Source organism: Micromonospora coxensis (assembly GCF_900090295.1).
GTDB classification, from domain to species: domain Bacteria; phylum Actinomycetota; class Actinomycetes; order Mycobacteriales; family Micromonosporaceae; genus Micromonospora; species Micromonospora coxensis.
In genome coordinates, this window is the sequence record NZ_LT607753.1 from 1,933,844 (window position 1) to 2,159,900 (window position 226,057).

216 protein-coding genes, 3 tRNA genes, 1 pseudogene and 2 riboswitches (1 of these 222 only partly in view) are annotated in these 226,057 nt (G+C 74.1%); of the genes and pseudogenes, 96 read left to right on the top strand and 124 right to left on the bottom strand.

All coding sequences use genetic code 11. The annotated features are described in order from the left end of the window. Positions 1-20 precede the first annotated feature (20 nt). A complete protein-coding gene (locus GA0070614_RS08510; RefSeq protein WP_088975440.1) occupies positions 21-596 on the bottom strand; it encodes a TetR/AcrR family transcriptional regulator in 576 nt (191 codons plus the stop codon). 75 nt (positions 597-671) lie between these two features. Between GA0070614_RS08510 and GA0070614_RS08515 the strand changes: the two genes are divergently transcribed. From GA0070614_RS08515 to GA0070614_RS08540, 6 genes are all read left to right on the top strand, one after another. Continuing rightward, entirely contained in the window at positions 672-1,241 is a 570-nt protein-coding gene (locus GA0070614_RS08515; protein ID WP_088975441.1) for a dihydrofolate reductase family protein, read from the top strand. Between the two features lie 48 nt (positions 1,242-1,289). After that, positions 1,290-2,225 (top strand): aminoglycoside phosphotransferase family protein, encoded by a 936-nt coding sequence (locus GA0070614_RS08520; protein WP_088975442.1) that lies wholly within the window; start codon positions 1,290-1,292, stop codon positions 2,223-2,225. A gap of 53 nt (positions 2,226-2,278) precedes the next feature. Continuing rightward, positions 2,279-2,488, top strand: coding sequence for a helix-hairpin-helix domain-containing protein (locus tag GA0070614_RS08525; protein WP_088975443.1), 210 nt, complete (start codon positions 2,279-2,281; stop codon positions 2,486-2,488). A gap of 242 nt (positions 2,489-2,730) precedes the next feature. After that, positions 2,731-3,480: a 3-oxoacyl-ACP reductase family protein gene (locus GA0070614_RS08530; protein ID WP_088975444.1), complete on the top strand. Its 750-nt coding sequence runs from the start codon at positions 2,731-2,733 to the stop codon at positions 3,478-3,480. Positions 3,481-3,569: 89 nt separating this feature from the next. Continuing rightward, entirely contained in the window at positions 3,570-4,073 is a 504-nt protein-coding gene (locus GA0070614_RS08535; RefSeq protein ID WP_088979322.1) for a SigE family RNA polymerase sigma factor, read from the top strand. Then, the gene (locus tag GA0070614_RS08540) at positions 4,070-5,422 is read left to right on the top strand and encodes a hypothetical protein (protein WP_088975445.1); all 1,353 of its coding nucleotides are present in this window, start codon (positions 4,070-4,072) and stop codon (positions 5,420-5,422) included. Before GA0070614_RS08535 ends, GA0070614_RS08540 begins: the two co-directional genes overlap by 4 nt. A gap of 20 nt (positions 5,423-5,442) precedes the next feature. Here GA0070614_RS08540 and GA0070614_RS08545 read toward each other — a convergent pair whose 3' ends face one another. Together GA0070614_RS08545 and GA0070614_RS08550 are read right to left on the bottom strand one after the other, a co-directional pair. Further along, positions 5,443-6,240 carry an alpha/beta fold hydrolase gene (locus tag GA0070614_RS08545; RefSeq protein ID WP_088975446.1) on the bottom strand — a complete coding sequence of 266 codons (798 nt, stop codon included), beginning with the start codon at positions 6,238-6,240 and terminating at the stop codon, positions 5,443-5,445. A gap of 121 nt (positions 6,241-6,361) precedes the next feature. Continuing rightward, positions 6,362-8,125: an RNA polymerase sigma factor gene (locus GA0070614_RS08550; RefSeq protein WP_172892396.1), complete on the bottom strand. Its 1,764-nt coding sequence runs from the start codon at positions 8,123-8,125 to the stop codon at positions 6,362-6,364. Between the two features lie 128 nt (positions 8,126-8,253). Between GA0070614_RS08550 and GA0070614_RS08555 the strand changes: the two genes are divergently transcribed. Next, complete coding sequence (locus tag GA0070614_RS08555; protein ID WP_157744964.1) at positions 8,254-9,126, top strand: hypothetical protein; 873 nt, start codon at positions 8,254-8,256, stop codon at positions 9,124-9,126. 151 nt (positions 9,127-9,277) lie between these two features. Here the strand turns inward: GA0070614_RS08555 and GA0070614_RS08560 are convergent, their stop codons facing one another. Next, complete coding sequence (locus GA0070614_RS08560; RefSeq protein WP_088975449.1) at positions 9,278-10,270, bottom strand: DUF2867 domain-containing protein; 993 nt, start codon at positions 10,268-10,270, stop codon at positions 9,278-9,280. Between the two features lie 50 nt (positions 10,271-10,320). On the opposite strand from GA0070614_RS08560, the gene GA0070614_RS08565 reads away from it, so the two are divergent. After that, positions 10,321-10,950, top strand: coding sequence for a TetR/AcrR family transcriptional regulator (locus tag GA0070614_RS08565; RefSeq protein WP_088975450.1), 630 nt, complete (start codon positions 10,321-10,323; stop codon positions 10,948-10,950). Between the two features lie 303 nt (positions 10,951-11,253). Here GA0070614_RS08565 and GA0070614_RS08570 read toward each other — a convergent pair whose 3' ends face one another. Beyond that, positions 11,254-11,649, bottom strand: a complete 396-nt coding sequence (locus GA0070614_RS08570; protein ID WP_088979323.1) for a winged helix-turn-helix transcriptional regulator — start codon at positions 11,647-11,649, stop codon at positions 11,254-11,256. 106 nt (positions 11,650-11,755) lie between these two features. Between GA0070614_RS08570 and GA0070614_RS08575 the strand changes: the two genes are divergently transcribed. Both GA0070614_RS08575 and GA0070614_RS08580 read left to right on the top strand, forming a co-directional pair. Further along, positions 11,756-12,658, top strand: coding sequence for an NADP-dependent oxidoreductase (locus GA0070614_RS08575; protein ID WP_088975451.1), 903 nt, complete (start codon positions 11,756-11,758; stop codon positions 12,656-12,658). A 53-nt stretch (positions 12,659-12,711) separates the two neighbouring features. Then, on the top strand, positions 12,712-13,179 hold the full coding sequence (locus GA0070614_RS08580) for an SAM-dependent methyltransferase (protein ID WP_088975452.1): 468 nt from the start codon (positions 12,712-12,714) through the stop codon (positions 13,177-13,179). 118 nt (positions 13,180-13,297) lie between these two features. On the opposite strand, the gene GA0070614_RS08585 is transcribed toward GA0070614_RS08580, so the two are convergent. The 7 genes from GA0070614_RS08585 to GA0070614_RS08615 all read right to left on the bottom strand — a co-directional run bounded on the left by GA0070614_RS08585 (position 13,298) and on the right by GA0070614_RS08615 (position 18,742). After that, a tRNA-Val gene (locus tag GA0070614_RS08585) sits at positions 13,298-13,369 on the bottom strand. 84 nt (positions 13,370-13,453) lie between these two features. Beyond that, entirely contained in the window at positions 13,454-13,921 is a 468-nt protein-coding gene (locus GA0070614_RS08590; protein WP_088975453.1) for a peroxiredoxin, read from the bottom strand. Positions 13,922-14,002: 81 nt separating this feature from the next. After that, on the bottom strand, positions 14,003-14,440 hold the full coding sequence (locus tag GA0070614_RS08595) for a DUF3052 domain-containing protein (RefSeq protein ID WP_088975454.1): 438 nt from the start codon (positions 14,438-14,440) through the stop codon (positions 14,003-14,005). Positions 14,441-14,551: 111 nt separating this feature from the next. Next, entirely contained in the window at positions 14,552-17,299 is a 2,748-nt protein-coding gene (locus GA0070614_RS08600; RefSeq protein ID WP_088975455.1) for a transketolase C-terminal domain-containing protein, read from the bottom strand. Positions 17,300-17,350: 51 nt separating this feature from the next. Then, positions 17,351-17,815: a MarR family winged helix-turn-helix transcriptional regulator gene (locus GA0070614_RS08605; RefSeq protein WP_088975456.1), complete on the bottom strand. Its 465-nt coding sequence runs from the start codon at positions 17,813-17,815 to the stop codon at positions 17,351-17,353. Between the two features lie 112 nt (positions 17,816-17,927). Further along, entirely contained in the window at positions 17,928-18,332 is a 405-nt protein-coding gene (locus GA0070614_RS08610; protein WP_172892397.1) for a secondary thiamine-phosphate synthase enzyme YjbQ, read from the bottom strand. Between the two features lie 23 nt (positions 18,333-18,355). Beyond that, positions 18,356-18,742: a hypothetical protein gene (locus GA0070614_RS08615; RefSeq protein WP_172892339.1), complete on the bottom strand. Its 387-nt coding sequence runs from the start codon at positions 18,740-18,742 to the stop codon at positions 18,356-18,358. A 183-nt stretch (positions 18,743-18,925) separates the two neighbouring features. Here GA0070614_RS08615 and aceE point away from each other — a divergent pair, with 183 nt between their 5' ends. The 3 genes from aceE to GA0070614_RS08630 all read left to right on the top strand — a co-directional run bounded on the left by aceE (position 18,926) and on the right by GA0070614_RS08630 (position 24,126). Further along, positions 18,926-21,664 carry a pyruvate dehydrogenase (acetyl-transferring), homodimeric type gene (gene aceE / locus GA0070614_RS08620; protein WP_088975459.1) on the top strand — a complete coding sequence of 913 codons (2,739 nt, stop codon included), beginning with the start codon at positions 18,926-18,928 and terminating at the stop codon, positions 21,662-21,664. Positions 21,665-21,925: 261 nt separating this feature from the next. Next, positions 21,926-23,215, top strand: a complete 1,290-nt coding sequence (locus GA0070614_RS08625; RefSeq protein WP_088975460.1) for a choice-of-anchor B family protein — start codon at positions 21,926-21,928, stop codon at positions 23,213-23,215. Further along, the gene (locus GA0070614_RS08630; RefSeq protein WP_088975461.1) at positions 23,212-24,126 is read left to right on the top strand and encodes a hypothetical protein; all 915 of its coding nucleotides are present in this window, start codon (positions 23,212-23,214) and stop codon (positions 24,124-24,126) included. Before GA0070614_RS08625 ends, GA0070614_RS08630 begins: the two co-directional genes overlap by 4 nt. 90 nt (positions 24,127-24,216) lie before the next feature. On the opposite strand, the gene GA0070614_RS08635 is transcribed toward GA0070614_RS08630, so the two are convergent. Beyond that, positions 24,217-24,663: an SRPBCC family protein gene (locus GA0070614_RS08635; RefSeq protein WP_046570642.1), complete on the bottom strand. Its 447-nt coding sequence runs from the start codon at positions 24,661-24,663 to the stop codon at positions 24,217-24,219. 185 nt (positions 24,664-24,848) lie between these two features. Between GA0070614_RS08635 and GA0070614_RS08640 the strand changes: the two genes are divergently transcribed. The 3 genes from GA0070614_RS08640 to gltX all read left to right on the top strand — a co-directional run bounded on the left by GA0070614_RS08640 (position 24,849) and on the right by gltX (position 29,037). Next, positions 24,849-26,174: a GH1 family beta-glucosidase gene (locus GA0070614_RS08640; protein ID WP_088975462.1), complete on the top strand. Its 1,326-nt coding sequence runs from the start codon at positions 24,849-24,851 to the stop codon at positions 26,172-26,174. Next, positions 26,171-27,448: an MFS transporter gene (locus tag GA0070614_RS08645; protein WP_088975463.1), complete on the top strand. Its 1,278-nt coding sequence runs from the start codon at positions 26,171-26,173 to the stop codon at positions 27,446-27,448. The genes GA0070614_RS08640 and GA0070614_RS08645 overlap by 4 nt, the downstream gene beginning before the upstream one ends. Before the next feature lie 191 nt (positions 27,449-27,639). Next, the gene (gene gltX / locus GA0070614_RS08650) at positions 27,640-29,037 is read left to right on the top strand and encodes a glutamate--tRNA ligase (protein ID WP_172892576.1); all 1,398 of its coding nucleotides are present in this window, start codon (positions 27,640-27,642) and stop codon (positions 29,035-29,037) included. A gap of 57 nt (positions 29,038-29,094) precedes the next feature. On the opposite strand, the gene GA0070614_RS08655 is transcribed toward gltX, so the two are convergent. After that, positions 29,095-29,700, bottom strand: coding sequence for a copper resistance CopC family protein (locus GA0070614_RS08655; protein ID WP_088975465.1), 606 nt, complete (start codon positions 29,698-29,700; stop codon positions 29,095-29,097). Positions 29,701-29,925: 225 nt separating this feature from the next. Here GA0070614_RS08655 and GA0070614_RS08660 point away from each other — a divergent pair, with 225 nt between their 5' ends. Then, entirely contained in the window at positions 29,926-30,594 is a 669-nt protein-coding gene (locus tag GA0070614_RS08660; RefSeq protein WP_088975466.1) for a hypothetical protein, read from the top strand. A 400-nt stretch (positions 30,595-30,994) separates the two neighbouring features. On the opposite strand, the gene GA0070614_RS08665 is transcribed toward GA0070614_RS08660, so the two are convergent. Beyond that, entirely contained in the window at positions 30,995-31,402 is a 408-nt protein-coding gene (locus GA0070614_RS08665; RefSeq protein WP_088975467.1) for a hypothetical protein, read from the bottom strand. A 102-nt stretch (positions 31,403-31,504) separates the two neighbouring features. Next, the gene (locus GA0070614_RS08670) at positions 31,505-32,044 is read right to left on the bottom strand and encodes a hypothetical protein (protein WP_088975468.1); all 540 of its coding nucleotides are present in this window, start codon (positions 32,042-32,044) and stop codon (positions 31,505-31,507) included. A gap of 194 nt (positions 32,045-32,238) precedes the next feature. Here GA0070614_RS08670 and GA0070614_RS08675 point away from each other — a divergent pair, with 194 nt between their 5' ends. From GA0070614_RS08675 to GA0070614_RS08710, 8 genes are all read left to right on the top strand, one after another. After that, on the top strand, positions 32,239-33,408 hold the full coding sequence (locus GA0070614_RS08675; protein WP_088975469.1) for a sensor histidine kinase: 1,170 nt from the start codon (positions 32,239-32,241) through the stop codon (positions 33,406-33,408). Beyond that, entirely contained in the window at positions 33,405-34,073 is a 669-nt protein-coding gene (locus GA0070614_RS08680; protein ID WP_088979324.1) for a response regulator, read from the top strand. The genes GA0070614_RS08675 and GA0070614_RS08680 overlap by 4 nt, the downstream gene beginning before the upstream one ends. Before the next feature lie 126 nt (positions 34,074-34,199). After that, entirely contained in the window at positions 34,200-35,516 is a 1,317-nt protein-coding gene (locus GA0070614_RS08685; protein ID WP_408630763.1) for a PucR family transcriptional regulator, read from the top strand. 87 nt (positions 35,517-35,603) lie between these two features. Next, positions 35,604-36,773, top strand: a complete 1,170-nt coding sequence (locus tag GA0070614_RS08690) for an acyltransferase domain-containing protein (protein WP_088975471.1) — start codon at positions 35,604-35,606, stop codon at positions 36,771-36,773. 67 nt (positions 36,774-36,840) lie between these two features. Next, entirely contained in the window at positions 36,841-37,797 is a 957-nt protein-coding gene (locus tag GA0070614_RS08695; protein WP_088975472.1) for a beta-ketoacyl-ACP synthase III, read from the top strand. A gap of 76 nt (positions 37,798-37,873) precedes the next feature. Then, entirely contained in the window at positions 37,874-38,113 is a 240-nt protein-coding gene (locus GA0070614_RS08700) for an acyl carrier protein (RefSeq protein ID WP_053653162.1), read from the top strand. 1 nt (position 38,114) lies between these two features. Next, the gene (gene fabF, locus GA0070614_RS08705; RefSeq protein WP_088975473.1) at positions 38,115-39,341 is read left to right on the top strand and encodes a beta-ketoacyl-ACP synthase II; all 1,227 of its coding nucleotides are present in this window, start codon (positions 38,115-38,117) and stop codon (positions 39,339-39,341) included. Between the two features lie 22 nt (positions 39,342-39,363). Beyond that, positions 39,364-40,785 carry an acyl-CoA carboxylase subunit beta gene (locus tag GA0070614_RS08710; RefSeq protein ID WP_088975474.1) on the top strand — a complete coding sequence of 474 codons (1,422 nt, stop codon included), beginning with the start codon at positions 39,364-39,366 and terminating at the stop codon, positions 40,783-40,785. Between the two features lie 54 nt (positions 40,786-40,839). Here the strand turns inward: GA0070614_RS08710 and GA0070614_RS08715 are convergent, their stop codons facing one another. Further along, entirely contained in the window at positions 40,840-41,061 is a 222-nt protein-coding gene (locus GA0070614_RS08715; protein WP_088975475.1) for a hypothetical protein, read from the bottom strand. A gap of 103 nt (positions 41,062-41,164) precedes the next feature. Between GA0070614_RS08715 and GA0070614_RS08720 the strand changes: the two genes are divergently transcribed. The 3 genes from GA0070614_RS08720 (at position 41,165) to GA0070614_RS08730 (ending at position 43,580) form a co-directional block, all read left to right on the top strand. After that, positions 41,165-42,085: a helix-turn-helix domain-containing protein gene (locus tag GA0070614_RS08720; protein ID WP_088975476.1), complete on the top strand. Its 921-nt coding sequence runs from the start codon at positions 41,165-41,167 to the stop codon at positions 42,083-42,085. 51 nt (positions 42,086-42,136) lie between these two features. Then, positions 42,137-42,769 (top strand): lipoprotein, encoded by a 633-nt coding sequence (locus tag GA0070614_RS30160; protein ID WP_157744965.1) that lies wholly within the window; start codon positions 42,137-42,139, stop codon positions 42,767-42,769. A 154-nt stretch (positions 42,770-42,923) separates the two neighbouring features. After that, the gene (locus GA0070614_RS08730) at positions 42,924-43,580 is read left to right on the top strand and encodes a lipoprotein (RefSeq protein WP_231933585.1); all 657 of its coding nucleotides are present in this window, start codon (positions 42,924-42,926) and stop codon (positions 43,578-43,580) included. 36 nt (positions 43,581-43,616) lie between these two features. Here the strand turns inward: GA0070614_RS08730 and GA0070614_RS08735 are convergent, their stop codons facing one another. Together GA0070614_RS08735 and GA0070614_RS08740 are read right to left on the bottom strand one after the other, a co-directional pair. Further along, positions 43,617-45,344 carry a glycoside hydrolase family 3 protein gene (locus GA0070614_RS08735; protein ID WP_088975478.1) on the bottom strand — a complete coding sequence of 576 codons (1,728 nt, stop codon included), beginning with the start codon at positions 45,342-45,344 and terminating at the stop codon, positions 43,617-43,619. 97 nt (positions 45,345-45,441) lie between these two features. Then, complete coding sequence (locus tag GA0070614_RS08740; RefSeq protein WP_088975479.1) at positions 45,442-45,933, bottom strand: DUF3145 domain-containing protein; 492 nt, start codon at positions 45,931-45,933, stop codon at positions 45,442-45,444. A 319-nt stretch (positions 45,934-46,252) separates the two neighbouring features. On the opposite strand from GA0070614_RS08740, the gene GA0070614_RS08745 reads away from it, so the two are divergent. After that, positions 46,253-46,582, top strand: a complete 330-nt coding sequence (locus GA0070614_RS08745) for a hypothetical protein (protein WP_088975480.1) — start codon at positions 46,253-46,255, stop codon at positions 46,580-46,582. 172 nt (positions 46,583-46,754) lie between these two features. Here GA0070614_RS08745 and GA0070614_RS08750 read toward each other — a convergent pair whose 3' ends face one another. After that, positions 46,755-47,369 carry a carbonic anhydrase gene (locus GA0070614_RS08750; RefSeq protein ID WP_088975481.1) on the bottom strand — a complete coding sequence of 205 codons (615 nt, stop codon included), beginning with the start codon at positions 47,367-47,369 and terminating at the stop codon, positions 46,755-46,757. A gap of 148 nt (positions 47,370-47,517) precedes the next feature. On the opposite strand from GA0070614_RS08750, the gene GA0070614_RS08755 reads away from it, so the two are divergent. The 4 genes from GA0070614_RS08755 to GA0070614_RS08770 all read left to right on the top strand — a co-directional run bounded on the left by GA0070614_RS08755 (position 47,518) and on the right by GA0070614_RS08770 (position 53,253). Beyond that, positions 47,518-48,456: an alpha/beta fold hydrolase gene (locus GA0070614_RS08755; protein ID WP_088975482.1), complete on the top strand. Its 939-nt coding sequence runs from the start codon at positions 47,518-47,520 to the stop codon at positions 48,454-48,456. 268 nt (positions 48,457-48,724) lie between these two features. Next, a complete protein-coding gene (locus GA0070614_RS08760; protein ID WP_088975483.1) occupies positions 48,725-50,839 on the top strand; it encodes a HelD family protein in 2,115 nt (704 codons plus the stop codon). A gap of 172 nt (positions 50,840-51,011) precedes the next feature. Then, complete coding sequence (locus tag GA0070614_RS08765) at positions 51,012-51,932, top strand: cation diffusion facilitator family transporter (RefSeq protein WP_231933586.1); 921 nt, start codon at positions 51,012-51,014, stop codon at positions 51,930-51,932. Between the two features lie 130 nt (positions 51,933-52,062). After that, positions 52,063-52,194: riboswitch (cyclic di-AMP (ydaO/yuaA leader) on the top strand. A 3-nt stretch (positions 52,195-52,197) separates the two neighbouring features. After that, positions 52,198-53,253 (top strand): coiled-coil domain-containing protein, encoded by a 1,056-nt coding sequence (locus tag GA0070614_RS08770; RefSeq protein ID WP_088975484.1) that lies wholly within the window; start codon positions 52,198-52,200, stop codon positions 53,251-53,253. 99 nt (positions 53,254-53,352) lie between these two features. Here the strand turns inward: GA0070614_RS08770 and GA0070614_RS08775 are convergent, their stop codons facing one another. After that, positions 53,353-53,823 (bottom strand): hypothetical protein, encoded by a 471-nt coding sequence (locus GA0070614_RS08775; protein WP_088975485.1) that lies wholly within the window; start codon positions 53,821-53,823, stop codon positions 53,353-53,355. Positions 53,824-53,975: 152 nt separating this feature from the next. Between GA0070614_RS08775 and GA0070614_RS08780 the strand changes: the two genes are divergently transcribed. Further along, positions 53,976-54,953: a PfkB family carbohydrate kinase gene (locus tag GA0070614_RS08780; RefSeq protein ID WP_172892398.1), complete on the top strand. Its 978-nt coding sequence runs from the start codon at positions 53,976-53,978 to the stop codon at positions 54,951-54,953. Next, positions 54,950-55,774: a 5'/3'-nucleotidase SurE gene (gene surE / locus GA0070614_RS08785; protein WP_088975487.1), complete on the top strand. Its 825-nt coding sequence runs from the start codon at positions 54,950-54,952 to the stop codon at positions 55,772-55,774. Before GA0070614_RS08780 ends, surE begins: the two co-directional genes overlap by 4 nt. A gap of 12 nt (positions 55,775-55,786) precedes the next feature. On the opposite strand, the gene GA0070614_RS08790 is transcribed toward surE, so the two are convergent. After that, entirely contained in the window at positions 55,787-56,149 is a 363-nt protein-coding gene (locus GA0070614_RS08790; RefSeq protein ID WP_088975488.1) for an STAS domain-containing protein, read from the bottom strand. Between the two features lie 399 nt (positions 56,150-56,548). On the opposite strand from GA0070614_RS08790, the gene GA0070614_RS30165 reads away from it, so the two are divergent. Both GA0070614_RS30165 and GA0070614_RS08795 read left to right on the top strand, forming a co-directional pair. Further along, positions 56,549-56,695, top strand: coding sequence for a hypothetical protein (locus tag GA0070614_RS30165; RefSeq protein ID WP_157744966.1), 147 nt, complete (start codon positions 56,549-56,551; stop codon positions 56,693-56,695). 142 nt (positions 56,696-56,837) lie between these two features. Further along, on the top strand, positions 56,838-57,239 hold the full coding sequence (locus GA0070614_RS08795; RefSeq protein WP_088975489.1) for a hypothetical protein: 402 nt from the start codon (positions 56,838-56,840) through the stop codon (positions 57,237-57,239). 144 nt (positions 57,240-57,383) lie between these two features. Here the strand turns inward: GA0070614_RS08795 and GA0070614_RS08800 are convergent, their stop codons facing one another. The 3 genes from GA0070614_RS08800 to GA0070614_RS08810 all read right to left on the bottom strand — a co-directional run bounded on the left by GA0070614_RS08800 (position 57,384) and on the right by GA0070614_RS08810 (position 63,969). Next, the gene (locus GA0070614_RS08800) at positions 57,384-59,213 is read right to left on the bottom strand and encodes a glycoside hydrolase family 15 protein (RefSeq protein ID WP_088975490.1); all 1,830 of its coding nucleotides are present in this window, start codon (positions 59,211-59,213) and stop codon (positions 57,384-57,386) included. Between the two features lie 130 nt (positions 59,214-59,343). Then, on the bottom strand, positions 59,344-62,049 hold the full coding sequence (locus GA0070614_RS08805; RefSeq protein ID WP_088975491.1) for a cellulose binding domain-containing protein: 2,706 nt from the start codon (positions 62,047-62,049) through the stop codon (positions 59,344-59,346). Positions 62,050-62,208: 159 nt separating this feature from the next. After that, entirely contained in the window at positions 62,209-63,969 is a 1,761-nt protein-coding gene (locus GA0070614_RS08810; protein ID WP_197701433.1) for a hypothetical protein, read from the bottom strand. A 180-nt stretch (positions 63,970-64,149) separates the two neighbouring features. On the opposite strand from GA0070614_RS08810, the gene GA0070614_RS08815 reads away from it, so the two are divergent. The 3 genes from GA0070614_RS08815 to GA0070614_RS08825 are packed head-to-tail and all read left to right on the top strand — an operon-like array spanning position 64,150 to position 65,931. Next, positions 64,150-64,830: a BON domain-containing protein gene (locus GA0070614_RS08815; protein WP_088975492.1), complete on the top strand. Its 681-nt coding sequence runs from the start codon at positions 64,150-64,152 to the stop codon at positions 64,828-64,830. Between the two features lie 55 nt (positions 64,831-64,885). After that, the gene (locus GA0070614_RS08820; protein WP_088975493.1) at positions 64,886-65,383 is read left to right on the top strand and encodes a redoxin domain-containing protein; all 498 of its coding nucleotides are present in this window, start codon (positions 64,886-64,888) and stop codon (positions 65,381-65,383) included. Beyond that, entirely contained in the window at positions 65,380-65,931 is a 552-nt protein-coding gene (locus tag GA0070614_RS08825) for a DsbA family protein (RefSeq protein WP_088975494.1), read from the top strand. Before GA0070614_RS08820 ends, GA0070614_RS08825 begins: the two co-directional genes overlap by 4 nt. A 117-nt stretch (positions 65,932-66,048) precedes the next feature. On the opposite strand, the pseudogene GA0070614_RS08830 reads toward GA0070614_RS08825, so the two are convergent. Further along, positions 66,049-68,806 (bottom strand): annotated as a pseudogene (locus GA0070614_RS08830) (LuxR C-terminal-related transcriptional regulator). Positions 68,807-68,931: 125 nt separating this feature from the next. Here GA0070614_RS08830 and GA0070614_RS08835 point away from each other — a divergent pair. The 5 genes from GA0070614_RS08835 to serS all read left to right on the top strand — a co-directional run bounded on the left by GA0070614_RS08835 (position 68,932) and on the right by serS (position 74,755). Next, positions 68,932-69,339 (top strand): SRPBCC family protein, encoded by a 408-nt coding sequence (locus GA0070614_RS08835; RefSeq protein ID WP_231933587.1) that lies wholly within the window; start codon positions 68,932-68,934, stop codon positions 69,337-69,339. Then, positions 69,336-70,511 (top strand): zinc-dependent alcohol dehydrogenase, encoded by a 1,176-nt coding sequence (locus GA0070614_RS08840; RefSeq protein WP_088975496.1) that lies wholly within the window; start codon positions 69,336-69,338, stop codon positions 70,509-70,511. The genes GA0070614_RS08835 and GA0070614_RS08840 overlap by 4 nt, the downstream gene beginning before the upstream one ends. Positions 70,512-70,540: 29 nt before the next feature. Beyond that, entirely contained in the window at positions 70,541-71,722 is a 1,182-nt protein-coding gene (locus GA0070614_RS08845; protein WP_088975497.1) for a saccharopine dehydrogenase family protein, read from the top strand. Positions 71,723-71,782: 60 nt separating this feature from the next. Beyond that, positions 71,783-72,868 carry a DNA polymerase III subunit beta family protein gene (locus tag GA0070614_RS08850; protein WP_088979327.1) on the top strand — a complete coding sequence of 362 codons (1,086 nt, stop codon included), beginning with the start codon at positions 71,783-71,785 and terminating at the stop codon, positions 72,866-72,868. Between the two features lie 600 nt (positions 72,869-73,468). Beyond that, positions 73,469-74,755, top strand: a complete 1,287-nt coding sequence (gene serS / locus GA0070614_RS08855) for a serine--tRNA ligase (protein WP_088975498.1) — start codon at positions 73,469-73,471, stop codon at positions 74,753-74,755. A gap of 108 nt (positions 74,756-74,863) precedes the next feature. Here serS and GA0070614_RS08860 read toward each other — a convergent pair whose 3' ends face one another. Genes GA0070614_RS08860 through GA0070614_RS08870 form a run of 3 tightly spaced genes read right to left on the bottom strand, consistent with a single transcriptional unit; the run spans position 74,864 to position 78,781 of the window. Continuing rightward, positions 74,864-75,484: a redoxin domain-containing protein gene (locus GA0070614_RS08860; protein ID WP_088975499.1), complete on the bottom strand. Its 621-nt coding sequence runs from the start codon at positions 75,482-75,484 to the stop codon at positions 74,864-74,866. Between the two features lie 22 nt (positions 75,485-75,506). After that, positions 75,507-76,976, bottom strand: a complete 1,470-nt coding sequence (locus GA0070614_RS08865) for an NADH-quinone oxidoreductase subunit NuoF family protein (protein ID WP_088975500.1) — start codon at positions 76,974-76,976, stop codon at positions 75,507-75,509. After that, on the bottom strand, positions 76,973-78,781 hold the full coding sequence (locus GA0070614_RS08870) for a ferric reductase-like transmembrane domain-containing protein (protein ID WP_231933588.1): 1,809 nt from the start codon (positions 78,779-78,781) through the stop codon (positions 76,973-76,975). The genes GA0070614_RS08865 and GA0070614_RS08870 overlap by 4 nt, the downstream gene beginning before the upstream one ends. Before the next feature lie 277 nt (positions 78,782-79,058). Between GA0070614_RS08870 and GA0070614_RS08875 the strand changes: the two genes are divergently transcribed. Further along, on the top strand, positions 79,059-80,507 hold the full coding sequence (locus GA0070614_RS08875) for an alpha-amylase (protein WP_088975501.1): 1,449 nt from the start codon (positions 79,059-79,061) through the stop codon (positions 80,505-80,507). 85 nt (positions 80,508-80,592) lie between these two features. Further along, a complete protein-coding gene (locus GA0070614_RS08880) occupies positions 80,593-81,519 on the top strand; it encodes a L,D-transpeptidase (protein ID WP_088975502.1) in 927 nt (308 codons plus the stop codon). A 70-nt stretch (positions 81,520-81,589) separates the two neighbouring features. On the opposite strand, the gene GA0070614_RS08885 is transcribed toward GA0070614_RS08880, so the two are convergent. Both GA0070614_RS08885 and GA0070614_RS08890 read right to left on the bottom strand, forming a co-directional pair. Continuing rightward, complete coding sequence (locus GA0070614_RS08885; RefSeq protein WP_088975503.1) at positions 81,590-82,729, bottom strand: DUF3103 family protein; 1,140 nt, start codon at positions 82,727-82,729, stop codon at positions 81,590-81,592. A gap of 97 nt (positions 82,730-82,826) precedes the next feature. Next, positions 82,827-84,947, bottom strand: a complete 2,121-nt coding sequence (locus GA0070614_RS08890; RefSeq protein WP_231933589.1) for a prolyl oligopeptidase family serine peptidase — start codon at positions 84,945-84,947, stop codon at positions 82,827-82,829. Between the two features lie 225 nt (positions 84,948-85,172). On the opposite strand from GA0070614_RS08890, the gene GA0070614_RS08895 reads away from it, so the two are divergent. Continuing rightward, positions 85,173-86,315: a site-2 protease family protein gene (locus tag GA0070614_RS08895; RefSeq protein ID WP_088975505.1), complete on the top strand. Its 1,143-nt coding sequence runs from the start codon at positions 85,173-85,175 to the stop codon at positions 86,313-86,315. 135 nt (positions 86,316-86,450) lie between these two features. Here GA0070614_RS08895 and GA0070614_RS08900 read toward each other — a convergent pair whose 3' ends face one another. Continuing rightward, a complete protein-coding gene (locus tag GA0070614_RS08900; RefSeq protein ID WP_088975506.1) occupies positions 86,451-87,032 on the bottom strand; it encodes a TetR/AcrR family transcriptional regulator in 582 nt (193 codons plus the stop codon). Positions 87,033-87,102: 70 nt separating this feature from the next. Here GA0070614_RS08900 and GA0070614_RS08905 point away from each other — a divergent pair, with 70 nt between their 5' ends. Together GA0070614_RS08905 and GA0070614_RS08910 are read left to right on the top strand one after the other, a co-directional pair. Continuing rightward, the gene (locus GA0070614_RS08905; protein WP_088975507.1) at positions 87,103-87,489 is read left to right on the top strand and encodes a nuclear transport factor 2 family protein; all 387 of its coding nucleotides are present in this window, start codon (positions 87,103-87,105) and stop codon (positions 87,487-87,489) included. Next, complete coding sequence (locus tag GA0070614_RS08910) at positions 87,486-87,965, top strand: anthrone oxygenase family protein (protein ID WP_088975508.1); 480 nt, start codon at positions 87,486-87,488, stop codon at positions 87,963-87,965. The genes GA0070614_RS08905 and GA0070614_RS08910 overlap by 4 nt, the downstream gene beginning before the upstream one ends. A 55-nt stretch (positions 87,966-88,020) precedes the next feature. On the opposite strand, the gene GA0070614_RS08915 is transcribed toward GA0070614_RS08910, so the two are convergent. From GA0070614_RS08915 to GA0070614_RS08925, 3 genes are all read right to left on the bottom strand, one after another. Beyond that, positions 88,021-88,887 carry an AraC family transcriptional regulator gene (locus GA0070614_RS08915; RefSeq protein ID WP_088975509.1) on the bottom strand — a complete coding sequence of 289 codons (867 nt, stop codon included), beginning with the start codon at positions 88,885-88,887 and terminating at the stop codon, positions 88,021-88,023. An 83-nt stretch (positions 88,888-88,970) separates the two neighbouring features. Beyond that, positions 88,971-90,221 (bottom strand): FAD-binding protein, encoded by a 1,251-nt coding sequence (locus GA0070614_RS08920; RefSeq protein ID WP_088975510.1) that lies wholly within the window; start codon positions 90,219-90,221, stop codon positions 88,971-88,973. 1 nt (position 90,222) lies between these two features. Then, positions 90,223-90,948, bottom strand: coding sequence for a hypothetical protein (locus tag GA0070614_RS08925; RefSeq protein WP_088975511.1), 726 nt, complete (start codon positions 90,946-90,948; stop codon positions 90,223-90,225). Between the two features lie 73 nt (positions 90,949-91,021). On the opposite strand from GA0070614_RS08925, the gene GA0070614_RS08930 reads away from it, so the two are divergent. Continuing rightward, entirely contained in the window at positions 91,022-91,417 is a 396-nt protein-coding gene (locus GA0070614_RS08930; RefSeq protein ID WP_088975512.1) for a hypothetical protein, read from the top strand. 15 nt (positions 91,418-91,432) lie between these two features. Here GA0070614_RS08930 and GA0070614_RS08935 read toward each other — a convergent pair whose 3' ends face one another. Beyond that, complete coding sequence (locus tag GA0070614_RS08935; protein ID WP_088975513.1) at positions 91,433-92,362, bottom strand: LLM class F420-dependent oxidoreductase; 930 nt, start codon at positions 92,360-92,362, stop codon at positions 91,433-91,435. Positions 92,363-92,607: 245 nt separating this feature from the next. Here GA0070614_RS08935 and GA0070614_RS08940 point away from each other — a divergent pair, with 245 nt between their 5' ends. After that, a complete protein-coding gene (locus GA0070614_RS08940; protein ID WP_088975514.1) occupies positions 92,608-94,815 on the top strand; it encodes a carbohydrate-binding module family 20 domain-containing protein in 2,208 nt (735 codons plus the stop codon). A gap of 73 nt (positions 94,816-94,888) precedes the next feature. After that, entirely contained in the window at positions 94,889-95,179 is a 291-nt protein-coding gene (locus GA0070614_RS08945) for an ArsR/SmtB family transcription factor (RefSeq protein WP_088975515.1), read from the top strand. 108 nt (positions 95,180-95,287) lie between these two features. Here GA0070614_RS08945 and GA0070614_RS08950 read toward each other — a convergent pair whose 3' ends face one another. The 7 genes from GA0070614_RS08950 to GA0070614_RS08980 form a co-directional block, all read right to left on the bottom strand. Continuing rightward, positions 95,288-96,325, bottom strand: coding sequence for a hypothetical protein (locus GA0070614_RS08950; protein WP_088975516.1), 1,038 nt, complete (start codon positions 96,323-96,325; stop codon positions 95,288-95,290). Then, positions 96,325-96,594, bottom strand: a complete 270-nt coding sequence (locus tag GA0070614_RS08955) for a hypothetical protein (protein ID WP_088975517.1) — start codon at positions 96,592-96,594, stop codon at positions 96,325-96,327. The genes GA0070614_RS08950 and GA0070614_RS08955 overlap by 1 nt, the downstream gene beginning before the upstream one ends. 421 nt (positions 96,595-97,015) lie before the next feature. Beyond that, complete coding sequence (locus GA0070614_RS08960) at positions 97,016-97,759, bottom strand: hypothetical protein (protein WP_088975518.1); 744 nt, start codon at positions 97,757-97,759, stop codon at positions 97,016-97,018. A gap of 90 nt (positions 97,760-97,849) precedes the next feature. Then, complete coding sequence (locus tag GA0070614_RS08965; RefSeq protein WP_088975519.1) at positions 97,850-98,245, bottom strand: hypothetical protein; 396 nt, start codon at positions 98,243-98,245, stop codon at positions 97,850-97,852. Between the two features lie 132 nt (positions 98,246-98,377). Further along, positions 98,378-98,974, bottom strand: coding sequence for a DUF305 domain-containing protein (locus tag GA0070614_RS08970; RefSeq protein WP_088975520.1), 597 nt, complete (start codon positions 98,972-98,974; stop codon positions 98,378-98,380). A gap of 76 nt (positions 98,975-99,050) precedes the next feature. Continuing rightward, on the bottom strand, positions 99,051-99,794 hold the full coding sequence (locus GA0070614_RS08975) for a lytic polysaccharide monooxygenase (protein WP_088975521.1): 744 nt from the start codon (positions 99,792-99,794) through the stop codon (positions 99,051-99,053). Positions 99,795-99,960: 166 nt separating this feature from the next. Next, on the bottom strand, positions 99,961-100,812 hold the full coding sequence (locus GA0070614_RS08980; RefSeq protein ID WP_157744967.1) for an esterase/lipase family protein: 852 nt from the start codon (positions 100,810-100,812) through the stop codon (positions 99,961-99,963). A gap of 214 nt (positions 100,813-101,026) precedes the next feature. Here GA0070614_RS08980 and GA0070614_RS08985 point away from each other — a divergent pair, with 214 nt between their 5' ends. From GA0070614_RS08985 to GA0070614_RS09000, 4 genes are all read left to right on the top strand, one after another. Then, positions 101,027-102,181, top strand: a complete 1,155-nt coding sequence (locus GA0070614_RS08985) for a hypothetical protein (RefSeq protein ID WP_157744968.1) — start codon at positions 101,027-101,029, stop codon at positions 102,179-102,181. 179 nt (positions 102,182-102,360) lie between these two features. Further along, the gene (locus GA0070614_RS08990) at positions 102,361-103,551 is read left to right on the top strand and encodes a COG1361 family protein (RefSeq protein WP_157744969.1); all 1,191 of its coding nucleotides are present in this window, start codon (positions 102,361-102,363) and stop codon (positions 103,549-103,551) included. 453 nt (positions 103,552-104,004) lie between these two features. Continuing rightward, positions 104,005-104,337, top strand: coding sequence for a PadR family transcriptional regulator (locus GA0070614_RS08995; protein WP_088975525.1), 333 nt, complete (start codon positions 104,005-104,007; stop codon positions 104,335-104,337). Next, positions 104,334-105,392 carry a hypothetical protein gene (locus GA0070614_RS09000; RefSeq protein ID WP_088975526.1) on the top strand — a complete coding sequence of 353 codons (1,059 nt, stop codon included), beginning with the start codon at positions 104,334-104,336 and terminating at the stop codon, positions 105,390-105,392. Before GA0070614_RS08995 ends, GA0070614_RS09000 begins: the two co-directional genes overlap by 4 nt. Positions 105,393-105,510: 118 nt before the next feature. Here GA0070614_RS09000 and GA0070614_RS09005 read toward each other — a convergent pair. The 4 genes from GA0070614_RS09005 to GA0070614_RS09020 form a co-directional block, all read right to left on the bottom strand. After that, positions 105,511-105,587 (bottom strand) — tRNA-Ile (locus tag GA0070614_RS09005). Between the two features lie 130 nt (positions 105,588-105,717). Continuing rightward, positions 105,718-106,959 carry an FAD-dependent oxidoreductase gene (locus tag GA0070614_RS09010; protein ID WP_088975527.1) on the bottom strand — a complete coding sequence of 414 codons (1,242 nt, stop codon included), beginning with the start codon at positions 106,957-106,959 and terminating at the stop codon, positions 105,718-105,720. Beyond that, positions 106,949-109,075, bottom strand: coding sequence for an MMPL family transporter (locus tag GA0070614_RS09015; protein WP_088975528.1), 2,127 nt, complete (start codon positions 109,073-109,075; stop codon positions 106,949-106,951). The genes GA0070614_RS09010 and GA0070614_RS09015 overlap by 11 nt, the downstream gene beginning before the upstream one ends. A 268-nt stretch (positions 109,076-109,343) precedes the next feature. Next, a tRNA-Asn gene (locus GA0070614_RS09020) sits at positions 109,344-109,416 on the bottom strand. Between the two features lie 309 nt (positions 109,417-109,725). Here GA0070614_RS09020 and GA0070614_RS09025 point away from each other — a divergent pair. Beyond that, the gene (locus GA0070614_RS09025) at positions 109,726-110,118 is read left to right on the top strand and encodes a hypothetical protein (RefSeq protein ID WP_088975529.1); all 393 of its coding nucleotides are present in this window, start codon (positions 109,726-109,728) and stop codon (positions 110,116-110,118) included. Positions 110,119-110,173: 55 nt separating this feature from the next. Here the strand turns inward: GA0070614_RS09025 and GA0070614_RS09030 are convergent, their stop codons facing one another. The 9 genes from GA0070614_RS09030 to GA0070614_RS09070 all read right to left on the bottom strand — a co-directional run bounded on the left by GA0070614_RS09030 (position 110,174) and on the right by GA0070614_RS09070 (position 118,547). After that, positions 110,174-111,001, bottom strand: coding sequence for an ABC transporter permease subunit (locus GA0070614_RS09030; RefSeq protein WP_088975530.1), 828 nt, complete (start codon positions 110,999-111,001; stop codon positions 110,174-110,176). Continuing rightward, positions 110,998-111,936 carry an ABC transporter ATP-binding protein gene (locus GA0070614_RS09035; protein WP_088975531.1) on the bottom strand — a complete coding sequence of 313 codons (939 nt, stop codon included), beginning with the start codon at positions 111,934-111,936 and terminating at the stop codon, positions 110,998-111,000. Before GA0070614_RS09035 ends, GA0070614_RS09030 begins: the two co-directional genes overlap by 4 nt. 112 nt (positions 111,937-112,048) lie before the next feature. Further along, positions 112,049-112,729, bottom strand: a complete 681-nt coding sequence (locus tag GA0070614_RS09040) for a response regulator (protein ID WP_088975532.1) — start codon at positions 112,727-112,729, stop codon at positions 112,049-112,051. Beyond that, complete coding sequence (locus GA0070614_RS09045) at positions 112,726-113,979, bottom strand: sensor histidine kinase (RefSeq protein WP_088975533.1); 1,254 nt, start codon at positions 113,977-113,979, stop codon at positions 112,726-112,728. The genes GA0070614_RS09040 and GA0070614_RS09045 overlap by 4 nt, the downstream gene beginning before the upstream one ends. Positions 113,980-114,148: 169 nt before the next feature. Next, a complete protein-coding gene (locus GA0070614_RS09050; RefSeq protein WP_088975534.1) occupies positions 114,149-115,243 on the bottom strand; it encodes a YihY/virulence factor BrkB family protein in 1,095 nt (364 codons plus the stop codon). Positions 115,244-115,308: 65 nt separating this feature from the next. Next, positions 115,309-116,118: an ABC transporter permease gene (locus GA0070614_RS09055; protein ID WP_088975535.1), complete on the bottom strand. Its 810-nt coding sequence runs from the start codon at positions 116,116-116,118 to the stop codon at positions 115,309-115,311. Positions 116,119-116,127: 9 nt separating this feature from the next. Beyond that, the gene (locus GA0070614_RS09060) at positions 116,128-116,913 is read right to left on the bottom strand and encodes an ABC transporter permease (RefSeq protein ID WP_231933590.1); all 786 of its coding nucleotides are present in this window, start codon (positions 116,911-116,913) and stop codon (positions 116,128-116,130) included. A gap of 103 nt (positions 116,914-117,016) precedes the next feature. After that, positions 117,017-117,559, bottom strand: a complete 543-nt coding sequence (locus tag GA0070614_RS09065; protein WP_157744970.1) for a hypothetical protein — start codon at positions 117,557-117,559, stop codon at positions 117,017-117,019. 55 nt (positions 117,560-117,614) lie between these two features. After that, on the bottom strand, positions 117,615-118,547 hold the full coding sequence (locus tag GA0070614_RS09070) for an ABC transporter ATP-binding protein (RefSeq protein WP_088975537.1): 933 nt from the start codon (positions 118,545-118,547) through the stop codon (positions 117,615-117,617). A gap of 453 nt (positions 118,548-119,000) precedes the next feature. On the opposite strand from GA0070614_RS09070, the gene GA0070614_RS09075 reads away from it, so the two are divergent. From GA0070614_RS09075 to GA0070614_RS09095, 5 genes are all read left to right on the top strand, one after another. Then, positions 119,001-121,115: a TRAP transporter permease gene (locus GA0070614_RS09075; RefSeq protein WP_231933672.1), complete on the top strand. Its 2,115-nt coding sequence runs from the start codon at positions 119,001-119,003 to the stop codon at positions 121,113-121,115. Then, positions 121,112-122,131, top strand: a complete 1,020-nt coding sequence (locus GA0070614_RS09080) for a TAXI family TRAP transporter solute-binding subunit (RefSeq protein ID WP_088975538.1) — start codon at positions 121,112-121,114, stop codon at positions 122,129-122,131. Before GA0070614_RS09075 ends, GA0070614_RS09080 begins: the two co-directional genes overlap by 4 nt. Before the next feature lie 65 nt (positions 122,132-122,196). Continuing rightward, a complete protein-coding gene (locus GA0070614_RS09085) occupies positions 122,197-124,629 on the top strand; it encodes a sensor histidine kinase (RefSeq protein WP_088975539.1) in 2,433 nt (810 codons plus the stop codon). Further along, positions 124,626-125,018, top strand: coding sequence for a roadblock/LC7 domain-containing protein (locus tag GA0070614_RS09090; protein WP_088975540.1), 393 nt, complete (start codon positions 124,626-124,628; stop codon positions 125,016-125,018). Before GA0070614_RS09085 ends, GA0070614_RS09090 begins: the two co-directional genes overlap by 4 nt. Beyond that, positions 125,015-125,980 (top strand): TAXI family TRAP transporter solute-binding subunit, encoded by a 966-nt coding sequence (locus tag GA0070614_RS09095; protein WP_088975541.1) that lies wholly within the window; start codon positions 125,015-125,017, stop codon positions 125,978-125,980. The genes GA0070614_RS09090 and GA0070614_RS09095 overlap by 4 nt, the downstream gene beginning before the upstream one ends. A gap of 47 nt (positions 125,981-126,027) precedes the next feature. Here the strand turns inward: GA0070614_RS09095 and GA0070614_RS09100 are convergent, their stop codons facing one another. The 6 genes from GA0070614_RS09100 to GA0070614_RS09125 all read right to left on the bottom strand — a co-directional run bounded on the left by GA0070614_RS09100 (position 126,028) and on the right by GA0070614_RS09125 (position 133,106). Continuing rightward, on the bottom strand, positions 126,028-126,561 hold the full coding sequence (locus GA0070614_RS09100; protein WP_088975542.1) for a hypothetical protein: 534 nt from the start codon (positions 126,559-126,561) through the stop codon (positions 126,028-126,030). Continuing rightward, the gene (dnaG, locus tag GA0070614_RS09105; protein WP_088975543.1) at positions 126,561-128,438 is read right to left on the bottom strand and encodes a DNA primase; all 1,878 of its coding nucleotides are present in this window, start codon (positions 128,436-128,438) and stop codon (positions 126,561-126,563) included. The genes GA0070614_RS09100 and dnaG overlap by 1 nt, the downstream gene beginning before the upstream one ends. 87 nt (positions 128,439-128,525) lie before the next feature. Further along, on the bottom strand, positions 128,526-130,169 hold the full coding sequence (locus GA0070614_RS09110; RefSeq protein WP_088975544.1) for a BCCT family transporter: 1,644 nt from the start codon (positions 130,167-130,169) through the stop codon (positions 128,526-128,528). A 274-nt stretch (positions 130,170-130,443) separates the two neighbouring features. Then, positions 130,444-131,274, bottom strand: a complete 831-nt coding sequence (locus tag GA0070614_RS09115; RefSeq protein WP_088975545.1) for a siderophore-interacting protein — start codon at positions 131,272-131,274, stop codon at positions 130,444-130,446. 166 nt (positions 131,275-131,440) lie between these two features. After that, positions 131,441-132,754, bottom strand: coding sequence for a deoxyguanosinetriphosphate triphosphohydrolase (locus tag GA0070614_RS09120; protein ID WP_088975546.1), 1,314 nt, complete (start codon positions 132,752-132,754; stop codon positions 131,441-131,443). 1 nt (position 132,755) lies between these two features. Then, positions 132,756-133,106, bottom strand: coding sequence for a VOC family protein (locus tag GA0070614_RS09125; RefSeq protein WP_088975547.1), 351 nt, complete (start codon positions 133,104-133,106; stop codon positions 132,756-132,758). A gap of 237 nt (positions 133,107-133,343) precedes the next feature. On the opposite strand from GA0070614_RS09125, the gene GA0070614_RS09130 reads away from it, so the two are divergent. Further along, the gene (locus tag GA0070614_RS09130; RefSeq protein WP_231933591.1) at positions 133,344-133,817 is read left to right on the top strand and encodes a roadblock/LC7 domain-containing protein; all 474 of its coding nucleotides are present in this window, start codon (positions 133,344-133,346) and stop codon (positions 133,815-133,817) included. A 102-nt stretch (positions 133,818-133,919) separates the two neighbouring features. On the opposite strand, the gene ppdK is transcribed toward GA0070614_RS09130, so the two are convergent. Continuing rightward, positions 133,920-136,628, bottom strand: a complete 2,709-nt coding sequence (ppdK, locus tag GA0070614_RS09135) for a pyruvate, phosphate dikinase (protein WP_088975549.1) — start codon at positions 136,626-136,628, stop codon at positions 133,920-133,922. Between the two features lie 311 nt (positions 136,629-136,939). Between ppdK and GA0070614_RS09140 the strand changes: the two genes are divergently transcribed. Continuing rightward, positions 136,940-138,766 (top strand): beta-N-acetylhexosaminidase, encoded by a 1,827-nt coding sequence (locus GA0070614_RS09140; protein WP_088975550.1) that lies wholly within the window; start codon positions 136,940-136,942, stop codon positions 138,764-138,766. A gap of 80 nt (positions 138,767-138,846) precedes the next feature. Here GA0070614_RS09140 and GA0070614_RS09145 read toward each other — a convergent pair whose 3' ends face one another. After that, a complete protein-coding gene (locus GA0070614_RS09145) occupies positions 138,847-139,653 on the bottom strand; it encodes a helix-turn-helix domain-containing protein (protein ID WP_088975551.1) in 807 nt (268 codons plus the stop codon). A 250-nt stretch (positions 139,654-139,903) separates the two neighbouring features. Between GA0070614_RS09145 and GA0070614_RS09150 the strand changes: the two genes are divergently transcribed. Both GA0070614_RS09150 and GA0070614_RS09155 read left to right on the top strand, forming a co-directional pair. Then, a complete protein-coding gene (locus tag GA0070614_RS09150; protein WP_088975552.1) occupies positions 139,904-140,275 on the top strand; it encodes a nuclear transport factor 2 family protein in 372 nt (123 codons plus the stop codon). A gap of 810 nt (positions 140,276-141,085) precedes the next feature. After that, a complete protein-coding gene (locus GA0070614_RS09155; RefSeq protein ID WP_088975092.1) occupies positions 141,086-141,736 on the top strand; it encodes a C39 family peptidase in 651 nt (216 codons plus the stop codon). A gap of 58 nt (positions 141,737-141,794) precedes the next feature. Here the strand turns inward: GA0070614_RS09155 and dusB are convergent, their stop codons facing one another. The 7 genes from dusB to GA0070614_RS09190 form a co-directional block, all read right to left on the bottom strand. Beyond that, on the bottom strand, positions 141,795-142,970 hold the full coding sequence (gene dusB, locus GA0070614_RS09160) for a tRNA dihydrouridine synthase DusB (protein ID WP_088975553.1): 1,176 nt from the start codon (positions 142,968-142,970) through the stop codon (positions 141,795-141,797). Between the two features lie 102 nt (positions 142,971-143,072). Continuing rightward, the gene (locus tag GA0070614_RS09165) at positions 143,073-143,864 is read right to left on the bottom strand and encodes a hypothetical protein (protein ID WP_157744971.1); all 792 of its coding nucleotides are present in this window, start codon (positions 143,862-143,864) and stop codon (positions 143,073-143,075) included. A 25-nt stretch (positions 143,865-143,889) separates the two neighbouring features. Continuing rightward, a complete protein-coding gene (locus tag GA0070614_RS30530; protein ID WP_088975555.1) occupies positions 143,890-144,747 on the bottom strand; it encodes a hypothetical protein in 858 nt (285 codons plus the stop codon). Positions 144,748-144,810: 63 nt separating this feature from the next. Next, the gene (locus GA0070614_RS09175; RefSeq protein WP_088975556.1) at positions 144,811-145,632 is read right to left on the bottom strand and encodes a hypothetical protein; all 822 of its coding nucleotides are present in this window, start codon (positions 145,630-145,632) and stop codon (positions 144,811-144,813) included. A gap of 132 nt (positions 145,633-145,764) precedes the next feature. Further along, positions 145,765-147,144, bottom strand: coding sequence for a glycine--tRNA ligase (locus GA0070614_RS09180; RefSeq protein ID WP_088975557.1), 1,380 nt, complete (start codon positions 147,142-147,144; stop codon positions 145,765-145,767). Between the two features lie 115 nt (positions 147,145-147,259). Further along, a complete protein-coding gene (locus GA0070614_RS09185; protein WP_088979331.1) occupies positions 147,260-147,733 on the bottom strand; it encodes an Rv0361 family membrane protein in 474 nt (157 codons plus the stop codon). Between the two features lie 155 nt (positions 147,734-147,888). Beyond that, a complete protein-coding gene (locus GA0070614_RS09190) occupies positions 147,889-148,230 on the bottom strand; it encodes an antibiotic biosynthesis monooxygenase family protein (RefSeq protein WP_088975558.1) in 342 nt (113 codons plus the stop codon). A 27-nt stretch (positions 148,231-148,257) separates the two neighbouring features. On the opposite strand from GA0070614_RS09190, the gene GA0070614_RS09195 reads away from it, so the two are divergent. The 8 genes from GA0070614_RS09195 (at position 148,258) to GA0070614_RS30535 (ending at position 152,797) form a co-directional block, all read left to right on the top strand. Then, on the top strand, positions 148,258-148,515 hold the full coding sequence (locus GA0070614_RS09195; RefSeq protein ID WP_088975559.1) for a DUF6703 family protein: 258 nt from the start codon (positions 148,258-148,260) through the stop codon (positions 148,513-148,515). Positions 148,516-148,569: 54 nt separating this feature from the next. Then, the gene (locus tag GA0070614_RS09200; RefSeq protein WP_088975560.1) at positions 148,570-149,538 is read left to right on the top strand and encodes a metal ABC transporter substrate-binding protein; all 969 of its coding nucleotides are present in this window, start codon (positions 148,570-148,572) and stop codon (positions 149,536-149,538) included. Beyond that, positions 149,535-150,296, top strand: a complete 762-nt coding sequence (locus GA0070614_RS09205) for a metal ABC transporter ATP-binding protein (RefSeq protein ID WP_088975561.1) — start codon at positions 149,535-149,537, stop codon at positions 150,294-150,296. Before GA0070614_RS09200 ends, GA0070614_RS09205 begins: the two co-directional genes overlap by 4 nt. Before the next feature lie 2 nt (positions 150,297-150,298). Further along, entirely contained in the window at positions 150,299-151,165 is an 867-nt protein-coding gene (locus GA0070614_RS09210; protein ID WP_088979332.1) for a metal ABC transporter permease, read from the top strand. A gap of 43 nt (positions 151,166-151,208) precedes the next feature. Beyond that, positions 151,209-151,508, top strand: coding sequence for an ArsR/SmtB family transcription factor (locus tag GA0070614_RS09215; RefSeq protein ID WP_088975562.1), 300 nt, complete (start codon positions 151,209-151,211; stop codon positions 151,506-151,508). A gap of 64 nt (positions 151,509-151,572) precedes the next feature. Continuing rightward, a complete protein-coding gene (locus tag GA0070614_RS09220) occupies positions 151,573-151,968 on the top strand; it encodes a Fur family transcriptional regulator (RefSeq protein ID WP_088975563.1) in 396 nt (131 codons plus the stop codon). 46 nt (positions 151,969-152,014) lie between these two features. Beyond that, complete coding sequence (locus GA0070614_RS09225; RefSeq protein ID WP_088979333.1) at positions 152,015-152,620, top strand: hypothetical protein; 606 nt, start codon at positions 152,015-152,017, stop codon at positions 152,618-152,620. 9 nt (positions 152,621-152,629) lie between these two features. Then, positions 152,630-152,797: a hypothetical protein gene (locus GA0070614_RS30535; RefSeq protein WP_172892399.1), complete on the top strand. Its 168-nt coding sequence runs from the start codon at positions 152,630-152,632 to the stop codon at positions 152,795-152,797. 156 nt (positions 152,798-152,953) lie between these two features. Here the strand turns inward: GA0070614_RS30535 and GA0070614_RS09230 are convergent, their stop codons facing one another. The 4 genes from GA0070614_RS09230 to GA0070614_RS09245 form a co-directional block, all read right to left on the bottom strand. Beyond that, the gene (locus tag GA0070614_RS09230; protein WP_088975564.1) at positions 152,954-154,924 is read right to left on the bottom strand and encodes an acyl-CoA dehydrogenase family protein; all 1,971 of its coding nucleotides are present in this window, start codon (positions 154,922-154,924) and stop codon (positions 152,954-152,956) included. 128 nt (positions 154,925-155,052) lie between these two features. Continuing rightward, positions 155,053-155,556 (bottom strand): DUF6328 family protein, encoded by a 504-nt coding sequence (locus GA0070614_RS09235; protein ID WP_088975565.1) that lies wholly within the window; start codon positions 155,554-155,556, stop codon positions 155,053-155,055. 288 nt (positions 155,557-155,844) lie between these two features. After that, positions 155,845-156,594: a sugar isomerase domain-containing protein gene (locus tag GA0070614_RS09240; RefSeq protein WP_088975566.1), complete on the bottom strand. Its 750-nt coding sequence runs from the start codon at positions 156,592-156,594 to the stop codon at positions 155,845-155,847. 142 nt (positions 156,595-156,736) lie between these two features. Next, complete coding sequence (locus GA0070614_RS09245; RefSeq protein ID WP_088975567.1) at positions 156,737-157,567, bottom strand: alpha/beta fold hydrolase; 831 nt, start codon at positions 157,565-157,567, stop codon at positions 156,737-156,739. Between the two features lie 111 nt (positions 157,568-157,678). Beyond that, positions 157,679-157,784: riboswitch (TPP riboswitch) on the top strand. 74 nt (positions 157,785-157,858) lie between these two features. Between GA0070614_RS09245 and GA0070614_RS09250 the strand changes: the two genes are divergently transcribed. The 3 genes from GA0070614_RS09250 to GA0070614_RS09260 all read left to right on the top strand — a co-directional run bounded on the left by GA0070614_RS09250 (position 157,859) and on the right by GA0070614_RS09260 (position 160,763). Then, positions 157,859-158,443, top strand: coding sequence for an ECF transporter S component (locus tag GA0070614_RS09250; protein WP_088975568.1), 585 nt, complete (start codon positions 157,859-157,861; stop codon positions 158,441-158,443). A 95-nt stretch (positions 158,444-158,538) separates the two neighbouring features. Continuing rightward, entirely contained in the window at positions 158,539-159,966 is a 1,428-nt protein-coding gene (locus GA0070614_RS09255) for an ABC transporter ATP-binding protein (protein WP_088975569.1), read from the top strand. Beyond that, entirely contained in the window at positions 159,963-160,763 is an 801-nt protein-coding gene (locus GA0070614_RS09260) for an energy-coupling factor transporter transmembrane component T family protein (protein ID WP_088975570.1), read from the top strand. The genes GA0070614_RS09255 and GA0070614_RS09260 overlap by 4 nt, the downstream gene beginning before the upstream one ends. 140 nt (positions 160,764-160,903) lie before the next feature. Here the strand turns inward: GA0070614_RS09260 and GA0070614_RS09265 are convergent, their stop codons facing one another. Next, positions 160,904-161,128: a hypothetical protein gene (locus GA0070614_RS09265; protein WP_088975571.1), complete on the bottom strand. Its 225-nt coding sequence runs from the start codon at positions 161,126-161,128 to the stop codon at positions 160,904-160,906. Positions 161,129-161,491: 363 nt separating this feature from the next. Between GA0070614_RS09265 and gndA the strand changes: the two genes are divergently transcribed. Further along, on the top strand, positions 161,492-162,934 hold the full coding sequence (gene gndA / locus GA0070614_RS09270; RefSeq protein WP_088975572.1) for an NADP-dependent phosphogluconate dehydrogenase: 1,443 nt from the start codon (positions 161,492-161,494) through the stop codon (positions 162,932-162,934). Between the two features lie 114 nt (positions 162,935-163,048). Here the strand turns inward: gndA and GA0070614_RS09275 are convergent, their stop codons facing one another. The 4 genes from GA0070614_RS09275 to recO form a co-directional block, all read right to left on the bottom strand. Beyond that, the gene (locus GA0070614_RS09275) at positions 163,049-163,279 is read right to left on the bottom strand and encodes a thioredoxin reductase (RefSeq protein ID WP_088979334.1); all 231 of its coding nucleotides are present in this window, start codon (positions 163,277-163,279) and stop codon (positions 163,049-163,051) included. A gap of 125 nt (positions 163,280-163,404) precedes the next feature. Beyond that, positions 163,405-163,590 (bottom strand): hypothetical protein, encoded by a 186-nt coding sequence (locus GA0070614_RS09280; protein WP_088975573.1) that lies wholly within the window; start codon positions 163,588-163,590, stop codon positions 163,405-163,407. 97 nt (positions 163,591-163,687) lie between these two features. Then, a complete protein-coding gene (locus GA0070614_RS09285; RefSeq protein WP_088975574.1) occupies positions 163,688-164,488 on the bottom strand; it encodes an isoprenyl transferase in 801 nt (266 codons plus the stop codon). Positions 164,489-164,496: 8 nt separating this feature from the next. Continuing rightward, on the bottom strand, positions 164,497-165,372 hold the full coding sequence (gene recO / locus GA0070614_RS09290; RefSeq protein ID WP_088975575.1) for a DNA repair protein RecO: 876 nt from the start codon (positions 165,370-165,372) through the stop codon (positions 164,497-164,499). A gap of 101 nt (positions 165,373-165,473) precedes the next feature. Here recO and GA0070614_RS09295 point away from each other — a divergent pair, with 101 nt between their 5' ends. Continuing rightward, positions 165,474-166,250: a DUF4097 family beta strand repeat-containing protein gene (locus tag GA0070614_RS09295; RefSeq protein ID WP_088975576.1), complete on the top strand. Its 777-nt coding sequence runs from the start codon at positions 165,474-165,476 to the stop codon at positions 166,248-166,250. Here GA0070614_RS09295 and GA0070614_RS09300 read toward each other — a convergent pair. From GA0070614_RS09300 to GA0070614_RS09340, 9 genes are all read right to left on the bottom strand, one after another. Then, entirely contained in the window at positions 166,237-167,502 is a 1,266-nt protein-coding gene (locus tag GA0070614_RS09300; protein WP_088975577.1) for an acyltransferase family protein, read from the bottom strand. The genes GA0070614_RS09295 and GA0070614_RS09300 overlap by 14 nt on opposite strands. 129 nt (positions 167,503-167,631) lie before the next feature. Then, positions 167,632-168,534 (bottom strand): NAD-dependent epimerase/dehydratase family protein, encoded by a 903-nt coding sequence (locus GA0070614_RS09305; RefSeq protein WP_088975578.1) that lies wholly within the window; start codon positions 168,532-168,534, stop codon positions 167,632-167,634. Further along, entirely contained in the window at positions 168,534-169,433 is a 900-nt protein-coding gene (gene era / locus GA0070614_RS09310) for a GTPase Era (RefSeq protein ID WP_088975579.1), read from the bottom strand. Before era ends, GA0070614_RS09305 begins: the two co-directional genes overlap by 1 nt. Beyond that, positions 169,430-169,816, bottom strand: coding sequence for a cytidine deaminase (locus GA0070614_RS09315; protein ID WP_088975580.1), 387 nt, complete (start codon positions 169,814-169,816; stop codon positions 169,430-169,432). The genes era and GA0070614_RS09315 overlap by 4 nt, the downstream gene beginning before the upstream one ends. Continuing rightward, positions 169,809-171,209 (bottom strand): hemolysin family protein, encoded by a 1,401-nt coding sequence (locus GA0070614_RS09320; protein WP_172892579.1) that lies wholly within the window; start codon positions 171,207-171,209, stop codon positions 169,809-169,811. Before GA0070614_RS09320 ends, GA0070614_RS09315 begins: the two co-directional genes overlap by 8 nt. Then, positions 171,185-171,658, bottom strand: a complete 474-nt coding sequence (ybeY, locus tag GA0070614_RS09325) for an rRNA maturation RNase YbeY (protein ID WP_088975582.1) — start codon at positions 171,656-171,658, stop codon at positions 171,185-171,187. Before ybeY ends, GA0070614_RS09320 begins: the two co-directional genes overlap by 25 nt. Before the next feature lie 16 nt (positions 171,659-171,674). After that, positions 171,675-172,733: a PhoH family protein gene (locus GA0070614_RS09330; RefSeq protein ID WP_088975583.1), complete on the bottom strand. Its 1,059-nt coding sequence runs from the start codon at positions 172,731-172,733 to the stop codon at positions 171,675-171,677. A gap of 161 nt (positions 172,734-172,894) precedes the next feature. Continuing rightward, positions 172,895-174,268 carry a serine hydrolase domain-containing protein gene (locus GA0070614_RS09335; RefSeq protein WP_088975584.1) on the bottom strand — a complete coding sequence of 458 codons (1,374 nt, stop codon included), beginning with the start codon at positions 174,266-174,268 and terminating at the stop codon, positions 172,895-172,897. Further along, positions 174,265-174,624, bottom strand: a complete 360-nt coding sequence (locus GA0070614_RS09340; protein ID WP_088975585.1) for a histidine triad nucleotide-binding protein — start codon at positions 174,622-174,624, stop codon at positions 174,265-174,267. Before GA0070614_RS09340 ends, GA0070614_RS09335 begins: the two co-directional genes overlap by 4 nt. A 47-nt stretch (positions 174,625-174,671) precedes the next feature. Here GA0070614_RS09340 and GA0070614_RS09345 point away from each other — a divergent pair, with 47 nt between their 5' ends. Further along, positions 174,672-175,433, top strand: coding sequence for an SDR family NAD(P)-dependent oxidoreductase (locus tag GA0070614_RS09345; protein ID WP_088975586.1), 762 nt, complete (start codon positions 174,672-174,674; stop codon positions 175,431-175,433). 5 nt (positions 175,434-175,438) lie between these two features. Here the strand turns inward: GA0070614_RS09345 and GA0070614_RS09350 are convergent, their stop codons facing one another. From GA0070614_RS09350 to hrcA, 3 genes are all read right to left on the bottom strand, one after another. After that, positions 175,439-176,173, bottom strand: a complete 735-nt coding sequence (locus tag GA0070614_RS09350) for a 16S rRNA (uracil(1498)-N(3))-methyltransferase (RefSeq protein WP_088975587.1) — start codon at positions 176,171-176,173, stop codon at positions 175,439-175,441. A 1-nt stretch (position 176,174) separates the two neighbouring features. Next, positions 176,175-177,317 carry a molecular chaperone DnaJ gene (gene dnaJ, locus GA0070614_RS09355; protein WP_172892581.1) on the bottom strand — a complete coding sequence of 381 codons (1,143 nt, stop codon included), beginning with the start codon at positions 177,315-177,317 and terminating at the stop codon, positions 176,175-176,177. Positions 177,318-177,394: 77 nt separating this feature from the next. Next, positions 177,395-178,417, bottom strand: a complete 1,023-nt coding sequence (hrcA, locus tag GA0070614_RS09360; protein ID WP_088975589.1) for a heat-inducible transcriptional repressor HrcA — start codon at positions 178,415-178,417, stop codon at positions 177,395-177,397. Positions 178,418-178,677: 260 nt separating this feature from the next. On the opposite strand from hrcA, the gene GA0070614_RS09365 reads away from it, so the two are divergent. Next, positions 178,678-179,301, top strand: a complete 624-nt coding sequence (locus GA0070614_RS09365) for a DUF4870 domain-containing protein (RefSeq protein WP_088975590.1) — start codon at positions 178,678-178,680, stop codon at positions 179,299-179,301. Positions 179,302-179,377: 76 nt separating this feature from the next. Here GA0070614_RS09365 and hemW read toward each other — a convergent pair whose 3' ends face one another. After that, entirely contained in the window at positions 179,378-180,601 is a 1,224-nt protein-coding gene (gene hemW, locus GA0070614_RS09370; RefSeq protein ID WP_172892582.1) for a radical SAM family heme chaperone HemW, read from the bottom strand. Between the two features lie 19 nt (positions 180,602-180,620). Between hemW and GA0070614_RS09375 the strand changes: the two genes are divergently transcribed. Beyond that, complete coding sequence (locus tag GA0070614_RS09375) at positions 180,621-181,403, top strand: enoyl-CoA hydratase-related protein (RefSeq protein ID WP_088979335.1); 783 nt, start codon at positions 180,621-180,623, stop codon at positions 181,401-181,403. Between the two features lie 94 nt (positions 181,404-181,497). Further along, positions 181,498-182,361, top strand: a complete 864-nt coding sequence (locus tag GA0070614_RS09380; protein WP_088975592.1) for a hypothetical protein — start codon at positions 181,498-181,500, stop codon at positions 182,359-182,361. On the opposite strand, the gene GA0070614_RS09385 is transcribed toward GA0070614_RS09380, so the two are convergent. The 8 genes from GA0070614_RS09385 to GA0070614_RS09425 all read right to left on the bottom strand — a co-directional run bounded on the left by GA0070614_RS09385 (position 182,362) and on the right by GA0070614_RS09425 (position 190,325). Then, on the bottom strand, positions 182,362-183,006 hold the full coding sequence (locus GA0070614_RS09385; RefSeq protein ID WP_088975593.1) for an MOSC domain-containing protein: 645 nt from the start codon (positions 183,004-183,006) through the stop codon (positions 182,362-182,364). It abuts the gene before it with no gap. 148 nt (positions 183,007-183,154) lie between these two features. Further along, on the bottom strand, positions 183,155-183,985 hold the full coding sequence (locus GA0070614_RS09390; protein WP_088975594.1) for a carbohydrate ABC transporter permease: 831 nt from the start codon (positions 183,983-183,985) through the stop codon (positions 183,155-183,157). Further along, positions 183,985-184,968 (bottom strand): carbohydrate ABC transporter permease, encoded by a 984-nt coding sequence (locus GA0070614_RS09395; RefSeq protein ID WP_088975595.1) that lies wholly within the window; start codon positions 184,966-184,968, stop codon positions 183,985-183,987. The genes GA0070614_RS09390 and GA0070614_RS09395 overlap by 1 nt, the downstream gene beginning before the upstream one ends. Then, positions 184,965-186,254: a sugar ABC transporter substrate-binding protein gene (locus GA0070614_RS09400; RefSeq protein WP_088975596.1), complete on the bottom strand. Its 1,290-nt coding sequence runs from the start codon at positions 186,252-186,254 to the stop codon at positions 184,965-184,967. The genes GA0070614_RS09395 and GA0070614_RS09400 overlap by 4 nt, the downstream gene beginning before the upstream one ends. A gap of 207 nt (positions 186,255-186,461) precedes the next feature. Beyond that, a complete protein-coding gene (locus GA0070614_RS09405; protein ID WP_088975597.1) occupies positions 186,462-186,749 on the bottom strand; it encodes a GlsB/YeaQ/YmgE family stress response membrane protein in 288 nt (95 codons plus the stop codon). A gap of 387 nt (positions 186,750-187,136) precedes the next feature. Beyond that, positions 187,137-187,424, bottom strand: coding sequence for a GlsB/YeaQ/YmgE family stress response membrane protein (locus GA0070614_RS09415; RefSeq protein WP_043966762.1), 288 nt, complete (start codon positions 187,422-187,424; stop codon positions 187,137-187,139). 316 nt (positions 187,425-187,740) lie between these two features. After that, complete coding sequence (gene lepA, locus GA0070614_RS09420) at positions 187,741-189,618, bottom strand: translation elongation factor 4 (protein WP_088975599.1); 1,878 nt, start codon at positions 189,616-189,618, stop codon at positions 187,741-187,743. 170 nt (positions 189,619-189,788) lie between these two features. Then, on the bottom strand, positions 189,789-190,325 hold the full coding sequence (locus GA0070614_RS09425) for a DUF4240 domain-containing protein (protein WP_088975600.1): 537 nt from the start codon (positions 190,323-190,325) through the stop codon (positions 189,789-189,791). Between the two features lie 184 nt (positions 190,326-190,509). Between GA0070614_RS09425 and GA0070614_RS09430 the strand changes: the two genes are divergently transcribed. Continuing rightward, positions 190,510-191,523 carry a phosphotransferase gene (locus GA0070614_RS09430; RefSeq protein ID WP_088975601.1) on the top strand — a complete coding sequence of 338 codons (1,014 nt, stop codon included), beginning with the start codon at positions 190,510-190,512 and terminating at the stop codon, positions 191,521-191,523. Positions 191,524-191,637: 114 nt separating this feature from the next. Then, the gene (rpsT, locus tag GA0070614_RS09435) at positions 191,638-191,904 is read left to right on the top strand and encodes a 30S ribosomal protein S20 (protein WP_088975602.1); all 267 of its coding nucleotides are present in this window, start codon (positions 191,638-191,640) and stop codon (positions 191,902-191,904) included. Between the two features lie 119 nt (positions 191,905-192,023). Here the strand turns inward: rpsT and GA0070614_RS09440 are convergent, their stop codons facing one another. Then, entirely contained in the window at positions 192,024-192,500 is a 477-nt protein-coding gene (locus GA0070614_RS09440; protein ID WP_231933592.1) for a hypothetical protein, read from the bottom strand. Further along, positions 192,497-193,477, bottom strand: a complete 981-nt coding sequence (gene holA / locus GA0070614_RS09445) for a DNA polymerase III subunit delta (protein ID WP_088975603.1) — start codon at positions 193,475-193,477, stop codon at positions 192,497-192,499. The genes GA0070614_RS09440 and holA overlap by 4 nt, the downstream gene beginning before the upstream one ends. Positions 193,478-193,697: 220 nt before the next feature. Here holA and GA0070614_RS30180 point away from each other — a divergent pair, with 220 nt between their 5' ends. Continuing rightward, positions 193,698-194,297 (top strand): NAD(P)H-dependent oxidoreductase, encoded by a 600-nt coding sequence (locus tag GA0070614_RS30180; RefSeq protein WP_157744974.1) that lies wholly within the window; start codon positions 193,698-193,700, stop codon positions 194,295-194,297. 197 nt (positions 194,298-194,494) lie between these two features. On the opposite strand, the gene GA0070614_RS09455 is transcribed toward GA0070614_RS30180, so the two are convergent. The 6 genes from GA0070614_RS09455 to nadD all read right to left on the bottom strand — a co-directional run bounded on the left by GA0070614_RS09455 (position 194,495) and on the right by nadD (position 201,099). Then, positions 194,495-196,879 (bottom strand): ComEC/Rec2 family competence protein, encoded by a 2,385-nt coding sequence (locus GA0070614_RS09455; protein WP_088975605.1) that lies wholly within the window; start codon positions 196,877-196,879, stop codon positions 194,495-194,497. Further along, a complete protein-coding gene (locus GA0070614_RS09460; protein ID WP_088979336.1) occupies positions 196,876-197,679 on the bottom strand; it encodes a helix-hairpin-helix domain-containing protein in 804 nt (267 codons plus the stop codon). Before GA0070614_RS09460 ends, GA0070614_RS09455 begins: the two co-directional genes overlap by 4 nt. A gap of 782 nt (positions 197,680-198,461) precedes the next feature. Continuing rightward, on the bottom strand, positions 198,462-199,319 hold the full coding sequence (locus GA0070614_RS09465) for a DegV family protein (protein WP_088979337.1): 858 nt from the start codon (positions 199,317-199,319) through the stop codon (positions 198,462-198,464). Positions 199,320-199,367: 48 nt separating this feature from the next. Further along, positions 199,368-199,997: a histidine phosphatase family protein gene (locus GA0070614_RS09470; protein WP_088975606.1), complete on the bottom strand. Its 630-nt coding sequence runs from the start codon at positions 199,995-199,997 to the stop codon at positions 199,368-199,370. Continuing rightward, positions 199,994-200,392: a ribosome silencing factor gene (gene rsfS / locus GA0070614_RS09475; RefSeq protein ID WP_088975607.1), complete on the bottom strand. Its 399-nt coding sequence runs from the start codon at positions 200,390-200,392 to the stop codon at positions 199,994-199,996. Before rsfS ends, GA0070614_RS09470 begins: the two co-directional genes overlap by 4 nt. A gap of 110 nt (positions 200,393-200,502) precedes the next feature. Next, the gene (gene nadD, locus GA0070614_RS09480; RefSeq protein ID WP_088979338.1) at positions 200,503-201,099 is read right to left on the bottom strand and encodes a nicotinate-nucleotide adenylyltransferase; all 597 of its coding nucleotides are present in this window, start codon (positions 201,097-201,099) and stop codon (positions 200,503-200,505) included. 163 nt (positions 201,100-201,262) lie between these two features. Here nadD and GA0070614_RS09485 point away from each other — a divergent pair, with 163 nt between their 5' ends. Continuing rightward, the gene (locus GA0070614_RS09485; protein WP_088975608.1) at positions 201,263-201,901 is read left to right on the top strand and encodes a PadR family transcriptional regulator; all 639 of its coding nucleotides are present in this window, start codon (positions 201,263-201,265) and stop codon (positions 201,899-201,901) included. A 157-nt stretch (positions 201,902-202,058) separates the two neighbouring features. Next, complete coding sequence (locus GA0070614_RS09490; protein ID WP_088975609.1) at positions 202,059-203,261, top strand: FAD-dependent monooxygenase; 1,203 nt, start codon at positions 202,059-202,061, stop codon at positions 203,259-203,261. Between the two features lie 70 nt (positions 203,262-203,331). Here the strand turns inward: GA0070614_RS09490 and pepN are convergent, their stop codons facing one another. Continuing rightward, positions 203,332-205,848, bottom strand: a complete 2,517-nt coding sequence (pepN, locus tag GA0070614_RS09495; RefSeq protein ID WP_088975610.1) for an aminopeptidase N — start codon at positions 205,846-205,848, stop codon at positions 203,332-203,334. 66 nt (positions 205,849-205,914) lie between these two features. On the opposite strand from pepN, the gene GA0070614_RS09500 reads away from it, so the two are divergent. After that, complete coding sequence (locus GA0070614_RS09500) at positions 205,915-206,133, top strand: DUF397 domain-containing protein (RefSeq protein WP_088975611.1); 219 nt, start codon at positions 205,915-205,917, stop codon at positions 206,131-206,133. A gap of 14 nt (positions 206,134-206,147) precedes the next feature. On the opposite strand, the gene GA0070614_RS09505 is transcribed toward GA0070614_RS09500, so the two are convergent. Further along, positions 206,148-206,555, bottom strand: coding sequence for a hypothetical protein (locus GA0070614_RS09505; RefSeq protein ID WP_088975612.1), 408 nt, complete (start codon positions 206,553-206,555; stop codon positions 206,148-206,150). A gap of 227 nt (positions 206,556-206,782) precedes the next feature. Here GA0070614_RS09505 and GA0070614_RS09510 point away from each other — a divergent pair, with 227 nt between their 5' ends. Beyond that, positions 206,783-208,030, top strand: coding sequence for a cytochrome P450 (locus tag GA0070614_RS09510; protein ID WP_088975613.1), 1,248 nt, complete (start codon positions 206,783-206,785; stop codon positions 208,028-208,030). 155 nt (positions 208,031-208,185) lie between these two features. Here the strand turns inward: GA0070614_RS09510 and GA0070614_RS09515 are convergent, their stop codons facing one another. Together GA0070614_RS09515 and GA0070614_RS09520 are read right to left on the bottom strand one after the other, a co-directional pair. Further along, positions 208,186-209,361 carry a zinc-dependent alcohol dehydrogenase gene (locus GA0070614_RS09515; RefSeq protein ID WP_088975614.1) on the bottom strand — a complete coding sequence of 392 codons (1,176 nt, stop codon included), beginning with the start codon at positions 209,359-209,361 and terminating at the stop codon, positions 208,186-208,188. Beyond that, a complete protein-coding gene (locus GA0070614_RS09520) occupies positions 209,358-209,999 on the bottom strand; it encodes an SRPBCC family protein (RefSeq protein ID WP_088975615.1) in 642 nt (213 codons plus the stop codon). The genes GA0070614_RS09515 and GA0070614_RS09520 overlap by 4 nt, the downstream gene beginning before the upstream one ends. Positions 210,000-210,136: 137 nt before the next feature. On the opposite strand from GA0070614_RS09520, the gene GA0070614_RS09525 reads away from it, so the two are divergent. Both GA0070614_RS09525 and GA0070614_RS09530 read left to right on the top strand, forming a co-directional pair. Further along, positions 210,137-210,877 (top strand): class I SAM-dependent DNA methyltransferase, encoded by a 741-nt coding sequence (locus GA0070614_RS09525; protein WP_231933594.1) that lies wholly within the window; start codon positions 210,137-210,139, stop codon positions 210,875-210,877. Next, positions 210,874-211,950 (top strand): glycosyltransferase, encoded by a 1,077-nt coding sequence (locus GA0070614_RS09530; RefSeq protein WP_088975616.1) that lies wholly within the window; start codon positions 210,874-210,876, stop codon positions 211,948-211,950. The genes GA0070614_RS09525 and GA0070614_RS09530 overlap by 4 nt, the downstream gene beginning before the upstream one ends. Positions 211,951-212,150: 200 nt before the next feature. Here GA0070614_RS09530 and GA0070614_RS09535 read toward each other — a convergent pair whose 3' ends face one another. The 3 genes from GA0070614_RS09535 to GA0070614_RS09545 are packed head-to-tail and all read right to left on the bottom strand — an operon-like array spanning position 212,151 to position 214,070. Further along, positions 212,151-212,801, bottom strand: a complete 651-nt coding sequence (locus GA0070614_RS09535; RefSeq protein WP_088975617.1) for a DUF3618 domain-containing protein — start codon at positions 212,799-212,801, stop codon at positions 212,151-212,153. Then, positions 212,798-213,259 (bottom strand): phage holin family protein, encoded by a 462-nt coding sequence (locus GA0070614_RS09540; RefSeq protein ID WP_088975618.1) that lies wholly within the window; start codon positions 213,257-213,259, stop codon positions 212,798-212,800. Before GA0070614_RS09540 ends, GA0070614_RS09535 begins: the two co-directional genes overlap by 4 nt. A gap of 31 nt (positions 213,260-213,290) precedes the next feature. After that, a complete protein-coding gene (locus GA0070614_RS09545) occupies positions 213,291-214,070 on the bottom strand; it encodes a hypothetical protein (protein ID WP_088975619.1) in 780 nt (259 codons plus the stop codon). A gap of 200 nt (positions 214,071-214,270) precedes the next feature. Between GA0070614_RS09545 and GA0070614_RS09550 the strand changes: the two genes are divergently transcribed. After that, complete coding sequence (locus GA0070614_RS09550; RefSeq protein WP_088975620.1) at positions 214,271-214,753, top strand: DUF4383 domain-containing protein; 483 nt, start codon at positions 214,271-214,273, stop codon at positions 214,751-214,753. A gap of 195 nt (positions 214,754-214,948) precedes the next feature. Further along, entirely contained in the window at positions 214,949-215,608 is a 660-nt protein-coding gene (locus GA0070614_RS09555; protein ID WP_088975621.1) for a DUF6766 family protein, read from the top strand. Between the two features lie 9 nt (positions 215,609-215,617). Here the strand turns inward: GA0070614_RS09555 and GA0070614_RS09560 are convergent, their stop codons facing one another. The 8 genes from GA0070614_RS09560 to GA0070614_RS09595 form a co-directional block, all read right to left on the bottom strand. Then, positions 215,618-216,067, bottom strand: a complete 450-nt coding sequence (locus GA0070614_RS09560; protein ID WP_088975622.1) for a GNAT family N-acetyltransferase — start codon at positions 216,065-216,067, stop codon at positions 215,618-215,620. 70 nt (positions 216,068-216,137) lie between these two features. Continuing rightward, the gene (obgE, locus tag GA0070614_RS09565) at positions 216,138-217,607 is read right to left on the bottom strand and encodes a GTPase ObgE (protein WP_088975623.1); all 1,470 of its coding nucleotides are present in this window, start codon (positions 217,605-217,607) and stop codon (positions 216,138-216,140) included. Between the two features lie 90 nt (positions 217,608-217,697). Further along, positions 217,698-217,952: a 50S ribosomal protein L27 gene (gene rpmA, locus GA0070614_RS09570; RefSeq protein ID WP_088975624.1), complete on the bottom strand. Its 255-nt coding sequence runs from the start codon at positions 217,950-217,952 to the stop codon at positions 217,698-217,700. 11 nt (positions 217,953-217,963) lie between these two features. Then, complete coding sequence (gene rplU, locus GA0070614_RS09575) at positions 217,964-218,278, bottom strand: 50S ribosomal protein L21 (protein ID WP_088975625.1); 315 nt, start codon at positions 218,276-218,278, stop codon at positions 217,964-217,966. A gap of 189 nt (positions 218,279-218,467) precedes the next feature. Beyond that, the gene (locus tag GA0070614_RS09580) at positions 218,468-218,959 is read right to left on the bottom strand and encodes a hypothetical protein (protein WP_088975626.1); all 492 of its coding nucleotides are present in this window, start codon (positions 218,957-218,959) and stop codon (positions 218,468-218,470) included. Between the two features lie 126 nt (positions 218,960-219,085). After that, a complete protein-coding gene (locus GA0070614_RS09585; RefSeq protein ID WP_088975627.1) occupies positions 219,086-222,166 on the bottom strand; it encodes an Rne/Rng family ribonuclease in 3,081 nt (1,026 codons plus the stop codon). Positions 222,167-222,298: 132 nt separating this feature from the next. Next, positions 222,299-223,018 carry a TIGR03936 family radical SAM-associated protein gene (locus GA0070614_RS09590; RefSeq protein WP_088975628.1) on the bottom strand — a complete coding sequence of 240 codons (720 nt, stop codon included), beginning with the start codon at positions 223,016-223,018 and terminating at the stop codon, positions 222,299-222,301. 194 nt (positions 223,019-223,212) lie between these two features. Further along, positions 223,213-225,198 carry a TIGR03960 family B12-binding radical SAM protein gene (locus GA0070614_RS09595; protein WP_088979340.1) on the bottom strand — a complete coding sequence of 662 codons (1,986 nt, stop codon included), beginning with the start codon at positions 225,196-225,198 and terminating at the stop codon, positions 223,213-223,215. Positions 225,199-225,360: 162 nt separating this feature from the next. On the opposite strand from GA0070614_RS09595, the gene GA0070614_RS31085 reads away from it, so the two are divergent. After that, positions 225,361-226,057 carry the 5' portion of a hypothetical protein gene (locus tag GA0070614_RS31085; RefSeq protein WP_088975629.1) on the top strand. Its footprint extends 1,127 nt past the window's final position, so the window shows 697 of its 1,824 coding nt (coding positions 1-697); the start codon lies at positions 225,361-225,363; the stop codon falls past the right edge of the window.

The window sequence follows — 226,057 nt, forward strand, 5'->3', positions numbered from 1 at the left end:
GCTGCGCGCCGGGCCATGCCTCAGCGGGCTGGGGCGAGCAGCCGGGACACCAGGGCCGACACCACCTCGTCCGGGTCGAATCCGGCGTCGATGGAGGTGCCGAGCAGGTCGAGCAGGAGCCCGTCCACCGCGTAGCGCAGCAGGGCCACCTCGAAGGCCCCGCCGGGCAGCCCGGCCGCGACGTGGAAGGCGACGTCGTCGCGGTACCCGCGGCGCAGCGTCTCCCCGAGGACGCGGGCCAGCCCGGGGCGGCGGACGGCCTCCAGCCGCAGCTCGATCAGCGCGCGGGTCAGCTCGGGCTGGGCGGTGGTCCGCTCGACGATGTAGCGCACGTAGTCGGTGACCAGTTCCAGGGAGGGCTCGCGGGCTGCCAGTTCGGCGAGCCGGTGCTCGTCCGGGGCGAACCGTTCCATGATCCGCTCGCCGAGCGCGCCGAGCAGCGCGTCCCGGGAGCGGAAGTAGTTCGACGCGGTGCCGACCGGCACGCCGGCCTCGGCGTCGACGGCGCGGTGGGTCAGGCCCCGCGCCCCGGTCGCCGCCAGCACCCGCAACCCCGCGTCGGCCAACGCCGCCCGCCGCTCCACGTTCCTCGCCACGACATCACCCTAGCGCAACCACGACAGATGTTGTAGTTTATCGACCACGACAGCAGTAGTGATTGAGGAGTTCGGTTGCGCAAGCTCGTGTACTACATCGCCAGCACCCTCGACGGCTTCATCGCCGCCCCCGACGGGTCGTACGACGACCTCCCGCTCCACGACGACGTCCGGGACCACCTGGTGGCGCACTGGCCCCAGACGTTCCCCACCTTCCTGCACGAGCACTTCGGCATCGACCGGCCCCAGGGCCGCTTCGACGCCGTGGTGATGGGTCGGCACACCTACGACCCGGCGCTGAAGGTCGGCGTCACCAGCCCGTACGCCCACCTGGAGCAGTACGTCTTCTCCCGCTCCCTGGCCCCGGCCGACCACCCGGACGTGGAGATCGTGGCCGGCGACCCGGTCGCGTTCGTGCAGGAGCTGAAGCGGCAGCCCGGCGGGGACATCTGGCTCTGCGGCGGCGGCCGGCTCGCCGGGCAACTGCTCGGCGAGGTGGACGAACTGGTGGTCAAGCTCCACCCGGTCCTGCTCGGCAGCGGCATCCCGATCGTCGACCGGGAGTTCGACCCGCGCCGGTTCCGCCTGGTGGAGACCCGCCCCTTCGACAGCGGGCTGGTCGTCCTGCGCTACCTCGCCAGGTGAGCCGGTTATCCGGTTGTCGGGCACCGGCGGGTCCACCACGGTGGACGGATGGGTGAGCCGACGAAGAGCCGGATCGGCTGGCGGGACCTGCCCGCCCACGTCCGGTCCGCCGTGCAGGAGATCCTCGGCGACCGGGTGGTCGACGCCGTCTCCCAGCCCGGCGGGTACTCCCCCGGCACCGCCGACCGGGTCCGCACCGCGCGGGGCGGGCGGGCGTTCGTCAAGGCGGTCTGTCCGACGTTGAACGCGCACAGCGTCACGCTGCACCGTGCCGAGGCGGCCGTCGCGGCCCGGCTGCCCGGGTCGGCCCCGACACCCCGGCTGCTGGGCCGCCACGACGACGGCGAGTGGGTGGCGCTGGTCTTCACCGACGTGGACGGGCGCCACCCGCGGACCCCGTGGCGGGACGACGAACTGGCCGTGGTGCTCCGGACGGTGCAGGAGCTGGCGGTCGCCCTCACCCCCAACCCGGTCCCGCACGTCCCGCCCGCCGCCGAGCGGCTGGCGACGGACTTCACCGGGTGGCACCGGATCGCCGCCGACCCACCCGCCGACCTCGACCCGTGGGCCCGGGCCCACCTGCCCGAGCTGTGCGCCGCCGCCGAACGGGGCCTGGCCGCACTCGACGGTGACACCCTCTGCCACGTCGACCTGCGGGCCGACAACCTGCTGCTCGACGCCGCCGGCACGGTCACCGTGGTCGACTGGCCGCACGCCTGCCGGGGCCCGGCCTGGCTCGACACCGCCCTGCTGCTGGTCAACGTCCTGCTGTACGGCGGGCACGACGTCGAGGCGCTGCTGCGCCGGCTGCCGCTCACCGCCGCCGTCGACCCCGACGCCCTGACCGGGGTCCACGCCGGGCTGGCCGGGTTCTTCCTCGACGGCGCCCGGCGACCGCCGCCGCCCGGCATTTCGACCGTCCGGGCGTTCCAGCGGGCCCAGGGCGACGCGCTGCTGCCCTGGGTACGCCGCCGGCTGCGCTGAACCGGGGCGCTCCTGTGGCAGGCTGGGACCGTCCACACCCCGAGGAGCCACAGGTGACCGCGACGGACATCCCACCGACGGTCGGCGCGCCGGCCACCCGCGCGTTGACCGCCGCCGGCTGGACCCGGCTCGACCAGCTCACCGGCGTCACCGAGCGGGAGCTGCGCGCCCTGCACGGCGTCGGACCGAAGGCGATCGGCGTGCTGCGGGAGGCGCTGCGGCAGCGCGGCCTGCGCCTCGCCGGGGAGGACGGCACCGCCTGACGGTCGCCCCGACCTGGACGTCGACCTGGCCGGCGTGGTCGCGCACCTCGCCGGCCGGGTCGCCGCTCCCGCCGGCGTCGCCCCGGCCCGGCCGGCGGGGTCGCCGATTCACGTCGGCCGGAGTCCGGCCCGCGCCGACCCGGGCGCAGGTTCGACCGGGGCGCACAGGGGCCCGGCGCATCTCGAACGAGGCGTCCGATGACCGCCAGCACCGCCGGCCGTCACCGACAAGGCTCGTTGCCATGACGACGACGACACTTCTCGACGGCAAGGTGGCTCTGGTGACCGGCGGCAGCCGGGGCATCGGGGCGGCGACCGCGCTGCGGCTGGCCGCCGACGGCGCCGACGTGGCCGTGACCTGGCAGCAGGACGCCGAACAGGCGGCGACGGTGGTGAAGCGGATCGAGGCGACCGGCCGCCGGGCGCTCGCCCTGCGGGCCGACAACGCCGACCCGACCGCCCTGCGGGAGGCGGTCGACCGGACGGCCGGCGAGCTGGGCCGGCTCGACATCCTGGTGAACAACGCGGCGGTGTTCCTGGTCGGCGCGGTCGACGAGTTCGACGCCGCCGACCTGGACCGCACCATCGCGGTCAACGTCCGGGCGCCCTTCGTCGCCGCGCAGGCCGCCACCCGGCACCTGGGCGCCGGCGGCCGGATCATCTCGATCGGCAGCAACGTCGCCGAGCGGACGGTCTTCCCCGGGCTGGCCGCGTACGCGATGAGCAAGAGCGCGCTGGTCGGCATGACCAAGGGGCTCGCCCGGGACCTCGGGCCGCGCGGCGTCACGGTCAACCTGGTCGTACCCGGGCCGACCGACACGGACGCCAACCCGGCCGACGGCCCGAACGCCGGGACGATCCGCGGCTTCACCGCCCTCGGCCGGTACGCCTCCCCGGACGAGGTGGCCGCCACGGTCGCCCATCTCGCCGGCCCCGACGCCGGGTACGTCACCGGCGCGACGATCACCGTCGACGGTGGCTTCACCGTCTGACCCGCCGGGCGGGTGCGGAGGGACGTCTTCCGCACCCGCCCCAACCATCCACGCCCGGACCCGCGTTTGATGACGGTGAGGGGGTGGAGATGATCGAGTCGTTCCACGAGTTCGTGGTGCAGCGGTCCGCCGCCCTGTCCCGTACCGCGTACCTGCTGACCGGGGACCACCAGCACGCCGAGGACCTGCTCCAGAGCGCGCTGGCCCGCAGCTACCGGCACTGGCGGCGGATCCGCGACGGCGATCCCGAGGCGTACGTGCGGCGGGTCATGTACCACCAGCAGGTCTCCTGGTGGCGGCGACGCCGGGTCACCGAACGGCTGGAGGCGGAACCGACCGAGCGCGCCCGGACCGACCACAGCGACGGCACCGCCCTGCGGCTGAGCGTGGCCGCCGCGCTGCGCCGGCTCACCCCGCGCCAGCGGGCCGTGGTGGTGCTGCGCTACTACGAGGACCTGACCGAGGCGCAGGTCGCCGAGGTGCTGGGCTGCTCGGTGGGCACGGTGAAACGGCACGGCCACGACGCCGTCGTCCGGCTGCGCGAGATCGCCCCGGACCTGGTCGAGGCCGTCCCGGAGAGGAGCGCCCGATGAGCGTACGACTGCGCGAGGCCCTGCACCGGGCGGCGGCGGACGTGCCGGCGTACCCGGTGCACGAACGGGCCCTGGCCACGGCCCGGCGGACCCGGCGGCGGGCCGCCCTGGCCGGGGTGGCGGCGGTGGTCGCGGTGCTGGCGCTCGGCCTGTCGGTGCCGGCCGCCGGGCCGGCCCGGCTCGACCCGGCGGCCGGGGCGGAGGTGGCGCTGCCGGACCGGGTCGGCCTGCCGGTGCTCGGGTCGCTGCACGCCACCGACCGGCCCCGGCTCGGCCCGGCCGCCGTCATCTTCAGCGGCCAGGCACCCCGGCTGCACGGCTGGTGGGACGACATGCGCGTCGGTGTGGTCGCCGCGGGATCGGACAGGTATCGCGTGCTGACCACCGGCACCGAGGCACCCGTCGGCGAGCAGGCCGTGCTCTCCCCCGACGGCCGGCGCATCGCCCACCCCGGAGGCAGCTCCGACGAGCCCGGCGTCGACGTGGTCGACCTCGTCGACGGCCGGACCCGTTTCCTGCCCACCCGGGTGGACCGCAGCGTGCTCACCGAACCGGTGGGTTGGTCCGTCGACGGGACCCGCCTCGTGCTCCGGGACACCGTGCCGGTGGCCGCCGACGGCGCCACCTACCGCTCCGTGCTGAGCATCGTTCCCGTCGACGGAAGCCGGTGGACCCACCTGGCCGACGGCGCACAGGAGGCACAGTTCGGCCGAACCGTCGCCTTCACCCGGGACCGGGTCGCCTACCAGTTCGGCCGGACCGTCGCAGTCGCCGGACTCGACGGCCGGCGACTCTCCTCATTCCCGCTGCCCGCCGACACCTGGCTGGCCGGCAAGGGCGCATGGACGCCTGAAGGTTCCCTCACCGTCGTCACCCGGGCCGAGGGCACCGACCGGTGGAGCTTGCGCCGAGTCGATCCCGGGACCGGACGCGACCTCGGCCCCACTCCACTGCCTGCGGTGGACGGGGTGACCACGATCAGGTTGCTCGGCTGGGCGGCGGACGGGTCCGCCTGGGTGGTCGCGTACCGGCCGGAGCCCGCTGCGCCGGCCCGTTTCGACCAGCCGTTGGAGCTGGACCAGCGGACCGCGTACGGGCACGTCCGCAGCGTGCGGGTGCTGGCGCTGACCCCCGGGGCCGCCGTGCCGACCACCCTGCTCACCGCCCCCGACCAGGTACTGGCGCTCGACGTCGCCGACCACGTGGTGCGCGCCGGCCGGGTGCGCGCCGCCGACCCGCCGTCCGGGGTTGGCGGCCGGTTCTGGTGGTGGACCGGACTGGCCTCGGCGGTCGCGCTCGGCCTGCTCGGGCTCCGGTGGGCGCGGCGACGCCGGAGGCCCTCGGCCTGACTGCCGGAGTCGGGGGGCGGTCACTGCGGGGCGCGGACCTGGTGGGTGAGGAAGGGCAGGACGGCGGCGGGCAGGGCCGGTGAGGCGACGACGTCGTAGTGGGTCAGGCCGGGCAGCACGGCCAGCCGGGAGGCGGGCCGGTCGGTGCCGTCCCAGCCGGCGTCCCGGTGCCCGCCACCGAGCAGGCCGAAGAAGTACGCCATGTGGGTCACCGGGATCGAGTCGGCGTCGGCGTAGACCAGCAGGGTGGGAGTGGTGAGCGCGGCCACCTCGGCCGACCAGTCGTACTCGCGGCGCAGCAGCTCACCGGTACGGGCCCACAGCCGTGGCCAGTCCTCGGGGCGGGGCGCGATCCGGGCGTACAGCTCGTGCGGGGGTGTGCCGCGCATCTGCTCGCCGACCCGCTCGTCCTGGGCGGCCATCGCGGCCAGCACCTGCGGGTACCAGCCCTGCCGGCGGCAGGGCGTGGAGACCAGCACCAGCCGGCGCACCAGCCCGGGATGCTGGATCGCGGTACGCAGCGCGACCCCGCCGCCGAGGGAGTAGCCGAGCACGTCGGCCTCGGGCAGGTCGAGGTGGCGCAGCAGCGCGGCGACGTCGTCGGCCATCGACTCGTACCGCAGTGGACGGTCGACGTCGGCGGTGCGGCCGTGCCCCTGCAGGTCGACGGCGATCACCCGCCGCCGGGTGGCGAGGGCGGGCAGGACGGGGGCGAACATCTCCACCGCGCCGTACCCGCCGTGCAGCAGCACCAGCGGGTGGCCGGCGCCGTGCACCTCGTACCAGAGGCGCAGGCCGTTCACGTCCGCGTAGCCCACCCGCCGCCTCCCGTCGTCCCCCGTCAGGTGATTCTGGTACGCCTCGCCGGCCCCGCACCGGTGACGCGCGCGGGTTCCACCGCCGGGCGACGCGGGACCGGCCGAAACGGGCCGTCGGCGGCTATCCCGGCCGGACGCAGGGGTCGGTGACGGTGTAGGTGGGGCTCTGCGCGGTGCGACCGTCGGTGGCGGTCGCCCGTACCGACCAGGTCAGCGTCGACGCGCTCAGCGACCCGATGGTCGCCCGCGCGGCCGACCCGTCCACGGTCGTGGCCCGGACCGACGTCCTGCCCCCGGCGGGTGTCCAGCGCACCTCGGCGTCCCGGAGGGTGGCGCTGCCGGTGACCCGTACGGCGAGGCCGTACGTCTGCGCACCGCACCGCACCGCACCGGTGGCGGAGACCGTGAACGGCGCGGTGACCCGCGTGGGGCCGGTGGGCCGGGGCGCGGTCGGCACCGGGGCCGGTGCCACGGTCGAGGCCGGCGCGCCACCGCCCGGCGCGACATCGGGCGCGGCGGTCGCACCCGGGCGGTCCGCCTCGGTCGCGTCCACCGGGCCGGGCCTCGGGGCGATGCCGGACGGCGGTGGCGTGCCCGGGCTGCCGGCGGCCGTGGCCGCGCCGGGCGGCGGGGGTGCGGCGGCGGGTGCCGCCGGCTCGCCGGCCCGTGGCCCGAGCGCCCCGGACACCGGCCGGCCGGGGCCGTCCTGCGCGGCGGTCGGGCGGCCGGGCGCCAGCGCCCAGACGCCCAGCACGGCGAGCAGGACCAGCGGCGCCACCGTCGCGGCCACCCGGCGGCGCCTGCGGCGGCGTCGCGGCGGCGAGGTCACCCGGACGGGGTGCGCCGCACCCCGCCGCGCCCCCGCACGGTCCGCCGGGGCCCCCGACACCGCCACCGGGTCCCGCGCACCATCCGCGGACGCCGCCGCACCATCCGCGGACGCCGCCGCACCATCCGCGGACGCCGCCGCACCATCCGGGGACGCCGCCGACGTGGGTCCGTCCGCCGGTCCGTCCTCCGGTGACCCGCCGGGTTCGTCGGGCGCGGGCGGCAGGTCCGTCGTCGGCTCGGCCGTCACCGCGCCCGGCCCGGTCGCCGCATCGGCCGGGGTCGCGCCGACGAGGCGCGGCCACACCGTGTCGGCGACGACCAGGAAGGCCGGTGCCGTGTACGCCGAGAGCAGCGCCGCCGGGCTGAGTTGTTCGCGTCGCAGCGATCCGCAGACCGCGCAGCCCTCGATGTGCCGCGAGACCCGCTTGCGCAGGGTCGGGGTGAGCCGGCCCTGCCAGCCGTCGACCAGGCCGGCGAGGGTGGGGCAGTCCCGTGCCCCGGTGCGGGCCACCAGCAGCGCCCCCAGCGCCCGTTCGAGCTGCGAGCGGGCGCGCGACAGGCGGGCGTGCGCGTGGTTGGTGGGCACCCCGAGGGCCGCGCCGATGTCGGCGGACGACAGGTCGTGCCGGATGGCCAGGTGGACCACCTCACGGTCGCCCGGGTTCAGCGCGTCGGCGGCGGCGTGCACCAGGTGGCGTACCTGCTCGGCGTTGACCCCGGTGGCCGGGTCGGCGAGGTCGGCCACCGGCTCGCCGGCCTCCTCCAGCGGCCGCGAGCGGGACCGTTCCCGCAGCTGCCGCAGGCACTCGGTACGCACGATCGCGTACAGCCAGGGACGCAGCCGGTCGGGTTCGCGGAGCTGGCCGATGCGCTGCCCGGCGACGAGGAACGCGTCGTGCACGGCGTCCGCGGCGGCCTCCGGCTCGCGCAGCACGGTCCGGGCGTACGTGTACAGCCGGTCGGCGTAGCGCCGGTAGATGCCCTCCAGGCCGGCGCGCTCGCCCCGGCGCACCGCCTCGACCAGGGCGGTGTCGTCCTGCGCCGCCGTGTCCATCGTGTCCCCCGCTGCTCGTCGACCGGTCCAGTAGAACCCGCCGAATTTTTCTTCGGGACTTTCTGTTGGCATCCCGACCCCGGTTCGCTCCTACCGATGTCGCACATCCGTAGGAGAGGAAAGACGTCATGCGAGAAGGATCGAACCGTACCCGGTGGACGCGTCGCACCCCCGCCGTCGTCGGGTCCGCGCTGGGCGCGCTCGTGCTCGGCCAACTGGCCCTCACCGGCCCGGTGGCCGCGGTGCCCGGCCTGAGCATCACGACGACGACCGGCCCCAGCAACAGCATCGCGAAGTCGCAGAACGCGACCTGCCCGGCCGGCACCGTGGTCATCGGCGGTGGCGGGGCGATCACCGGCTCCGGGCTGGGGCAGGTCGGCATGGACATCATGAAGCCGCTGATCGGCGGAACGACGTTCTCGGTGACCGGCCGTGAGGACGAGAGCGGCGTCGCCGGCAACTGGGCGGTGACGGCGAGCGCGGTGTGCGCCCCGGCGCCCAAGGGCCTGGTGACCGTGTCCGGCAGTTCGGCGCCCAGCCTCGGCTCGTCCAACTGGTTCGAGAAGTCCTGCCCGCTCGGCAAGCACGCCATCGGGGTCGGCGGCGCGGTCGTCGGGGCGCCGAACAGCGAGGTCGTGCTGGAGGATCTGCGCATCCACCAGGGCAGCGTCGTGGTGGCCGGCGCCGAGGACGGCACCGGCTTCGACAAGTCGTGGTGGCTGGACGCCACCGCGATCTGCGCGGACCCGCTCCCCGGCGAGCAGCGGGTCACCGACGACAGTCTCTACAGCTCCGCCGCGACCCGGTCGGTGACGGCCACCTGCCCGCTGGGCACCCGGGTGCACGGGGTGGGCGGCGAGATCCTCGGCGGTGACGGCGAGGTCCGGCTGACCGAGATGCGGGCCCGGACCTCCACCACGGTCACGGTCGCCGCCGCCGAGGACGAGGACGGCTTCGGCAGCAACTGGAAGGTCCGGGCGTACGCCGTCTGCGCGAGCTGACCCGTCGGTGGTGTGGTCCGTGCCGGCCGTCCGGCACGGACCACCACGCCCGGCCCGCCGCGCGGCTCGGGTGGTCGCGCCGGTCGACGCCGTCGACCCACCCCGTCCGGGCTCGCCGGCTCCGCCGCCGGGTACCCGGGCGGGACGCTGGTCAGGCGGTTGTCCGGACGAGGGCCGTGAAGCGCCACGGGGCGACGGTGGTCCGGCCGGCGTGGCGCAGCATCGCCCTGACCACCAGTGGGTGCACCAGGCGTACGGCGGCGAGGTAGGCGCGGCCGGACCGGGACCGGCTCGCCGCCAGGGTGGCCACGGTGACCGTCGTGCCGTCGGCGTCCGGCTCGACCAGGACGCCGGCGCGGAAGTCCAGGTGGCCGGCATCGGTGCCGAGCAGCACCTCGCGGTCGGTACGGGTGATGGTGTCGAAGGCGGAGGCGTCGCCGCGTTCGATGCCGAACGGGGTGACCAGCCGGTTCCTCAGCCGCAGCAGCGCGACCACGACCCGGGGCGGGTTGCGGAAGACCGCGTCCGCCCAGTCCTGCGGGTCGGTCGTGGTGCCGGGTGGCACCCGCAGCGCGAAGGCGTCGGCCAGGTCGGGCCGGTGGACGGAGCCGGGCAGCAGGGTCGCGGCGGCGGGGATCGGCACGCCGCGTACCCGGGCGCTCTCCATGCCGACGGCGAGCCGGGCTCGCCACGGGTATCGGACGGGCTGCGCGACGGCGCCGGTGACGGCGCGTTCGGCGTTGTCCAGCAGGTGCTCGATGACGGTGTCGTGGCAGACCCGGACCAGGGTGGGCCAGAGCAGTCGCATCCGCCCGACCGGCCGGGCGCTCAACCGGTGCCGCAGCACGCAGGCGTTCGGGCCGCGTTCCTCGACCTCCAGGGTGTGGGTGCCGATCAGGCCGGTGCGCGGATGGAAGGTCAGCTCGACCCGCCGGCCCGGCTCGTACCCGGTGACGTGGTACCGGATCGGGCCGTGCCCGCCGTCGGCGCCGACGGCGAGCGGCCGGTCGAACCGGACCGGCACCCAGGCGGGCACGGGCCAGAGCGGGTCGTCGGCGGCGCCGATCCGGTCCACCAGCCGGCCCACCACGGCGGCGGGAACAGGCAGCGCTCGTTCGTGGACGTTGTGCACCGTGGCAGCCATCGTTCGCCTCCGTACGCTCCCGTATGTTTTCCGTACGCTACCGTACAGTCATGAGCGCGCGACGTGTCGAGCACGGTGACGGGAAGCGGACGACGTCCCGGCTGACGGCCGACGACTGGACCGCCGCGGCGCTGGACGCGATGGCCGGCGGCGGTCTCGCGGCGGTCGCCGTCGAACCCCTCGCCGCCCGGCTCGGCGCCACGAAGGGCAGCTTCTACTGGCACTTCGCCAACCGGGACGCCCTGATCGAGGCGGCCGTGCTGCGCTGGGAGCGGGAGCACACCGAGGCCGTCATCGGCCACGTCGACGCCCAACCCGACCCGCTGACCCGCCTCCGGCTGCTCCTCGGCCTCGTCCTGGAGTCCACCGTGCTCCAGGAGGACAATTCGGTCGAGCTGGCGATGCTGGCCACCGCCGACCATCCGCACGTCGCCCCGGTGCTCGCCCGGGTCACCGAGCGGCGGGTGGCGTACACCGCGGGGCTGTTCGCCGAACTCGGCTGGCCGGCCGACGAGGCCCGGCACCGCGCGCTGCTGGCGGTCACCGCCTACCTGGGCCACGCGCAGCTGGCACACGTCGCGCCGGGCACCCTGCCGAGGAGCGCGGCGGACCGCCACCACTACGTCGAACAGATCTTCCGGCTGCTCACCGCCCCCGAGCCGCAGCACGGACAACCGTGACGCCGTCCGCCGCCGGTCGTGTCGACGCCACCTCGCCCGCCCATCCCGCGCGGCGGACGGCCGACCCCGGCGGCACCCCGTAACTCGGCGCGTTCGAGCCGGTCGGCGCCGCACGGCCGGTAGCCCGTCCCGCGTGGAGGGCGTGACGCGGCGTACGCCTCGTCGTCGGCGACGACGGCCCGGTCGAGCGTCAGCGGCCGGCCGGCGCAGTCCGCGATCCGGACGAGACTCACGGTGCCACCGTCGTAGACGGCGGCGAACCGACACGGCAGGGACAACGGAGCCCGGCATCCCCGAACGAGGTCAGCGTGCGTCGAATCGGGCGCGGGCCTCGAAGACCCGATCCATGTGCGTCTCCGCCCAGTCCTTGATCGCGATCATGACCGGGAACAGTTCGTGGCCGAGCGGAGTGAGTTCGTAGTCGACGCGGACCGGCACCGAGGCCGTGACCGTGCGGGTGACCAGGCCGTCGCGCTCCAGCGTACGCAGGGTCTGGGTGAGCATCTTCTGGCTGACGCCAGCGATGCGGTTGGCGAGTTCGCTGTGCCGCTGCGGGCCGTCGGTGAGGGCGGGGATCACCAGTGCGACCCACTTGTCGGTGAGCCTGCTCAGCAGCTCACGGGTCGGGCACCGCTCCAGGAACGCGTCGTAGTCGCGTTTGGCCTGTTCACGGCGTTGCGCCGCGCTCATCGTCGCCATCTTCGCCTCCACCGGTGCCCTAGGCACTTCGCGGTACCTACTTTCTCATGGTGCCCGCTGATCCGTACGGTCCTGATGATCACGAGAGTCCATCGAGGAGACAGCGATGCGCGCAGTCAGCTATGCACAGTTCGGCGGGCCGGAGGTCCTGCACGTGGCCGACGTGCCGGTGCCCGAGCCGGGACCGGGGCAGGTACGGGTGAGGGTCGCCGCGTCCGTGGTCCACCCGGTCGACCTGATGATCCGCTCCGGCCGGTTCCCGGCCCCGCTGCCGACCGGTCTGCCGTACACGCCGGGCTGGGACGTGGCCGGCACCGTCGACGCGGTCGACCCGGCGGTCGAGCAGTTCACCATCGGCGACGAGGTCATCGGCTTCTCGCCGTGGCTGCGGACCACGGTCGGCGCCCACGCGGAGTTCGTCGTGCTCGACGCGGCCTGGCTGACCTCCGCGCCCGCCGGCGTCCCCGCCACCGAGGCGGCGACCCTGCCGACCAACGTCCTCGCCGCCGCCCAGGCACTCGACCTGCTCGCGCTCCCGGCGGGCTCGAGGGTGCTCGTCACCGGCGCCGCCGGGCAGGTCGGCGGGTTCGTCCTGTCGCTGGCCCGAGCGGCCGGCCTGCTCGCCACGGGACTCGCCGGCCCCGACGACCGTGCGTTCGTGGAGTCGCTGGGCGCGGCATTCCTGTCGCGCTCCGACGACCTGAGCGGGACGTTCGACGCGGTCGTCGACCTGGCGGTGATCGGCCCCTCGCTGCTGGACCTCGTCCGCGACGGCGGCGGCTACGTGGCCGCGTCGCCACCGCTGCGCCCGGAACCGGTGCGGGGAATCCGGACCGTCGCGCTGGAGGTGCTGCCGGACGGAGCGCGGCTGGGCGAACTGGTCGACCTCGTCACCAGCGGCGACATCCCGCTTCGGGTCGCCGGCGTGTACCCCTTCGCCGAAGCCGCGGCCGCTCACGACCGGCTGGCTCGGGGCGGTGTCCGGGGCGGTGTGGTGATCGTCCCCTGATCCCCGGCCCGAACCACCGCCGCCACGACCGCACCCACTGAAGGGAACGCCGCATGCTCAGCTTCGAGATCAGACCGATCGGTACGGTCCGCAACGACCGGACGGATGCCCAGCACACCGACAACTGGGGTGCCGTCCGCAGCACGATCACCGTCGACGAGCGCTTCGGCGAGGCGTGCCTGCAGGGCCTGGAGGAGTTCTCGCACGTCGAGGTTCTCTTCGTCTTCGACCGGTTCCCGGAGCACGACGACTACCGCGAACCCCGCCCGAACCGCGGCCGCGCCGACCTGCCGCCCGTCGGCGTCTTCGCCGGTCGCGGTCCCCGCCGACCGAACCGCATCGGGGTGACGTGCTGCGCGATCGAATCCGTACGCGGCCGCGAACTGACCGTGGTCGGCCTCGACGCGGTCTCGGGCACCCCCGTCATCGACCTGAAGCCGACGATGACCGAGTTCCTGCCGGTCGACGTCCGGCAGCCGGAATGGGTCAGCCACCTGATGTCCGAGTACTTCCGGCCGTGAGGAACGTCCTCCCGCTCCGCGCGACGCGGGACGGCGGGAGTGCGAGCCGGCACCGATACGCGCGGAGTGCGGGCGCCGCCCCGGGAGGTGATCTCCTCGGGGTGCTGGTGGTGAAGGGTGGGCGCGGCAGGTTTCGAACCTGCGACCCCTCGCTTGTAAGGCGAGTGCTCTCCCACTGAGCTACGCGCCCGGAACGCCCCGTACGGCGGGCCGGAGGGTGGCAAGCTTACCTGCCGGCCTCCGGCCCGGTCGAACGGTGTGCCCGGTGGGGACGTCAGCCGGCGACGGCCTCGGCGAGGGCCTTGCGCCAGCCCTGCTGGTCGCGCGCCTCGCCCGGCATGTTCATCTCGGCGAACCGGACCACGCCGGCCTTGTCGATCACGAACGTGCCCCGGTTGGCGATGCCCGCCACGTCGTTGAAGACGCCGTACGCCTGGGCGACCGCCCCGTGCGGCCAGAAGTCGGCCAGCAGCGGGAACTGGTAGCCCTCCTTGTCGGCCCAGATCTTGTGGGCGTAGACCGAGTCCACGCTGACGGTGAGGACCTGGACGTCGTCGTTGACGTACTCGTTGAGGTTGTCCCGCACCTCGCAGAGCTCACCCTGGCAGATGCCGGTGAAGGCGAGCGGGTAGAAGACCAGCAGCACGGTGCGCCTGCCCCGGTAGTCCGAGAGCCGGACCTCCTGGTTGTTCTGGTCCTTGAGCACGAAGTCGGGCGCCTCGGCGCCAACCTCGATCGGCATGCGAGCTCCTTGGGTCGATTCTGGAGGTGGCATCAGCCTGCCACACCCGGCGGCGACCGCCGCCGGGCCACGGCGCTCGGGCTACTTCTTGCCCTTGGAGCCACGCCGCAGCACGAGGCGGGCGCCGCTCCAGTCCCGACCGGCGTTCACGGTGGAGGTCTGCTGGAGGCCGGCGGTCTGCGCCGACTCGGCGACCTCGCTCGGCTCGACGTGCCCGTCGCGGCCGGCCTTCGGGGTCAGCAGCCACACGACACCGGCGTCGGCCAGCGGGCCGAGGGCGTCGACGAGGAGTTCGAAGAGGTCACCGTCGCCGTCGCGGTACCACACCAGCACCGCGTCGACCACCTCGTCGGTGTCCTCGTCGACCAGATCTCCACAGCGGTCGGTAAGGGCGTCGCGGAGATCCTGGTCGACGTCGTCGTCGTACCCCATCTCCATGACGACCATCCCCGGCTCGATCCCGAACCGGTCCGCCAGGCTGCGTACCCCGTCGGCGGCCTGACCAGCGGTCGCGCTCACTGTCGCGTGCCTCCTCATCTCATCCTCGCCCGACTGCGTCGTCGACGCCGTCGGGCCAAGTCCACACAGTTGCGGCTCCCCGCGCAAGTGGCGCACCGGGTGGAACGGAATTTACCGTGCCAGCAGCGCGCGGGCACCCTGGGTAATGGCTTCCTCGGAGACGAGAACCTGACGCGCCGCCGGGCCTAATGGTACAAACGAGTCGATTGCAGCTACCCGCCGCGCGGCTCCGACATATCCGGCATCGACCAGGGCCGCGATGATCCCCTCGCCCACCCCGCCGGAGCGGCGTGTCTCGTCCACCACCAGCACCCGGCCGGTCGCCGACGCCTCCCGGATGATGTCCGCCACCGGCAGCGGGGCCAGCCAGCGCAGGTCCACCACCCGGGTGCCGATCCCCTCGTCGGCGAGGGTGGCCGCCGCGCGCAGCGACATCCGCACCCCGTTACCGAAGGTGAGGATCGTGACGTCCTCGGCCGAGCCGACGCCGTAGACCCGGGCCCGGCCGATCGGCACGTGCCCGGCCGCCCACGCCCCCGGTTCGGCGTACTGCCCGAGCCACTCGCCGTCACCCGGCTCGTACAGGTCACGGACGTGGTAGAGGGCGATGGGCTCCAGCAGGACGCTCACCGTGCCGTCCACCGCCGCGGCGGCCAGGCAGGTCCGCAGCAGGGGCGCGGCGTCGTCCGGCCGCGCCGGCACCGCGATCACCAGGCCGGGCACGTCCCGGAGTACGGCCACCGAGTTGTCGTTGTGGAAGTGCCCCCCGAAGCCCTCCTGGTACGCCAGCCCCGGCACCCGCACCACCATCGGGTTGCGGAACGCACCCTGGGAGAAGAACTGCATGGTGGCCGCCTCGCCGCGCAACTGGTCCTCGGCGTTGTGCAGGTACGCCAGGTACTGGATCTCCGGCACCGGCAGCATCCCGGCCAGCCCGGCGCCCAGACCGAGCCCGAGCACCGACGTCTCGTCGAGCAGCGTGTCGAAGACCCGGGCCGCGCCGAACTTCTCGCGCAGCCCCTTCGTCACCCCGTACACCCCACCCTTGGCGGCGACGTCCTCGCCGAAGACCGCCATGCCGGGGTGGGCCAGCATCGCGTCGGCGAGCGCCGCGTTGACGCTCTGCGCGAGGGTGAGCGGGCCGGCCAGCTCCGGCGGCTTCCCGCCGAACACCTCGGCCCGGGCGGCGGCGCCCGGACCGGCGGCCCGGGCGGCCGACTCGGCCACCGTGGCGGCGACCCGGGCCGGCCGGCGCGGCGCGAGCGGGGCCACCACCTCGGCGACGCTGCCCAGCTTCGGCTCGTCCAGCACCTCCTCGGCGATCCGGCGGACCTGCCAGCCGCGTTCGTCGTACCGGGTGAGCAGCTCCTCCCCGGTGGCCATGCCCGCCTCCACCAGCGTCCGGGCGGTGGCCAGCAGCGGGTCGCGCGCCTCGTCGGCGGTGATCTCGGCGGTGCTGCGGTACGCGGTCTCGGCGTCCGCGCCCGCGTGTCCCATCAGCCGTACCGTGCGCAGGTGCAGCACCGCCGGCCGCCGGTGCCGCCGTACCCAGGCCGCGGCCTCGGCCGCCACCGCGTACGTGCCGACCGGGTCCGCGCCGTCGGCGGCGAAGTACCGCACCCCGGGACGTGCCCGCAACGCCCGCTCGACCCAGCCCTCCGGCGAGCGGACGCTGATGCCGAGGCCGTTGTCCTCGCAGAGGAAGAGCACCGGGATGCGCAGTCCGGTGTGGTCGTACCAGCCGGCGGTGTTCAGCGCGGCGGTGGCGCTGGCGTGGTTGACCGAGGCGTCGCCGAAGGAGCAGACCACGATGGCGTCCCGGGGCCAGGGCGAGCGCAGCGGGCTGTCGCCGCCGCGCCGGCCGGCGGTCTCCACCCGGCGCAGCCGTTCCAGGGCGAGCCCGAGGCCGACCGCCCGGGGCAGGTGCGAGGCGATCGTCGAGGTGGTCGGCACGACGGCCAGGTCGGCCCGGCCGAAGACCTTGTGCCGGCCCCCGGCGATCGGCTCCCGCGCCGAGGCGACCATGCCGCGCAGCACGTCCCGGGCCGCGTCCGCGTACGCGTCGTCGTCGGGTCCGCCCGGTGCGCCCTCGGCGGCGGCCTCGCCCCGTCGTTCCGGTGCCGTGCCGGCGTCGGGGCGCGCCGCCGCCGCGTCGTCGGCGGACGGCGGATCGGCCGGCAGCTCCACGGTGACCGCCTCGGCGGTGCCGTCCGCCCCGACCCGGTAGCCCGCCGTCACGGTGCCGGTCAGCCCGCCGGCCTCGGCGACGGCAGGGGTGGCGGGGCCGGTACCGGCGGCGTGCTCCGGCGCGCCACCCGTCCGGTCCGCCGCGTCGTCGGGGTCGTGGGCGGCGGACTGGTCCGGTCCGTCCGCAGCCGTGGGACCGCCGGAGCCGGACACGCCGTCGTCGGGGCCGCCGGAGCCGGCCGTACCGCCGTCGTCGAAGTCGGCGGCAGCGACGGGGCCACCGGAGGTGGGCGTGCCGTCGGCGGGGCGCGGGGCGGGGAACTCGCCGGCGGCCTGGGCGGCGCGGGTGCAGTAGAACGCCCCCGAGCGGTAGTGCAGCAGCGCCGGGTCGGTGGGGCGCAGCGCGGCGGCGACCGCCGCGTTTGCCTCGTGGCCGGCCGAGCCGATGGTGTAGTAGCCCTCGTCGAAGCTGCGCAGCCAGCGCCCGGCCAGGTCGAGCTGGCGGCTGGTGACCTGGGCGTCGAAGAGGGCGAGCAGGTGCCGCCCGGTCAGCGCGGCGCCCGCGCGCACCGGTTCGGCCGGGTCACGCCGCCGCTCGGGCTCGGGCAGCGCGCCCAGCGTCTCCCGGAACCGGTCGTCGAGATCTTGCGGGGTGGTCACGTCGATCAGCATTACCGACGGAGGCCAGGGTCGCCCACTCAGACACGATCCGCCCGGGCGGTCTCACACCTCACCCTCCGGGCAGCCACCGTCGGAGACCTTCCACACCAGCTCGCGCAGGGCGGCCAGTTCCCCGGTGCTGAGCGGGGCGAGCAGCCGGGAGTCGGACACCACCCGGTGCACCCGCTCCCGCATCCGGCGGCCCGCCTCGGTGACCACCAGTGTCTTCTGCCGCCGGTCGGCGGGGTCGAGCCGGCGTTCCACCAGCCCGGCCTGCTCCAGCTTGTCGACCAGGGCGGTCACGTTGGACCGGTCGCAGCGCAGCTGCTCGGCGAGGTCCCGGGCGGGCGACGGACGGTCCGGGTCGAGCTGGTGCAGGGCGCGGGCGGCGGCCGGTGTCAGTCCCAGCCCGGCGATCTCCACGTCCTGGTGGTGCCGGATGGCGGCGGCGATGTGCATGATCCGCCGGACCGCGTCCCCGGCCAGTTCGGCGCGGTCGCCCGGGTCGACCCCGACGCTGTCAGTCATGCCGACGATGGTACGTACGCGCAACAATTGACCCACTCCACTGTCGGGCGGGGTGACGCGACCAGCGTTCGCGGCGTGTCGCGGTACGACCGGTGCGGCGGCCGGGCCGGCGTCAGCCGGGGAGGAAGGAGAAGCGGACCTGCCGGCTCGGGTTGTCGCCGTTGGTGTCGACCAGGCAGATCGACTGCCAGGTGCCGAGCTGGAGCCGCCCGCCGAGCACCGGCAGCGTCGCGTACGGCGGGACGAACGCGGGCAGCACGTGGTCGCGCCCGTGCCCGGGCGAGCCGTGCCGGTGCCGCCAGCGGTCGTCGGTGGGGAGCAGGTCGTCGAGGGCCCGCAGCAGGTCGTCGTCGGAGCCGGCGCCGGTCTCGATGATCGCCAGGCCGGCGGTGGCGTGCGGCACGAAGACGTGCAGCAGCCCGTCGCCCTGCCCGGAGACGAACCGCTCGGCCTCGGCGGTGATGTCCAGGACGGTGGGCCGGGAGCCGGTCCGGACCGTGATCACCTCACTGCGCATAGGGCGCATTCTGCCGCACCCGCTCAGCAGCTGCCGCCGCCACCGTCCGAGCCGCCCCCCGAGCCGCCACCGGAGTCGCCCCAGCTCCCGCCGCCGGAGTCCCCCCAGCCCCACCCGCCGCCGGAGCGCTCCGACCCGTCGTCGGAGCAGCGCGGGTCGGAGGACGCCGCGCCGGGGTCGGCGACGCCGTAGCCGGAGTAACCGCCCACGTCGTGGCGGGCCGGGCGGCGGCCACGGGCCCGGCGGGCGTCCCGCGCCAACCCGACGACCAGCAGCAGCGCGAAGACGCCCAGCACGAGGAAACCCACCATCTCCACCCTCCCCAGGGCCAGGCCGACCACTCCCAGGACGATCCCGGCGAGCCCGGCACCGGTCGTCACCAGCCCGAGGGACGCCACCTGCCATCGCATGCCCGGAGGGTAGGCGGCAGCGGCAAGCCGGCGGCCGGAGCGGCGGCCCGCCCGATCGCGCAAAGTTACTGGTGGGTACCTGTGTCGAGCGTCGCGTCTCCGGGCGGTGGGCGTGACGACGAGTGCCAACAGGGGGCAGGATGGCGCTAGAGACCTATCCCACACACAACCGAGGGAACGCCTGTGGCTACGGAACGCAAGCGCCCGGTGATCACCGCTGGTCTGCCGAGCCAGCTTCCGGACATCGACCCTGAAGAGACCGGCGAATGGGTCGAGTCGCTCGACGGTGTCATCGACGAGCGCGGGACCAAACGCGCCCGCTACGTCATGCTGCGCCTGCTGGAGCGGGCCCGCGAGCGCCAGGTCGGGGTGCCGTCGCTGACCACCACCGACTACATCAACACCATCCCGCCGGAGCGCGAGCCGTGGTTCCCGGGTGACGAGCACGTCGAGCGCCGGATCCGGGCGTACGTGCGGTGGAACGCGGCGATGCTGGTGCACCGGGCGCAGCGCCCGGAGATCGGCGTCGGCGGACACATCTCCACCTTCGCCAGCTCCGCCTCGCTCTACGAGGTCGGCTTCAACCACTTCTTCCGGGGCAAGAACCACCCCGGCGGCGGCGACCACATCTTCTACCAGGGTCACGCCTCCCCCGGCATGTACGCCCGGGCGTTCCTGGAGGGCCGGCTGACCGAGCACCAGCTCGACGGCTTCCGCCAGGAGCTGTCCCACCCGGGCGGCGGGCTGCCGTCGTACCCGCACCCGCGGCTGATGCCGGACTTCTGGGAGTTCCCCACGGTGTCCATGGGCCTGGGCGGCCTGAACGCGATCTACCAGGCGCGGTTCAACCGCTACCTGCACCACCGGGGCATCAAGGACACCTCCGACCAGCACGTCTGGGCGTTCCTCGGCGACGGTGAGATGGACGAGCCGGAGACCCTCGGCGCGATCGGGGTGGCCGCCCGCGAGGAGCTGGACAACCTCACCTTCGTGATCAACTGCAACCTCCAGCGGCTGGACGGCCCGGTCCGCGGCAACGGCAAGGTCATGCAGGAGCTGGAGGCGTTCTTCCGGGGCGCCGGCTGGAACGTCATCAAGGTGGTCTGGGGCCGGGAGTGGGACCCGCTGCTCGCCGCGGACACCGACGGCGCGCTGGTCAACCTGATGAACACCACGCCCGACGGCGACTACCAGACCTACAAGGCGGAGTCCGGGGCGTACGTGCGGGAGCACTTCTTCGGCCGCGACCAGCGGACCCGCAAGATGGTCGAGCACCTGAGCGACGACGAGATCTGGAACCTCAAGCGGGGCGGCCACGACTACCGCAAGCTCTACGCGGCGTACAAGGCGGCGACCGAGCACACCGGGCAGCCGACGGTCATCCTGGCCAAGACGATCAAGGGCTGGACGCTCGGCTCGCACTTCGAGGGCCGCAACGCCACCCACCAGATGAAGAAGCTGACGCTGGAGGACCTCAAGCTCTTCCGCGACCGGCTCTACCTGGACGTCCCGGACAAGGTCCTGGAGGAGAACCCGTACCTCCCGCCGTACCTGAACCCGGGCGAGAAGTCCGACGAGATGGCGTACCTCAAGGAGCGGCGTCAGCAGCTCGGTGGCTACCTGCCGTCGCGGCGGACCACGTTCAAGTCGCTGGCCATTCCCGGCTCGGAGCGGTTCTCCGACATCAAGCGCGGCTCGGGCAAGCAGAAGGTGGCCACCACCATGGCCTTCGTCCGCCTGCTCAAGGACGTGATGAAGGACAAGGAGTTCGGCAAGCGCTGGGTGCCGATCATCCCGGACGAGGCGCGCACCTTCGGCCTGGACTCGATCTTCCCGACCGCGAAGATCTACTCGCCGCACGGCCAGCGCTACACCTCGGTCGACCGGGAGCTGTTCCTGTCGTACAAGGAGTCCACCGCGGGGCAGATCCTGCACGAGGGGATCAACGAGGCCGGCTCGGTCGCCTCGTTCACCGCCGCCGGCACCTCGTACGCCACCCACGACGAGCCGATGATCCCGATGTACATCTTCTACTCGATGTTCGGGTTCCAGCGCACCGGCGACGGCTTCTGGGCGGCGGCGGACCAGATGGCGCGCGGTTTCGTGCTCGGCGCGACGGCCGGCCGGACCACGCTCAACGGTGAGGGCCTGCAGCACGAGGACGGCCACTCGCTGCTGCTCGCCGCCACCAACCCGGCGGTGGTCGCCTACGACCCGGCGTTCGCGTTCGAGATCGCGCACATCGTGGAGAACGGCCTGCACCGGATGTACGGCGAGCAGCAGGAGAACATCTTCTACTACCTCACCGTCTACAACGAGCCGATCCACCAGCCGGCCGAGCCGGCCGAGGTGGACGTCGAGGGGCTGCTCAAGGGCATCTACCGGTACTCCCCGGCCCCGCAGGTCGACGGCCCGCGGGCCAACATCCTGGCCTCCGGCACCGGCATGCAGTGGGCGCTGAAGGCGCAGCAGCTGCTCGCCCAGGACTGGGGGGTGGCCGCCGACGTCTGGTCGGTGACCTCGTGGACGGAGCTGCGCCGCGACGCGGTGCAGTGCGAGGAGCACAACCTGCTCAACCCGGGCGGCGAGCCTCGGGTGCCGTACGTGCAGCAGAAGCTGGCCGACGCCGACGGGCCGAAGGTCGCGGTCAGCGACTGGATGCGCGCGGTGCCGGACCTGATCGCCCGCTGGGTGCCCGGCGACTACACCTCGCTCGGCACCGACGGCTTCGGCATGTCGGACACCCGGCACGCGCTGCGCCGGCACTTCCACGTCGACGCCGAGTCGGTGGCGGTGGCGACGCTGCGGCAGCTCGCGCTGCGCGGCACGGTGCCGGCGAACGTGCCGGCCGAGGCGGCCAAGAAGTACGCCATCGAGGACGTCAACGCGGCCCCGGTCGGCGAGACCGGCGGCGACAGCTAGTTCCCGCGTACCCGACAGGGGCCCGGCGCACCGCGCGCCGGGCCCCTTCGCGTGCGCGGCGGTATGACGCAACCGGTATCCACCGCGCGCCTTGCCCCCACCGATCCTTTGCATCCACACTTCTCGATAAATGTCGGCGCCTCCGGGGCGTCGCGTGACGCCGCGTCGCCCCGGACCGGTCCGGTGGATGCTCCCGTCGCGCCCGTCCACCCGCCGCTCGGGACACCGACGCCACGCCGGGTGCGACGGTAGGGAGACGGCATGAGAGTCGTCCGGATCGGAATGGCCCTGGCGGTCGGCGCCCTGGCGGTGTCGCTGCTCGGGCCGGGAGCGCCCACCGTGGCGCACTCGCCGGACACGCCCGCCGGGCGTGCCTCGGCCCAGGAGTTCATGGCGCAGCGCGAGCCGACCCAGCAGTTGGCCGCCGCCGCGGCCGCCACCTGCACCAACGGGCAGGCGGCCGGGTACCCCTGCCGCAACGTCGACCTGCTGTCGTTCATGCCGCTGAGCACCATCGGGGGCAGCCAGGCCAACGACATCTGGGGCTGGACGGACAGCCAGACCGGCAAGGAGTACGCGCTGGTCGGGCGGCGCAACGGCACCTCGTTCGTGGACGTGTCCAACCCGACCGCGCCGGTCTACCTGGGCAACCTGCCCGCGTACCAGAACCGGACGGCGATCTGGCGCGACATCAAGGTGTACAGGAACCACGCGTACGTGGTGGCCGACGTGTCGGGCCACGGGATGCAGGTCTTCGACCTGACCCGGCTGCGCGGCGTCACCACGCCGAAGACCTGGACCTCGGACGCGCAGTACAACCGGTTCGGCAACTCGCACAACATCGCGATCAACGAGGAGACCGGCTACGCGTACGCGGTGGGGTCGAACACCTGCTCCGGCGGACTGCACATGGTCGACATCCGCAACCCGAAGTCGCCGGTGCAGGCCGGCTGCGTCAGCAACGACGGGTACACCCACGACACCCAGTGCGTCGTCTACCGCGGCCCGGACACCACCTACACCGGCCGGGAGATCTGCGTCAGCTCCAACGAGGACACCGTCACCGTGGCGGACGTGACCAGCAAGTCGTCGCCCCGCCAGCTGGCCCGGATCGGCTACACCGGCCGGGCGTACACCCACCAGGGCTGGTTCACCGCCGACCAGCGGTACTTCCTGCTCGACGACGAGCTGGACGAGTCCCGGCGCGGGGTGAACACCCAGACGTACATCTGGGACCTGGCCGACCTGGACGCGCCCCGGCACATCGGCACCTACAGCGCGCCGGCCGGAGTGGCGGCCACCGACCACAACCAGTACGTCAAGGGCAACCACAGCTACCAGGCCAACTACCGGGCCGGGCTGCGCATCCTGGACCTGCGGGACGTGTCGGCCGGGCGCGCGACGGAGGCCGGGTACTTCGACGTCTACCCGTCGAGCAACAGCAGCTCGATGAACGGGGCGTGGAGCGTCTACCCGTACTTCCCCAGCGGGACCGTGGTGGTCAGCGGCATCGAGCAGGGGCTCTTCGTCCTGCAGCCCCGGTTGTCGTGACCGCGACCAGTGACCGGCCGGTGCTGGCCGCCGACCGAGCCGAGGGGGCGCCCCCGTGGCGCCCCCGCCCGGCCGGCGGCCGGGCCCACCGGTACCTGGCCGCCGCCCTGGTCCTCGGGCTGACCCTGACGCTCGGCTTCGTGGCGGGACGGTTCGGCGCCGCGCCGGCGCCGGCCCGGTCCGCGACGACGGGTCCGGCCGCGCACGCCGACCACGGCCCGGCCGGGTTGCAGGTCTCGCGCGACGGCTGGACCCTCGTGCTGGACACCCCCGCGCTGACCGCCGGCCGTCCGGGCGAGCTGGCCTTCCGCATCACCGACGCGGCGGGCGCGCCGGTGACCCGGTTCCGGCTGAACCACGAGCGACTGATGCACCTGGTCCTGGTGGGGCGGGACCTGACCGGCTACCGGCACGTGCACCCGGAGATGGCCGCCGACGGGACCTGGCGGGCCCTGGTCACCCCGGAGGCGCCCGGTCCGCTGCGGGCGATCGCCGACTTCTGGCCCGAGGGCGCCGACCGCCAGGTCACCCTGGGCGTCGACGTGCCGGTCCCCGGCCGGTACGCGCCCCGCCCGCCGGCCGAGCCGCAGGAGACCATCCTGGTCGACGGCTACACGGTCACCCTGGACGGCGGGCTGCGACCCGGCGAGTCGAACCAGGTGCTGGTCTGGCTCGGCCGCGACGGACGACCGGTCGCCGACCTGCAACCGCACCTGGGCGCGTACGGGCACCTGGTGGCGTTGCGCCACGGCGACCTCGCCTACCTGCACGTGCACCCGGCGGCGGCCAGCCGGCCGGAGTCGGTGGTGGCGTTCGGCGTGACGGTGCCGTCGGCGGGCACCTACCGGCTGTTCTTCGAGTTCCGCCACCGGGACGTCGTGCACGTCGCGGCGTTCACCGTCACCGCGTGACCCCGGACGCAAGCCGGCGGTGGTCCGGACGCCCCTGGCGGGGACGCCGGGCCACCGCCGTCGCGGGTGACGCCGGAGGACGTGGCCTGCTCAGCCGACGGCGGCCAGATCGGTGAGCCGGGCCAGCGAGTCCTCCAGGTCGGCGCCGACCCGACGCAGCCCGAGCCGGAGCAGGGCCGCCTTGACCGGTCCGGCCGGCCACCGTACGACGATGAGCCGCACGACCGTCCCGCCCTCCTCCTCGTCGGGAGTGAGCTGGACGTAGATCTCGGTGCGCGCCTCGGCCCGGGCGCCGGCGCCCTTGGCCCGCTCCCGCCAGCCGATCAGGGTCGGTTCCTGGTAGGCGATCACCTCGGCCTCGTGCGCCGCGCCGCGTCCGGCCTGGACCAGCTGTCGCCGACCGAAGCCCTCCCCCGAGAGGACCTCGGCCGCGCGGACACCCGCCAGCCAGGCCGGCAACTGCTCGGCCCGCTGCACGACGTCCCAGACCGCTTCCACCGGCGCCATCACGTGCGCACTGCGTTCCACGAGGATCATTTCTGTCTTCCCCCACTGAGGACATCCGCGATATTCGGCACTCTATGCGCAAATTCGGACGTAAGCGGACGGGTTCGGTAAAGACACGCCGAAAACCCTTGCGCCCGCATTGTCGAGGGCCTATGGCGCAACGGCGGCGCGACCCCTAAAGTCCCGAACACGATTCGCGTTTCCGGGAGGGGTCCATGACGACCGCGCCGCTGCCCCCGTTCCCCGCCGGCTTCCGCTGGGGAGTCTCCACCTCGGCGTACCAGATCGAGGGCGGCGCCGACGCCGACGGGCGCGGGCCGTCCATCTGGGACACCTTCGCGCACACCCCCGGGCGGATCGCCGACGGCAGCACCGGCGACGTGGCCTGCGACCACTACCACCGGCACGCCGAGGACGTCGCGCTGATGGCCGGGCTCGGTGTCTCGGCGTACCGGTTCTCGATCTCCTGGCCCCGGGTGCAGCCCGGCGGCGCCGGCCCGGCCAACCCCGCCGGGCTGGACTTCTACGAGCGCCTCGTCGACGACCTGCTCGCCGCCGGCATCGACCCGGTCGCCACCCTCTTCCACTGGGACCTGCCGCAGCCGCTGGAGGACGCCGGCGGCTGGCTGCACCGGGACACCGCCGCCCGCTTCGCCGAGTACGCCGACCTCGTCGCCGCCCGCCTCGGCGACCGGGTGAAGCTCTGGATCACCCTCAACGAACCGTTCATCCACATGAGCCTCGGACACGCCACCGGCGTACACGCCCCCGGCCGCTTCCTGCTCCTCGACGCCTTCCCGGTGGCCCACCACCAACTCCTCGCCCACGGGCTCGCGGTCGCCGCGCTGCGCGCCCGCAGCAGCAGCCCGGTGGCGATCGCCAACAACTACTCGCCGGTGGTGGCGCACGGCGACACCGACGCCGACCGGGCGGCCGGGCTGGCGTACGACGCGCTGCACAACCGGCTCTTCACCGACCCGCTGCTCGGGCTCGGCTACCCGCCCGGGATCGAGCCGGCCGGGATGCGCGACGGCGACCTCGACATCATCGCCGCCCCGCTCGACGTGCTCGGGGTGAACTACTACAACCCGACCGGCATCCGGGCCGCCGAGGAGGACTCGCCGCTCCCCTTCGAGCTGGTGTCCCTGGAGGGGTACCCGCGCACCGCCTTCGACTGGCCGGTCGTCCCCGACGGGCTGCGCGACCTGCTCACCGGGCTGAAGGGACGATACGGCGACGCCCTCCCGCCGATCCAGGTCACCGAGAGCGGCTGCGCGTACGACGACACGCCGGACGCCACGGGCCGGGTGCACGACCCGGAGCGCATCGCGTACCTCGACGGGCACCTGCGCGCCGTGCACCAGGCGATCGAGGCGGGCGTCGACGTCACCGGGTACTTCGTCTGGTCGCTGCTGGACAACTGGGAGTGGGCGGAGGGCTTCACCAAACGCTTCGGCCTGGTGCACGTCGACTTCGCCACCGGAGCCCGCACCCCGAAGTCCTCGTACGCCTGGTACCGCGACCTCGTCACCCGGCGATGACCACCGTCGACCCGACCCCGACGTCGCTGCCGGCGGCGCTCGCCGAGCCGGTCGTCCCGGTCCGGCGGAGCTGGATCGGCCTGATCTTCGCCGCCAACCTGGGCGTCTGGATGGCGTTCTTCACCCCGATCCAGGTGCTGCTGCCGCAGCAGGTGGAACGGATCGCCCCGGCCGACAAGGAGGCCATGCTGGCCGTGGTGACCGGGCTCGGCGCGCTGGCGGCGGTGCTGGCCAACCCGCTCGCCGGGGCGCTGTCGGACCGTACCTGCCTGCGGGTGGCCGGGCGGGAGTTCGGCCGGCGACATGTCTGGACGGCCGGCGGGGCGCTGCTCGGCGCGCTCGCCCTGGTGCTGCTGGCCCGGCAGCAGACCATCGCCGGGGTGGCGCTCGGCTGGGTCGCCGCCCAGGTGTGCTTCAACGCGATGCTGGCCAGCCTGACCGCCGCGATCCCGGACCGGGTGCCGGTCGCCCAGCGGGGCGGCGTCTCCGGCTGGGTCGGCATCCCGCAGGCCCTCGGGCTGGTGGTCGGCGCGGTGCTGGTCACCGCCGTGGTCACCGGCAACGCCGCCGGGTACGCCGCGATCGCCGTCGCGGTGCTGCTGCTGTCGCTGCCGTTCGCCCTGCTCACCCGGGACGACCCGCTGCCCCGTACGCACCGGCCGCCGCTGCGGCTGCGGGCGCTGGCCGCCTCGATGTGGATCAGCCCGCGCCGGCACCCGGACTTCGCCTGGGCCTGGATCACCCGGTTCCTGGTCCAGATCGGCAACGCCCTGGGCACCCTCTACCTGCTCTACTTCCTCACCGACGGGGTGCGCCACCCCGACCCCGAGGGCGCCCTGCTGGTGCTGATCCTGCTCTACACGGCCGGGATGATGCTCACCGCCGTGGTCGCCGGCCGGCTCTCCGACCGGTCCGGGCGGCGCAAGGTCTTCGTCATCGCCTCCGGGGTGGTGATGGCGGTGGCCGCGCTGCTGCTCGCCGCCGCTCCGCGCTGGTCCACCGCCGTCGTCGCCGCGCTGCTGCTCGGCGCCGGCTACGGGGTCTACCTGTCGGTGGACGCGGCGCTGATCACCGAGGTGCTGCCGCGCGCCACCGACCGGGCCAAGGACCTCGGCGTGATCAACATCGCGAACTCCGCGCCGCAGGTGCTCGGCCCGGCGCTCTCCGCCCCGATCGTGGTGCACCTGGGCGGCTACCCGACGCTCTACGCGGTCACCGCGGCGGTCACCCTGCTCGGCAGCGCCCTCGTCCTCAAGATCCGCACCGTCCGCTGACCCGCCCGCGCCCCGCCCCGCCCTCGCCGCTCGCAGCCGCACTTTCACGGAAAGAGTGGCTATTCGACGTCGAATAGCCACTCTTTCCGTGAAAGTGCGCGGATCCCCGGAGCGGGGCGCGGGGTGGTGGGTCGGCCCCCTGGGGGAATGCGGTCGCGCGCGGCCGTAGGCTGGAGGACGTGACGGTACGTGTGCGCTTCGCCCCTTCCCCGACCGGTATGTTCCACGTCGGCGGCGCCCGCTCGGCGCTGCAGAACTGGATCTACGCCAAGCAGCAGGGCGGGGTCTTCGTCCTGCGCATCGAGGACACCGACGCCGCGCGCAACAAGCCCGAGTGGACCGAGGGCATCCTGTCCGCGCTCGACTGGATCGGCATCGCGCGCGGCAGCTACGAGGGGCCGTACTTCCAGTCCTCGTACGCCGGCGAGCACCGCGCCGCCGCCCAGCGGCTGTTCGAGTCCGGCCGGGCCTACTACTGCGACTGCACCCGGGAGGCCGTGCAGGCCCGCACCGGCTCGCAGTACCAGGGGTACGACGGCTTCTGCCGTGACCGGGGGCTGACGGCGGGCGAGGGGCGCGCGCTGCGCTTCCGTACCCCCGACACGGGTGAGACCGTGGTGGTCGACCTGATCCGTGGTGAGCCGACCTTCGAGAACAAGCTCATCGAGGACTTCGTCATCGCCCGTGGCGACGGCTCCCCGGTCTTCCTGCTGGCCAACGTCGTGGACGACATGACCATGGGGATCACCCACGTGATCCGGGCCGAGGAGCACCTGCCCAACACCCCGAAGCAGCAGCTGCTCTGGGACGCCCTCGGGGTCAAGCCGCCGGTCTGGGCGCACGTGCCGGTGGTGGTCAACGAGAAGCGGCAGAAGCTCTCCAAGCGCCGCGACAAGGTCGCCCTGGAGGCGTACCGGGACGAGGGTTATCTCGCCGACGCGATGCGCAACTACCTGATGCTGCTCGGCTGGGCCCCCTCCGGGGACCGGGAGATCGTGCCGTGGTCGGTCATCGAGGAGGAGTTCCGGCTGGAGGAGGTCAACCCCTCCCCCGCCTTCTTCGACGAGAAGAAGCTGCGCGCGTTCAACGGCGAGTACATCCGTGCGCTGCCGGTGGACGAGTTCGTCGCCGCCTGCCAGCCGTGGCTGACCGGCACCGACACCATCGCCCCGCCGCCGTGGCAGCCGGCCGAGTTCGACGCGCAGGCGTTCGCGGCGGTCGCCCCGCTGGCGCAGACCCGGATCGCGGTGCTCAGCGAGATCGTGCCGAACGTCGACTTCCTCTTCGTGGCCGACCCACTGATCGACGAGGCGGCCTGGACCAAGGCGATGAAGGAGGGCGCCGCCGAGCTGCTCGACGCGGCGATCGCCGGCTACGTGGGGCTGGACTCGTGGGACGCCGACTCGCTGAAGTCGACGCTGGAGGCGGTCGGCGCGGAGCGCGGGCTCAAGCTGGGCAAGGCGCAGGCGCCGGTGCGGGTCGCGGTGACCGGACGCACCGTCGGGCTGCCGCTGTTCGAGTCGCTGGAGGTGCTCGGCCGGGAGCGCACGCTGGCCCGGTTGCGCGCCGCCCGGGCCCGCCTGGTCTGAGAGAGGTACCCGAGCGAGGGCCCGCCGGTCTCCGGCGGGCCCTCGCGCCGTACCGGGTCAGGGGCGCGGGGCGCGGCGGCGCAGCAGCAGGGCGCCGCCCAGGGCGACGAGCACCCCGGCCCCGAGCAGCCACGGCCAGACCGGTGTCCCGCCGTCGTCGGTGTCCGACGCGGCGGTCGGGGCGGCGGTGGCCGGCCCGGTGGTGGCCGGGGCGGTGGTGGTGGGCGGCGGCGTGGACGCCGTCGGGGTCCCGCCCCCGCCCGGAGCGGTCGACGCGCCGGTGGTGAGGGTGAACCGCACCGTCCCCTTCACCGGGTGCCCGTCGCTGGAGGCGAGCTGGTAGCCGATGGTGTACTCGCCGGCCGGGCCGGCCGCGAAGGGGACGCTCACCCGGCTGCCGGTGAAGCTCGGCGCACCACCGGCGGCCGGCACGCTGCCCGGTCCGACCACTGTGATCTTCGTCGTAGCCGGGTCCGGCTTCGACAGGAACCGCAGCTCGATGCGGGCCGGCGCGTTCGCCACCCGGGCCCCGTCGGCCGGATTGCTGCCGGTCAGCGAGTTGTGCGCGAGCGCCGGCACCGCCGGCAGCAGCAACGACACACCGAGCGCCACGCCCATGACCACTGGCGCGGTGCGCGCCGCCCGTGGGACCCTGCCCCCCATGAACCCCTCCGCAAAGGTACGATCCGCCCGCTGATCAACGGCTGACCATTAGTCGGGTCCGGATCGCGATTAGTTCCACATACTGGTCCAGCAGCTGCAACCGAACGCCGATCTGCGGAGTCTTTGAAGGTGGGTACCCGGCCCCGGGGGCATGGTCACCGCCGTCGACCACCCAACGCGTGACCTGCAGCACAGCCATCCATCGAACGGGGCGAGGAGGCGGCGATGGTCGGACGGATGAGGCGGTTGCTCAGTACGGTCGCGGCAGCGGCGCTGGCCGCGGCGCTCGGCCTGGCGGCGGTCGCACCGGCGCGGGCCGCCGGCCCCGCCCGGGTCGCGCCGAAGCCCCCACCCGCCGGGGTGGACATCACCGGTGACGGGCTCAGCGAGCCGCTGCGGCTGCGCTCGGAGACCGAGCCCGCCCTCGTGCTCGCGGTGATCGACCAGGTCAACTGGTTCGGCCGCACCGGCGCGGCCACCGGCCCCAAGGCCGCCAACCTCGGTCCGAAGTACACGATCGTGGTGCTCGCCGGGGAGACGCCGAAGCAGACCTACGACCTCTACCCGCTGGCCAAGGGCGGACCGCGGGCGTACCGGCCGGCGAAGCAGCCCGACGCGCGCAAGACCAGCGCCGGCTGGTTCCTCGGCCGGCTCAACATGTCCGAGACCCTGCGCCACGCCGGGGTTCCGCTGGAGCGGCAGTTCGACACGCTCAGCGGCGGGATCGGCGGCGGCGAGCGGGTCATCCCGGAGGACGCCCTCAACCCGGCCAAGGACCTCGACACCGCGATCGGCGAACTGCAGCGCCTGCTGCTGCTCAACCTCGGCGTGGTGCTGGTGATCACCTCCGGGTTGGCCGGAATCGCCCTGCTGGTCCGTCGCCGCACCCGCTGAGCGCGGCCGACGGGCGGCCGGACCGTCCACTGCCGAGCCGGCGACCCGGCCGGGCTCCCCGGCCGGCCTCACCACGGCCCTGCCCGGCGAGCCACGGCCCTGCCCGGCAACGGAGCCAGGGACCTGGCCAGCCACGAGCCACGGACCTGCCCGACAACGGAGCCAGGGATCTAGCCAGCCACGAGCCAGGAAGCCGTGCGGCGGCGAGCCAGGAAGCCGTGCGGCGGCGAGCCAGGAAGCCATCCGGCGGCGAGCCAGGAAGCCGTGCGGCGGCGAGCCAGGAAGCCATCCGGCGGCGAGCCAGGGAGCCGTGCGGCGGCCGACCGGAGCGGTCGGCACGTTCAGGTCCGGGGTGGACCGTTCGACACGGACGGAGCTGCGGACCGTCCCACCGTGGGGGTCAGCACCAGCGGTGCGGTGGCCGCTCCCGGCGGACCCGACGGCGGCTGGGGCGGACCGGCCCGTGCCGGTGCGCGCCCGCCCAGCCGGCCAGCTCGCTGCGGCAGCCGTGCGACACGCCCCGCTCGGGCTCGCCGGAGGCGGCCGGTTCGGCGGGACGCGGCCGGGGCGCCGGCTCGACGGCACGGGGACGTGCCGGCGTGGCCTCCGGCCCGGACGGCTCGGCCGCCCGCTGGCGCGGGACCGCCACCTCGTCGTCGACCCGCTCGGCCGTCCGACCGGCCTGCTCGGTGGGGCAGGGCAGCGCGGCCAGCCGACGGTGGGGTCGGCCCGGCCCCGGCTGGTCGTGGTGGCCCGGCCGGCAGGGCTCCCCCTGGGCGCAGCCGTGGTCGGCCTCCCCGTGCGCCATCCCGGTCTCCTCACGCTCGCGGCACTGCCGCCGGGAGGTCGCCCCGGCGGCAGTGCCACCGTACTGTCCGGGGCCGACGGCCCGTGCAGCGCGTACCCGGTGTCAGGACTTCGGCCGGCGCGGGGAGATCGTCTCCCAGACCGGAAAGGCGACCAGCCAGATCACGATCACGAGGGTGAGCCCCTGGACCCAGTTCCCCAGCTCGCGGGTGCGCTCCGCGTCGTCGACGTAGAGGATCGCCGCGCCGAGCAGGGCGCAGGCGACGGCCCAGCCGAGCAGCCCCTTGCCCCACTCGCGCCACTCGTGCCGGGTCCGGGCCCAGCCGTACCGGGGCGGCTTCACCGGGGGCGGGCCGCCCGCGAACCGGTGGGCGAACCGCTGGTCCGCCCAGCGGATCATGGAGTGCCCGAAGGCCACCGAGAAGCCGAGGTAGGCGGCGGCGAGCCCGTGGCTGGCGGTCGCCGTCGCACCCCGGCGCAGGTCGAGCACGGTCGCCACGAGCAGCACGAGATCCACCAGCGGGACGCAGACCAGCAGCGCCGCGCCCAGCCGTGGCCGACGCAGCGGGTACCGGGCGACCAACCCGGCGGCGAGCACCACCCAGAACCCGATCTCACACGCGACGATGACCGCCAGCAACATTCCCCGAACCTCCCCGTCCGTCCGCCACCAGCCTCTCCGGTGGCGGACGGCGGCACCTCGACGGCGGGGACGAGATCGGCGTACCTCCTTCGGCGGACCCCCGGGTGGGCGTACCTCCTTCGGCGGAGGTCGTGCCCGGCGGCCTCCTCCGCCGGGCGGAGGGTGGCCGGCGCGGCGTGTGGTGGGATCGGGCCATGCGGACACCGGCCTGGATCGGCCCCGGCTCGCCGGCACGTGACCCGGCGCTGGCCGTGGTCTCGCTCGCGGGCGGGCTGGTCCTGTACGGCGTGGGGTTGCAGCCGCAGTTCCCCTGGAACCCGGACGTGCCGGAGCAGCTCTTCCTGGCGCCGCTGCTGCTGGCCTGCGTCGCCGTCGGGCTGCGCCGGGCGGCCACCCGGACCAGCCTGGCGCTCGGCACCACCGCCGTGCTGGCCGACACGGCGCTCGGCGTGTCGCTGGGTACGGCCCTGGTCTACACCCAGGTGCTCTACGACGCCTGCGTCTACGGACCGCCCCGGGTGCGGCGCTGGCTGCTGCGGGTCACGGTCTGGCTCAGCGTGGCCGGGGTGGTGGTCGGCAGCCTGCTCTGGGGCTGGCGCGGCGCGGCGGCCGGGGTGCCGTTCGTGCTGGGCGGGGTGCTGCCGGTGCTGACCGGGGTCAGCGTGCGCCAGTACCGCGACCAAGCGGCGGCCGAGCGGACCCGGGCCGAGCAGACCGCCCGGCTGGCCGAGCTGGACCGCCGCCAGGCGGTGCTCGCCGAGCGCGCCCGGATGGCCCGGGAACTGCACGACGTGGTGGCCAACCACCTGAGCGCGGTGGCCCTGCACGCCACCGCCGTGCTCTCCGCGCCCGAGCTGGACCGGGCCCGCGTCGACACGGCGCTGCGGGTGATCCGGGAGAGCAGCGTGCAGGGCATGGCGGAGATGCGCCAGCTGATCGGCCTGCTCCGCGAGCCGGCCGACGGGGCCGACGAGCCGACCCGGGTACGCCTCGACGAGCTGGACCGGCTGGTCGACCGGGTGGGCGCGGCCGGGCTGGCGGTACGCGCCACGGTCACCGGGCAGCCCCGGCCGCTGCCGGTCGGGGTGGACCTGGCCGCGTACCGGATCGTGCAGGAGTCGCTGACCAACGCGCTGCGGCACGGCACCGGCACGGCCGAGCTGTGCGTCGCGTACGAGCCGACGGAGGTGGTGGTGACGGTGCAGAACCCGGTACGCGAGGGTGGCGGACGGCTGACCGGGGCGGGCGCCGGGCTGATCGGCATGCGGGAACGGGCCGCGCTGCTGGACGGGCGGTTCTCCGCCGGCCCGGTGGACGGCCGGTGGCGGGTGCACGCGGCGCTGCCCACCGGGGTGGCCCGGTGACCGCCCCGGTGCGGGTCGTCCTCGCCGACGACCAGGACGCCGTACGGGCCGGACTCGTCCTGATCCTCGCCGGCGACCCGGGCATCGAGGTGGTGGGTGAGGCCGGTGACGGCGAGGCGGCCGTGCGGCTCTGCCGGGAGCTGCGCCCGGACGTCGCCGTCCTGGACATCCGGATGCCCCGGCTCGACGGTGTCTCGGCCACCCGGGAGATCGTCGCCGACCGCCTGGCCGACGTGCTGGTGCTCACCACCTTCGACCTCGACGAGTACGTCTTCGGCGCGCTGCGGGCCGGGGCGGCCGGGTTCCTGCTCAAGGACACCGACGCGGCGGGCCTGGTGGCGGCGGTGCGCACCGTCGCGCGCGGGGAGGGGTTCATCGCCCCGGCGGTGACCCGCCGGCTGATCAGCGCCTTCGCGGCGGCGCCGGCCGCCACCCCGGCGGCGACCCGGGCGGCGGTGGCGACGCTGACCCCCAGGGAACGCGACGTGCTGGCCTGCCTGGGCGCCGGCCTGTCCAACCAGCAGATCGGCGGGCGGCTGGCGATGGCGGAGAGCACCGCCAAGACCCACGTCAGCCGGATCCTGGCCAAGCTGGAGCTGCGCAGCCGGGTGCAGGCCGCCATCCTCGCCCAGGAGCTGGGCCTGACCGCGCCCCCGACACCGTGACCCCCGCCGACCACGCTGCCGACGCCGTGACCGCGCCGGCCACGCCGTGACCCCGCCGACCGCGCCCGCCGGCCCCCGCCCGGGTCCCCGGACGCGGCGCCGCCCCCGCACCCGCCACCGGCCGGGCTGTCGGGCTCGCCGGAGGCCGGCGTGGTCGCCCTGGTCAGCACGTGTCAGGCTGGACCGGTGAGCGAGCCGGGAGGTACCGAGCTGTCGGCCACCCTGCGCCGGATCGAACGGGCGGCGGGGGCGTTGGCCACCGCCAGCGTCTCCCGGATGGACGAGAGCCTGCCCTGGTTCCGCGAGCTGCCGGCCGACCAGCGCTCCTGGGTCATGCTGGTGGCGCAGGCCGGCGTCCGGTCCCTGGTGCAGTGGCTGCGCGGCGGCGGGGGCACGACGGACAGCACCCAGGAGGTCTCCGACGAGGTCTTCGCCACCGCCCCGCAGGCCCTGGCGCGCTCGATCACCCTCCAGCAGACCGTGGCGCTGATCAAGGTGACCATCGACGTGGTCGAGGAGCAGGTGTCGCACCTGGCCGTCAAGGGTGAGGAGCAGCAGCTCCGCGAGGCCGTGCTGCGCTTCTCCCGGGAGATCGCCTTCGCCGCCGCCCGGGTGTACGCCCGCGCCGCCGAGTCGCGCGGCTCCTGGGACGCCCGGTTGCAGGCGCTGCTGGTGGACGCGCTGCTGCGGGGCGACTCCCCCGACGTGCTGGCCAGCCGGGCGGCGGCGCTGGGCTGGGCGGACGCCCCGCCGGTCTCGGTGGCGGTGGGCCGCTCCCCCGGCGGCGAGGTGGCCGCCGTGCTGCACACCGTCTACCGGCAGGCCCGGCGGATCGGGGTGGAGGTGATCGGCGGCGTGCACGGCGACCGGCTGGTGATCGTCCTGGGCGGCGCCGCCGACCCGGTCGCCGCCACCGAGAAGCTGCTCCCCGCGTTCGGGGACGGACCGGTGGTGGTCGGGCCGGGCGTGCCGAGCCTGGACGAGGCGACGGAGTCGGCGCGCGCCGCGCTCGCCGGGTTCCGCGCGGCGCCGGCCTGGCCGACCGCGCCGCGCCCGGTCGCCGCGGCGGACCTGCTGCCCGAACGGGCCCTGGCCGGCGACGCGGAGGCCCGCCGCCGGCTGCGCCACGACGTCTACGCGGCGCTGGTGCGCGCGGGCGGTGAGCTGCTGGAGACGCTGGACGCGTTCTTCGCCGCCGGCGGGACGCTGGAGAGCGCGGCCCGGTCCCTGTTCGTGCATCCGAACACGGTCCGCTACCGGCTGCGCCGGATCGCCGAGGTGACCGGCTTCTCGCCGCTGGCCGCGCGGGACGCGTTCGCCCTGCAGGTGGCGCTGACGGTGGGGCGGCTGGACCCGGTCGTCCCGGCGGTCACCAGCGTCCCGACCCAGACAATGACCCCAGCCGTGAGGAAAACGTCACACACGGGTGATGATCGCCGTTGATCTTTGTAGGATCCCTCCAAAGGTCCTAGTGCGGTTTGGTTGGTGCCGACACAGCGCTACCCACGCGTATCCAGGAGAGTCATAGACGTGCTCGCCGTACTCTCTCCCGGCCAGGGTTCCCAGAAACCCGGCTTCCTGACCCCCTGGCTCGATCTGTCCGGCGCCGAGGCACGGCTGCGCTGGTGGTCCGCGCTCGCCGGGGTCGACCTGCTGCACCTCGGCACGAAGGCCGACGCCGACGAGATCAAGGACACCGCCCGGACGCAGCCGCTGCTGGTGGCCGCCGCCCTGCTGGCCGCCGAGCACCTGCCGATGTACGACGTCTCGCTCACCGCCGGGCACAGCGTCGGCGAGCTGAGCGCCGCCGCCCTGGCCGGGGTCCTCCCGGCCGAGGCCGCGATCACCCTCGCCGGGGTACGCGGACGCGAGATGGCCGCCGCCTGCGCGCTGGAGCCGACCGGGATGGCCGCCGTACTCGGCGGCGACACCGACGAGGTCCTCGCCGCGCTCGCCGCGCACGGGCTGCACCCGGCCAACCGCAACGGCGCCGGCCAGATCGTCGCCGCCGGCAGCCTGGACGCGCTGGACAAGCTCGCCGCCGAGCCGCCCGCGAAGAGCCGGGTGATCCGGCTCAAGGTGGCCGGCGCGTTCCACACCCCGTACATGGCGCCGGCCGAGGCCGCGCTCGCCGCGGTGGCCGCCGGGATCACCACCGCCGACCCGCGCCGGATCCTGCTGTCGAACCTCGACGGCGCGGCCGTCAACCACGGCCGGGAGATGGTGCAGCGGCTGGTCCGCCAGGTCACCGCCCCGGTCCGCTGGGACCTGTGCATGCGCACCCTGGCCGACCTCGGCGTCACCGGCGTGATCGAACTGCCCCCGGCCGGCACCCTGGCCGGCCTGGTCAAGCGGGAGCTCAAGGACAGCGGCGTCCCCGAGATCGTCTCCCTGAACACCCCCGACGACCTGCCCGCGGCCCGCGACCTGATCGCCCGGCACAGTGGCCTGCGCGGCCACGAGCCGGTGGTCCAGTTCCGGGTGGTCGTCTCGCCCGTCGCGGGCACCTTCGAACCGGACGCGGAGCTCGCCGAGGGCGCCGACCTCCGCACCGGCCAGGTGATCGGCCACATCGCCACCCGACAGGGGCCGGTCGAGGTCACCGCGCACGACAGCGGGCTGCTCACCGAGTGGCTCGCCCACCACGACGACCCGGTCGCCCCGGGTCAGCCCCTCGCCCGCATCGGAGGCCACGCATGAGCGAGCCCAACAACAGGCACCGCGCCGGCACGGACCGGGCCGAGGCCGGCCGCACGGAGGCGACGGCATGAGCAGGCCCGTCACCGGCAGCCGGATCCTCGCGCTCGGCCACTACCAGCCCTCGCGGGTGGTGACCAACGACGACCTCGCCCAGCTCGTCGACACCAACGACGAGTGGATCCGGGACCGGGTCGGCATCGTCTCCCGGCGGATCGCCGACGGCGAGTCGGTGGCCGACATGGCGACCGCCGCCGCCGGCAAGGCCCTGGCCAACTCCGGCCTCACCGCCGCCGACATCGACCTGGTCGTCGTCGCCACCTGCACCTCCATCGACCGCAGCCCGAACGTGGCCTGCCGGGTCGCCGCCAAGCTGGGCATCACCGCCCCCGGGGCGTACGACATCAACACGGCCTGCTCGGGCTTCGCGTACGCGCTCGGCACGGTGGACCACGCGATCCGGGCCGGAGCGGCGCGCAACGCGATCGTCATCGGCGCGGAGAAGCTCTCCGACTTCACCGACTGGACCGACCGCTCGACCTGCATCATCTTCGGCGACGGCGCCGGCGCGGCGGTGGTCACCGCCACCGGCGACGGCGAGCCCGCCGGGGTCGGCCCGGTGGTCTGGGGATCGGTGCCGGAGAAGAGCGACGCGGTACGGATCGAGGGCTGGCGCCCGTACATCGCGCAGGAGGGGCAGGCGGTCTTCCGCTGGGCCACCACCGCGCTGGCGCCGCTGGCCCTGCAGGCCTGCGAGCGCGCCGGGGTCGCCCCGTCGGAGCTGGCCGCGTTCGTGCCGCACCAGGCCAACGGCCGGATCATCGACGGCATCGCCAAGCGGCTCGGCATCCCGCAGGCCATCATCGCCAAGGACATCGTCGAGTCCGGCAACACCTCGGCGGCGAGCGTGCCGCTGGCCCTGTCCAAGCTGGTCGAGCGGCGGGAGGTGCCCTCGGGCGCCCCGGTGCTGCTCTTCGGCTTCGGCGGTGGCCTGACCTACGCCGGTCAGGTCGTCCGCTGCCCCTGAGACCCGGCCGGTCCCACCGTGCCGCGCCGCCGTACGGCGGAGAACTACCCCCCTATGGAGAGGAAACCCAACCGCAATGACCCGTGACGAGATCACCACCGGCCTCGCCGAGATCCTCGAAGAGGTTGCCGGGGTGAACCCGGACGACGTGGCCGAGGGGAAGTCCTTCACCGACGACCTCGACGTCGACTCGCTCTCCATGGTGGAGGTCGTGGTGGCGGCCGAGGAGAAGTTCGGCGTCAAGATCCCGGACAACGAGGTGCAGAACCTCAAGACCGTCGGCGACGCCGTCAGCTACATCGAGGCGCAGTCCTGATATGAGTCGTCCCGACGTCGTCGTCACCGGGCTCGGCGCGACCACCCCGCTGGGCGGGGACGTCGCGTCGACCTGGGACGCCATGCTCGCCGGCCGCTCCGGGGTGGGTCCGCTCACCCAGGAGTGGGCCGCGCAGCTCCCCGTCCAGATCGCCGCCCAGCTCGCGGTCGATCCCGCCGAGGTGCTGGAGCGGGTCAAGCTTCGCCGGCTGGACCGCTCCGAGGCGATCGCCCTGATCGCCGCCCACCAGGCCTGGGCCGACGCCGGCCTCGCCGACTCCGGGCTGGACCCGGAGCGGCTCGCCGTCAGCGTCGGCTCCGGCATCGGCGGCGCCACCACCCTGCTCGCCCAGGACGACATCCTGGAGAAGTCCGGCCCGCGGCGGGTCTCCCCGCACACGGTGCCGATGCTGATGCCCAACGGCCCGGCCGCCTGGGTCGGGCTGGAGCTGGGCGCCAAGGCCGGCGTGCACTCGGTGGCCAGCGCCTGCGCCACCGGCGCCGAGGCCATCGCGCTCGGCCTGGACATCATCCGCGCCGGCCGGGCCGACGTGGTGGTGGCCGGCGGCACCGAGGCGGTCATCCACCCGCTGCCGATCGCCGGGTTCGCCTCGATGCGGGCCATGTCGACCCGCAACGACGAGCCCGAGCGGGCCTCCCGTCCGTGGGACAAGGGCCGCGACGGCTTCGTCCTCGGTGAGGGCGCCGGCATCGTGGTGCTGGAACGCGCCGACCACGCCGCCGCCCGCGGCGCCCGGGTGTACGCGCGCCTCGCCGGTGCCGGCATCACCTCCGACGCGTACGACATGGTGCAGCCGCACGCCGAGGGCGAGGGGGCCATCAGGGCAATCCGGAAGGCGATTGCGGACGCCGACGTCGCCAAAATGGACATCATGCACGTCAACGCGCACGCGACGTCGACGCCGGTGGGCGACATGTTGGAGATCGGGGCGCTGCACCAGGCACTCGGGGACCACCCGGTGCTGGCGGCGACCAAGTCGATGACCGGTCACCTGCTCGGCGCGGCCGGGGCGTTGGAGTCGATCGCCACCATCCTGGCGATCCGCGACGGTGTCGTACCTCCGACCATCAACCTGGACGACCCCGACGACGGCCTGACCATGGACGTGGCCGCACACGAGGCGCGCCACATGGAGATCCCCGCCGCGCTGAACAACGCGTTCGGCTTCGGCGGCCACAACGTGGCTCTCGTCTTCACGCGCGCCTGAGACCACACCCTTGGAGGCTCAAGTGACCACCACCGCAATCAGCGCGGACACCTCGACAGCCGACCACCGCGATCCCGAGGTGCGGCTGCGGGCGTTGTTCGACGCGGGTTCGTTGCGTCTGTGTGTGTCGCGGGACGAGTCGGGGGTGGTGTGGGCGCGGGGTGAGGTGGAGGGCTCACCGGTGGTGGCGTACGCCACGGATGCCACCCGGATGGGTGGTGCGATGGGCACCGAGGGGTGTCGGCGGGTGGTGGACGCGATCGACACGGCGGTGCGTGAGCGGGTGCCGGTGGTGGGGTTGTGGCATTCGGGTGGGGCACGGCTGGCCGAGGGTGTGGTCGCGTTGGACGCCGTCGGTCAGGTGTTCGCGGCGATGGTGCGGGCCTCGGGGCGGGTGCCGCAGATCTCGGTGGTGTTGGGTCCGGCCGCGGGTGGGGCGGCGTACGGTCCGGCGTTGACCGACATCGTGGTGATGAGTGGGGCGGGTCGGATCTTCGTGACCGGTCCGGAGGTGGTGCGCTCGGTCACCGGTGAGCAGGTCGACATGGAGCGCCTCGGTGGGCCGGAGCCGCACGGCCGCCGCTCGGGGGTGGTGCACGTGACGTGCGCCGACGACGAGACGGCGCTGGAGCGGGCGCGGACGTTGGCGGCGTTGTTGGGTCGTCAGGGCCGGCTGTCGCCGGATGACGTGCCGGTCGGGGACGAGTCGCACGATCTGGCGGCGAAGATGCCGACCGAGGCGAACCGGGCCTACGACGTCAAGCCGGTCGTCGCCGCGCTGCTCGACGGTCCGGGTGTGGAGTTGCACGCCAAGTGGGCGCCGAACGTGGTGACCACGCTGGGGCGTTTCGCCGGGCGCACGGTCGGGGTGATCGCGAACAACCCGTTGCGGCTGGGGGGTTGTCTGGACGCGTCCAGCGCGGAGAAGGCGGCCCGGTTCGTGCGCATGTGCGACAGCCTCGGAGTGCCGTTGATCGTGCTGGTCGACGTGCCCGGCTACCTGCCCGGCCTCGGTCAGGAATGGGACGGCGTGGTACGCCGCGGCGCGAAGCTGCTGCACGCCTTCGCCGAAGCCGTCGTGCCCCGGGTCACCCTGGTCACCCGCAAGGCCTACGGCGGCGCCTACATCGCCATGAACTCCCGTAGCCTCGGCGCGACCGCGGTGTTCGCCTGGCCGAACGCCGAAGTCGCCGTCATGGGCGCCAGCGCCGCGGTCAACATCCTGCACCGCAAGACCCTCGCCGCCGCCGCACCCGAAGACCGCGAAACCCTCCGCGCGCAGTTGATCGAGGAGCAGATCCGCACCGCCGGCGGCGTCAACCGCGCCTTGGAGATCGGCGTCGTCGACGACGTCATCAAACCCGACGAAACCCGACGCCGCATCGCCGAAGCCCTCGCCACCGCCCCCGCCGCCCGGGGCGCGCACGGCAACATCCCGCTGTAACGGCGGACGTACCGGTGGGGGCCGCGCTCGTCGAGCGCGGCCCCCACCGTCGTCTCAGCCCCGGTTGCGGGGGTGCTGCCGGGCCGTCCGCTCGTTGCCCCGGCGGTAGTTGCCCGTCCAGCGGGCCATCACCAGTTGCGGATCCGCACCGACCTCGGCGAGGAACTCCGCCGCCCGGCCGCCCCGCAGCGTGCCGGCCGCCCGGCCGTGGTGCGTGATCACCACCGTGCCGTCCGCCCGTTCCACGTACGCGAAACCTCGCGCGTCCTGTCCCATGCCGGGCAGGCTGCCATCGCGGGGCCGGCGCCGCATCCGGATTTCCGCCGCCGAGGGCGCGTGGGCTTGAATCTCCAGTGGCTGGAGGGGGCAGGCTGGGGCCGTGGACGACCGCGATGCCCTGTTCACCATCGGCCAGCTCGCCCGCCGTACCGGCCTGACCGTACGCACGGTCCGGTTCTGGTCCGACGAGGGGCTGCTCCCACCCACCGGCCGCTCGTCCGGCGGGCACCGGCTCTACGACGCCGCCGCCGTGGCCCGCCTGGAGTTGGTACGCACCCTGCGGGAGCTGGGCATCGGGCTGGAGCAGGCGCGGGCCGTCCTGGACCGTCAGCGCAGCGTCGCGGAGGTCGCCGCCGCGCACGTCCGCGCGTTGGACGCCGAGATCCGGACGCTACGGCTGCACCGGGCGGTGCTGCGGTCGATCACACGACGTGGTGGCACGACCGAGGAGTTGAGACTCGTGACCGACCTGGCCCGCCTCACCGCCCGCGAGCGGCAACAGATCATCGACGACTTCGTGACGGAGGTCTTCGCCGGCCTACCCACCGACGCACCGGGTGCCGGGCTGGCCGCCGCGATGCGCGCGCTCCCCGCCGAGTTGCCCGACGAGCCCACCGACGCCGAGGTGGACGCCTGGCTGGAGCTGGCCGGGCTGGTGCGGGACCCGGGCTTCCGCCGTCGGGTACGCGAGATGGCCGTGGCCGGTGCGGCCGACGACGCGCCGGCACCCGCGCCGCTGCCCGACGTCGAGCCGGCCCGGGAGGCGGTGGCCGCCGGTGTCGCCCCGGACTCCCCCGCCGCGCGGGAGATCGTCGAACGGATCGTCGGCCCCTCGCTGTCCGAGGTGGACCGCGTCGCCCTGGCCGACCGGCTGGCCACCTTCACCGACCGACGGGTGGAGCGGTATTGGCAGCTCGTCGGGGTGCTCCGCCGGCAGCCGCCGTTCCCGCCGACGGTGCCGGCCGTGGAGTGGCTGATCGACGCCCTACGCGGACAGCACGGGACGCCGCGCATCGGCTAATCTCCGTCGGCCGTTCGCTCGACGGCGGAAGTTTCGACGGGGACGTGACACATGAAGCGACAGGTGGCCGTGCTGGCCGCACTCACCCTGGCCGTGTCGGCCGGCTGCGCCGAGAAGACGGAGCAGCCGGCCGCCGCGCCCGCACCGTCGGCGTCGGCGAGCCCGACCGCCTCGCCGATCGCGTCCGGCCCACCCTGGCACGACGAGGTCGCCCCGGCCGCCGCCGGCGCCACGGTCGGCCCGAAGGGCAGCACCTGCCCCCTGCCGATCACCTTCTCGGTGCCGGCGAAGTGGAAGGTCAAGGCGGTGACGTCCGGCGCGGACTTCAAGATCGGTCCTGCCGTGCCGATCTGCGAGATCGACGCGAAGCCGGCCGGGCACATCGGATTCCTGCGGGTCTGGCGGATCGAGGGGGCGGCGCCCCGGACGCCGCAGATCACCCTGGACGCGTTCATCGACGACTACGGCAAGGCGACCGAGCGGCAGTACCGCCGGACCAAGGCCGGACCGCTGGACTCGTTCGAGGCGAGCTGGGCCGGCGAGGACGGGCACAAGCGGGCGATCCTGGTGTCCAGCCTCTACGGCAAGATCCTCATCACCCTCGGCGGGATGGACGACGAGGAGTTCGAGGCGATGCTCCCGGCGTACCAGCTGGCCAAGTCGAGCGCGAACCTGCCGAAGTGAGCGGTCAGCGGTCGTACCCGGGCGGGACGGACACCGGCCTCCGCCCGGTCACGCGGTCCACGCCGCACGGGGCCGCACGTCGTCCGGCCGGTCCAGTAGCATCCACCGGCCGTCCGGATCGGACGGCCGACCGATGACGACGGGAGTGGGCACCGTGCGACGACGTGCCGCTGTGCTGGTGCTGGCCGCGCTGACCGCCATCGTGGCGACCGGCTGCACCGGGGGCGACGGGACACCGGCCGGCGACGCCTCGCCGCCGGCCCCGACCTCCACCGGCGAGCCGTGGTACGACGAGGTCAATCCCGCCCCGGCGGCCGGGAGCGTCGGTGGCCCGGGCAGCCCCTGCCCGCTGCCGGTCTCCTTCTCCCTGCCGGAGCAGTGGACGCCGAAGCCGATCCAGGTCCCCGAGGGGGAGCTGGCGGAGGTCCTCGGTGAGGCGTTCACCCGGCGGGGTGGGGCCACCGCCCGGTGCGAGGTCGACGGCCGGCGTGCCGGCGGCGGCTTCCTGCGGGTCTGGACGGCCGACGACCCGGCCGTCGAGGCGCGACCGGCGCTGGAGGCGTTCGTCGCCGGTGAGGAGAAGGTCAGCGGTCAGGAGTTCCGGTCGGTACGGGCCGGCGGCGTCGACGCGGTCGAGGCGACCTGGGTGTCCACCAGCGAGCTGACCGAGGACACCAACCGGTCCTGGGCGTTCGCGGTACGGGCCGGCGGGCGGACCGTGCTGGTCACGGTGAGCGAGAACCTCCTCGCCGAGGCCACGGACCTGCTGCCCGGGTACCGGCTGGCCGGGCGGAGCCTGACCGTCGGCTGACGACGGCCACGGCCGACACGGGTGGTCGTGCCGTCGTCAGGCGCAGCTGGTGGCGGGCAGCCCCGGCACCGGCACCGGCGAGCGACCGCCCGGCTGCGCCTTGCCGGCGAGCACCCGGGCGAGCGCCGTCATCGAGGTGCGGCTGGAGGAGTAGGTGGCCAGCAGGGTCGGCGAGGTCGCCTTCTCCAGCACGTACGGGGTGTCCATCGCGACGGTCACCGCCGCGTCGGCGCTGAGGTCACCGGCGGAGTCGCCGTAGCCGACCAGGTGCACCCGGGTGCCGCCGCTCGGAACCACCTTCACCCCGGCGGCGGTCAGCGCCTCGGTCAGCATCGCGCGGGTGCGGTCCCGCCCGGCCGACGAGGTCACGGTCACCGGGCCGCGTACCGGCGCGCCGCAGGCGCCGCGCAGCATGGTGACCGCCGCGGCGGCCAGGTCGTCGGCTGCCCGGCGGTGCTCGGGGCTGTTCAGGGTGGACATCGCCGGGGCGGGCCGGTCGGCGAGCTGGAACTTCATGGTCAGCACCCGGGTGGCCGCCTCGACCAGCCGGGCCCGGGGCAGCGACCCGTCGCGCAGCGCGGCGAGCAGCCCGTCGTACGCCTGGCCGACGTTCGGCGGCATCAGGATCAGGTCGTTGCCGGCCAGCAGCGCCTTCACCGCCGCCTCGCCCGGCGGGTACCGCTTGGCCGGTGCCATGTTCATCCCGTCGGTGATCACCACGCCGGTGAAGCCGAGCTGACCGCGCAGCACGTCGGTGAGCAGCTTGCGGGAGAAGGTGGCCGGGGTGCCCGGGTCGACCGCCCTGACGTCCAGGTGGGCCGACATCACCGCCATCGCGCCGGCGCCGATGCCGCCGGTGAACGGCGGGAAGGCGGTGCGGTCCAGCTGGGCGCGGGTCTGGGCGATGACCGGCAGGTCCTTGTGCGAGTCGGCGGCGCTCAGGCCGTGCCCGGGGAAGTGCTTGACGCTGGCCGCGACACCGGCGCTCTGCAGGCCGCGTACCGCGCCGGCGACCTGCGCCGAGGCACGCTTCGGGTCGGCGCCGAAGGAGCGGGAGCCGATCACCGTGCTGCGGGTGGCGAGCACGTCGGCCACCGGGGCGAAGTCCAGGTTGATGCCCATGGCGGCCAGTTCCTGGCCGGCGGCCCGCCAGGCGGCCTCGGTGAGCGCGGGGTCACCGGCCGCCCCGGCGGCCAGGGCGCTGGGCAGGGTGGTCACCCCGTCGGTGATCCGGGTGACCACGCCGTACTCCTGGTCGGTGCCGATCAGGAAGGGCACGCTGCCGGCGGGGAGCTTGGCGGCGGCCTCGCGCAGCCCGCCGGTGAGTTCCCGGACCTGCCGGGGGTTGTCGACGTTGGTGGTGGCCTGGTTGCCGGAGGTGGGGTCGTCGGCACTGAAGCCGACCAGGATCACCCCGCCGAGGCGGTACTTCGCCACCATCTCGGCGGGGGTGTCGACCCCGGCCAGGGTCCGGTTGCCGGCGGCCGAGGCGGGCGTGACCTTCGTCGCCGTGCTGCCGTACGCGTAGGGCATCAGCACCTGGCCGGCCAGGTCCTCGTCGGTGAGCGTGCCGACCAGCGCGGCGGCGCGGGCGGCCGGGTCACCGGCCGGGGTGGGGGCGGGGCTGGGCGCGGTGGTCGGGGCCGACGGGCTCGACGCGGGCCGCGGCGTGTCCGGCTCCGCCGAGCAGCCGGAGACGAGCAGCGCGGTCAGGGCGGCGAGGGCGACGCCGGCACGTCGCGGGGGAATCGGCACGCGCCCCATCAAACCCGGCGTCGCGTCGCTGCGGCAACCCGACCGGCCGGACGTCCGCGCGGGGCGTGCCGGTCCGCACCCGGCTGTCCGGGTACGCCGTCCGGACTCAGCCGACCCGGGTGAGCAGGGTCACCGGGGCGCCGTCACCGGCGTACCGGTAGGGCTCCAGCTCCGCGTCCCAGGCCGTGCCGAGCGCCTTGTCCAGGGCGTGCGCCAGCGCCTCCGGTGCGCGGGCGGCGGCCATGAGGCCGCGCAGGCGGTCCTCGCCGAGCTGGATGTCGCCGGCCGCGCCGACGGTCGCCCGGAACAGCCCCCGGCCGGGGACGTACATGAAGCGCTCACCGTCGACGCCCGGGCTGGGCTCCTCGGTCACCTCGAAACGGATCATGGGCCACTGCCGGAGGGCAGCAGCCAGTTCGGCGCCCGTCCCCGGACGACCGGTCCACCCGCACTCGGCCCGGCGGGCGCCGGGATCGACGGGTTGAGCCGTCCACTCGAGGTTGACCGGCGCGGCGAGGACGCGCGCGATCGCCCACTCGACGTGTGAGCACACGGCGAGCGGGGTCGAGTGGACGTATACGACGCCACGCGTTGGCACGGTGACCTCCCGGAGAGCGAGGTGCGTCTTCCCCTACGACCTCGGCAACCGGGTGGCTTCTGCAACACATGATGACTGGTGGGACGCATGATGCGCCAGGGAATCGGAAAACTCGCCGGTCGGAATACCCGGACCGGTGACCTGGGTTGTGCTCCCCGACAGGCGCGGTGGCCAGCCAGGCATCGTGGTCGTGTACAGTTCTCCGGGCGGTTCTGTGCCGCCGTACATCTTCGCGGGCCGAGGCTCATCCCGGGCGTCACCCGCTACAGCCCCCGGACGTCTACCGCGTCCTCCCGTACGTCTTGCAAGGAGTACCTCCGTGGCGAGCAACACCTCTAAGACCGCGCGCGCGTCAGTCCGGGCCGGCCAGGCTGGCCAGGGTGGCGCCCTCAGCGTGCTGGGCGAGTTCAAGTACCTCATCCCGCTCAACGGCGGCAAGCACGCCTACGTGCGGAACCTGACCAACGGCAAGACCGCGCACCTGCGCACCGACTCCGAGGCCTTCGTCGAGGAGATCCGGGTGCTGGCCGCCGCCGGCCACGCCGCCAAGATCCGCGCCGAGATCAACAACCTCGCCGCTGCGCACCCGGGCGACGGCTGGGACAAGACCGAGAAGCGTCTCGTCGAGGCCGGCGTCTTCGAGGGCTGAGCCCTCCCCCGAGCCACACCGGAACCGCCCGTCGGGTCACCCCGACGGGCGGTTCCGTCTTTTCCCGGGTACCCACCCGCCCCCCGTTCGCGGCGAGTCGCGGTGTCCGAGCGGGGGGATGCCGCCACACGCCGCAGCCGGCGCGGAGTTCGGCGGAGTGCGGGGCGTCGGATCAGCGGCCGAGCAGGGTGACCTCGCCGGTGGCCAGGTCGTACAGGGCGCCGACGACGTCGACGTCGCCCGCCGCGACCGGCCCGGTCAGCAGGTCGTCGGCGCGCAGCGCGGCCACCGTGCGCAGCACGTGCCGGCGTACCGCCATCGGGTGCACGGCCGGGTCGTCCGGGCCCACCTCGGTCACCGCCGGGGCGATCTGGTCGACGACGTACGCCAGCGAGCCGCCCGGCGTCCGGCCGGTGCGCAGGGCCTGCACCGCCGAGGCGACCGCCCCGCACCGCTCGTGCCCGAGCACCATCACCAGCGGCACCCCGAGCTGGCCCACCACGTACTCGATCGAGCCGCGCACCGCCCGGTCGAGCACGTGCGCGCCGGTGCGGATCACGCAGATCGACCCGAACGTCTGGTCGAAGATCGCCTCCAGCGGCACCCGGGAGTCGATGCAGCCGAGCAGCACGGCGTACGGCTGCTGGTCGCCGGAGGCCACCGCCGCCGCGGCGGTGACGTCGTGCCCGTGCACCGGCCGGCCGCTGACGAACCGTCGGTTGCCGGCGAGCAGCGCGTCCAGCGCGGCCCGGGGTGTCCGGGCAGCTCCCGGGCGTGCAGGGGTCATACGTCCCAGCCTGGCCACCGATCCGATCGTGCGGGGCCGGGTTGCGAATCTTCTCACCGGCACGGTTGGCGTGGTGTCATGTCGGGTAGCCGGTGTTACCACCGGGTTACGCCGGTGCTTCGGTCCCGGGCGGCCTGGGGAGGTGACGATGCCGGAGAAACGGGAGGTACGACTCCCCGACGACGTACGCCTGCACGTCGAGGTGACCGGGCCGGCGGACGCGGAGGTCACCGCGATCCTGCTGCACGGCTGGACGCTGGACGGGCGGGCCTGGCACCGGCAGGTCGCCGACCTGACCGAGCGCTTCGGTGCGCGGGTGCGCGTGGTCACCTACGACGCCCGTGGGCACGGCCGGTCGAGCTGCATGGCGCTGCGGACGGCGACCCTGGCCCAGCTCGGCGACGACCTGGCCGCCGTGGTGGACGAGGTCTCCCCCACCGGCCCGGTGGTGCTGGTCGGGCACTCGATGGGCGGGATGACCGTGATGGAGTACGCCCACCGCCACCCCGAGCACTTCGCCGCCCGGATCGCCGGGCTGGTCTTCGTCTCCACCACCGCCGAGGGACACACCCACACCGTCTACGGACTGTCGCCCCGGATCGCCCGGTTGATCCGGATCGCCGAGACCACCGGCGCCGGGGTGCTGGCCCGGTGCGGCTCCTGGCGTCCGCCGCGGGCGCTGCTGCGGGCGTTGCAGCCCAGCATCCGTTGGATGCTCTTCGGCGACCGCTGCGACCCGAGCGACATCCGCCTGGTCACCTCGGCGGCGGCCCGCGCCTCGCTGCGCTCGATCGGCGGGTTCCGCGCCTCGATCGGCGACCAGCACCGGCTGGAGACCCTGGCCGCGCTGGCCCACCTGCCGGCCGCCGCCCTGGTCGGCGACCGGGACCGGCTGACCCCGCCGCCGTGCGCGGAGTCGATCGCGGCGGCGCTGCCGGTGACCGAGCTGACCGTCTGCCCGGGCGCGGGGCACATGCTGATGATGGAACGTCCCGACGAGGTGAACGGCGCGGTGGCCGGGGTACTCCGGCGGGTGCTGACCGGCACGGCCGACCCGACGCCGGCCGGCCCGCCCGTTCCTGCCTGACCCGGCCGGGCGGCCCGCATTACGTACCGCGTCGACCCACACCCGGGCAGGGGCGCGGCGTGGTGGCCGGACGTCCGCACACCGCCGCGCGGGGCGACCACGACGGGTCGGCGTGCGGCGACCGGCGGGGCCCGCCCGGCCCGGCCGGAGGTGGCGGAGGTCGCGGCCGGCGGCATGGCCTCGACACGGCCCGGCCTCGGGCCCGTACCCTCATTCCGCCTGGCGTGCGCCCGCGTCCGGCGCCGCCGTCGCCACAGGAGCCCTCGCCTTGACCGACCACACCACCCTGGAGCGGGAGATCGCCGCCGAGCAGCGGCATCTCGACCGGGTGTACGCCCGTCTGGCCGAACTGCGCCGCTCGGCCGCGCAGGCCGAGAAGGAGGGTTACCGACTGGCCCGGGTCGGCAACTTCGGCGCGTTGGTCGAGCGGGACGCGATGGTCTTCCACGCCGCGCAGCGGCGGTACGTGCTGGACGCCGAGCACGAGGGGCTGGTCTTCGGCCGGCTCGACCTGCGTACCGGCCAGGTGCTGCACGTGGGGCGGCTCGGCGTGCGCGGCGAGCAGGCCGAGACGCTGGTGGTCGACTGGCGGGCCCCGGCCGCCGCCGCCTTCTACCAGGCCACGCCCGCCGAGCCGCTGGGCGTGGTGCGGCGGCGCACCATCCAGTCCTCGGGCGAGAAGGTGACCCGGATCGAGGACGACCTGCTCGACCCGGAGGCGGCGCCGGCCGAGATGGCGGTGGTCGGCGACGGGGCGCTGCTGGCCACCCTGTCCCGGGCCACCGGCCGGGGGATGCGCGACATCGTGGCGACCATCCAGCGGGAGCAGGACGAGGCGATCCGCTCCCCCGGCTCCGGGGTCACGATCGTCTCGGGCGGCCCGGGCACCGGCAAGACGGCGGTGGCCCTGCACCGGGCCGCGTACCTGCTCTACTCCGACCGCGCCCGGTACGCCGGCGGCGGCATCCTGGTGCTCGGCCCGTCGTCGGTCTTCGTCGAGTACATCGCCTCGGTGCTCCCCTCGCTCGGCGAGGAGACCGCCACCCTGCACTCGCTCGGCTCGCTCTTCCCCGGCGTGTCGGCGACCCGTACCGATCCGCCGGAGGTGGCGGCGGTGAAGGGCTCGCTGCGGATGCGGCGGGTGCTGGAGCGGGCGGTGCGCGACGCGGTGCCGGACGGCCCCGACGAGCTGCGCCTGCTGTACCGGGGTCAGCTGCTGCGGCTGGAGCGGCGGGAGCTGGACGGCATCCGGGACCGGACGCTGTCGCGGGGCGCGCGCCGCAACGAGGTGCGCCGGGCCGCGTTCGACGCCGTCCTCGCCGCGCTGTACGCCCAGGCGCGCCGGCTGGCCGTGCCGCGCCTGCCGGAGCAGCCCGCCTTCGAGGACGAGATCATCGAGCGGCCGGACTTCCGGGAGTTCCTCAAGGCGTGGTGGCCCCGGCTGCACCCCCGGCACGTGCTGGACTGGCTGGCCCGGCCGGCGCGGCTGCGCCGGTACGCCGCCGGCGTCCTGTCCCGGGCCGAGACGACCCTGCTGTCGGGGGCGTACCGGACGGCGGGGTCGCCGGGGTTGACGGTGGCCGACGTCGCCCTGCTCGACGAGTTGGACGCGCTGCTCGGCCAGCCGGTGCGGCCGAAGCGGCCCAGGCGCGACCCGTTCCAGCTCACCGGCGGGGTACGCGAGCTGAGCACCTTCGCCGACCGGCAGCGGGCCGCGCGGGCGGCGGCCCGGGAGCGCCCGGAGGACTACCGCGACTACGCGCACGTGGTGGTGGACGAGGCGCAGGACGTCTCGCCGATGCAGTGGCGGATGGTCGGCCGGCGCGGGCGGCTGGCGTCCTGGACGGTGGTGGGCGATCCGGCGCAGACCGCCTGGACGGGTGACCCGCAGGAGCTGGACCGGGCCCGGGACCAGGCGCTGGGTCGGCGTCGTCGGCACCGGTTCAACCTCACCACCAACTACCGCAACTCGGCGGAGATCTTCGCGGTGGCGGCGGAGGAGATCCGCCGGGTCCACCCCGACCTGGAGCTGCCGGTCGCGGTCCGGTCCACCGGCGTGGAGCCGGTGGCGCTGACCGTCCCGGCGGCGGAGCTGGCCGCCGCGACGGTGCGGGCCGCGCAGGCGCTGCTCGGCGAGGTGGAGGGCACCGTCGGCGTGATCACGCCGGTGCCGCGCCGGGACGAGGTGGCCGGCTGGCTGGAGGGGACCGCCAACTCCCGGCTCCAGGTGGTGACCAGCCTCCAGGCCAAGGGCATGGAGTACGACGGGGTGGTGCTGGTCCACCCGGGCGAGATCCGCGCCGAGCCCTCCGGCGTACGCACCCTCTACGTGGCCCTCTCCCGCGCCACCCAACGCCTCACCACCATCGAACCCACCCCCTGACCCCGCCCCCGCACCGCTCCCCTCCCCACCCCCCGGTTGATCATGAAGTTATTGCCCCCGCGCACCGGCGTGTCGTGGCAATAACTTCATGACCATCAAGGGAACGGAGTCACTTGCACACATAGCTATGTGAGCATAGGTTGGGTGTCGGGTTGGTCCGGCGGCGGAGGGTGTGGGCGTGGGCGCAGGTCATGACCACCACGGGTCGGTCGCGAACGCCGCGCACCGCCACCGGGGCCGGCTCTGGACGGCCTTCGCGCTGCTCGCCGCGCTGATGCTGGTCGAGGCGGTGACCGCCGTCGCCACCGGCTCGCTGGCCCTGCTCTCCGACGCCGGGCACATGTTCACCGACGTGCTCGGCATCGGGATGGCCCTGGCGGCGATCACCGCCACCCGGCGGGCCGACCGCGACCCGCAGCGCACCTTCGGCCTCTACCGACTGGAGGTGCTCGCCGCGCTCGCCAACGCGGTGCTGCTCAGCGGCGTCGCGGTCTACGTCCTCATCGAGGCGGTACGCCGCTTCGGCGACCCCCCGGAGGTGAGCACCGGGCCGATGCTGGCGGTGGCCGTGCTGGGGCTGCTCGCCAACGTCGTCGCCTTCGCCCTGCTCCGCGAGGGGGCGCGGGAGAGCATCAACCTGCGCGGGGCGTACCTGGAGGTGCTCGGCGACCTGCTCGGCTCACTCGGCGTCATCGGGGCCGCGCTGCTGATCGCCGGCACCGGCTGGTGGTGGGCCGACCCGGCGGTGGCGGTGGCGATCGCCCTGTTCATCCTGCCCCGCACCTGGCGGCTCGGCCGGGCGGCCGTCCGGATCCTGGTGCAGGCCGCCCCGGAGCACCTCCAGGTGACCGCGGTGCACGACCGGCTGGTCGCCGTCCCCGGCGTGGCCGAGGTGCACGACCTGCACGTCTGGACGCTCACCTCCGGCATGGAGGTGGCCTCGGCGCACCTGACCATGCACCCCGGCGCCGAGGTGGGCGCCGTGCTGGCGGCCGCCCGCAGCGCGCTGCACGAGGACTTCCACATCGAGCACGCCACCCTCCAGATCGAGCCGGGAGCGGCGCCGGGGGCCTGCGGCTCGGTCGAATGGTGATACAAATATCCGGCTATGCGCCTTTTATCAGGCTTCCCTCCCGTACCCTCAGTCACGAACCGGGCATCAGTCACACCAGTACCGGTAGTCTCGGTTCCGGCCTCCGCCAGGCGGCACCCGACGGTGCCGGCGGTGGCCGCCGCCTAAACGCCCGCCAGGGCGTGCCGGGGAACCAGGTACGTGGGGTGCATCCGCGCCAGCGGTAGGGATCTTCCGTCCCGAACCCGTCAGCTAACCCGGTCGGCGGCTGACGGAAGGATTGTGCATGCACGTACGACGTACCACTGTCCGACTGGTGGCGGCGGTCGCCGCCACCCTCGCCCTCGGGGTGTCGTCGGCGCCACCGCCGGTGGCCGCCGCCCCACCCACCACCCGGCTCGCCGCGCCCGGTGACGAGGAGGGCGGCACCCCCGCCCTGCGGGCCCAGCTCGACGCCGCCAGCAAGGGCTGGATCGACGCCAAGGCCGCGCTGGAGCGCTCCACCCGGCGCCAGCAGGAACTCAACAACCAGCTCAAGACCATCGAGTCGGAGCTGGCCACGCGCACCGGCAAGGTCGGCGAGATCGCCGGGGTGGCGTACCGCACCGGGCGGCTCGGCCCCGTCTCGGCGCTGCTCAACAGCACCTCGCCGGAGGGCTTCCTGGACCGGGCCGCCGAGCTGGAGACGGTCGCCAGCAACGAGGACCGCGAACTGCGCAACCTGCTGCGCACCAAGGAGGAGGCCACCCGCACCCGGGCCGCGCTCGACACCGAGATCGTCGAACAACGCAAGCAGATCGCGGTGATGGCCAAGCGCAAGCAGCAGGCCGAACGGGCGCTGGCGGTGGCCGCCGCCGACAAGCCCGCCCCGCGCGCCGACAGCGGCGCCAGCCGGGGCACCTCCACCGCGAACGCCCGGCCGGCGCCGCGCAACTCGGACGGCTCGTGGCCGCCGGAGTCGTGCAGCGTCAACGACCCCACCCCGGCCAACGGCTGCATCACCCCGCGGATGCTCAACGCGCTCCAGCAGAGCAAGGCGGCCGGCTTCACCCGGTACGTCTCCTGCTACCGCCCCAGCGGCTCCGGCGAGCATCCCAAGGGCCGGGCCTGCGACTTCGCCGCGCAGAAGAACGGCTTCGGCGGGGACGCGACCGGCGGCGACCGGACGTACGGCAACAACCTGGCCGCGTACCACGTCCGCAACGCCGACCGGCTCGGTGTGCTCTACGTGATCTGGTACCGGCAGATCTGGCTGCCCAGCAGCGGCTGGAAGTCGTACAGCGGGGCGGGTGGGGACCCGTCCAGCGACCACACCAACCACGTGCACCTGTCGGTGTACTGACCCGTACCGCGTCGCGGGGCCCGTCCGTCTGGACGGGCCCCGCACGTGTGTCCGGTGCCCCGCCCCGGGCGCCGGGGAAGCGGGCGAGCAGCGCGGCGGTCAGCCGGCGACCGGGCCGCCGTCGGCGAGCCGGTCCAGCACCGCGCCGAGCCGGTTGGCCAGCCCCAGGTGCGCGGCACGGGCCTGGCGGAAGGCGTACCCGAACAGCGGCGCCGGGGCGGCCAGGGTGATCTCCACGTCCACCCGCAGCAGGCCGTCCTCCTCCTCCCGGATGCGGGTGCGGTTGCGCACGGTCGTGCCGGGCTGCTGCCGCGCCACCGTGACGATCTCGTCGTCGGTGACCACCAGGACGTCGGCCTGGTACGTGACCGGGAAGCTCAACGGCCCCAGCTCCAGCCGGTCGGTGATCGCGTAGCTGGCCCGCGCGCCGGGACGGGCCGGCAGCTCACGGACCCGGACGATCAACGGGTGCAGCTCACCCTGCCTGGCGAGATCGCTCAACAGCGCCACCGCGTCCGCCCGTGAGCAGCGCGCCTGCACCGTGTAGCTGAACGTCTCCCGCCGGACCACTCCGCCCTCCACTCCTCGTCGGTCGCACGATAGTCCCGTACCGGCGACGGGCTGGCAACGTCGGCGGCGACCGGTCGCGCATGTCGCGGGCGGGGCGGGGAATCCCGCGTCCGGCGACGGCCACGGGAGGCGGACATGGGCGGGTACGGCGGATGAGCGGACACGTGATGGTCTTCGCGCCGACGCCCCGGCTGACGGTGACCGTGGACCAGCCCAGCGACCAGCCGGAGCTGCACCTGCACCCCGGCGGGCAGGGCGTCTGGCAGGCCCGGATGATCATGTCGCTCGGGGTGCCGGTGGTGCTCTGCACCAGCCTGGGCGGCGAGATCGGCGAGGTGCTGGAGCCGCTGCTGCTCACCGAGGGGGTGGACCTGCGGGTGGTCCGCCGCGACTCGACGAGCGGCGGGTACGTGCACGACCGGCGCGACGGCGCCCGGCACGAGATCGTCGACGTGGTCGGCGCGCCGCTGAGCCGGCACGAGCTGGACGAGCTCCACAACCTGTCGCTCGGCGAGGGGCTGCGCGCGCCGGTCAGCGTGCTCAGCGGCCCCAACGAGCCGTCCCTCGTCCCGGCCGACCTCTACCGCCGGTTCGCCGCCGACCTGGGGGCCAACGGCGGCCGGGTGGTGGTGGACCTCTCCGGCCCGCACCTGACGGCGGTGCTCTCCAGCGGCGTCTACTTCCTCAAGGTCAGCCACGAGGAGCTGATCGCCGACGGGCTGGCCGCCGGCGCCGAGGAGGACCAGCTCACCCGGGCCATGTACGACCTGCACGCGGCGGGCGCCGAGAACGTGGTGGTCAGCCGGGCCGCCGAGCCGGCCCTGGCGCTGGTCGACGGGGAGATCTTCGAGGTGGAGATGCCGAGGCTGGAGGCGGCCGACCCGCGCGGCGCGGGCGACTCGATGACCGCCGGGGTGGCCGCCGTGGTCGCCGGCGGCGGCGACATCCGCACCGCGATCCGTACCGGCGCGGCGGCCGGGGCGCTGAACGTCACCCGGCACGGCCTGGGCACCGGCCGCCTGGACACCATCACCGGCCTGGTCGACCGGGTCCGCCTGGTCCCCGCCGACAGCCGCCCGCAGGAGCGCACCACCCCGGACGAGCTGGCCGACCGGGTGGTCGACCGATGACGCTGCGGGTGCTGGTCACCAACGACGACGGGATCGCCGCGCCGGGCATCGAGGCGCTGGCCCGGGCGGCGGCCGACCGGGGTCTGGACGTGGTGGTCGCCGCCCCGCTGGAGGAGGCGAGCGGCACCAGCGCCTCGATGACCGCGGTGGAGCGGGACGGGCACGTGGTGGTCCGCGAGCACCCGCTGCCCGGGCTGCCCGGGGTGCCCGCGTACGGGGTGGGCGGCTCCCCCGGGTTCATCGCGCTGATCGCGGTGCACGGCGCGTTCGGGCCGCCCCCGGCGGTGGTGCTCTCCGGGATCAACCGGGGCGCCAACGCGGGCCGGGCGGTGCTGCACTCCGGCACGGTCGGCGCGGCGTTCACCGCCGCCGCGAACGGCTGCCGCGCCATGGCGGTCTCCCTGGACGTGCTCTCCGCCGGCGAGGCCACCGCCGTGAGCGGCGGCGCCGCCGTCTCCACCGCCGCCCGGGTACGCGACGCGGACCGGCACTGGGCCACCGCCGCGCGGGTGGCGCTGGACCTGCTGCCCCGGCTCACCGCCGGGCCGGTGGAGAGCGTGCTCAACGTCAACGCGCCGGACGTGCCGCACGGCCGGCTGCGCGGGGTGCGCCGGGCCGGCCTGGCCAGCTTCGGTCAGGTGCAGATGACGGTGGCCGAGGCCGGGCACGGCTTCGTGCGGACGTCGCTGGAGGAACCCGGGCAGGCGGTGCAGCCGGGCACGGACCTCGCGCTGCTGGCCGAGGGGTACGCCTCGGTCACCGCGGTACGGGCGGTCGTCGAGGCGGCCGACGTCGACCTCTCCGGGCTGGCCGGGGAGTGACGGGTGCGCGGCTCACGCGCCGGGCAGGACCTCGGGGGTGGCCGCGCCGGCGAAGTACGGCTCCGGAGCGCCGAAGAGGCCGAGCAGGCCGGTCACCCAGAGCTGCCGGTGCACGAACCGGCTCGGCTCGGTGACGACCAGCTTCACGCCGCTGACCTCGGCGGTCTGGAAGCCGGCGACCATCGCGCTGATGCCGACGGAGTCGATGAAGGTGACGAGTCGCATGTTGAGTTCGATCCGGGACGGACGGCCCTTCGCGAGCACCTCGGCGATCGCCTCACGTACCTCGTACGCGGTGTCGACGTCGATCTCCCCTCGAGGAGCGATCTCGATGACACCACCCGGCAGAACCGACTTCACGATCGACAGGCTCACGCGAGCACCTCCACTCGCCCGTTCACGGGCGCCTCATCAGTACGCGGGCCGCGACCGAGAGTATTCCTCTCACGGCCTCGGTCGCCACCCCTCGGGATGAGCAATTCGCGGATCCGGACGGATCGGGCCGTCCTTCGCCGCATTTCTCCTGTTCCTGACCACTTCAACGAGCGACCCGGCGGGGGCGCTCGAACCGTCCCAGGGTAGCCGCCCCGGTCCACTCCGGCCCGCACCCCGACCGGTGGCGGTCCCCGCCGGCCCGTCCGGCCCTGACCACGATCGACGCGCCGCAGGTCGGGTCGGACGCGACACGCGCCCGACGCGCCGCGGGTCACCGTCCTGATTGCCCGGGCCGCCTAGCCTCGGCGGCGAGGGTCCACCACGACGGAAGGACGATCGATGATCAGGAGACTGCTCGGCCTGGCCGGTGTCGGCGCGTTGCTCGCCCTGGTGCTGGCCTGTGGCTTCGGCGGTGGCGGGGACGACGACGATGACGACGACGGCGACGACTTCGCCCGTGGCGTCGCGGTGGTCGCGGTCCGCTGACCGCGCCGCTCGGCACGCAGCCCGGGCGCGGGTTTGGCGCCCGGGCCGACGGGGCACTGGCCTGGCAGGCGGACCGTGACGCGCCGCAGACGTCGACGTGCGAAGTGCCCGCAGACTTCGGCACCCCGAGGAGGTAACCCAGATGTTCGGCAACAACCTGCTGGAGCGCCGCAGCAAGCCGGAACGGATCGCCGACCAGGCCTGGCAGCAGCTCGTCACGACGGTCGGGTCCGCCGGCGACAGCGTCCGCGACGCCGCGAAGTCGGTCCGGGGCGGCAGTCCACTGTCCGACGCGGGCGACCTCGTCGGCTCGGCGGCGGACGAGGCCCGGCGGCGGGCCACCCGCGCCTTCGACGCGCTCGCCGGGCGCCGCCCGGCGCTGCCGTGGACCCTGCTGATCAGCGCCGCGCTGGTCGGCGCCGCGATCGGCTGGGCCGCCGGCACGGCCGCACGGGCCGCCGGCAGTCGGGACGGCCGCAGCGTGGACGACATCGAGTTCGTCGACGTGGACCGGCCCAACTCCCCCGCCGGTCTCGACGGCTGACCGGTCACCCGGACGGCTCCGAGCCCCGGTCGACGGGTTCGTCGGCCGGGGCTCCCTGCCGTCCGTACCGTGGTCGCCCTCGACCCGGCCGGTCCGTACGCCGGGGGCGGGGTGGCGTCCCGGGCGGACGGCGGACGGGCCGCGTCACCGCCGGGCGTCGAGGAGCCGGTCCAGGGTGCCGGCGGCGTTGATCAGCGAGAGGTGGCTGAACGCCTGCGGGAAGTTGCCGACCTGCTCGCCGCTGGGGGCGATCTCCTCCGAGTAGAGGCCGAGGTCGCTGCTGTAGGTGAGCATCTTGTCGAAGGTGAGCCGGGCGTCGTCCAGCCGACCGGACTCGGCGAGGGCCTGGACGTACCAGAACGAGCACATGGTGAAGGTGCCCTCGGCGCCCGGCAACCCGTCCGGGGAGGCGGCCGGGTCGTACCGGTAGACCAGGCTGTCGGAGACCAGTTCCTCGTCCATGGCCCGCAGTGTCGACTGCCACATCGGGTCGGAGGGGGCGACGAACCCGACCGCCGGCATGGCCAGCAGTGACGCGTCCAGCACGTCGGTGGCGTAGTGCTGCACGAACGCCTGCCGCCCCGGATGGAAGCCGCGCGTCATGATCTGCTCGTACGCGGCGTCCCGGGCAGCCGTCCACCGGGTGGTGTCGCCCGGGCGGCCGTGTCGGCCGGCGAGCCGGATGCCGCGGTCGAAGGCCACCCAGGACATCAGCCGGCCGTAGGTGAAGTCCTGCCGCCCGCCCCGGGTCTCCCAGATGCCGTCCTCCGGCTGGTCCCAGTGGTCGCAGAGCCAGTCCAGCACCTTCGTGATGTTGCGCCACTCCTCGTACGAGCCGCGCAGGCCCTCGGCGTCGGCCAGGTGCAGGCAGTTCAGCGCCTCGCCGTAGATGTCCAGCTGCAACTGGGTCGCCGCGTCGTTGCCGACGCGCACCGGCGCGGAGCCGCGGTAGCCCTCCAGGTGCGGCAGTGTCTCCTCCCCGAGGTCGCGGTCACCGTCCACGCGGTACATGATCTGCACCGGTCGGCCGCTCTCCTCGGCGTCCCGGATCCGCTGGGTGAGCCAGTCCAGGTATCCCCGCGCCTCGGCCGTGAAGCCGAGACCGAGCAGGGCGTGCACCGAGATGGAGGCGTCCCGTACCCAGGTGAAGCGGTAGTCCCAGTTGCGTTCGCCACCGATCCGCTCCGGCAGGCCGGCCGTCGGCGCGGCGACCAGTCCTCCGGTCGGCGCGTACGTCATCAGCTTCAAGGTCATCGCCGAGCGCTCCACCATCTCCCGCCACCGGCCGGTGTAGCGGGAGCAGTCGAGCCACCGCCGCCAGTGGTCCCGGGTCCGCTCGTACATCTCGGTGACCTCGGCCGGGTCGACCACCCGGGCCGGCTCGGGTGACTGGGTGTGCAGCACCACCCCGCCGGTGTCGCCCTCGTACAGCACACCCGTGGCGGTGACGCCACGCTCGTCGTACCGGAAGTCGCGCTCGTCGAGGAGCATCTGGCCGCGCCGCACCGGGTTGACGGTGAGGCGGAGGTCCCCACTGCGGAAGACGGTGCCGTGCAGGGTGAAGTCGACCGTGTGCGGCCGGCGGCCGTAGTCGAAGCGGGGCTGGCAGTCCATCCGGAACCGCATGCTGCCCCGCACCACCCGGATCATCCGGACGACGCAGTGCCGGTCGGTGGCGACCTCCCCGGCCACCGGCATGAAGTCCACCACCTCCCCCACCCCGTCCGCGCTGAGGAAACGGGTGATCAGGATCGGCGTGCCGGGCAGGTACAGCTGCTTGCTGACGTAGTCGACGCCGCAGGGCGAGACCTGGAAGTACCCGCCCTTCTCGCGGTCGAGCAGGCCACCGAAGATGCTCGGCGAGTCGAACCGGGGCGCGCAGAACCAGTCGAGGGTGCCGTCCCGGGTGATCAGCGCCGCCGTCTGCAGGTCACCGATCAGCCCGTGGCTCTCCACCGCCGGGTACGAGTCCACCAGCAACCTCCCCCGTCGCAGGTGTGCCGCGTACCCGCTGTGCCCGCCGCCAATCGGCGCCGCCGGACGGTGACCGGTGCGGGTGAGCGGGGCTGCTCACCCGCACCGGTCAGGACGCCGCCGGCCGGCCCTAGCGGGCCGGCACGGCCGTACAGGTCAGGGTCGGCACCGGGTTGGTGCCGGTCCAACTGCCGATGAAGCCGAAGCTGGTGCTGGCCCCGGCGCCCAGGGCGCCGTTCCAGTCGGCGTTGCGGACCACCACCTGCGATCCGGTCTGGGTGACCGTGCCGCCCCAGAGCTGGGTCACCTTCTGCCCGGCGGTGTAGTTCCACACCACCGACCAGGCGCTGGTCGACGAGCCGCCGTTGTTGCGTACCGACACCTCGGCCTGGAAACCACCCTGCCAGGAGCCGGTGACCTTGTAGGTGGCCGTGCAGGCGCCCGCCGGGACCGGCGTGGTCGGAGCAGGACCGGTCGGCGTCGGGCTCGGCGACGTCGGTGACGGGCTCGGCGAGGTGGGCGTCGGGGTGGGAGTGGTCGGCGTCGGGCTCGGGGTGCCGCCGAGCCGGTCGGCGACCAGGATGCCGCGACCGTTCGTGCCCAGGTAGACCCGGCCGTAGACCCGCGGGTCACCGGTCAGGGCGTCGCCGGCGTTGCCGTACTGGTGCTGGTCGTCGTTGATCCGGACCCAGGCCGCGCCGGCGTTGTCCGACCGGTACACCCCGTGCTTGCCGTCCACGGTGCCGAACAGGTACAGCGCCGGGTACGTCTGCCCGGGGGCCGCCTTGCCGAAGCCGATGTTGCCGGACGTGCTCACCGTGGCGAGCTTGGTGAAGCTGGCCCCGGAGTCGGACGAGCGCCACAGACCACCGGAACCGGCCAGCCACAGCTCGCCCTCCCGGCCCGGCGCCGCCTTGAGCCGGCCGGTGGCCGGCAGCCCGGTGGCGGCCGAGGCGGTGAAGCTCGCCCCACCGTTGGTGCTGACGTAGACCTTGCCGCCGCTGAGGCCGTAGAACTTGTTCGGGTTCACCCGGTCGGAGGCGATCCGGGCGTTCGCCGGGATGCCGGTGGACGCGGCCCACGAGGTGCCGTAGCCGACCGAGTGGAGCACGGCCGCGCCGGAGTCGCCGGGCGCCCAGACGAACCGGCTGCCGTCGGCCCCGGCGGCCACCGTCCCGCCGTTGGTGATGCCGGCCGGCTCACCGCCCTGGAACCAGGTCACCCCGCCGTCGGTGGAGAAGGCGACGTGGCTGTCGCCCGGCCGGTCCGCGTCCTTGAAGCTGCCCGCCCGGACGATCACCGCCGGCTTCGTCTCGGCGTAGTCCAGGTCGTGCGGGCCCCAGTTCGGGCCCCGGTACGTCCAGCCCGGCACCACGTCGAGGTCGTCGTGCCGGAACCCGGCGATGTCCCCGAGGGCGCTGTGCAGCGGGGCGCCGGACGGCGGGCTGATCAGGTCGAGGACGGCGGTCTCCTCCAGCCCCTTGATCATCGGCTTGATGGTGAACTTCCCGCCGCTGTCCCACTTGGTGAGGTCGGTGGTGCCGTAGATGGTCGCGCCGGTGCCGTACATCATCCGGTTCGAGTCGTGCGGGTCGATCTCCACCGACTCGTTCATCCAGCCCAGCTTCGGCGAGGTGTCCGGCGGGGCCGGGTTGTCGTTGCCGAAGGTCAGCCACGGGACGGACGAGGCGTCCATGGTGTAGCGGAAGCTGCGGTTGGGGTAGTTGGTCCAGTCCCAGATCCGGGTCCAGGTGGCGCCCCGGTCCGTGCTGCGCCAGAACTGCGTGTCCGGCCACCAGGCGACCTGGCTGGCCACCATGATGGTGTCCGGGTCCTGCCGGTCGACGGTCAGCCCGGAGTAGCCGAAGGTGTTGCCGCTGTCGGTGGACGGGACGGGGCTGATCCGGGTCCACTGGCCGGTGGCCCGGCTGAGCCGCCACACGTCACCCTTGCCGCCGTCGTACGGGCCGCCGGTGTCGCTGGTGGCGAGGTAGAGGAACCCGCCCGCGTGGTCGACCACCCCCTTGTGCGGGATGAAGCCGGTGGGGGCGCCCGGTACCGCCTGCCAGGTCGCACCCGCGTCGGTGCTGCGGTAGACCGGGTTCTGCTTGTCCGCCACCCCGACGTAGATGGTCCGGGTCGCGGCGCCGGCCGTACCGGTGCTCTTGTCGAAGCTCACCCAGACGACGCCCTGGTTGTTGGCGTCGGCGGCCGGGTAGTTGCCGGCGTTGGGGAAGGCGGTCACCCGGGCCCAGGTGGCCCCGTGGTCGGTGCTGCGCCACAACCCGTTGCCGCCCGGCGCGCCGAGGTAGACGATGCCGTTGCGGTTGGGGTCGACGGCGAGCCGCTCGCCCATGCCCCGGCCGGGCATGTTGCCGCCCAGGTGGAACGGCAGTTCGCTGACCTGCCAGGTGGTGCCCTTGTCCGTGGACCGCAGCACGGCGCCGTTGTTCGGGTCCCAGCCGTTGGTGTACATGCCGACGGCGGCGTACACCCGGTTGGTCTGCACCGGGTCGGTGGCGATGCTGGCCACCCCGTTCCAGCCCCACTTGTCGGCGCCGACCCAGTCCAGCAGCGGCGTCCACGACTGGGTGGCCTGCTCCCAGCGGTACGCGCCGCCGATGTCGGTGCGGGCGTAGATCAGGTTCTTCTCGGTGGGGTTGAAGACGATGCCGGGGACGAAGCCGCCGCCGTCGATCCGGACGTTCTTCCAGGAGTACGGCTCCGCCGCCGCCGCGGCGGCGGGTGTGGACGGTGCGACGGTGAACTGGACGGCCACCAGGGCCGTCGCGGCGGCGAGCACGGACGTGACCGCGCCGACGAGACTTCTCCGCATCTGCGGTTCCTCTCGGGAATGCCAGGTGTGGTGGGGACGTGACGCCCGGAAGGGTGCGGAGGGCTGCCCTGGCTCCCCGCCGGCATGCTGGCTCCCGCTGCCGAGGACTGCGCTCACCGTAGCCCCGGCGAGCGCTAACATGGAAGCGCTCCCACGCATCTAGGGGTCGAGGTGGTAGACCACCCCGTCGGCGACCTGCTCCCGGCGGATCCCCAGTCCGTCGGTGGGACGGTCGGCCGCGTCCTGCCAGGGGGTGCCGACCGCGTACGGGGGCAGCAGCACCACCGTGCGCACCCCCGAAGCCCGCAGGTACGCCACCGAGTCGGCGTCCGGGAAGCCCAGGGTGGCGTCGCGGGTCCGCCGCTGGCTGGCCGGGGTGAACGAGGCGAACCCGTTGACCGTGCGCGGGAAGCCGTCGGTGGACCAGAGCATCACGTGGTAGTCGCGGACACCGCCCAACGGCAGCACCAGCACCGGGCCCCGCACCCCGCGCAGCGCCGCCGGCTCGGCCGGCACCGGCACGTGCGGGGTGCGGTTGACCCCCTCGGCCAGCACCAGCAGCACCGGCAGCGCCAGCAGGGCCCGGGCCGCGCGCCGCCAGTCCCGGCGACCGGTCGGCACGGGCTCGCGGACGGTCAGCGCCCCGGCGGCGAGCAGGCCGAGCAGCAGCGTCGTCCAGAGCACCAACCGCCCGGGGGTACGGATGCCGTCCCAGCCCGGCACGTGGCGCACCAGCGTGACGTAGCCGGGATCGCCGTCGCCGCCGAACGTCGTCCCGGCGGCGAGCGCCAGGCTGACCAGCACCCCGGCGGCGAGCGCGAGCCGGTGCCGCAGCCGCCAGGCGGAGAGGACCAGCCCGGTCAGCGCGAGCGCGACCAGCACCACCCCGGGCAGCAGGGTCATCTCCCCGGGGAAGCCGAGCGTGGCGCGGGCCGCCTCGTGCCGCGAACCCCAGAGCCAGGACTCGGGCGGGGCGGTCAGGAAGCCCCGCGCCGGCGGGGAGAACATCTCGATCTGGGCCACCGTCCGCCGCCCGGCCGGGTGGCGGGCCACCACCTCGAAGTACGGCGCGGCCATCAGCAGGGTCACCCCGGCGAACCCGGTCGCCCCGGCCAGGTCCGCCAGGAGCAGCCCGCGCGGGGCCGCCGGCCGGGCGCGCCGCCGCCACCAGGTGAGGCCGTACGCGCCGACGACCGTGAGGCAGAGCAGCGCGAGGACGTACGCGAAGGGCAGGCCGATGCCGAAGCCGAGGGTGACCTGCCAGGCGGCGACCGCCCAGCCGGCCGCCACCCAGCCCGGCCGCACCCGCTCCGGCCGGTACCCGTGCCGCAGCGACCAGCCGTGCCCCCGGGCGAGCATGGCCAGCGCCAGGGCGATGCCGCCCACGCAGAGCACGTGCAGGTGCCCGGCCTGGGCCAGCTTCCAGGGCGCGTACGCGAACGAGGCGCCGGCCACCGCCGCCCCCGCCCGACCGGCCCCCACCTGCCGGGCCAGCGCGTACGCCCCGACGAACGCCAGCGCGTGGGTCAGCGCGTAGAGCAGGTTGTAGCGGACCACGGCGGCCACCGGTCCCTCCCCCACCAGGGCGAACGGGGCGTAACCGAGCAGGGTGTCGGAGTAGGCGTAGGTGTACGGCTCGGGGAAGAACGTGTTCGAGTGCCACAGCCGCGCCGGGTCGGTGAGCAGGGCGTGCCCGCCCCAGGCGACCTGCCAGGCCTGCAACGTCGGGTCGCCGGTGTCCTGCGGGATGGTGCCGGCCGGGTCGCGCAGCGTCGGCCAGGTCATCGTGACGGCCAGCAGCAGCCCGGCGAGCACGGCCAGGCTCCACTCGTGCCGGGCCGCCCGTGCCGCCCACCCGCCCGCCCGCCGCAGCCCGCGGCCGACGCGGTGGGCGGCCACCCGGAACCGGTCCCCGTGCATCCGCCCCTCCCGCGCGCCGATCGCCAGATCCTGCCCGAGCCGGGCCGGGTTGTCGACGCCCGGCCGGCGGCGGGGCTCACCCGGAACGGGCGAGGGTGACTCACCCCCGGCGGCGACAGGATCGCGGTCGGCGGACCGTACGGCCGCCGGACTGCCCCGATCCTGCGGAGGAGTGAAGGCATGGCCACCGCGACCACTGTCACGCGTACCGACCAGGACATCCAGACCGACGTGCTCGACGAGCTGACCTGGGATCCCCGGGTCGGCCCGACCGAGGTGGGGGTGACCGTCACCGAGGGGGTGGTGACGCTGACCGGCTGGGTGGACAGCTACGCCGCCAAGTGGGCCGCCGAACGGGCCGCGCACCGGGTGGCCCGGGTCCGGGCCGTCGCCAACGACCTGACCGTCCGGATCGGCCCGTCCTCCGAGCGCACCGACCCGGAGATCGCCTCGGCCGCCGAGCGGGCCCTGGCCTGGGACGCGTTCGTACCCGTGGAGAACCTGGAGGTCACCGTGGCCGGCGGCTGGGTGACGCTGCGCGGCACGGTCGAGTGGGAGTACCAGCGCCGGGCCGCCGAGCGGGTGGTGGGCCGGCTGACCGGCGTACGCGGGGTGAGCAACGGCGTCACCGTCCGGCCGTCGACCCGGCCGTCCGGGGCCGACCTGCCCGACCGGATCGTCGACGCGCTGGCCCGCAGCGGCGCCACCGAACCGGACCGGATCAGCGTCCGGGTGTACGGCGACACCGTGGTCGTCGACGGGTTGGTCCACTCGGTGACCGAGCGCGACGAGGTGGAGCGGGTCGTCTGGTCCGCCCCCGGCATCCGGGAGGTGCACAACCACGTCACGGTGGCGCGCTGAGACCACCCGGGCCGGGTGATCCGCCCTCACCCGGCCCGGCGGCAGGGTGGGAGTCATGAGCGATTCCGACGGGCTGATCCGCCCCGGGCGCCCGGCCCCCGACTTCTCCCTGCCGGCCACGCCGGACGGACGGCGCACCGGTCCGGGGCAGTTCCGCGGCCGGCCGGTGGTGCTGGCCTTCTACCCCGCCGACTGGACCCCGGTCTGCGGCGACCAGATGGCGCTCTACCAGGCCGCGATGCCGGAGTTCGACCGCTACGACGCGGTGCTGTTCGGCATCTCGGTGGACAGCCTCTGGTCGCACCGGGCGTTCGCCGAGGCCAAGGGCATCCGGTTCCCGCTGCTGGCGGACTTCGAGCCCAAGGGCGAGGTGTCCCGCCGGTACGGGGCGTACACCGCGCAGGGGCAGTCGGCCCGGGCGCTGGTGGTGCTCGACCGGGACCAGACGGTGGCCTGGAGCCACCTGTCGCCGCCGGAGGTGAACCCGGGTGCGGACGGCATCCTCGACGCGCTGGAACAGCTCGGCGCGCAGCGGCGGGTGGTGACCCGGTGAGCAGCACGCCATTGCAGGTCAACGCCCGGCTGCGGGTGCCGGTGGACGGCACCGACCACGTCCGTGGGCCGGTGGACGCGCCGGTGACCGTGGTGCAGTACGGCGACTTCCAGTGCCGCTTCTGCGGGGCGGCGTACCCGAACCTGGCCGAGGTGCTGCGCCAGCGGGCCGACGTCGTCCGCCTGGTCTACCGGCACTTCCCGATCGCCAACGTGCACCCGTACGCCGAGGCGGCGGCCGAGGTCGCCGAGGCGGCCGGGCGGCGGGAGCGGTTCTGGGAGATGCACGACTGGCTCTACGAGCACCAGGACCAGTTGGATCCGGTGCACCTGTCGCTCGGCGTCGAGCAGCTCGGGCTGCCGCCCGACGAGGTCGACGCCGAGATCGGCCGGCAGGCGTACGCGGACCGGGTGCGCCGGGACTTCGTCGGCGGGATCCGCAGCGGGGTGAACGGCACCCCCACCCTCTTCGTCAACGACGTCCGCCACGAGGGCGGGTACGACCTGCCGGAGCTGCTCGCCGCGGTGGACGCGGCCGCCGGCGACTGACCCGCCCACACGCCGTCCACCGCCGGGATCGCACCGCCCGGCGGCGGACGGCGCCCCCTCGACGACGAACGGAATCGAGGGGTCAGGCCGGTCCGACCGTCCGCCGGGCTCCACCGGTCACAGCAGCCGCAGCTCGCGGGCCCGGCGGACCGCCTCACGGCGGCGGGTCGCGTCGAGCTTGCGGTAGATGTTGCGCACGTGCGTCTTGACGGTGTTGACCGACAGCGACAGCTCGCTGGCGATCTCCACGTTGGACAGGATGCTCTGCAGGTACCGCAGGATGGTCAGCTCCCGCTCGGTCAGCGGCTCGTCCAGCGCCCGGTCCGCCCCGACCGGCCCCCGCACGGCCGGGGCCTCGGCGCCCCGGACCAGGTCACTCACCGTCGGCCAGTGCGCGGTGCCGGAGTCCAGGTGGGCGGCGAGCAGGTCGCGTACCGCCGGCTCGGCGCGGGTGAACACCCGCCGGTACCCCTCCGGCGCGGCCAGGTCGAGCACCCGCTCCAGCAGCCGGCCGGCCCGCCGGTCGTCGCCGCCGCGCCGGGCCAGCACCGCGTCCAGCACCCCGGCGGCGAGGCGCACCGGCAGCGGCCAGCCCTCGGCGACCGCGCCGTCCCACTCCGGCAGGGCGTACCCGGCGGCCCGCACGTCGCCGGCCCGCAGCTCCACCCGGGCCAGCGCCACCGCCAGCGCCGGCGCCGGGTCGGGCTCGCGTGCCCGGTCGGCGATCAGCCTCCGGGCGGTGTCCACGTCGCCCTGCTCGCCGCGCAGGTCCGCCTCCAGGGCGAGCAGCCGGTCCGCGAGTTCGCCGTCCGGGCGGCCCTCGATGCGGGCGGCGGCCACCAGCCGGGCCGCGGCGGCGGCCTCACCGGCGTCGCGCAGCAGGGTGGCCCGGCAGAGCGCCGCGGCGGCCGCGCCGGTGCCCTCCGCGCCGGCCGCGCCGGTCAGGGCGAGCTGCGCGGTGGCCTCCTCGGGCTGGTCACGGTGCAACGCCACCAGCGCCAACGCCAGGTGCGCGTGGGCGCACTCGGCCCGGCTCGACCAGCCCTGGCAGGGCGGCATCTCCAGCGCCGCCCGGGCGGTCCGCTCGGCCGCGCGCAACTCACCGGCCAGGGCGTGCAGCAGGGCCAGCCGGGCCGCGCAGACCAGTGCGGTGCGCGCCCGGCCGGCCTCCCGCGCGGCGTCGTACCCGCCGGCCAACCGGGCCGCCGCCGCCCGCAGGTCACCCACGGCCAGGTCGACCAGGCCGAGCGCCGCCCCGGCCACCGCCCGCACGTCGGCGTCCTCCCCCGCACCGCTGCGCGGATCGGCGTCCACGGTGGAGCCGGCCGGGGCGCGGGTGCCCAGCAGCCGGGTGGCGGCGGCGCGGACCTCCCGGTGGTCGCCGGCCAGCCGGGCCAGGCTCAACTCCACCGCGGTGGCCAGCCGCCGGAACCGGTCCCGGCGCGGGGCGGGCAGGGACTGCGCCGCCGCCACCGCGTCACGCAGCCGGGCCTCGGCCGCCTCGGCGTCCCCGGCGTACGCCCGCTCGGCGGCGCAGGCCAGCGCCAGCTCCGGGTCGCGGTGGACCGCCTCCGGCGGGGGTGGCGGGGGTGCGGCGACGGCCGGGGCCCGGCGGTCGTACGGGACCAGCTCCGGCCAGCCGGTGAGCAGCAGCTCGCTCGCCCGGTCCCACTCCCGCGCGGCCAGGGCGTGCCGCAGCGCCTCGGCGGGGCGGTCGTGTCCGGCGTACCAGCCGGCGGCGCGCAGGTGCAGCTCCCGCCGGTCCGCCTCGTCCAGCCCGCCGAACTCGTCGCGCAGCAGGTCGGCCAGGAGCGGGTGGGCCCGGTACCAGGGCGGGTCGCTGTCGTCGGCGTGCAGGAAGCCACCGTCGCGGGCCAGCCCGGCGAGCACCTGCCCGCCGTCGTCGCGGCCGGTCAGCACGTCGGCGAGGTCCGCCCGTACGGCCGGGCTGACGGCGGTGCGCCGCAGCAGCTCCCGCGTCTGCGGCGGCAGCCCGCCCAGCACCTCCGTGCGCAGGTACGCCGCGACCTCCGGCTGGTCGCCGCCGAACCGCTCCGCCCAGCGCTCCGGGTCCGGGCGCTCCCGGACGGCCAGCGCGGCGAACCGCAGGCCGGCCGGCCAGCCGCCGGTACGCTCCCGCAGCCGGGTGACCGCCGCCGCGGGCAGCGGCGTGCCGTGCGCGACGAGCAGGTCGGCGACCTCGTCGACGGTGAAGGCCAGCTCGTCCGGGCCGATCTCGGTCAGCTCGCCGGCCAGGCGCAACCGGTGCAGCGGCAGCGGCAGCTCGCCCCGGGCCCCGACGACCAGCCGCAACCGCCCGTCGGTGTGCCGCAGCAGGAACTCCAGCCCGGTCAGCGCGGCCGGGTCGACGACCCGGTGCAGGTCGTCCAGGACCAGCACCACCGGCTGCTCCCGGGCGGCCAGCGCGGCGGCGAGCAGTTCCAGCTGGTCGGGACGGGGCGTGGTGGCCGGCAGCGGCGGCCCCGGCTCGTGCCCGGCCACCCCGTGCAGCGCCGCCGCCAGGTACGCCCAGAGCCGTTCCCCGCTGTCGCCCTCCTCGACCTGCACCCAGGCCGGCCCGGGCTCCGACGTGCCGCGCGCCCAGCTGGCCAGGAGGGTGGTCTTGCCCCAGCCGGCGGGGGCGCGGACCAGGGTGACCGGGCCGGCGGCGCCGGCGTCCAGGCGGGCGGTCAGCCGGGGCCGCAGCAGCAGCGGCTCGGGCGGGGCGGGCGGGGCCAGCCGGGTGGCGAGCAGCGGCGGACCGGCGGACGCCTCGGCTATCCCGTTCGTGCTGCGCTGCTGCGGCATCCGTGCACCCCCGTCGGACGCGGTCCTCCCCCGGTCGGCGGCGGTTACCCGGCCCGGGCCGGTTCACCCCTTCGGGGGGAGCCGAGTTCACCCGGGCCGCGCCGACCATGGGCCTACGCGGGCGACCGGCCGCGCGTGACCGGTCGCCCGTACCGCAACCGACCCGAGCGGCGGGAGGGACAGGTGGTACGGATGGGACGGCGGGCCCTGGTGGCGCTGCGCGCGCGGGTCGTACCCCGGTGGCGACGCCGGCCGGGCGCGGTGGGCGCGGATCCGCGACCGGGCCGCTGGCAGGTGGTGACCGTGGACCGGCCGGCGGCCGAGGTGCTGCCCGGCGGGCGGTGGCCCGAGCCGCTGCGCCCGCTGGACGGCGCGGTGGAGCTGTGGCTGCGCCCGGCGCCGGGCGGACGCGGCACGGAACTGGCCGCCCGTCCGCTGGGCGGGGTGGCCACCCTGCCGGGGATGGCCGCCCACCTGGTCGGCGACGATCCCGGCCTGTTCCTGCGGGACACCCTGCGCCGGGTCAAGCAGCTCGTGGAGACCGGCGAGGTGTTGCGCGCGGACGCCTCGCCGATGGACCGGCCGGCGGTGCCCGGGTGAGGGCGCTGTGCTGGGAGGGCGCGAACTCCCTCGCGGTGCGCCAGGTGCCCGACCCGGAGCTGCGCAACGCCCACGACATGATCGTCCGGGTGCGCCGCAGCGCCACCTGCGGGGCCGACCTGCCGCTGCTCGACGGGCGCTCGCCGTTCCTCGCCGCCGGGGACGTGCTGGGGCACGAGTTCCTCGGCGAGGTCACCGAGGTCGGGCCGCAGGTGCGCCGGCACCGGGTGGGCGACCGGGTGGTGGTGTGCGCGGCCGTCGCCTGCGGGAGCTGCTGGTACTGCCGGCAGGGGCTGCACTCCTGCTGCGACAACGGCGGCGCCTCGACGGCGGTGACCGAGGCCGCCTGGGGGCAGCCCACCGGCGGCTGCTTCGGCCATCCCCGCGCCACGGGCGGCTTCGCCGGCAGCCACGCCGAGTACGTCCGGGTGCCGTACGCCGACGTCGGGGCGTTCACCGTGCCCGAGACGGTCAGCGACGACCGGGCGGTCTTCGCCTCGGACGCCGCGCCGGCCGGCTGGATGGGCGCCGAGCTGGGCGAGGTGGGCCCCGGCGACGTGGTGGCGGTCTGGGGCGCGGGCGCGGTCGGGCAGCTGACCGCGCAGGCGGCGACCCTGCTCGGCGCGGACCGGGTGATCGTCATCGACCGGCACCCGGACCGGCTGCGGATGGCCGAGGCGCACGCCGGGGCCGAGACGCTGAACTTCGAGCTGACCGACGTCCCCGCCGAGCTGCGCGAGCGCAGCGGGGGCCGGGGCCCGGACGTCTGCGTGGAGGCCGTCGGGGCGGCCGACGGCGGGGGCCGGCCCGCCTCGCTGGCCGAGCGGTTCACCGGCCGGCGGGACGGCCCGGTCGAGGACCCGCTCGCCGTACGGGAGGCGGTGCACGCCTGCCGCAAGGGCGGCACGGTCTTCGTCTCCGGCACCTTCACCGGCTTCGTCGACACCTTCCCGCTGGGGGCGGTGATGAACAAGGGGCTGACCCTGCGCAGCGCCCGGCAGCACGGGCAACGCTGGATCCCGATGCTGCTGGACCGGATGGCCCGGGACGAGCTGCGCACCGAGCACCTGGCCACCCACCGGCTCCCGCTGGAGCAGGGCCCGGCCGGGTACGCGCTGTTCCGCGACCGCGCCGACGGTTGCGTACGGGCGGTCTTCACACCGCAGGGGTGAATCCGGCTCGCGGGTGGCACACTCGGCGGATGCGCGACGACCGCCCGTACGACCTCGTCCTGTTCGGCGCGACCGGCTTCACCGGTGGCCTGACCGCCGAGTACCTGGCCCGGCACGCCCCCACCGGGCTGCGCTGGGCGCTCGCCGGGCGCAACCCGGCGAAGCTGGCGGCGGTCCGCGACCGGCTGGCCGACATCGACCCGGGCCTGGCCGAGCTGCCGCTGCTCACCGCCGACGTCACCGACGCCGCGTCGGTGCAGGCGGTGGCGGAGAGCGCCCGGGTGGTGGCGACCACCGTCGGGCCGTACGTGCACCACGGCGAGCCGATCGTCGCCGCCTGCGCCGCGGCCGGCACCGACTACCTCGACATCACCGGCGAGCCGGAGTTCGTCGACCTGATGTACCTGCGGCACCACGCCGAGGCGGTACGCACCGGCGCCCGCCTGGTGCACACCTGCGGTTTCGACTCGATCCCGCACGACCTGGGCGTCTGGTACACGCTCAAGCACCTGCCGACGGACGGGCCGGTCACCGTGGACGGGTTCGTCCGGGCCGGGGGCAAGTTCTCCGCCGGGACGTACCACTCGGCGCTGACCGCGTTCTCCCGGTCCGGGGAGATGAGCCGGGCGGCGAAGGCGCGCCGGGCGGCCGAGCCCCGCCCGGAGGGTCGGCGGGTGCGCGCCGTACCGGGGAAGGTGGGCCGGTCGAAGGAGATCGGCCGCTGGGCGGTGCCGCTGCCGACCATCGACCCGCAGGTGGTCCGCCGGTCGGCGGCGGCCCGCCCGGAGTACGGCCCGGACTTCCGCTACCGGCACTTCGCCGCGGTGAAGCGGCTGCCCACGATCCTGGCCGCCGGGGTCGGCATGGCCGGCCTGGTCGGCCTGGTCAAGCTGCCGCCGACCCGGCGTTGGCTGCTCGGCCGGCTCTCCTCCGGTCAGGGGCCGAGCGCCGAGGTCCGGGCGAAGTCGTGGTTCACGGTCCGGTTCGTCGGCAGGGGCGGGGGCCGCACGGTGCTCACCGAGGTGGCCGGCGGCGACCCGGGATACGACGAGACCGCGAAGATGCTGGCCGAGTCGGCGCTCTGCCTGGCCCTGGACGAGCTGCCGTCCACCTCGGGGCAGGTCACCCCGGTCACCGCGATGGGCGACGCGCTGCTGGACCGCCTCGTCGCGGCGGGGATGACCTTCCGGGTGCTGGACGGGGCGCGCTGATCCGGCGCGCTTGACCCTCGACCTGGTGCAGACCACAGGATCCTCGGCGTGGAGAGCGAGCTGCGCAGCATCGGCGAACTGGCCCGGGCCAGCGGCCTGACGATCAGTGCCCTGCGGTTCTACGACCGCACCGGGGTGCTCACCCCGGCGCGGGTCGATCCGGTGACCGGTTACCGCTGGTACACCGACGAGCAGGTGGACCCGGCCCGGCTGGTGGCCGGGCTGCGCCGGGTGGGCCTGCCGCTGGCCGAGATCGGTGTCGCGCTGCGGCACCGGCACGAGCCGGCGGTGGTCGGACGGCTGCTCGACGCGCACCTGCGCCGGCTGGAGGACGGCCTCACCGACGCCCGCCGTGAACTCTCCCGCGTCCGTGCCCTGCTCGCACCCGAGGAGACCCCGATGACCACCCGACTGTCCCTGTCCCGCGCCGACCTGGCCGCCGCCGTCGACGCCGTCCGCTTCGCCGTCGGCGCCGACCCGGACCTGCCGGTGCTGGCCGGCGTGCTGTTCGACGTCGAGCCGGACGGCGTACGCCTGGTCGCCACCGACCGGCACCGGCTGGCCGTGGCCCGGGCCGCCGGCACGGTCGACGGCCCGCCCGTGCGGGCGCTGCTGCCGGTCGACGCCGTGGACGAACTGCGGGCCCTGCTCGACACCGGGCACGGGGTGACCCCGGAGGTGAGCGTGGCCCTGACCGCCGGCCGGGTCACCGCCTCGGTCGCCGGCCGCGAGATCACCACCACCGCCCTGCCGTACGACTTCCCCGACTACCGCCGGCTGCTGCGCCGGGCGGCCGACGACGGGCCGACCCGACAGGTCCCGGTCGACGCGGCGGCGCTGCGCGCGGCGCTGCGCGACGCCGCCGCGCCCACCGTCACCCGGGAGCACGAGGGCGTGCCGCTGGCGGTCACCGTGCTCGGCGTCCGCGACGTCGACGGGTTGCGCCTGGTCGGCGCGGACGAGCCGACCGGGGACGACCCCGACGAGTTGCGCGTCGGGGTCAACGGGGGTTACCTGCTCGACGCGCTGGACGCCGCCGGAGCGGCGCAGTTGGTGCTGGAACTGGACGGCCCGATCGCCCCGCTGGCGATCCGTCGCCCGGACGACGCGGACGCCTTCTCCATCCTGATGCCGATCCGCCTCTGATCCGCCCGGTCTGTTCCGACCCGCCTCGGCCCGCCTGGCTCGCTCCGGCAGGGCCTGACCCGGCACAACCGGCGGGGGCAGGGCCTGACCCGGCCACGTCCCGGCACTGACGCAGCCGGGCCTGCCCCGGCTTGCTCTGCACCCACCCACGCACCGGCGACGCACCGTGGCTGGCGCGTGGGAGGGTGCAGAGCAAAGCGTGCGATCGAGGCCAGTCGTGCCTGGACAGGTCGAGGGACAGAAGACCTGGTGGGCACGTCCAGGGCTGAGGACACCTCCGCCACGGGCCAGCACAGCCCGCTCATACAGTCACGGAAGGTGACCGGATTGGGCATGGGGCGACATGGTCACGCAACGTCATCGCCCGCGCGTGGTCGACAACTTCCACAAGAGCGAGCCGCCGATGCCCGGCACCGGGACGGCGGCGGAGCGGGACAAGCGCACGGGGTGCAGAGCAGAGCGGCCGGCGCACGGCGGGGGCGACAAGGCGCGGGCGGTCGCCGGGGTCGGCTCCTCCGGGCCGTCCCGGGCGCAGAGGGCCGCGACGGTAGCATCGGGGGGTTACCACCTGACTTCCCGGACGGAGGCGTACGGAGCAGCATGCTCGACATGGAGTTGATCCGGAAGGATCGCGAGGCGGTGGCCACCGCACTGGCGAAGCGTCTGGATCCCGCCGAGGTCAATCGGGTCCTGGACGAGGTCCAGCGGCTCGACCAGGAACGCCGTGCCCTGATCACCGAGATCGACGCCGAGCGGCAGCGCCGCAAGGCCGAGGCGCGGGCGTACGCGGCGGCCAAGCGCGCCGGCGCCGAGCCGGAGGTCTCCGCGCCGGAGGCCGGCCGGAAGCAGCTCGCGGAGCTGGAGTCCGAGCTGGACGAGGTGCAGTCCCGGCTGCGCACCACGATGAGCGAGCTGCCCAACCTGCCCGCCGACGACGTCGTCCCCGGCGGCAAGGAGGCCAACCGGGTGGTCCGGACCTTCGGTGCGCCGCCGGCCATCGAGAAGGTCCGCGACCACGTCGAGTTGAGCCGCGCGCTGGGCCTGGTCGACCACGAGCGGGGGGTCAAGCTCGGCGGCTCCGGCTTCTGGATGTACACCGGTCTCGGTGCCCGGCTGGAGTGGGCGCTGCTCAACTGGCTGATCGAGCGCAACATCGAGGCCGGCTACGAGTTCCTGCTCCCGCCGCACCTGCTGCTGGACACCGCCGGCTTCGCCGCCGGGCAGTTCCCGAAGTTCTACGACGACGTCTACCACCTGGACCGGGAGTCCGCCCCGCGCGGGCAGTTCCTGCTGCCCACCGCGGAGACGGCGATCCTCGGGGCGTACCAGGACGAGATCCTGGACACCACGGCGCTGCCGCTGAAGCGGTTCGCGTACACCCCCTGCTACCGGCGGGAGGCGGCCGGTTCGCACTCCGACGAGCGGGGCACCGTCCGGGGCCACCAGTTCAACAAGGTGGAGATCTTCCAGTTCACCCTGCCGGAGCAGGCGGACGCCGCGCTGGAGTCGATGGTCGGCCACGTGGAGAGCCTGGTCCAGCAGCTGGGTCTGCACCACCAGACCAGCCTGCTCGCGGCCGGCGACGCCAGCGCCGCGATGCGCAAGACCCTCGACGTCGAGGTCTGGATGCCGAGCACCGGCAAGTACAAGGAGGTGTCGTCGGTCTCCTGGGGCGGCGACTACCAGGCCCGCCGGGCGGCCATCCGCTACCGCGAGCCGGGCGGCAAGCAGACCCGCTTCGTGCACACCCTCAACGGCTCGGCGCTGGCCACCAGCCGGCTCTTCCCGGCCATCCTGGAGCAGTGCCAGCAGCCCGACGGGTCGGTGCTGCTGCCCGAGGTGCTCCGCGACCGGCTGGGCACCGACCGGCTCACCCCGGTCCGCTGAGCCGCTGACCGGACGACGACGGCGGGGATCGGGTGACCCGATCCCCGCCGTCCGTGCGTCGTTGGAGCGAACAGCGGCGGCCGCGCGAACAGCGGCGACCGCGCGGAGTCAGCCGGCCAGTGCGGCGACCCGGCGGGTGAGGTCCTCGCCGTCGAGGAAACCCTGGTGGACCACCCTGCCGTCCCGGTCGATGATCAAGAAGGTGCTCTGCTCGACGATCTCGAAGCGGCGCCAGAGCGTGCCGGCCCGGTCGTCGAGCTGGAGCGTGCCGGCCAGTTCGAACTCGGTGACGAAGTCCTTCATGGCCTTCTGCTCGCCGAGGCCGGCGACCCCGACGATCGGCACGGTGTCCCGGTACTTCGGCGCGATCTCGGCCACCGTCCACGCCTGACTGGCGCAGGTGGCGCACCAGGGCGCCCAGAACCACAGCACCACCGGCTTCCCGGCCAGTCCGGCGGCGGAGAACGGCGTACCGTCGAGGGTCTTCGCGTCGAACCGCAGCGTGTCCGGCACCTGCGCGGGGGCCGACGGGGCGCCGGTGGCCGGCCCGCCGGACGGCAGTGGCGAGGCGGTGCCGACCGGGACCACTGCCTCGGTGGCCGACCGCGCCGGGTCGTCGCCGGCCGCGCACCCGGCGGCGGCGACCAGGACACCGGCCAGCACGGCGGCGGTGGCGACGAGCCGTCCGGGCGGCCGTCGGTCCGGGCGGTTCCTCCGGTACGACCGCATCGGCGTCTCCTCTCGGTACTGACTACTTGTTGGCGTCGACGAGCCGCAACGCCAGCTCGGGGCAGACCTTGACGGCCTTCATCGCGCCCTCCTTGAGCCAGGTCGGCACGGGCGTGGCGGGGAAGGCGGGGTATCCGTTGTGGTCGAGCCGGATGAAGTCGGGCACGACGTGCGCACAGAGCCCGTGTCCGTCGCAGCGGGACCAGTCCAGGGTCAGCTTCTGCGGGTTGGCGTCGGGCGCGCCGGGCAGGCTCATCACGCCCTTGACCCGCTTGCCGCACCCCTCACCGGTGGTGTGCAGGCGCAGGTCCTCGGCGAAGACCTCCATCGCGGACAGCGCGAACCGGGACGTACCGTCGGGGTGGCTGCACGCGCCACGGCCCTTGACGTCGCCGGCGGCGGCCCGGACGACCTCCACCGGCGCGCTGCCGGAGACCGCCAGGTCGACGGCGCGGGCCAGGTCCGGCAGGCCCCGTTTGCACGGCCCGCACTGGCCGGCGGACTCCCCGGCCAGGTAGCGGACCACCTGGGCGGCCTCGCCGAGCGGGCAGGTGTCGGTGCCGAGCGGGAGGATGATGCCGGCGCCGAGCGTGCCGCCGACCCGGGTCAGGCTCCTGCGGGAGACCTCCGCCCGGTCCGCCGCCTCCGGGGTGATCCAGCGGCCGTGGTAGCCGCCCATCAGGATGCCCGGGCCCTCCGGCACCTCGCACAGGTCGAGGATCTCGCGCAGCGGGGTGCCCGCGGCGCACTCCACCACCGCGGGGCGCTTCGCCGCGCCGGTCACGGTGAGCAGCACGGTGCCGGGCTCGTCGTCGGTGCCGAGCGCCGCGTACTCGTACGGGCCGAGCCGGGCGGCGACGGCGAGTTGGGCGTACGTCTCGGCGTTGGAGAGCAGCGTCGGCAGGTTCCGGACGCCGGAGTCGCTGGCACGCTTCTTGGTGCCGGGTGGGATGTGCGGCAGCCCGTTGATGCCGTTGACCAGCGCGCCGCCCTCACCGGAGATGAACCGGTGCGGCACGGTGACGATGCTGGTCTCGACGGGCATCCGGCGCTCGGCGAGGGCCTCGGTGAGCGACTCCCGCCCGATCAGGTCGTCGGCGACGCAGAGCACGATCTCCTCGGCGTCCAGCGCGTACGCGGCCAGCGCCGCGCCGTCGAGGATCAGGTGCGGCGCGCGGGTGAGCAGCACCTTGTCCTTCCAGCTCGCCGGCTCGCCCTCGCTGGCGTTGACCACCACCACGGCGGGCAGGTCCTGGCGCTCGCAGGACTCCAGCACCGCCTTGATCTTGCGGGCGAACGGGAAGCCGGCTCCGCCCTTGCCCTTGAGCTGGATGCTCTCGGCCAGCCGGAGCAGGTTGGCCGGTTCCATCGGGCCGATCGGTCCGTGCACCATCTCGTGCGCGACCAGGTCGAGCCGGCCGAACTCGGCGAACCCGGCGGTGAGCCGGGGCTCGCCGATGCAGGCCACCGGGGGAATCTTGGTCCGGTTCACTTGGCCTCACCCCGCAGCCCCGCCCAGTACGCCCCGTCCACCTCGGCCGCGCTGGCCCGGCGGCTCCGCCGGCCCCGGCCCTCGCTGGAGGACCGCATCGCCCGGCGGGAGGCCAGGTCGACCAGGGTGGGAGTGTCGTCGACGGGCAGGTCGTCCCCGGCGTAGCGGGCCGGCGGGCGCCAGTAGTCCGGCTGCTCCGGCACGTCGTCGTCGACGCTGTGCCGGCCGGCCCCGCTGCGCGGGGTCGCGGAGATCGGCTCGGCCGAGACCGGCGAGGTGGCCTCCCAGCGGCGGGGGCTGTCCCAGGGCTCCTCGGGCTCGTCGGTGCTCCGGCGGGGCGGTGACGAGTAGCGCGCGGCCAGGTCGTCGTCGTCGCGGCGGGCGCGCCGACCGGTGGAGGCCGGACGCTCGTCCTCGTCGTCGAGCCGGGCCCGGCGGCCGGTGGAGGCGGGACGCACGTCCTCGTCCTCCAACCGGGCCCGACGCCCGGTCGACACCGGACGCACGTCCTCGTCCTCCAACCGCGCCCGACGGCCCGTGGAGACCGGACGCACGTCCTCGTCCTCCAACCGCGCCCGACGGCCCGTGGAGACCGGACGCACGTCCTCGTCCTCCAACCGCGCCCGACGGCCCGTGGAGACCGGACGCACGTCCTCCTCGTAGCGGGACCGCCGGCCGCCGGAGACGGGGGCGACGTCCTCCTCGCCGCGGCGGCGGGCGGAGCGCTCCTCGTCCCGCCGACGCTCGACGCGCTCCGCCCGCGCGGCGGAGCGGCGGGCGGCCGGCTCCAGGTCGCGCTCCCGACGCCGCGGCTCCGGCTCCTCGACCTCGCGGCGGGACCGGCCGGCGCGGACCGGCTCGCGCAGGGTGCCCGGCTCGGGCACCACCGGCACGGTGAACCGGTCGGGGTCGCGTCGCCGGGCCGCGCCCGACTGGCCCCACGAACCGGTGGCGGTGGTCTCCGCCCAGCCGCTGCGGCCGTCCTCCTCCTCGCCCTTCCTGCGGCCGAGGCCGCCGAGCAGCGTGCGGGCCTTGCCGTCCTCGCTGCCCTTGCCGGTCATCGCGACGTTCAGCACGGCGGCCTGGTGCTGCTCCCGGCTGCGCCGGCCGAGGTACAGCGAGAACCGGACCAGCAGTGCGATCACCACGAGCACGACGCAGGCCAGGTAGCTCAGGGTCACCCAGGACTTGGCGGCGCGGCCGGCGTTGAGGCCGTGGATCAGCGCGAAGGGCCAGGACACGTACGCCATCGAGTGCAGGGAGCGCCAGAACCACTTCGGGCCGACGCCGGCGAAGCGGACCCGGACGATGCCGGTCCACAGCACGCTGACCATGAGGAACGCGGCGACGGTGCCGAGGCCGACGTAGAGGCCGGAGCCGCCGATGAACGGCACCACGGCGTCGGTCGGGCCGGCCCGGCCGATCGAGATCTTGGTGATGACGTGGAAGACCAGGCCGGCGACGCCGAGGATGCCGGTGGCCCGGTGCGCGGACTGCAGCAGCACCCGGTGCGGGATCTGCAGCACGAGCCGGTCGGTGGCGAGCAGCCCCATCATGACGGTGAGGCTGAGCGAGACCAGGGCCACCACACCGGCGAAGAACTCCGTGAAGACGAAGCCGTACGCGTACATGGCGCCGCCGTTGCCGGACATCTCCACACCCGCCCACAGCAGGCCGAGCGCGGAGGCGGCCATCAGCGCCATCGCAGACTTCGACACGGTGCGGACACCACGGCTGCTGGTGGTGGTCCGGACGGTCGCCGCCTTCTGGTTCTGCTTTGCCCGGGCCATCTGCTCCTCGATCATGTCTCACGGCGACGCCGCCACCGGCCGACCTGCTCCTTCATCCAGTACGGACGTCCGGCGCGTACGGATCAGTGCGGGTGTCGAATTTCTCGCGGGATTTCTCGAACCACCACGGCCCCGGGCGCGTGTAGCGCCCTGCGCAACGACACATGTCCATCCGTTGACAGTTCTTGCAACGCGCTTGTAACCTTGCCGAAAATTTCAGCACGACTCGCAAGAAGTCGTCAGCTGAGCCCTCCCCCGCGCTGCCACCGTCCCCCGAACCCCAGGAGTACCGATGCATCGACGTCGATGCCGATCGGCGCTTGTCGCCCTCGGCGCGCTCGCCAGCCTGCTCGTGCCCACCGTCGTCGCGGCACCCCCGGCCGCCGCGGCGCCGTCCGGCACGAAGAACGTCATCGCCAACCTCTTCGAGTGGAACTGGCCCTCGGTGGCCAGCGAGTGCACCAGCACGCTCGGTCCCAAGGGCTACGGCTACGTCCAGGTGTCCCCGCCCCAGGAGCACGTCCGGGGCAACCAGTGGTGGGTGGCGTACCAGCCGGTCAGCTACCGGATCGAGTCCCGCAAGGGCACCCGGGCGCAGTTCCAGTCCATGGTGAACACCTGCCACGCCGCCGGCGTGAAGGTCATCGTCGACACGGTCATCAACCACATGTCCGGCCAGGACGCCGGCGGCACCGGCTGGGCCGGCTCGTCGTACGGGCACTACAACTACCCGGGCATCTACCAGTCGCAGGACTTCCACTACTGCGGCCGCAACGCCGGCAACGAGATCACCAACTACAACGACCGGTGGGAGGTGCAGAACTGCGAGCTGGTCAACCTCTCCGACCTCAAGACCGAGTCGGACTACGTGCGGTCGCGGATCGCGGCGTACATGAACGACCTGCTCTCCCTCGGGGTGGACGGCTTCCGGCTGGACGCCAGCAAGCACATGCCGGCCGCCGACATCGCCGCCATCAAGGGCAAGCTCTCCCGGTCGGCGTACATCGTGCAGGAGGTCATCTACGGCGCGGGCGAGCCGATCGGCCCGGGTGAGTACACCGGTAACGGCGACGTGCACGAGTTCCGGTACGGCAAGGACCTGGCCCGGATGTTCAACAACGAGCGCCTGGCGTACCTGAAGAACTTCGGCGAGGCGTGGGGCTACCTGCCCAACGGCTCGGCGGCGGTCTTCGTGGACAACCACGACACCCAGCGCGACGTCAGCGGGGTGCTGACGTACAAGAACGGCCGCACCTACGCGCTGGCCAACGCCTTCATGCTGGCCTGGCCGTACGGCTCCAAGACGGTCCAGTCCAGCTACACCTTCAGCAACCGCGACGCCGGCCCCCCGTCGGACGCCAACAACAAGACCCTGAACACCACCTGCTTCTCCGGGTGGGAGTGCGAGCACCGCTGGCAGGTCATCGCCAACATGGTCGGCTTCCACAACGCCACCCAGGGCGCCGGGGTCAGCAACTGGTACGACAACGGCTACCAGCACATCGCCTTCAGCCGGACCGGCAAGGGCTACCTGACGATCAACGACGAGGACTTCGCGGTCAACGGCCGCTCCTACTACGCCGGGCTGCCGGCGGGCCGGTACTGCGACGTCGTCCACGGCACCTTCAGCAACGGCTCGTGCAGCGGGCCGGTGATCACGGTGGATTCCGCCGGCTGGTTCGCCGCCAACATCCCGGCGCACGACGCGGTCGCCATCCACGTGGGCGCCAAGCTGTCCTGACCCGTTCGACCCGCGCCAGGGGCCGCACCCGACGGAATCTCCTCGGGTGGGGCCCCTGGCCATTTCTGTGCCCTACAGTTGTTTTGTGCTGTTTGACCGTTTGACCTCCCGCTTCGGCGTCGGTCCGCTGGCCACCGCCTTCGGCGTACCGGCGCTGGTCGCACTCGCCCTGCTGGTCAACTCGGCGCTGCACCACGATGGCGTGTCCCCGCCGGCCGCCCTTGCCCCGCCACCGACGACGATCGCACCGCCCACTGCGACCACCGCGCCGACCGGACCGCCGAGCGACGAGCCGGTGCCGGTGGCGGGCCCGGTGCCCGCCGGCCTCCCCGTGATCGACTACGACCCCGCCCCCGGCGGCTTCCCCGCCGACCCGCAGCCCGGCGACACCGCGCCGCTGACCGAGGGTCTGTCGCCGACCCGGCGGATCGCCGCGTACGACGCCCCGGGCGGACGCCCGCTGGCCCTGCTCGCCCCGACGATCAGCGGCGTCGAGCTGACCATGCCGGTGGTGGCGCGCCGCGCCGGCTGGACGGCGGCGCTGCTCCCCTCGGCCAACCGGCGCATCGCCTGGCTCCCCGAGGGCGGCTGGAGCAGGGTGTTGCTGCGCGACCAGATCGTGGTGGAACGCAAGCCGCACCGGCTGACCTGGTACCGGCACGGCGAGGCCGTCGACTCCTGGCCGGTCGCCCTCGGCATGCCGGGACAGCTCACGCCGTTGGGCCGTACCTTCGTCCTCGGCCGCACTCCCCCGCCCCAGGAGATCTACGGCGGGGTCGACATCTTCGCCCTCGGCGCGATCCCCGACGACCCGGACGCGGTGCCGACCGGCCTGCGCGGCGCGCACATCGGCCTGCACAGCTGGTACGACGACAGCACGCTCGGCCGGAACGTCACCAACGGCTGCATCCGGCTGACCCGCAACGCCCAGCGCAAACTCCTCGACGAGGTGCCGCCCGGCACCCCGCTGATCGTGGTCGACGAGCTGCCCACCCCACCACCCACCGCCTGAACACGCCCGGTCGGCGCCAACGGCGTTCCCGTTGGCGCCGACCGGGCGGCTCGACGCCCGACCGGAGGAGTCAGAGCGGCGCCACCCAGTACGGGACGACGTCCATCCAGCCGTTGGCGCCCGCGCCGTGCCTCCGGCCACTGCTGGTGGTGCTCAGGGTGTACCAGGCGTCCACGAAGTCCGGGTCGTCGGTGTACCAGGAGGTCGGGATGGCGTCCAGGATCGCGTTGACCAGCGGGGCGTACGCGCCACCGTCCACGATCACCAGCAGCGCGTTGGCGATCGCCTTGACCAGCGCCGAGTAGTTGGTGTCGCCGTCGTCCTCCATCATGACCACGTCGGCCAGGTTGTACTTGTACGCCGAGAAGTGCACCAGGAGCTGGTTCGGGTAGTACGTCGTGCCGTCGTGGTCCAGGTACGGCATCTGCACCAGGTCGACCTTGGCCTTGCCGTCCAGCCCGAACCCGGCCACGACGGTGTAGATCTCGGCCGCACCCTTGATCCAGGGTTCCTCGTCGTCGCTGAGTCGGACCGCGTTGACCTTGGTGGCCCAGTAGCCGGAGGTGGCGGTGACCCCCGCCTCGGTGGCGCGGGACGCGGGTCCCGTCGAGGCGGCGTGACCGATGCCCCGCCGACTCAACCCCTCGCGCATCAGCTTCAGGCCGGCGGAGAGCGCCCGCTCGACGTCCACCTCGACCAGGAGCACCGGTCGCTGCGGCACCTGCGCGGCGTCCAGCACCACCTCGGCGCCGGAGCGGTCGTAGGCGGTCACCCTCGTCGCCGAGTCGTCGGTCGAGGCGGCGGCCACCAGCGGCGCCTCACCACGAGCCAGCGCCGCGCGCATGTCCGGGTGGGCCAACCGCAGCTGGAGCAGCGAGCCGGTGTCGGCCGGCAGCCCCTTGGCGATCAGCAGCCGCTGGTTGGCGGCACGCAGGTCGTCGGCGAGCCGACCGTTCATCTTGACGGCGAGCAGGTCGACCGGGCCGCGCGCGGCGGTGGCGCTCAGGCGGTCGCCGGTGGGCCGGTCGACGACCGCCACCTGGCGAGCCACCTCGTCGATGATGGTGAGCACCGGGCCGGCGGCGACGGCCGCCGGTGCCGGGCTGACGTGGTCGGGCCGGGCGTACGCCGGGCCGGCAACGACCACGGCCAGGGTGGTGGCCGCGATGCCGAGCGACCGGGCGGCGCGACGGAAGGTACGTGGGTTCACGTCGGCTCCTCTGCGTGTCCCGGCCACCGGCCTGTGGGCGGGTGACCGGGGATGTGACGACCGGGAGTCATATAGATATACATGGATAGCGCGAACGTCAAGGGTTTGCCGGTGCACCCCACGCGAACCCACCACCCCGCTGGACCGCGTCGCCCGACGAGACCTGGCGCGGCAGAGTGGCGGGTCGTCCGGCCAGCTTCCGCCACAGGAACTCCAGCGTCAGCGCCCACACGAACGCCCGCTGCTCGCTGTTCGCCGCCGTACCGTGCCCACCTTCGACGTTCTCGTAGTACGCCACCTCGTGGCCGTGCTCGCGCAGCCGGGCCGCCATCTTGCGGGCGTGCGCCGGATGCACCCGGTCGTCGCGGGTCGAGGTGACGAGCAGCACCGGCGGGTACGACCGTCCGCTGCGGACGTTGTGGTACGGCGAGTACCGGCGCAGGTAGGACCAGTCGGCCTCGCGGTCCGGGTCGCCGTACTCGGCCATCCACGAGGCGCCGGCCAGCAGTCGGTGGTAGCGCCGCATGTCCAGCACCGGCACGTGGGCGACGACCGCGCCGAACAGCTCCGGGTACCGGGTCAGCATCACCCCCATCAGCAGCCCGCCGTTGCTGCCGCCCTCGATGCCCAGCCGCTCCGGCGTGGTGATTCCGCGCGTCACCAGCTCGGCGGCCACCGCGGCGAAGTCCTCGTACGCCCGGGGCCGGCGCTCCCGCAGCGCGGCGTGGTGCCACCGGGGGCCGTACTCGCCGCCGCCCCGGATGTTCGCCACCACGTAGCTGCCGCCCCGGGCCAGCCAACCCCGGCCGATGCCACCGTCGTGGTGCGGGGTCAGCGGGATCTCGTACCCGCCGTACCCGGTGAGCAGCGTCGGCCCGCCGGCCACGTCCGGATCCCCCACCACGAAGTACGGCACCCGCGTGCCGTCGGCCGAGGTGGCGAAGAACTGGCGCACCGCCAGGCCGTCCGGGTCGAAGAACGCCGGCTCGCGCTTGAGCGTCTCGACCGCGCCGCCGACCTGTCCGAGGCGGAGCGTCGCCGGTGTGAGGAACCCTTCGGAGTCGAGCAGATAGGCGTCGCCGTGGTCCGGGTCGGTCTCCACGATCCGGCTGTGTGCGTCCGCCGGCACACCCGCGAGCGGCTGACGCCGCCAGCGCGGCCCGTCGGGCGTCAGCACCTCCAGCCGGCTCCGCACGTCGACGAGGGTGGCCAGGATCAGGTGGTGTCGCGTCCACGCGTAGCCGCTCAGCGCGGTGCGGTCGTCCGGCCGGAACAGCACCGTCAGCTCCCGCCCACCGGCGAGGAACGCGTCGAAGCGGGTCGCCAGCAGGGCACCCGCCGGATGCGTGACCCCGTCGACCGGCCAGGGCGAGCGCAACCGGATCAGCAGCCACTCCCGGTGCACGTCCCAATGGGCGTCCTCCGGCACCTCGATCCGGATCCGCTCGCCCGCGTCCGTCAGCAGCCAGCTCTCGCTGCGGTAGAAGTCCAGGCTGCGGCCCACGAAGTCACGCTCGAAGCCGGGTGTCGGGTCGTGCGAGGCGTGGACGGCGACGTCGTCGGGGCGCCCCTCGTGCACGACGACGGCCTCGGACAGCGGGGTGCCCCGCCGCCAGCGCTTGACGACACGCGGATACCCGGACGAGGTCAGCGACCCGGGCCCGAAGTCGGTGCCGACGAAGACGTGGTCGGCGTCGATCCAGCAGACATCGGTCTTCGCCTCGGGAAGGGTGAAGCCGTCCTCGACGAAGGCACGCCGCACCAGGTCGAACTCCCGCACCACGGCCGCGTCGGCGCCACCTCGGGACAGGCTGATCAGGCAGCGGCGGTAGCCGGGGCGCAGCACCGTCGCCTGCTGCCAGACCCAGTTCTCGCCTTCCTCGGCGGCGAGGGCATCCAGGTCGAGCAGCACGTCCCACTCCGGCTCGGGCCGGCGGTACTGCTCCAGCGTGGTGCGCCGCCAGATCCCGCGCGGACGCGCCGCGTCGGTCCAGTAGTTGTAGTAGAAGCCGTCCCCGCGCCAGCCGGGGTAGGGGATGCGGTCCTCGGCGTCGAGCACCTGCCGGATCTCCGCCCGCAGGGCGGCGAACGACTCGCCGCCGGTCAGCGCGGCGACGGTTTCCGCGTTCCGCTCCCGCACCCACCCGGCGGCGCGCTCACCGTCGAGGTCCTCCAGCCAGAGGTACGGGTCGTCACCCTCGTCGAACAGTGCAGCCACCTTCGCCACTATCCCGATGAGCGACCCGGATCCAGGTCCAGATGTCAGCATGGCGACTCAGCAGTCGTGATATCGGAAGCGCGGCCGAGCCGGACGCCGCCTGGGTCGTCCCGCCCGGGACGGCTGACCAGATCGACCTCGGGCGGGCGCTCGGAACGGTCATCCGTCGCAGGAGGTGACCTTCCGCCCTGGCATGGGACGTCCTCCCACGGGTATGACGGATCCATGAGGGCTAGCTTCCGGATTGGCCGGATCGCGGGCGTACCGGTCGGGGTCAACTGGAGCGTCCTGGTCATCTTCCTGCTGATCGCCTGGGGGCTGTCGGCGAACCAGTTCCCCCGGGCCTACCCGGACCGGCCGGTGGCCGCGTACGTCGCGGCCGGGCTCGCCGCGGCGGTGGTGTTCTTCCTCGGCCTGCTCGCCCACGAGGTCTCCCACGCGGTGGTCGCCAAACGCAACGGCCTGCAGGTCGAGGGGATCACCCTGTGGCTCTTCGGCGGCGTCGCCGAGCTGCGCGGCGAGGCGCCCAACCCGGGCGCGGAGCTGCGGATCGCCGGGGTCGGCCCGCTGGTGAGCCTGCTGCTCGGGTTCTTCTTCGGCGGCATCGCCCTGGTCCTCACCCTGGCCGGGGCGGAGGGGCTGCTGCTCGGGTCGCTGGCCTGGCTGGCCGGGATCAACGTGCTGCTGGCGGTCTTCAACGTCCTGCCGGCCGCGCCGCTGGACGGTGGCCGGCTGCTGCGGGCCGCCGTGTGGAAGGCGACCGGGGACCGGACGAAGGCGTCCGTGGTGGCCGCCCGCGCCGGCTGGGTGCTCGGCGCGCTGCTGATCGGCCTCGGGCTCGTCCAGTTCCTGGTCGGGTTCGGGGTGGGTGGGCTCTGGCTGGCGCTGATCGGCTGGTTCCTGATCGGGGCGGCCGGTGTGGAGGAGCGGCAGGCCCGGATGGGCAGCGCGCTGGCCGGCGTCCGGGTCGCCGACGTGATGACCCCGCAGCCGCAGACCGCCTCGGCGGAGATGACGGTCGCCGACTTCGTCGACCACTACCTCTTCGCGTACCGGCACTCGGCGCTGCCGTTGACCGAGGCCGACCGGCCGGTCGGCCTGGTCACCCTCGACCGGGTACGCGGCATCCCCGCCGACCGGCGCGCCACCACCACCCTCGCCGAGGTGTCCTGCCGGGCCGAGGACCTGGTGCTGGCCCGGCCGGAGGAGGAACTCAACGACCTGTTGCCCCGACTGAGCGAGTGTGCCGACGGTCGGGCGCTGGTCGTGGTGGACCAGCGGCTGGTCGGCATCGTCTCGCCCAGCGACATCAGCCGGGCCGTGCAGCGCGGCAGCCTGCGCCACCAGCTGGCCACCGACCGGCCCTGACCGGCGGGCGCCGGGACGGCACCGGGCCCGGCAGCCTCCACCACCGGATGGCCACCCGACCCACCCCGACCGCCAGGCACCGAGCCGACTTCGGCCGGGCCACCTCGTCGCCGCCGGGTCGAGAGGGCGGCCGGGTCAGGCGGGCGGTGGGGTGCGCACCCCGTACACCCGCAGGACGCTGGTCCGCAGCGCGGCGAGGGCGTCGGCGGCGGGCATCCGGCCGGCGGCGGCCTCGGTCCCGGCGGCGTGCCCGAGCGCGACGGTGGCCGCGATCAGCCAGTCCGGCGACAGGTCCGGGTCGAACTCGCCGGCCTGCTGCCCGCGCCGGATCAGCCGTTCCAGCCGGTCGAACACCGGCACGTGCAGATCCTCGGCGGCGGCTGCGGGGACGGCGCTGAGCAGCGGGAACCGATCGAAGATCGACCAGCTCACCTCGACCAGCCGCAGCAGCGCCCCGGCGGCGGGACCCTGATCGAGATCTGCGGCGTCCATCGCCGCGACGGCCTCCTCGGTGAGCCGGTGCGCCACCGCGCCGAGCAGCGCGTCCCGGGACGGGAAGTGGGCGTAGACGGTCTGCCGGGAGACGCCGGCCGCGGCGGCCACCTCGTCCATGCTGGCCTGTGGCCGGTCGCCGAGCACCCGCAGCGCCGCGTCGAGGATGGCGGCGACGCTGCGCCGCCCCTCGGCGCGCATCCGTCGCGGCCGTTCCGCCTTCATCTCTGACACGGTTGTCAACGCTACCTCCAACCCTTAGCCTTGACAGCATCGTCAAGGCTAAGGAGGCGACATGACCGCGCTGCCCGGCAACGACCTCGCCGGCTATCTCCGGTCCTACGTCCAGGAGATGGGCTTCGGCACCGAGGACCCCGAGGTCGTCCTGGACCGCTACCACACCCCGGATCTCGTCTGGCGCAACGACGGGACGGTGCTCGGCCGGCAGCGGCTGATCGACCACGCCCGACCGGTCCGCCGCACCGCGACCGACGGGCACGTCGACATCCACGACACGCTGGTCGACGGCGACCGGGTCGCGGCCCGCTACACCCTGCACACCGTCTCCCGTGGCCGCCCGGTCACGACCGACATCCACCTCTTCGGCCGGCTCGCGCCCGACGGCCGGCTGTGCCGCATCGACCAGCTCACCCGGATCGTGCCCACCGGTACGGCGTCGTGACCGACCACCCCCGGCTGCTCCCGGCCGTACGCGGACTCGCGCTGCTCTTCACCGGCCTGCTCGCCGGAGCCTTCGGTTACGGCGCGGTCAACGTCGTCCAGACCTTCAAGGCCGTCCCGCTCGACGTCCGGCTCACCTTCCACAGCGCGCTGATGCGGATGAACGGCCCGGTCATCCAGTCCACGATGGCACTGGCGTTCCTCAGCTCACTGGCGCTGGCCGTGCTGGTGCACGGCGCCGCCCGCCGGGTGGCCGCCGCCGCGTCCGCGCTGGTGGCGGTCTCGTTTTTGGTGACCCGCCTCGGCAACGTGCCGATCAACGGCCGGATCAAGGTGTGGGCGGTCTCCGGCGCGCCGCCCGACCACGCGGCGATCCTGCGCCGCTGGGAGCTGTTCAACGACATCCGGACCGTCGCCGCCCTGGTGGCGTTCCTGCTGCTGCTCGCCCTGGTCGCCGCGGTGCGGCAACCGCGGTGAGGCCCGCCCCGCGTCGCCGCCGGGTCCACCGGCAGCGACGTGGGGCGGGGTCGGGTCAGGCCGCGATCCGCTCCACCGGGATCCACAGCTCGGCATCCGCCTGCGTGCCGTCCGCCGAGATCCGGGTACGGGAGATCTCCGGCCCCGGCCGGCTGCGGTACGCGTTGGCCGGGAACCACTGGGTGAACACGTCCCGCCACAGGTGCTGCACCGCCGCCGGGAACTCGCCGGTGGTCTCGAAGACCGCCCACGTCCCGGCCGGCACGGTCACCTGGTCCAGCCCTTCCGGCACGTCCGCGCCGGTCACCACGGCGTACCAGTAGTCCAGCTCGACGCCCTCCTCGCGGTCGTCGCCCAGCTTGTCGCTGGCGTGCACGATCCCCGCCGGCTCCTGGTCGGACAGGGCCTCGATCCGCTCCACCGTCGCCGGGTCGATGCTCCGGACGAACGCCACGATCGCCGGATTCATCCCCTCGTGGACCAGGGGCACCCGGGCCCGCCTCCCCACCATCCTGAACTCCGCCTTCTCCACCACGCGGTACCGCATGCTGCCACTCCCCTCGACGACGAGACGGAAGGAGAGCCGCTGCTGCGAGCGCAGGGCCGCGCCCGTACGCCGGGCCTCACCGGGCCCGACCCCGTGCATCGCCCGGAACGCCCGGGTGAACGCCTCGGTCGAGCCGTACCCGTGCCGGACCGCGATGTCGAGCAGGATCCGTTCGCCGGCCGCCACCTCGGCCGCGGCGATGGTGAGCCGCCGCCGCCGGACGTACTCGGACAGCGGCATCCCGGCCAGCGCGGAGAACATCCGCCGGAAGTGGTACTCCGACGTCAGCGCGATCCGCGCCAGCTCGGTGACGTCGATCCGCTCGTCCAGGTGGCGCTCGACGTACGCCATGGCCTCGTTCAGCCGCTCCAGCACCGGGTCTCCCTCCTGTTGCCGGGATCCACGCTAGGGACGCGACCGGGCGGCGGACCCGACATCCGGTGCCCGCCACGGTCGGGTCAGCGGCGGGGGAAGTAGTGGTCCAGCAGGTCGGTGCGGAACTTGCCGCCCGGATCCCGCTCGGCCAGCAGGTCGAGGAAGTCGGCGTACCGGGGGAAGGTGGCGGCCACCGCCGAGGGGTCGAGGGTGAAGACCTTGCCCCAGTGCGGGCGGGGCGCGAACGGGGCCAGCCGCCGCTCGACCTCGGCCACCACCGGCAGCACCGCCGCCGCGTCGTCGACCCAGGTGAAGTGCACGGCGAGCGTGTCCCGGCCCTGGTTGGGGCTCAGCCACAGCTCGTCGGCGGCGACCGTGCGCAGCTCGCAGACCTGCAGCACCGGGGCGATCCGGTCGCGCACCTCGGCCAGCGCGGCCAGCGCGGCCGGCCCGGCCGCCCGGGGCAGGTGGTACTCGGACTGGAGTTCGTCGCCGCTGCTCGGGGTGAAGCCGAGCCGGAAGTGCGGCAGCCGCTCGTGCCACGGGCCGGGCTCGCCGAGCTGCGCGGTGCAGTTGACCGGGTCCATGCCGGGCACCGGGTGGGCGGCCTCGGTGGCCGGCGTCGTCCCGAGCCAGTCGGCGGGCGGGGGCGGCCGGTCGGCGAGCTGCTTGCGCCACACCATGTCGATCGTCGACGACCGCCAGGAGGTGAACCCGCTGACGCTGTACGCCGAGGCGAACGCCGCGTCGAGGGCGTCGACGGGCAGGTCGCGCTGCACGTACTGCTGGACGGTGAAGGTGGGCGTCACGTCGAGGGTGACCCGGGTGACGACGCCCAGCGCGCCGAGCGAGACGACGTGGCCGGCGAACCGGTCACCGTCGGCCCGGCTCACCGTGACCAGTTCCCCGTCGGCGGTGACCAGTTCCAGGCCGGCCACCGCCGCGGCCAGGTTCCGGTTGCCGTCACCGGAGCCGTGGGTGCCGGTGACCACCGCGCCGGCCACCGAGATGTGCGGCAGCGAGGCCAGGTTGGCCAGGGCCAGCCCCTCGGCGTGCAGCCGGGTCGCCAGGTCGCCGTAGCGCACGGCGGCGGCGACGGTCACCGTGCCGCGCTCCCGGTCGATCTCGACGGTGGGCGGCAGCCCGGCGAGGGAGACCAGGTCGCCGGTGGTGTCGCCGAGCCGGTTGAAGGAGTGGCCGGTGCCGACGGCCCGGATCCGGTCGCCGGCGGCGACGAGCCGGCGCAGCTCGTCCACCGTGGCGGGCCGGTGGAAGGCCCGGGCGGCGTACGCGACGTTGCCGGCCCAGTTGCGGCGCGGGAGGTCGGTCACCATGTCACCCCGGTTCCTCGATGAGGGCGGCGACGAGGGCGTCCAGCGCCTCGTCGACCTGGAGCACACTGTATCCGCGGCCGGCGCGGGCCAGGCCGGTCGCCCGGGCCCGGTCGATCTCGGCGCGGGCCGCCCGGCGCAGGTCCGCGTCGCCGGAGGCGAGCGCGTCGCGTCCCTGCCGGACCAGCGCGTCGACCACGTCGATCCGGTAGCCGCGCAGCGCGACGGTGAAGTCGGGGTCCGCGAACGTGCTCCGGCGTCGCGCCCGGGCGTCGAGGAAACGGTCGCCCGCGTGGCGGGCCAGCGCCGCCGCCAACTCGTCGGGCGACTCCCGGATCCCGGCGAGGTCGAGCAGCTCCACCGCCGGCCGGTCGTCGAACGGGTGGCGGGACCGCGCCGGGCCGAGGCGGGTGCCGGGGGCGGGCACCGCGAGCAGGCGCGGCGCGGCGGGGACGCCGGAGCGGGGCGCCGGCTGGTCGAGCACCACCGCGTCCAGCTCCGGCCAGCCGACGCGGCGGCGCAGGCCGGGCCGCCGGACGGTCAGCCCGTCGGCGTCGACGACGAACCGGAAGGGGCGCAGGGCGCCGGCGAGCACCGTGCCGCCGAGCGCGATGCCGCCCAGGGCCACCAGCGTCCGCAGCAGTCCGTGGCCGATCGTCAGCAGCACGACGCCGGCCAGGACGCAGATCAGCGGCAGCACCAGCCGGCCCGCCCGCCGGTGCAGCTCCACGTCGTACCCCCGTCCGTCTGTCGCATCATCCGACACGCGGTTGTCCGCGGCGTCCACGGGGCACCATGGACCGATGAGCAGCTACCGCGATCCCATCCTGCACGGCGACGTCTACCCCTCCGAGGAGGAGATGGACCCGACCGGCGTCGGCCTGGAGCCGGAGGCCGCGTCGGCGGCGTACCCGGCGACCACGCCGACGCCGGCCCCCACGCCCGAGCCGGAGCCGCCGACGCCGGGGCCCAAGCCGGCCCCGCGCTCCGGCGGCCCGGGCTCGCTGTCGATCGTCACCCACCACCTGGACGGGTCGACGCAGGTGGTCACGGACCTGGACGGCGACGGCATCGCCGACGTGGTCCAGGTCGACCTGGACGGGGACGGCGTCCCGGACATCACCTACCTGGACAGCGACCGGGACGGGCGGCTGGACACCGTGCGGCGCGAGCCCGGAACCACGGCCCCCTCCCGCTGACCGCGCAGGGGCGGGTCAGAGCTGCGGCGCGACCTCGGCGGCGACCAGTTCCAGGTGGTCCAGGTCGGTCAGGTCGAGCAGCTGGAGGTAGATCCGCTCGCTGCCCGCCTGCGCGTACCGGCCGATCTTGTCGACCAGCTCGGCGGGGGTGCCGGCCAGGCCGTTCTCGCGCAGCTCGGCGGGTTCCCGGCCGATCGCCGCGGCCCGGCGGGAGATCTCGGCCTCGTCCCGGCCGCAGCACAGCACCAGGGCGTTGGACCAGCGCATGGTGGCCGGATCGCGGCCGATCTCCGCGCACGCCTCGCGGACCCGGCCGAACTGGGCCACGGTGTCGTCGAGGGAGACGAAGGGGAGGTTGAACTCGTCGGCGTAGCGGGCGGCCAGCCGCGGGGTGCGCTTGGGGCCCATGCCGCCGAGCAGGATCGGCGGGCGGGGCTGCTGCACCGGCTTGGGCAGCGCGGGTGAGTCGGCCACCGGGTAGTACGTGCCGTCGAAGTCGAACGTCGCGCCGGCCGGGGTCTCCCAGAGCCCGGTGATGACCGCGAGCTGCTCCTCCAGCCGGGCGAACCGCTCCCCCAGCGACGGGAACGGGATGCCGTACGCGGTGTGCTCCTCGGCGTACCAACCGGTGCCGATGCCGAGTTCGACCCGGCCGCCGCTCATCTGGTCGACCTGCGCCACGGTGATGGCGAGCGGGCCGGGCAGGCGGAAGGTGGCCGCCGTCATGAGCGTGCCGAGGCGGATCCGGGAGGTGTCCCGGGCCAGCCCGGCCAGGGTGGTCCAGGCGTCGGTCGGGCCCGGCTCCCCGCTCACCGCGCCCATCTTCAGGTAGTGGTCGGAGCGGAAGAAGGCTCCGTACCCGGCGTCCTCGGCGGCGCGGGCCACGGCGAGCAGCTGGTCGTAGCTGGCGCCCTGCTGGGGTTCGGTGAAGATCCGCAGTTCCATGGTCCGAGCATATGGAGTGGACGGCTCCGTCGCTTCCGGACCGTCGAGACCCTGGACCGCGAAAGGTCTTGCACGCTTTTCATATGCCCGCAGGCGACTTTACGCCATGCGGCAGCGGGGAAATCCATGGTTCACAATCAGCCCCGTCACTGTTACCGTCTCGGGAACCCGAAACTTCTTGCGTAACTTGCAGGAAATTCACGCCCGCGTGGCAACGCTCCCACTCCGTCCCCGAGGAGAGCACCATGAGGTTCCCCCGCTCGCGTGCCGCCGTACCGGCGGCCGCACTGGCCGTCGGTCTCGCCGCGGCCACCCTCACCACCGTCGCGGCGGCCGATCCGCAACCGGCCGCCGCCGCCCCCACCGTCCGCGCCAACGGCGACGCCATCGTCCACCTGTTCCAGTGGCGGTGGGACTCCGTCGCCGACGAGTGCGAGTCCACCCTCGGCCCCGGCGGCTGGGGCGGCGTGCAGGTCTCGCCGCCGCAGGAGCACGTGGTGATCGCCAGCGCCGAGGGCGCGACCCACCCCTGGTGGCAGGACTACCAGCCGGTGTCGTACCGGCTGGACAAGACCCGGCGTGGCACGAAGGCCGACTTCGTCGACATGGTCGAACGATGTCGGGACCAGGGCGTCAAGGTCTACGTCGACATGGTGCTCAACCACATGAGCGGCAGCGGCTCACAGGGCAACGGCCCGGGCAGCGCCGGCACCGTCTACTCGAAGTACGGCTACCCCAACCTCTTCGACGACGGCTCCGGCGACAGCTACGGCTACGCCGACTTCGCCTCCTGCTACCGGCGGATCAACAACTGGGGCAGCAAGAGCGAGGTGCAGGACTGCGAGCTGCTCGACCTCGCCGACCTCGACACCGCCAACCCCGAGGTACGCCGCAAGATCGCCAAGTACATGAACGCGGTGATCGACCTCGGGGTGGCCGGCTTCCGGGTGGACGCCGCCAAGCACGTGGCCGAGCCGGAGCTGGCCGACATCTACCAGCGGCTGCACGACGTGCCCGGCTTCGGCGGCCGACCGGACATCTTCCAGGAGGTGTACGGCGACGCCACCACCCCGTACACCTCGTACGCCGGCCTCGGCGCGGTGACCAACTTCGACTACCAGCAGTCGGTCGCCTCGGCGTTCCGCAACGGCGCCATCTCCGGGCTGGCCTCGATGCCGAACTACGGCGGGCTGACCGGCGCGCAGTCGATCACCTTCATCGACAACCACGACACCCAGCGGGCCACCCCGACGCTGACCTACAAGAACGGCGCCCGCTACTACCTCGCCGACGCGTTCATGCTGGCCCACCCGTACGGCCGGCCCCAGCTGATGTCCAGCTACGCGTTCGGCGCGGTCACCGCGCAGGGACCGCCGAGCAGCGCCGACGGCACCACGAACGCGACCGACTGCGCCCGCGCCGAGTGGATCTGCGAGCACCGTGACGAGCAGGTCGCCGGGATGCCCTCGTTCCGCAACGCGGTGGCCGGCACCGGCATCGGCACCGTGGTCACCGACGGCTCCGGCCGGCTCGGCTTCGCCCGGGGCGACAAGGGGTACGCCGCGTTCAACGCCACCGGCAGCGCGTGGAGCCGCACCTTCGGCACCGCCCTGCCGGACGGCACCTACTGCAACGTGGCCCGGGGCACCTTCGACCGGGCCACCGGCGCCTGCACCGGCGGCACGGTGACCGTCTCCGGTGGCGCGTTCACCACCAGCATCCCCGCCGACCGGGCGGTGGCGCTGCACGTCGACGCCCGGGTCGGCGTCGCCTCGCCGTCGCCGACCGCCTCGCCGTCGCCCAGCGGGTCGCCCTCGCCGAACCCGGACGAGACCCCGACCCCCACCCCGACGACGAGCGCGCCGGCCGGCTTGACCCGCATCACCGCCACCGTGCAGACCGATCCGGGCCAGGAGGTGTACGTGGTCGGCTCGCTGCCGCAGCTCGGCGCCTGGAACCCGGCCAACGGGGTGAAGCTCGCCACCACCGCCGCCGGTTACCCCTCGTGGACCGGCTCGGTGAACCTGCCCGCCGACGCGGCGTTCGAGTGGAAACTGGTGAAGGTCGGCAACGGCGGCGTGGTCTGGGAGAACGACCCGAACCGCAGCGGCTCGGGCGGCACCGCGCTCGACGCCACCTGGAACCAGCGGACCACGAGCACCCCGGTCGGCGCGCCGGTGAGCTTCCGGGCCACCGCGCAGACCGTCCTCGGGCAGAACGTCGTCGTGGTCGGCGACATCCCGGCCCTGGGCGGCTGGGACCCGGCGCGCGGGCTGCCGCTGTCGGCGGCGAGCTACCCGACCTGGACGGGGAGCCTGACCCTGCCGGCCGGCACCGCCTTCTCCTACAAGTACGTCAAGCGCGCCGACGACGGCACGGTCGTCTGGGAGTCCGGGGCGAACCGCACGGTCACCGCGACCGGCGCGGTGACACTCACCGACACCTGGCGCTGAACGACGACGGGGGCGGTCCGCACGGGACCGCCCCCGCACTTCCGACCGCACCTGAACAGCGGGGCCCATCGTGATGGTGTCCGTCGACGCCTTCGCCGTCCTGGCCGAGCCGAACCGGCGGCGAATCCTCGACACGCTCCGACGCGCGGAGCACAGCGTCGGCGAACTCGTCGACGCGCTGGGCATGAGCCAGCCGGCCGTCTCCAAGCACCTCAAGGTGCTGCGCGAGGCCGGCTTCGTCACCTGCCGCACGGCGGCACAGCAGCGCATCTACCGCCTCGACGTCCGCCCGTTCCGCGCCGTGGACGGCTGGCTGGAGCCGTACCGGGAACTGTGGACGGGGCACCGTCCCGGCGAGGAGTGAGGCCGACCCGCCGCCGGGTGCCGGGACGGCCGGGCTCAGGGGCTGCGGCGGGGGCGGTGGCCCGCCCGGCGCGGGCGCGTCGGGCGGGCCGGGTCGGGCGGGCGTCGCTCAGACGTACGGCCGGGTCGCGTACGCCGCCCGCAGCGCGGCCAGCCCGCTCGCCTTGGGCGACAGCGTCCCCCAGCCGGAGTTGAAGTAGTTGGTGCGCACGATCCGGGGACCCCGCTCGGCGTTGAGCTGCGCGATCGCCGCAGGCACCGTGGCGATCCAGGCGGCCTGGTCGGGGAACTCGGCGACCCGCACCCCCCACTCGGCGACGATCACCGGACGGGAGAGCGCCACCGGCCCGAGGTCGGCGACCGCCCAGTCCTTCGTCCGGCGGAACCGGCCCAGCGCGGTGTGGCCCGGGTCGATGGCGTAGACGTTCCACTGCAGGAAGTCCAGCCGGGACATCAACGACTCCGGGTGGGTACGCCGGAAGCAGGCCCGGTCGAAGCCGCCCGAGCCGACGGAGAAGGTGGTGCCGGCGGGCAGCGAACGGGCCTTGAACCAGTTGACGATGTAGGTCATCGCCTGCACCGCCCGGGCGTCGGAGTCCGCCCAGTCGTACGCCACCCCGGACTCGGTGGTGCCGAACTCGTGGTCGGTGTCCAGTTCGGAGGCGAGCTGGATGGTCACCGGGAAGCCCATGGTGCGGTACTGCGACAGCGCCCGGGCGAACAGCCCGTCGCAGAGGCCGGCGAGCACCTGGCCGTACCCGTACGCCCTCGGCCAGGTCGTCCCCGGACGCTGCTGGATGGTCATCGCGGGCGCCGGGACGGTGTAGCTGACGCCGTCCACGGTGAAGGTCTGCGGGCCGGTGTTGGCGGCGCCGTAGTGCTTCAGCTCCAGCACCATGTTGATCGCGACGCCGTTGCGCCCGAGGGTGAGCAGCCAGGGCTTGTTCCAGCCGGGGAAGAGGTAGCCGTCGGCGAAGCTGCGGTACTGGGTGAGCGAGCGGAAGTTGCCGCCGGCCATGTCGGCCGTCGGGTCGCCGTTGCCGGAGAGGTAGTAGCCGCCCAGCACCGGCGGGGCGACGGTGTAGTCGGCGGTGGTGGTCGCGGTCCGCCCGCCGGAGTCCCGGACGGTGACGGTGACCCGGGGCATCACGCCACCGCCCGGTAGACGGCCACCGTGCCGGTGTCGGAGATCCTGGTCCAGGTCCGCCCGGAGTCGTCGGAGACGGTGACGGTGAGCGGGTCGATGACGGCGGTGACGCTGACCGGGGCGCTGCTGTTGCCCTGGGCGTCGGTCACCACGATCGTGACGGTGACCGGTCGGGTGTCCGGGTCGCCGTAGGTGACGGTGAGGGTCATCAGATCGCCCGGGGAGTAGGTCGAGGCGTTGAGGCTGGCGCTGACGGTGGGAGCGGCCATCTCCGCCCCCTCCTTCCTTGCTCGTGCGCGGCGGGCAGCCGCCCGCGCGCGCCCGGTCGTCCCCGCGGGGAGTGCCGTCGTGACGGCGTCGACCGGAGGTGGGATGACGTCGGTGTCCGGACGGGCTGACGCCGTCGGCGGTGCCGGGCGGCGTCGGCCGGGCCACGACCGGGGCGCGGACGCGGTCGGACCGGCGGGAACCGGGTCCACCGGGCGGCGTCGGAGCCGGGCTCGGCGGTGCGGCGTCCGACGACGGCCACAGGGCCGCCGTCGGGGCCGGCGGGAGGGGACGTGGCCCGCCGTCGCAGCCTCTCCACCTGCATAAACAATGCTCCGGGAGGGGGTACGGCGTCCTGTCGGCCATCCGTCCGCCGGACTGTCGCCCCGCTGGTTGCGCGGCGGCGAACCGCGGTCGGGAGGGTCAGCCCTCGGCGGGCACGGCGGCGGCGCGGGTCGCGTCGACGACGGCCACCGCCTTCGAGGGCAGTCGCGCCGTCGAGCGGAGGAAGAGGGTGTGCCGGTCGCCGATGCCGTCCTCGGCCGTGATCTCGATGTCGAGGGTGTCGACGACCGCGAGGGCCCGGTACGAGAACCGGCCCAGCCGGAAGCCGTCGGTGGCCCGCTGCTGCGGTACGACCGGGGCCCGACCCAGCCAGAACAGCTCGACGTCCGCCGGGCCCAGCCCGTGGGCGCGCAGCTCGTCCTCCAGGTCGGGCAGCCACCGGAACCGTCGCGTGCCGTCCGCGCCGTGGAACGACACGCTCCAGGTGACGGCGAGGATCTGCGCGTGCCCGGGCCCGCCGTTGTGGAAGTACAGCGACCAGGCGTACCCGGCGGTGTCCTCCTCCACCCAGGAGTACCCGAAGTGCGGCCGCATCGTCCGGGCGAACTGGGCCCGGGCCAGCATCAGCCCACCGAAGACCGCGAGCAGGTTCGCCGTGGTGGGCAGGTCGACCACGGAGAGCCGCCACGGCAGGTCCCGGGCGTCGACGGTCGCGTTGGCGCGGACCGCCTCCCAGAGGAAGTTCACCGCCAGCAGCACCATGACGGCGGCGGGCAGGGTGACGAACAGTCGGGACCGGTGGACGGTGTGCCAGTGACGGTCGACCGCGCCCGCGCCGGCCCGCCGGTGCACGGCCGCCTCGGTGTCGTCACGTCTGCTCACAGCGACTCCCTGTGCCGGGGTGCCCGGCAGCGTACCGACGCGCCGCAACCGCCCCGGCCCCGTCGGTGCGGACGCCGGCCGGCCGCCGGGTCAGCCGGCGCGGCGCCGGCGGGCCAGGTCGGCGAGGACGCTGACCAGGGTGGTCCCGGTGGCCGTCCCGATCAGGACGAGCGCCGCCCCGACCACCCAGAGACCGCTGCTGTCGGTGGCCGCGGCGTGTCCCGCCCAGGCGCTGGTGAACGCCACCGTCATCACCGGGGCCACCAGCCACGGGCGGAGCCGCCGGCCGGCGACGGCGGCGACCACGGCCAGGGTGAGCACGCAGCCGGCCACCTGCCACCACGAGTACGGGCCGCTTGTCGCGCCGGTCTCCGGGTCGGTCGTGTAGCCGGTGTCCCAGCTCAGCCAGGCCGCCCAGGTCGCGACAGTCACGGCCGCGAGGATCAGGCCACCGAGGAGGGTACGGGTACGCGGGGTGTCGGTCACGCCCCGATCCTTCCCGCTGCGGCCGCCGGACGGTTGAGCACCCGTACTCACGATCGGACCGAGGTGGGGCGTCCACCACGCCGACCGGCTCTGCTCGCACCTGTCCCGCGTCGCGCCCGGCCCGGCGGCGGTTCAGCTCCGGGCGGCCGCCGGCGTCGCCATCAGCTCGACCTCGGCGGTCCGCGACCGCTCGATCCGCCGGGCCAGGTCCCGCACCCGCTCGCTGACGCCGGCGCGCACCTGCGCCCGGGCCAGGTCGGCCGCCGTGCGCTGGTGCGCGCCGAGCACCTCGCGCAGCACCCGGTCCACCTGGCCGGCCGGGGCCGCGCGGAGCCGGGCCAGTCCGCGCGGGGCGTCGCTGTGCCCGGAGTGGTCGTGCGCGGCGGCGGCGGCCAGCGCCGAGGGGCCGGCCTCGGAGAGCCAGCGCCGCATGGTGGCCAACTCGTCGGCCTCGGTCACCTCGATCGCGGCGACCAGGGTCCGCAGCTCGGCGTCCGCGACCCGGGCCCGACCGAGCCGGACGATCTCCAGCGTCTCCGTCGTGTGCGCCACCATCATGCTGAGGAACAGCACGTCGATGCCGCTGCTCGGGACGTCCCCGCCCGGCGCGGCGGCCGGGGCGGTCGCGGCCGGAGCGGAGCCCGGGGCGGTCGCGGGCGCGGGCCCGCCCGCGCAGCCGGCGGTGGCGAGCAGGGCCACGGTCAGGGTGGTGGCGATCAGCCGGGGCATGCCAGTTCCTCCGTCGCGGGTGCCGGGATCGGGTCCGGGTGCGGCACACCGCCGAGCGTGGGCCGCACCCGGAGGGTCAGACCTGGGTCCAGAGCGCCGGCACGTTCGGCGGCTCCCAGCCGGCGATGGCGGTGTGCGCCTGCCGGCAGCGGTACGTCAGGCCGCTGTAGGTGACCTGGTCGCCGACCTGGTAGGAACGGCCCGCGGTCCAGGTGCCGCCCGGTGCCGGCGTGCCGGTCGGGCTCGCCGTCGGGCTCGCCGTCGGGGTGGGTGACGGGCTGGTCGGGGTCGGCGTGGGCGTCGAGCCACCGCCGCCGATCTGGAGGTCCACGCAGGAGTAGAAGGCGTTGGCGGTGTCGGCGATGTTCCAGATGGCGAGGAGCTTCTGCCGGCCGGAGAAGCCGCCCAGGTTGACGGTGTGCGAGACGGTCGCGCCGGGCTGCTGCCCGCCGCCGTTGACGACCGCGACCCGGGTGCCGCCGATCCAGTACTCCCAGTTGCTGGTGGCGTGGCGGGCGGTGTTGACCCAGGTGAAGGTGACCGAACTACCGACGGAGGTGGCCGGCCAACCCCGGCTGTCGTCGTTGAGCACGGCGAACTGGGGGATGCCGGCGTGGCAGCTGCGCAGGCCCTTGGGGCCTTCGACGCTCTGCGGCTCGTACTTGATCTGGCCGCAGTCGGGCACCCGGTTCTGCGCGCAGAGCGCCTGCCGGCTGGGCGGTGACGAGACGTAGCCGTGCGCCTGGGCGGGCGCGGCGACGGCCAGGGTGGACGCGACGACACCGGTCGTCACGAGCGGGATGGTGATCCTTCGACGCATGGTGGCAGCTCCTCGGGGGACGACTGGCTGCGGGAGATGCCCACCAAGTTAAATTAAACCTTGTTAACAGTAAAGACCCCTGTCGATAAAGTCGTCACCACCCGGCGCGAACGCTGCGGGGCACGTCGGGTCGACCCGACGTGCCCCGCAGCGCTGCCCGACGAGGTCAGGTCGACGTCTGGTAGTAGCAGGCGTTCCTGGCCCAGCGGATCGGACCGACCCGGGTGCCCCAGGAACTCCAGCCGTCGGCGGTGGCCGTGTGCCAGTACCGCGCCAGGTAGCTGCCCGTCGCCGTGCGCAGTTCGGTGTGGTCCAGGCCGTCGTCGTACTGGATCTTGTGCTGGGCGCTCATCGCGACACCGGAGGCGGCGTCCACGTCCCCGTCGTCGAAGGACGAGACGACCGTCCAGTCGGTCCCCATCGCCGACTGCGGACGGCTCGCCAGGCCGCTGAGGAAGCTGCTGCCGGCCTGCATCTCCTTGCACTGCAACCAGAGGGTGAGACTGCACCAGCCGGCGAACGTCGCGCCGGCGTGCGGGGTGCCCAGCGTCACCACGTCCTCGACGTAGACGTAGGGCGGGTAGCCCGTGGTCCCCTTGGCCACCTCGGTGAGAGCCGAGCGGATCACCAGCCCGCCCATGGAGTGACCGACCACGTCGACCTTGACGCCCTTGGTCGAGTAACGGTGGTAGATCTCGTTGGCCAGGGCCCGGCCGACCGTCTTGATCGACGTCGAGGTGGTGTCGCCGTTGTACATGATGTCGCAGTTGGTGTTGCCCGAGTAGTAGCCGAACGTCGTCAGGTCACCCGTCCAGCCGGTGTCCGTGAACACCGGCGTCACGGCCGACCAGTACGCGTCGCAGTCCGCGTTGCCGTCGGGGCTCCAGCCATGGATGAAGATGACCGGGTTCGCCACGCCGTTGGCCCGCGCCGGGGCGGCGAGCGCGGGCGTCTGCGCCACGAGCGTGAGCCCTCCGGTGAGCAGCAGAGTGGCGAGCAGCGCCAACGTTCGTCGCATCTGTCCGTCCTTGTTCACGTGAGCCGGGAGCCGCGCACCTGGCGGGCCTGCCGTGAGCGGCGCTCGGCATTGTTCCTCACCACGGACTCGTCGGTCCATACGCGAGATCCCGCACGTCAGGGCCGCGATCGGGCCGGCACGGACCATCGCCGGTCCCGGGGGCGGGACCCGTGGCCGGTCCGACGACCTGCGCCCGTGTCCTAACCTGGCGACCGTGCGAAGCAGCAGGAGATCAGGCGATCTGATCGCGGAGGCCCAGGCCGACGCCGAACGGGAGCGCGTCGAGCAGGAGCGGGTGGACGCGACCCCGGAGCGGGACGGGGACGGCACCGTCCCCCGGTCGACGACGGACGCGGCGAGACCGGGCCGGCACGCCGGCCACTGGCTCGTCGGCCTGTTTCCGCTGGCATTCCTCGGTCACCTCGTGGTGCAGGTGGTCTTCGGTGCCGAGGGGCGGGCCTGGTTCCAGGAGCGGGCCTGTGCGACCAGCGGCTGCACCGGCCCGGCCATGACGGTGGTGGGCTGGCTGCTGATCGCGCTGCCGTTCCTCCTGGTGGTGCCGTACATCGCCTACTGGTCCCGGCTGAACCCACCGGCCCGGGCCGCCGGCCTCGTGGTCGTCGTCCCCCTCGCCGTGGCCGGGCTGCTCTTCGTGCCCGGGCGAGGCAGTTCCCTCGACGAACTGGTCGACGGCCCCGGCTCGGACGCCCTGGCCACCGGCATCACCTGGGCCGGCGTCGGCATCGCCGTCGGTGTGCTCGCCCTGCTCGTGGTCAGCGTGATCGCGGCGCGGCGGAGAGCGGTGCTGCCGAAGCTCTGGTCGACGCTCACCACCATCGGCGCCTGCGTGGCGATGCTCGGGGTGGCGCTCGGCCGGGTCGCTCCGGTCCCGGTGACGGCCGCGCAGGCGCTTCCCGAGCGGACCTTCACCGCCGCCGGGGACACCCTGACCCGGACGGCGGCCCGGGACCAGCCGGGCTGTGCCGGAGTGCTCCCCGACGAAGGGCTCCTCGACGGCTGCCTGCGTACCGTGGAGGGAACCTGGACCACCGACGACAGCGACGCCGTGGTGCACCTCGCGGCGGTCTTCTTCCCGAGCGAGTCGATGGCACGGGACCGCCGGGCCGGCCTGCCCGACGACGTCGCGCAGACCGGAGTGACCGGCGACGTCCTCACGGTCGAGTCGGTGTCGGGGAGCTGGGTGCTGTTCAGCAGCGTCGGGCACGCCGACGGGCGGACGATCGCCGAGGCCGACCGGGGCTGGCTGCTCTGGTCGTCCGGCCAGGTCGCCTACCGGTTCATCGGTCACCAGGTCGGGTTCCTGGTCGCGCCCTCGCCGAAGAACGGCATCGGCCCGCGCACCCCGTGACCTTCCGCAGTCGACGGTGGACGAGTCGCGCCACCGGTACTCCTCAGCCGGCCCGGCGCACGTGGTCTGATCCGGCGCTGGTCGCGCCCTCCGACACGGTCAGGTGGGGGATACCGCACCCGGCCGGGTGCCGATAGTGTCCACGGGTCGCACAATCCGTTCATCCGGAGGGCTCCGTCATGAGGATCGGACTTCCGTGGCTGCCCCGAACGGTCGCCACCGTGCTGCTCCTTCTCGGAGGGGTCGCCGTGCCCGCCGCGTCCGCCTCGGCGGCGCCGGCGGGGGCGGACCTCACCGCTGAGCTGGCCGGCGGGACGATTCCGCTGGGAGTCACGAAGAAGACGCTCCACCTGAAGATCAGCAACCGGGGCGACGCGACCCCGACCCGGGTCGTCGTCCGGGTCGACGCGTCGGACCTGGACCGGTTCGACTTCAGGATCTCGCTCTGGCCGACCGGCGGGCCGCGTGACTGCGACGGCGATTTCTCCGGCTGGTACTGCCAACTGCTGCCGGACCAGCTTCCGGGGCCGGGCGAGACGGTGGAGCTGCCCATCCTCGCCACCGTCCAGGCCGAAGAGCCCCTCGCGGGCCGGATCAAGGTGACGGTCGAGGTCAGACCGGAAGACACGAATCCGGCCGACAACATGAAGTGGTTCCCGATCGAGGTGGTGGACAACCCCGAAGCCGACCTCTCGGTGGTCGCGCCGGACGTGACGCAGTCGGTGCGGGTCGCGCCCGACGGCAGCCTGAAGTCCACCGGCACGTTGAATCCGGGCGAGACGGGCGCGGTGCGCTACACGATCGCCAACCAGGGGCGGAAGCCGGTCGGTGGCGTCAAGGTCGAGCTGCGCGCGCCCACGGGCGCGACGTTCACCAGGCCGCCGGGCGAATGTGTCCTCGGTGACGCCGGGCGTACGGCGGTCTGCACCTACGACCGGCTGGCCCTCGTTCCCGTCGACCAGGACACCAACCCCAAGGACAAGGTCCACTCCGCCGTCGAGCTGTACCACCTGGTGACGGTGCCGGCCGCCACCAAGGCGCCGGTCACGTTGCGGGACGGATCCGTCCGGGTCGAGGGCCTGAGCGAGGCGCGGTCGGAGCGTTCCGCCCCGGCGCGGAGCGAGCTTCCCGCGAACGCCGTCGCCGTACCGGCGGCCGACGTGGACGACAGCGACAACCAGGACGGGTTCGCGATCGTGGTGGCCGCGAAGAGCAGCGGCGGAGGTAGTGGCGGCAACCCCGGTGGCGGTGGTGGCGGCCTGCCGATCACCGGGTCCCCGACCGGGCTGATCGCCGGGGCCGGCCTCGCCATGCTGGTGGGTGGCGGCGTGCTGCTGCTCTTGACCCGACGGCGCCGGGCCGTCCGATGACCCTCGACGGATGACCGGTGCCGGCGGCGCGCCACCGGCCTCAGGGCCCCGGCCTCCGGGCCGACGGCCCGTTACGGATGACCGTGGTGTGCTGCCCGCGAATCCTCTCCCGCTTCGCCGCCGAGGTGCTTGCTTGCGGGTTGGGGGCGACGGGTGGAGCCGTCGTGGGGTCCGGTCAGTACGACGTGACCGCTGTATCCGGGACCGAGGACGATGGTCGCCCGGCTGGTGGGTGGGGCGCTGAAGGCACTGCTCTCCACCGCTGGTATCGCAGGAGTGAAGTCCGGCCCGCCGAGGTCTCCGGCGTCCGCCGCGTCACCGTCACCCATGACCACTCCTCCGTCATCGACTCTGCGTACGCCCAGGGGCCCGGGGAACCCGCCGATGCGATCCGACCCCTGGCATGCAGGATATGTTGCCTTCCACTATATTGGGTGAGTGAGTTATCGAGTGATGACAGAACCGGCCTTCTTCATCCTCACCGCGTTGCTCGACGCTCCGCGCCACGGCTACGGGATCGTCGCGGAGGTGGCGGAACTGTCGCGCGGCCGGGTGCAGCTGAAGATCGGCTCCCTGTATGGGGCATTGGACCGACTCGTCGGTGACGGCTTGGTCGAGCTGGACCGCGAGGAGGCATGGCAAGGACGGTTACGCCGGTATTACCGGGTGACCGAGCAAGGCCGCGACGCCCTCGACGCGGAGGCTCAACGGCTGGCCGCCAATGCGCGCCTCGCCTCGATCCGGTTACGCGACCGGCGGAACCCGATCCCAGGGACGCCGTCGTGAGTCGGCTGGAGGAGCGCTATCGCTTCCTCTTGCGAGTGCTGCCCGCCGCCTACCGACAGGATTGGGAAGACGACATGGTCGCCGCCTTCCTGGACAGCATGGAAACCGACGACCCCGAGACCACCGCGTACGTCGCAGACTACGGCCGGCCGAGCCTGTCGGAGGTCGCCAGCATCGTGTCTCTCGCGGTTCGGCTGCGTCTCGGCGGGGCTGACGCGCCACCCCGCTCATACGCCTGGGGACAAGCCGTGCGACTGGCGACCCTGATGGCGATGCTGACCCACGCCGTCATGGTCACCGCCAGTATCGCCGTCACACTGTGGCTCTCCGGGAAGATCGCCTGGTTGCCGACTCCCGCACCGGAATTGGCGCTCACTCCATCGTCGACCATCTGGCGCACCACGTGGGACCTCGCCGGCTACGCCTGGTTGCCGGCCTACATCGCGCTCGTCCTCGGACACCGACGCGTGGCCCAGGCAGTCGCCCTGCTCGCCGTGGTGCCTCCCGCCATCACCACCGCCGTGGAACAAGCCGCCGGTGACGTACCGCTGTCCGTGTCGCCCTGGGCCATGCGGCTCATCGACGTCTTCCTGCTACTCGCCATGGCGGCCTTCCACCACGGCGCCCCACCTGTGCAGCGCCGGCCCTGGCTCGTCGCGCTGCCGATCGGCATCCTCCTCGTCCCCGTGCCGCTGTTCACCATCCAGGCAATCGAACCGGCGCTGAGGCTGCTGGACTGGCCGGGCCTGTTGTGCGCGGCGGTCACTGCCGCCATGGTGATCCACCTGACCGTTCGGGTATCCCGTGGCCCATCCCGCACACTGCCATGGTCACTGGCGTTCACCCTGCTCGCGGTAACCACGCTCGCCCTGCGAGCCGCAACCCTGCCGGACTACCACGACCAGGCACAGCGCAGGACACTCGCCACGATCGCATCGGTGGAGGTCATCGCCGTTCTTGCGGTAGGCGTACCGCTCGCGGTGCTAGCCGTTCGAACGCTGCGCCGACTGCCACCCGTCCTCGCCACCGCCCCGAGACCCACCACACCGCAGTAGGGACTCGCCGACCTCGGCGCCACCGGTCCGAGACGCAACCCCCCTCGGACCACTCGGCGTCCCGCACGACCACGGCCACTCCACCGCACCACACACGTTTTCCCAGCTCACACGCTGCTGGTGGGGCGGGCGGGACTCGAACCCGCGACCGAGGGATTATGAGTCCCCTGCTCTAACCGGCTGAGCTACCGCCCCGATACCGCGCCGGATCGTAACCCGCGCGACGGATCACCGGCCACCACCGAAACGGCACGAACGATCACCCGCGCCAGCACGATGGGCTACGCGAGGATAACAGTCAGCAGCCGACCGGGATGCCCCGCGATCACCCCGGCGCGCGCAACTGGGCGAGGACCGCGCCAGCCGTACGCCAGCCGCTGGCCAGCGCGCCCTGGATCGACGGGCTGTCCCGGTGGTCGCCGGCCACGTAGAGACCGTCGCCGAGGGCCACCGGCTTGCGCAGCCGTCCCTGCGGCGGCGGCGCGGCGGGCAGCGCGTCGGGGACCGCGACGGTGGTGAGGTGCTCCCAGTCCGCAGTGGAGCGGCCGTAGAGCCGGTCGAGTTCACGGCGGATCACCGGCTCGGGCGGGGCGGACGGGCCGACCACCGAGGTGGCGATCAGGTGCCGCCCGGCGGGCGCGTAGCCGGGCGCGGCGTTGCTGACCACCACGGTGTTGGCGACCAGTTCCCGGCGGTCGCCGTCGAGCAGCAGGATCGGCTCGTCCAGCGGCGCCTCGGGCGCGGCGTGGTAGTAGGTGGTGTAGCTGTGCATGCGTACCCGGGCCAGGGTGGGCAGCAGGGTGCCCGCCGCCGGCGGGTCGACGGCGACCACGACGGCGCGACAGGCGATGTCGCCGGCCGGGGTGCGGACCCGGCCGGGCGCGACCTCGGCGACCGGGGTGTCCAGGGTGACCAGGTCGGCCGGCAGCGGGGCGGCGACGGCGGCGGGCAGCGCGCCCATGCCGCGCGCCGGCAGGCCGATGCGGCCGCGGGCGAAGGAGCGCAGGATCATCGCCAGCACGTGACTGGAGGTCTCCAGTTCCCGGTCGATGAGGACGCCGGAGAGGAACGGCCGCAGCAGTTCCTCGATGATGGCGGCGGAGAGCCCGGCCCGGCGCAGCGCGGCCTCGCTGGTGGTCTCCGGGGCGTCGAGCAGCCGGCTCTTCGGCAGGGTGGCGCAGCCGGCGGCGAGGGTGGCGAAGCGCAGCCGGTCGAGCAGCGAGCCGACGCCGGCCAGCGCGGTGCCGGGCGCGCCGCCGGGTTCGCGCAGCGGGTTGACCAGCCGGACGAGTCGCTCGCCGCGCCGCAGCAGCACCCCGGAGGTGAACCAGCCCAGGTCGAGGGTGTCCAGGTCGAGCAGGGTGCCCAGCCGGGGGTAGGCGGTGTTGAGCACCTGGAAACCGCGGTCGAGCAGATAGCCGTCGACGGCGTCGGTGGCGACCCGGCCGCCGAGCCGGTCGCCCGCCTCCAGCAGCCGCCAGGGCACGCCGGCGCGGTGCAGCCGGCGGGCGGCGGCGAGGCCGGCGAGGCCGCCGCCGACGATGACGACGTCCGTCTCAGCGCGCATCGCCGGCCTCCGTCGGGGTCCGGGCCGCGCGGGACAGCCGGCTGGGCCACCAGACCTTCGGCCCGATGTCGTACGCCAGCGCGGGCACCAGCAACGAGCGGACCACGATGGTGTCCAGCAGTACGCCGACCGCCACCGCCACCCCCAGTTCCACCAGCACCACCAGCGGCAGTACGGCGAGCGCGGAGAAGGTCGCGGCGAGCACGATCCCGGCGGAGGTGATCACGCCGCCGGTGACGGCGAGGCCGGCCAGCACTCCGGGCCGGGTGCCCCGCCTGACCGACTCCTCCCGGACCCGGCTCATCAGGAAGATGTTGTAGTCGATGCCGAGGGCGACCAGGAAGACGAAGGCGAAGAGCGGGAAGGACGCGTCGACCCCGGGGAAGCCGAAGAGGTACCGGAAGATCAGCGCGCAGAGCCCCAGGGTGGCCAGGAACGACAGCACCACGGTCGCGATCAGCAGCACCGGGGCGACCAGGGCGCGCAGCAGCAGGGCCAGGATGACGGCGATCACCACCAGCACCACCGGGATGATCACGTTGCGGTCCCGGGTGGACGCGTCGGAGGTGTCCACGTTGATCGCGGTGAACCCGCCGACGACCGAGTCGGAGCCGGGTACCCGGTGCACCGCCTCGCGCAGGTCCCGGATGGTCCGCTCCGCGCCGTCGCTGTCCGGCGGGTCGGCCAGGGTCGCCTCCAGCTGCACCCGGCCGTCGACGACCTTCGGCGGCGTGTCCGGGGCGGGCGGGCCGGTCCGGTCGCCCTGGCCGACCGGGCGGACGGCGGCGACCCCGGGGACGCCCTGCGCCACCCGGGCCACCTCCTGCGCGGTCTCCTGCCGGGTGAAGATCGTCGCCGGGCTGCCGGTGCCGGCCGGGTAGTGCCGGGCGATCACCTCCTGCCCGGCCACGGAGTCGGTGCGCTCGGTGAACAGGTCGGACTGGCCGAGGGTGGTGGCGCCGAGCTGGGTGACGCCGACGGTGAGCAGGGCCAGCGCCACCGTGGTGACGATCCAGACCGGCCGCGCGCGGCGGGCGACGAATCGCGCGATCCGGCTCCAGATGCCGTGCTCGGTGTGCGGGTCGGCCCGGTCGGCCTCGGGCCGGCGCGGCCAGAACGCCCACCGGCCGCCGAGCACCAGTAGCGCCGGCAGGAAGGTGAGCATGACCAGCAGGGTGGCGGCGATGCCGATGGCGGCGACCGGGCCGAGCGCCCGGTTGGAGTTCAGGCTGGACAGCAGCAGGCAGAGCAGGCTGACGATGACGGTGGCCCCGGAGGCGACGATGGCCGGGGCGGCGCCCTTCCAGGCGGTCCGCATCGCGTCCCAGGGGCGCTCGTGCCGGTGCAGCTCCTCCCGGTACCGGGCGATCAGCAGCAGCGCGTAGTCGGTGCCCGCGCCGAAGACCAGCACGGTGAGGATCCCCTGCGCCTGCCCGTTCAGCTTGATCACGTCGTCGCGCGCCAGCAGGTAGACGAAGACCGACGCCAGCGCGTACGACGTGCCCGCGGCCAGCAGCGGGAAGATCCAGAGCACCGGGCTGCGGTAGACGACGAGCAGGATGACCAGCACCACGACGAGGGTGACCAGCAGCAGCGGCCCGTCGATCGCGGTGAACACCTCGATCAGGTCGGCGAGCAGCCCGGCCGGGCCGGCGACGTCGACGGTGAGCCCGTCCCGGTCGTCGCCGGCGATGGCCCGTAACTCGTCGACGACCCGGCTGATCTCCTCGCCCTCGGAGTCGTCGATCGGGACGACCACCTGCAACGCCTGGCCGTCCTGGCTGGGGATCGGTGGCGGCAGCGGCCCGACCACGCCGGGGACCTGGGCGAAGCGGGCCGCGTCGGCGGTGGCGCGCTGCGTGTCGGCCTCGGTGATGCCGGCCGGTCGCTCGTAGACCACCAGGGCGGGCGTGGTCGGTTCGTCGACGAAGCCGGCGGCGAGTTCCTGGGCGCGGGTGGCCTCGGCGTCGGTGGGCAGGAACGAGGCGTTGTCGTTGGTGGCGACCTCGCCCAGCTTGCCCGAGTACGGCCCCGCGATCCCGCCGACGACCAGCCAGCCGAGCACGACCGCCACCGCGATCAGCGTGGCCGTCCAGCGGCCCCGTCCTCCGGCCATTTCCACCCGTCCCTCGAATCGACGCATCAATCGACGCAGCGGGAGTCTAAGTCGACATCGACCATCCTGCCGCCCGAGCCCACCGGCCGGGGCGGAAACCACCGCACCGCCGCCACCCCGGACCGCCTCCGTTTGCGGCGTGTCGCGACGTCACGAGTTCCCGGACACCGCGACACGCCGCAAACGGGGTGGGCCGGCGGGCTGGAGGCGGGGGTGGACGACAGAAACGCCCGTCGGCGTGGGCCGACGGGCGTGGCGTGGAGCTGAGCTCCCCCGTTTGGACTCGAACCAAAAACCTGCCGGTTAACAGCCGGCTGCTCTGCCAATTGAGCTACGGGGGACCGCTTGTCACCTCACTCGCGGATCTCTCCGGCGCTCGGCGACGGCACAAGAGTACAGGACTCCCCGGGGGTTCGGTCCAGGGGGTTACCCCATGACGTTCCACCGCCGCACCGATCGGCGGGCCGTCACCGCCGCACCGCCGACGTGCGGAATAATACGGACAAATAGTCATCCCGGCACCACCAGGTATGAGCGCGGAGCAGGATGGGTAGTTAGCTGCCGACAGAGGACGCAGGCGCGAACAGGTCGGACCGGTCCGGGAGATCCCGGACGGGAACGGCGGAGCGTCAGGTACGGAAGGAGCCGCCATGCGCGGAAAGATCATGTTTCTTGGCGGGCTGGCTGCGGGCTTCGTCCTGGGCGCCCGTGCCGGCCGGGAGAAGTACGAGGAGCTGGTCGTTCGGGGCCGCAAGGTGCTCGACCACCCGACCGTCCAGGAGGCGGCGGGTGTCGCGCAGGCCCAGGCGACCCGGCTCTACTCCGAGGGCAAGGACAAGCTCGGCCAGTCCAAGCTGGGCGAGAAGCTGGGCGGCAACGGCAGCAAGCCGGGTCTGACCGCGGCGGACGACGCGTTCGCGGGCACCCCGGCCACCGTCGGGGCCAAGACCAGCAGCACCGGCTCGACCAGCTCCACCAGCTCGTCGGCCAGCACCCCGAAGCCCAAGGCGCCCGGTTCGGGCACCAACGGCAGCACCATCTGATCGTCCGTACGCCGCTCGGGCCGGTCGCCGTCTGGCGACCGGCCCGACGCGTGTCTCAGGCGTCCCGCCGCACCAGCCGGACGACCGCCGCCCCGAGCAGCACCAGCAGCCAGCCGACGAAGACCGCCAGGCCGGCCCCCGGCGAGAGCAGCTGCGGGTCGGACGAGATCGACATGAACGCCTGCCCGGCGTTCGACGGCAGGTACGGAGAGATCGTCTCCGACCAGCTCTCCGGCAGCAGCGAGACCACTCCGGGCAGCACCAGCAGCAACGCCACCAGGCTGGTCAGCGCGCCGGCGGTGGTGCGCAGCAACGCGCCCAGCGCCATGCCGAGCACGCCGACCCCGGCCAGGTGGAACGCCGTACCGAGCACGGCGCGCAGCACACCCTCGTCGCCGAGGGAGATGCCCTCGTCACCCAGGACGGCCTGCCCGCCGAGGAAGGTCAGCAGCACGGTCGGCACCAGCGCGACGAGGCAGACCCCGGCGAGGACCGCCACCTTCGCGCCCAGCACCGGCCAGCGCCTCGGCACGGCGGCGAGCGAGGAGCGGATCGTCCCGGTGGTGTACTCCCCCGCCATCAGCAGCACTCCGAGGGTGCCGACGAGCAACTGGGCCAGGTTCACCCCGCCGAGGCTGGCGCCGAGCGGATCCAGCGAGGACGGTCCGCCCGGCGGGGCCGGCGTGCCGGGCTCGATCGTCGCGTCCGACAGGAAGGCGGAGAACCCCAGGCCGAGCGCGGTGAAGACGACCACCGTGGCGGCCAGCAGGAGCAGGGACGACCGCAGCGTCCGGAACTTGATCCACTCGGAGTGGACCACCCGCCACCAGGTGACCCGGGCGTCGGTGGGGACGGGAACGCGGGTGGGGGTGGCGGTGGTCATCGGGTGCTCCTTCCGGTGGCGACCGGCCGGGCGGCCTCGCCGTGGTACTCGACGGCGTCGCGGGTCATGGTCATGAACGCCTCCTCCAGGGAGGCCTCGGTGGCGGTCAGCTCGTGCAGGGTGAGGCCCGCCGCGGCGGCCCGGTCGCCGATCTGATCGCGGCTGAGCCCGGTCACCTCCAGCAGCCCGGGCTCGCCGGCGGTCACCGTCACGTCCGGCCCGAGGAGCAGGTCGCGCAGGGTGGCCGCCTGCGGGGAACGGACCCGTACGGTGGTCCGCGACGCCTGCCGGGTGAACTCGGCGAGGGAGACGTCGGCGATCAGCCGCCCCCGGCCGACCACGATCAGGTGCTCGGCGGTCTGCGCCATCTCGCTCATCAGGTGCGAGGAGACGAAGACCGTCCGCCCCTCGACGGCCAGGCCCTTGAGCAGCGCCCGGATCCACCGGATGCCGTCCGGGTCGAGGCCGTTGACCGGCTCGTCGAGCATCACCACCTGCGGGTCGCCGAGCAGCGCGGCGGCGATGCCGAGCCGCTGCCCCATGCCGAGGGAGAAGCCGCCGGCCCGTTTGCCGGCCACCTCGCGCAGGCCGACCAGGTCGATCACCTCGTCGACCCGCCGGCGGCCGATGCCGTTGGTGGCGGCCAGGGCGAGCAGGTGGTTGCGGGCCGACCGGCCGGGGTGCACCGCCTTCGCCTCCAGCAGCGCGCCGATCTCCCGCAACGGCGCGGGGTGTTCGGCGTACCGGCGGCCGTTGACAGTCACCGTGCCGGTGGTCGGGGCGTCCAGGCCGAGGATCATCCGCATCGTGGTGGACTTGCCGGCGCCGTTGGGGCCCAGGAAACCCGTGACGATCCCGGGCTCCACCCGGAAGGACAGCGAGTCCACGGCCGTCTTGTCGCCGTAGCGCTTGCTCAGGTCGGTCGCTTCGATCATGCGACCAACGGTCGCCCGCGTACCCGGGTCGTGGCGTCGGCCGGGCGCAGACAATCGCGCGTACCGCGACCGCGGTATCCGGGCCGGGCGGCTACCGCGCCGGCAGGTGTGCTCAGCGGGCCGGCGGCGGCGTGACCCGGACCAGCCCGCTCTGGTACGCGATGACGACGAGCTGGGCCCGGTCCCGGGCACCCAGCTTCATCATCGCCCGGTTGACGTGGGTCTTGGCGGTCAGCGGGGAGACCACCAGCCGCTCGGCGATCTGCTCGTTGGACAGTCCCGCCGCCACCAGCGTGACCACCTCCCGCTCCCGTTCGGTGAGCACCCGCAGCCGCTCGGGGCCGGCCTGCGGCTCCGGCTCCGGCTGGGCCAGGAACCGGGCGATCAGCCCACGGGTGGCCTTCGGGGACAACAGGGCGTCCCCGGCCGCGACGGTACGGATGGCGTCGAGCAGCTCGGCCGGCTCCACCCCCTTGCCGAGGAAGCCGCTGGCTCCGGCGCGCAGCGCCTGGAAGACGTACTCGTCGACCTCGAAGGTGGTCAGGATGAGCACCCGTACCCCGGCCAGGTCCTCGTCGGCGGTGATCGCGGCGGTGGCGGCCAACCCGTCCATCTCGGGCATCCGCACGTCCATCAGCACCACGTCGGCGCGGGTGGCGCGGGCCAGCTCGACGGCCTCCCGCCCGGTGGCCGCCTCCCCGACGACCACCAGGTCGGCGGCGGAGTCGATGAGCACCCGGAACCCGGCCCGCAGCAGTTTCTGGTCGTCGGCGAGCAGCACCCGGATCGTCACTCGGCCTCCTCCTCCGGGGCGGGCAGCTCGGCGCGGACCAGCCAGCCCCCGCCGGGGCGCGGGCCGGCGGCGAAGGTGCCGCCGACCGTCTCGGCGCGCTCGCGCATCCCGAGCAGGCCGAGGCCGGTGCCGGGTCGCACGTCGGCGGTCGTGGCGGTGCCGAGCGCGCTGCCGGATCCGGTGTCGCCGCCGGGCACGGCGCCGCCGTCCGCTCCGGCCGGCTGCGGGGTGCCGTCGTCGCGTACCTCGATGGTGACGCCGTCGGGGTCGTAGCGCAGGCGGACCGCGACGGCCGCGCCCGGCGCGTGCCGGTGCGCGTTGGTCAGCGACTCCTGGATGATCCGGTACGCCGCGACGTCCACCGCCGTGGGCAGCGGCCGGGGTTGGCCGGCCACGGTCCACCGCACCGGCTGCCCGGAGCTGAACCCCTCCACCAGCGCGTCCAGCCGGTTGAGGCTCGGGGCGGGCTCGGTCGGCGCGTCGGGCTCCTCGGCGCCGCGCAGCACACCGAGCAGGGTGGCCAGCTCGTCGAGGACGGTCCGGCCGGCGGCCCGGACGTGCCCGAGCGCCTCCTCGGCCGCGTCGGGCTGCCCGCGCAGCAGATGCCCGGCCACCCCGGCCTGCACGTTGATCAGCGCGATGTGGTGGGCGACCACGTCGTGCAGCTCCCGGGCGATGCGCAGGCGCTCCTCGGCGACCCGCCGCAGCGCCTCCTCCTCCCGGGTCTGCTCGGCCCGGCGGGCCCGTTCCTCCAGCACCGCCACGTACGCCCGCCGGCTGCGCACCGCGTCGCCGAAGGCCACCGCGACGCCGAACCAGAGCAGCAGCACCACCACGGCCGGGTCGAGCCAGGGCACGCCGAGGGTGACCACGGCCGCGACTCCGACCGCCAGCGCGCTGGCCGCGCCGGCCGCCGCGGCGGTCCGCCGGTCGGTCCGGGTGGCGACCGTGTACGCGGCGATCGCCACGACGAGCACGAAGGGCCCCCGGGCCAGGCCGGTGAGCTGCCCCAGCACCACGGCGACGGTGGTCACGGCGAGCACCGGCAACGGGTGGCGCCGACGCAGCGTCAACGCCCCGCAGCCGAGGGCGGCGAGCAGCACCCCGCCGGCGGTGAGCGGGACCCGGGGCGGCCCGCCGGGCGGGCTCAGCGGCAGCAGGCTCGCCACGAACAGCGCGACGGCGAGCACCGCGTCGGCCACCGCCGGGTGCGCCCGCGCGACCCGACGCCACTGTGCGAGGCGTCCCATGCGGCCCAACGTACGGCAGCCGCCGGGTGAGTCACCCGGCGCATCGCCGGGCCGTCCCGCACCGCTGCCGAGGAGCCGGACCGGCCGGTGGCCGCGGTGTCCCGGGCCCCGCACAGCCGTACCGCCCCGCCGCGGGGAGAGCGGCGGGGCGGTACGGGAGCGGGCAGGGTCAGCGCTTGCCCGCGGCGTTGCGCTTCTTCTTGAGCTTGCGGTCGTCGCGCAGCTCGACGTACGGCTCCTCCTCCGGCGAGTGGCCGGCGGAGATCGCCCGACCACGCTCCAGCTCCGCGTCGAACTCGGCGCCGAGCAGGATGGCGATGTTGCTCAGCCAGAGCCAGACCAGGAAGACGATCACGCCGGCCAGGGCGCCGTAGGTCTTGTTGTAGGACCCGAAGTTGCTGACGTAGAGCGCGAACAGGCCGGAGATGACCAGCCAGATCACCACGGCCAGGATGCCGCCGGGGCTCACCCAGCGGAAGCCGCCGTGGCGGGCGTTCGGCGAGGCCCAGTAGAGGATGGCGAACATCAGGCTGACCAGGAGCAGCAGCACCGGCCACTTGGCGATGTTCCACACCGTCACCGCGGTCGAGCCGACCCCGATCGCGCTGCCCACCTGCTCGGCGAAGCCGCCGGTGAAGACCACGATCACCGCGCAGGCCAGCAGCATCACGCCGATCACGGCGGTCACCCCGAGCCGGATCGGCAGGGTCTTCCAGATCGGCCGGCCCTCCGGCACGTCGTAGATCGTGTTCGAGGCGCGCATGAAGGCGGCGATGTAGCCGGACGCGGACCAGAAGGCGGCGAGCAGACCGATGATCGCGGCGATGCTGGCCAGCCCGCCGGAGGCGCCCGCCTGGTCGATCGCCCCTTCGATGATCCGGCGGATGTTCTCCTCCGGGACCGCCTGGTTGACGGTGTCCTTGACGCCGGTGGTGGCCCGGTCGCCCAGCAGGCCGAGCAGGGAGATCAGCACCAGCAGGCCGGGGAAGATGGAGAGCACGCCGTAGTAGGTCAGGGCGGCGGCCCAGTCGGTCAGGCTGTCGTCCTGGAACTCCTTGAGCGTGCGCTTCAACGCCGCCTTCCAGCCCGAGCCGGGCAGATCGGTCGGGCTGTCCGGGCCGTCGTCGGGGCCGACCGGCCCGCGGTGCACGTCCCGGTCCGACCGCCCGGACCCGGCCCGCTCGTCCACCCGGGGCCGGGTGGGCAGCGTGCCCAGGTCGTCGCGGTCGCGCCCGGTGCGGGCGGATGTCTCGTCGGAGGCCATGCGCCCCTCCTCGTGATCGGCGGTGTCCCCCTCGACATGCCCCGACCGGGCCGGACGTTAACCCCTCACTTGTAGAGCAGGCCCACCATCCGCCGGGACGCCACCGTCAGCCCGAGCGCGGTCAGCGCCAGCAGGTAGAGCACGTCGGCCAGCCACCACCAGCCGCCCCCGCCGACGCAGACGTCGCGCAGCAGGTGCACCGCGCGGTAGAGCGGGGTCACCTCGACCAGCCAGCGCAGCGCCGCAGGGTACGCCTCGGCGGGGACGAAGGTGCCGCTGAACAGGAAGAGGGTGAACTGCGCCGAGCCCATCAGGTCGAAGTCCTGCCAGCTGCGCATGAAGGTGGAGAGCGCCATGCCGGCGGAGCCGAAGGCGAAGCCGGTCAGCACCGCCGCCGGGAAGGCCAGCAGCGCCCGTCCGACGGTGGTCAGGTCCATCGCCACCATCACCGCGAGGAAGGCCGCCGAGTACGCCGAGCCGCGCACCATCGCCCAGGACAGCTCCCCCAGCGCGATCTCGAACGGGCGCACCGGGGTGGCGATGATCCCGTCGTAGAGCTTCTGGTACTTGAACTTGCCGAAGAAGTTGAAGGTGGTCTCGGCCAGCGCACCGGTCATCGCGGACGCGGCGAGCATGGCCGGGGCGACGAACACGGCGTACTCCACCACCCGGCCGTCGGGCAGGGTGAAGCCGTCGATCAGCCGGCCCACCCCGACGCCGATCGAGAGCAGGTAGAGCACCGGCTCGACGAAGCCGGAGATGAGCAGCAGCCAGTAGACCGACTTGAGCGCGGCCACGTTGCGCTCCACCATCGAGGCGGATCGGCGGACCGTGCCGGAGGTGTCGAGCAACCGGGGCAGGACGAGAGTGACCATGTGCGGCTCCTAGACCACGAGCCGGCGGCGGAAGAGGCGCACCGCCAGCACCCAGCCGACCGCCGCCCAGGCGGCGAGGTAGAGCAGGTGGCCGACGGCGGAGGACTGCGGGGGCACGCCCAGCGTCGCCGCCCGGCACAGGTCCACCGCGTGCCAGAGCGGCGTCGCGTACGCCAGCGGGCGCAGCGCGGCGGGCAGCGACTCGACCGGGAAGAAGACCCCCGCGAAGAGCGTCATCGGGATGACCGCGAAGCGGAACAGCATGGCCAGCCAACTGTCGCTGGACACGGCGGCGGCGTACGCGAAGGTGGGCGCGGCCACCGCCAGGCAGAGCAGCGCCACCACCGGCAGGGCGAGCACCGCCCACGGTGAGGCCAGCGCCCCGAACAGCGCTGTCACCAGTAGGAACGCGACGCTGGCGGTGAGCACCCGGAACAGCACGAAGCCCAGGTGGCCGGCGAGGATGTCGCCGACGCGCAGCGGCGCCGAGCCCTGCGCGAAGTACGTCCGGGTCCACTGGAAGTTGCTGAACACCGGCCAGGTGGACTCGCCGATGGCCACCTGCACGGCGGTGGAGGCGAGCAGCCCCGGCACGATCCAGTCGAGGTAGGGCACCCCGTCGACGCCCCGGTCGACGTACGCGCCGACGCCGACGCCGAAGCCGACCACGGTGAGCGTCGGCAGCAGGAAGGACGAGAAGATCCCGGCCCGCCAGGTGCGGCGGTAGCCGGTCAGGTAGTGGGCGAGCACGGCCAGCGCGGGCACCGCCGGCCGCGACCGCTGCGCCACGCTCACCTCGACCTCCGCCCCGCCGCCGTCACCACCCGGCCTTCCTACCCCGGGGGTACGACAGGCCCGACCCACCCTACGGTCGCCCGCGCCGGGGTGTCGCGCGGATTCACCGGTCCCCGGCGCGCACGACACGCAGCAGCGCGAGCAGCGCGTACCCCCAGAGCACCAGCCCCGCGCCGGTGCCGACGACCAGCCCCGCCGAGGTCGACGAGACGAGCGCGACCACCAGCCCGGCCAGCGCCACCAGGCACATCGCCACCGCGAGCGGCACCAGCATGCGGTCGCGCAGCACCGGGGCGAGCGGCACGAAGTGCACGCCGACCACCGCGCAGATCAGCACCGGGACGTACTCGCCCCACCCGGCGGCGGAGAGCAGCGCCGCGCCGAGCGCCGCGGCGGCGAACTCGGCGGCGACGATGATCCCGTACCTCCGGTCGGCGCGACGGTCCCGGGGCAGGGCCGCCGCCGCGCGGCCGGCCCGCAGCACGACGGCCGCGCCGCCCAGGGCGGTCAGCAGCGCCGCGCCGCTGGCGACCACGAGCAAAGTCCGCAGCGGCTGCCCGGCCGCCGGCACGCTGAACCAGATCGTCGCGAAGACACCCAGAATGAGCGCCGTCAGACCCGCCTGACGCCGCGATCGCACATCCACAGTCGACCCCTCCCCCGTTCCGGCCGCCGATGCTACGCGTACCGGCCGGACCTGCTCAGTCGACCAGGGTGCGACCGGTGAGGTGCAGGAAGACGTCCTCCAGGCTGCTGCGCCGGACCAGCACGGCGGCCGGCGTCAGGCCGCGCGCCTCCACCTGCGCCAGCGCGGCGTCCCCGTCGCCGACGTAGAGCAGGACCCGGTCGGGCAGCACCTCCACCCGCTCCCCGAGGCCGTCCAGCTTGCCGGCGAACGCCTCCTGCGACTCGGCCGCGAAGCGCAGCTCCAGCACCTCGCGGGTGGAGTGCCGCTCGATCAGGGCGCGGGGCGATCCCTCGGCCACGATCCGGCCGCCGTCCATCACCACCAGCCGGTCGCAGAGCTGCTCGGCCTCGTCCATGTAGTGGGTGGTCAGCACGAGGGTGACCCCCTCCTGCTTGAGCCGGAACAGCCGCTCCCAGACGAGGTGCCGGGCCTGCGGGTCGAGCCCGGTGGTCGGCTCGTCGAGCAGCACGATCTCCGGCTCGTTGACCAGCGCGCGGGCGATGGTCAGCCGGCGCTTCATCCCGCCGGAGAGCGGCTCGACGCGGCTGTCGGCCCGCTCGGTGAGCTGCACGAAGTCGAGCAGCTCGGCGGCGCGTCGGCGGGCGGTGGAGCGCGGGACGCCGAAGTAGCGGGCGTAGGTGGTGAGGTTCTCCCGGACGGTCAGCTCGGGATCGAGGTTGTCCAGCTGGGGGCAGACGCCGAGGCGGGCCCGGATGGCGGGGCCGTCGCGGACCGGGTCCATGCCGAGGATGCGCAGCTCGCCGCCGCTGGGCGGGGAGATGCACCCGATCATGCGCATGGTGGAGGACTTGCCGGCGCCGTTGGGACCGAGGAAGCCGAAGGCCTCGCCGGGGCGTACCTCCACGTCGATGCCGTCCACGGCGGTGAAGTCGCCGAACCGCTTCACCAGCCCCCGGGCCCGGATGAGTGGTGCCGCACTGCTCACCGGCCGACCGTACCGGGGGCCTACGACAACCACGAGGCATTTCGACATCCGCGACAAGGGGCACGGGGGCCGACACGGACGGTAGCTACAGCTACCGAGCGTGACCGCTGTAATGCAATTGAGACGCTGCGCCCTCAAGGGGACGCCCCCGCCTCACCGCAGGGCAAAGAACACCAAAGTGGACAGATCCTTTTCGGTCTGCGCGCCCCGTCCCCCTATTGTCAACCATTACCGCCCACTCGCTTGCTGAAACCCTCCTTAATTGTGCTCTCTCAGAGTAATTGACAAGCCCTTCCCATTACCGACCGCAATGACTTTCGGCAATGTTCCATGGTGTACGCCATTCGCGTATCGTCCCCCCTCGTGTCATCCGTACGTTCCTCCGACGGTCCCGACCCGCAGTCGCCGCACCCCGGCCCCGGCGGTACGGGCGCCACGGTGGACGACGCCCCGGTGCCACTGCCCGCCGAGGACGCGCCGCGCGATCCGGCCCGTCCGGCCACTCCGGATCCGCGGGAACTCGCCGCGCAATTCGAGGACGAGAAACCGGGCCGCACCATCACCGGACCGATCGGACTGCTGCTCACCGGCGCCACCGTGGCGGTCGCGCTGCTCGCGCTCGTGCAGGTCTTCGCCCCGCTCTCGCAGGGCAGCAAGTACTACCTGATCATTTTCCTGGCCGGCGTGCTGCCCATGGTGTTCCTGGCGTACCCGGCGGACCTGCCGCTGCCGTGGCGGCGTACGCCGACCGGCGAGCGGCGGCCCGGCGCGGACCGGACCCGCCCCACCGGCCCGGACTGGGTGCTGGCCGGCGCGGCACTGGTCAGCTGCCTCTACCCGGTGCTGCCGGTCACGATCGGGGGCGCCGGTGGCGGGTACGACGCCTTCCTGGACCGGCAGGGCCTGCTCACGCCACTCGACGTCGCGATGGGCACCGTGCTGCTGCTCCTGCTGCTGGAGGCGTGCCGGCGCACCACCGGCTGGATCCTGCCGGCGGTCTGCCTGCTCTTCCTCGGCTACGGCTACTACGGCGGGCTGCTGCCGCAGTCCCTGCCGGTGGCCCACGCCGGGCTCGACTTCGGCCAACTGGTCGACGCCTTCTACAACTCCGACAGCGGCTTCTACGGCACCCCGCTCGACGTCGCGGCCTCGTACATCGTGCTGTTCACCATCTACGGCGCGGTGCTCGACCTCTCCGGCGCGGGCCGGTTCTTCGTGGAACTCTCCGCCGCCGCCTTCCGCCGCTCCCGCACCGCCGCCGGGCGCACCGCCGTCGCCTCCGGCTTCCTGCTCGGCACCGTCTCCGGCTCGGGCGCCGCGACGACGGTCAGCATCGGCGCGGTCACCTGGCCGGTCCTGCGCAAGGCCGGCTACCCGGCCGAACGCGCCGGCGGGATGCTCGCCGCCGCCGGCGTCGGGGCGATCCTCTCCCCACCCACCCTCGGCGCGGCCGCCTTCATCATCGCCGAGTACCTGGGCGTGTCGTACCTGCAGGTGCTCGGCTGGGCGACCGTCCCGACGGTCCTCTACTACCTCGGCATCCTGCTCTCGGTGGAGATCGACGCCCGACGCTCCGGGGTCCGGCCGGTGGTCATCGACACCACCTCCCCGTGGCGGCTGCTCGGCCGATTCGGCTACCACTTCCTCTCCCTGCTGGTGATCACCGGGCTGCTCGCCCTCGGCCTCTCCGCGACGAAGGCCGTCGTCGGCGCCACCGTCCTCGCCGCCGCGCTCTCCTTCCTGGACCGCCGGCACCGGCTCACCCCGGCCCGGCTGGTCCAGGCGCTCAGCTCCGGGGTACGCGGGGTGCTGGCGGTCAGCGCGGTCTGCGCCGCCGCCGGCATCATCACCGCGACCACCACCAAGACCGGCCTCGGCCCGCAGGCGGCGGCGCTGCTGATCAGCGGGGCGCAGGCGGTCAGCTCCGACCCGGCCGTGGTGCTGGCGCTGACCGCGCTGCTCGCCGCCGTCGCGCTCACCCTGCTCGGGCTGGCCGTGCCGGTCACCGCCTCCTTCGTCATCGGCTGGGTGATCATCGGCCCGGCCCTGCTCGACCTCGGCGTCGCCGCGCCCGCCGCGGCCATGTTCGTCTTCTACTTCGCGGTGCTGTCCGAGGTCTCCCCGCCGACCGCGCTCGCCGCGGTGGCCGCCGCCGCGGTCACCGGCGGCCGGCTGGTGCCGACCATGTGGCAGACCCTGCGGTACGCCCTGCCGGCCTACCTCATCCCGCTCGCCTTCGTGATCACCCCGACCGGGCTCGGGCTGCTCGGCATCGGCGGCCCGCAACGGATCGCGGTGGCCGGCGTGGTCACCGCGATCGGCGTGGCCGTGCTGGCCGTGGCGGCGGGCGGCTGGCTGCCCGGCGTCGGCCCGGTCGGCACACCGGAGCGGCTCGTCGGCGCGCTCGCCGGGCTGACGCTGCTCTGGCTCGAACCCGTACCCGTCACGGTCGGCGCGGTCCTGGCCGCCCTGATGGTGGGGGGTGCGCTCGTACGACGCGGCGCCGCCGGCCGGACCGGCGCGCCGCGGGCAGTTCCATCCGGACACCCTGGGGAGGACATTCAGTGAGACGGATCAACGTGCGGATCGCCGCCGGAGTGGGGGCGCTCGCCCTCGTCGCGGCGGGAGCCGCCGGTTGCGGGGGCCGTCAGGACGGCGCGGCGAAGGACGACGCGGCCAGCGAGGTCACCTGCAAGGTCACCGAGAACACCCGGGTCGGCATCGCCACCGGCAACGCCACCGGCGTCTACTACGTGGTCGGCAACGCCCTCGCCGGACAGCTCGCGGCCAGCACCGACGGCAAGCTCACCGGCACCGCCGCCGAGACCGGCGCCTCCGTGCAGAACATCGAACAGCTCGTCGCCGGCCAGTACGACGTCGCCTTCTCCCTCTTCGACACCGCCGTCAACGCGGTGCAGGGCAAGGGCAGCTTCACCGCGCCGCAACCGGTCGAGGCGCTGGCCCGGATCTACGACAACTACACGCAGGTGGTCGTCCGGGCCGACTCCGGCATCAACTCGGTCGCCGACATGAAGGGCAAGAAGATCTCCACCGGCTCCCCGAAGTCCGGCACCGAGGTCATCGCCAACCGCCTGCTCACCGCCGCCGGCCTGGACCCGGAGAAGGACATCCAGGCGCAGCGCCTCGACCTGACCAAGACCGTCGAAGGGGTCAAGGACGGCAGCGTCGACGGGTTCTTCTGGTCCGGTGGCGTACCCACCGGCGGCGTGACCGACCTCTTCACCACCGCCGGCGACAAGGTGAAGTTCATCGACATCACCCCGCTGCTGCCGAAGATGACCGAACTCAACCCGGCGTACCAGGCCGGCACCATCAAGGCGGACATCTACAAGACGGCGGCGGACACCCCGACCATCGTGGTGCCGAACGTGCTGCTGGTCCGCAAGAACCTCGACGCCGACGTCGCCTGCGCGATCACCCGCACGGTCTTCGAGAAGAAGGACGCCCTGGCCCAGGCCAACCCGGCGGCCAAGGGCATCGACCTGAACAACGCCCGCAAGACCGACCCCGTCCCGATGCACCGCGGCGCGGCCAAGGCCCTGCAGGACCTCGGCGCGAGCTGACCCACGGCGCCGGGTCCGGGCCCACCGCCCGGACCCGGCGCCCCCGACCACCACCGGGAGACCCCGTGCCGCTCCCCCGCCCGGCCCGTGTACGCCGGCACAACCGGCCCAGCGACCACACCGACCAGCTCTGGTCGGTCCGCACCCAACTCCTCGCGCCCATCCTGGTGGCCACCCTCGGCCTGGTGGTGCTCGGCGCCACCCAGACCGGCACCGCACTGGACGCCTCCGCCGACGCCGACCGCGCCCGCGTCCTCGCCGGCACCGCCACCGCGACCGTGCGCCTGGTGCACGAACTCGAACGCGAACTCGGCGAGACCGCCGCCCTGCGTCAGCGCGGCGGCACCAGCGGTCGCCCGCTCGTCGACGCGCAGCGGCGGCGGGTGGACGCCGCCGTCGAGCGGTACCGCACGGCCAGCCGGGACGCCCGCCGCGCCGCGCCGGACCTCGGTGGCGCGCTCGAAGCCGCCGACGACCACCTCTACCGGCTCGACCCGGCCCGCCGCGCGGTGACCGAGTCCGGGGACGTCGACTCGACCTACGTGGCGCTGGTCGAGTCCCTGCTCTCCGTCGCCGACGCCCTGCCGGCCCAGCTCCGCGACACCGACCTGGCCAACGCGGCGCGGGAGGTCGCGGCGGTCGCCGCCCAGGAGCACCTGGCCTCGCTGGAACGCGACCTGATCCGGGCGGTCTTCGTCCGCGGCGAGCTGGCGCCGGGCGAGTTGGTCCGGCTCGGCCAGCTGCGCGGCGCGCAGGAGCAGCGCCAGGCGGAGTTCTCCCGGATCGCCGACGACGAGGCGCAGGCCGCGTACGTCCGGTTGATGTCCGGCTCGGACGTGTCGAGCGCGCAGCGGATGCGCGACAGCGCCGTCAACGGCGAGACCCTGCCGGCCGCGCTGAAGGTCGACGGCGACGCCTGGTTCGTCGCGCAGAGCGGCATGATCCGCCGCTACAACCTCCTCGGCCGGGAACTCTCCGAGGAGTTGGACCGGCAGGCCGCCACCCTGGCCGCGGACGCCCGGCGGCGGGCCCTGCTCACCGGTGGCGCGACCACCGCGGTGGCCGCCGCCGCGCTGCTGGCCGCCGCGCTGCTCGCGGTACGTACCAGCCGCCGGCTGCGCCGGCTGCGGGTCGCGGCGCTGACCATGGCCCACACCGAGCTGCCCGAGCGGATCACCGCGATCGCCTCCGGCGAGGGCACCCCCGCCGAGGGCGCGGCCACCCGGCTCACCGCCGGCATCCGGCAGGGACGCGACGAGGTCGCCCAGGTGGCCGAGGCGTTCGACACGGTGAACCGGGCGGCGTTGCGGCTCGCCGGTGAACAGGCGGAGCTGCGGTTGGACGTGACCCGGATGGCCGAGGCGCTGGCCCGGCGGATCCGGACGCTGATCACCCGGCAGCTGCGGCTGCTCGACGAGTTCGAACGCGAGGAGACCGACCCGGACGCGCTGGCCCGGCTCTTCGCCCTCGACCACCTCGCCGCCCGGATGCGCCGCAACGGGGAGAACCTGCTGGTCCTCGCCGGTGGCGAGCCCGGCCGCGCGCACGAGGGCGACCACCTGCTGGCCGACGTGGTCCGCGCCGCCGCCTCGGAGATCGAGGACTACACCCGGGTCGAGATCGACGTGCCACCCGCCGCGGTGCACGGCTCCGCGGTGGGCTACCTGGTCCACCTCCTCGCCGAGCTGCTGGAGAACGCCACCAACTACTCACCGCCGCACGCACCGGTGCACGTGGACGGTCGCCGTACCGTCGACGGGCTCACCCTGCGCGTGCACGACCAGGGCATCGGCATCAGCGAGAGCCGGCTCACCCAGATCAACGAGCGGCTGCTCGCCCCGGCCGTGCTCTCCAGCGCCGCCGCCGGCAGCATGGGGCTGCACGTGGTGGCCCACCTGGCGGCCCGGCACGGGATCCGGGTCCAGCTGCACAACACCGGCCACGGCACGATCGCCCAGGTCGAGGTGCCGGAGAGCGCGCTGACCCGGCTGGACGCGGTGTCCCGACGTCCCGCGCCGAACCGCCAGCCCTCCTCGTCGGCCGCCTGGTTCCGGCCCCGCGCCGGCACCCCGGCCACCGCGACCGCGGTGCCGTCCGGGATGCCCGGGGCACGGGCGGCCGAGCCGCCGTACCCGGGGCACGGCCTCGCCGGACCGGTCGGCGCGCACCACGCGCCCACGGTCTCGCTGCCGGTCGTCGGCCCCGGCCGGGGCGCCGCGCCGTCCCGGCCGCCGGCCGCCCGGGGCGCCGCGTCCCCGCCGCCCGGACCCACCCGCCCGCCCACCGGCGCACCGGCGGCGACCACCGGGACGGGCCTGCCCCGGCGCACCCGGGGCGGCGCGATGCCCACCGGGCTGCACCACGCCCCGCCGCCCCGGAAGGCGGACGACCCGCTGGACCCGGAGGTGGTGCGGGCCCGGCTCTCCGCCCTCGCCGAGGGCGTGGCCAGCGCGATGCGACGCAACCAGCACAACGGATCGATTGGGAGACAGCAATGACCTCACCCGTGAGCCCGGGCCTCGACTGGCTCCTGGCGAACTTCGCCGAGCAGGTGCCGGACGTCTCCCACGCCGTCGCGGTATCCGAGGACGGGCTGCGGCTGGCCGCCTCGCCCCACCTCGCGCCCGACCAGGTGGACCAGCTCGCCGCCGTGATCAGCGGGTTGGCCAGCCTCACCGTCGGCGCGGCGCGGCTGATGTCCGCCGGGCGGGTACGGCAGCAGATCGTCGACATGGACGGCGGCGTGATGCTGGTGATGTCGGTCGGCGAACGGGCGCTGCTCGGGGTGCTCGCCGCCCCCGGCTGCGACCTCGGCCAGGTCGGCTTCGAGACGGCGACGTTGGTGCAGCGGGTGGCCGAGGCACTGGAACCGGCGGTACGGGGATGACCCGCCGGTCACTGCGGTGGCTGGCCGCGCTGCTGGTCGCCGTGCTCGCCGCCGGCTGCGGGCAGGCCGAGCCCGCGCCGGAGGCCTGGCACGACGGGCGGATCTTCCTGGCCACCGGCAACACCACCGGCGTGTACTACCAGCTCGGCGGCGGCTACGCCGACGTGATCAGCCGGCACCTGCCCGGGTACGAGGCGCGGGCCGAGCCGACCGGCGCCTCGGTGGAGAACATCACCCGGTTGGCCGGCGGGGACATGGAGATCGCCTTCAGCCTCGCCGACACCGCCGCCGACGCGGTCGCCGGGCGGGGCGCCTTCCACCAGCCCCAGCCGGTCCGGGCGCTGGCCCGGGTCTACAGCAACTACACCCACGTGATCGTCCGGACCGACGCCAGGATCAAGGACTTCGCGGGGCTGCGCGGCAAGCGGGTCTCCACCGGTTCGCCGAAGTCCGGCACGGACATCATCGCCGGGCGGCTGCTGACCGCCGCCGGGATGAACCCGGACCGGGACGTCCGCCGGTTCACCCTGTCCCTGCCGGAGACGGTCAAGCGGATGCGGGCGGGCAGCCTCGACGCGATGTTCTTCTCCGGCGGCCTGCCCACCCCGGGCATCGCCGACCTGCTCTCCCGGGACCCGGACACGTTCCGGCTGCTGCCGATCGCCGACCTGATCGAACCGCTGAACGCCACGTACGGCTCGGTGTACACCACCGCCGAGCTGCCGAAGGACGTCTACCGCACGCCCACCGGCACCCCGACCGTGACGGTGGCGAACGTGATGCTGGTCGGCGCGGACATGCCGGACCAGCTCGCGTACGACCTGACCCGGCTGCTCTTCACCTACCAGGGCGACCTGATCAGGGTGCACCCGGAGGCGGGCAACTTCACCCGGCAGAGCGCCGCCGGCACCGACCCGATCCCGCTGCACCCGGGCGCGGCCCGCTTCTACCAGGGCGGCTGAGCCCGGCGGCGCGGGCGCGCCCCGGTGGTCGTCGTCGACCGGGACGGTCAGACGTCCGCCGGGGAGGTGGCGACCCGGGCGGCGGCGACCAGCCGGTCGGTCTCGGCCAGCACCTCGTCGTCGGTCGGGGTGCCCGGGTCGAACCGGACCGTCCAGGCCAGGCCGTCCGCACCGGCCACCCGCCGGGCCGCGATCCGGCCGGCGCCGCCGGGCACCGGGTGGTGCGCGGTGTACGCCACCGAGCGGGTGACCCGGGCCCGCACCTGGTGCGGCAGGTCGCCCGGGTCGAGCAGCAGGTACGTCTCGGCGGGACAGTCGGCGACCACCTGGTAGCCGTCCCGCTCGGCCAGCGGCTCGGCCGGGGTGACGGTCAGCTCACGGCCGGACCAGACCGCCTTGAGGATGTCGTGCCAGCCCAGCCGGTGCCCCCGGCCGGGCAGCCAGAGCCCGAGGTTGCTGGCGACCACCACGCCGTCGCCCTCGCCGTTGCCGGCGGTGGCCCAGGCCAGCACCCGCTCGTCGGCGGCGAGCGGGGGCCGGGCGGCGGGCGGCAGCTTCGGCTTACGGCTGAACAGTCCCATCACAGTCCTCCCGCGGCCTGCTCGCGCAGCGCCCGCGCGTGCTGCTCCAGCGAGAGCAGTTCCCCGAACAGGGCGAAGTACTCGTCCTTGTGGTTCACCGGGTTGATCCGCTGGATCTTGGATTTGAGGTCCCGGATCCGGGCGGTGACCGAGCCCCACTGGAGCCGGGCCATGGTCACCGACACGTAGCGCGGGTCGGGCTCGCCCGCGATGCGCAGCGGCTCCACGGCCAGCTCGCCGACGAGCGCCCGGGCGGCCAGGTCCTCGCAGGCGTCGCGGACGGATTCGATCCACACCGCGCCGCCGGCCGCCGCCGACGCCCCGCCGGCCGCCGCGATCGCCGCCCGTACCGCCTGGTGCACCGGGTGCCGGTACTCCGGCGCCTCGACGGCGTCGAACATCGGCCCGGCCAGCACCGGCTCCTGGAGGGCGAGCTTCAGCGCCTCCCGCTCGACCATCGACTGCGGGCTGTCCACCGCCGGGTCGGGGGCGGCGGCGCGGGGCCGGGCCGACGCGGGGGCGTCCCGGTCGGTGGTCGGGGCGTTGCCGGCGGCGAGTACCGCCCGCTGCACCGGCTCGATCTCCATGCCGAGGTCGCCGGCGAGCTTGCGCACGTACTCCGGGCGCTTCTCCCGGTCCTTGATCTTCGCGACCAGGGGGGCGGCACGGCGCATCGCCTCCACCCGGCCGTCGACCGTGTCGAGGTCGTACCGGTTGATCACGTGGCGCAGCGCGAAGTCCACCAACGGCTCGCGGCGGGCGACCAGGTCGCGGACCGCGAGGTCGCCCTTGGCCAGGCGCAGTTCGCACGGGTCCATGTTGTCGGGGCTGACCGCGATGAAGGTACGGCCCACGAAGCGCTGGTCGTCCTCGAACGCGCGCAGCGCCGCCTTCTGGCCGGCGGCGTCCCCGTCGAAGGTGAAGATGATCTCGCCGGCCACCGCGTCGGTGTCCAGCAGCAGCCGGCGCAGCACGCCGATGTGGTCGGCGCCGAAGGCGGTGCCGCAGGTGGCGACCGCGGTCGGCACGCCGGCCAGGTGGCAGGCCATCACGTCGGTGTAGCCCTCGACGACGACCACCTTGCCCTGCTTGGCGATCTCCCGCTTGGCCTGGTCGATGCCGTAGAGCACGTGCGACTTCTTGTAGATCGGCGTCTCGGGGGTGTTGAGGTACTTCGGGCCGTCGTCGTCGTCGAAGAGCTTGCGGGCGCCGAAGCCGATCACGTCGCCGGCCAGGTCACGGATCGGCCAGAGCAGCCGGCGGCGGAACCGGTCGATCAGCGAGCCCGAGCGGGCCGGGCGGGACAGCCCGGCGGTGACCAGCTCGTCGTGGCTGAAGCCCTGCTGGCGCAGGTGTCTGGTGAGCAGGTCCCAGCCCTCGGGGGCGAAGCCGCAGCCGTAGCGCTCGGCGGCGGCCCGGTCGAAGCCGCGCTGGGCCAGGAACTCGCGTGCCGCCCGGGCCCCGGCCGTGGTGAGCTGCGCCTGGTAGAACTCCACGGCGGCGGCGTGCGCGGCCACCAGGCGCTGTTTCTGCCCCTGCTGGGGGCGGTGGCGCGGGGCGGCCTGGTCGCCCTCCACGTAGCGCAGCTGGAGGCCGGCCCGGGCGGCGAGCCGCTCGACGGACTCGACGAAGCTGAGGTGCTCGGCGTCCATCAGGAACTTGATCGCGTCGCCGCCGACCCCGCAGCCGAAGCAGTAGAAGACGTTGCGGGCCGGCGAGACGTTGAACGACGGGCTCTTCTCGTCGTGGAACGGGCAGAGCCCCTTGAGGTTGCCGCCGCCGGCCGACCGGAGGGTCACCGTGTCCGAGATGACCTCGGCGATGGAGGTGCGCTCCCGGACCAGCGCGATGTCCTCGTCCCGGATCCGCCCAGCCATTCAGTGCCACCCCCTCGGCCCTACATCCTGCCCTGCCGCGGCGGTGATCCGTAGGCCGGGGGATCCGCGTGTGGCGAACGCCCCGGCTCAGCGCGGACGGCGGTGCAGCCACCGGGTGACCGGTGGTGGGTCCTCCTCGTCGTACGACCGGGCGGCCCGCACCGCGGCGGCCAGGCCGAACCGGCGGGCCCGGGCCGGCTGCGGGTTGACCGCCGGGTCCCGGCCCATGTCGCGCAGCAGCGCCACGGCGAGCCCGAGCATCACCACCACGAACGGCAACGCCACCATGATCGTCGCTTGTTGCAGGGCGGCCAGGCCACCGGCGAGCAGCAGCGCGGCGGCGACCGCCCCGATCAGCACGCCCCAGAGCACCACGAGCACCCGGTGCGGGCGCAACGCACCGCCGGAGGTGAGCGAACCCAGCACCAGCGACGCCGAGTCGGCGCTGGTCACGAAGTACAGCGCGATGAGGACCATGGCCAGCACGCTGGTGACGGTCGCCAGCGGCAGCGCCTCCAACAGGCCGAACAGCGCCTGTTCGCTGCCCGCCCCGACGTCCGCCACGAGGTCGCGGGCGCCGGTGGCCTGGACGCGCAGCGCGCTGCCCCCCAGCACCGCGAACCAGACCGCGCTGGCCCCGCTGGGCACCAGCAGCACCCCCACCAGGAACTGGCGTACGGTCCGCCCCCGTGAGATGCGGGCGATGAAGGTGCCGACGAACGGCGCCCAGGAGATCCACCAGGCCCAGTAGAAGATCGTCCAGGATCCGAGCCACGCCGGGTCGGAGAAGGCGCCGGTACGGGTGGACATGAACACCAGGCTGCTCAGATAGTCGCCGACCGATGCGGGCAGCACCTCCAGCGTGTAGATCGTCGGTCCCACCACGAACACGAAGACCATCAGCAGCACGGCCAGCAGGACGTTGGTGGTGGAGAGCCACTTGACCCCCCGGTGCAGCCCGGAGAAGGCCGAGACGACGAAGGCCAGGGTGAGCGCGCCGATCACCGTCAGCTCCACCGCACGGGTGTCGGGTACGCCGGCCACCAGGTCCAGACCGGCGGCCACCTGGAGCGCGCCGAGGCCGAGGCTGGTGGCCGAGCCGAAGACCGTGGCGAAGACGGCGAGCAGGTCGACGGCCCGACCGGCCGCCCCGTCGGCCCGCGCGCCGAGCAGCGGTCGGAACGCGGCCGAGATCCGGTTGTCCCGCCCCTTGCGGAAGGTGGAGTAGGCCAGCGCGAGCGCGGTGACGGCGTAGATCCCCCACGGGTGCAGCGTCCAGTGGAAGAGCGTGTACTGCATCGCCGCCGCCCCCGCCGCAGGGGTCTGCGCCGCGATGCCGGTCGCCGGCGGCGGCGTGGCGTAGTGCTGGATCGGCTCGGCCACCGCGAAGAAGACGAGACCGATCCCCATCCCGGCGCTGAACATCATGGCGATCCAGGCCAGCGTGCTGAACTCCGGCTCGTCGTCGTCGGCGCCCAGCCGGATCCGGCCGTACCGGGAGGCCGCGACGACCACCGCGAGCACCAGGAAGGCGTCCGCCGAGACGACGAAGAACCAGCCGAAGGTGTCGATCACCCAGGCCAGCCCCGACTCGCCGAAGCCGGCCAACGAACGACGGGCGGACACGCCCCAGAGCACGACCGCCACCACTCCACCGACGCCCAGCGCGAGCACCACCGGATCGGGCCGCCGGCTCGCGCCGGGACCCGGGTCCCGCACCCGCTCCGCCATGGTCACATCGTGCCGCCGACCGCCCCTGCCATCAGCGATATCCGCCCATCTCACCCGCTCGACCCGAACCGCCCGACCTGACCGAACGCCCTCGCTCGGCCCGGCCCGGCCCGGTTCGGCTCGGTTCGGCTCGGTTCGGCCCGGCTCGGCTCGGCTCGGCTCGGCGATCTTGCGCCTCGGTGGGGACGTGAGGGGCATTTCGTCCCAGGAACTGACCCGAATTGCACAATCGGCGTGGGACGGGGGCCGCGGGGTCGGCGCGGAGGGGGGTGGATCAGGTGAGGACGGCCTCGTCGGCTTCCACCTGGCGGTTCCAGTCCGGCTTCGTCGACCGCCAGCCCTCGTCGTCCATGCCGCGTCGCCAGTAGCCGGAGATGGACAGGTCGGCCCGGGGCACGTTCCGCTCGACCCGCAGCAGCCGACGCAGGTCCTTGACGAAGGTGGCCTCGCCGTGGACGAAGGCGTGCACCCGGCCGGGCGGGAACTCCAGCGCCCGTACCGCCTCGACCAGCGCCGCGCCGACCGGCCGGTCGCCCCGGTGCAGCCAGGTCAGCTCCACCGCGCCCGGGCTGGGCAGCGGCTGCTCGTCCGCCGGCCCGGCCACCTCGACGAAGACCACCGCCCGGGCGTCGAGCGGCAGCCGCTCCAGCGCCGCGCCGATCGCCGGCAGGGCGCTCTCGTCGCCCACCAGCAGGTGCCAGTCCGCCGTCGGGTCCGGCGCGTACGCCCCGCCGGGGCCGGTGAAGAGCACCTCGTCGCCGGGGCGCAGCCGGGCCGCCCAGGGTCCGGCCAGCCCCTCGTCGCCGTGGTGCACCACGTCGAGGGTCAGCTCACCGGCCACCGGGTCCCAGGCCCGCACGGTGTACGCGCGCAGCCGCGGCCACTGCTCCGCCGGGTACTCCCGCTTGATGGTGGCGAGGTCGACCGGGTGCGGGTAGGTCACCCCGTCCGGCGGGAAGAGCAGCTTCACGTAGTGGTCGGTGTACTGCCCCACCGGCAGCCCGGCCAGCTCCTCCCCGCCGAGGACCACCCGGACCAGGTGCGGCGTGGGTCGCTCGGTGCGCACGACCCGGGCGGAGGTGACTGTCTTGGGGCGATCGGCCATACGGTTAGGCTAACCTCAGTCGGCCGGCGGCTCCCACCGGGCCCGTCGCCGGCCACGTCAGCGGGCGGCAGGGCCGCGAGCCAGTAGCCGGCGGCGCCCCCCAGCCAGCGGCGGGCGCGCCGCGCCAGCGGCCGGGTGGGCCGGGTCAGCGGCCGGGTGGGCCGGGTCAGCGGCCGGAGCGGACCAGGCGGTCGTGCCAGGCCAGCGCGGCCGGGTCGGTGAGCGAGGCGACCTGGTCGACGACCACCCGCAGCCGGGCGGCGTCGGAGCCGGCGGCCCGCCACAGCGGCGCGAAGACCGGGTCGAGCGCGTCGGGCGCCCGGTCGGCCAGCACGCCGACCAGTTCGGCCAGGATCTCCCGCTGCCGGTCGTAGCGGGCCCGGGCGTCCGGCCGGCGCATCACGTACCGCCAGGCGATCCCCTTGAGCAGGGCGCACTGGGCCCGGATCCGGCGGGGCACCACCAGGTCGGCGGCGTAGCGGCGGTGCGGGCCGGGGCCGAACCGCTCCCGGGTGGCGGCCACCACGCCGGCGACGAACCGGCCGGTGAGCACGCTGGTGGTCGTCTTCAACGCGACCTGCGCGCGGTGGCTGCCGTCGTAGCCGGCGAGGCGGGCGAGCACCGGCTCGTCGAGCAGGTCGACCAGCACCTCGCCCAGGTCGGCCGGGGACTCGCCGGAGTACACGGCGGCCACGTCCACGCAGAGGGCGGCCCGTTCGTCCGGGTCGTCGAGCAGCGGGCGCAGCGAGAGGTACCCGCCGTGGATGCCGTCCTCGACGTCGTGCACCGAGTACGCCACGTCGTCGGACCAGTCCATCACCTGCGCCTCCAGGCAGCGACGGGCGCCGCCGTCCGGCACGCCGGCCCGCAGCCAGTCGAAGACCGGCCGGTCGTCGGCGTACACGCCGAACTTGCGCTGCCCGGGACGCCGGGGCCAGGGGTACTTGCTGACCGCGTCGAGCGAGGCCCGGGTGAGGTTCAGCCCGGCGGGCGCGCCGTCCGGGCCGAGCACCTTGGCCTCCAGCCGGGTCAGCACCCGCAGCGTCTGGGCGTTGCCCTCGAACCCGCCGCAGTCGGCGGCCAGCCGGTCGAGGGCGTCCTCGCCGTTGTGCCCGAACGGCGGGTGCCCGAGGTCGTGGGCGAGGCCGGCGGTGTCCACCACGTCCGGGTCGCAGCCCAGCCGGGCGCCCATCTCCCGGGCGATCTGGGCCACCTCCAGCGAGTGGGTCAGCCGGGTACGCAGGAAGTCGTCGGTCCCGGCGACGTGCACCTGGGTCTTCGCGGCGAGCCGGCGGAAGGCGGCGGAGTGCAGCACCCGGGCCCGGTCCCGCTCGTACGGCGAGCGGCCGTGGCCGGTGTCCTTCGGCGTCTCCTCGACGAAGCGCCGGGCGTCGGCGGGCTCGTCGTGGACGCGCCGGGCGTCGGCGGGCTCGTCGTGGGGCGGGCCGGCGACCGGCGCGTCGGACGGCTCGACCGGCACGTCAGCCCTGCTGCCGCAGCACGCAGAACTCGTTGCCCTCGGGGTCGGCGAGCACCGTCCACGGCACGTCGCCCTGGCCGATGTCGACGTGCCGGGCGCCCATGTCGACCAGTCGCTCCACCTCGGCCTCCAGGTCGGCGGGGCGCAGGTCGATGTGCAGCCGGTTCTTGGTCTGCTTGTCGTCGCCGACCGGCACGAAGACGATGCCGGGCAGCCGCTCGGCGGACTGCCGGATCTCCACCTCGTCCGGCTTCTCGGTGACCACCTGGTAGCCCAGCGCCTCGGCCCACCAGCGGGCCAGCCGGGCCGGATCGCGGGCGTCGACGGTCAAGCTTGCCCAGACGCTGGTCATGCGGCCACCCTTCGCCGGTCGTACGCAACTCGTCGCGGGAGCCAGGTTACGCCGCGCGGTCGAGGTCGGCGCGGCGGCGAACAGCGCGCGACGGGTCCGCAACCCGCCGATCAGTCGAGAGTTGCCGCCCGAGAGCCGACCGTAACGGGATCGCGGGGCAGGCATGGCTTTCGGTAACGTGCCGGGAGCGGTACGTGAGGACGCGACGATCGGGGGACGCTCGTGCACGTTGACACGGTGACGGAGACGGAGCTGCGAGGACTGCGCCGGCGTCGGCCGGAGGTAACCGGCGCGGTGCTGGCCGGGCGCGACGGGCTGCTCATCTCCAGCGACCTGCCGGCGACCGACGCCACACACCTGGCGGCGCTCGCCGCGGTGAGTTACGGGGTGGGGCACCAGGTCGCCGACACGGTACGCGGCGGCAGCTTCCGCGAGGCGGTGGTGCACACCTCCACCAGCTGCGTGATCACCTATCCGGCCGGGCGGCACGCGCTGCTCACCCTGGTGACCGAGGCGGGCACCGACCTGGAGGGTCTGCACGAGGAGGCGCGGGCGGTGGCCGAGCGGGCCGGCGCGGCGGTCGACTCGCAGCGGGTCGGCGCGACGCCGGTGCCCGAGGTGCACGCGGTGCTGACCACGCGTACCCCGGTGGGCGCGCTGGCCCGGCGGCGTCCGGGCGCCACGACCGACTGGGGCCGCTCGCCCCTGTAGGGCGTGTGTCGAGGTCCCTGGCGGCCCGCGGCGGGCCACCCGCCCGAGGAACGCGTCGGCGGTGGCTCCGGGCAGTGCCCGGTGCCACCGCCGACGACCTGCTCAGCGGCTGTCGGAGCCGTCCGTCTCGACGGCCGCGCGACCGGCCTCCAGCCGGGCCACCGGGACCCGGAACGGCGAGCAGGAGACGTAGTCCAGCCCGACCTCGTGGAAGAAGTGCACCGAGTCGGGGTCACCGCCGTGCTCGCCGCAGACGCCGAGCTTCAGCTCCGGACGGGCCGCCCGACCCTCCTCGGCGGCGATGCGGACCAGCCGGCCGACGCCGTCACGGTCGATCGACTCGAACGGCGAGATGCCGAAGATGCCCAGTTCGAGGTAGCGCCAGAAGAACGCGCCCTCGACGTCGTCGCGGGAGAAACCCCAGCCCATCTGGGTGAGGTCGTTGGTGCCGAAGGAGAAGAACTGCGCCGCCTCGGCGATCTGGCCGGCGGTCAGCGCCGCCCGGGGCACCTCGATCATCGTGCCGATCAGCACCTCGACGCCGCTGTCCCCGACCACCTCGGCGATGATCTTCTCGGCCTCGGCGCGTACCGTCTCCAGCTCCTGCACCGCCCCGACCAGCGGGACCATGATCTCCGGCCGGGCCACCGCCCCGGCGCGGGTGACGGTGACCGCGGCCTCCGCGATCGCCCGGACCTGCATGGCGAACAGACCCGGGATGACCAGGCCGAGGCGGACGCCGCGCAGGCCCAGCATCGGGTTCTCCTCGTGCATCCGCCGGACGGCGGCGAGCAGCGCCTCCTCCTGGGCCACGTCCTCGCCGCGTTCCTGGGCGACGGCGACGTTGACCGCGAGCTGCTCCAGCGGCGGCAGGAACTCGTGCAGCGGCGGGTCGATCAGCCGGACGGTGACCGGCAGCCCGTCCATCTCCCGGAAGATCTCCTCGAAGTCGGCCCGCTGCAACGGCAGCAGCGCGGCGAGCGCCGACTCCCGCTCGTCGTCGGTGCGGGCCAGGATCAGCCGCTCGACCAGCTCCCGCCGGTCGCCGAGGAACATGTGCTCGGTGCGGCACAGGCCGATGCCCTCGGCGCCGAACCGCCGCGCCCGCGCCGCGTCGGCGCCGGTGTCGGCGTTGGTCCGGACCAGCAGCCGCCGCCGGGCGTCGGCGTGCGTCATGATCCGGTGTACGGCCCGGACCAGCGCGTTGTCGATGTGCTCCGGGTCGAGGCTGCCCTCGAAGTACTGCACCACCTCGGACGGCATGACCGGCACCTCGCCGAGGTAGACCTTGCCGGTGGTGCCGTCGATGGAGACGACGTCACCCTCGACCACGGTCTGCCCGCCGACCGTGAACCGCTTCGCCGGGACGTCCACCTCCAGCTCGTCGGCGCCGGAGACGCAGGTCTTGCCCATGCCCCGGGCGACCACGGCGGCGTGGCTGGTCTTGCCGCCGCGCGAGGTGAGGATGCCCTGGGCGGCGATCATGCCGTTGAGGTCGTCGGGGTTGGTCTCCCGGCGGACCAGGATCACCGACTCCCCCTCGGCGGCCAGCTCGACCGCGCGGGCGGAGGTGAAGACGACCTTGCCGGACGCCGCGCCCGGCGAGGCCCCGATGCCCTTGGCGACGGGCTGGAAGTCGTGGTCGAGGCGGAACCGGGGGAACATCAGCTGGGCGAGCTGCGCGCCGTTGACCCGGTGCAGCGCCTCGTCCAGGTCGATCAGGCCCTCGTCGACGAGCTGGCCGGCGATGACGAACGCGGCGGCGGCGGTGCGCTTGCCGACCCGGGTCTGCAGCATCCAGAGCTTGCCGCGCTCGATGGTGAACTCGATGTCGCAGAGGTCGCGGTAGTGCCCTTCCAGGCGGGCCATGATGTCGAGCAGCTCGTCGTACGACTTCTTGTCGAGCTGCTCCAGCTCCTGCAACGGGACGGTGTTGCGGATGCCGGCGACGACGTCCTCGCCCTGGGCGTTGGCGAGGTAGTCGCCGTAGATGCCCTGCGCGCCGCTGCCGGGGTCGCGGGTGAAGGCGACGCCCGTGCCGGAGTCGGGGCCGAGGTTGCCGAAGACCATGGAGACCACGTTGACCGCGGTGCCGAGGTCGGCCGGGATGCGCTCCTGGCGGCGGTAGAGCACGGCGCGCTCGGCGTTCCACGACTCGAAGACGGCGCGGATGGCGAGGTCGAGCTGCTCGCGCGGCTCCTGCGGGAACTCCCGCCCGGTGTGCTTGGCGAAGATCTTCTTGTACGCGTCGACCAGCCCGCGCAGGTCGTCCGCGTCGAGGTCCAGGTCGTTCTTCGTACCCTTGGCGCGCTTGGCCTCGTCGAGGGCCTCTTCGAACTCCTCGCCGGGCACCTCGCAGACGGTCTTGCCGAACATCTGGATCAGACGGCGGTAGGAGTCCCAGGCGAAGCGGTCGTTGCCGCCGGCCTGCGCGCTGAGCCCGACCACGCTGCGGTCGTTGAGGCCGACGTTGAGGACGGTCTCCATCATGCCGGGCATGGAGAACTTGGCGCCGGAGCGGACGGATACCAGCAGCGGGTCGTCCGGGTCGCCGAGCCGGCGGCCCATCTCCCGCTCCAGGGCCTCCAGGTGCGCCTCGATCTGGTCGGCCAGCCCGTCGGGCTCCCGACCGGTGGCCAGGTACGCCTTGCACGCCTCGGTGGTGATGGTGAAGCCGGGCGGGACCGGCAGGCCGAGATTGGTCATCTCGGCCAGGTTGGCCCCCTTGCCGCCGAGCAGGTCCTTGAGTTCCTTGTTGCCCTCGGCGAAGTCGTAGACGTACTTGCGATCGACCGTCTCTTGCGCTGCCACCAGAGCCTCCCACGCGCGCCGGATTGACACTTAACGAAGGTTCAGTTTGCTGGTACCCCGGGGCCGACCGCCGGTAATCCCGGCGTCGTCAGCGATCGGTGGGCGAAGGTTAAGCGAACATCGGGTGGCCTGGCACCGTTCGTGACGATAGGCACAGCCATCACGACTATCCGCGTTCGTGGTGGTTTCTGGGAACGCTTCCACGCGCACGATCACGCAATTCCCGGCCCCCCTCGTACCCTTGACGGCGCTGGATCCGCTGAACCTGACCTTTGCCATATCCATCGCAAATACACCCCGGAGCCGTCGCCGTGCCGACCACCCCGTCCACCAGCCCCGAGACCGGCCAGGAGCCCGCCGGCCTGCCCGTCCACCGGCCGTCCGCCGCCGACCTGGCGCGGGTGGCCGCGCGGGCGGCCGGCGAACTGCTCGCACCCCCGGCGCCGGCCCGGCTCGGCGACGTGGTGCCGGCCCCCACGTCGGTCGCCGCGGACCCGGCGGCCGACTTCACCCTCCCCGCCGACGCCGTGATCCGGGTCAGCGCCGACGCGGCCGCCCGGGACGTGGCCGGACAGCTCGCGGAGCTGCTGCGCCCGGCCACCGGCTGCCCGCTCCCGGTCACCGAGCTGCCGCACGGCGGTGACGGCGACGGGCTGACGCTCACCCTGACCGGTGTCACGCCCGACGCCGGCCCGCGGGCGGTCGCCGCCGGCACGGAGGCGGCCGACACCGCCGCGCCGGCCACCGGGGGGCAGGCCCGCACGACGACCGGGCCCACCGCCGACGACCTCGGCGACGAGGGGTACCGCCTGGACGTCACGCCCGCCTCGGTACGGATCACCGCCGGCAGCGCCGCCGGCCTCTTCCACGGCGTGCAGACGCTGCGGCAGCTCCTGCCGGCGGCGATCGAGAGTCCCACCCCGGTCGACGCGCGCTGGGTGGTGCCCGGCGGCGTGATCGTCGACCGGCCGCGCTTCCCCTACCGGGGCGCGATGCTCGACGTGGCCCGGCACTTCTTCCCCGTCGCCGACGTGCTGCGGGTGATCGACCACCTGGCCCGGTACAAGCTCAACCACCTGCACCTGCACCTCACCGACGACCAGGGCTGGCGGATCGCGGTCGACTCCTGGCCCGCGCTGGCGCCGGTGGGCGGGGCCACCGAGGTGGGCGGCGGCCCCGGCGGGCACTACACCGCCGCGGACTACCGGCGCATCGTCCGGCACGCCGCCCGCCGGCACGTGACGGTCGTCCCCGAGATCGACCTGCCGGGCCACACCAACGCGGCGCTCGTCGCGTACCCGGAGCTGGCGCCGGGCAAGGTCGCGCCGCCGCCGTACACCGGCACCGAGGTCGGCTTCAGCTACGTCGACCCGGCCGACGAGCGGACGTACGACTTCGTCGCCGACGTGCTCGGCGAGGTGGCCGCCCTCACCCCGGGCCCGTGGCTGCACATCGGCGGCGACGAGGCGTTCAAGGTCAAGGGCGCCGCGTACACCGGCTTCGTCGAGCGGGCCCAGCGGATCGTCGCCGCCACCGGCAAGACCGTGGTCGGCTGGCACCAGATCGCCCCCGCCGCGCACACCGCCGGGCGGGTGCTCCAGTGGTGGGGCACCAACGGCGACGACCCGGAGACCGCCGAGGCGGTACGTCGGGGCGCCCGGCTGATCCTCTCCCCCGGCAACCACGCCTACCTCGACATGAAGTACGCCCCGGACACCCCGATCGGGCACGACTGGGCCGGCCTGGTCGACGTGCGCCGGGCGTACGACTGGGACCCGGGCGCGCACCTGACCGGGGTGCCGGCGGGGGAGGTGCTCGGAGTGGAGGCCCCGCTCTGGACCGAGTCGGTCACCACGCTGGCGGAGGTCGAGTTCATGTTCTTCCCCCGGCTGCCCGCCCTCGCCGAGCTGGGCTGGTCACCCCGGTCCACCCACGACTGGGCCGGGTTCCGCGACCGGCTGGCCGGACACGGGCCCCGCTGGAGCACCGCCGGCATCGCCTTCCACCGCTCCCCCGAGGTGCCCTGGCCGGTCGAGCGGGCCGACGGCGACCGACAGCCCGCGCACGCCGTCCCCACCCAGCCCGGCCCGGACGCCGCCGAGACGCCGGCCCCGACTTCGGCCACCGCTGACGGGTGACCGCGTGGGCCGGCCATCGGCCGAGCCTCACCGGTGCGCGATCGGTCATCGGCCGATCCTCGCCGGGGTGGTGGCGTCGGTCACCGCCGGGCGCGGTCGCGCAGCACCGACGCGGTGTGCTCGTCGGCCGGGTAGAACGACTCGATGGACAACTCGGCCAGGGTGACGTCCAGGGGCGTGCCGAATGTCGCGATGGTGCTGAGGAAGGCCAGCTCCCCGGACTCGTGACGCAGCCGCAGCGGCACCACGATCTCGCCCGGGCCGGGCAGCTCGATCTCCGGTTCCGGGCTGTCGCACGGGTAGTCGCGCAGCTCCGCCTCCAGGGCGGCCAGTTCCGCGTCGCCGGTCAGCTCGACCTGGCGGGCCAGCCGGCTCAGCAGGTGCCCGCGCCACTCGCCGAGGTTGGCGATGTGCGGCGCGAGCCCGTCGGGGTGCAGGCTGACCCGCAGCACGTTCGCCGGCGCGGCCAGCAGCTCCGGCGCGGCCAGGTCGGTGAGGAGCGTCAGGCTGGAGTTGGCGGCGACCAGGTTCCAGCCCCGGTCGACCACCACCGCCGGGTACGGCTCGTGACCGGTCAGCACCTGACGCACGGCGGCGCGGACCGCCGCCATCTGCGGCGCGTCCAGGTCGTTCTCCGGGTACACCGGGGCATAGCCCGCCGCCAGCAGCAGCCGGTTGCGTTCGCGCAGCGGCAGGTCGAGCGGCCCGGCCAGTCGCAGCACCATCTCCCGGCTCGGCCTGGACCGTCCGGTCTCGACGAAGCTGAGGTGCCGGGTGGAGATCTCCGCCCGGATGGACAGCTCCAGCTGGCTGAGCCGGCGCAGCTCCCGCCATCGGCGCAGCGCCTCGCCCACCGTCGGCGCGGACGCGTGGACGGTGGCGGTCATCGCCGCCCCCGTCCCGCGCTCGTCGGTCGGAGTCGGAAACGGCGTGTGGTCGTCATGGTCCCCCGTCTCGGTCAGGTGGTGCGGTGCCCAGCGCCACTGTGCCGTGCGCCGGGGCACGCGTCGATTACCTGCCGGGTAATCGCCGACGGGCCGGTCCACCGCCACCGGCCGTTACCCGCCAGATAATCGACACCCTCCGCCGGGCGGTGCGAGGGTTCTCGCCGTCAGCAACCGACGAAGGGAGCACCCGATGAGCGCACACTCCCACCTGGTCGACCGTTACCTCGCCGTGTGGAACGAGCCGGACGCCGAGGCCCGGGCGGCGGCCGTCGCCTCGCTCTTCACCCCGGACGCCACCTACACCGACCCGCTGGCGGCGGTACGCGGCCACCAGGAGATCACCGCCGTCGTCACCGGGGTCCGGGACACCTTCCCGGGGCACGTCCTGCGCCGGCACGGCATCGTGGACGGGCACCACGACGTGGTCCGGTTCGGCTGGGAGCTGGTGGCCGCCGAGGGCGGCGACCCGGTGGTCGTCGGCTTCGACGTGGCGGTCTGCGACCCGGACGGCCGGGTGCGTGTCGTGCACGGTTTCCTGGACAAGGTGCCCACGCCGGTCTGATCCGGCATCCACGGGTTCCCCGCCCGGGCCGGTGGGCGAAACCCCTCGCCCGACCGGTGCCACCGGCCGGAACACCCGTCCACGAATTCCCCGACCGGACCGCCCCGCACCCCTCACGCCGCCCGCCCACCGTGTCGATCAAGAGGTTTGGGTAGGTCCGACGCACGATTCCGTACCCAAACCTCTTGATCAACGGGGTGAGCACGTGGGCCGGAGCGCGGGGTGGGGTGGTTGTGTGGTGGGTGGGGTGATTGTCCGGTCTGACCTGCGGGATCCCGTGGTGGGGGCCACCCCGGTGGCGGAATCGGCGGCGGGGTGGGGGCGTTGTACATGGCATAACCACCGGCGCTCCCCGCACGGCACAGCTGCCGGAGCGGCCGGGCAACGTGGGCACACTCGGCAGGCCGAGGAATGCAGGCGTCGCCGGCTCGGTTACATCCCCGGGAGCCCCGCGTAGTGGAGTGCAGGTGCCGCCGGTTGGGTCACCCCCCGGGCACCAGACACCCGGCCTGCGGAATGCGGGCCCCACCGGACGGGTTACCTCCCCCGGACACCGAGGCCCCGCCCCGGAATGCGGGCCCGGCCAGCGTGGTTACATCCCCCGGGACACCGAGACACCCGGCCTGCGGAATGCGGGACCGGCCGGATCGGTTACATCCCCCTGGACACCCGAGCAGGCACCGCCGCCAGGGTCCCCCCGGACCCCGCGCAGGCACCGCCGCCGGACCGTCCCCCTCAAACTTCCCCCCTTCGCGGCACACCGCCCCCCAGCGCTGCCGCACCTCCCCCGAACGCAGAAGGAGCATCCCCATGCGTACCGACATCCTGCGCAAGACCGCCCTGACCGCCCTCACCATCACCGCCACCACCGGCGGCATCGCCGCCCCCGCCCTGGCCGCCCACGCCGCCCCGGCCGACAAGCCCGCGGCGCAGGCCGAGCGCAAGCCCAACGGCGAACGACAGCTCAAGGTCGACTACCAGGCCCAGCCCAACTTCTACTACTGCGGCCCCGCCGCCGCCCGCAACGCCCTCAGCGTCCAGGGCAAGGACATCGACGTCGACGCCATGGCCAAGATCATGGGCACCACCGAGAACGGCACCAACAGCATCAACGACATCACCCCCGTCCTGAACAAGGAAACCGGCAAGACCGACGCCTACCGCAGCGTCGAGATCAAGACTCCGAAGGCCGACACCAAGCAGACCGACACGATGCGCGCCGACATCGTCGCCGCCATCAACGACGGCCACGCCATCGTCGCCAACATCGCCGGCACCGCCACCGACACCAACGGCGGCGTGCACTCCTTCGAAGGCGGCCACTACATCAGCGTCACCGGCTACCGCGACAACGGCCACACCGTCACCATCGCCGACTCCGCCAACCCGAACACCGCCAGCTACGAGATGGACATCGACACCCTCGCCGACTGGACCGCCACCCGCGGCTACGCCCACTGACCCACCACGACAAGGGCCGACCCCCACCCAGGGGTCGGCCCTTTCGTCGTACCCGGGGTCAGCCGCCCGAGTCAGCCAGCTCCGCGCCCTCGGGGACGGTGTCGTCGTCCCGGCTGGCCAGCCAGCCGTCCGGCAGGAAGACCTTGCCCGGGGAGTTCGTCCGGCCACGCGGCTGGCCGAGGGTCTCCACCGGGAACGGCACGGTCGGGTCGAGCTTGCCGAGCAGGTCGTCGAGCTGGGCCAGGCTGTCGATCATCGCCAGCTCACGGCGCAGCTCGCTGCCGACCGGGAAGCCCTTCAGGTACCAGGCGACGTGCTTGCGGAAGTCGGTGCAGCCGTCCCGCTCGCCCCGCGCCGGCGTACGCGACCCGGCGGTGAACTGGTCGACCAGCAGCTCGGCGTGACGGCGCATGGTCGCGGCGACCTCACCGAGCTGCGGCAGCCGCCGCTCGGGGCGGCCGTTGAAGGCGGCCTCCAGATCGGCGAAGAGCCACGGCCGGCCCAGGCAGCCGCGCCCGATCACCACGCCGTCCACCCCGGTGTGCGCGACCATCCGCAGCGCGTCGTCGGCCTCCCAGATGTCGCCGTTGCCGAGCACCGGCACGTCGAGGGCCTGCTTGAGGGTGGCGATGGCGTCCCAGTCCGCCGTGCCCGAGTAGCGCTGCGCGGCCGTCCGCCCGTGCAGGGCGACCGCCGCGACCCCGGCGTCCTGGGCGGCGAGCCCCGCCTCGACGTACGTCAGGTGCTCGTCGTCGATGCCCTTGCGCATCTTCACGGTGACCGGCACCCCGGCGGGTGACGCGGCGTCCACCGCGGCCTTCACCAGCCGGGCGAAGAGTCGCCGCCGCCACGGCAGCGCCGAACCGCCGCCCTTGCGGGTCACCTTCGGCACCGGGCAGCCGAAGTTCAGGTCGATGTGATCGGCGAGGTCCTTCTCGACCACGATCCGCACCGCCTTGGCGGTGATCTCCGGGTCGGTGCCGTAGAGCTGGAGGCTGCGCGGCTGCTCGTTCTCCCCGAAGGCGATCATGCGCAGCGTCTTGGGGTTCCGCTCCACCAGCGCGACGGTGGTGATCATCTCGCAGACGTAGATGCCGCCGCCCTGCTCTCGGCAGAGCTGCCGGAAGCCGACGTTGGTGATGCCGGCCATCGGGGCGAGCACCACCGGCGGCCACACCTGGTGCCGCCCGAGGGTGAGCGGGCGGAGCGCGACGGGAGCGGCGGGAGCAGTCACGTACCCAAGAATCCCATGCCCGCGACGGTGGCCCGGCCGCCGGTGGCCGGCCGCCGCCGCGATGGTGAGCGAACTCGCACCGCGACGGCGACGGCGGACGGGTCAGACGGTGCCCGGGTTCGACAGGATCAGGCCGGAGACGTCCACGATGACCGACGTCGCGGCGTTGACGTGGAGCGCGAAGCACAGCGGTCGGCCGTTGTGGCTGCCGAGCCGCACCTCGACCAGGTTGGAGAGGATCTGGTTCGGCCCCCACCAGTTCAGCGACGAGGTCCTCGGCCGGGCGATCGAGGAGCTGTACGCGGTCAGCACGCCGGCCGAGACGGTGCCCGCCACGGTGATGTTGACGTAGGCGGTGGTGGCCCGCTCGGCCAACGCCGGCGGCACGTTCTGCAGGGTCAGGTGGATCACCTGGCCGGCGTTGAGCCTGCCGGAGCTGACCACCGAGGTGGAGCTGACGATGTGCGGGGCGTAGGTCGCCAGCGACCGGGTGTCCAGGATCCGCTGCGGCCGGACGGCCATCGTCCGGTTCGCCCAGCGGGAGGTGCTGACGTACGCCTTCCGGCCGCCCTGTCCGCCGATCACCAGGTCGCCGACCGGGGTGACGGCGAGCGAGCCGGTGGGCAGCTCCGCCGGGAGGTGCTCCTCGTTGGTGGGCCCCAGCCGCAGCGGGTCTGCCGAGCCGAGCGCCAGCGTCGGGTTGCTCTCCGAACCCCCGACCAACTCGGTCTCCGCCGTGCCGGCGTCGTTGACCTGCCCGATCAGCACCGGCTCCCCGGCGTCGGCGTGCGCCGGGGCGGCGACCAGCGCCGTCGCGCCGAGCCCGGCACCCGCCGCGACGCCGGTGGCGATGATCCGCCGGCGGGTGCTCGACGAGGACTCCTCGCTGGTCATGTCCCTGCTCTCCTCGGCCGAACGGTCACGCGCCACCCTGCACCCCCTGGTCGTCGGCGACGCCGGCACGCGGGTCACTCGTGGTCGCGGTCTTCGGGTTGTTGATCGACACGTACTCCGGGTGGGCGACCAGCAGGCCGGTGACGTCGAGGATCACCGCGGCGGCGCTGCGCTGCACCCGGATGCGGACCACGTCCGGCTCCTCGCCGGAGGCCATGACCTGGGTGATCACCCCGTTGGAGAGCAGCTGACCGGCGGTCCACCAGTTGATGGTGGAGGCCGACGGGAGCGGGCCGCCGCCCCAGACCGTGGCGAAGCCGCCCTTCTCGGTCTTGGCGACGGTGACGTTGCCCAGCAGGCCCTCGACGTCGTACGCGATCCCGGCCAGGGTCACCACCAGCTCGGTCTCGGCCGGCGCCCGACCCTGCGCGTCGATCCGGTCGCCGCCCTGGACCAGCCGGGCCCGCCCCTCGGCGCTGCGGGTGTCGAGCACCCGGGTCGGCGGGATCGGCACGAGCATGCTGGCGTTCGCCGTGGTCAGCGTCGTGTGCCGGGTGCTGCCGTCGGAGACGCTCAGGCCGTACGGGCTCGGCGCGACGGTGCCGGCGGGTGCGGTGGGGCCGCCGGTGGCCCCGGGCGTCCCCAACCGCAGCGTCGGGCCGTCCGGGTTGCGCAGCACCAGGGTGGCGCCCCCGTTCGGGGCAGCGCCGCGGACGGTCGTGGTGGCGCCCTGGTTGGTCCCGCCGAGCTTGACCGGCGTGCCGGCGGCGGCGGCCGGCGTGGCGTTGGCGGCCGTGGCGGCGGTGGCGGCGACCGCCGCGCCGCCGGTGACGGCGGCGCGGCGCAGCAGGCCACGCCGCGACGTGGAACGGTCGGACGTCATCTCATTCCCCCGTGACGTGGTGGGTCGCCGGGCCGGCGACGTGGGCGTGGAACCGCCGGGCCATCAGCCCTCGTCCTTGAGCAGCACCTGGTGCGGGTGGCCGACCAGCAGGCTGGTCATGTCCACGATCACGTGGGTGGGCGAGGCGGTGGCCTGGAGGGTCAGCACGCTGCGGAACGACCCGAAGGCCCCGAGCTGGCTGAACAGGAAGTTGGACAGGATGGTGCCCGCGGTCGACCAGTTCACCGTGGACGCCGTCGGCTTGGCGCCGCTGCCCCACACGGTGAGCACCCCCGCCCCGGTCATGCCGACCACGGTGACGTTGCCCTTGACCGCGTAGCCGTCCCGGACGTAGGCGTCGAGGGCGAGCACCACCGGCACGCCCGGCTGGAGCCGGCCGTTGGCGTCCAGCGCGCCGGAGACGAGGTTGCGCCGCAGGTTGACGTCGCGGGTGTCGAGGACCCGGGTGGGCGGGACGGCGACGGAGGTGGTGGCCCACTCGCTCGTCCACACCCAGCCGCTGGTCTCGGCCCGGTCGGTCCGGACGTACAGGCCGCGCTCCTGGTCGACGGCCACGGTCCCCGGCGCGGCGTTCAGCGTGGCCGCCGCGGAGAGCGCGCCGGGCACCAGCCGCAGCGGCGCGCCGGAGCCGTTCGCCAGATGCAGCGGGGTCTGCCCGGCGTCGTGCAGCAGCGTGGTGCTGGCGGCGCCGGCGTCGTTGGTCGTACCCAGGACGAGGTCGCCACCCGGGGCCGCCTGGGCGGTGCCCGGCAGGCCCACCGCGGCGACCACGCCCGCGCCCGCGCCACCTGCGGCGACCGTGGCGGCGCGGCGCAGCAGGCGCCGCCGCTCCGGGTCGTGGTCAGAGTCCTGTTGCGGCGTCATACGCACACCCCCGTGACGAGATTCGACGCCGAATGCTCGCACGAGATCAGGTACCGCTCAACCAGCCGTCCGGTGCGTAGACGGCGACGGCCCCGCCCGCGGATGGCGGGACGGGGCCGTCGACGGCGTCGCTCAGCAGCCGGGCAGGCGCTCGATCAGGTAACGCTCCACCTGGTCCAGGGAGACCCGCTCCTGGGCCATGGTGTCCCGGTTGCGCACGGTCACCGCGTCGTCGTCGAGGGTGTCGAAGTCGACGGTGACGCAGAACGGGGTGCCGATCTCGTCCTGCCGGCGGTAGCGGCGGCCGATCGCCTGCGAGTCGTCGAACTCGACCACCCAGCGCTTGCGCAGCTGCGCGGCGAGGCCCTTGGCCTTCGGCGAGAGCGCCTCGTTGCGCGACAGCGGCAGCACCGCCACCTTGACCGGGGCGAGCCGCGGGTCGAAGCGCATCACGGTGCGCTTGTCCACGCCGCCCTTGGTGTTCGGCGCCTCGTCCTCGTCGTACGCCTCGAGCAGGAACGCCAGCACCGCGCGGGTGAGGCCGGCGGCCGGCTCGATGACGTACGGCAGCCAGCGCTCCTGCTTCGTCTGGTCGAAGTAGGACAGGTCGACGCCGGAGTGCTTGCTGTGCGTGGCGAGGTCGAAGTCGGTCCGGTTGGCGATGCCCTCCAGCTCGGCGAACTCGCTGCCGCCGAACCGGAACCGGTACTCGATGTCGACGGTGCGCTTCGAGTAGTGGGAGAGCTTCTCCTTCGGGTGCTCGTACAGGCGCAGGTTGTCCGCCGACAGGCCGAGGTCGAGGTACCAGTTCCAGCGCTCCTGGAGCCAGTACTCGTGCCACTGCTCGTCCGAGCCCGGCTCGACGAAGAACTCCATCTCCATCTGCTCGAACTCGCGGGTGCGGAAGATGAAGTTGCCCGGGGTGATCTCGTTGCGGAACGACTTGCCGGTCTGCGCGATGCCGAACGGCGGCTTCTTGCGGGCGACCGTCTCGACGTTCTTGTAGTTGACGAAGATGCCCTGGGCGGTCTCCGGGCGCAGGTAGTGCAGGCCCTCGTCGCTCTCCACCGGGCCGAGGAAGGTCTTCATCAGACCGTTGAACATCTTCGGCTCGGTGAAGGTGCCCTTGTTGCCGCAGTTCGGGCAGTTCAGCTCCTGCAACGAGGTCAGCGGCTTGCCGTGCTTCTCGGCGTACGCCTCCTCGAGGTGGTCGGCGCGGAACCGCTTGTGGCAGGACTGGCACTCGGTGAGCGGGTCGACGAACTCGGCGATGTGGCCGCTGGCCTCCCAGACCTTGCGGGCCAGGATGACCGCGGAGTCCAGGCCGACGACGTCGTCGCGCTGCTGGACCATGCTCTTCCACCACTGCCGGCGGACGTTCTCCTTCAACTCCACGCCGAGCGGACCGTAGTCCCACGCCGACCGGGTGCCTCCGTAGATCTCGCTGGAGGGGAAGACGAAGCCTCGGCGCTTGGCGAGGCTGACGACGGCGTCGATACGGTCGGCTGGCATGTTTCCTCCTACGCCGACTGGCGGTCGGCGGGGACGTGACGTGGATGGAACGGAACAGTTCGGGACAACGGTACGACCAGCGGCACCCCGAGCCCAGCAGAATACCGGGGTCGGGTCAGTTGACCCCGCAGACCTCCAGCCCGGCCGTCTGCTGGTCGGGGGCGAGGGTCACCGTCTGCACGTCCTGCCCGCCACCGCTGAAGGTCACGTCGACCGGCACGGTGAGCGTGTTGGGATCGACGTCGCCGATCCGGTACGAGGCCACCGCCGGCTCGTCGGACACCCGCCGGGCGAACTCGCGGCGCGACTCGCGCCGCTGGGCGGAGTCGCAGAGCGTGTCGTACGCCTTGCCGTACTCCTTGCGCACCAGCGCGCCGTAGTAGGCGTCGGTGATCGCCTCGCCCTGCTCCTCGGTAGCCTGGATGCTGCTCACGGTCAGCCCGACCAGGGCCGTGCCGCCCCCGCCGCAGCAGATCAGCAGCGCCAGCGCGCCGGCCCCGAGCCCCAGCCAGAGCCGCTTGCGACTGCCCTCGGTGGGCGGCGCGGCGAACGGCGGGGCGACCCCCGGGCCTTGTGGCGGGGTGGGCACGCCGTCGGCGGACGGCGGGGCCTCGCCCCGGCCGGGCATCTCGGGGTACGGCGACGGTGCTGCCGGGCCGGGTGCGGTCATAGGAGCAGGGTAGTGCCCGCCGTCGCGCCGGTGCCCCCGCGCGCCCCGATCACCGGCGCGGGCGCCACGCCCGGTCACCGGTGCGGGTGGGTGGCCCGGTCGCTGGCGGCCACCACGACCTCGCCGGCCGGGGCGGCGCTGGCCAGCGTCTCGTACGCCGACGGCTCGTCGATCGACTCGGCGAGCAGCGGCACGGCGGCGATCTTGACGTCGAAGCCGCCCAGCCCCCGCCGGTACGCCCCGACCGACTCCCACTCGGTGAGCAGGCACCAGTGCCGTGGGTCGTCGAGTGCCCGCAGCAGTTCGCCGCGCAGGTAGCCGGGGCGGGCGGCGAGCGCGGCGAGCGCGGCGTGCGCCCGGGCGACGAAGTCGTCGGCGACATCGACGTCGACCACGAACCGGTTGGTCACCTGCACCGGGTTCCTCCTCGTAGAGTCTGTGGGATGCAGCGTACGCAGAACCCTGTGCTGGCCCGGCTGGCCCGGGCGAACCCGACCTCGGTGTTCCTCGCCACGCTGGTGCTGGTGCTGGTGGCCCTCTTCGCGCCGGGGCCGGTCGGCGGGGTGCTGCTGCTGGCGCTCGCCGCCGGGCTGGTCTGGCTGATGGTGGTCACCTGGCCGGTCCAGGCCCCCCGCACCCGGGTGGTGCGGCTGCTGATGCTGACCCTGTTGATCGCCGTGGCGCTGGCCAAGCTGCTCTGACATGCAATCATGCGTTTTTGACAATCATTCTCGTTCTCACGGAGAGTTGATGTCATGAACATCCGCTCCGCTCCGCGCGCCCTGGCCGCCGTCACCGCCCTGCTCGCCCTCGGCGGCACCGCCGCCTGCTCGTCCGCCGGCGCCGGCGCCGGCGCCGACCCGCAGCGGGTCGACGTGGTGGCCGCCTTCTACCCGTTGCAGTTCCTCGCCGAGCGGATCGGCGGCGACGCGGTCACGGTGAGCAACCTGGTCAAGCCGGGCGCGGAGCCGCACGACCTGGAACTCAACCCGGGCCAGGTGGGGCAGGTCACCGAGGCGGAGCTGGTCGTCTACCTCAAGGGCTTCCAGCCGGCGGTGGACGAGGCCGTCGCGCAGAACGCCGGCGACCGGGCCTTCGACGTGTCGACCGTGCAGCCGCTGCTGACCGCCGCGCAGGCCGGCCACGACCACGACCACGAGGGCGAGGGCGAGGGTGAGGCCGGTCACGCCGAGGAGGAGGCCGGCGGCCCCGACCCGCACCTCTGGCTCGACCCGACCCGGCTGGCCACCGTCGGCGACAAGCTGGCCGCCCGGCTCGGCGCGGCCGACCCGGATCGGGCCGCCGACTACACCGCCCGGGCCACCGCGCTCCGTGGTGAGCTGGAGAAGCTCGACGCCGAGTTCACCGCCGGGCTGAAGACGTGCCAGCGCCGGGAGATCGTGGTGAGCCACACCGCCTTCGGCTACCTGACCGAGCGCTACCGGCTGGAGCAGGTCGGCATCGCCGGGCTCAGCCCGGAGAACGAGCCCAGCCCGAAGCGGCTGGCCGAGGTCGCCGAGGAGGCCCGGGAGCACAAGGCCACCACGATCTTCTTCGAGACGCTGGTCAGCCCCAAGGTCGCCAAGACCATCGCCACCGAGGTCGGCGCGAAGACCGCCGTGCTGGACCCGCTCGAAGGGCTGTCGAGCGACAACGGCGGGGACTACCTTTCGGTGATGCGTACCAACCTGCAGACCCTGAGGACGGCGTTGAGCTGCTCGTGACACCACCTGTCATCACCGTCGCGCACGGGGTGGTCGGCTACGACGGCCGCCCCGTGCTGCGTGACGTCTCGCTGTCCGTGACCGCCGGTGAGGTGGTCGCCGTCCTCGGCGCCAACGGCTCCGGCAAGTCCACCCTGATCCGCGCCGTGCTGGGCCTGGTGCCGCTGGCCGCCGGCTCCGTCGAACTCTTCGGCACCCCGCTGCGCCGGTTCCGGCAGTGGCGGCGCATCGGGTACGTGCCGCAGCGCCTCGGCGCCGGCGGTGGCGTACCGGCCACGGTGCGCGAGGTGGTGGCCTCCGGGCGGCTGGCCCGCCGGGGCGTGCTGCGCCCGCCGGGACGCGCCGACCGGGAGGCCGTCGAGGAGGCGCTGCGCGCCGTCGGGCTCGCCGACCGGGCCGGCGACCCGGTCGCCACCCTCTCCGGCGGCCAGCAGCAACGCACCCTGATCGCCCGGGCGCTGGCCGGACGGCCGGAGCTGCTGGTGCTCGACGAGCCCACCGCGGGCGTCGACGCGGCCAGCCAGGAGGCGTTCGCCGGGGCGCTGCGCGACTTCGTCGACGGTGGTGGCACCGTGCTGCTCGTCGCACACGAGCTGGGACCGCTGCGCCCGCTGATCAGCCGGGCGGTCGTCGTCCACCAGGGTGGCATCGCCCACGACGGCGCGGTGCCCGAGCCCGCCGGGCACCACGCCGAGCCCGATCACGACCACGTGCACCCGCACGGTCCCGACGAGCCCGCCGGGCTGTGGAGCAGCTGATCATGGAACTCTTCCAGTACCCCTACATGCAGCGCGCGCTGATCGGCGCGCTGGTCATCGGCCTGGCCGCCCCCGCGCTCGGCATCTACCTGGTGCAGCGGCGGCTGGCCCTGATCGGCGACGGCGTCGGACACGTGGCGCTGACCGGGGTCGGCGCGGGACTGCTGCTCAACCGCTCCCCGGTGCTGGTGGCGGTGCTGGTGGCGACCCTCGGCGCGGTCACCATCGAGCTGGTCCGGGCCCGGGGGCGCACCTCCGGCGACCTCGCGCTGGCGCTGCTCTTCTACGGCGGCATCGCCGGCGGCGTGATGCTCGTCGGGCTCTCCGACGCCACCAGCACGAACCTCAACGCGTACCTCTTCGGGTCGCTGACCACGATCTCGCCGCAGGACCTGACCACCATCGCGGTGCTCGGCGCGGCGATCCTCGTCACCATGCTGGCGCTGCGCCCCGCGCTCTTCGCGGTCTGCCACGACGAGGAGTACGCGAAGGTCTCCGGGCTGCCGGTGCGGACGTTGAACCTGCTGCTGGCGGTCGCCACCGCGGTCACCGTGACCATCGCCATGCGGGCCGTCGGCGTGCTGCTGATCAGCGCCCTGATGGTGGTCCCGGTGGCCACCGCCCAGCAGGTCACCCGGGGGTTCCGCAGCACCATGACCGCCGCGATGGCGCTCGGCCTCTTCGCCGCCGGCGCCGGGGTCTGGGTGGCGGCGACCGCCGACACCGCCCCGGGCGCCTCGGTGGTGCTGCTGGCCATCGCCTCGTTCCTGGTGGTGGCGGTCGCCGCCGCGGCCTGGCGGGTGCTGCGCCGCCGGGCCACGCCCGCCGCCGCGCCGACCCCCGAACCGCACGAGGTCGTCCTGCGTTGACGCCGCCCCGCAGTCCGTCGGCGGTATTGGTTACCGTTGCAGGGTGACCGTCACCAACGGATACGACGCCTACGAGGGCGCGGGCGACCTGCTGCGCGCCCTCTCGGCCCCGATCCGGCTGGCGATCGTGAGCGAACTCGCGCAGGGTGAGCGGTGTGTGCACGAGCTGGTGGAGAAGCTCGGCGCCCCGCAGCCGCTGGTCTCCCAGCACCTGCGGGTGCTGCGGGGCGCCGGCGTGGTACGCGGCTCCCGGCGCGGCCGGGAGATCGCGTACGCCCTGGTCGACGAGCACGTCGCGCACATCGTGGCGGACGCGGTCAGCCACGCCGGGGAGGGATCGTGAACGAGCGCGGCGAGTGGGGAATCCGGCGGCCTCGACCGCTCGACGGCCGCGGGGAGGCGGGGACATGAGCGAGACAGCGGCGCTGCGGAACACCCGGCAGCGCACGGCGGTGAGCACCCTGCTCGCCGAGGTGGAGGGCTTCCACAGCGCGCAGGACCTGCACGCCATGCTGCGGGACCGGGGCGAGCGGGTCGGGCTCACCACCGTCTACCGCACCCTCCAGGGGCTCGCCGACGCGGGCGAGATCGACGTGATGCGCCCGCCGGGCGGTGAGCACCTCTACCGGCGGTGCAGCGAGGGGCACCACCACCACCTGGTCTGCCGGGCCTGCGGCCGTACGGTCGAGGTGGCCGGCCCGGCGGTGGAGACCTGGGCCGAGCGGGTGGCGGCCCAGCACGGCTTCTCCGACGTCAGCCACACCATGGAGATCTTCGGCACCTGCCCGCAGTGCGCCGGCTGACCGACGAGGGATGCCGGGCGGGGCGTGCCGTGACACGCTGTCCGGCGTGAAGATCTACGCTGATCGCTTCCCCGTCTTCCTCCGTCAGCTGCTCACCGACCTGCTCGTGGCCGTCTGGGTGTACGCCGCGATCCGCTTCGCCCTGTGGCTGCACGACCTGGTGCAGCGGCTCGCCGTACCCGGTCGGAAGCTGGAGGGGGCGGGCGGCGGTCTCGCCGACAACCTGGCCGACGCCGGCGGCAAGGTCGGCCGGGTGCCGCTGGTCGGCGACGAGCTGACCGCGCCCTTCACCCGGGCCGCGGACGCCGCCCGCTCGGTCGCCGAGGCGGGCCGCGACCAGCAGGAGCTGGTCGGCCAGCTCGCCCTGGCGTTGAGCGTCGCGGCGCTGGTCTTCCCGCTCGGGCTGGTGCTGTTCGGCTGGCTGCCGCTGCGGGTGCGGTGGATGCGCCGGGCGTCCTCGGCGAAGGCACTCGCCGCCGCGCCGGCCGGACGGGACCTGCTGGCCCTGCGCGCCCTGGTCGGGCAGCCGCTGCGGAAGCTGACGACGATCGATCCGGACGTGGCCGAGGGGTGGCGGCGCGGCGACGACGCCACCGTCGACGCGCTCGCCGCGCTGGAGCTGCGTCGACTCGGCCTGCGGAGCGGCCGCTAAGGTCGTCGGGTGTTCTACTTCCTGGTCGTCATCGCCGCCCTGTTGCTCGGCTACGCCGCCGTGCTGGTGACCTTCGTCCGCAAGGGGCGCAAGATCCCGCCCGCGGCGTACCTGGGGCTGGCCGCGCTCAACGGGCTCATCCTGGCCGCCGTGCTGGCCTGGGCGATCGCCCGCTGACCCGGCCGCCGGCGGGGTCGTCGGGCGGGCCCGGCCGCGCGGTGCGGCAGGTGACGGTGTCCGGGCGGTCGGAGACCGTCACCTGCCGCGCTCCGCGTCGGTCCGGGCCGCAGCGCCGCCCGAGGTCGGCGCTGCGGCGGGACGCGCCGCCCGAGGTCAGCGCTGCGGCGGGATGCGGCGACGCACGTCCTCGGCGGTGGAGGGGCCGGCCTGCCAGCGCGCCACCCAGGGGGCGTCGGCCGGCGGGGTGATCACGCCCGCCTCCAGCCCGGCGTACCGGCCGGCGAGGATGCGCTTCGCGGCGGCCACGTCGACGGAGTCGGTGTTCTGCCACAGGGCGGTGAAGAGCTGCTCGACCCGGACCCGGGCCTGGCGGCAGAACAGGTCGGCCAGCTCGACGTTCTCCGGGCGGGTGTCCTTCTCCGCGTACGCCCGGACGCAGACCGCGCTCATCGCGAACAGCTCCGCGCCGATGTCCACCACCCGGCCCAGGAACGCCTGCTTGCGCTCCATCTTCCCCTGCCAGCGGGACATCGCGTAGAAGGTGGAGCGGGCCAGCTTGCGGCTGTACCGCTCGACCTGGCGCAGGTGGCCGGCGAGCGGCCCGAACTCGCCGTACGCGTTCGGGCTCTGGCCCCGGCCGACGGCGAGGGTGGGCAGCCACTTGGCGTAGAAGGCGCCGGCACGCACCCCCGCCTTCGCCTTGCGGCCGAGGCCGGCGTCCGGGTCGATGATGTCGCCGGCGACCGAGAGGTGGGCGTCGACGGCCTCCCGGGCGATCAACAGGTGCATGATCTCGGTCGAGCCCTCGAAGATCCGGTTGATCCGCAGGTCCCGGACGAGCTGCTCGACGGCGGCCGGGCGTTCGCCCCGCGCGGCGAGCGAGTCGGCCGTCTCGTAGCCGCGCCCGCCCCGGATCTGCACCAGCTCGTCGCCGATCTTCCAGGCCATCTCGCTGGCGTACAGCTTCACCAGCGCCGCCTCGATCCGGATGTCGTTGCGGTCGTCGTCGGCGAGCAGGCAGCACAGGTCGAGCATGGTCTCCATGCCGTACGTGGTGGCGGCGATGAAGGCCAGCTTCTGGGCGACCGCCTCGTGCTCGCCGACCGGCCGGCCCCACTGGACCCGGTCGGCGGCCCACTCCCGGGCCACGTTCAACGCCCACTTGCCCGCGCCCACGCACATCGCCGGCAGCGACAGCCGGCCGGTGTTCAGCGTGCTCAGGGCGATCTTCAGCCCCTTGCCCTCGCCGCCGATGACGTTCTCCTTCGGCACGAAGACGTCGTGGAAGCGGGTGAGGCTGTTCTCCAGGCCGCGCAGGCCGACGAACGCGTTGCGCCGCTCGACGGTGATGCCCTCGCTGTCGCCGTCCACCACGAAGGCGGTGATGCCGCCGCGTCGTCCCTCACCGGCCGGGACCCGGGCCATCACCACCAGCAGGGTGGCGACGGTGCCGTTGGTGGCCCAGAGCTTCACCCCGTTGAGCCGGTAGCCGGTGCCGTCGGCGGTCGGCTCGGCGACGGTGGCGAGCCGGGCCGGGTCGGAGCCGACGTCCGGCTCGGTGAGCAGGAAGGCGGAGACCTCACCGGCGGCCAGCCGGGGCAGGAAGGTCTGCTTCTGCGCGTCGGTGCCGAACATCTTCAGCGGCTGCGGCACCCCGATGGACTGGTGGGCGGAGAGCAGCGCCCCGATCGCCGGGCTGACCGAGCCGGCCAGCATCAGCGCCCGGCAGTAGTGCAGGTTGCTCAGGCCGAGCCCGCCGTACTTCCGGTCGATCTTCATGCCGAAGGCGCCGAGCCGGGCCAGCCCGTGGAAGACCTCGTCGGGGATGCGGGCGTCCCGCTCGATGGCGGCGCCGTCCACCTCGGAGCGCAGGTACGCCTCGAACTCGGTGAGGAACGCCTCGGCCCGCGCGTCGTCGGCCGGATCCGAGCGGGGCCACGGGTCGATCAGGTCCAGCCGGAACCGGCCGAGGAAGAGTTCCTTGCCGAAACTGGGCCGGTCCCAGGCCGCCTCCCGGGCCGCCTCGGCGACCTGGCGGGCCTCCTTCTCGGAGACCTGGCCCGCCTCGGCGGGCAGTGGCCCGGCGCCGTCGGCGGTGGATGGGTTGTGGTGCGTCGCGGTCACGGCTGCCCCCTCGAACCTCGGTCCGGATGCGTCAACGTGCTCGACACGAGCAACGCTACCCCCGGGTGTTACCCAGGGGTAGCGTCGTGTGCACGTCCGATTTCCCGGCCGATGACCGGCGCGGCGGGTCAGTCGCCGGCCAACGACCTCGGGTCGTCGTCATCGTCGTCGATGTCGTCCTCACCCCAGTTGCGGCGGGCGAACGGCAGGAACATCCAGAAGGTCAGGAACCACAGCGCGGTGATCCCGCTGAGCAGGAAGGCGATGCTCCGGTCGAGCACGAAGTCGGTGATCAGCAGCACCGCGCTGACCATCGAGATCAGCATGAAGGCGAGGCCGCCGCTGGCCATCCGGTGCGCGAAGCGGACCAGCTCCGGCTTGCGGCCCTGGCGGAAGAGCGCACGGTGGAAGGCGACCGGCGAGATGATCATCGCGGTGGCGGCGGCCGCCGACAGCAGCGCGACGATGTAGACGTCCTTCTGGAAGCCGCTCGTCCGGTCGAAGCCGGCGCTGAACGGCAGGGTGAGCAGGAAGGCGAAGAGGATCTGCACGCCGGTCTGCGCGACCCGCAACTCCTGGAGCAGGTCGGCGAAGTTGCGCTGCCAGCGCTGCTTCTCGGATTCCTTCGACACGCGCTACCTCCGGGTGAGACGGTACCGCCGGCCGGGCCGCGCCCGCCGGCAGCAACGCCTTTGCCCCCGGGCGTCCCGCGCGAAACCGGTTCACGATCGCCGCGCTCGCGCTCGGGGCGCCACCCCAGATCACGACTGCGGGGCTCGCAGACCCGGCTCACTCCTCGCGCTCACAGCGCCACCCCAGATCGCGACTGCGGGGCTCGCAGACCCGGCTCACTCCTCGCGCTCACAGCGCCACCCCAGATCACGACTGCGGGGCTCGCAGACCCGGCTCACTCCTCGCGCTCACGCCCCTCGGCGGATGCGGCCGGCGTAGCGGGCCTCCAGCCCGGCGTTGTGCTCGTCGCCGCCGGTGATGTTGGCCGACAGGTAGACCGGGGGCCGCACCCCGGCCGCGAGCAGCCGGGCCACCGTCTCGGCCACGATCTGCTGGGCCAGCAGGGCCGCCGTGATCGAGGAGACCGCGCCGACCGCGCCGCCGTCGGGCAGCGGCAGGGTCGCGTCGCCGTACGGGGCGCCGTTGTCCAGCACCACGTCGGCGAAGTCGGCGAGCTTGCGGCCGGACGGGTGGCGGGAGGTCATCCGGGCGGAGTGCCGGGCCGAGGTGATCGCGACCAACCCGTGGCCGCGCTCCTTGACCAGCGAGGCGAACTCCACCATCGCCCCGTTGACGCCGGAGTTGGAGGCGAGCACGAACACGTCGGTGGGGCGTACCGGGGCCAGCTCGTAGAGCCGGTGCGCCACGGCGGGATCGCGTTCCAGGTGCGGGCCGAGGATGTCGGCCGGTTCGCCACCGAGCAGCACCAGGTCGCGCAGCGCGATCCGGTTCGTCGGCACCAGGCCGCCGGCCCGCCCGGCGATCTCCATGGCGAGGGCCTCGGAGTGGCCGGTGCCGAAGGCGTGGATCACCCCGTCGGCCCGCAGCGCCCCGGCCAGCAGGTCGGCCGCCCGGCCCACCGCCTCCCGCTGCTCGGCGGCCACCCGACCGATCGTCTCCGTGACCACCGCCAGGTAGCCCTCGGCGCTCACCGTCATGCGTCCTCCGTCCGTTCGTCACTCTCGCCGATGCCCGGCCCGGCGGGTCCGCCGCAGGCGCGGTGGGCCGCGGCCCACGGGCGCCTCGGCGGGACCGTGCGGGCCGTCGCAGCCGACGTGCCGACCCGCCGGGGGTACGGCCTCAGGCCAGCCCGCGCACCCGGGCCAGGATCGCCTCGGCCAGCAGCTCCGGCGCCCGGTCCGGGATCCAGTGGGTGACCCCGGCCAGCTCCACGAAACGGTACTCACCGGCGACGTGCCGGGCGCACGCCTCGGCGGCGGTCCGGCCGATGGCGAAGTCCTTGTCGCTCCAGACGTACGTGGTGGGCACCGACACCGTCCCGATCCGACCCAGGTCCACGTTGGACATCGCCCGGTACCAGTTCAGCGCGGCGGTCAGCGCGCCCGGCTCGCGCATCGGCTCGGCGTACCGGTCGACCCGCCGGGGGTCCCCGAGCCCGGAGATCATCCGGCGCAGCACGGCCGCCCGGCCGGCCAGCAGCACCTTCTCCGCCGTGCCGCGCTGCCGGAACAGCACCATGTACGACGAGCGGGCCTTCTGCTGCCGGTCGTGGGCGAGGGCCTGCCCGAAGGCGGCCGGGTGCGGCACGGAGACGGCGGTCAGGGTGCGGACCCGCTCCGGGTGGCCCGCCGCGAGCCCCCAGCCGACGGCGGCGCCCCAGTCGTGCCCGACCACGTGCGCGGCGTCGACGCCCAGCGCGTCGAGCACCGCCACCGCGTCGGCGACCAGCTCCGGCATCCGGTACGCCGACACCTCGGTCGGGCGCGCCCCCGGCGAGTAGCCCCGCTGGTCCAGCGCGTACGTGCGCAGCCCGGCGTCGTGCAGCGCGGGCGTCACCTCGTCCCACTCCCCGCCGTGCTGGGGGAACCCGTGCAGCAGGAGGACGGGCTCGCCGCCCTCCGGGCCGCCGGTGCGTACCTCGAACGTCAGTCCTCGCGCCTCGACCCGCATGGTCGACACCCTACCGAGCCGACGGTCGACGGGCTTCTCCCGTCGCGCCGCCCTCGGCGGTCGGCTGGGCCGTCGCCGCAGGTCGGTGCTAGCGTCTGGGCGAGACAACTTCACATCCGACAGGGGAGCGCACAGCGCTGAGAGTGCGGGCACCACCCGCAGACCCTCGAACCTGATCTGGGTAATGCCAGCGCAGGGAGTTCGGTCGACCTCCAGCCGCGCCGCCGTCCGGTCCCACCGGGCGCGGCGTGCGTCTTCTCCTGGTTCTCCATCGTTGAACTGGGAGCGATCATGGACCACACCACCACCCACCGGTGGCGCACCCTCGACATCGTCATCGCGGCGGTGCTCGGGGTCGCCTTCGGCGTCATCTTCTGGGCCTGGGGCCTGCTCTGGAACGGCCCGGCGGACGCCATCCCGCTGCCCGGGCGGGCCGCCATCTACGGCGTCTGGCTGGTGCCGGCCGTCCTCGGCGGGCTGATCATCCGCAAGCCGGGGGCCGCCTTCTTCACCCTCACCGTGGCCGCGCTGGTGTCGGTGGCGCTGGGCAGCAGCTGGGGCTGGACGCTGGTGATCCAGGGCCCGCTGGAGGCGGCCGCCGCGGAGCTGGCCTTCGCCGCGTTCGCGTACCGCAACTTCCGGCTGCCCGTCGCGCTGCTGGCGGCGACCCTGGCCGGGCTGGCCGCCGCGCTCTACGACGTCTTCGTCTGGTACCCGGGGACGGCGTGGGGCAGCTTCCGGCTCCCGTACATCCTGATCACCGCGGCCAGCTCGCTGGTGGTCGCCGGCTTCGGCGCCGTCGCCCTCACCCGCGCCCTCGCGAACACCGGCGTCCTCGACCGCTTCCCCGCCGGCCGCGAACGCGCCACGGTCTGACCACCCACCCCCGTGTTGATGATGACGTCGACGGCGACGTGGCCCGCGGACACCGCCGTCGACGCCATGGTCACGGAACGGACGGAGGGGCCGGCGTGGCGGCGGTGACACTGCGCGGGTTCGGGTGGCGGCACGCCGGGCGCAAGCGCTGGGCGCTGCGCGGGGTGGACCTGCGGGTCGAGGCGGGCGAGCGGATGCTGCTGCTCGGGCCCTCCGGCGCCGGCAAGAGCACCCTGCTGTCCGCCCTGGCCGGGCTGCTGCCGGAGGACTCCGGCGAGCAGGAGGGCACCGTCGAGATCGACGGCCTCGACCCGCGCAAGGCCCGCGAGCGGGTCGGCATCGTCTTCCAGGACCCGGAGTCGCAGCTGGTGATGGCCCGCTGCGGGGACGACGTCGCGTTCGGGCTGGAGAACCGCGGGGTGCCGACCGACGAGATCTGGCCCCGGGTCGACGAGGCGCTGCGCCGGGTCGGGTTCCCGTACCACCGGGACCGGGCCACCGCCGCCCTCTCCGGCGGCGAGCAGCAGCGACTCGCCCTGGCCGGCGCGCTCGTGCTGCGCCCCGGGCTGCTGCTGCTCGACGAGCCGACCGCCAACCTCGACCCGGTCGGCGGCGAACTGGTCCGCGAGGCGGTCGCCGGCGCGCTGGACGCCGACACCACCCTGATCCTGGTCGAGCACCGGGTGGCCGACGCGCTGCCACTGGTCGACCGGGTGGTGGTGCTGGAGCCCGGCGGCGGGGTCCGCGCGGACGGCCCACCGGAGGCGGTCTTCGCCGGGTACGGCGACACGCTCGCCGACGAGGGCGTCTGGGTGCCCGGGCACCCGATCCCGCCCCGGCGCGCCACCGCGCCGGCCGGGGAGGCGCTGCTCACCGCCGAACGGCTCGGGCTGCCGCACCGGCTGGCCGCCACCGACCTCCAGGTACGCGCCGGTGAGGCGCTCGCCGTGCTCGGCCCGAACGGGGCCGGCAAGTCCACCCTGGCCCTGCTGCTCGGCGGTCTGCTGCGCCCGGGGACCGGACGGGTCGTCGCCACCGCCGCACTGGCCGACCGGGACGCCGGCACTCCCCCGCACCGCTGGCGGGCGCCCGCCCTGGCCCGCCGGATCGGCTCGGTCTTCCAGGACCCGGAGCACCAGTTCGTCACCGGCACCGTCGGCGACGAACTGGCGCTCGGCCCCCGGCGCACCGGACGACCCGAGCCGGCGGTCAAGGCCACCGTGGACGCGCTGCTGGACCGGTTGCGGCTGACCAGGCTGGCCGGCGCCAACCCGTACACCCTCTCCGGCGGGGAGGCGCGGCGGCTGAGCGTGGCGACCGCCCTGGCCACCGCGCCCCACCTGCTCATCTGCGACGAACCCACCTTCGGCCAGGACCGGCGGACCTGGCGTGAGCTGGTCGACCTCTTCGCCGACCTGCGCGACGCGGGGCACGGCGTCGTCACGGTCACCCACGACGCGGACTTCGTCGCCGCGCTCGCCGACCGCACCGTCACCCTGCGCCGCCCCGAGGACCGGCCGTGATCAGCCTGGAACCGGTCGCCGCGCCGGACGCGCCGCTGGCCCGGCGCAACCCGGTGGCGAAGCTCGCCGCGGCGCTGGTCTTCTCCGTCGTGATGGTCGCCACCCTGGATCCGGTCGCGCCGGCCATCGCCATCGCCGTCGAACTGGCCCTGCTGCCGCTGTTCGGCATCCGCTACCGGGTGCTGGCCCGGCGGGCGCTGCCGCTGCTCGTCGGCGGGGCCGGGATCGTGGTCACCCTGGTGCTCTTCGCCGCGGACCGCTCCGGCCGGGTGCTGCTCGACGCCGGCCCGCTGCTGGTCACCTCCGGGGTGCTGCTCACCGCGCTGGGCCTGGCGCTGCGGATGTTCGCGGTGGCCCTGCCCGGGATCATCGTGTTCGCCACCACCGACCCGACCGACCTGGCCGACGCGCTGGTGCAGAACGCGAAGGCGCCGGCCCGGTTCGCGATCGGCGCGCTGGCGGCGTTCCGGCTGGTGCCGCTGCTCGGCCAGGAGTGGCAGATGATCGAGATGGCCCGCCGGGCGCGGGGCGTGGACGCCGGCCGCAACCCGGTGGCCCGGCTGCGGCTGTTCACCTCGACGGCGTTCGCCCTGCTGGTGGGCGCGATCCGGCGGGGCACCCGGCTCGCGGTGGCGATGGACGCCCGGGGCTTCGACGCCGGCACCCCGCGTACGGTCGCCCGCCGGCAGCACTTCGGCGTGGCGGACGCCCTGCTGGTCGTCGGGGCGGCGGTGCTGGCCGGGGCGGCGCTGGCGGTCAGCGTCGCGCTCGGCACCTTCCGCCCCCTGATCGGCTGACTCCCGGCAGCCCGGCGGGCACCGCTGACCGGCCCTGATCGGCTGACCCGGGCGGCCGGCGGGCACCGTCGGGGGCACCGCTGACCGTTCCCGGCCGGCCACCGTGGCGGAGCACGGCAGCCGGCCGGGAGCCGGGTCGGTCAGCTGCGCCGGAAGGCGTACCGGCGGGTCTGCCCCCGCGCGGCGGTCGAGCCGCCGCGGACCCGCGACGGCGGCGGGACCGGGGCCGGCCGGGCGACGCCGGACGAATCGGCGTCGTCGGCGAGGGTGACCGGGGTGATGGGCGACACGGTGGACGCGGCAAGGTCCGCCACGCTCACCTGCACCTCGGACCGGGACTTCTTCGGGCTGCGCCTGGCGGGCATACGCTGCCTCCTTCTGTGGACGGACCGCGCCACCGCACGGGGCGGACGGTCGACGGACGGGACGGCCCGGACGACCACAGCGGAAGGACCACGACGAGGTGGCACGCGGACGCCCGGAGCTCACGGACCCGCGGCGGCGACAGCAGCGGCGGGTCGGGCTCTCGAAGAGGGGCGTCAGATGCGCATACCGGCACGCTAACCCACCGCCGAGGCACGCGCACCCGAATTTCGTCGCCACCCCGCGAACCCGCCGGGCCGCGGCGACGGCCACCGCCCGCCGCCCGGCGCTCACGCAGCGTCCCCGGCACCGGCCGGGCACGATACGGTCGCAGCACGACAGTCGTACGAGAAGGGCGGACACGGATGGCTCAGCAGGCGACGGCGCAGATCGGGGTCACCGGGCTGGCGGTGATGGGCCGCAACCTGGCCCGGAACCTGGCTCGCAACGGCTTCACCGTGGCGGTGCACAACCGCTCGCCGGAGCGCACCCGCAGTCTCGTCGCCGAACACGGCGACGAGGGCAGCTTCGTGCCGTCGGAGTCCCTGGCCGACTTCGTCGCCTCGCTGGAGCGGCCCCGCGCCGTGATCGTGATGGTCAAGGCCGGCGCGCCCACCGACGCGGTCATCGACGAACTGGTCCCACTGCTGGAGGAGGGGGACATCGTCGTCGACGCCGGCAACGCGCACTTCGCCGACACCCGCCGCCGGGAGGAGGCGTTGCGCGGGCACGGGCTGCACTTCGTCGGCACCGGCGTCTCCGGCGGCGAGGAGGGCGCGCTGCGCGGCCCGAGCATCATGCCGGGCGGCTCCGCCGAGTCGTACGCGAAGCTCGGCCCGATCTTCGAGAGGATCGCCGCCCAGGTGGACGGCACCCCGTGCTGCCGGCACATCGGCCCGGACGGCGCCGGGCACTTCGTCAAGATGGTCCACAACGGCATCGAGTACGCCGACATGCAGCTCATCGCCGAGGCGTACGACCTGCTGCGGGCCGGGCTGTCGGCCAGCCCGGCGGAGATCGCGGAGATCTTCCGGGAGTGGAACACCGGCGAGTTGGAGTCGTTCCTCATCGAGATCACCGCCGACGTGCTGGCGCACACCGACGCGGCGACCGGCCGCGCCTTCGTCGACGTGGTGCTCGACCAGGCCGAGCAGAAGGGCACCGGCCGCTGGACCGTGCAGAGCGCGCTGGACCTGGGCATCCCGATCACCGGCATCGCCGAGGCGACCTTCGCCCGCTCGTTGTCGGGCCACGCCGGGCAGCGCGAGGCCGCCCGCCGGGCGTTCGGCGACGCCGGTGAGAAGTGGCAGGTCGAGGATCGGGAGACCTTCGTCGAGGACGTCCGGCGGGCGCTGCTGGCCAGCAAGATCGTCGCGTACGCGCAGGGCTTCGACCACATCCGCGCCGGCAGCCGGGAGTACGACTGGGACATCGACCTGGGCGGCACCGCCACCATCTGGCGGGGCGGCTGCATCATCCGGGCCCGCTTCCTGGACCGCATCCGCGAGGCGTACGACGCGCAGCCGGAGCTGCCGACGCTGCTGGTCGCGCCGTACTTCGCCGACGCGGTGCGCGACGGCGTGCCGAGCTGGCGGCGGGTGGTCGTGGACGCGGCCCGGGCCGGCGTGCCCACCCCGGCGTTCTCCTCGTCGCTGGCGTACTTCGACGGGCTGCGCGCCGAGCGGCTGCCGGCCGCCCTGATCCAGGGCCTGCGGGACAACTTCGGCGCGCACACCTACCTCCGGGTCGACCGGCCGGGGGCGTTCCACACGCTCTGGGCCAGCGACCGCGCCGAGGTGCAGGGCTGACCGGGGCCGACAGCGGGTCGCGCCGTCCCCACCGGGACGCCGCGACCTGCCGTGGCCCGGGTCCGGTCGCGGTCGGAACCGGCGACCGGACGGCCCGTACCGGGTGACCGGGGCTCACCAGGCCCGGTGCGTCTCCTCCGGAGGGGTCGGCGCCCAGCCCGCGGCCGGTTCGCCGGCCGCCAGCTCGCCGATCTCGCCGGAGCGCACGGCCGGGGTGTGCCCCAGCTCGGCGCAGTACCGCTCGGCGACGCCGGCGCAGACGTCGACGACCCGCGTCCGCTGCGTGGCGTCGACCAGACCCGCGCCGGCCAGCGCGGCGGTCATCTCGTACCGGAGATCCCGCATGTCCACCCCCGTGGCGGGCGTCCGCCTCGGCACGCCCTCACGCCGATCGTATGCGCCGACGGGGGCCGGCCCGCCGGGAACGCGTCAGCGCCGTCCCCGACCGGGGACGGCGCTGACGTCGGCGCTCACCAGAACCGGCGACGCTTGGCCTTCTGCGGGCGCAGCATGTCGGCGCCCTTGGCCAGCAGGCGGCTCACGCCGGTGGGGCCACGCCGGGCCTCCAGCGTGTGGCTGAGCCGACGGGCGCCGGCCGCCGCCAGCGGCACGGCGACCGCCATGACCGCCCACTGGGCAATCCGCTTCTGAATCATGTGGGTTCACCTCCGCGATCGGCTGCTGCGGAGGTGGTACCCCGGGTCCGAGATCGCCAATCGTGACCAGCGTGACCATCGGACCGGCGGGCGACCGTCAGGACGGCGGGGCGACCGGGTTGGGCAGCGCGCCACCGAAGCGGCGGTCCCGCTGCGCGTACAGCTCGCAGGCGTACCAGAGGTGGCGGCGGTCGAAATCGGGCCAGAGGGTGTCGAGGAAGACCAGCTCCGCGTACGCGGTCTGCCAGAGCAGGAAGTTGGAGATCCGCTCCTCGCCGGAGGGCCGCAGGAAGAGGTCCACCTCGGGGATCTCCGGGTGGTAGAGGTACTTCGCCACGGTCTTCTCGGTGACCTTCGCCGGGTCGAGCCGGCCGGCGGCCACGTCCCGGGCGATCGCGGCGGCGGCGTCGGCGATCTCGGCCTGCCCGCCGTAGTTGACGCAGAACTGCAGGGTCAGCGTCGAGTTGCCCCGGGACATCTCCTCGGCGGTCTGCAACTCGGAGATGACGCTCTTCCACAGCCGGCCGGCCCGCCCGGACCACACCACCCGGACGCCCAGCTCGACCAGCTGGTCCCGGCGGCGGCGGATGACGTCCCGGTTGAAGCCCATCAGGAAGCGGACCTCGTCGGGCGAGCGCCGCCAGTTCTCGGTGGAGAAGGCGTACGCCGACAGGTAGGGGATGCCCAGCTCGATCGCGCCCTCGATGGTGTCGAAGAGGCTGTGCTCGCCCGCCTCGTGACCCTTGGTGCGGGGCAGGCCGCGCTCCTTGGCCCACCGGCCGTTGCCGTCCATCACCACCGCGACGTGCTTCGGCACCGCCTCGGCGGGCAACGCCGGCGGCCGGGCGCCCGACGGGTGCGGCGTCGGCGGCACCGGCTCACGCCGGCCGGCCCTCATCGATCGGATCACTCGGTCATCTCCCTGCTCACGCCGTCCACCCCGGCCCCGACGCCACGCGGGGGCGGGACCGGGCCGGCCGCGCCACCGCCCGGTGGCGGGACCACGCCGGCCGCCGGGGCACCCCGGTCGACCAGCGGCAGCGAGCGTAGCGCGCGCTCCAGGTGCCACTGCAGGTGCGCCGCGACCAGGCCGCTGCACTCCCGGCGTACGCCGGTCTCGGTGGCGTCCGCGATCTGCCAGTCGCCGCTGGTCAGCGCGGACATCAGGTCGATGGTGGCCGGGGCGGGATGGGCCGCGCCGGGGGGCCGGCAGTCCGGGCAGACCGCGCCGCCGGCCGGGACGGAGAACGCCCGGTGCCGCCCCGGGGCGCCGCAGACCGCGCAGGCGGTCAGCGCCGGCGCCCAGCCGGCGAGCGCCATGCCGCGCAGCAGGTACGCGTCGAGCACCAGGGTGGTGGCGTGCTCGCCCCGGGCGAGGGCCTTCAGCGCGCCGAGGGTGAGCTGGAACAGCCGCAGCGAGGGCTCCCGCTCGACGGGGGTGAGCCGTTCGGCGGTCTCGGCGATCGCGCTGGCCGCCGTGTAGCGGGGGTAGTCGCCGAGGAACCGCTTGCCGTAGAGGTCGATCCCCTCGACCTGGCTGACGGTGTGCAGCGAGCTGCCCTGGTTGCCCTTCGGGTCGCCGGCGAGCTGGAGGTCGACGTGGCCGAACGGCTCCAGCCGGGCGCCGAACCTGCTGCTGGTGCGCCGTACGCCCCGGGCCACCGCGCGCAGCCGGCCGTGCCGCCGGGTCAGCAGGGTGATGATCCGGTCGGACTCGCCCAGCTTCTGCACACGCAGCACCACCGCGTCGTCGCGGTAGAGCTGTCGGCGGTACCCGGCCATCGGGTCATTCTCCCTCGGGGTGGGAAATCAGGGTCGGATCGGGGTGGTCCGGGGCCCGTCCCCGATGCGCGGCGCGGCGGACCGACCGTAGGTTGCTGACCATGGCTCTCCCCCGTACCGCCGTCGCCCTGGGCACGGCCGCCACCCTGATCCTCGCCGCCGGGTGTGACACGCTCTCCTTCCGCCGGCTGGACTTCGACCAGACCGAGACCGCGCGGATCGCCACGATCACGGTACGGCCGGGCGCGGGGGACGTGGTGGTGCGGGGAACCGGCCCGGCCACCGAGGTACGCATCAAGCGGGTGCTGCGCTACCAGGGCGACCAGCCCGAGCGCACGTACGAGATCCAGGGCGACGAGCTGGTGCTGGACGCCGACTGCGGCCCTCGCTGCTCGGTGTCGTACGAGGTGACCGCCCCGGAGGGGGTCCGGGTGCGGGGTGAGACCGGCTCGGGCAACGTCGAGCTGTCCAAGGTCGGCGCGGTGGAGTTCACCCTGGGCTCGGGCAACATCCGGGTCGCCACCGCCGGCGGTCCGGTGCAGGCCGAGACCGGTTCCGGCGACATCGAGGTGTCGGCGGTCCCCGCACCGGTCACGTTGCGCGCCTCCTCCGGCAACATCACCGGTCTGCGCCTCGGCGGCGAGGTGGACGCCGAGGCCAGCTCCGGCAACGTGACGATCGAACTGGACCGGCCGGTGTCGGCCCGGGCACACGCCAGCAGCGGCGACGTGGAGCTGCTGGTGCCCGACGGCCGGTACCGGGTCCGGTCCCACACCGGCTCGGGCGACGCCGAGCTGGGGGTGCCGGACGACCCGGGCGCGTCGGCACTGCTGGACGTGAGCACGGGCAGCGGCAACGTCACGGTCAACCGACGCTGAGGTCGACCGTGCTCGTCTCGGGGGACCGGGGCACGGGCGCCACCGCCCGTACCCCGGTGCGGGGCCGTGCCGGACGCGTCGGGGCGACCGCCTGACTCGTCGGGGCCAGTGACCGACCCGCCGGGGCCAGTGACCGACCTGCCGGGGCGAGCGCCGGACCCGCCGGGGCGGGCGCCGGACTCGTCGGGGCCAGCGCCGGGCTCGTCGGGGCGTTCGTCGGGTGTCGGGCGGGCAGGGCGGGCGGCGCGGGGCGACGGCCGCCGGGGATCAGCTCCGGCCGGCGGCGGGCGGCCACGTCCTCCACCCAGCCGACCAGCAGGGTGACCACGCCGACCAGCGCGAAGACGAGCACCACCCGGACGGCGAGCCCGACCGGGTCACGGTCGGACCAGCCGACCAGCCCGACCATCGGGGTGAGCGCCACCACGAACGACATGTGCCAGAGGTAGACGGTCAGGGCGCGCCGGTTCAGCACGGTCACCAGCCGGCCGAGCGCGGGGCTGCGGTCCACCCAGGCGGCGGCGGCCGGCGCCCGGCCGATCACCAGCAGGATGAACGCCGCCGACCAGAGCGCGTTGCCGAGCGGGATGTCGTTCAGGTCGTACCCGCGCGGGCCGGGATGGGTGAGGATCCAGGCGCCGCCGGCCGTGCCGACGGCGAGCGCGGTGGGCACCAGGACCCGGTTGGCCAACCGCCGCAGCAGGCCGTCGTGGTGGGCGAACCCCAGCAGCCAGGCGCCGAAGTAGAGGCCGAAGTGCCGCAGGGCGACGGACGCGGTCGGCAGCACGCCGAGTTCGATGGCGGCGAGCAGCACGTACGGGGCGAGCAGGGTGGGCAGCGGGGCCCGCCGGAACAGCCACAGCGCCAGCGGCGAGGCGAGCACGAACCAGAGGTAGTCGCGCAGGTACCAGATCGGGCTGAGCGCCAGCGCACCCCAGTGGTTGGCCGGCGGGTCGGCGACCGGGAAGAGCCAGAGCAGCACGTCCGGGCCGAACGCCAGCCCGGTCAGCAGCATCGCCGGCACGAAGACGGCCGCCACCACCCAGAGCGAGGGCAGCAACCGGCGCAGGCGGCGCGGCACCGCGCGTACCCCGGAGCGGTCCAGGGAGGCCGCCATCAGCGACCCGGCGAGGGCGAACATGATCGACATCGCCGGGAAGACCAGCGTCAACGCGGCCAGTCCGGTGACGTGGTAGACCACGACCCGGGCGATCGCCAGGGCGCGGAGCAGGTCCAGATATCGGTTACGCATCAGCCTGCATCTATGTCAGGGGGCAGGAGTCGAACGTCCCCTACCCTGCGACCCGATCCGGCCAAACCCGCAGCCCGGTACACCGGAAAGTGAAACTTCCCATATCTCGGCCGGCCCGGCCGCACCGCCTCAACCGGCGGTCGAGCGCCTCACCCAGGGCTCGCCGAGCGGCCAGTCGCAGAAGATCCCGCCGAGCAGGCCGGACGTCCTCCGCTCGGCCTCGGTGGCCCGCACCGTGCCGGCGTACGCCTCGGCGTCGTCGCGCGGCTCGTACCCGATCTCCCGGGCCTCGGCCAGCGACCACCACCGCCGGGTGTTGGCGCTGACCCCCCACAACACCCGGAAGCCGGTGACCCCGGTGGTCAGGCAGGCGGACACCAGCCGGGCGCAGTCGTCCGGCGACAGCCAGGTGTCCAGGCCGCGCAGGCCGGGCGGCCGGTCGAAGCAGGCGCCGATCCGCAGCGCGAACACGGTCATCCCGTACCGGTCGGCGTAGAGACTGCCGAGCGCCTCCACGGCGGCCTTGCTCCAGCCGTAGTAGCCGTCCGGGCGGGGGAAGGCGTCGGCCGGGACGCCGTCCGGGCCGTGCGGGGCGGGCACGCCGCCACCGACGCCGCCGGCCACCGGGGACCCCGCGGCGTCGTCCCGGTAGCAGCCGACGGCGTGGTTGGACGAGGCCAGGACCACCCGGGGCACGCCCGCGAGCCGGGCCGCCTCCAGCACGGTACGGGTCCCCTCGACGTTGACCCGCAGGATCTCCTCCCAGCGGTCCTCGCCGCTGAGGGCGGCCAGGTGCACCACGGCGTCGACCCCGGCACAGGCCCGGCCGACCGCGTCGGCGTCACCCAGCTCGGCGCGGACGATCTCCACCGGCTCACCCGGCCCGGCGGGCTCCTGCTCCCGCACGTCGAGCAGCCGCAGCACCAGCCCGGGACCGGCCAGCCTCGGGCGCAGCATCCGGCCGATCCGACCGGCCGCGCCGGTGACCAGGACCCGCCGGGGCGCACCGGCGGACGCCGCCCCCGCCGACATCAGAAGCCGAGCTTGCGCAGCTGCTTCGGATCCCGCTGCCAGTCCTTCGCCACCCGCACGTGCAGGTCCAGGTAGACCCGGGTGCCGAGCAGCTCCTCGATCTGCTTGCGGGCGCGGGTGCCGACGTCCTTGAGCCGGCTCGCCCGGTGACCGATGACGATCGCCTTCTGGCTCGGCCGCTCGACGTAGACGTCGGCGTAGATCTTCATGAGCTGCCCCTCGGGGATCATCTCCTCGACGACCACCGCGATCGAGTGCGGCAGCTCGTCGCGCACCCCCTCCAGGGCCGCCTCCCGGATCAGCTCGGCGACCAGCACCTGCTCCGGGTCGTCGGTGAGCATGTCGTCCGGGTAGAGCTGCGGCGACGGCGGCAGGTAGCCGGTCATCACGTCGACCAGGGTGTCGAGCTGGTGCCCGGAGACCGCGCTGACCGGCACCACGTCGGCGAACTCGCCCAGCTCGCTGACCGCCAGCAACTGCTCGGCCAGCCGCTTCTTGTCGACCAGGTCGGTCTTGGTGACCACGGCGAGCACGGTCGCCTTCAACTCGGCCAGCTCGCCGGTGATGAACCGGTCGCCCCGGCCGACCGGCTCGTCCGCCGGGATGCAGAGGCCGATCACGTCGACCTCGCTCCAGGTGGAGCGGACCAGGTCGTTCAGGCGCTCGCCGAGCAACGTACGGGGGCGGTGCAGGCCCGGGGTGTCGACCAGGACGAGCTGCGAGTCCGGACGGTGCAGCACGGCCCGGATGACGTGCCGGGTGGTCTGCGGCTTGTTCGAGGTGATCGCGATCTTCTGACCGACGATCGCGTTGGTCAGCGTCGACTTGCCGGCGTTGGGCCGGCCCACGAAACAGGCGAACCCGGCCCGGTACGGACGCTGGGTGAGGTCGGCGGTCACTCGACCACCGTGCCGAGCACCGTGCCGTCCGGCGCGGCGACGTGGATCGGCGCGTCGGCGGAGAGGTCGCGCACCGCGGCGTGCCCCGCCCCGTCCAGCGTCGACGCCTCGGTCACCACCACCGCCGCCTCCAGCCGGGTGGCCCCCGCCGCCACGGCGGAGGCGACCGCGAGCTGGAGCGCGGTGATGGTCAGCGAGGGCAGCGCGACGCTGGCCGCGGCGTACGTCCGGCCGTCCTGGTCGCGGACCGCCGCGCCCTCCACGGCGCCCACCCGGCCCCGGGCCCCCCGGGCCAGGACGACCAGCTTGCCGTCCTCGGCGCTCAGTTCGGCCGGGTCGGACGGGGTGGGCCGGGCGGCCGGTACGGCGGCTGACTCAGGCATCGGCGGGTTGCCTCTCCTCGGTTCTGGTCTGGTTGTCACGGGATCCGGCGGAGCCGGCCCCCTCCGACCCGTCACCCGGCGCGACCCGGCTGACCAGCACGGTGTCTATCCGGTTGCGCCGGCCGGTGGTGCCCTCGGCGAGCAGCCGCAGCCCGGCCACCTCGGCGTGGGCGCCGGGGATCGGCACCCGGCCCAGGGACTGGGCCAGCAGGCCGCCCACGGTCTCCACCTCGTCGGTGGGCAGGTCGGTGTCGAACAGCTCGCCGAGATTCTCCACCGGGAGCCGGGCGGTGACCCGCACCGATCCGTCCTCCAGGTGCTCGACCGGCGGGCGTTCGACATCGTACTCGTCGGTGATCTCGCCGACGATCTCCTCCAGGATGTCCTCGATGGTGACCAGACCGCCGGTGCCGCCGTACTCGTCGACGACGATGACCAGGTGGTTGCGGGCGGCCTGCATCTCCGAGAGCAGGTCGTCGACCGGCTTGGACTCCGGCACGAAGGTCGCCGGACGCATCAGCTCCGCGACCGGGGTCTGGTGGTCGCGCGGGTCACCGCCGCGGGTACGCCGGATCAGGTCCTTGAGGTAGAGCACGCCGAGCACGTCGTCGACGCTCTCGCCGATCACCGGGATCCGCGAGAACCCGGAGCGCAGGAAGAGCGTGAGCGCCTGGGAGAGGGTCTTGCCCTCCTCTATCCACACCATCTCCGTACGCGGCACCATCACCTCGCGGGCGATGGTGTCGCCGAGGGCGAAGACCGAGTGGATCATCTGTCGCTCGCCGTGCTCCACGACGCCCCGCTGCTCGGCCAGGTCGACCAGCTCCCGCAGCTCGACCTGGGTGGCGAACGGGCCCTCCCGGAAGCCGCGCCCCGGGGTGACCGCGTTGCCGATCAGGATCAGCAGCGAGGCGAGCGGGTTGAGCGCGCGGCCGAGCCAGCGCACCAGCGGCGCGACCGCCCGACCCACCGCGTACGCGTGCTGCCGGCCGAGGGTACGCGGCGCGACACCGACGACCACGAAGCTGACCACGGTCATCGCCCCGGCAGTGATCAGCGCCGCCCGCCAGCCCGCGCCGAAGGTGTCCACCGCGACCAGCGCCACCAGCGTGGTGGCGGTCAGCTCGGCGAGCAGCCGGAGCAGCAGCAGCAGGTTGAGGTGGCGGACCACGTCACCGGCGACGGCCTGGAGGGTACGCGCGCCGCGCGCCCCGTCCCGGGCCAGCTCGGCGGCGCGGGCCGGGGAGACGGCGGCGAGCGCCGCCTCGGTCATCGCGATCAGGCCGGCGAGCACCACCAGCCCCGCCGCGAAGAAGATCAACTGGAGGTCGGGCAGGCCGGCTGTCGGGCCGGCCGCGAGAGTGTCCATCACCGGGACCGGGTCGACCGCCAGCTGGCCAGCAGTCGGGCCTGGAGCCCGAACATCTCGCGCTCCTCCTCCGGCTCGGCGTGGTCGTACCCGAGCAGGTGCAGCACCCCGTGCACGGTGAGCAGGTGCAGCTCGTCGGCGGCGGTGTGGCCGGCGGCGGCGGCCTGCTTGGCGGCCACCTCCGGGCAGAGCACGATGTCACCGAGCAGGGCCGGCTCGCCGCCGGCCGGGGCGCTCTCCCCCGGACCGTGGTCGACGCTGCCCTCGTCCATCGGGAAGGCCAGCACGTCGGTCGGCCCGTCCCCGCCCATCCAGCGGTGGTTCAGCTCGGTCATGTACTCGATGTCGACCAGCAGCACGGAGAGCTCGGCGAGGGGGTTGACCCCCATCTCGTCGAGGGCGTGCCGGGCTACGGCGAGCACGGCGTCGGTGTCGACGTCGACACCGGACTCGTTGGCGATCTCGATGGACAACTGTCTTCCTCTGGTCTTAGCGGCGCCGGCCGGCCCGGCCGCCCTGGGCGGTCCGCCCCGGCACGGCGTGCACGCTCTGCGCCTGCTGGTTCTCCCGCTCGGCGTCCCAGCGGGCGTACGCGTCGACGATCTCCCCCACCAGCTTGTGCCGGACCACGTCCGAGCTGGAGAGCTGGGCGAAGTGCACGTCCTCGACGTTCTCCAGGATCTCGCGGACCACCCGCAGGCCGCTGGTCGTCCCGCCGGGGAGGTCCACCTGGGTGACGTCACCGGTCACCACGATCTTGGAGTTGAAGCCGAGCCGGGTGAGGAACATCTTCATCTGCTCGGGCGTCGTGTTCTGCGCCTCGTCCAGGATGATGAACGCGTCGTTGAGGGTGCGCCCGCGCATGTACGCCAACGGCGCGACCTCGATCGTCCCGGCGGCCATCAGCTTCGGGATGGACTCCGGGTCGAGCATGTCGTGCAGCGCGTCGTAGAGCGGCCGCAGGTACGGGTCGATCTTCTCGTTGAGGGTGCCGGGCAGGAAGCCCAGCCGCTCCCCCGCCTCGACCGCCGGCCGGGTCAGGATGATCCGGTTGACCTGCTTCGCCTGCAACGCCTGGACGGCCTTCGCCATGGCGAGGTAGGTCTTGCCGGTGCCGGCGGGGCCGATGCCGAAGACGATGGTGTGCGTGTCGATCGCGTCGACGTAGCGCTTCTGCCCGAGCGTCTTGGGGCGGATGGTGCGCCCGCGCCGGGAGAGGATGTTGAGGGTGAGGACCTCGGCGGGTCGCTCGGCGCCGCCCTGTTCGAGCATGCCGACGGTACGCCGCACCGCGTCAGTGGTCAGGGTCTCGCCTTTCTCGATCAGTTCGAGCAGCTCGCTGAAGAGACGCTCGGCGAGGGCGTTGTCCGCGGGCGCGCCGGTGATGGTGATCTCGTTGCCGCGCACGTGCACGTCACTGTTGACCGAGCGTTCGACGAGGCGCAGGATCTCGTCGCCCGCGCCGAGCAGGTTCACCATGATCTTCGAGTCGGGGACCGTGATCCTGGTCTGCACCCGGGGCGGGCCGGGAGGTGGGGTGCCGGTCATAGGTCGGGCCGTGGGGCCCTGTGCCACCTGCTTCCGATCTCGGTGCCGGCCCTGCTGGCGCGGCGTGCGGACGTTGCACCCATGGTATCGGGTCGGCAGCGGTGGCACCGCGCCCATTTCCGGCCGCCGGAGCACACCCCGACCGGCAGGCCCGGGCCCGGTCAGCCGGCGCGGAAGTCGTACCGGTCGAAGGTCTCCTGGTGCCGGGTGAACCGGTAGGTCGCCCAGTGCATCCGCACCACCGTGCCGTGCTCGTCCCGGGTCAGCCGCAGCAGCTCGCCGACCTCCCGACCGGAGACCGTGCGGAACACGTCGGGCCGGTCGGCCAGCGGCGCGAAGACCGCCGGCGGCTTCCCCGCCGGGTCGTCCGCGCCCCGGGCCCGCAGCGTCCCGTCGTGCCAGCTGAAGACGTACTCGAAACCCTCGCCCCACCAGCGGCCCAGCATCCCGCGCAGCGGGCCCGGCGCGGGCTCGCCCGGCCGCCACGGCTCGATCGCCGCCGGGTCGTGCTCGGCGGCGGCGGCGAGCAGCCGGTGCGGCAGCTCCAGGACCTCGGCGGCCGTGCCGGAGGAGCCGAGCACCGCGCAGCCCATCGCGCCGGCCGTGCCGTCGCCGCCGCGCCGGCCGTAGACCGCGGCGAGGAAGCCCGGCATCGCGCCGTCGTGCCCCACGTGCACCACCCGCTCCGGGTACGGCAGGAGGATCAGGCCGAGGCCGAAGCCGGCCGCCCAGGACGTCTCGTCGGTGGTGGTCACCGGCCAGCGCATCTCGTCGAGGGTGCTCGGGGCGAGCACCGCGCCGGCCGGGTCCAGCGCGGCCGGGTCGGCCAGGAACGCCGCCCACCGGGCCATGTCGGTGGCGGTGCTCCAGAGCTGGGCGGCCGGGCCGACCGCGCCGAAGTCCGTCGGCGGCTCCGGGTGCGCCTCGTCGGAGTACGCGTCGACCAGGAATCCGGTCGCCGCCGCCGGCCCCGGGGTGACCGAGGTGGCGGCCAGCCCCAGCGGGGTCAGCACCCGCTCGGTGAGCACCTCCGCCCAGGTGCCGCCGCGCCGCGCGCCGACCAGCCGGCCGAGCAGGGCCATCCCCAGGTTCGAGTAGTGGTAGCGCCGCCCGGTGGGCAGCACCCGCTCCGCCCGGGCCAGATCGGCGACCAGCTCGTCGACGTCCGGGGCGCGCAGGGTGTCCCAGACGTCCCCGTACGGCTCGCGTTGCAGGCCGGCGGTGTGCGACAGCAGCCGCCGCACGGTCAGGTCGCCGTGCGCGGGCAGGTCGAGGTGCCGGCCGATCGGGTCGTCGAGGTCGAGCAGCCCGTCGTCGCGGCACTGCATCACCAGCACCGAGGTGAAGGTCTTGGTGACCGAGCCGATCCGGAACCGGGTCTGCGGGCCGAGCACGGTGTCGTTGCCGGTCTGCCCCACCTCGCACGTCCAGAGCGGGCGGTCCGCCCGGTGCAGGGCCGCGGCGACGGCGGGCACCCTCGCCTGCGCCTGGACCCGGCGGACCAGCCGCTCCAGCCGGTCCTGCGCACCGCTCACCCGAGGCCCCGGGCGAGCATCGGGCCCAGCGGCGCGCCGCCCAGCAGATGCGCGTGCACGTGGAACACCTCCTGACCGCCGAACGCGCCGGTGTTGAACATCAGCCGGAAGCCGTCGCCGAGCAGCCCCTCGTCCTCGGCCACCGCGGCGGCCGTGGCCAGCAGCTCACCGGCGAGCGCCGGGTCGCCCTGCCCCAGGGTGGCCACGTCGGCGTAGTGCTCCTTCGGGACGACCAGCACGTGCACCGGGGCCTTCGGGTCGATGTCGCGGAAGGCGAGGGTGGTGGCGGTCTCCCGGACGATGGTGGCCGGGATCTCCCCGGCGACGATGCGGCAGAACAGGCAGTCGGATCCCATCGGGGCATGGTAAGTCGTCGCCACCGCGCTCAGGCATGATGTGCCGCGTGACTTCACGGGCGGTACTGGTGACGGGAGCCTCGCGCGGCATCGGGCGCGCGGTGGCACGGGCGTTCGCGGCCGGCGGTGACCGGGTGGCGATCCACCACCGGGACTCCACCGAGGCCGCCGAGGAGGTCCGCGCCGGGCTGCCCGGCGACGGGCACGTGGTGGTCCGCGCCGACCTGACCGACCCCGACGCGGTACGGGCGATGGTCGACGAGGCGGCCGCGCGGCTCGGTGGGCTGGACGTGCTGGTCAACAACGCCGGCGTGTACGGCGAGCGGGACGCCCCGCACCCGGTCTTCGGCACCTCCTACGAGCAGTGGCAGCGGCGCTGGCGGCAGGTGCTGGAGACGAACCTGACCGGGGCCGGCAACGTCACCTGGTGCGCCGCCCAGCACATGCGCGGACGCGGCGGCCGGATCGTCAACGTCTCGTCGCGGGGCGCGTTCCGGGGCGAGCCCGAGCAGCCCGCGTACGGCGCCAGCAAGGCCGGGCTGAACGCCCTCGGCCAGTCCCTCGCCGTCGCCCTGGCCCCGTACGGCATCGCGGTGGCCACCGTCGCGCCCGGCTTCGTCGAGACCGACATGACCACCGGACACCTGGCCGGGGAGCAGGGCGAGGCGATCCGGGCGCAGAGCCCGTTCGGCCGGGTGGCCCGCCCCGAGGAGATCGCCGCCGCCGTGCACTGGCTCGCCGCCCCCGGATCCGAATGGGCCTCCGGCGCCATCCTCGACCTCAACGGCGCCTCCTACCTGCGCAGCTGAGCGGCCTACCAGCGGGCGAGGCGGGTGGCCAGGACGGCGAGGGCCGCCACGCCGGCCGTGGACGTGCGCAGCACCGACGGGCCGAGGCGGACGGGACGGGCGCCGGCCTGGGTGAAGGCGTCCAGCTCGACCGGGGCGATGCCGCCCTCCGGGCCCACCACCAGCACGATCTCGCCGGTGGCGGGCAGCTGCACGGTGGTCAGCCGCTCGTCGGCCTCCTCGTGCAGCACGAACGCCGCGCCCGCGCCGGCGATGCGCCGGGCCACCCGGGCCGTCGGCTCGTCCGGCGCGCCGGCCACCACCGGCAGCCACGGGCGGCGGGCCTGCTTGGCGGCCTCCCGGGCGGTCGCCACCCACTTGTCCCGGGCCCGTAAGCCCCGCTCGCCGCGCCACTGGGTCACCGAGCGGGACGCCGCCCACGGCACGATCTCGTCGACCCCGACCTCGGTCATCGCCTGCACGGCCAGCTCGCCCCGGTCACCCTTGGCGATGCCCTGCACCACCACCAGCCGGGGGACGTCCGCGTCGACGTACCCCCGGGAGGTGACGGTGAGGTCGAGGGTGCCCCGGCCGACGGCGCGGACCACCGCGGTGGCCGTGCCGCCCCGGCCGTCGGCCAGCAGCAGCTCCTCGCCGACGCGCAGCCGCTGCACGGTGGCCGCGTGGTGCCCCTCCGGCCCGTCCAGGGTCGTCGAGTCGCCGGTGGGCAGCGCCTCGACCAGGAACAGCGGCGCGGACACCTCAGGCGTGCCCGTTGAAGGCGTCGCGCATCCGGGAGAAGAAGCCGCCCTGCTTGGTCAGCTCGGCGACCTCCTCGCCCCGGGTCTTGGCGAAGTCGCGCAGCATCCGTTCCTGGTCGGCGTCGAGCTTGGTCGGGGTCCGCACGTCGAGGTGGACGTAGAGGTCGCCCCGGCCGGTGCCGCGCAGGTGCGGCACGCCCCGGGCGCGCAGCCGCAGCGTGCTGCCGGGCTGGGTGCCGGCCTTGACGTCGACCGTCTCCTCGCTGTCGAGGGTCTTGATGGTCAGCCGGGTGCCGAGCGCGGCGGCGGTCATCGGCACGGTGACCCGGCAGTGCAGGTCGTCGCCCTTGCGGGAGTACACGTCGTGCGGCCGCTCGTGGATCTCCACGTAGAGGTCGCCGGCCGTGCCGCCGCCCGGGCCGACCTCACCCTGCTGGGCCAGCCGGATCCGCATCCCGTCCTCGACCCCGGCGGGGATCTTGACGGTCAGCGAGCGGCGGGTCCGCACCCGGCCGTCCCCGGCGCAGGTCGGGCAGGGGTGCGGGATGGTGGTGCCGTAGCCCTGGCAGACCGTGCACGGCCGGGCGGAGACCACCTGGCCGAGGAAGGTCCGCTGCACCGACTGCACCTCGCCCCGGCCGGCGCACGCCTCGCAGGTGGCCAGGTGGGTGCCGGCCGCGGTGCCCGCTCCGGAGCAGGTGGTGCAGAGCACGGCGGTGTCGACGGTGATCGGCGCCTCGACGCCGAACGCGGTCTCGTGCAGGTCCAGCTCCAGGCGCAGGATCGCGTCGGCCCCCGGCCGGGTACGCGGACGCGGCCCCCGGCCGGCGCCACCGGCGCCGCCGAAGAAGGCGTCCATGATGTCCTGGAACCCGACGAACGGGCCCGCCCCACCCGGGCCGCCCGGGCCCCCGCCACCGCCGCCCGGCGCCAGCGGGTCACCGCCCAGATCGACGATCTGCCGTTTCCGGTCGTCCGAGAGGACCTCGTACGCGGCGTTGATGTCCTTGAACTTCTCCTGTGCCTCCGGGTCCGGATTGACGTCCGGGTGGAACTGCCGCGCCAGCTTGCGGTAGGCGCGCTTGATCTCGTCGTCGGAGGCCTCCCGGCTCACGCCGAGAATGCCGTAGTAGTCCCTGGCCACTGCGTTCGGTGTCCTCATGTTTCGTCTCGCGTTGCGCCGGTCGTCGGCCGGAGCCGGCCACCGGCCCCTGCCCTGGGTCAGTTCTGGGCCAGCAGCTCGCCCACGTAGCGTGCCACGGCCCTCACCGTGGCGATGGTGCCGGGGTAGTCCATCCGGGTCGGGCCGAGCACCCCGAGGCCACCGACGATGGTCGCGCCCGGGCCGTACCCGGTGCTGACCACGGAGGCGGCGCGCAGGTTGTCGACCTCGTTCTCGTCGCCGATGAGCACCCGGGTGGTGCTCGGCTCGGCCTCGCCGATCAGCTTGAGGAGCACGACCTCCTCCTCCAGCGCCTCCAGGATGGGCCGCAGCGAGCCCTGGAAGTCGAGCAGGCCGCCCCGGGTCAGGTTGGCGGTGCCGGCCAGCGCGATGCGCTCCTCGTGCCGCTCGACCAGCGTCTCCAGCAGCACGGTGGAGAGCGTGGTCATGGCCGGGCGCAACTGCGGGGACGACTCCTCCACCAGCGCCTGCACCAGCGGCGGGGTCTCCGACAGCCGGCTGCCGACCAGCTTCTCGTTGACCAGCCGGCGCAGGTCGGTGACGTCGTCGGCCGGGATCGGCGCGGGCAGCTCGACCAGCCGCTGCTCGACCCGGCCGGTGTCGGCGATCATGACGAGCATCAGCCGGGTGGTGGAGATCGGCACCAGCTCCAGGTGACGCACCGAGGAGCGGGCCAGCGACGGGTACTGCACCACGGCGACCTGCCGGGTGAGCTGGGCCAGCAGCCGGACGGTGCGGTGCACCACGTCGTCCAGGTCGACCGCGCCGACCAGGAAGCGCTCGATCGCCCGGCGCTCGGCCGGACTGAGCGGCTTGACCCGGGAGAGCCGGTCGACGAAGAGGCGGTAGCCCCGGTCGGTGGGCACCCGGCCGGCGCTGGTGTGCGGCTGCCGGATGTAGCCCTCCTCCTCCAGCACCGCCATGTCGTTGCGGACGGTGGCCGGCGAGACGCCGAGCTGGTGCCGCTCGACCAGAGCCTTGCTGCCGACCGGCTCCTGCGTGGCGACGTAGTCCTCGACGATCGCACGCAGCACGGCGAGCTTGCGGTCGTCGAGACCCATCTCCCCACCTCCTCCACGCGCGTCGGCCCGGAGCGGTCGGGCGCCCGGCTGACGTCACCGGACCGCGCGGACGGCCAACGCTCTGGCACTCGACTGTACCGAGTGCCAGTCTACGTCGGCGTCCCCGCCGACGCGATGATCAGCGACGCACCACCGGTGCGGCCCACCGACCGGACCGCCACGGTAGAGCCGATCAGCCGGACATGCTCGGGCGGTGTCGCTCTGGTGCGCCGTTGCGGAGAGCACCTACCGTGACGTGCATGACTGAACCACCTCGCCCTCCCGGCGCGGGCGGGCCGGACGAACCGACCGCCCCCTTCGGCTCCTCCCCCGAGCCGCCCACCGCACCACTGTCCGGGGCACCGGGCGCGGGCGGGTATCCCCCGCCCGGTGGCTATCCGCCCCCCACCGGTGACCAGCCGCCGACGGGCGGCTACCCCCCGCCGGGCGGCTACCCGCCGCCCGGGGGCTACGACCCGAAGGGGGCCGGTTACCCGACCGGCGGCGCGTACGGCGCTCCGGGCAGCGGGTACGCCACCAGCGACGACAAGACCTGGGCGCTCGTCGCGCACTTCGGCGGGCCGGCCGGCGTGGTGATCGGCGGCAGCCTGCTCGGCTGGGTGGCGCCACTGATCGCGCTCTCCGCCAAGGGCCAGCAGTCGCCCACGGTGCGGGCGCACGCGGTCCCCGCGCTGAACTTCCAGATCACCTGGGCGATCGCCAACGTGGTCGGCTTCATCCTCGCCCTGGTCACCTGCGGGCTCCTCTTCTTCGTCCCGCTGATCACCGCGCTGGTGCCGATCATCTTCGGCATCATCGGCGGCGTGAAGGCCACCGAGGGGGTCGTCTACCGCTACCCGATGTCCGGCAACTTCGTGAAGTGAGCACCGGCCGGCCGGCTCCCCCGGCCGGCCGGGCCCCGGCGGCCGGCTCCGACCCGCTGACCGCCGGGCAGTCCCGTCAGGGCAGCAGGTCGCGCACGACCGCGTCGGCGAGCAGCCGGCCGCGCAGGGTCAGCACGGCCCGCCCCGCCGCGTACCCGCCCGGGTCGAGCAGGCCGTCGGCGAGCGCCCGGTCGGCCCCTGCCCGGCCGGCCGCCGCCAGGGCGTCCAGCGGCAGCCCGGAGGCGAGCCGCAGTCGCAGCATCACGTCCTCCATGTGCGCCTCGTCGGCGGTCAGCACCTCCCGGGCCAGTCCGGGCGACTCCCCCGCGGCGAGGCGCTCGGCGTACGCGGTCGGGTGCTTGACGTTCCACCAGCGCACCCCGCCGACGTGGCTGTGCGCCCCCGGCCCGAGGCCCCACCAGTCCGCGCCGGTCCAGTAGAGCAGGTTGTGCCGGCACCGGGCCGCCTCGGAGCGGGCCCAGTTCGACACCTCGTACCAGGAGAAACCGGCCGCGCCGAGGGCCGCCTCGGCGGCCAGGTAGCGGTCCGCCGCCACGTCGTCGGACGGGTACGGCAGCTCGCCCCGGCGCATGCGGGCGGCGAGCCGGGTGCCGTCCTCCACGATCAGGGCGTACGCGCTGACGTGGTCCACCCCGGCGGCGACCACCTGGTCGAGCGAGGCGGCGAAGTCCGCCGCGCTCTCCCCCGGCGTGCCGTAGATCAGGTCCAGGTTGACGTGGTCGAACCCGGCGTCGCGGGCCTCCCGCGCGGCGGCCACCGCCCGGCCGGCGCTGTGCCGGCGGTCGAGGATCGCCAGCACCCCGGGCGCGGCGGACTGCATGCCCAGCGAGATGCGGGTGTACCCGGCCGCGCGCAGGGTCCGCAGCGACTGCGGGGTCACCGACTCCGGGTTGGCCTCGGTGGTCACCTCGACGTCGGCGGCCAGCCCCCAGGTGCGGTCGACGGCGTCGAGGATCCGGGCCAGGTCGTCCGCGGGCAGCAGGGTCGGGGTGCCGCCGCCGACGAAGACGGTGTCCACCCGGGGCGGCGGGGTGTCGCCGAGCACCCGGGCGGCGAGCGCCAACTCGGCGAGCACGGTGTCCGCGTACGACTCGCGGTCCGCGCCGCCGCCCAGCTCGGCGGCGGTGTACGTGTTGAAGTCGCAGTAGCCGCAGCGGCTGGCGCAGAACGGGACGTGCACGTACACGCCGAAGCCGCGCGCGCCGACCGCGCGCAGGGCGGTGGCGGGCAGCGCACCGTCGGCGGGGACGGTCTCGCCATCTGGAAGGACGCCGGGCATGGCCACTAGTGTGCCCGGCATGACCTCTCCCGACCGCCTCGTGCGGGTCGCCACGGCCCGTGGGGTGACCACGCTCACCCTGGACAGCCCGCACAACCGCAACGCGCTCTCCACCCCGCTGATGACCGAGCTGCTGGACGGGATCGCCGCGGCCGTCGCCGACGAGGCGGTCCGGGTGATCGTGCTCGACCACACCGGCCCGGTCTTCTGCTCCGGCGCGGACCTCAAGGAGACGGCGGCCGCGTACGCCAGCGGCACGGTGCCCGCCGGCATGCTCGGCGACGTGCTGGTGGCGGTCCGGGAGTGCCCGAAGCCGGTGCTGGCGAGGGTGGCCGGTCCGGCGCGGGCCGGCGGGCTGGGCCTGATCGCGGCGGCCGACCTGGCGGTCTGCGCCGAGGAGGCGACGTTCGCCTTCACCGAGGTGCGGATCGGGGTGGTCCCGGCGGTCATCTCCGCCACCGTGCTGCCCCGGCTGCACCCGCGCGCGGCGGCGGAGCTGTACCTGACCGGGGACACCTTCGACGGCCGGCGGGCCGCCGAGGTGGGTCTGGTGACCGCCGCGGTGCCGGCCGTCGAGCTGGACGAGGCGGTCGGGCGGTACTGCGCCTCGCTGGTGCGGGGCGCGCCGAAGGCCCTCGCCGGGACGAAGGACCTGCTGCGCCGCCCGGCCGCCACCGACCTGCGGGCCGAGATCGCCGAACTGTCCGCGATCTCCACCGGCTACTTCCTCTCCGACGAGGGCCGCGAGGGCGTCCTGGCCTTCCGGGAGAAGAGGAACGCGGCCTGGGTGCCGGTGGACTGATCCCGTTTCGTTCCTTTGCTCCCGGGAACGTGAACCGGTCGGCCGACCCCGTTCGACTTTTCGGGACGTACGCTTGGGAACCGTGAAACAGGAGGTGCGGGTGCGAAATCGGGCAATCGTGGCAGCCGGTGTCGTGGTCGCGGTGGTCGCCCTGCTCGGCGTCTACGCCGTCCGGCAGCTCGTCGGCAGTGGACTCCGGCTCCCCATCGCCAGCCGCACCTGCACCGTCCAGGCAGACGGGGAGGTGCTGCTCGACGCCGACCAGATGGCCAACGCCGCCACGATCGCCGCGATCGGCATCCAGCGCGAGATGCCCGAGCGGGCCGTGGTCGTGGCGCTGGCCACCGCGTACCAGGAGTCGGGCCTGCGCAACCTCTCGCACGGCGACCGGGACTCGCTCGGCCTCTTCCAGCAGCGGCCCAGCCAGGGCTGGGGCACCCCGGCCCAGATCCAGGACCAGCGGTACGCGGCGAACCGGTTCTACGCCGCGCTGAAGAAGGTGCGCGGCTGGGAGAAGATGCGGGTCACCGACGCGGCACAGGCCGTGCAGCGGTCGGCCTATCCCACCGCGTACCAGAAGTGGGCGGACGAGTCGGAGGTGCTGACCCGCGCCCTGCTCGGCGAGGCGACCGGCGCGGTCGCCTGCACCGTGGGCCGTACCCCGGCGATGCGGGGCGAGGCGGCGGCCGCCGCGCTGACCCGCGGCCTCACGCTGGACTGGGGCCTGGCGGGCACCGGCCCGGCGGCCGAACTCACCGGGCTCACCGTGCCGGCCGCCGACCCCCGCGACGGCTGGCGGTACGCGCACTGGCTGGTGTCGCACGCCACCGACCACGGGGTGAAGCGGGTCCGCTTCGCCGGCCTGGAGTGGACCGCCGAGGACGGCACCTGGACCAAGGTCTCCGGCGGCCGCCCGGCCGACGCGCAGGTGCTGGCGGAGGTCTTCGCCGAGGGCTGATCAGGGGCGGGCGCCGGCCACCCGGCGACGGACCTTCTCCAGCAGCGGCTCGGGCAGATCGGTGGCGTCGAGCAGCCGGGGCAGCAGCTCGGGCTCCAGGCTCATCGCCCGGAACACCTCGCCGATGGTGACGCCGTGCGCGGGCCGGTCCAGCACCTCGACCGGGTCTCCGGCGCCGATCTCGCCCTCGCGCAGCACCCGCAGGTACGCCCCGGGCGCCGCCCGGGCGGTGAACCGCTTGATCAGATCGGGTACGCCCCAGAAGCCGGCGAAGGTGGCGCACGGGGTACGCGGCTTGGTCACCTGGAGCAGGGTCGAGCCGATCGCCCACTGCTCCCCGATCACCGCGCCGGTCACGTCCACCGCCCAGGTGGTCAGGTTCTCGCCGACCCCGCCGGGCCCGATGGTGCGACCCAGCTCCGTCGACCACCACTCGGCGTCCTCCGCCGCGTACGCGTAGACCGCCTGGTCGGGGCCGCCGTGGTGGGCCCGCTCGCCGATGAAGTCGCCGTCGACCCCGGCGAAGCGCACCGTCACCGGCCCGTCGGCCGGCCGCTTGTCGATCCCGCTGCGACCGCTCGCGTCGCCCGCCCACTGCGCCTCGGTCACCACGCCGAGGTTCACCGCCGCCACCCTGCCCGTCATGGCCGAGAGCCTAGTCACCGGGCCCCGACGCCGTGACCCCGCCGGCACCCGCCCGGCCCCGTCGGGCGCTCCCGGCCCGGCCCCGTCGGGCACTCCCGGTCCGGTCCGCCGGGCGCGTCCGGCCCGCCGGGAGCCGGGCGTCCGCCGGTCAGCCCTTGACCGCGCCCGCGACCAGGCCGGAGACCATCCGGCGCTGCACCAGCAGGAAGAAGACGATCACCGGGAGGGTGAACAGCGTCGAGGCGGCCATCACCGAGCCCCAGGCGGTGTCGTCGCGCCCGAAGAAGAACGTCATCGCCACCGGCAGGGTGTAGCGGTCCTGGTCGTTGACGAAGGTCAGCGCGAAGATCAGCTCGTTCCAGGCGGTGATGAAGGAGAAGATGCTGGTCGCCACCAGCCCCGGGGCGACCAGCGGGAAGAGGATCCGGCGGAAGGTCTGGGCCCGGCTGGCCCCGTCGATCGCCGCCGCCTCCTCCAGCTCCTTGGGCACCGCGGCGACGAAGCCGCGCAGCATCCAGATCGCGAACGGCAGCGAGAAGCCCAGGTACGTCAGGATCAGGCTGGGCAGGGTGTTGTAGAGGCCGAGCCGCTGGATCATCAGGAACAGCGGGATGACCAGCGCCTCCAGCGGGATCATCTGCACCACCAGCAGCATGATCAGGAAACTGGTGCGCAGCGTGAAGCGGAACCGGGCCACCGCGGTGGCGGCCAGCAACGCGACCAGTCCGCTGAGTACCACCGTGCTCACCGCGACGATGACGCTGTTGAGGAAGAAGTCGGCGAAGGTGACGCCGGGGATCAGGTTGCCGGTGAGGATCTCCCGGTAGTGCGCCAGCGTCGGCTCGGCCGGCACCGGTCGCGGCGTGGTGGAGAAGATCTCCTCGTTCGGCTTGAGCGACGTGGCGATCATCCAGTAGACGGGGAACGCCGCGAAGAGCGCCACCAGCAGGCCCGCGCAGTTGAGGGCGACCTTCTTCACTACTCGTCCTCCTGCTTGAGCACCATCCGGACGTACAGGCCGGTCACCACCAGCAGGATCAGCGTGAGGATGACCGCGATCGCCGAGCCCACGCCGTACTTGGGCGGCGGCGAGAACGCCTCGGCGTACGAGTAGATGGAGAGCATGAACGTGGGCCGGTCCTGGGTGCCGCCGGCGAGCACGAACTGCTGGGTGAAGACCTTGAAGTCCCAGATGGTGGAGAGCACCACCAGGATGCCGAAGACCGGTCGCAGCAACGGGAAGGTGATCTTCCAGAACACCTTCCACGGGCCGGCGCCGTCGACCCGGGCCGCCTCGTGCAGCTCGCTGGGCACGCTCTTCAGCCCGGCCAGCACGCTCACCGCGATGAACGGAAACGAGTGCCAGACCACCACCAGGGTCAGGATGGCGAAGAAGAGCAGCGGTGAGTTGAACCAGCCGTAGCCGGTCCAGTCGCTGCGCCCGAAGAGCGTCTGCGACAGCCCGTCGGGCAGCTTGTTGAACAGCCAGGTGACCAGGCCGCTGGTGTCGTCGAAGATCCACTTCCAGACGATGGTGCCGGTCAGCGCCGGAGTCGCCCAGGCGAGCATCACGCAGCTCGCCACGAAGGTGGCCATCTTCCTGCCGAGCCGGTTGAGCAGCAGCCCGACCAGGGTGCCGAGGATCATCGTCAGCGCCACGTTCGCCGCCGCGAACAGCACCGTGTTGCGCAGCACCGTACGGAAGAACGGGTCGGCGAGGATCTGGGTGTAGTTGGCCAGCCCGACCCAGGGCCACTCGCGGTCGCCGCGCAACTGCCGGACGCTGTCCAGCTTGTAGAACGACATCGCCACCACCTGGCCCAGCGGCCAGAGCAGCAGCACCCCGATGATCACCAGGCAGGGCAGCAGGAGCAGATACGGCAGGCGGTCCACGCGGGGCCGCCGCCGCGCGGGGGTCTCCCGCGCGGCGGCCGTCCCGGTGTCCTCGGTCAGCGTGGTCACTTGGCGTTGAGGATGCTTTCCATCTCGGCGGCCGCGTCGGTGGTGGCCTGCTCGACCGTCTTCTGCCCCTTCATCACGGAGCTGTTCATCGCCTGGGTCACCGTCTTGGTCCGGCTGACCTCGACCCACTTCGGGGTGAGCGGGGTGACCTTGGTGTTCTGCATGGTGGTGGCGAACGCGGCCATCAGCTTGTCGTTGGCGTAGTTCCCGCCGCTGACCAGGTCGGAGTAGACCGGGAAGAAGCCGAGGCTGCCGGCGAAGGTCTGCGCGTTCTTCTTGTTCAGCAGGACGGTCAGGTAGTCCCAGGCCAGGTCCTGCTTCTTGCTGTCCTGCCAGAGGGCGATGTCCGAGCCACCGGCGAAGGCCGGGGCCGGCTTGCCGTCCGGGCCGGGGATGGGGAAGGTGCCCCAGACCTTCTCGATCTCGGGGTTGTCCTTCTTGATCGCGTTGGCCTGCCAGCTGCCCGCGAAGGCCATCGCCGCCTTGCCGGTGGCGAACTGGGTGCGGGCGTCGATCTCGTTCCAGCCGGCGGCGGCCGGCGGAGCGACCTTGTGCACGGTCACCAGGTCGGTCCAGAACTTGACCGCCTTCTGCGCCTCCGGCGTGGTGTAGCCGGACTTCCAGCTCCCGCCCTGGTTGGTGGCGATCTCGCCGCCGGCGCCCCAGAGGAAGGAGTAGAAGGGCAGCTCGGAGTTGCCCGGCAGGGCGATGCCGTAGGTGCCCGGCTTCTTGGCCTGCACCGCCTTGGCGGCGGCGACCAGCTCGTCCCAGTTCTTCGGCGGCTGCACGCCGGCCTCGGCGAACCAGTCGGTGCGGTAGTAGATGGCGCGGACGCCGGCGTACCACGGCACGCCGTACTGCTTGCCGTCGAGCTGCGCGTTCTTCACGAGGTCGGGCAGGATGTCCTTGCTCTCCGCCCAGCCGGACATCCGGCCGCTGACGTCGGCGAGCGCCTCCTGGGCCGCCCAGCCCTGGGTCTCGGTGTTGCCCAGCTCGGTGACGTCCGGGCCCTCACCACCGGCGAGCGCCGCCTGGAACTTCTTCGGCGCTTCCAGCCAGGGGATGTACTGCACCACCACGTCGGTGTCCGGGTGCTTCTGCCGGAACTCGGTCTCGACGCCGTCGAGGAACTTCGTCTGGGCGTCGCTCCCCTCGCCCATCATCCAGACCGTCAGCTTGCTGTTGTCGGCCGCCTCGTCGTCGCCCGAGCCTCCGCATCCGGCGAGCACCATCGCGGCCGAGGCCACGACGGCGGTGACCGGAGCCAGCCGCTTCCACCTGTTCACGCCACTTCTCCCTCGCGCCGTCTGGCACTAACCTTCTCTGCCGCACCCTAGTAGGAAAAATTCCTTTACGACAGGGGTGGCGACGGGCGAGGCGACCGTACCGCAGCCGGCGCGGGGCGGGGCAGGCCAGGCGAACCACTGCGCGGGTACGCCGAACGGGCGCCCGACCTGACGGTCGGGCGCCCGTTGAGCGTGCGGTGCGGTGAATTACCGGTGGGTGACGCTGCGGCGACGACCCACGCCGGCCACCAGGGCCACGGCGATGGCGGCGAGCACGACCTGCACCAGCAGCTCGCCCCAGTCGACACCGGCGGTCTCGGTCGCGATGCCCATGGCGCGGGCGAGCACGGTGCCCAGCAGGGCGGCGCCGACGCCGATCAGCATGTGCAGCCAGATCGGCATGTTCTGGCGGCCCGGCACGACCAGGCGGCCCAGAGCGCCGACGATGAGACCGACAACGATCGCGGTCAGGATGCCCCAGACGGTGAACTCCACGACCGTCCTCCTTCTCTAGGTATGTCACACGATGTGTGGTTCCTGTCGTGATCGATAGGTTCCCGATGCCGCCGAATCCCAAACCGGTCCCGAGAACGATCAGGCGACGAGAAGTCACGAGCAGCACTCGCCGCCACCGCCCACGGGTGGCGGGCGGGGCATCGTCTCCCGTTCGCCGCCGGACGCCGACGTCACGGCAGGCCCGGCCGCGAGCGGGCCGGTCGGCGCGAACGCGAGCCCGCCAGTCGGCGCGAACGCGAGCCCGCCGGTCGGGGCGAACGCGAGCCCGCCGGTCGGCGCGAACGCGAGCCCGCCGGTCGGCGCGAACGCGAGCGGGCGCCCGTCCCCGAGGGGTACGGGCGCCCGCTGAGCGTGCGGTGCGGTGAATTACCGGTGGGTGACGCTGCGGCGACGACCCACGCCGGCCACCAGGGCCACGGCGATGGCGGCGAGCACGACCTGCACCAGCAGCTCGCCCCAGTCGACACCGGCGGTCTCGGTCGCGATGCCCATGGCGCGGGCGAGCACGGTGCCCAGCAGGGCGGCGCCGATACCGATCAGCATGTGCAGCCAGATCGGCATGTTCTGGCGGCCCGGCACGACCAGGCGGCCCAGAGCGCCGACGATGAGACCAACAACGATCGCGGTGATGATGCCCCAAACGGTGAGCTCCACGGTCGCCCTCCTCCTCAAGATTGAGTCACACGGTGCGTGTGGTTCCTGTCGTGACCGCTAAGTTCCCGACCGCCCGAAAAACCAAACCGACTCACCGGCCGAGGCGTCGCCCGCCGTCGATCCGAACGGTCTGCGTCGCTTACTGCCGGGCAGACGAAAGCCCAGCTCAGACAGGCTTCCGGCGGGCGGCGGCGGGGCCACCGGGCGGCTGGAAAAATCCTGAGAAAGCTGAGAGGAAGCTGAGAGCCGGGTACGGAAACGGCCGGCGTCCCTCCTCGCTGGGGACGCCGGCCGTGACTCGTCGTGTCGGTGGACGCTACTTCTTGCCGGGCGCCTTGCCGTCGCCGGAGTCGGACGAGAGGGCGGCGATGAAGGCCTCCTGGGGAACCTCCACCCGGCCGACCATCTTCATCCGCTTCTTGCCCTCCTTCTGCTTCTCCAGCAGCTTGCGCTTACGGCTGATGTCACCGCCGTAGCACTTGGCGAGCACGTCCTTGCGGATGGCACGGATGGTCTCCCGGGCGATCACCCGGCTGCCGATCGCCGCCTGGATCGGCACCTCGAACTGCTGGCGCGGGATCAGGTTGCGCAGCTTCGCGGCGATCGTGGTGCCGTACGAGTACGCCTTGTCCTTGTGCACGATCGCGCTGAACGCGTCCACCGGCTCGCCGTGCAGGAGGATGTCCACCTTGACCAGGTCGGACGCCTGCTCGCCGGAGGGCTCGTAGTCCAGCGACGCGTACCCCTTGGTCCGGCTCTTGAGCTGGTCGAAGAAGTCGAAGATGATCTCCGCCAGGGGGAGCGTGTAGCGCAGCTCCACCCGGTCGGCGGAGAGGTAGTCCATGCCCAGCAGGTTGCCCCGGCGGCCCTGGCAGAGCTCCATCACCGCGCCGACGTAGTCGTTCGGGGTGAGCACGGTGGCCCGCACCGTCGGCTCGTACACCTCGGCGATCTTGCCGGTCGGGTACTCGCTCGGGTTGGTGACCACGACCTCCTCGCCGTCCTCCTGGATGGCGCGGTAGACCACGTTGGGCGCGGTGGAGATGAGGTCGAGGTTGAACTCGCGCTCCAGCCGCTCCCGGATGATCTCCAGGTGCAGCAGGCCGAGGAAGCCGCAGCGGAAGCCGAAGCCGAGCGCGCCCGAGGTCTCCGGCTCGTACACCAGCGCGGCGTCGTTGAGCTTGAGCTTGTCCAGCGCGTCGCGCAGGTTCGGGTAGTCCGAGCCGTCGATCGGGTACAGACCCGAGTAGACCATCGGCTTCGGGTCCTTGTAACCGCCCAGGGCCTCCGTCGCCGGCCGGGAGTTGATGGTGACCGTGTCACCGACCCGGGACTGGCGGACGTCCTTCACGCCGGTGATCAGGTAGCCCACCTCGCCGACACCGAGCGCGTCGGCCTTCACCATCTCCGGCGAGATGACGCCGATCTCCAGCAGCTCGTGCACCGCCCCGGTGGACATCATCTTGATCCGGTCGCGGGCGCTGATCCGGCCGTCGATCACCCGGACGTAGGTGACCACGCCCCGGTAGACGTCGTACACCGAGTCGAAGATCATGGCCCGGGCGGGCGCCTCGGCGTCGCCGACCGGCGGCGTGAACTGCCGGACGATCTCGTCGAGCAGGTACGGCACGCCCTCGCCGGTCTTGCCCGAGACCCTGATGCAGTCCGCCGGGTCGCCACCGATCAGGTGGGCCAGCTCCTCGGCGTACTTCTCGGGCTGGGCGGCCGGCAGGTCGATCTTGTTGAGCACCGGGATGATGCGCAGGTCGTTCTCGAGCGCCAGGTAGAGGTTGGCCAGGGTCTGCGCCTCGATCCCCTGCGCAGCGTCGACCAGCAGGATTGCGCCCTCGCAGGCGGCCAGCGAGCGGGACACCTCGTAGGTGAAGTCGACGTGCCCCGGGGTGTCGATCATGTTGAGCACGGCGGCCTCGCCGGTCCGGTCGCCCTCCCGGATGGTCCAGGGCATCCGGACGGCCTGGCTCTTGATGGTGATGCCGCGCTCGCGCTCGATGTCCATCCGGTCGAGGTACTGCGCGCGCATCTGCCGGGGGTCGACCACGCCGGTGAGCTGCAGCATCCGGTCGGCCAGGGTCGACTTCCCGTGGTCGATGTGGGCGATGATGCAGAAGTTCCGGATGCGCGCCGGGTCGGTGGCACCAGGAGCGTTCGCGCCGGGATCGAGCGTCGGTGGCACAGCGGTCCGTTCTGGTCGGCTGACGTGAGCGGGCCGGCGCGCCGCCGGCCCCCTCTATGCTCCCACGTCGCTCGGGACGCGGTCCGATCACTCCTGGGGTGCCCCCGAGGCGCGCCGCTCGGCCCGTGCCCGCGACGGCCGTGCGGGGGTCCTCTCCCCGGCCCCGCGGCTCACTCCGCCGGCGGCTCGACGAAGAGGGCGGCCAGCCGGGGCAGCCGCCGTCGCGCCTCGTCCTCGTCGTCGAAGTCCCAGAAGTCGTTGAGGTCGGGCGCCGCGACCGGGTCACGCTCCGCCGGCAGTTCGGCCGCGGTCGCCTTCCGGTACGCCTGCCAGGGCACCGCCAGCATGTCCTCGCACTCGAACTCCTCCCCGCTGAGCGCGGCGGCCCGGACCCGCGGCAGCTCCGCCAGCGAGTCGGGGTCGCCGACCGCCCGGGCGAAGACCGCCCGGCCCTGGGTCATCAGCCAGCCCCGGAAGTACTCGAAGCCGTCGTCGGAGGCGCCACCGTTGATCAGGTAGGCCGCACCCCACAGGTCGACCTTGTACGAGGCGGCGAGCACCCGCCGCTGGTGGTGGGCGTACCCGACGATCTCCTCCGGATCGCGCTCGGCGAGCAGGGCGACCGCGCGGGCGGCGACCGCGTCGGGCTCGCCGCCCGCGCCGGTCCGGGCCTGGTCGATCAGGTGCCAGAAGTCGTCGGTCCTCATGGCCTGGCAGTCTCCCAGACCCGCTCCCGGCCCTGCCCCGAGCCGGGCAGCCGGACGACGCGGCGAGTCGCGGGTCCGGCGGTCGGCCCACCGGCGGCGACTGCCATCTGCGGCACGGCGACCTGCCGATCGTGGTCCCCGGGGCCGGGGCCGCGGGCGACACCGGCCGGCGCGGTCGGGCAGCATGAGGGGCGTGACCGTGCTGCCGCCGCCGTACCACGCGACCGCCGTGCGGCCCGACTGGTCGGCGCTGCCGGCCGGGCTGCGGGCCGCGGTGACCGCCCGGCTGGGCGCGCCGGTGGTGGCGGCGCGCACCGCGACGGCCGGCTTCACCGGCGGCTTCGCCGCCGTGCTGGAGACCGCCGACGGGGGCACGGTCTTCATCAAGGCCGCCGACCATGCCCACCAGGGCCACCTCGTCGACTGGTACGCCCGGGAGGCCGCCGTCCTCGGCCGGCTCCCCGCCGGCCTGCCGGTCCCCCGCCCCCGGTGGGCGCTGGACGCGGCCGGCTGGCACGCGCTCTGCCTGGACGCGATCGACGGTCGGCCGCCGCGCCTGCCCTGGATCCCCGCCGAACTGGACGCCGTCCTCACCGGGTACGCCGAGGTCGCCGCCGTCCTGGCCGCACCGCCCGCCGGGCTCGCCGCGCCGGGCCTGCCGCACCTGGCCGACCTGCTCCGCGACGACGTCCTGTGGTGGGGCGAGGTGGCCGTCGGCCGGGAGCCGATGCCGCCCGCGCCCGAGGCGGCCCGCACCCGGCTGTCCGACCTGGTCGCGCTGGAGTCCCGGCTGCCCGGGTACGCCGCCGCCGCACCCGGCCTGGCCCACGGCGACCTGCGGGTGGACAACGTGCTGCTGGACGCGGACGGGCGGGCCTGGTTCTGCGACTGGAACTGGCTCTGCCACGGCCCCGCCTGGTTCGACCTGGTCGGCCTGCTGCTCACCGGGTACGCCGACGGGCTGCCGGTGGACGCGCTCTTCGCCGCCCATCCGGCGGCGGCCGACGCCCCGCCGGACGCCCTGGATGTGACGTTGGCCGCGCTGGCCGGGTACTTCCTGACCTCGGCCGCCGCCGTCCCACCCGATGCGGCGGGGCCGGTCGCCGCGCCGCCGGTCTCCCCGTACCTGCGGGCGCACCAGCGCTTCAGCGGGGCGCAGGCGCTCGGCTGGCTGGCCGTCCGGCAGGGGTGGGCGTAGCCGTTTTGGCTCGTCCCGGCGGACCTGGTAACCTGGCTCTTCGCGCAGCGATGACGCATGCTCGTCGCGCGCTGAAGCAGACCGAAACCCGAGCTATCAAGACGAGGCTGTCGCGTGGCGAACATCAAGTCCCAGATCAAGCGCAACCGGCAGAACGAGAAGCGCCGGCTGCGTAACAAGTCGGTCAAGTCGTCGCTGAAGACCGCCATCCGGAAGTTCCACGAGGCTGCGGAGGCCGGCGACGCCGAGAAGGCCACCGTCCTCATGCGTGAGGCCACCCGCAAGCTGGACAAGGCCGCCAGCAAGGGCGTCATCCACGCCAACCAGGCGGCGAACCGGAAGTCGGCGATCGCCAAGCGCGTCGGCTCGCTCTCGGTCTGACCGAGCGACCTCCAGACCCGACCGCAAGCCCCGGGGCCACCGCCCCGGGGCTTGCGGCTGTCCGCACGTCGCAGGATCGGGCGGCGCGCCGGCGCGGGATCCTCCGAGCCGGGGCGTGATCAGGCGTCGCGGTTACCGCCCGGCCGGGCGAAGCCGCGTGCCACCGACGACCCCCGCTCCGACGGCTCCGTCCGCCGCTCCCCCGGCGGGCCGGGCACCACCTCCGTGGCGACCACGACGCCGGGCAGGGTCCGGGGCACCCGGGCCCGACCGACCACGGGCTCCACCTGCCGACGGAACCGGTCCCGCTCCTGCTCCGGGACGAGCGCCGCCGACCGCACCACCCACTCGGCCACCATGTCGTTGAGTTTCACCATCACCGCCACGGCGAGCGGCAGTACCGGCACGGCCCACCAGCTCACCAGTTCGGCCAGGGCGAGCAGCACGGCGAGCGCCACGGCGCCCTCGAAGAAGACGAAGCAGAGCACCCCACCCGGGTTGACGAAGCGCAGTCCGAGCGCCCGGGCGTAGAGCGGTCGGTACCGCTCCTCCTCGGTCGGCACGGTGCTCCACGCCGTACGGGTGGGGCCGGTCACCGGGCGCCGCCCCGCCGGGCGGCCGCGACGGAGAAGACCGCCTTCTCCAGGGCGTACGCCCGGTCGTCCGCGCCGCCCTTGACGGCCGCGTTGCACTCGGCGGCCACCCGCATCGCCTCGACCAGGCCCTCCGGGGTCCAGCCCCGGGCCCGCTGCTGAGCGTTCTTGATCTTCCAGGCGGGCATGCCGAGGCTGCTGGCGAGCTGGTACGGGTCGCCCCGCCCGGCGGCGGCCACCCGGGCCACGGTGCGCACACCGTCGGCGAGGGCGTCGGCGATCGGCACCGGGTCGACCCCGACGTGCAGCGCCCAGCGCAGCGCCTCCAGCGCCGCCGGCACGTCGCCGATCATCGTCGCGTCGGCGACCGTGAAGCCGGTGACCTCCACCCGGCCCCGGTAGTACCGGGCGACGGTGTCCGCGCCGATCCGCCCGTCGGTGTCGGCGAGCAGTTGCGAGCAGGCGGCGGCCAGCTCCCGCAGGTCACCGCCGACGGCGGCGATCAGCGCCTCGGCCGCGTCCTCGGAGCACTTGCCACCACCCCGGCGGATCTCGTCCCGGACGAAGGCGACCCGCTCGCGGTGGCCCTTGAGCTTCACCGCGGGCACCACGGTCGCGCCCGCCGCCTTGAGTCCGTCGGCGAACGCCTTGCCCTTGGCCGCGCCCGGGTGCAGCACCACGAGCTGCACGTCCGGGTCGGGGTTCCTGGCGTACGCGAGCAGCGCGGTGACCAGTTCCTTGCGGGCGTCCTGCCCGGCGCGCAGCACCAGCAGCCGGCGCCCGCCGAACAGGGAGGGACTGAGCGCCTCGGCGATCTCGCCCGGGGTCAGCGTCCCGCCCTGGTACTCCCGGACGTCCACGTCGGGGTCGACGCTGCGGGCCCGCGCGACGGCCTCGCTGACCGCGCGCGTGGCGAGCAGCTCCTCATCGCCGAGGACGAGCAGAATGGGAGCGAGGCTGGCGGCGGTCACGCCGCCCATCTTGGCACGGCCCGAGACGCGATCGGGGCTGGTCATCGGCGGCTGTGACGGCGCACCCCGCACTCAGCGCAAATCCAGACATTTATCCTCTTTGTCGGGCGCAAGCCGCCAATGGTCCGCTGCAATCCTCAGCGAGGTGCGTTGTCACCTCCCGGAGTTCGGAGCAGGCCGAACACCGAAGCGCCGGACAGTCGGCGGGTGCCTGACGGACGATGCCGGGGTGACCCACCAACCAGAGGGCGGCCGTCGCATCCTCGTCATCGACGGGCACCCGGACGCCGGCAGCTTCAGCGACGCCCTCGCCCGCGCGTACGTCGAGGGTGCCCGCTCCGGCGGCCACGACGTACGCCTGCTCCGGCTGCGGGAGATGCGGTTCGAGCCGGTGCTGCACGGCGGGTTCACCCATCCGCAGCCGCTGGAACCCGCGCTGGTGGAGGCACAGCAGGCGATCCGCTGGTGCCAGCACCTGGTGATCGTCACGCCGTGCTGGTGGTGGTCGGTCCCGGCGCTGCTCAAGGGGTTCATCGACCGGGTCTTCCTGCCCGGTTTCGGCGTCGTGTACCTCGACCGCTTCCCCTACCTGCGCAAGCTGTTGAAGGGACGCTCCGCCCGGGTCATCTACACCCAGAACTCGCCACAGCTCCTCGCGCTGTTCGCCCGTGAGGACCTGTTCTGGCGGTTCATGCGACGCGGCTTCCTCCGCCACTGCGGTTTCCGCCCGGCCCGACGCACCGTGCTGGCCGGCATGAAGAACGCCGGTCCCCGCCAACGGGATCTCTGGCTGATGCGGGTCCGCCGGCTCGGGGCCCAGGGTCAGTGACCGTCGCGGCGCCCGGCGACCCGCCCGGTGCCGACCGCCCACATCGCTGCGGCAGCGCCGGACAGCAGCGCCGCCGGGACGACGATGAGGCGATCGCCCGACGGCGCTGCCCGACGCCGAGCGCCGCCGGATCGAAGGCGGGTCGCTCCCGCAGAAGGGCGGGTCGCTCCGGCGGACCGCTACGGTCGGCGCGACGGTCACCGGCTCACCCGATCGGGGCCCCGCGTCACGACGGCCAGGCCGTGCCGCCCCGTCACCACCGCCACGTCGCCGTCGGTGTCGGTACGCAGCACCCGGACCCCGCCCCGGGCCAACCAGGCCAGGACCGACGGGCTGGGGTGGCCGTAGTCGTTGCCCGTACCCACCGGCACCACCGCGACGGCGGGCCGGACGGCGTCCAGGAACGCCGGATCCTGGTACGCGCTGCCGTGGTGGGCGACCTTGAGCACCTCGGCCCGCAGCGCGTGCGGCGGGGCACGCTCCAGCAGGGCCCGCTGCTCCTCGGTCTCGGCGTCCCCGGCCAGCAGGACCCGCACCCCGGCCACGGCGGCCCGCAGCACCAGCGAGTTGTTGTTCGGGTCGGACCGGGTGCCCCGTAACGGGTACGGCGGGCCGAGGATCACCAGCTCCACCCCACCGGCCCGGTACGTCCACCCCGCCACCCCCGCCTGCGGCGCCACCGTACCCGCGGCGGCGGCGACCAGGTCCCGTCCCGACGCCGGCTCGGCGAGCGCCGGGGTGACGATGCCGCCCACCCGCCGGCCCCGCAGCACCCCGGCGATTCCGCCCACGTGGTCGGCGTGGAAGTGGCTCACCACCAGCAGCGACACCTCCCGGACGCCGAGCCGGCGCAGGCAGCCGTCGACCAGGGACGGCTCCGGCCCGGCGTCAACGACCACGGCCCGGCCGGCCGCCACCGGCAGGACCAGCGCGTCCCCCTGCCCCACCGCGCAGCCGACCAGCACCCAGCCGGCCGGCGGCCAGCCGTCGGCGAGGATGCGCACCGGCAGGGTGCCGAGCATCACGGCGACCGCGCCGACCGCCACCAGTCGCCGCACCACCGGCCGCCGGGCGGCCAGGAGCAGCGCCACGGTCAGCACCGCCAGCAACAGGGCCCCCGACACCCCACCGGGCCAGGGCAGGGTGCCGGCCGGCAGTCGTGCCCCGACCCGGGCCACCGTCACCAGCCACCAGGCCGGCCAGCTCGCCAACCAGGCCACGAACTCCGCGCCGGCCGGCCAGAGCGGCGAGACGGCGGCGGCCAGCACCCCCAGCACCGTGGCGGGCGCGATGGCCGGCACCGCCAGCAGGTTGGCCGGCACCGCGACCAGACTCACCGTGCCGGAGATCGCGGCCACCACGGGCCCGCAGGCGACCTGCGCCGAGGCCGGGACGGCCAGCGCCTCCGCCAGCCCGGCCGGCACGCCGCGCCGCCGCAGCGCGTCGCGCCACCCGGGGGCGAGCAGCAGCAGCCCGCCGGTGGCCAGGACGGAGAGCGCGAACCCGGCGTCCCCGGCCAGCTCCGGGTCGACCAGCACCAGGACGGCCACCGCGGCGCTCAGCGCGGGCAGCGCGGCCCGGGGCCGTCCGGCGGCGAGCGCGGCCAGCCCGATCGCGCCCATGGTCGCCGCCCGCACGACGCTCGGCGACGGGCGGACCAGGACGACGAAGCCGACCAGGGCGATCCCGCAGAGCACCGCGCCGGCTCGGGGACCGGCCCGGGCCCACCGGACGAGCAGCAGCACCGCGCCGACCACGATGGCCACGTTGGACCCGGAGACCGCGTTGAGATGGGTCATCCCGGTGGCCCGGAAGTCCTCCTCCACGGTGGCCGGCAGCGCGCTGGTGTCGCCGACGACCAGCCCCGGCAGCAGGCCGCCCTGTTCGTCGGGGAGCGGCGCGCAGGCCCGTTGCAGGCCGGCGCGGAGCGTGCCGGCGGCACGCTGGAGCCACGGTGGTGGCCCGTGCGGCGCCGGTGGGCCCGGCACGGTCAGCACCGCCGCCGTCAGGTCACCACCGCGCGGTGCGCTCAGCCGCCCCTCGGCGGTGAGCCGCTGCCCGGGCAGCCGCCCCCGCCACGCCGGGTCGGTGGCGAGCACCAGCACCCGCGCGGAGGCGCTCACCCGGCGGCCGTCGGGGCCGGTGAGGTGCACCAGCTCGGTGGTGACCAGCAGGGTCGCCGGCCGGCCCGGCCTGCCGCGAACCGGACGGGGATCGTCCCGGACGACGAGTTCCGCGCTGACCCGGGCCCGCTCGTCGGCCAGCGCGCGCAGCGGGGCGGCGTCGCGCACGTGCAGCCGGGCGGCGGTGGCGCTCGCGCCGCAGACGACGCCGATCAGCGCCGCGACGACGATCCAGCCGTACCGCCGCAGCGGTGCGCGGGGCCGGCCGAGGCGACCGAGCAGGTGGGCGGCGGCCACGGTGGCGAGGCCTGCGGCGGTGGCCGCCAGCAGCGTGGCCGCCGTCGCGGTGAGGTGCAGGCAGGCCAACGCGGCGAGCCAGGCGGCCACCGCCAGCCCGGCCAGCCGCAGGTCGGGTACGTCCGGCGCGGTGTCGACGGCGTCGTCGCCGGGGCCGCTCACACCGTCACCAGATCCTTGAGCTGCTCGTACCGGGCGTCACCGATCCCCTCGACCTGCCGCAGGTCGCCCACCGACCGGAAGCCGCCCTGCTGGTCGCGGTGGGTCAGGATGCGCTGGGCGAGCACCGGGCCCACCCCGGGCAGCGCGTCGAGCTGCGCCAGCGTGGCGGTGTTCAGGTTCACCGGTTGGCCGGGAGCGGGAGCCGCACCGGCGGCCGGCGGCCCCGGGGCGGGCGGGCCGGGCGGCGCCGCGACGCCGACCAGGATCAGCTCTCCGTCGGTGACCTTGCGGGCCGGGTTGAGCAGGGCCACGTCCACACCGGGGAGCGCGCCGCCGGCGGCCTGCACCGCGTCGGCCACCCGCGCGCCGGCCGGCACCCGGACCAGGCCCGGACGGCGTACCTTGCCGGCGACCGCGACGACCAGCTCGCCGGCCGGGCTCGCGGTCGCGTCGGGCCCGCTCGACGTCTCCGGTACGGCGACCTGCACCGCCTGGGCCGGGGGGCGGACCGGCTCGGCCCGGGGGCGGGACCGCCAGGCCCAGAAGCCGGCGCCGAGCACCACGAGCACGGCGACGGCGGCCAGCGCCCGCACCCCCCGACGCCCCGGGTCGAACGCCCCCGGCCCGGGCAGCCGGGAGGACGCCCGGGCCGGGACGTCGAGCGCCGGGTCGTCGTCGACGGACGCGGCCGGGCGGTCACCGCCGAGCGGCGGTGTCCGGCGCGGGTGACCGGACGGCCCGGCCACGGGCGCGCGGCCGGTCGGGTCGACCGGGTCGGCCGCCCCCGTCGACCAGGCCACGGCGTCGTCGTCCCCGGGACCGGGGGCCGCCCCGGCCGCCGAGGCTCGGTCACCCGGTCCGCCGTCGGTGGCGTAGCCCTCGGCCTCAGTCGGCACGGGTCGACCCGCCGAGTGCCCTGGTGCGAGGGGCACCGGATCGGCGGCCGGTGGGAACCCGCCCCGCTCACCGCCCTGTCCCACCCAGGGCCATCCCGTGTCGTGGTCCCCGGGACCGTTCGCCCAGGGCCGCAGCGCGTCGACGGTCGGTCCCCCCGAACGCCGCCGGGCTGACCCGGGGGCCACGGTCGGCGCCGCCCGTCCGACGGATTCCCGGGACCCGTCCACGGCGCCTGACGCCGGCGGCGACGCCGCCACTCCCCCGGTCGCCGCCTCGGCCAACCGGAGCAGCCGCCGCCGCACCATCGTCTCCTCGTCCTCCGACACGGGGCGAGGCTACGAAGGGCGCAGCGGTCGCCACCGGCCGTCGACCGGCGCCTGTGGACGGACGGACGCCCTGTGGACAACCGCCTGATCACCGCGACGATGTGCTAGTCGGACAGCGATTCCAGGTCAGGGGCCCACCTCCCTGTCGCACGGCAGCAGCCGGCGGCCACACCACCGGCCGAGCAGCCCGACCGGACCGACAAGGGACGGGGCCGGGTCGGGAGCGCGGTGGGCAGGCAGGTCAGCCCGTCCGGGCGGCCGTCGTCGGGCAGGTCAGGGCGAACGTGGACCGCCAGGACCGGGCCGAGTCGGACGGGCGCCAGGACAGGGCCGGGGCGCGAGGGCCACGGGCCGCCGGGTCAGGCCGGGTCGGGGCGGCGGTGGACGACCACGCTGGCCAGGCCGGGCCCGGCGTGCGCGGCGACCACGGCGCCGGCCTCGGAGACGTACGTGTCGTGCAGCCGGTCGCCGAACCGGGCGGTGAGCGCCTCGAGGAGCTGCTCGGCGCGCTGCGGTGCGGCGAGGTGGTGCACGCCCAGGTCGACGTCGGCGTCCCCGGCCGCCTCGACGGCCAGGTCGACCAGGCGGGCCACGCCCCGGCTGGCGGTGCGCACCTTGTCCTTGAGCACGATCGCCCCGTCCGGCATGTGCATGATCGGCTTCACCGACAGGGCGGTGCCCAGCAGCGCCTCCGCCGCGTTGATCCGGCCGCCCCGGCGCAGGAACTCCAGCGTGTCGACGTAGAAGAAGATGGTGGTCCGGCCGACGGCGGCGGTGGCCGCGTCGCGGACGGCGGCCAGCTCGGCCCCGGCCTCCGCGGCCCCGGCGGCGGCGAGCACCGGGAAGCCCAGGCCCATGCCGGTGGAGCGGCTGTCCACCACCTCGATCCGGTCGCCGACCTCGGCGGCGGCGAGCCGGGCCGCCTCGACGGTGCCGGAGAGTTCGGCCGACAGGTGCACCGAGACGATCCCGTCCGCGCCGGCCGCCAGCAGTTCCCGGTACGTCCGGACGAACTGCTCCGGGGCGGGGCGGGACGTGCTGACGGAGACCCGCCGGCCGGCGAGCACCCGGGTGGCGTCGGCCGGGAGGACCTCCACCCCCTCCAGCCCTTCGGCGCCGTTGAGCACGACGGTCAGCGGCACCACCGTCAGCCGGTGCGCCTGCACCAGCTCGGGTGGGAGGTAGGCGGTGGAGTCGGTGACGACCGCTACGGGCATGCCCGGCACGCTAGCCGATGTCGCTGTGCCGCGCCCGGGCCGGACGACTCAGACCGGCTCGGCGAGTGCCGGGCGGGTGATCAGGCCGACATTGTGCGCCCGCAGGTGCCAGCCCCGGGCGTCGTTGTGGCGCAGCTCGGTCCAGTGGCAGTTGGCCAGCGAGCCGATGGCGCGCAGCACGGCGTGGTCCCAGCCGATGAGGTTGCCGACGCCCTGGCGGGCGCTGCCGCCGTGGGTGGCCACCACAATGGTGCCGCCGGGGACGAGGTCGGCGGCGTCGGCGAACGCCGCGCCGACCCGCTTGCCGAGGTCGTCGAGGCTCTCGATGCCGGCGCCCGGGTCGGGGTCACCGGCCCGCCAGCGGGCGTGCTCCTCGGGGAAGCGGGCGGCGGCGTCGGTGAGGAGCAGCCCCTGCCACTGGCCGAAGTGCCGCTCCCGCAGCCGGGCGTCGGTGCGTACCGGCAGCCCGGTGACCTCGGCGAGGGCGGCGGCGGTGTCCGCGGCCCGGCTGAGGTCGGAGGCGACGATGGCGTCCGGCCGCAGCGCCGCGAGCAGCGGCGCCGCGGTGCGGGCCTGCTCGCGGCCGAGCGCGTTGAGGGGTACGTCGGTCTGCCCCTGGACCCGGCTGGCGGCGTTCCAGTCGGTGTTGCCGTGCCGCCAGACGATCAGGCGGGTCATTCGGCGGCGGAGGCGTCGGCCTCGACCAGGTCCCGGTCGACGAACGGGACCTGGGGGCAGTCCTTCCAGAGCCGGTCGAGGGCGTAGAACTCGCGCTCCTCGGTGTGCTGGACGTGGACCACGATGTCGACGTAGTCGAGCAGCACCCAGCGGCCACCCCGCTCGCCCTCGCGGCGGACCGGCTTGGCCTTCTCCGGCAGCTCCAGCAGGCGTTCCTCGATGGCGTCGACGATGGCCAGCACCTGACGCTCGTTCGGCGCGGAGGCGACCAGGAACGCGTCGGTGATGGCGAGCTGGTCACCCACGTCGATGATGACGATGTCCTGCGCCTTCTTGTCGGCCGCAGCCTGGGCGGCGGCCATCGCCAGCTCGTGAGCGCGTTCGGAAACTGTCACCGTTCTCCTTCGATCATCCGTGCGACCCTCCAAGCGTCTCACACCGAGCGGCGAGACGACTTGTCAGTTCTGGTCGGTTTCGGGGACGAAGGCGGCCATACCAGGCGTATTCACTCCTGGTAGAGGGCGCGTTTCGCGATGTACTGCACCACACCGTCGGGCACCAGGTACCAGACCGGCTCGCCTCGGGCGACCCGGGCGCGGCAGTCGGTGGACGAGATCGCCATCGCCGGCACCTGCACCAGGCTCACCGTGTCGGCCGGCAGGTGCTTGTCGGTCAACTCGAACCCGGGCCGGGTGACCCCGATGAAGTGGGCCAGTTCGAGGACCTCCTCCAGGTCCTTCCAGGAGAGGATCCGCTCCAGCGCGTCCGCGCCGGTGATGAAGTACAGCTGCACCTTCGGGCCGTACAGCGCGTGCAGGTCGCGCAGGGTGTCGACGGTGTAGGTGGGGCCACCGCGGTCGATGTCGACCCGGCTGACCTGGAAGCGCGGGTTGGAGGCGGTGGCGATCACCGTCATCAGGTACCGGTCCTCTGCGGGGCTGACCGGCTCGTCCGCCTTCTGCCACGGCTGACCGGTCGGGACGAAGACCACCTCGTCCAGGCCGAAGCGGTCGGCGACCTCGCTGGCGGCCACGAGGTGCCCGTGGTGGATCGGGTCGAAGGTGCCGCCCATGATCCCGATCCGCCGGATGTCTTCCTCCACCCGATGATCGTAGGCCGGGTCCGCCCGGCGGCCGGGCGGGGTCACCGGACCGTCCCGCCCACCGGCCACGGCGGCACGTGCCGGGGACGGGGTTCCGCGCGTCGAGGCGTGCTCTTATACTCGTCGGCAAGTAATCGCGTACGAGCATCGACAGGAGCGGAGCGTGGCCCAGCAGCGGAAGGTCGGGAACCTGCTCGCCCTGGCCGTGCTCTCCGTCCTCGCGCAACGGCCGATGCACCCGTACGAGATCGCCACCACCCTGCGGGCCTGGGGCAAGGACCAGGACATGGAGATCAAGTGGGGCTCCTTCTACACGGTGGTGCGCAACATGGACCGGCACGGCCTGATCGCGGCCGTGCAGAGCGTCCGTGAGGGCCGTCGTCCCGAGCGCACCGTGTACCGGCTCACCGACGCCGGCCGGGCGGAACTGGTCGACTGGGCCCGGGAACTGGTCTCCACCCCGGGCCCCGAGCAGTCCCGCTTCCGCGCCGGCCTGTCGGTGCTCGCCGCCCTGCACCCGGACGAGGCGGTGACCCTGCTGCGACAGCGGCTGGCCCTGCTGGAGGACGGCGTCCGGGCCGGCCGTGCGGCGCTCGCCGAACACCTGCGCACCGTGCCGCGGCTGTTCCTGGTCGAGTCGGACTACGACCTGACCGTCAAGGAGGCGGAAGCCGCCTGGATCCGTGCCCTGCTGGCCGAACTCACCTCGGGCAGCTACCCGGGCCTGGCCGAGTGGCGGGCCTTCCACGAGAGCGGTGGCGGCGGGACCGACGCCCGGGAAGGGGGCGACGCCACCCAGTGATGGACGGCCCCGGCACGGTGCGCCAACACCGGGCCGGGGCCCTTACCCCGAACCGCACCTGGAGAGGTGACCGGCCCGAAGCGGCAACCACGAGGATAGCCGGGCTCTCTCCAGGTCGGTTCGCCACGCGCGACAACCGACGAGCCCTGGAGGGACCATGACAGTCACGACCGCGATCGTGATCGGCGGCGGCATCGCCGGCCCGGTCACCGCGCTGGCGCTGCGCCGCGCCGGCATCAGCGCCACCGTCCACGAGGCGTACCCGGGCACCACCGACGGCGTCGGCGGCACCCTGGCGCTCGCCCCCAACGGCCTCGCGGCCCTGCGCGCGGTCGACGCGGACCGCGCGGTGGCCGCGATCGCCACCCCGATCCACCGGACGGTGCTGGCGATCGGCCGGCGGCGCATCCCGCTGCCCGGTCTGGAGGGGGTGCCCCCGCTGCACGTGGTGCACCGCAACGACCTGCACCGGGTGCTGCACGAGCGGGCCGCCGCCGAGGGCGTGGTCGTCGAGCACGGCCGGCGCCTGGTCGACGTACGGGAGACGGAGAGCGGCATCACCGCCCGGTTCGCCGACGGTGGCACCGCCACGGCCGACGTCCTCATCGGGGCCGACGGCGTACGGTCGACCGTCCGTACCCTGATCGACCCGGACGACCCCGGCCCCCGGTTCACCGGGCTGCTCGGCTTCGAGGCGGTGGCCCGGCACGAGGTGGACGTCGAGCCCGGCACCATGACCTTCACCTTCGGCCGGCGCGGCTACTACCTCTACTGGCCGGAGCCGGGCGGCGGCACCCGGTGGGGGGTGAACCTGCCGCAGGAGCGGCCGATGAGCCTCGCCGAGGCCCGCGCGGTGCCCCCGGCCGACTGGATGCGGACCCTGCGGGCCGCCCACGCCGACGACGAGCCGGGCCGCGACCTGATGCTGACCAGCGACCCCGACGAGTTGCAGGTGGTGGGCTCGCTGCACATCATGCCGTCGGTGCGGCGCTGGCACCGCGGGCGCATGGTGCTGGTGGGCGACGCGGCGCACGCGCCCTCGAACAGCTCGGGGCAGGGCGCCTCGCTGGCCATCGAGAGCGCCGTGCAGGTGGCCCGCTGCCTGCGCGACCTGCCCGACGCCCGGTCGGCGTTCACCGCCTACGAGCGGCTGCGGCGCGAGCGGGTGGAGCGGATCGCCGCCCGGGCCGGGCGGATCAACCAGGCCAAGGCTCCGGGCCGGGTGGCCCGGGCGCTGATGCCGTTGCTCATGCCGCTGCTGGTGAAGACCGCGATGAAGCCGGAGAAGACGCTCGGCCCCGAGCAGCGCTACGTCATCGACTGGGACGCCCCGGTCACGGCCGGCCCGACCGGTCGCTGACCCCACGCCCCGGGGTGGCGCGCACCGCGTCGCGCCACCCCGGTCCGGTCGAGGACCGGGACTGCGGCGGTCAGGCCGACGCGGCGGCCACCGCCGTCCGGGGCACCAGCGCGCGTCGCATGTCGTCGTCCAGGTCGGTGACCCACCGGCGCAGCCCGGGAGTGAGGTCGTCGCGGGCCAGCAGCGCCGCGGCCAACTCCCGGGTCGGCTGCGCCACGGCGTAGCGGGGGAAGGCCAGCTTGGTGATCCCGTCGGCCACCCAGGCGGTACGCAGCCGCGCGGCGGCCGGCATGTCGGCGAAGTACCTGGCGACGTACGGGGCGGTCAGCTCGGCCTGCTCCGGCTGCCAGAATCCCTCCGCGGTCGCCTCCACCAGGCGGTTGGAGAGTTCGGTGCTACGGGTGACGATCTCCCAGGCGGCCCGCTTGGCGTCGGTGTCCGGCAGGGCGGCGCGGCAGCAGGCGGCCCGTTCCGCGCCGACGGCGCTGCGGTCGGCGGCGGCCTCGGCGGCGATCTCCGGCTCGCCGGCCGCGCCGAGCACGACCAGGCGCAGCAGCAGCGCCCAGCGCAGGTCGGCGTCGACGGCCAGCCCGTCGGGTACGCCGTCACCGGCGAGCCAGCCGGCCAGCAGCGCGGCGTCGGTGCTGGCGGCGATCAGGCCCCGGGCGGCGGCGAGCTGCAACGATCCTCCGGGCGGGGCACCGGCGAGCAGCGCGGCGCAGGCCCCGGCGACGCGTAGCAGCGCGGCCTCCCGGGCGAGCGGGTCGAGGTAGCGGTCGATCAGGTCCCGGCTGAGCCCGAGCACCTCCTCCGCGATGATCACCTCGGTCTCGGCGGGCAGCGCCGCCGCGATCAGCGAGACCAGCGCGGTGACCGGCCGTTCCCCGTCCCGGGCGGCGTCGAGCGCCTCACCCCAGAGCAGCGCGCGGGCCAGCGGGTCGGTCAGCCCGGGCAGCACCATCGGCACCGCGTCGGCGGAGGCCGGGTCCAGCCGGATCTTGGCGAAGGTCAGGTCGCCGTCGTTGGGCAGCAGCAGGCCGGTGGCCGGCTCGCCGACCAGCTCGGCCAGCTCGGTGCGCCCCTCGTCGACGTCCGGGTCGAGGTCGACCTCGACCCGGGTCACCGTGCCGTCGGGGGCGTACCGGCCGACACCGATGCGGTGCGGTCGCCGCACCGGGTACGCCTCGGGGGCGGTCTGCACCACGGCGGCGGAGGCCCAGCGGCCGTCGGCGTCCACCGAGGTCTCCATCCGCAGCGTGTTGACCTGGGGCCGGCGCAGCCAGCACTCCGCCCAGTCGGTCAGGTCGCGGCCTCCGGCGGCGCTCAGGGCGTCGAGCAGGTCGGCCAGGGTCGCGTTGCCGAAGCGGTGCGCGGCGAAGTGGGCGTTGAGCCCGGCGAGGAAGCTCTCGTCGCCGAGCCAGGCGACGAGCTGGCGCAGCACGCTGGCGCCCTTGGCGTACGAGATGCCGTCGAAGTTGAGCAGCCCCTCGGCCGCGTCGGTGACCTCCTCCGGGGCCACCGGGTGGGTCGAGGGGCGCTGGTCGGCGGTGTAGCCCCAGGCCTTGCGGCGGATGGCGAACGTCGTCCAGGCCCGGTCGAAGCGGGTCGCCTCGGCGGTGACCCGGGTGCCGAGGTACTCCGCGAAGGACTCGTTGAGCCAGAGGTCGTCCCACCAGCGCATGGTGACCAGGTCGCCGAACCACATGTGCGCCATCTCGTGGGCGATCGTGGTGGCGCGCAGCTCCCGTTGGGTGTCGGTGACCGCCGAGCGGAACACGTAGTCGTCGCGGAGGGTGACCAGGCCCGGGTTCTCCATCGCGCCGGCGTTGAACTCGGGCACGAAGGCCTGATCGTACTTGCCGAACGGGTAGCGCTCGGCGAAGAGCTGGTGGAACCGGTCGAGGCACTGCTTGGTGACGGTGAGGATCTCGTCGAGGTCGGCGTCCAGGTGTGCCGCCAGCGACCGGCGGCAGTAGACCCCCAACGGGATGCCGTCGTGCGAGTCGCGGCGCACGTGCCAGGGGCCGGCGACGAGCGAGACGAAGTACGTGGCCAGCGGCGGGGTGGGGGCGAACTCCCAGCGCCCGGGCCGGGGCGTGCCGGCGAGCGGCCCGTTGGCGGCGACCGTCCACTCCGGCGGGGCGCTGACCGACAGGGTGACCGGCGCCTTCAGGTCCGGCTGGTCGAAGGCGGCGAAGATGCGCTGCACGTCGTCCAGGAAGGACATCGCGTAGAGGTAGGTCTCGCCGTCGGCCGGGTCGACGAAGCGGTGCATCCCCTCGCCGGTGTTCGAGTACGCCATCTCGGCGGCGACGGTGAGCGTGTTCGCCTCGGCCAGCCCGGTCAGCGGCAGCCGGTTGTCGACCAGGGTGGCCGGGTCGAGGTCACGGTCGTTGAGGCGTACCGCCCGCAGGGTCGCCGGCTTGACCTCGACGAAGGTCTCCGCGCCGGGGGTGGCCCGGAACCGGATGGTGACGGTCGAGTCGAACCGCTCGCCGCCGCCGGTGAGGTCGAGGTCCACGTCGTAGGACTCGACGGTGATCAGCGCGCGACGCGCGGTCGCCTCTACACGGGTCAGGCTCGGCATCCGCTTATCCTGCCGGACGGGGAGCCGGACGGGCTTCCCATTACGCGTGGCGATGGAGGACCAACAATGGGTCAGCACCCCAAGGGCGACTTCGACCTGTCCCGGGCGGTCTGGCAGCGGGCCGAGGGCGACACCTCCGACAGTGCGGTCGAGGTGGCCTTCGTCGACGACCTGATCGGCATGCGCAACTCCGCCGAGCCGGACGGCCCGGTGCTCGTCTTCACCCAGGCCGAGTGGGACGCCTTCGTGGCCGGCGCCCAGGACGGCGAGTTCGACCTGAGTTGACCGGCCCGCCCGGCTCACCCGTCCCCCTCGCCCCAGCCCAGGCCGCCGGGGCCGGGGGCGTGGTGGAAGCCGGGATGGCCGGCGACGTCGGCGCAGCGCTCGCCGTCGGGGCCCGTGGCGTTGCAGAAGAGCCGCTCGGCCCGGTGCCAGGCGTCGGCCGGCGACAGGGCGGCGGCGGCGAGCGCCACCTCCGGGCGGAGCAGGCTCAGCGCCTCGGCGTACGCCACGGCGAGTTCCCGGGCCTGCTCCGGGCCGGCGGCCTCGAAGCCCAGGTGGGCGGTGAAGTGCCGGGGCGGCCGGGGCCGCCGCCGGGGCGGCGCGAGCAGTGGCGCGTCCGCCGGGTCGCCACCGGCGCCGGCGGCCCGCGCCAGCGCCTCCGTCACCCGCCGCTGACGCCAGTACGGCGGCCTGTTCTCCCGCATTCGGTCCTCCCCGTGGTGACCCGCCGGCCGGCCGTCGTGGCCGACCCGCTGACGAGGAGACCACGTTTCCGGCGCCCTGGGAGGGGCCAGCACCGCGCCGGCCGGCGGGCCCACACCCGGGCCGGACCGGCTCGCCGGGCCGACGGGATTGGCCGGCCCGGACCGGGGTAGACGACACCGGGCCGACCAGCGCGGCTCACCCGCCGTCACCGTGTCAGGAGCGCAGGATGTCCGCCACCCCCGCCGACCGCAGCCCGGAGAGCACGCTGGCGTTCCTCCGCGAGGGGTACCGGTACGTCAGCTCCCGCTGCGAGCGCTACGGCAGCGACATCTTCACCGCCCGACTGCTGCTGGAGCGGACCATCTGCCTGCGCGGCCGGCCGGCCGCCGAACTCTTCTACGACACCGGGCGCTTCCGTCGGACGGGGGCGATGCCGAAGCGGGGCCAGCGGACGTTGACCGGGCAGGGCGGCGTGCAGGGGCTCGACGGGGCGGCGCACACCGCCCGCAAGGCCATGTTCCTGTCGGTGATGACCCCCGGCGCGGTCCGGCAGCTGGGCCAACTCTTCGCCGACGAGTGGCGGGCCCGGATCCCGGTCTGGGAGGCCGACGGCCCGGTCGTCCTCTACGACGAGGTCGCCCCGATGCTGATGCGGGCGGTCTGCGCCTGGGCGGGAGTGCCGCTGGCCGAGTCCGAGGTGGCCCGCCGCACCGCCCAGATGCACGCGATGATCGGCAGCCCGGCGACGCTCGGCCCGCGCTACTGGCGTGGCCGCCTCGGCCGCCGCCGCGCCGAGCACTGGATCGCCGACATCGTGGAGCGGGCCCGGGTCGGCACCCTGCCCGCGCCCGAGGGCAGCGCGCTGCGCGCCGTCGCCGAGCACCGGGACGACCGGGGCCGGCTGCTCCCCCGCCGGATCGCCGCCGTGGAACTGCTCAACGTGCTGCGTCCGACCGTGGCCGTCGACCGGTACCTGGTCTTCGCCGCGCTCGCCCTGCACGACCACCCGGCCTGGCGGGACCGGGTCCGGGGCGACGACGACGCGACCGAGTGGTTCGTGCAGGAGGTCCGCCGCTACTACCCGTTCTTCCCGGTGGCCGCCGCCCGGGTCCGGCAGTCCTTCGACTGGCAGGGCCACCACTTCCCCCGGGGCCGGCGGGTGCTGCTCGACCTGTACGGCACCAACCACCACCCGGACGTGTGGCCCGAGCCGGAGCGGTTCCGCCCGGAGCGCTTCGCCGGCTGGCGCGACGACCCGTACGGCTTCGTGCCGCAGGGCGGCGGCGAGCACCTCGGCGGGCACCGCTGCGCCGGTGAGTGGATCACCATCGAGCTGATGAAGCGGGCGGTGACCCTGCTGACCACCGCGATGCGCTACGAGGTGCCACCGCAGGACCTGGCGCTGGACCTGAGCCGGATGCCCACGCTGCCGCCGAGCGGCTTCCTCCTCGAGAACGTGCGGCGCACCGACTGACCGGCGGGCCACGCACCCGGAGACGACGTGCGGGCGGCACGGGCGGGGGCGTCCGGCAGCCCGAGCCGAGGGCGGCGGCACCGGGGACGGGCGTCGACCCGGTGCGGGCAGCGGGGCCGGCGCCCCACCGCCCGCACCGGGTCGACGCCCGTCCGTCAGGCGGTCGGGTGCAGGACGCTGCGCAGGCAGGCGTCCTCCTTCTTCTCGAACAGCTCGTAGCCGCGCACGCCGTCCTCCAGCGACATCGGATGGGTGGCCAGGTAGCCGGGGTCGATCTCGCCGACGGCCAGCCGGTCCAGCAGCATCGGGATGTAGCGCTGGGCGTGCATCTGCCCCATCCGCAGCACCAGGGCCTTGTTCATCGCCGCGCCGAGCGGGAACTTGTCGACCAGCCCGCCGTAGACGCCGACGATGCTGACCGTGCCGCCCTTGCGGCACGCCATGATCGCCTGGCGTACCGAGGTGGGCCGGTCGGTGGTGAGCCGCGCGGTCTGCTTCGCCTTGTCGTACGCGTGGATCGGGCCGACGTCGTGCGCCTCCATGCCCACCGCCTCGATGCAGGCGTCCGGGCCCCGGCCGGCGGTCATCTCCCGCAGCGCCTCCAGCACGTCGGCCTCGGCGTAGTTGATCGTCTCCACGCCGAGCCGCTCGGCGGCGGTGGCGAGCCGCTCGGGCAGGCGGTCGATGACGACGACCCGTTCCGCGCCGAGGATCTGCGCGGACCGGGCGGCCATCTGGCCGACCCCGCCCGCGCCCCAGACGGCGACCACCTCGCCGCCCTTGAGCGCGCAGAAGTCCGCGGCCATCCAGCCGGTGGGCATGGCGTCGGAGGCGAAGACCACCGCGTCGTCGGCCACCCCGTCCGGGACCTTGAACGCGCCGACGTCGCCGAACGGCACCCGGATGTACTCGGCGTGGCTGCCGGAGTAGCCGCCGGCGGCGTGCGAGTAGCCGAGGATGCCGGCCGGCGAGTGACCCCAGAGCTTCTCGGGCAGCACCGGCTGCGGGTTCGAGTTGTCGCAGAGCGAGTACTGCTCGGTACGGCAGTACCAGCAGCCGCCGCAGGCCACCACCGAGCCGACCACCACCCGGTCGCCGACCCGCAGCCGCCGTACCCCGGGCCCGGTCTCCACGACCTCGCCCATGAACTCGTGGCCGAGGATGTCGCCCTCCCGCATCGCCGGGAGGTAGCCGTTGATCAGGTGCAGGTCGGAGCCGCAGACGCTGCTGGCCCGGACCTTGACGATGATGTCGCCCTCGGCGCGGATGCCCGGCTCGGGCACGTCCCGCACCGCCAGCTTGCCGACCCCTTCCCAGCAGAGCGCCCTCACGCCCGTCCTCCCGTCGACAGCCGCTCGCGGACCTTGTCGGTCGCCCTCTCCTGCGCCGCGTTCCGCCCGGACGGGTCGTGCCGGGTGTCGATCATCTGGCCGGTCTCGACCAGCGACTTGATCCGCCGCAACGCGTCGCGCAGCCCCAGGTCGGGCTCGTCCCCGCCGATGAGGCCGAGCATCCGGCGCAGCGGGCCACCGGCGCGGTAGCGCAGCTCGGCCCGGATCTCGGTGCCGCGGTCCTGCGGCGCGGGCACCAGGTCGACGTGCCCCTGTTGCGGCACCGGCCCCTCGTCGACCCGCCAGCTCAGCCGGCCCGGCCCGTCGACGGTGATCTCGGCCCGCCACTCGGTGCCGCCGCCGGCCGGGTCGCTCGCCACGCAGCGCCACCGGTTGTCGTCGAGCTGTTCCAGGGTGGCCCACTCGGCCAGGGCCCGGTCCAGCCGTTCCCGGTCCGTCCAGAAGCCGATGACGGCGTCCATCGGCCGGTCCACGGTGATCCCGCGCCGTACCACGTACCAGCCGCCCTGCCGGTCCGGCTGGTGGCGGCGTCGTCTGCGGGCGATCGCCCGGCCGACCCCGAGCGCGGTCACCGTGGTGGCGCCGAGCAGCGCCCACCTCGTCGCGTTGCTGGTCATCACGTCTCCTCCACCCGAGCGCCCGGGATGGACACCCGCATCCCGGAGCGCTACCCGCCGGGGATCGCTCGAAACGGACCGGTTTGACCGGTCCGACCGTGGGCATGCCCGGCAGCACCAGAGTTTCGGGAGGCGACGTGTCCTTCGACGCGAGCGAGTACGGCCGGCACATCCCCGCGGACGTCTACGACACGGCCTTCGCCCACCTCGATCCGGACGTCGCCGTGGACCGGCTGGTGGTCCTCGCCGACGGCGGGCCGGTCTGCGAGTTCGGCATCGGCACCGGGCGGCTGGCCCTGCCGTTGCTGCGCCGCGGGATCGCCGTCGCCGGCATCGAGGCCTCGGCCGAGATGGCGGCCCGGTTGAAGGAGAAGCCCGACGGCGACCGGATCGTGGTCAGCACCGGTGACTTCGCCGAGACCCGGGTGCCGGGCGAGTTCGCGCTGGTGCTGCTCGCCTTCAACACGATCTTCGCGCTGCCGGACCAGGCCCGCCAGGTGGCCTGCTTCCGCAACGCCGCCGCGCACCTGCGGCCCGGCGGCCGGTTCGTCGTCGAGGCGTGGGTGCCCGATCCCGGCGCCTTCCGGGCCGGGGCGGCGCTGCGTCCGATCCGGGTGGCGCAGGAGATGGTGCTGCTGGAGGCGGCGCACCTGCACCCCGCCGAGCAACGGATGACCACCACCAAGATCCACCTCAGCAACGACGGGGTGCGGCTCCTGCCCGCCAACCACCGCTACGCCTGGCCCGCCGAGCTGGACCTGATGGCCGAGCTGGCCGGACTGCACCGGGAGCACCGCTGGGCGGACTGGTCCGGCGCGGCCTTCACCGACGACAGCCGCGACCACGTGACGGTCTACCGGCGCGGGGAGGGGGCGTGAGCGCCCCGGCCCGGGACGAACCGGCCACCGCGACGGGCCCCGGCGTCCGCGCGCCACGGCTGCCCGTCGAGTACGTCCTGCCGCTGCGCTGGTCCGACGACACCGGCCTGGCCGAGCTGACCGGCTACCTCCGGCGGCTGTCCCGCCTGGTCGACGTGACCGTGGTGGACGGCTCCCCGCCGCAGGTCCACGACCGGCACGCCGCCGCCTGGCACGGCCTCGTCCGGCACCTGCCGGTCGACCCGGCGCTGCGCGGGATCAACGGCAAGGTGCTCGGTGTGCTGACCGGGGTCGCCGCGGCCCGGCACGAGCACGTGGTGATCGCCGACGACGACGTCCGGTACGACGAGCCGGCGCTGCGCGCCGCGCACCGGCTGCTGGACGAGTTCGACCTGGTCCGCCCGCAGAACTACTTCGACCCGCTGCCCTGGCACGCCTGGTGGGACACCGGCCGGACGCTGCTCAACCGGGCGCTGGCCGCCGACTGGCCGGGCACCCTGGCGGTGCGCCGCAGCACCTTCCGGGTGATGGGCGGCTACGACCCGGACGTGCTGTTCGAGAACCTGGAGCTGGTCCGCACCGTGCGGGCGTACGGCGGCACCGAGACCGCCCCGGCCTGGCTGTTCGTCCGCCGGCTGCCGCCGACCGCGGCGCACTTCCGCAGCCAGCGGGTCCGCCAGGCGTACGACGACCTGGCCCAGCCCGGGCGGCTGCTGGTCTCGCTGGCGGTGCTCCCGGGCGTGGCGGTCGCGCTGGCCGCCCGACGGCCCGGCCTGCTGCTGACGGCTGCCGCGACAGCGGTGGCGGTGGCCGAGGTGGGCCGGCGTCGGGGCGGCGGGACGCGGGTCTTCCCCGCCCGCACCGCGCTGGCGGCGCCGGCCTGGCTGCTGGAACGCGGGTTCTGCTCCTGGCTCGCGGTGGGCGGGCGGCTGCTGCGCGGCGGGGTGCGGTACGCCGGCCACCGGATCCGCCGGCCCGCCCACTCCACCCGGGTGCTGCGCCGCCGGCTCACCCCGGTCGAGCCGAGCGACCTCGTCGCCTGGGTGGGCGCCGACCTGACGCCCCGCACCTGACCCCGCGTCCACCCCCGCCGCCCCCGGGGCCGCGCGACGTCCGCAGCCCCACACCCCGCCGCCGGCCCGGCACGCGACGCCCGCCACCGATCCGCGCGCGCCACGCCCACGTCACGCCCGCCGCCGTCCGCACACGCGAAAGCTCGCGGCCACGCCCCGGCGGACGCCGGGAGTGGCCGCGAGCGGTGCGGTGAGTTCCTTCAGTACCGGACCTGTTCGCGGGACTGCTGCGCCTGGTCCTTGACGTCGTGCGCGGCCGACCTGGTGTCGTCCTTGACGTTCTGCACGGCGTCCTGGGCGGTGGAGCGCACCGACTCGGTGGCGTGCTGCGCCGGCTCGCGCAGTTCCTCCTTCAGCTCGGTGGCGACCTCGCCCAGCTTCTCCTTGACCACGCCGCTGTGCTCGGTGGCCTTCTCCTTGACCTGGGCGGCCAGCTCCTGCTCCCGACGGGTCGCCGGGACCAGCGAGGAGACCAGCATGCCGACGCCGAACGCGATCAGGCCGGCGGCCAGCGGGTTGCCCTCGGACTTCTGCCGGATCACCTGGGGTGCCCGGTGCGCGGCGTCCCCGACGGTGGCCGCCGCCGAGTGCGCCTTGTCGCTCACCGTGGAGGCCGCCGAGGAGGCCTGGCCCCCCACCGAGTGGGCGGCGTGGCTGGTGCTGTGGCCGAGGTCGGAAGCGCTTCCCATCACCTTGTCCTTAACGTTGTGCAGGGCGCTGCGCACCCGCTGCTTGCGGTCGTCGACGATGCGGCCGGGGCTCACCTTGTACGCCAGGGCGTCCACGTCGGAGCTGAGGCTGTTACGGGTGGCTTCGATCTCCCGGCGGATCTGGGCGGGATCGGTGCTCATCGGGTGACTCCCTCCGGGTGGGGCTTGAGCGCGTCGGGGATGCGCTGCACGCTCTCGTTGGTCTGCTTGAGGCCGCGGATACGCTCGGCGTTCTTCTTTGCCTTGGAGTAGAGGACCGCGGCGACCACGGCCCAGACGACGGCCACGATCAGCGCCGCCAGGCCCGAGTCCATGACGTTGTCCAGGAACTGCCACCCGGCGATGGACACGAACAGCGCCACCATGTAGCCGCCGAAGCCGGCGCCGCCGTAGAACCCGGCGGCCTTGCCCGCCTTCTTGCCCTCCTGGCGGATCTCGGCCTTGGCCAGCTCCACCTCCTGGCGCATCAGGGTCGACAGGTCGGTGGTGACCGACCGCATCAGCTCACCGATCGAGCTGCCCCTGACCTCGTCCGCGGTGTGCGGGGGACCCGCGGGGTGGTGTCCGGGGTCCACACCGGACTGCGTCGACATGCTCATGCCGTCGCCTCCCTTCGGATGTCTCGGTCCGTCACGGACGGGTGGTGCCGCTGGACGGCACGCCCGGCAGCGGGTCGGTCTGGGTCACCGGCGGCAGCGGCTGGCCGACGCCACCCGCCGGGTCGGCGTAGCTGGTGGTGGTGCCGTGGTCCGGGTAGGCCGAGTAGCCGGGGTCGGGCTCGGCGTAGGTGCCCGGGGTCGGGTCGAGGTAGCCGCCCGGCGGGGTGGCGACCGGCTGCGGCGGGATCACCGCGGTGCGGTCCGGGTCGTAGCCGTTGGTCGAGCCGTGGCCGCCGGTGGAGTCCGAGGCGGAGGCGATGCCCCGGGTGAGCCGGCCGGCGACCACGCCGAGCAGGGCCGCACCGACCAGGAAGGTGCCGGGGTTGTTACGGGCGTAGGTCTTCACCTCGTTGAGCAGGTCGCCCGGCTCACGCGCCTCCAGCCAGCCGGCGACGCCGTGCACGCGGTCGGCGGCCTGGTGGGCGAGTTCGGTGACCGGCCCGGCCTGCCCGCTGTTCTGGGCCATCGAGCGCATCTCCTCGGCCAGCGAGCGGAGCCCGCCGGCAGCCCGGCGCTGCTGGTCGCCGGCCTGGCTGGCGACCTGGGTACGGGCCTCGCCGTAGAGGTTGCGGACCTGGCGCTGGGCCTCGCCGACGACCTCCTTGCCCTGCTGCTTGGCGGTCTGCGCGACCGCGCCGCCCGCGTTGGCGGCCTCGGAGCCGACCTGACGGGCCTGGTCCCGGACGCCACCGCCGTTGGTGCTCTGCTCGTGCCCGTACGTGGAAGACGTGGGCGAGAGATCGTAAGTCATGGTTTCCCTTCCGCTCGGACGTTCGTCGCGGTTGTGCGCTGGGGGATCTCGCCGACCGTCACGTCGGCGCGACTCTTGACCTACCCCCGGCCGTCTGGTCCATGCCTGATTCGCCATTTCTCCACAGCGAGCGGTCGATCGGTCACAGAATGTGAGGAGTGTCCGGCTACCGTCGGCAGCGCTCACGGAGGTGATCAGCGATGGCACGTGACGTGCGCCGGCGCGCACCGGCGGGCCCGAAGCCCCGGCTCCGGACCGCCGCCACCGCGGTGGCCGCGATCTTCGTCCTGGTCGGGGTGCTCGGCTTCGTCCCGGGCGTCACCACGGGGTACGGGGACATGACCTTCGCCGGGCACCACTCCGGCGCGAAGCTGCTCGGCCTGTTCCAGGTGTCGATCCTGCACAACCTGCTGCACCTGCTCTTCGGCCTGGCCGGGCTGGCGCTGGCCCGTACCGTCGCCGGCGCCCGGCTGTTCCTGGCCGGCGGCGGCGCGGCCTACCTGGGGCTGTGGCTGTACGGCTTCGCCATCGACCGGGAGAGCGCGGCCAACTTCATCCCGGTCAACGAGGCCGACAACTGGCTGCACCTGGTGCTCGGCTTCGGCATGCTCGCCCTCGGCCTGCTGGTGTCCAACGACGCCGGCACGGGAGGCCGGCTGGACACCCCCATCGACCGCCCCTGAGCCGCCCGGCGCCCCCACCGGTCCGCCGCACCCGCCGCACCCGGCGTGTCTGCCCGGTGCGTCCGGCGTGGCCGGTGCGTCCGGCGTGGCCGGTGCCCCCCGGCGTGGCCGTCCGGAGCGTCCGGCGTGTCCGAGTTTGATCGGATCGCCGACGGGGCATCGGGAAGCCGACGAGGCGGCGGCGAGGAGGTCACGATGCCCCGGTGGATCCGCGACAACGCGTTGAGCGTCACGATGCTGGGCGCGTTCGTCGTCTTCCTGAGCCTGCAGAGCGTCTTCGGCTGGCAGACCCACAACGAGGAGCTGGCCGAGTACGGCGCCGCGTCGATCGACTGGCTGACCTACCTGGGCAGCGGGCACTTCGCCGAGTCCGTCTTCGAGAACTGGGAGTCGGAGTTCCTCCAGATGGGCGGGTACGTGCTGCTCACCGCGTACCTGGTGCAGAAGGGCTCGGCCGAGTCCAAGCCGGAGGACCAGAGCGACCGCCCCGAGGACGACGCCCGCCGGGCCGGCCCGGACGCCCCCTGGCCGGTCCGCGCCGGGGGTCTCCCGCTGGTGGTCTACCGCAACAGCCTCTCCCTGGCCCTACTGCTGATCTTCCTCGGCTCGTTCGTCGGCCACCTGTTCGGCGGGACGGCCGAGTACAACGAGCAGCAGGCCCTCTCCACCGGCGCGCCGCGGATCAGCGCCTGGGAGTTCCTCGGCACCAGCGAGTTCTGGTTCCAGTCCATGCAGAACTGGCAGAGCGAGTTCCTCGCCGTCGGGGTGCTGATCGTGCTGAGCATCGTCCTGCGCCAGCACGCCTCGCCGGAGTCCAAGCCGGTCACCGCGGCGCACGCGCAGACCGGCGCCTGAGCCGGACGCTCAGGCGGCCACCCGCAGCCGCTTGGCGAAGCACACGCTGTACGGATTGTCGACGTACTCGCCGTAGACCGGGATGGGCTCGTACCCGCAGGAGGTGTAGAGCGCGATCGCGGCCGGCAGGTACACCCCGGTCTCCAGGCAGACCACCGAGTGCCCCTGCCGGAAGGCCAGCTCCTCCAGCGCGGTCAGCAACTGCCGGGCGATCCCCCGCCCCCGGTGGGCGGGGCGGACGTACATCCGCTTCACCTCGCCGGTGGTGGCGTCCAGGGACTGGATCCCACCGCAGGCCACCGCCCGACCGTCGAGCACCACCGCCAGGTAGCGGATGTCGTCGTGGGTGAGGGTGACCTGCCCGTCCAGCCCTCCGTCGGCCTCCCGCAGCTCCCGCTGCTGGGCGACGACGAGGGTGTCGATCTCGGGATCGGTGGCGGGCCGCGACTCGATCAACATCCGCTCACGGTAGGCCGCGTCCGTTTCGCGGAGGTTTCCGACGGGCGACCCGGACGCGACGGAGACCGGGCTACTCCCAGTCGTCGTCGGCGTCGGCGGCCGCCTCGGTCGTCGGAGCGGCCTCCAGCTCGTCCTCGGGACGCTGCCGTCGCGCCTTGCGGGCGGCCAGCCGCTCCGCCGCCGACGCCCGGGTCGACTTCTCCTCCAGCCGGACGTCGGTGCCCCGGTTGCCGGGAACGAAGTCGGCGCCGGCGTAGAGGGTGGGCTGCCAGTCGAACTCGCGCTCCCCGATGCGCACCAGGTCGCCCGGTTGGGCGCCGGCCTTGGCCAGCTTCTCCTCCACGCCGAGACGGGCCAGCCGGTCGGCCAGGAAGCCAACGGCCTCGTCGTTGTCGAAGTTGGTCTGCCGCACCCAGCGCTCGGGCCGCGTCCCCCGCACGGTGAACGACCCGTCCGGCTCCGCCTCGATGGTGAAGCCCTGGTCGTCGACCGCCTTGGGCCGGATCACGATCCGGGTCGGCTCGGCCGGCGGCGCGGCGGCGCGGGACTGCTCGACCAGCTCGGCCATCGCGTACGTGAGCTCCTTGAGCCCTTCGCGGGTGGCCGTGGAGACCTCGAAGACGCGGAAACCGCGCGCCAGCAGGTCGGGGCGGACGATCTCCGCGAGGTCGCGCCCGTCCGGCACGTCGATCTTGTTGAGCGCGACGAGACGGGGCCGGTCGGCCAGCCCGCCGTACTCGGCCAGCTCGGCCTCGATGGTGTCGATGTCGGCCAGCGGGTCCCGGCCGGGCTCCAGCGTCGCGGTGTCGACCACGTGCACCAGCACGGCGCAGCGCTCGACGTGGCGGAGGAACTCCAGGCCCAGGCCCTTGCCGGACGCCGCGCCCGGGATCAGGCCCGGCACGTCGGCGACGGTGAAGGTGTGGTTGTCCACCCGCACCACGCCCAGGTTCGGCACCAGGGTGGTGAACGGGTAGTCGGCGATCTTCGGCTTGGCCGCCGAGATCACCGAGATCAGCGAGGACTTGCCGGCGGACGGGAACCCGACCAGGCCGACGTCGGCGACGCTCTTGAGCTCCAGCACCACGTCCAGCCGGTCGCCGGGCTCGCCCAGCTCGGCGAAGCCGGGGGCCTTGCGCCGGGCGTTGGCCAGCGAGGCGTTGCCCCGGCCACCGCGCCCGCCCCGGGCCGCCTCGAAGGTGGTGCCGACGCCGACCAGGTCGGCCAGGACCGTGCCGTCGAGGGTCTGCACGACGGTGCCGTTCGGGACCTTGATCATCAGGTCGCGGCCGTTGGCCCCGTCCCGGTTCGAGCCGGCCCCGCCCTTGCCGTTCTCGGCCTTGAGGTGCGGGCGGAAGTGGAAGTCGAGCAGCGTGGTCACCTGCGGGTCGACCACCAGCGACACGCTGCCGCCGTGCCCGCCGTCGCCGCCGTCCGGGCCGCCGAAGGGCTTGAACTTCTCCCGGTGGATGGAGACACAGCCGTGCCCGCCGTCGCCGGCCTGCATGTGCAGGACGACCCGGTCAACGAACGTCGTCACGACGCCAATCCTTCCAGCGAGGTTCTGCCCCGCACGCGAAAACGCGAAGCGGGCCGGGACCCGAGGTCCGCGGCCCGCAACGCGGTGAGACTACTGCTGCGGCACGATGCTGACGGTCTTGCGACCACGCTTGGTGCCGAACTGGACCGCACCGGCGGCCAGCGCGAAGAGCGTGTCGTCGCCGCCGCGGCCGACCAGGTCACCGGGGTGGAACTTGGTGCCACGCTGACGGATGAGGATCTCACCCGCGCTGACGACCTGACCACCGAAGCGCTTCACGCCGAGTCGCTGGGCCGCGGAGTCACGGCCGTTACGCGAGCTGGACGCACCCTTTTTGTGAGCCATTGGAGGACGACCTACTTCCCGCTGGAGATGCCGGTCACCTTGACCTGGGTCAGCGGCTGGCGGTGACCCTGGCGCTTGTGGTAGCCGGTCTTGTTCTTGAACTTGTGGATCCGGATCTTCGGGCCCTTGGTGTGCGCGGCGATCTCGCCGGACACCGCGACCTTGGCAAGCTTCGCCGCGTCGGTCACCAGGTCGTCACCGTCGACGAGGAGCACCGCGGTGAGCTTCACCGCGTCGCCGGGGGCACCGACGAGCTTCTCGACCTCGATCACGTCGCCCTCGGCGACCTTGTACTGCTTGCCGCCGGTCTTGACGATCGCGTACATCGGAGGCGGACTCCCTGTCGTTGAGGCTGCTAGCGTCTTTTCCCACCGTTGCCGGTCGGTCGTTCCCACGGCGACTCGCCGGGTAGCAGTGACACCGGCGGCGCGGGCACGCGGGAACTCGGCACACCAAAGTGCGCCGCAGGAAAGAGTACGCCATGCACCGGCCGACACCCAAACCGGCCCCGCCGGTCAGCGGCCGCAGAGCTGGTCGAGACGCTGCTGGAGGCGGTCCAGCTCGGTCTCGTCGATCGACTCCACGTCGGTGCCGAGCGTGCCCACCTCGGTCGCGAGGTCGGTCAGCAGGGTCCTCAGCTGCGGGTCGGTGGCCTTGGCGGACTGCTGCCGCAGCGCCGTCCGCCAGGTGGTCAGCGCCGACTCCGCCCGCTTCCGGGCGGTTTCCGCCCCGGTGCTGTCGTTCGCGCCGACCGCCGCGATCATCTTGCCCAACTCCTCGACGTACGTCCGCACGGCGGTCGAGGAGGCAGCCTCGGCCTCGGCGCAGACCTGCGGGCCGTTGCCGCCGGCCGGCGCGACGCTGACCGGGGCGGAGGGCAGCAGGGTCGCGGCGGCGGACGGCCCGACGGGGCCGGTGGGGGCGGCCTCGTCGGCCCGGTCGCCGGAGCAACCGGAGCCGGTCAGCAGGACGGTGGTCACCACGGTGGCGGCGAGCAGGCGGCGCATTGTCATCTCCTAGCCGGGGGTGACCGATCGTAGCCGGGGCCGCCGGGCCGGCCGGACGCGACAGGGCCCCTCCCGCCGGCGCTGCTGCCGGGGAAGGGGCCCTGCCGGACGTCGTACGTCAGCCGGTCACGGGCGGGTACGCCGACGGGCGCCGCCCCGGCGGGACCGGCGCCGGCCGGTGCCGCCCTCACCGCTCTCCTCGTCGGTGTCGCCGTCGCCCAGCGCGTCCGGGTCGTCCGCCCCGGCCAGCCGGGCCGACTCGCCCTCCTGGGCGTCCGCGACGGCCGGCGCGGCCGGCGTCTCCGCCTCGTACCGGGACAGGTCGTAGCCCATGGTGTCGTGGTACTCGGCGTCGGTGGCGGGGGCGGCGACCTCGGGAGCCTCGGTCGTCTCCACCACCGTCCGCTCGGCGGCGGCGCCCTTGCGGGCGCGCCGGCGCGTCGACGTGGCGGGCTGCTCGGTCGGCGGGGGGGCCACCGCCGAGGCGACCGCCTTGACCTTCTCCCCCGCGCCGCCGGAGCGCGGCTTCTCCGGCACCGGCTCGGTGTGGATGATCAGGCCGCGACCCTTGCAGCACTCGCAGGGCTCGCTGAACGCCTCCAGCAGCCCGGCGCCGATCCGCTTGCGGGTCATCTGCACCAGGCCGAGCGAGGTGATCTCGGTGACCTGGTGCTTGGTCCGGTCCCGGCCCAGGCACTCGGTCAGCCGGCGCAGCACCAGCTCACGGTTGGACTCCAGCACCATGTCGATGAAGTCGATCACCACGATGCCGCCGATGTCCCGCAGCCGGAGCTGACGGACGATCTCCTCGGCCGCCTCCAGGTTGTTGCGGGTGACCGTCTCCTCCAGGTTGCCGCCGGAGCCGGTGTACTTGCCGGTGTTGACGTCGACGACGGTCATCGCCTCGGTCCGGTCGATCACCAGCGAGCCGCCCGAGGGGAGGAAGACCTTGCGGTCCAGCCCCTTGATGATCTGCTCGTCGATGCGGTACTCGGCGAAGACGTCGGAGGTGCCGACGTGCCGGCGCAGCCGGGCGACCAGGTCGGGCGAGACGTGCGACAGGTACGACTCGACCATGTCGTACGGCTGCTCGCCCTCGATGACCAGCTCGCGGAAGTCCTCGTTGAACAGGTCCCGGACGACCCGGATGACCAGGTCCGGCTCCTCGTAGAGCAGCACCGGGGCGCCACCCTCGGCCGCCTTGGCCTGGATGTCCTCCCACTGCGCCTGGAGCCGCTTGACGTCCCGGGCCAGCTCGTCCTCGCTGGCGCCCTCGGCAGCCGTGCGGACGATCACCCCGGCGCCGTCCGGCACCAGCTTCTTCAGCACGTCGCGCAGCCGCTTGCGCTCGGTGTCGGGCAGCTTGCGGCTGATCCCGGAGGCGTTGCCGTTGGGCACGTAGACCAGGTGCCGGCCGGAGAGCGCGATGTGGCTGGTCAGCCGGGCGCCCTTGTGCCCGATCGGGTCCTTGGTGACCTGGACCAGCACCGAGTCGCCGGAGCGCAGCGCCTGCTCGATCGAGCGGGCCCGCCCCTCCAGGCCGGTGGTGTCCCAGTTCACCTCGCCGGCGTACAGCACGGCGTTGCGGCCGCGCCCGATGTCGACGAAGGCCGCCTCCATGCTGGGCAGGACGTTCTGCACCTTGCCGAGGTAGACGTTGCCGGCCATGGTGCCGGAGGAGTTGCGGGTGACGTAGTGCTCGACCAGCACACCGTCCTCGAGGACGGCGATCTGGGTGCGGTCGCCGCGCTGGCGTACCGCCATCACCCGGTCGACCGCCTCCCGGCGGGCCAGGAACTCCGACTCGCTGAGGATCGGCGGGCGGGTGCGCCGCTGCTCGCGGCCGTCCCGGCGGCGCTGGCGCTTGGCCTCCAGCCGGGTCGAGCCGGAGACGCCCTGCACCTCGTCGACGGCCTTGCGCGGCTCACGGATCTTGACGACGGTCGGCACGCCGTCGTCGGCGCCCCCCTCGGCGTCCCCGGCGCCCCGGCGGCGGCGACGGCGACGGCGGCGGGTCATCCCGTCGCCCTCGCCTTCCTCCTCCTCGCCCTCCTCGGTCTCGGCCTCCTCGGCCTCGACCTGGGCGGCCTCCTCGCCCTCCTCCTCGTCGGCCTCGTCGGCGCCACCCTTGCCGCGGCCACGGCCCCGGCGACCACGACGACGACGGCGACGCCCGGCGGCGGTCTCGTCCTCGTCCTCGTCCTCGGCGGCGGCCTCCTCGTCCTCGGCGGTGGTCTCCTCCTCGACCTCGGCGGCCTCGACCGGCTCGGCCTCGCGACGGCCACGGCGGCGACGGCGGCCGGTCTCGGCCGGCTCCTCCTCGGCGACCTCGGCCAGCGGGCCGGGCTCGACCACCCGGAAGGTCGGCAGTTCCTCGGGCTGGGGGGCCATGAAGAGCACGGTCGGCGCGGAGAGCGCGGCGCGGCGCCGGCGGGTGCGCGGCGCCGGCTCGGCCTGCTCCACCGGCTGCTCGCCGCCGGGCACGCTCACCCCGGGCGGGACCTCGCCGGCCCGGCTCTCGGCGCCGGACGCGGCGACGGCCGGCACGGCGGCCCCCGAGTCGGTGGCGGCCGCTTCGGTGGCCTCGGCCCGCGCCGCGATCTCGGCGGGCTCCTCCTCGGCGAGTTCCTCGTCGGCGACGGTCGGCTCGGTGGGGGCCGCCGCCTCGACGGCCGGCTCCTCGGTCTCCACCGCCGGGGTCACGACCTCGACGGGCGCGCCGGACGGGGCGAGGACCTCGGCGGTCGGCGGGGCCTCGGCGGGCGTCTCCACCGCCGGGGCGGCGGCCTTGCGACGCCGGGTACGGGTCACCTTCACCGGCGGCACGACCTCGGCGGAGGGCTCCTCCACCCCGGTCGCCACGATCGGCTCCTCGGCCGCCGCCTTAGCGGGTGTCGCCTTCCGCCGGCGACGGGTGGTCTTCGGCGCGGTGTCCAGTTCACCGGCGACCGGGACGATCACCTCGGCCTGGTGCGTCTCGTCGGTGGCCGACGCGGCGGCGGTCGGCGCCTCGGCGGGCACCTCCGGCTGCTCCGGCTGGCTCAGCGGAGCGACCTTGCGCCGGGTGGCGCGGCGACGCTTCGGCGCCTCCGCGGCCTCGGCCGGCGGGGTCTCCGGGCTGCTGCCGGTCGTGGCGGTGCTGTCGGCGGTGTCGCCGGCCGGCTGTGAACCGGTCCGTTCGCCACCCTCGGGCTCGTTCTCGAGCATGGAGGTTCTCCAGTTCTGGCTGCCCCGGGCGCGGGTGAGCGCTGCCACGCAGGGTCGCCGCAAAAGTGTTTCCGCCGGGCGCGCGAGGTGCGCGACCGCCGAAGTCTGCCTGCCTGGAACGCTGACCGACGGTCAGTGTTCCCCGATGGTTGCCCCGTCGCGGTCCGCGTCCAACGGATCCACGATCTCGCCCTGCGCGGTCAACGTGCCCTGCGCCAGCCGGATCACCCTGGGCGAGACCGGCGGCTCCAGGTCGGCCACCACGCGGAGGCCGGAAAGGACGTCATCGGGCCGTACGGACGGGGTGACCTGCCGCACGACCAGTTCGAGTATCGCACACGACACGCCCGGGGCCCCGGAAGGCGTCTCCGCGGGCGGGAGCACATCGATGCTCATGACGGCAGCGCGGGCGTCGAAGGTGCGCCGGCCCTGCTTGGTCATCCGCTCGACCGACACCTCGTCGGCGGCGGTGAAGGCGGCGACCGCGCGCTCCAGCGCGGCCGGCTCCACCTCCGGCAGCTCGATGCGCCAGTGCGAGGCCTCGATCCGGTCGGCCAGGCTGCCCCCGTTGGCGACCACCGCGTCGAGCACGTCCAGGCCGGGCGAGAGCGCGGCGTCCAGCGCGGCGCGCAGCTGCTCCGGGTCGACCGGCTCACGCAGCCCGATCTCCAGGTACTCGGCCTCGCTGGCCACGCCGGTGGGGGCCGCGCTGGCGTACGAGATCTTGGGGTGCGGGGTGAAGCCCTGGGAGAAGGCGATCGGCACCCCGGCCCGGCGCAGCGCCCGCTCGAAGGCCCGGGCGAAGTCCCGGTGCGAGGTGAACCGCAACGGCCCGCGCTTGGCGTACCGGATCCGGACGCGCTGGACGACCGGCGCCTGCCCGCCCTCCGGCTGTGGTTTCCTACTGATCGTCGTGCTCCTCGTTCGGTCAGAACCGGTTGATCATGACGTTGGCGGCGACACGCCGTGCCGCAGACGATAACTTCATGATCAGCGGGCGGAGCGGGCGGCGCGCGGAGGACCCGCGGCGCGCCCGCTCCGGACGGTCACTGCGGGGCGCCGGCGGGGGCCTTCAGCCCGTTGACCGGGGTGAGCGGCAGCAGCTTCTTCCCGGTCGGGCCGATCTGGATCTCGGTGTCCATCGACGGGCAGACGCCGCAGTCGAAGCACGGGGTCCAGCGGCAGTCGTCCTGCTCGTACTCGGCGAGCGAGTCCTGCCAGTCCTGCCAGAGCCAGTCCTTGTCCAGGCCGGAGTCGAGGTGGTCCCAGGGCAGGACCTCCAGCTCGTCGCGCTCCCGGGTGGTGTACCAGTCGAGGTCGACGCCGAAGGTCGGCAGCACCTCGTCGGCGGCCTCCACCCAGCGGCGGTACGAGAAGTGCTCGCTCCAGCCGTCGAAGCGGCCGCCGTTCTCCCAGACCTTGCGGATCACCGCGCCGACCCGGCGGTCACCACGGCTGAGCAGGCCTTCGATCAGCGACGGCTCGCCGTCGTGGTACCGGAAACCGATCGCCCGGCCCAGCGAGCGGTCCGCGTTGATCGCCTGCTTCAGCAGCTTGAGCCGGCCGTCGATGACCTCCGGCCGCTCCATCGCCGCCCACTGGAACGGGGTGTGCGGCTTCGGCACGAACCCGCCGATGGAGACCGTGCAGCGGATGTCCTTGGAGCCGGTGGCGGCCCGGCCGGCCCGGATCACCTCGTGCGCCATGTCGGCGATCTCGAGGACGTCCTCGTCCGTCTCGGTGGGCAGGCCGCACATGAAGTAGAGCTTCACCTGCCGCCAGCCGTTGGTGTACGCGGTCACGACGGTGCGGATGAGGTCTTCCTTCGACACCATCTTGTTGATGACCTTGCGGATCCGCTCCGACCCGCCCTCGGGGGCGAAGGTCAGACCGGTGCGCCGCCCGTTGCGGGACAGCTCCTGCGCCAGGTCGATGTTGAACGCGTCCACCCGGGTCGACGGCAGCGAGAGCGAGACGTTGGTGCCCTCGTACTGCTGGGCCAGGCCGGAGCACATGTCGCCGATCTCCGAGTGGTCGGCCGACGACAGCGACAGCAGCCCCACCTCGTGGAAACCGGAGAACTCCAGCCCCTGCTGCACCATCTGGCCGACCGTGGTGATCGAGCGCTCCCGCACCGGGCGGGTGATCATGCCGGCCTGGCAGAACCGGCAGCCCCGGGTGCAGCCCCGGAAGATCTCCACCGCGTACCGCTCGTGCACCGTCTCGGCCAGCGGGACGAGGGGCTTCTTCGGGTACGGCCAGGCGTCCAGGTCCATCGTCGTGCGCTTGTGCACCCGGAACGGCACGTCCGGGCGGTTCGGCACGACCCGCTGGATCCGGCCGTCCGGCAGGTAGTCCACGTCGTAGAAGCGCGGCACGTAGACGCTCTCGGTGCGGGCCAGCCGCAGCAGCAGCTCGTCCCGGCCGCCGGGCGAGCCCTCCGACTTCCACTCCCGGACGATCGTGGTGATCTCCAGGACCGCTTCCTCGCCGTCGCCGAGCACGGCGGCGTCGACGAAGTCGGCGATCGGCTCCGGGTTGAACGCGGCGTGCCCGCCGGCCACGATCACCGGGTCGGCGTCGGTGCGGTCGGCGGCGAGCATCGGGATGCCGGCCAGGTCGATCGCGGTGAGCAGGTTGGTGTAGCCCAGTTCGGTGGAGAACGAGACACCGAACACGTCGAAGTCGCGCACCGAGCGGTGGGCGTCGACGGTGAACTGCGGCACGCCGTGGGCGCGCATCAGCTTCTCCAGGTCCGGCCAGACCGCGTACGTCCGCTCGGCGAGCACGTCGGGCAGCTCGTTGAGCACCTCGTAGAGGATCTGGACGCCCTGGTTGGGCAGGCCCACCTCGTACGCGTCGGGGTACATCAGCGCCCAGCGCACGGTCGCCGCGTCCCAGTCCTTGACCACCGCGCCCAGCTCGCCACCGACGTACTGGATGGGCTTGGTCACCTGGGGCAGCAGCGGCTCCAGCCGGGGCCAGATCGAGTTGGACGCGGCGGGGCGCGGCGTCGTGGACGGGGCACTCATGATGCCCAAGGGTACGCGTCCACCGGCCGGCGACCACGGCGCACCGGGCAGCACCGCCCGGGGCGCGGTGGACTCCTCCGGCAGCCGGGCGGACGGGACGCGGATCGCGGACGTTGGCACGCCGGTACTAACCTCGGACCGGCGCGAGAGGAGATTGCCGCGATGCCGCAGCCGCAGCCGGGTCCGGACCGGCCGGCCGAGGGGAGCACGCCGGTGACCGATCCGGGCCGGGAGCCGGCCGTCGCCGACGAGCCGACGCCCTCTCCCGTACCCCCGCCGGCCGGACCCCGCACGGGCCCGGAGGACACCCGTGAGCTCCCCGCCGACCAGGCCGGGGCCACCTCGCCGGGCGACGTACGTCCGACCGCGCCGGGGCCCGACGCGCCGGCCGACGCGGACCCCGACCGCCCGGACGAGCCCGTCGCCGCCGAGCCGGGCCGGACCGACCCGCGACCCGACGAGCCGGCCGGCACGGCATCGGCCGGTGCCGCCGCGCCCGGCGCACCGGGTCCGGCGAGCGCACCCGGCACGGACGAGCCCACCGCGGCCGAGCCCACCGCCGCCGAGCCCACCGCAGCCGAGCCGACCGCCGCCGAGCCGACCGCGGCCGAGCCCGACCGGGCCGCGGCCACGCGTGTCGACGCGCCGGACCCCACCCGGGTCGAACCGGTGTCCCCCGCCGCACCCGCACCTACGCGCGTCGACGCCGCCGTCCCGCCCGCCGCGCCGGACCCCACGCGGGCCGAACCCGTCCCACCCGCCGCGCCACAGCCCACCCGCGTCGAGCCCGTCTCCCCGGCCGCGCCCGCGCCCACGCGGGTCGAGGCCGTCCCACCCACGGCGCCGGACCCCACCCGGG

Coding starts and splice junctions, on each gene's coding strand:
- GA0070614_RS08520 (WP_088975442.1), top strand. CDS start 1,290: ATGGGTGAGCCGACGAAGAGCCGGATCGGCTGGCGGGACCTGCCCGCC.
- GA0070614_RS08530 (WP_088975444.1), top strand. CDS start 2,731: ATGACGACGACGACACTTCTCGACGGCAAGGTGGCTCTGGTGACCGGC.
- GA0070614_RS08535 (WP_088979322.1), top strand. CDS start 3,570: ATGATCGAGTCGTTCCACGAGTTCGTGGTGCAGCGGTCCGCCGCCCTG.
- GA0070614_RS08540 (WP_088975445.1), top strand. CDS start 4,070: ATGAGCGTACGACTGCGCGAGGCCCTGCACCGGGCGGCGGCGGACGTG.
- GA0070614_RS08550 (WP_172892396.1), bottom strand. CDS start 8,125: ATGGACACGGCGGCGCAGGACGACACCGCCCTGGTCGAGGCGGTGCGC.
- GA0070614_RS08555 (WP_157744964.1), top strand. CDS start 8,254: ATGCGAGAAGGATCGAACCGTACCCGGTGGACGCGTCGCACCCCCGCC.
- GA0070614_RS08560 (WP_088975449.1), bottom strand. CDS start 10,270: ATGGCTGCCACGGTGCACAACGTCCACGAACGAGCGCTGCCTGTTCCC.
- GA0070614_RS08565 (WP_088975450.1), top strand. CDS start 10,321: ATGAGCGCGCGACGTGTCGAGCACGGTGACGGGAAGCGGACGACGTCC.
- GA0070614_RS08570 (WP_088979323.1), bottom strand. CDS start 11,649: ATGGCGACGATGAGCGCGGCGCAACGCCGTGAACAGGCCAAACGCGAC.
- GA0070614_RS08575 (WP_088975451.1), top strand. CDS start 11,756: ATGCGCGCAGTCAGCTATGCACAGTTCGGCGGGCCGGAGGTCCTGCAC.
- GA0070614_RS08580 (WP_088975452.1), top strand. CDS start 12,712: ATGCTCAGCTTCGAGATCAGACCGATCGGTACGGTCCGCAACGACCGG.
- GA0070614_RS08590 (WP_088975453.1), bottom strand. CDS start 13,921: ATGCCGATCGAGGTTGGCGCCGAGGCGCCCGACTTCGTGCTCAAGGAC.
- GA0070614_RS08600 (WP_088975455.1), bottom strand. CDS start 17,299: ATGCTGATCGACGTGACCACCCCGCAAGATCTCGACGACCGGTTCCGG.
- GA0070614_RS08605 (WP_088975456.1), bottom strand. CDS start 17,815: ATGACTGACAGCGTCGGGGTCGACCCGGGCGACCGCGCCGAACTGGCC.
- GA0070614_RS08610 (WP_172892397.1), bottom strand. CDS start 18,332: ATGCGCAGTGAGGTGATCACGGTCCGGACCGGCTCCCGGCCCACCGTC.
- GA0070614_RS08615 (WP_172892339.1), bottom strand. CDS start 18,742: ATGCGATGGCAGGTGGCGTCCCTCGGGCTGGTGACGACCGGTGCCGGG.
- GA0070614_RS08625 (WP_088975460.1), top strand. CDS start 21,926: ATGAGAGTCGTCCGGATCGGAATGGCCCTGGCGGTCGGCGCCCTGGCG.
- GA0070614_RS08635 (WP_046570642.1), bottom strand. CDS start 24,663: ATGATCCTCGTGGAACGCAGTGCGCACGTGATGGCGCCGGTGGAAGCG.
- GA0070614_RS08640 (WP_088975462.1), top strand. CDS start 24,849: ATGACGACCGCGCCGCTGCCCCCGTTCCCCGCCGGCTTCCGCTGGGGA.
- GA0070614_RS08645 (WP_088975463.1), top strand. CDS start 26,171: ATGACCACCGTCGACCCGACCCCGACGTCGCTGCCGGCGGCGCTCGCC.
- GA0070614_RS08655 (WP_088975465.1), bottom strand. CDS start 29,700: ATGGGGGGCAGGGTCCCACGGGCGGCGCGCACCGCGCCAGTGGTCATG.
- GA0070614_RS08660 (WP_088975466.1), top strand. CDS start 29,926: ATGGTCGGACGGATGAGGCGGTTGCTCAGTACGGTCGCGGCAGCGGCG.
- GA0070614_RS08665 (WP_088975467.1), bottom strand. CDS start 31,402: ATGGCGCACGGGGAGGCCGACCACGGCTGCGCCCAGGGGGAGCCCTGC.
- GA0070614_RS08670 (WP_088975468.1), bottom strand. CDS start 32,044: ATGTTGCTGGCGGTCATCGTCGCGTGTGAGATCGGGTTCTGGGTGGTG.
- GA0070614_RS08675 (WP_088975469.1), top strand. CDS start 32,239: ATGCGGACACCGGCCTGGATCGGCCCCGGCTCGCCGGCACGTGACCCG.
- GA0070614_RS08695 (WP_088975472.1), top strand. CDS start 36,841: ATGAGCAGGCCCGTCACCGGCAGCCGGATCCTCGCGCTCGGCCACTAC.
- GA0070614_RS08700 (WP_053653162.1), top strand. CDS start 37,874: ATGACCCGTGACGAGATCACCACCGGCCTCGCCGAGATCCTCGAAGAG.
- fabF (WP_088975473.1), top strand. CDS start 38,115: ATGAGTCGTCCCGACGTCGTCGTCACCGGGCTCGGCGCGACCACCCCG.
- GA0070614_RS08715 (WP_088975475.1), bottom strand. CDS start 41,061: ATGGGACAGGACGCGCGAGGTTTCGCGTACGTGGAACGGGCGGACGGC.
- GA0070614_RS30160 (WP_157744965.1), top strand. CDS start 42,137: ATGAAGCGACAGGTGGCCGTGCTGGCCGCACTCACCCTGGCCGTGTCG.
- GA0070614_RS08735 (WP_088975478.1), bottom strand. CDS start 45,344: ATGGGGCGCGTGCCGATTCCCCCGCGACGTGCCGGCGTCGCCCTCGCC.
- GA0070614_RS08750 (WP_088975481.1), bottom strand. CDS start 47,369: ATGACCCCTGCACGCCCGGGAGCTGCCCGGACACCCCGGGCCGCGCTG.
- GA0070614_RS08755 (WP_088975482.1), top strand. CDS start 47,518: ATGCCGGAGAAACGGGAGGTACGACTCCCCGACGACGTACGCCTGCAC.
- GA0070614_RS08770 (WP_088975484.1), top strand. CDS start 52,198: ATGCACGTACGACGTACCACTGTCCGACTGGTGGCGGCGGTCGCCGCC.
- GA0070614_RS08780 (WP_172892398.1), top strand. CDS start 53,976: ATGAGCGGACACGTGATGGTCTTCGCGCCGACGCCCCGGCTGACGGTG.
- surE (WP_088975487.1), top strand. CDS start 54,950: ATGACGCTGCGGGTGCTGGTCACCAACGACGACGGGATCGCCGCGCCG.
- GA0070614_RS30165 (WP_157744966.1), top strand. CDS start 56,549: ATGATCAGGAGACTGCTCGGCCTGGCCGGTGTCGGCGCGTTGCTCGCC.
- GA0070614_RS08795 (WP_088975489.1), top strand. CDS start 56,838: ATGTTCGGCAACAACCTGCTGGAGCGCCGCAGCAAGCCGGAACGGATC.
- GA0070614_RS08805 (WP_088975491.1), bottom strand. CDS start 62,049: ATGCGGAGAAGTCTCGTCGGCGCGGTCACGTCCGTGCTCGCCGCCGCG.
- GA0070614_RS08810 (WP_197701433.1), bottom strand. CDS start 63,969: ATGCACGGGGACCGGTTCCGGGTGGCCGCCCACCGCGTCGGCCGCGGG.
- GA0070614_RS08815 (WP_088975492.1), top strand. CDS start 64,150: ATGGCCACCGCGACCACTGTCACGCGTACCGACCAGGACATCCAGACC.
- GA0070614_RS08820 (WP_088975493.1), top strand. CDS start 64,886: ATGAGCGATTCCGACGGGCTGATCCGCCCCGGGCGCCCGGCCCCCGAC.
- GA0070614_RS08835 (WP_231933587.1), top strand. CDS start 68,932: ATGGGACGGCGGGCCCTGGTGGCGCTGCGCGCGCGGGTCGTACCCCGG.
- GA0070614_RS08845 (WP_088975497.1), top strand. CDS start 70,541: ATGCGCGACGACCGCCCGTACGACCTCGTCCTGTTCGGCGCGACCGGC.
- serS (WP_088975498.1), top strand. CDS start 73,469: ATGCTCGACATGGAGTTGATCCGGAAGGATCGCGAGGCGGTGGCCACC.
- GA0070614_RS08860 (WP_088975499.1), bottom strand. CDS start 75,484: ATGCGGTCGTACCGGAGGAACCGCCCGGACCGACGGCCGCCCGGACGG.
- GA0070614_RS08870 (WP_231933588.1), bottom strand. CDS start 78,781: ATGATCGAGGAGCAGATGGCCCGGGCAAAGCAGAACCAGAAGGCGGCG.
- GA0070614_RS08875 (WP_088975501.1), top strand. CDS start 79,059: ATGCATCGACGTCGATGCCGATCGGCGCTTGTCGCCCTCGGCGCGCTC.
- GA0070614_RS08895 (WP_088975505.1), top strand. CDS start 85,173: ATGAGGGCTAGCTTCCGGATTGGCCGGATCGCGGGCGTACCGGTCGGG.
- GA0070614_RS08900 (WP_088975506.1), bottom strand. CDS start 87,032: ATGAAGGCGGAACGGCCGCGACGGATGCGCGCCGAGGGGCGGCGCAGC.
- GA0070614_RS08905 (WP_088975507.1), top strand. CDS start 87,103: ATGACCGCGCTGCCCGGCAACGACCTCGCCGGCTATCTCCGGTCCTAC.
- GA0070614_RS08920 (WP_088975510.1), bottom strand. CDS start 90,221: ATGGTGACCGACCTCCCGCGCCGCAACTGGGCCGGCAACGTCGCGTAC.
- GA0070614_RS08930 (WP_088975512.1), top strand. CDS start 91,022: ATGAGCAGCTACCGCGATCCCATCCTGCACGGCGACGTCTACCCCTCC.
- GA0070614_RS08935 (WP_088975513.1), bottom strand. CDS start 92,362: ATGGAACTGCGGATCTTCACCGAACCCCAGCAGGGCGCCAGCTACGAC.
- GA0070614_RS08940 (WP_088975514.1), top strand. CDS start 92,608: ATGAGGTTCCCCCGCTCGCGTGCCGCCGTACCGGCGGCCGCACTGGCC.
- GA0070614_RS08945 (WP_088975515.1), top strand. CDS start 94,889: ATGGTGTCCGTCGACGCCTTCGCCGTCCTGGCCGAGCCGAACCGGCGG.
- GA0070614_RS08950 (WP_088975516.1), bottom strand. CDS start 96,325: ATGCCCCGGGTCACCGTCACCGTCCGGGACTCCGGCGGGCGGACCGCG.
- GA0070614_RS08955 (WP_088975517.1), bottom strand. CDS start 96,594: ATGGCCGCTCCCACCGTCAGCGCCAGCCTCAACGCCTCGACCTACTCC.
- GA0070614_RS08970 (WP_088975520.1), bottom strand. CDS start 98,974: ATGCCCCGGCTGATCGCCACCACCCTGACCGTGGCCCTGCTCGCCACC.
- GA0070614_RS08975 (WP_088975521.1), bottom strand. CDS start 99,794: ATGCGTCGAAGGATCACCATCCCGCTCGTGACGACCGGTGTCGTCGCG.
- GA0070614_RS08980 (WP_157744967.1), bottom strand. CDS start 100,812: ATGCGACGAACGTTGGCGCTGCTCGCCACTCTGCTGCTCACCGGAGGG.
- GA0070614_RS08990 (WP_157744969.1), top strand. CDS start 102,361: ATGAGGATCGGACTTCCGTGGCTGCCCCGAACGGTCGCCACCGTGCTG.
- GA0070614_RS08995 (WP_088975525.1), top strand. CDS start 104,005: ATGACAGAACCGGCCTTCTTCATCCTCACCGCGTTGCTCGACGCTCCG.
- GA0070614_RS09010 (WP_088975527.1), bottom strand. CDS start 106,959: ATGCGCGCTGAGACGGACGTCGTCATCGTCGGCGGCGGCCTCGCCGGC.
- GA0070614_RS09015 (WP_088975528.1), bottom strand. CDS start 109,075: ATGGCCGGAGGACGGGGCCGCTGGACGGCCACGCTGATCGCGGTGGCG.
- GA0070614_RS09025 (WP_088975529.1), top strand. CDS start 109,726: ATGCGCGGAAAGATCATGTTTCTTGGCGGGCTGGCTGCGGGCTTCGTC.
- GA0070614_RS09030 (WP_088975530.1), bottom strand. CDS start 111,001: ATGACCACCGCCACCCCCACCCGCGTTCCCGTCCCCACCGACGCCCGG.
- GA0070614_RS09035 (WP_088975531.1), bottom strand. CDS start 111,936: ATGATCGAAGCGACCGACCTGAGCAAGCGCTACGGCGACAAGACGGCC.
- GA0070614_RS09045 (WP_088975533.1), bottom strand. CDS start 113,979: ATGGGACGCCTCGCACAGTGGCGTCGGGTCGCGCGGGCGCACCCGGCG.
- GA0070614_RS09050 (WP_088975534.1), bottom strand. CDS start 115,243: ATGGCCTCCGACGAGACATCCGCCCGCACCGGGCGCGACCGCGACGAC.
- GA0070614_RS09055 (WP_088975535.1), bottom strand. CDS start 116,118: ATGGTCACTCTCGTCCTGCCCCGGTTGCTCGACACCTCCGGCACGGTC.
- GA0070614_RS09090 (WP_088975540.1), top strand. CDS start 124,626: ATGACCTCACCCGTGAGCCCGGGCCTCGACTGGCTCCTGGCGAACTTC.
- GA0070614_RS09095 (WP_088975541.1), top strand. CDS start 125,015: ATGACCCGCCGGTCACTGCGGTGGCTGGCCGCGCTGCTGGTCGCCGTG.
- GA0070614_RS09100 (WP_088975542.1), bottom strand. CDS start 126,561: ATGGGACTGTTCAGCCGTAAGCCGAAGCTGCCGCCCGCCGCCCGGCCC.
- dnaG (WP_088975543.1), bottom strand. CDS start 128,438: ATGGCTGGGCGGATCCGGGACGAGGACATCGCGCTGGTCCGGGAGCGC.
- GA0070614_RS09110 (WP_088975544.1), bottom strand. CDS start 130,169: ATGGCGGAGCGGGTGCGGGACCCGGGTCCCGGCGCGAGCCGGCGGCCC.
- GA0070614_RS09115 (WP_088975545.1), bottom strand. CDS start 131,274: ATGGCCGATCGCCCCAAGACAGTCACCTCCGCCCGGGTCGTGCGCACC.
- GA0070614_RS09125 (WP_088975547.1), bottom strand. CDS start 133,106: ATGACCAGCGTCTGGGCAAGCTTGACCGTCGACGCCCGCGATCCGGCC.
- GA0070614_RS09145 (WP_088975551.1), bottom strand. CDS start 139,653: ATGACCGCCACCGTCCACGCGTCCGCGCCGACGGTGGGCGAGGCGCTG.
- GA0070614_RS09150 (WP_088975552.1), top strand. CDS start 139,904: ATGAGCGCACACTCCCACCTGGTCGACCGTTACCTCGCCGTGTGGAAC.
- GA0070614_RS09155 (WP_088975092.1), top strand. CDS start 141,086: ATGCGTACCGACATCCTGCGCAAGACCGCCCTGACCGCCCTCACCATC.
- GA0070614_RS09165 (WP_157744971.1), bottom strand. CDS start 143,864: ATGACCAGCGAGGAGTCCTCGTCGAGCACCCGCCGGCGGATCATCGCC.
- GA0070614_RS30530 (WP_088975555.1), bottom strand. CDS start 144,747: ATGACGTCCGACCGTTCCACGTCGCGGCGTGGCCTGCTGCGCCGCGCC.
- GA0070614_RS09175 (WP_088975556.1), bottom strand. CDS start 145,632: ATGACGCCGCAACAGGACTCTGACCACGACCCGGAGCGGCGGCGCCTG.
- GA0070614_RS09180 (WP_088975557.1), bottom strand. CDS start 147,144: ATGCCAGCCGACCGTATCGACGCCGTCGTCAGCCTCGCCAAGCGCCGA.
- GA0070614_RS09195 (WP_088975559.1), top strand. CDS start 148,258: ATGCAGCGTACGCAGAACCCTGTGCTGGCCCGGCTGGCCCGGGCGAAC.
- GA0070614_RS09200 (WP_088975560.1), top strand. CDS start 148,570: ATGAACATCCGCTCCGCTCCGCGCGCCCTGGCCGCCGTCACCGCCCTG.
- GA0070614_RS09210 (WP_088979332.1), top strand. CDS start 150,299: ATGGAACTCTTCCAGTACCCCTACATGCAGCGCGCGCTGATCGGCGCG.
- GA0070614_RS09220 (WP_088975563.1), top strand. CDS start 151,573: ATGAGCGAGACAGCGGCGCTGCGGAACACCCGGCAGCGCACGGCGGTG.
- GA0070614_RS09240 (WP_088975566.1), bottom strand. CDS start 156,594: ATGACGGTGAGCGCCGAGGGCTACCTGGCGGTGGTCACGGAGACGATC.
- GA0070614_RS09245 (WP_088975567.1), bottom strand. CDS start 157,567: ATGCGGGTCGAGGCGCGAGGACTGACGTTCGAGGTACGCACCGGCGGC.
- GA0070614_RS09250 (WP_088975568.1), top strand. CDS start 157,859: ATGGACCACACCACCACCCACCGGTGGCGCACCCTCGACATCGTCATC.
- GA0070614_RS09265 (WP_088975571.1), bottom strand. CDS start 161,128: ATGCCCGCCAGGCGCAGCCCGAAGAAGTCCCGGTCCGAGGTGCAGGTG.
- gndA (WP_088975572.1), top strand. CDS start 161,492: ATGGCTCAGCAGGCGACGGCGCAGATCGGGGTCACCGGGCTGGCGGTG.
- GA0070614_RS09275 (WP_088979334.1), bottom strand. CDS start 163,279: ATGCGGGATCTCCGGTACGAGATGACCGCCGCGCTGGCCGGCGCGGGT.
- GA0070614_RS09280 (WP_088975573.1), bottom strand. CDS start 163,590: ATGATTCAGAAGCGGATTGCCCAGTGGGCGGTCATGGCGGTCGCCGTG.
- GA0070614_RS09285 (WP_088975574.1), bottom strand. CDS start 164,488: ATGAGGGCCGGCCGGCGTGAGCCGGTGCCGCCGACGCCGCACCCGTCG.
- recO (WP_088975575.1), bottom strand. CDS start 165,372: ATGGCCGGGTACCGCCGACAGCTCTACCGCGACGACGCGGTGGTGCTG.
- GA0070614_RS09295 (WP_088975576.1), top strand. CDS start 165,474: ATGGCTCTCCCCCGTACCGCCGTCGCCCTGGGCACGGCCGCCACCCTG.
- GA0070614_RS09300 (WP_088975577.1), bottom strand. CDS start 167,502: ATGCGTAACCGATATCTGGACCTGCTCCGCGCCCTGGCGATCGCCCGG.
- GA0070614_RS09305 (WP_088975578.1), bottom strand. CDS start 168,534: ATGTCGGCGGGGGCGGCGTCCGCCGGTGCGCCCCGGCGGGTCCTGGTC.
- GA0070614_RS09315 (WP_088975580.1), bottom strand. CDS start 169,816: ATGCCTGAGTCAGCCGCCGTACCGGCCGCCCGGCCCACCCCGTCCGAC.
- GA0070614_RS09330 (WP_088975583.1), bottom strand. CDS start 172,733: ATGACCGGCACCCCACCTCCCGGCCCGCCCCGGGTGCAGACCAGGATC.
- GA0070614_RS09340 (WP_088975585.1), bottom strand. CDS start 174,624: ATGGGATCCGACTGCCTGTTCTGCCGCATCGTCGCCGGGGAGATCCCG.
- hrcA (WP_088975589.1), bottom strand. CDS start 178,417: ATGGGTCTCGACGACCGCAAGCTCGCCGTGCTGCGTGCGATCGTCGAG.
- GA0070614_RS09365 (WP_088975590.1), top strand. CDS start 178,678: ATGACTGAACCACCTCGCCCTCCCGGCGCGGGCGGGCCGGACGAACCG.
- hemW (WP_172892582.1), bottom strand. CDS start 180,601: ATGCCCGGCGTCCTTCCAGATGGCGAGACCGTCCCCGCCGACGGTGCG.
- GA0070614_RS09375 (WP_088979335.1), top strand. CDS start 180,621: ATGACCTCTCCCGACCGCCTCGTGCGGGTCGCCACGGCCCGTGGGGTG.
- GA0070614_RS09385 (WP_088975593.1), bottom strand. CDS start 183,006: ATGACGGGCAGGGTGGCGGCGGTGAACCTCGGCGTGGTGACCGAGGCG.
- GA0070614_RS09425 (WP_088975600.1), bottom strand. CDS start 190,325: ATGAGGACCGACGACTTCTGGCACCTGATCGACCAGGCCCGGACCGGC.
- GA0070614_RS09430 (WP_088975601.1), top strand. CDS start 190,510: ATGAGGGGCGTGACCGTGCTGCCGCCGCCGTACCACGCGACCGCCGTG.
- holA (WP_088975603.1), bottom strand. CDS start 193,477: ATGGGCGGCGTGACCGCCGCCAGCCTCGCTCCCATTCTGCTCGTCCTC.
- GA0070614_RS09465 (WP_088979337.1), bottom strand. CDS start 199,319: ATGCCCGTAGCGGTCGTCACCGACTCCACCGCCTACCTCCCACCCGAG.
- GA0070614_RS09470 (WP_088975606.1), bottom strand. CDS start 199,997: ATGACCCGCCTGATCGTCTGGCGGCACGGCAACACCGACTGGAACGCC.
- GA0070614_RS09490 (WP_088975609.1), top strand. CDS start 202,059: ATGACAGTCACGACCGCGATCGTGATCGGCGGCGGCATCGCCGGCCCG.
- pepN (WP_088975610.1), bottom strand. CDS start 205,848: ATGCCGAGCCTGACCCGTGTAGAGGCGACCGCGCGTCGCGCGCTGATC.
- GA0070614_RS09500 (WP_088975611.1), top strand. CDS start 205,915: ATGGGTCAGCACCCCAAGGGCGACTTCGACCTGTCCCGGGCGGTCTGG.
- GA0070614_RS09505 (WP_088975612.1), bottom strand. CDS start 206,555: ATGCGGGAGAACAGGCCGCCGTACTGGCGTCAGCGGCGGGTGACGGAG.
- GA0070614_RS09510 (WP_088975613.1), top strand. CDS start 206,783: ATGTCCGCCACCCCCGCCGACCGCAGCCCGGAGAGCACGCTGGCGTTC.
- GA0070614_RS09520 (WP_088975615.1), bottom strand. CDS start 209,999: ATGACCAGCAACGCGACGAGGTGGGCGCTGCTCGGCGCCACCACGGTG.
- GA0070614_RS09535 (WP_088975617.1), bottom strand. CDS start 212,801: ATGAGCACCGATCCCGCCCAGATCCGCCGGGAGATCGAAGCCACCCGT.
- GA0070614_RS09540 (WP_088975618.1), bottom strand. CDS start 213,259: ATGAGCATGTCGACGCAGTCCGGTGTGGACCCCGGACACCACCCCGCG.
- GA0070614_RS09545 (WP_088975619.1), bottom strand. CDS start 214,070: ATGACTTACGATCTCTCGCCCACGTCTTCCACGTACGGGCACGAGCAG.
- GA0070614_RS09550 (WP_088975620.1), top strand. CDS start 214,271: ATGGCACGTGACGTGCGCCGGCGCGCACCGGCGGGCCCGAAGCCCCGG.
- GA0070614_RS09555 (WP_088975621.1), top strand. CDS start 214,949: ATGCCCCGGTGGATCCGCGACAACGCGTTGAGCGTCACGATGCTGGGC.
- GA0070614_RS09560 (WP_088975622.1), bottom strand. CDS start 216,067: ATGTTGATCGAGTCGCGGCCCGCCACCGATCCCGAGATCGACACCCTC.
- rpmA (WP_088975624.1), bottom strand. CDS start 217,952: ATGGCTCACAAAAAGGGTGCGTCCAGCTCGCGTAACGGCCGTGACTCC.
- rplU (WP_088975625.1), bottom strand. CDS start 218,278: ATGTACGCGATCGTCAAGACCGGCGGCAAGCAGTACAAGGTCGCCGAG.
- GA0070614_RS09580 (WP_088975626.1), bottom strand. CDS start 218,959: ATGCGCCGCCTGCTCGCCGCCACCGTGGTGACCACCGTCCTGCTGACC.
- GA0070614_RS09585 (WP_088975627.1), bottom strand. CDS start 222,166: ATGCTCGAGAACGAGCCCGAGGGTGGCGAACGGACCGGTTCACAGCCG.
- GA0070614_RS09595 (WP_088979340.1), bottom strand. CDS start 225,198: ATGAGTGCCCCGTCCACGACGCCGCGCCCCGCCGCGTCCAACTCGATC.